The organism is Sphingomonas sp. SFZ2018-12 (assembly GCF_022496715.1).
In the GTDB taxonomy this organism is placed as follows: Bacteria; Pseudomonadota; Alphaproteobacteria; order Sphingomonadales; family Sphingomonadaceae; genus Sphingomonas.
This window is the reverse complement of record NZ_WTFM01000001.1, coordinates 56,171-284,595: the sequence shown is the minus strand read 5'-3', so window position 1 is coordinate 284,595 and position 228,425 is coordinate 56,171. Positions and strand designations below refer to the sequence as shown.

The window sequence follows — 228,425 nt, the reverse complement described above, 5'->3', positions numbered from 1 at the left end:
CGACGGCTTTCGTCGCGACTGGCCGGCGATCGACGCCGCATTGCCCGCCGTCTTCCTCAGACGCGCCGGCACGCTCCGCCTGCTGCTCGACAGGGCGACGCTCGACGCGCAGCGCGATGTCGATCAGCTGATCGTGACCCTGAACGCGGCGCTTGCCCGCGCCTTCGCCTGAACGCCGTCAGGCCGCCTTGGCGCGGCTGGCGCGCTTGCGCTCGTGCGGATCGAGGTGGAGCTTGCGCAGCCGGATCGACTTGGGCGTCACCTCAACGAGCTCGTCATCGTCGATATAGGCGATCGCCTGTTCGAGCGTCATCTTCTTGGGCGGGGTCAGCCGGATCGCATCGTCCTTGCCGCCACTCGCGCGGAAGTTGGTCAGCTGCTTCGCCTTCATCGGGTTGACCTCCAGGTCATCCGTCTTGGCGTTCTCGCCGATGATCATGCCCTCGTACAGCGCCTCGCCATGCCCGACGAACAGGATGCCGCGCTCTTCCAGGGGCCCTAGCGCATAGGCCTGGGCCTCGCCCGCGCCGTTGGAGATGAGCACGCCGTTCTTGCGGCCTTCGATATTGCCCTTGTGCGGCCCGTATTTCTCGAACAGCCGGTTCATGATGCCGGTGCCGCGCGTGTCGGACAGGAACTCGCCGTGATAGCCGATCAGGCCGCGGCTGGGCGCGGAGAAGGTGATGCGGATCTTGCCGCCGCCCGACGGGCGCATGTCGGTCATCTCGGCCTTGCGCAGGTTCATCTTCTCGACGACCGTGCCCGAATATTCCTCGTCCACGTCGATGACGACGGTTTCATAGGGTTCGGTCCGGTTGCCGGCCTCGTCGGTGCCGAACAGCACGCGCGGGCGGCTGATGCCGAGTTCGAAGCCCTCGCGGCGCATCGTCTCAATCAGCACGCCGAGCTGAAGCTCGCCGCGCCCGGCGACTTCGAAACTGTCGCGGTCGGCCGACTCGGTCACCTTGATCGCGACGTTGGACTCGGCCTCGCGGAACAGGCGGTCGCGGATCATGCGCGAGGTGACCTTGGTGCCCTCGCGCCCCGCCATCGGCGAATCGTTGACCGCGAAGCGCATCGACAGCGTCGGCGGATCGATCGGCTGCGCCTGCAGCGGTTCGGTGACGCTGGGGTCACAGATGGTGTTGGCGACCGTCGCGGTGGTCAGCCCGGCCAGGCTGATGATGTCGCCGGCCTGCGCCTCGTCGGTCGGCACGCGCTCCAGCCCGCGAAAGGTCATCAGCTTCGACGCGCGGCCGGTCTCGACCACGTTGCCGTCGGCATCGAGCGCGTGGATCGGCATGTTGGTCTTGATCGAGCCCGAAAAGACGAGGCCGGTCAGGATGCGGCCGAGGAAATTGTCGCGGTCGAGCAACGTCACCAGGAACTTGAACGGGCCGTCGGGGTCGGCCGACGGCGGCGGGACGTGATCGACGATCTTGTTGAACAGCGGCGCCAGCGTGCCCTCGCGCAGGCTCGGGTCCTCGTTGGCATAGCCGTTGCGGCCCGACGCGTAGAGCACCGGGAAATCGAGCTGCTCGTCGCTTGCCTCCAGGCTGACGAACAGGTCGAACACTTCGTCCAGCACTTCCTGGATCCGCTCGTCGGGACGGTCGATCTTGTTCACGACGACGATGGGCCTGAGCCCCAGCGCCAGCGCCTTGCCGGTCACGAACTTGGTCTGCGGCATCGCGCCTTCGGATGAATCGACCAGCAGGATGACGCCGTCGACCATGCTCAGGATGCGTTCCACCTCGCCGCCGAAATCGGCGTGGCCGGGGGTATCGACGATGTTGATCCGCGTGCCCTGCCAATCGACCGAGGTGCATTTGGCCAGGATCGTGATCCCGCGTTCCTTTTCGAGGTCGTTCGAGTCCATCGCCCGCTCCTCGACCCGCTGATTGTCGCGGAAGGTGCCGGACTGGCGGAAAAGCTGGTCGACGAGCGTGGTCTTGCCATGATCGACGTGGGCGATGATCGCCACGTTGCGGAGATTCATTTCAGTTCCCGATGTGCGGAGGTGGTGCGTGCGCGCGCTTAGCGGATTTTGTGCGACAGCGAAAGGGGAGCGGTCGCACGTCATGGCGTATTAGTCTTGCAATACACTTGAAGCGCCACCAAATCCCGGTCAATGTCCACGCGACACAGGGTTTTGGAGGGACGAATGGCCACGCAGACCGCGACCGAGGAAGCGACATTGACGCTGACCCCGCCCGCCCCGGTGCCCACGGTCGCGCCGGAAAAGGCCGCGGGGCTGGTGCCGGTCGACGAAGCCAAGAAGTCCGAGCTGGAAACCCGCGTCGACACCTTCATCGACGACCTGCTGGCCCAGGACGTCAACTCGCCCGAATTCGGCAAGCGCGTCGATGCGATCGCGGCGATGGGTCAGAAGGAAATCCGCGACGCCGCCGGCCAGTCCAACCGCTTCCTCGACCGCCCGGTCCGCGCCATGGACCAGGAAACCGGCGTCGGATCCGACCTCGCCGAACTGCGCCGGACCATCGAGGACCTCGATCCGGGCCGCAAGGGCGACCTGACCGCGCCGCAGCGGTTGTTCGGCATCATCCCGTTCGGCAACAAGCTGCGCAATTATTTCGACAGCTACAAATCCGCCCAGACGCACATCGCCTCGATCCTGAAATCGCTCCAGTCGGGCAAGGACGAGCTGCTGATGGACAATGCCGCGATCGACGTCGAGCGGCAGAATCTGTGGGCGGCGATGGGTCGCCTCGAGCAGATGATCCACATCTCCAAGACGATGGACCAGAAGCTGGAGGATCGCGCCAACGAACTGGATCACAGCGATCCAGCCAAGGCCAAGGCGGTCCGCGAAACCGCGCTCTTCTATGTCCGCCAGCGAACCCAGGACCTGCTGACCCAGATGGCGGTGACGGTGCAGGGCTATCTGGCGCTCGATCTGGTCAAGAAGAACAATGTCGAACTGGTCAAGGGCGTCGACCGCGCCAGCACGACGACGGTCGCGGCCCTGCGCACCGCCGTCACGGTCGCGCAGGCGATGACCAACCAGAAGCTGGTGCTCGAACAGATCACCCAGCTCAACACCACCACCGCCAACATCATCGATTCGACTGGCAAGCTGTTGAAAAGCCAGACCGCGACGATCCATGAACAGGCCGCCGCATCGACCCTGCCGGTCGAGACGCTGCAGCGCGCGTTTCAGAATATCTATGACACGATGGACGCGATCGACACGTTCAAGCTGAAGGCGCTCGACAGCATGAAGACCACGGTCAACACCCTGTCGAACGAGGTCGAGAAGTCAAAGGGCTACATCGCCCGTGCCGAGGGTGCCGCGCAGAATTCGGGCAGCGGCGGCGAAACCTTCAAGCTTGAGGCGGTTTGATCCGGAGATGAACCCCGACATGACCGACGTCGACCGCCAGATCGCCCGATCGAGCGAGTATCTCGACCGCACCCGCGGCCGGTATCGCGACGCCCGCGGCCGCGCGCGGCGACGCCGCGAGGGCGAGATCCTGCGCCGGCTGGGCCGGATCGCGGCCGCCGATATCGCGATCCTGATCGCGGCGGTCGCGATCGGCTGGTTCGTGCCGCTCGGGCTGGGCGGTGCACTGGCGGTGATGGCGCTGCTGATCGCCGCGACTTTGTTCTTCGCGATCTTCCCGGTCGTCGTCCCGCCCTCGCCCGAGAAACTGGCGCAGGTGCCGTTGAAGGCACTGCCGCTGCAGACCGAGCAATGGCTGGAAACCCAGCGGCTCGCCCTGCCCGCCCCGGCGGTGCCGCTGATCGATCAGATCGGGCTGAAGTTGGAGACGCTTGCCCCCCAGCTCGTCACGCTCGACGAGGCCGCCCCGGCGGCAGCGGAGGTGCGCAAGCTGGTCGGCGAGCAGCTGCCCGAGCTGATCAAGGGCTATGCCCAGGTTCCGCAGCCGCTGCGCACCGTCGAACGCCACGGCCGCACCCCCAATGATCAGCTGGTCGAGGGGCTCAGGCTGATCGATACCGAGATCGCCCAGATGACCGCACAGCTCGCCGAAGGCCAGCTCGACCAGCTCGCGACGCGCGAACGCTATCTGCAGATCCGCTATCGCGGCGATGACGAGGTCGGCGGGTAAGGTTTTGCCGTCCAGGCTCCACGGGCACCGATCCGCCCGCAGCACAGCACTCCGCCATGCGCCGGCGCGTCCGGACCCCGGATCAAGTCGGGGGTGACGAGGGCGTCGTTGGAGCGCGCGTCAATCTAACGTCATCATGCCCTATGTGACCAAGGACGGAACGCATTATTCCCGCCGCCCGTCATGCCGGACTTGATCCGGCATCCATACGCGACGCTCCTGACCCTCGCACCGACGGTGACGACCGACCGGTCTGACGCTGGGATCACGCATCGCGTGACAGGGCGGTCGGGCTTGCTCAGCCCGGAATGAAGCAGGGTTCGCCAGCAACCTTGAGCTTGGCGCAGATCTCGCCCGCCTGCGTGGCGCTGCCCGCGTTGACGCGCAGGCGATAGACGGTGCGCCCCTTCACCTCGGCCTGCTGCACCGACTTGCCGAGCGGCGCGAGATAGCCGAAGCGCGCCGACAGGGATTGCCACGCCGCGTTGGCGGTCGCCTCGCTGGGGAAGGAGCCGAGCTGGACGACCGACCCGCCGCCCGACATCGGCACGCTGCGCAGCGCCGGCGCCGGCAACGACTTGGGGGACAGGCTTCCGGCGGTCCGCGGCACCTCGGTCACGACACGCGCCGTCGGGGTGGCACCGGGGGTCGGGCCTGCCTTGGGCGCGGGGCGACCCGCGACCGGGGCTTCGGGGACCGCGCCCAGATTGACCGACCCATTGGCGGCATCGCCCGCGCTGGTTGCGAACACCGTGTCGCCGTCGCCGTCGACCTTCATGCCGCCCGGATCGTCGGGCTTGACCTTGTAATCGCCCTTTTCCGCCTGGATCAGCGCGCCGCCGCCGTCGGTGGTGCGCTGGCGCTGCAGCGCCATGCCGGCATAGACGATCGCGGCGACCAACGCGGCGATCGCGACGATGATCAGCGCCAGCCGCCAGACGGGCGCGCGCGGCGGTTCACCTTCCTCGACCGATTCGAGCCAGGGCAGTCTGTCCTCGGCCTCCTCGATCGTCTGGTCGGTCATCCACTCATCTCCTCGACCGCCTTCACCCCCATGATGGCAAGGCCGTTCTTGATGACTTGCCCGATCGCGTCGGCCAGGAAAAGCCGCGCGCACGTCACCACTGCGTCATTTTGGATCAGAAAGCGCCGATCGGGATCGTCGTTGCCGCGGTTCCACAGCGCATGGAACTCGGCCGCCAGATCGTAGAGATAAAAGGCGATCCGGTGGGGTTCGCGGGCCAGCGCCGCGCCTTCCACCACGCGCGGGAACTGCGCGGCGCGCTTCACCAGCCCGAGCTCGTCCGTATCAAGCCGGGACAGGTCGGCGTCACCGCACGCGATCCCCGCCTCCGCCGCACGCCGGTGCAGCGAATGGACGCGGGCGTGCGCGTACTGGACGTAGAAGACCGGATTGTCCTTCGACGCCTCGACCACCTTGGCAAAGTCGAAATCCATCTGGGCGTCCGACTTGCGGGTCAGCATCGTGAAGCGCACCACGTCCTTGCCGACCTCGTTCACGACATCGGCCAGCGTGACGAAATTGCCGGCGCGCTTCGACATCTTGACCGGCTCGCCGCCGCGCAGCAGCCGGACCATCTGGACGAGCTTGACGTCGAAGCGCGTCTTGCCCTCGGTCAGCGCGGCGACGGCGGCCTGGATACGCTTGACCGTGCCGGCATGGTCCGCGCCCCAGATGTCGATCAACTGATCCGCCGACTGGCTCTTCTGGAAATGATAGGCGAGGTCGGCACCAAAATAGGTCCACTGCCCGTTCGACTTGCGGATCGGCCGGTCCTGATCGTCGCCGAACCGGGTCGACCGGAACAGCGGCAGCTCGACCGGCTCCCAGTCCTCGGGCGTCTCGCCCTTGGGGGCTTCCAGGACACCGTCATAGACGAGGTCGCGTTCGCGCAACCATGCTTCCGCCGCTTCGGGCTTGCCGGCCGCCTGCACCTCGGCTTCCGACGCGAACAGGTCGTGATGAATACCGAGCAGCGCCAGGTCGGCGCGGATCATCTCCAGCATCGCCGCGACCGCTTCCTTGCGGAACAGCGCCAGCCATTCGCGCTCGGGCCGGTCGACAAAGGCGGTGCCATGCTCGGCCGCCAGATGCGCGCCGACCGGCTTCAGATAGTCGCCGGGGTACAGCCCCTCGGGAATGGTGCCGATATCCTCGCCCAGCGCCTCGCGGTAGCGCAGATGCGCCGAGCGGGCGAGCACGTCGACCTGACCGCCCGCATCGTTGACATAATATTCCCGGATCACCCTGTGCCCGGCAAATTCGAGCAGGCTGGCGAGCGCGTCGCCGACCACCGCCCCCCGGCAATGCCCCATGTGCATCGGGCCGGTCGGGTTGGCGGAGACATATTCGATGTTGACCGTCGTGCCCGCACCCATCGTCGAGCGGCCATAGTCGCCGCCCGCCGCGTGGATCGCAGCCAGTTCGCCCCGCCAGGTGTCGTCGGTCAGCGTCAGGTTGATGAAGCCCGGGCCGGCGACCGACACGCTCGCGACTTCGTCCAGCACCGCCAGCCGCGCGACGATCAGCTCGGCCAGCGCACGCGGATTTGTGCCGGCGGGCTTCGCCAGCACCATCGCGGCATTGGTCGCGAGATCGCCATGCGTGGCGTCGCGCGGCGGCTCGACCGTCACGTTGCGGCGGTCGAGCCCGGCGAGCAGCTGACCGGCGGCAACCAGGGCGTCGAGCGCCGCGTCAAGATGCGCGGCAAAGCGGGTATAGAGCGTCATCGGTGGTTCCATGTTCGGGAAGTGGGTCCGCTTACCGGATCGGCGCGCCGGGTTGAAGCCCGTTCGCGGTCGGGGCGGGGTTCAGGCGCGCGCGGCGGCCGCGCGCTCGCGTCGCAGGCGCAGCGACCCCATGACCCCGCTGCCGGCATAAACGAACAGCCCGGTCCAGATCAGCGCGAAGCACAGGATATAGTCGGCGGTCAGCGTTTCGCCCAGCAAGGTGACGGCCAGCACGAACTGGATCGTCGGGCCGATATACTGCAGCAGCCCGACCGTCGAATAGGGCAGCCGCTTGGTCGCGGCGGCGAACAGCAGCAGCGGCACCGCCGTGACGATGCCCGATCCGATCATCAGTGCGCTTTCACCCGCGTCCCGCCCGATCGCCAGCGCACCCGACTGGGCCAGCAAGATCAGATAGCCGAGCGCGATCGGCGCCAGGATCAGCGTTTCCACCAACAGGCCTTCCAGCGCATCGACCGGCGCAATCTTGCGCACCATGCCGTAGAAGCCGAACGCCAGCGCGAGCGTCAGGCTGATCCACAGCGCGGTGCCGGCACCGACCGCCAGGATGGCGACGCCGGCCGTCGCCAGCGCGACCGCCACCATCTGCGCGCGATTCAACCGTTCACGAAACGCGACCATGCCCAGCACGACATTGACCAGCGGGTTGAGATAATAGCCCAGGCTGCTGGCGAGGACGTGCCCGTTCTGCACCGACCAGATATAGGTCAGCCAGTTGACCGAGATGAAGGCGGCGCTGAGCGTGAGCAGGCCCATCACGCGCGGATTGGCGATCGCCGCACGCAACTGGCGCCAGCGCCCGGCAATCGCGACGACCGCCAGCAGCGCGACGACCGAAAACAGGATGCGGTGCGCGACGATCTCGCCCGGTCCCACTGCCTTGAGCAGCAGGAAATAGAGCGGCAGAAAGCCCCACAGCAGATAGGCCGAGATGGCCTGGATCAGGCCCGTGCGGCGGACCGCCGGCGCGGCGGGGTCGAGAGTCGGAGCCTGGGCCATGGTGGCACCGCACCTATCGGACGGCCCGACGAGCGTCAAAGCAACTTGCGTTGCGCCGCAACAACAATAGCTGCGTCAGGCGCGGATCAGACCCTCTACCGGCCGGACGCCGCGCGAATCCGGGAACATCGTCGCCAGCGAGCGGGCGGGGTCGATCGCAAAATGCGCGCTCACCGCCCCGGCAATCAGCGCGTCGAGCGCCATTGTCGGGCGCAGGTCGCGTCGGTCGAGCAGTGCGGGCGCGCCAAGCCCCGGCCAATCGGTGATGACGCGGCCACCGTTCACCGCACCGCCGGCCAGCAAGGCCGCCGACGCGGTGCCATGGTCGGTGCCCTGGGTGCCGTTGAGCGCAACGGTGCGGCCGAACTCGGTCGCGACGAGGACCAGCGTGTTCGCCCAATGCGCCCCCAGCCCGTCTTTCAATGCGCCGATCATGGCGTCCAGCCCGCGCAGCTGCGCCGCCATCCGCCCGCGCTGCTGGGCATGCGTGTCCCAGCCGCCGGTTTCGATCATCGCGATCCGCGCGCCATTGTCGGCCGCGAGCAGCTTGGCGGCCAGCCCCCCGGTCGCGGCGGCGCTGCGGCCATTGTCCGCCGCCATGTCGCCGGTGATCGCCCGCGTGGCGGTCGCCTGTTCCCACAGGCCGTGCAGCTGCGCGTCATCGGCATAGAGCATCGCGACGCGCGCCAGCAGATCATCCGACGCATCGGGCAACTGCGACGGCGCATAGCTTGCGACTTCCGCTGGCCCGCGCAGCGCCATCGGCACGGTGGCGGCAATCGCGATCGCCTGGCGCTGGCCCTCGGGCAAGAGCGTCAGCAGCCGGTTCATCCAGCCGTCCTTGCGCGCATAGGCAGCGGTGCCGCCGGTTTCGAGGATGTTCTGGCCATCGAAATGCGACCGATCGCGATACGGCGAGGCGACCGCGTGCGCGACCAGTGCCTCGCCGCCCGTATAGAGCGCGTGCAGGCCGGACAGCGCCGGATGCAGCCGGAACATGCCGTCCAGCTTCGGCGCGCTCGCGACATCCTCGGCCAGCACGCCGCGTGCGCTGGCGAAGGCCGGATCGCCGACCGGTGCGGCGATGTGCAGGCCATCCGCCGCCCCGCGCTGGATGATGAAGACGAAGCGGCGGTCGGTCGCCGCGGCGGCGAGCGCCATGCGCGGCGCAACGATCAGCGCGCCGGCGGCCATGCCCCCGGCCAGCATCATGGAACGACGATCGATCATCGCGCTATCTCCTCAGGAACTCGGGCGAAACCAGCAGCAACGCGATCGCCTGGGCGGGGCTTTCGGCGCGCGCGATGGCGCTTCCGGTCGACGCGCTCAGGCTGCCGGGAAACAGCGCGGCCGCGAGCGCGCGGGCATCGCCCTCGCCGCGCATCCGGGCGGCGAACGCCTGCGCGGCCTCCACCCGACGCATCAGCGCGTCCGGCCCCGCCCAGCTCGCCGCGACATCGTCGAACCCCGCCGGCGAGCCCGGTCGCCAGATCGGCTGGCCAAGCTGGTTCAGCAGGTTGGCGGTGGCGAGCGGGTTGGCCGGGGGCGGCCCGCCGACCGCGCGCGCCGCGGCCACCGACCAGTCCCATGGCGTGCGGAACTTCGTCGCGCTCGGCGCCCAGGGCTCGGGTGCCTCGACGAGCGCGCGATAGACGCTCGGCAGGTCGCCGCCCGACTCCAGGAATGCCCGTTCCAGCCGCGCGACCAGAGCGGGCGGCGGATCGTCGGCGCAAAAGTGGCGGGCGAGCTTGGTCGCGATGTGCCGCGCCGTGCGCGGATGGGTGGCAAGGTCGCGCAGCACGGCGGCCGCCTGACCCTCGCCCCCCGCCGCATAGCGCCGGCCCAGGATGGTGCGGTCGCCCGGCTGATGGATGGTGTCAACGTACTGAAAACTTCCCGGCGGACCCGCCTGGCGGAGGAAGCGCGCCGCCGCCGCGCCGCGCGCCAGCCCTGCCACCGTCCAGCCGGTCAAGGCGCGGGCGAACTCGGTAACATCGCCCTGGTCATAGCCGCCATCGACGCCGAGCGTATGCAGCTCGAGGATTTCGCGCGCCAGATTCTCGTTCAGCCCGACCGGGCGATTGGCCCGCGCGCGGATCCGGCTGCCCAGCGGGCTGTCCGGCCCGATCGACTGGGCCTGGTCGAGATAAAGCAGCATCGCCGGATGCCGCTCAACCGCGTTCAGCATATCGGCGAACTTGCCCAGCACATGCGGACGGATCGCGTCGAATTCGAGCTGCCCGGCCAGCCCCACCACCACCTGCTTGTCGGCGGACACCGCGAAGTGATTGGCCCAGAAATGCACCAGCCGCTCGACGAACGGGCTCTCGCTCGCCACTGCGGCCACCATGCGCGCATGCGCAGCGCCGGCATAGAATTCGCGCCGCTGGCGACGGCCGAATTGCTGAACGGCACGCAATGCCTCGGGGCGCTCGGCACGCAACGCGCCGGGGGTCGCCGGATCTGCCATCGCGGGCGCGTCCGCGGCGCCGCCCGACGCGCGCATCTCACGCCGCAGGCCGCGCAGCTCGGCCAGATAATCGGCGATGTCGGTCGCGATTTCGGTGGTCGCGGGCAACGCCGCGATCGGCGCGGGACGCGGCGCATAACGGGCGAATTGCTCGATCAGCCACGCGCGCGGGCGCGCCGGCGCGGCCTGTCCCGCGGTGCCACCCAGCCCGAAACGGTTGAGTGCGACTGCTGCCTCGGTCACGTGCCGTTTCTCCATTCGCTGCCGACCGGGGGCAAGCTAAGGCACAGCTGTCGCAAAACTGTGTCAGCGCCGCGCCGGATTTGTCGCGGACCTTTGCGGCTCAGAACCCGTCGGGCAGATCGACCGGGCCGACCAGTTCGCGATAGCGCGCGATGGCGTAGCGATCGGTCATGCCGCTGATGAAATCGGCGATGTGGCGGCTGCGCTGCGGTTCCTCCGCCGGCAACCGATCGGCCCAGCCCGGCGCCATGCGTGCGGGGTCGGCATCATAGGCCGCGAAAAGCCCGGCGATGATGCGCCGCGCCGCCGCTGCTGCGTCGAGCTGGGCCGGATGATGATAGAGATTGGCGTACATGAAGCGTTTGAGCTCGCGCTCGTCCTGGCGCATCGCGTCTGAAAATCCGGCGAGGCAGCCGCCCGCCGCGCGGACATCCTCGACGCCCGCCACGCCCGCGGCGGCGACGCGCGCCCTGGTTTCGGCGATCACGTCGTTGACCATCGCACCGATCTGGCTGCGGATCAGCTCGCCGACGAGCAGCGCGGGCGGATAGTCGCGGAACTGCGCGCGGACCCGGTCCCAGCCGCGCGCGATGACCGGGACGGCCAGGATCTGGTCGAACCCCAGCAGCCCGGCGCGCAGGCCATCGTCGATGTCGTGATTGTCGTAGGCGATGTCGTCGGCGATCGCGGCGACCTGCGCCTCCAGCGACGGCCAGTGGTCGAGATCGAGAGGAAACGCGGCGTCGGCCGCGCGCAGCGCCCATTGCGGATCGGCCACCGGCCCGTTGTGCTTGGCCAGCCCCTCCAGCGTCTCCCAGCTGAGGTTGAGCCCGCGCCAGCGCGGATAGGGGCTGTCGATATGCGTCAGCGCGCGCAGCGTCTGGCCGTTGTGATCGAACCCGCCATGCGCGGCCAGTGCCTCGCGCAGCGCATCCTCGCCGGCATGGCCGAACGGCGGGTGGCCGATGTCGTGCGCGAGGCAAAGGGCTTCGGTCAGGTCCTCGTTGAGGCCGAGCGCGCGGGCGATGGTCCGCCCGATCTGTGCCACTTCCAGGCTGTGGGTCAGGCGAACCCGGAAATGGTCGCCATCAGGGGCCATGAACACCTGAGTCTTGTGGCGCAGGCGGCGGAAGCTGATCGAATGGATGATCCGATCGCGATCGCGCTGGAAATCGTCGCGCGGTCCGCGCTCGCCCCCCTTTTGTTCCGGGTGGAGCCGTCCTCTGCTGCGCGCCGGGTCCGATGCCCAGGGCGCGCATACGCTCATCGCGCGCGCAGGCGCTCGATCTTCTGCCCCGCCTCGCTTTGCCACGCAAAGGCCGACAGGCCGGATTTGCCCAACTGGTTCACGAATGCCTGCGCCTCGCTCGCGGTGCGGAACGGCCCCGCCAGCAGCCGATTGGTCGCGCGCAGCGGCGTTGTCCAGCCCTGCTTGCCCTTGAACAGATCGGGCGCCGTTTTCGCCAGCTTCTCCCACACCTTGGGCAGGTCGCTCTTGTTCGCGCCGCCCGCAACCTGGACCCAATGACGCGCCGGTTCCAGCTTGGCGGGATCCGGCTTTGCCGGCGCGGGTTTGACCGGCGGGGTTCGGGGTCGCGCGATGGCGGGGCGCGACGCGGCCGTGGGACCCGATGCCTTTGGGGCTGCCGGTGACGGATCAGCGACCGTCGTCGCGGTTGCCGCACCGTCGGTCAGGCGCTGGACGATCGCACCCAGAATTGCGCGGTTGTCCGCCGAAATGGCCGCCGCACCCGCACCCGCAGCCGTCGCAGGCGGTGGCGGTGGCGCGGCGTCGCGCGCCGCCGGCACCGGTGCCGCAACCGCCGCAAGCGGGCGCGATGCGATCTCGACCGGTGCAGGCCCAGCTGCGGGTGCAGACGGCACATCCGTGGCGACCTGGGCCACGGCGACCTGCGCCGGCGCGGCAGCCGGCACGGAAGTCGCCTCATTCGGCGCAGGGGTGCCGACGCGCACGGTAAAGGGCGGGGCCACCCGCGCAGGCACGGGCGCACGCGCGACGGTCGCGCTGCCACGCCGCTGCAGCGTCCCCGCAATCGAGCCCTTGGCCGACGGCGCGGCGGCAGTCAGCGCCGAGGATGCCCGCGGCCGGGTGGGCAGCTCCGGCGCCGCCTCCTCGGGCACGGCACCCGCATCGCGCCGGGTGCGGCGCGGATCGACAGCGCGCGGCCGCCGGCTGCGCGCCTCCGCCACTTCGGTTCCGGTTTCGCGCGCGGCGCGTCGTGTATCGGCAGGCTCGATGCCGGGAATGGGCGGCGCCATCGCCGCATCGGCCAGCCGTGCCGGTGACGCGGTCAGCTCACCGAAATGCACCGCGAACGCGCGCCCGCTCGCGTCGAGCGACGCCAGCCTGCCAAAGAAGGGTGACATGCTGGGGCCGAAACCGGGCAACAGCCCGGCGGCGATCCGCTCGGCCTGGGCAACGTCACCGTTGATGGCGAGCACGAACGCACGCGCCCGCCATGCGGCGCGATCGTTCTGGCGCAGCAGGGGATCGAGCAGGCGCGCGGATTCCGCCACGTCCCCGCTGATCCCCAGCGACAGCGCCAGGCGGCGCGTGACCTCCGGATCGGCGCGCTCGCGCAATGCCAGGCGATAATCGCGCTGCGCCAGCGCGGGATAGCCCAACAGGTCATAGGCGAGCCCGCGTTGCGCGGCCATGCGCGCCAACGGGTATCCCGCGCGCTCCGCCGCCTGGAACAGCCGCAGCGCCTCACCGGGTCGTTCGAGCGCGGTCAGCGCCGCCGCGCGTCCCGCGATCAGCCGCGCATTACCCGGTGCGATCGCATCGCCGCGGCTGAAGAAGCCAAGCGCCGCGGCCGGATCGCCGAGCAGCACGCTCAATTCGCCGGCCTCCGCCAGCGCATCGAGATCGTCGGGATTGCGGGCGAGCACGCGCATCTGGTCGGCCAGCCGATCGGCATTGGGCGTCGCACGCGGGGCAAGCTGCGCAAGCGCGCCCGGTACCGATACCGGCGCAGCGACTAGCATGGCGAGCAACAGGATCGACAACCGGGGCGCTACGGGGAAGGTCATGGGCAGGAAACGGAACTGCCGCCCCACGCCTGAACCCGCGCTGACCATGCGCCGATCAGGACGAGGCCGGCGACCGGCTGCCCCGTCACCGCGACGGATGCGGCCGGCCGACCCGCTGGTGCCTATTGATTGTTCTGGCGGTGCAGGAAGCGCGGGATGTCGAGCGAGTCATTGCCCTCATCGCTGCTGCGCGCCGCACTGCGGCCGGCATTCGCCATCCGCTCGAACAGCGTGCCGCCCGATTTGCGCGGCGCTTCCGCCGATGCGGAGGGGAGCGGCGCCGCCGCTTCCTCGCCGTCGGTCAGCCAGCGCCGGGTCGACATCGGGCGCGGTGCCGGGGTCCCGTCATCGACCTCGGTCTCGGAACCGAGCACGAGCTCGTCATCGGGAGTGTCCATCCCGGCGACCGCATCATCCTCGAACCGGATCGGCTCGGCCGTCGCATCGACGGTGGCCTCCGGCTCGTCGCCGGATGGCTCATCATTGGACATGACCGGCGCGGACAGTTCGAGCGGCTCGTCCTCGACTTCGGGCGTCTGGGCGACGGGCGCCGGCGCTTCCTCGGTCATCGGAACCAGCCCAGGGCGGCGCTGGGTGGCGAAGGAGAAGACGCGCGTCGGCTCGACGACCGGCGCGACCGGCTGGCGCGCCTCCGCCTCGATGCCGGTGGCGACCACCGAGACGCGGATCTTGCCCTCGAGCTCCGGATTGAACGCCGAACCCCAGATAATGTTCGCATCCTCGTCGACCAGCTCGCGGATGTGGTTGGCGGCTTCGTCGACTTCGAGCAGGCGCATGTCCTCGCCGCCGGTGATCGAGACGATCACGCCCTTGGCACCGTTCAGCGACACGCCGTCGAGCAGCGGGTTGGCGATCGCCTTTTGCGCGGCTTCGATGGCGCGATTGTCGCCCTCGGCCTCGCCGGTGCCCATCATCGCCTTGCCCATTTCCTGCATCACCGAACGAACGTCGGCGAAGTCGAGGTTGATGAGGCCGGGCATGACCATCAGGTCGGTAATGCCGCGCACGCCCTGCTGCAGCACTTCGTCCGCCATTTCGAACGCCTGCTTGAACGTCGTATTGGCGTTGGCGATCAGAAACAGATTCTGGTTGGGAATGACGATCAGCGTGTCGACGTACTTCTGAAGCTCTTCGATGCCGGCCTCGGCCGACTTGGAGCGGCGCTTGCCCTCAAAGGCAAAGGGCTTGGTCACGACACCGACGGTCAGGATGCCCATGTCGCGCGCGGCCTTGGCAATGACCGGCGCCGCTCCCGTGCCGGTGCCGCCGCCCATGCCGGCGGCGAGGAAGCACATATGGCTACCCTCCAGCGCCTTCTGGACCTGCTCGATCGTCTCCTCGGCGGCCGCGCGCCCGATTTCGGGCCGCGAACCTGCGCCCAGGCCCTGGGTGATCTTCGCGCCCAGCTGGATGCGCTGCTGCGCGACCGACTGCTTCAGCGCCTGCGCATCGGTGTTGGCGACCAGGAAATCGACGCCCTGCACGTCCGACCGGATCATGTTGGCGATCGCGTTGCCACCGGCACCGCCGACCCCGATCACCGAGATACGCGGGGTCAATTCACCGACATCGTCCATCAGAAACTCGATTCCCATTTCAATTCTCCCCGCGGCTTCCCCAGAGCGCGAAAATCCCAACTCGACCGTCGTTGTGCACCATCTAAACCAGCGACTCTAGCCCGAATGCGCGGCCCTGACGCATTTGTTTAATAATTTGTTCGGAACGCGGTAATCAGCCTTCCGATCAATGCCTTGGTGGTCGGGCGCGTCACCAGCTGCTGTGCCGGCTCGATCGCGCGCAGATCGATGGGGTCGGCCGCCGCGAACATCGCCAGACCCGCTAACGTCGCGAAGCCGGGGCCGCCATGCGCTTCGGGCAGGGCGGTCAATCCGCGCGGCCGTCCGACGCGGACCGCGCTGCCGAGCGCCTGCTGCGCATAATCGGCAATGCCCTTCAGTTCCGCACCGCCGCCGGTCAGCACGATCTGGCGGCCGACCGGATCCTCGAACCCCAGCCGCTTTAGCTCCTTGCGGATTTCGACCATCAGCCGGTCGAGCCGCTGGCGGATCACCGCGATCAGCTGCGCGCGCGTGATCCGGGTGCCTTCGGCTTCGTCGTCCGACGCGATCGGCGCGACGTCGAGCATGTCGTGATTATCGCGCGGGCTGGCATTGGCCGACCCGTAGAAGCATTTCAGGCGCTCGGCCTGGGCGCGGTTGGTGCCAAAGGCGGATGCGATGTCGTCGGTGATATCGGCGGCACCCAGCGGGATCGAGGCGAGCCCGGTCAGCACCCCGTGCGAGAAGACCGAGACGTTGGTGATGCCGGCACCGATTTCGACAAGCGCCACGCCGAGTTCGCGCTCCTCCTGGCTGATACAGGCAAGCCCAGTGGCAACGGGCGCCGCGACGATCGACTTCACGTTCAGATGTGCCGAGCGCACGCACAGGTCGAGGTTGCGGACCGGCGATCCCTCGGTGGCGACGACATGGATCTCGACCCCCAGCCGGTCGGCGTGCAGCCCCAGCGGATCGGGCACGCCGGTCAGCCCGTCGAGCGTGTAGCGCATCGGATGCGCGTGCAGCACCATGCGCTGGCCGGGGTCGACCGCGTTGCGCCCGGCCTTCAGCAGCGCGTCGATATCGCCCTGTTCGACCCGGTGCCCGCCCAGGTCGCTTTCCAGCCGCACGATGTCGGAAACCAGGTTGCCCGCCGAAAAGCTGACCCAGACATGTTCGATATTGGTGCCGGCAATGCGTTCGGCCTGTTCGACCGCCTCGCGCACCGCAGTCTCGGTCGCGCGCATGTCGGCGATATAGCCGCGCTTGACGCCACGGCTCTCGCGCTGGCCGGTGCCGAGCACCAGCAGCTCGCCGCCATCCAGCTTCTGCGCGATCAGTGCCGAGATCTTGGACGATCCGATATCGAGCGCGGTGATCAGTCCGTCCGGTTGCGCCTTCGCCATTTACTCCACCCCTTGTCTACACGGACCGACGACGCGGCGCGCCGTCATAGCCCCTCCCCGTCGATCGTCTGCGCCAGATTGCCGCCCGACAGGCGCACGACCAGCTTCTTCGGATCGCGCATGTCGAAGCGGCGATAGCCGCGACCGAGCAGCCCCTGCGTCCCGTCGATCTCCGCGAACTTGATCAGCGCGGCGCGCGCAGTCTCCTCACCTTCGGGCAGCACCAGTTCCTCGCCGCTTTCAAAGGTCAGGTTCCAGCGCCGGTCCCCGACCCACGTCGCGGCCTTGACCAGCGGCTTGAGCGCCGGCGTCGCGTCGATCAGTGCCTCATAGGCCGGGGCCTTGGCGTTGGCACCCTCGCCGATCACCAGGGGCAGCTCGGGCATCGCCGACGGCAGCACCGGTTCGAGCAGCACGCCCGCCATGTCGATCAGCATCAGCTGGCCGTCATGCTGCCACACCGCCGCCGGCTTGCGCTCGACGATCTCGATCACGATGCGGTCGGGCAGGCGGCGCGACACGCGCGCTTCCTCGATCCAGCCATATTCGAGCAGCCGGTCGCGCACTTGGTTGAGATCGACGAGCGGCATCGCGCGCGATTGCTGGTCGAGCGCGGCCGCATAGACCGAATTGCGGTCCATCCGCTTCAAGCCGATGATGTCGATTTCCTTGACCCGGAATCCGGCCTCGCCGATCCCCTCGGCCATCGCCACGCCGATCGCGCCGGGAATGCCGGCCCAGCTCGCCGCGGCGAGCAACAGCGCGCAGACGCCGCCGGTGATCGACCACGCCGCCAGCCGGCGCGCGGTGTGCTCGCCACCGGGCAGCACCGCGACCGCGTGGTCGAGCACGCCGGCACGGCGCGGCCGCTTCGCCTGGGGCTTGCGCTTCAGCTGCTGGGTGCGCTTGGGGCTCGCGCGGCGCGTCGCGGTGCGGGTCATGCGGGCTCCATTTCGGGGTCGGCCATCGCCGCGTCGACGATGCGCTGAACCAGTTCGGGATAACTAATCCCCATGTGCCGCGCCTGTTCGGGCACCAGGCTCAAGGGCGTCATGCCGGGCTGGGTGTTGACCTCGAGCAGGAACAGCCCCTCGACGCCGCGCTGGTCGTCCCAGCGGAAATCGGAACGCGACGCGCCGCGACAGCCGAGCCGCTTGTGCGCCTCGATCGCGATCGCGCGGCACGCCGCGGTGATCTCGTCGGGAATTTCGGCGGGAAAGACGTGCTCGGTCAGCCCGTCGGTATATTTGGCGTCATAATCGTAGAAGCCGCTCTTGGGCTTCAACTCGGTCACGCCCAGCGCCGCGTCGCCCAGCACCGCGGTGGTCAGTTCGCGCCCGCGAATGAACGGCTCGGCAAGCAGTTCGTCGAATTCCTGCCACGGGCCGGCGGCGTCGCGGCTGATCGGATTGCCGAAATTGCCTTCATCGGTCACGATCGCGACGCCGACCGATGAGCCTTCATTGACGGGTTTGAGCACATAGGGGCGTGGCAGCGGATCGCGCTCGTAAAGCTCAGCAGACTTGACGATGCGCCCGCCCGGCATCGGGATACCGAACGGCACCAGCGCCTGCTTGGTCAGCACCTTGTCGATGGCGATGACCGAGGTGACCATGCCCGAATGGGTGTAGCGCAACCCCATCAGGTCGAGCATCCCCTGCACCGACCCGTCCTCGCCCGGCGTGCCGTGCAGCGCGTTGAAGACGAGATCGGGCCTTGCCTCGCTCAGGCGCAGCGCGACGTGGCGATCCATGTCGATGCGGGTGACGCGATGGCCCAGCTGCTCCAGCGCCTCGGCAATGCCCGCGCCCGACATCAGCGACACCTCACGCTCCGCCGACCAGCCGCCCATCAGGACGGCGATGTGGAGAGGGGTAGTCAATTGATCCTCCCCGGCACGGGGAGGAGCTGAGTCCACGCGGTCACTTCGCCACCCCCACGCGCTGAATCTCCCACTCCAGTTCGACGCCCGACTGCGCTTTCACCCGTGCGCGGACTTCCTCGCCTAGCGCCTCGATGTCGGCGCTGGTGGCGGTGCCGGTGTTGATGAGGAAATTGGTGTGCTTCTCGCTCACTTGCGCGCCGCCGATGGTCAACCCGCGACAGCCCGCCGCATCAACCAATGCCCAGGCCTTGTGCCCGTCAGGGTTCTTGAAGGTCGATCCGCCGGTCTTGCTGCGCAGCGGCTGCGACGCCTCACGCGCGGCGGCGATGCGGTCCATCTCTGCCTGGATCGCCGCCGGATCGCCGGGTTCGCCGCGAAAAGTGGCCCCGACCACCACCGCGCCATCGGGCAATTCGCTGTGGCGATAGGTGTAGCCGAGCGCCGCGCGATCGAGCGTGCGCCGCTCGCCGGAGCGCAGCACGATGTCGCACTCGACCAGGATGTCGGCAGTCTCGCGACCATAGGCGCCACCGTTCATCCGCACGAAGCCGCCGACCGTGCCGGGGATCGAGCGCAGGAATTCAAGTCCGGCAATCCCCGCGTCGCGCGCGGTGGACGACACCAGGATGCCCGACGCCCCGGCGCCGCAGCGCAGCGTCGTCGCATCCAGCCGCTCGACGGTGGCGAACGGCTTGCCCAGCCGGATCACGACGCCCGGCCAGCCGCCATCACGGATGATCAGGTTGGAACCGAGGCCAAGCGCCAGGACCGGGATGGCCGGATCGAGATCAGCCAGGAACTGCGCGAGGTCATCGGCATCTGCGGGCTCGTACAACCACCGCGCCGCCCCGCCCGATTTGAACCAGACGAGGGGTGCCAGCGGCGCCTGCGCGGTCAGCTTGCCGCGCACGGCGGATATACTCCCGCCCGCGGGAGGGGGTTGGGGTGTGGGAATTCGTCCGTCCGGATCAGGCCCTCCCCCGAACCCTCCCGCTCGCGGAAGGGGGGAAGGAGCCTCTGCCGCTTGTAAAGACTCACCGTTCGTTTCGAGCGAAGTCGAGAAACGCGGTCCGGGCGCACGTTTCTCGACTTCGCTCGAAACGAACGGGGTTTCTGGGGAAGAGGTGCGGATAGTCATCCCCGCGCCGCCTCAATCGCATGGGCCAGCCCGGCCGCCCACTTCGTAATGTCGCCCGCGCCCAGGCAGACGATCAGGTCACCCGGCTCGACCACGCGCGCCAGCTCCGCCGCGAGTGCATCGGCATCCGCGACCGCCGCGACCGCGTGGTGCCCGCGCCGCTGCACCGCCTCGACCAACGCTTCGGCGCTGACGCCCTCGACCGGCGCTTCGCCGGCGGCATAGACCGGCGTCACCAGCACGCGGTCGGCGTCGTTGAACGCCTGCGCGAACTCCTCCATCAGATTGCCGAGCCGCGAATAGCGGTGCGGCTGGCACACCGCGATCACGCGCGCGACCGCGCTTTCGCGCGCCGCGGACAGGACCGCGCGGATCTCGACCGGGTGGTGGCCGTAATCGTCGATCACCAGCGCCGGCGGCTGACCCGCGCCGAACGCCACTTCGCCCACCTTGGTGAAGCGCCGCTTGACGCCACCGAAATTGGCGAAGCCACGCTGGATCGTCGCATCGTCGACGCCCAGCTCCAGCGCGACGCCGACCGCCGCCAGCGCGTTCTGGACGTTGTGGCGGCCCGGCATCGGCAGGTCGATGCCCTCGATCGAGCGGGTGGTGCCGTCACGGTGGCGGATGATCGCTTCGAACCGGTTGCCGCCCGGATAAGGTGTGACGTTGACGCCGCGCACGTCCGATTGCGCGGAGAAGCCATAGGTGACGATGCGCCGGTCGCGCACTTTGGGAATGATCGCCTGCACCTCGGGATGGTCGAGGCACAGCAGCGCCGCGCCGTAAAAGGGCACGTTCTCGACAAACTCGACATAGGCGTCCTTCACCGCCTCGAACGAGCCGTAATGGTCGAGATGCTCGGGATCGATGTTGGTCACGACCGCGATCGTGCCATCGAGGCGCAGGAAGCTGCCGTCGCTCTCGTCCGCTTCGACCACCATCCAGTCGCTCGCGCCAAGTCGGGCGTTGCTGCCATAGCTGTTGATGATGCCGCCATTGATGACGGTCGGATCGACCCCGCCCGCATCCAGCAGCGCGGCGATCATGCTGGTTGTCGTCGTCTTGCCGTGGGTACCCGCGACCGCGACGGTGGATTTGAGCCGCATCAGCTCCGCCAGCATCTCGGCGCGGCGCACCACCGGAATGCGGCGGTTGAGCGCGGCCTCCACTTCCGGGTTGCCGCGCTGGATCGCGGTCGAGGTGACGACCACCGCGGCGTCGCCCAGATTGTCGGCATGGTGGCCGATCGTCACCGGGATGCCGCGGTCGCGCAGCCCCTGGACGACATAGCCCTCGGCCACGTCCGACCCCTGCACCTGATAGCCGAGATTCTTCATCACTTCGGCAATGCCCGACATGCCGATGCCGCCGATGCCGACGAAATGGATCGTGCCGATGTCGGTCGCGACTCCTCTCATGCGTAGGCTTCCCGGCTGCGGTTGGCGGACGGCGCCGGGCCGATCGGGGCGAGCGGCGCATGGACGCGCTCGACGAGGTCGGCGAGGTCGCGGGTGGCATCAGGTCGGCCGACGCTTCGCGCGCGGGCGGCGGCATTCTCAAGCCCCTTGGGGTCAAGGCCCAGCCGCTGCATCTGCTTGGCCAGCTCGCGCGCGGTGAACAAGCGCTGGGGAATGGTACGCGCGCCACCCGCTTCGGTGATCTCGCGCGCGTTGGCGGTCTGGTGATCGTCGGTGGCACTCGGCAGCGGCACCAGGATCGCCGGACGCCCGGCCGCGGTCAGCTCGGCGATCGTCGACGCACCCGCGCGCGCAATGACGATGTGCGCCCAGGCGAGCCGGTCGGGCAGGTCGGGCAGATAGGTCGCGACTTCGGCCGGGATCGCGTGCTCGGCATATTTGGCGCGCACCTTGTCGATGTCCTCGATCCGCACCTGGTGCGTTACCTGCATCCGGCGGCGGAAATGGATGGGCAGCATCGCCAGCCCATCGGCGACGACTTCGCTCAGGATGGACGCGCCCTGGCTGCCGCCGGTCACCAGCACGCGGAAAATCCCTTCCTCGTCCAGGTGCGGAAAGGGGCGCATCCGCAGCGCCGCGACCGCTTCGCGCACCGGATTGCCGACCAGGCGCACCTTGTCGAGATGCGCGGGCTTCAGCCGTTCGGTGTCGGGATAGGACGTCGCGATCGCATCGACACGCCCGGCGACCAGCCGATTGACGCGGCCGAGCACGGCGTTCTGTTCGTGGATGACGGTCGGGATGCCGCGGTTGAACGCGGCGAGCAATGCCGGGAAGGCCGGGTAGCCGCCGAAACCGACCACGGCGGAGGGTTCGACCTCGCGATAGAGGCGGATCGCCTGGGCGCGGCCCTTCATCATCTGCGACGCCGCACGCGCATAGCCGATCGGACCGCCGCCCAGCCTTCCTGCGGGCAGGACATGCGTATCGATGCCGTCGAACAATCCGGGAAAGCGCACGCCGCGCGCGTCGCTGACCAGCGAAACGCGATGGCCGCGCCGGATCAGCTCGGCCGCGAGCGCGGCGGCGGGCACCATGTGCCCGCCCGTGCCGCCCGCCGCCATGATGTAATGCCGCTTGGTCGTCATCCTATCTGCCGCTCCAGCCCACCGAATAGGGGGAGCGCAACAGATACGGGTTGCGGCGCGTGAATGCGAGCAGCAAGCCCATGCCCGCCGACAGCGCGATCATCGACGATCCGCCATAGCTGATGAACGGCAGGGTCATGCCCTTGGACGGCGCAAGCCCCGTGTTCACCGCCATGTTGATGATGCCCTGGACGGTGAACTGCACCGCCAGGCCGGCGGCCGCCATCAGCCGGAACGCGTCGGTTTCGTCCAGCAATCGGACAAACACCCGTACGATCAACGCGAGGAACAGGAGCGCGATGACCGCGCAGGCGATCAGCCCGAACTCCTCGCCGATCACCGAGAAGATGTAGTCGGTATGCGCCTCCGGCAGGCGGAACTTGACGCGCCCGCCGCCCGGCCCCGTGCCGGTCAGCCCGCCCGCGGTCAGCGTCGCGTGCGCCATGTCGGATTGATAGGTGTCGGCGGCGAGCGTTTCCTGATCGGGGAACAGGAACGCGTCGATGCGCGCGCGCGCATTCCCGTAGAACAGATAGGCGGCGACCACCCCGGCCAGCCCGGCCGCGCCCAGCGCGGCGACGGCGCGCGGGGAAATGCCCGCGATCATCAGGAGCGCGAGCCAGATCGAGCAGAACAGGACGGTCTGGCCCAGGTCGGGCTGCATCATCAGCAGCGCGGCGATGACTGCGGTCAGCAGGCCGGTCAGGGGAATGACGGGCAGCTGCGGGTCGTGCGCGCGCAGCGACAGCATCCACGCGACGGTGATCGCAAAACACGGCTTGAGGAATTCGGACGGCTGAAACTGCGAGATGCCGACGCCGATCCAGCGCCGCGCGCCGTTCACCTCGTGCCCGATGAAGGGGACCGCAACGAGACAGAGCAGCAGCACCAGCGTGCCGACGATCGCCGCGCGCTTGGCGAACTGTACCGGCAGCATCGACGTCGCGATCAGAACGGGCAGCGAGATCGCTGCCCAGCCGAACTGCCGCCACAGATAATACATCGGCGGGAAACTGGTGTCGGCATCCGAATAGCGATGGGCCGAAGCCGGCGACCCGGCAGCAACCGCGACCAGCCCGAGCGCGATCATCAACAGGATGAGCAACAGGAGCAGCCGGTCGATTTCCCAGAACCACATGCCGATCGGCGACCGGGTGCCGCGCCCCAGCTCGCGCGCGACGCGGCCACGCAGTCCGCCCGGCCCGGTCTCACGCGCCGCGTCGGTCATTTCAGCCCCTCCACCAGCGCGCGGAAGGCGTCACCGCGGGCTTCATAATCGCGGAACTGGTCGAACGATGCGCAGGCGGGCGAGAGCAGCACCGTCTCGCCCGGCCGGGCATTGGCGGCCGCGGCAGCGACCGCGCGGTCGAGCGTGTCACAGCGTTCGACCGGCATCTCGCCCGCCAGCAGCTCGGCGAAGCGTGCCGCCGCGTCCCCGATCGTGTAGGCGCGCGCGACATGGCCGAAACCGGGCCGGCACGCCTCCAGGTCGTCGCTCTTGGCCTGGCCGCCGACGATCCAGTGGATGCGGTCATAGGCCTGCAGCGCCGGCGCGGCAGAATCGGGGTTGGTCGCCTTGCTGTCGTTGACGAACAGAACGCCGCCGACCTCACCCACCCGTTCCATGCGGTGGTGCAGACCGCCGAAGGTTTCCAGCCCGCGCGTGATCGCCGCCTGCGGCACGCCCAGCGCCTCGCACGCGCTGATCGCGGCGAGCGCGTTCTGGGCGTTGTGCGGCCCCTGCAGCGCCGGCCAGCGTGACTGGTCCATGCACACGCCCGGCGCGATCTTGGTCAGCTGTTCGCCCCGCCCGCTCAGTGCCACCTGGCGCGCGATCGCCGCCGATGGCGCGTGGGCAATGCCGATGATCGCGGCGTGGTCCGGCGACTGCATCGCGAACAGCCGCGCCTTGGCGGCGGCATAGGCGTCGAAGTCCCGGTAACGATCGAGATGATCGGGGGTGATGTTGAGCAGCACCGCGACCTCGCAATCGAGGCTCTGGGTCAAATCGATCTGATAGCTCGACAGTTCGAGCACATACACCCCGCCCTCGGGCAGCGCTTCCTGCCCCAGGATCGGCAGGCCGATATTGCCGCCCATCCGTGCCGGCCAGCCCGCCGTCGCGACGATGTGGTGGATGAGCGCAGTCGTGGTCGATTTGCCGTTGGTGCCGGTGATGCCGACGACCCGGTGTGCCGGCAGCCCGGCACGGGCCTGCGCGAACAGTTCGATGTCGCCGATGATGGGGATGCCGAATTGCGCGGCGTGGGCCGCGATCGGGTGCCGATTGAGCGGCACGCCCGGCGAGACGACGACCGCCGCATAGCCGGTCAGATCGACCGTCAGCGGATCGGCGAGCGTCAGGTCCTCCCCGAGCTTGTCTCGGGGAGGGGGACCATCGCGCAGCGATGGTGGAGGGGCAATTTCGGGGCCAGACCCCTCCACCACGCCCTGCGGGCGCGGTCCCCCTCCCCGAGCAAGCTCGGGGAGGATCTCATCGCGCCGCCCCTCATCCGCATCCCACGCCAGCACCTCCGCACCCGCCGCCAGCAGGGCGGCGACCGTCGCCGCGCCGGAGCGCGCCAGCCCCAGCACCGCATAGCGTTTGCCGCGCCAGGTGGACGCGACGATCACCTCAGCTTCAACGTGCTGAGGCCAGCCAGCGCCAGCACGATCGCGATGATCCAGAAGCGGATCACGACCGTCGGCTCGCTCCAGCCCAGTTGCTCGAAATGATGGTGGATCGGCGCCATCTTGAACACGCGCTTGCCGGTGCGCTTGTAGAAAAAGACCTGGATGATGACGCTCAGCGCCTCGACCACGAACAAGCCGCCGACGATGCCGAGCACGATTTCATGGTGCGCGACGACCGCGATCGTGCCGATCGCGCCGCCGAGCGCCAAGCTGCCGGTATCGCCCATGAACACCGCCGCCGGCGGCGCGTTGAACCACAGGAAGGCAAGCCCCGCGCCGACGATCGCGCCGCAGAAGATCGCCAGGTCACCCGCGCCGGGGACGTGCGGGATGCCAAGATATTCGGCAAAGCGCGCATTGCCCGCCAGATAGGCAAAGATCATGAACGCCACGCAGGCGATGATCACCGGCATCGTCGCCAGGCCGTCGAGCCCGTCGGTCAGGTTGACCGCGTTGCCGAACGCCACGATCGTGAAGGCGGCGAAGACGATGTAGAAATAGCCCAGGTCGATCGCGACGTTGGAAAAGAAGGGCACATAAAGCTGGGTGCCGTTCAGCCGCGTGATGATGAAGGCGGCAAGACCCGCGATCGCGAACTCCGCGAGCAGCCGGACCCGGCCCGAGACGCCCGCGGTGCTCGCCTTGCGCACCTTGTCATAGTCGTCGAGGAAACCGATCGCGCCAAAGCCCAACGTCACGAAAAGGCACGCCCAGACATAGGGGTTGGACATGTCCATCCACAGCAGGATGGCCAGGCTCATCGCGGTCAGGATCATCAGCCCGCCCATGGTCGGGGTGCCGCGTTTCGACAGATGCGATTGCGGGCCGTCGGTACGGATCGGCTGGCCCTTGCCCTGGCGCACGCGCAGCCAGCCGATGAAGCGCGGACCGATCACCAGCCCGATCAGCAGCGCGGTCGCCACCGCGCCGCCGGTGCGGAAGCTGAGATAGCGGATCAGGTTGAGCACGCCGGGAAAGCCCAGCATCTCGGCCAGCCAGTACAGCATTACGTCCTTGCCTTCAGCGCGGTGACCACCGCCGCCAGTCCGATTCCGTTGGATCCCTTGACGAGCACCGCATCGCCGGGTCGGACGAGCGCGACGGCCCGTTCGCGCGCGCTGGCGGCATCGGCGACATGGACGAAATCGACGCGCCCCTCAAGCGCGGATGCGAGCGCGGCCATCTCGGGCCCGACGAGCAGCGCGAAATCGACGCCGGCGGCGACGATCGGCTCGGCCAGCGCGGCGTGATAGCCGGGACTGTCCGCGCCCAGTTCACGCATGTCCCCCAGGACGACGATGCGCCGAGCCGCCGCCTCTTCGCCCAGGACCGCCAGCGTCGCGCGCATCGAAGCCGGGTTGGCGTTGTAGCTTTCGTCGATCAGCAGCACGGGATCACCAGCGCCCAAGTCGATGCGAGTGCGCTCGCCCCGTCCGGCAAGGCCGCCCAGCTCGCCCAGCGCCAGCGCCGCCAGCCCCAGATCGCCGCCGACCGCATCGACCGCGGCAAGCACGCAAAGCGCGTTCAACACCCAGTGCCCGCCCGGCTGTGCCAGCGTCAGGTTGACCTCATGCGTACCGACGCGCGCGCTCAGATAGGTGCCGCCCGTGCGGGTGCGCATCGATTCGAGCGCGCGAACGTCGGCACCCGCGCCGCTGCCGAAGCTGACGACCCGCCCGGCATAACGCTCGGCGGCGGCGCGCAACCGGGGATAATGCACGCTGTCGAACGGGACGATCGCGGTGCCGCCCGGCTCCAGCCCCTCGAAAATCTCCGCCTTGGCGTCGGCGATACCGCTTTCGTCCTTGAAGAATTCGATGTGCGCGGGCGCGATTGCGGTGATCAGCGCGCAGTGCGGACGAACGATCCGGGTCAGCGCCGACAATTCGCCGGCATGGTTCATGCCCATTTCGAACACGCCGAAGCGCATCGCGCGCGGCATGCGCGCAAGGCTGAGCGGCACGCCGGTATGGTTGTTGTAGCTTTTGACCGACCGGTGCACCTCGCCCGGCGCGCTGCGATCGAGCGCGGCGAACAGCGCCTCCTTCGTGCCGGTCTTGCCGACCGATCCGGTGACGCCGATCACGCGCCCCGCCATGCGCGCGCGCGACGCCTGCGCCAACGCCTCCAGCGCCGCCATGGTGTCGGCGACGCGCACCTGGGGCCCGTCCCAGTCCGCGCCGACCAGTGCGCCCGCCGCGCCCTGCGCGCGCGCCTGATCGAGGAAACGGTGCCCGTCGGTCGTCGCACCCCGGAGCGCGACGAACAGGTCGCCCGGCCCGACCTCACGCGAATCGAACGTGACGCCGGAAACGACAAAGTCGGCATTGGCCGTGCCGCCGGTGGCGGCTGCAATCTCGGCGGAGGTCCATAGCGGGGTCATGCGACAGCCCCACCATAGCGACACGAGCTTGCACGACGACCGTTCGTTTCGAGCGAAGTCGAGAAACGGCCGCCGCGCGTGTGCATCACGTTTCTCGACTTCGCTCGAAACGAACGGAGCGTTGCTGAGGCCAAATAGCTTCTCACCCCCATCACGCCGCGACCTCGCGCGCGACGGTGACGTCGTCGAACGGCAGCACCAGGTCCCTGACGATCTGGCCCTGCTCGTGCCCCTTGCCCGCCAGCAGCACGATGTCGTTGGGCCCTGCTTCGGCCACGGCGAGGGCGATCGCCTCGCGCCGGTCGGGCACTTCGGTCGCGTCGGGCGCGCCCTTCAGGATCGCGCGGCGGATCTCTGCCGGGTCCTCGCTGCGTGGATTGTCGTCGGTGACGATCACCCGGTCGGCGTGCGCGGCGGCGACCTGACCCATCGGCTCGCGCTTGCCGGGATCGCGATCGCCGCCCGCGCCGAGCACGACGATCAGCCGCCCCTCCGTATGCGGTTTCAGCGCGGCGATGGCCGCCTCGATCGCATCGGGGGTATGGGCATAGTCGACATAGATGGGCGCACCCGCACGCGTGATGACCGCACGCTCGAGCCGGCCGCGCACGGGCGACAGCCGCGCCAGATTGGCGAAGGTCGCCGTCGGCTCGCCCCCCGTTGCGATGACCAGCCCCGCCGCGATCAGCGCATTGGCGGCCTGGTACCGACCGATCAGCGGCAGTTTGACGCGATGCTGGGCGCCATCGAATTCGATGGTCAGCGCCTGGCCGAGCAGGCTGGGCTCGCGCGCGACCAGGCGGATCGCCTCGCCATGTTCGCCGACCGTCATCAGCCGGTTGCCGCGCATCCGCGCCAGATCGATCACCTGGTCGGCCCAGGGATCGTCGACCCAGACGACCGACGTCCCGTCGGGCTGGAGCACTTCGGCAAACAGCCGCATCTTGGCGGTGAAATAGGCCGCCATGTCGCCATGGTAATCGAGATGGTCGCGGCTGAGGTTGGTGAAGGCGGCGGCGTGAACCGGCAATCCTTCGGTACGATATTGCGAAAGACCGTGGCTCGACGCCTCAAAGGCAAGGTGCGTCACCCCCTCGCGCGCCAGCCCGGCGACGTTGGACAGGAAGGTGACGATGTCGGGCGTGGTCAGCCCGGTCGACAGCTGGTCCTGCGCCGTCGTGACGCCCAGCGTGCCGATCGACGCGGCATGATGCCCGGTCATCCGCCACAGCTGGCGGGTCATCTCGACGGTCGAGGTCTTGCCGTTGGTGCCGGTGACCGCCACCGCGGTTTCGGGAAACGGCGCGTAAAAATCGGCCGCCACGCGGGCGAAGCGAGCGCGCGGCGTGTCGTCGGCGATGTGGACCGCGCCGGTCACCACGGCTTCGGGACGCGCTACCACGGCGATCGCGCCGGCAGCGACGGCGGCGGGAATGAAATCCTCGCCATTCACCTGCGTGCCCTGGAACGCGCCGAAGACATTGCCCGGCGCGACGCGGCGATGATCGATGGCGAAGCCGGTCACGGTCTGGGGTTCGTCGCGGCCGGTCAGCTGGCCCAGCCTCATTCGACCGCCGCCTTCGACGCATCGCCCGGCGCTTTCCACAGCAAGGGCGTCAGGTCGCTGACATCGATGTCGCGCCGCATGTCGGGATAGACGCCCAGCATCGGCCCCGAACGCTGGATGACGCGCGAGACGACGGGGGCGACCGTCCACGCCGCGGTGGTGAAGCCGAACGTGTCGGCGGTACCTTTTGGGGAATCGAGCATGGCGATCACCACATAGCGCGGCGCGTCCATCGGGAAAGCCGCCGCGAAGGTCGACACGTTCACCTTGCGTGAATATCCGCCCGCCCCGGCGCGCTCCGCGGTCCCGGTCTTGCCGCCGACGCGGTAGCCCGGGGCGTCGCCGCGCCGTCCGGTCCCCTCAAGCGCGATCAGCCGCAGAAGCTGGCGCATCCGGTCGCTCGTTGCCTGCGCGTACACCCGGCGTCCCTTCGGCGCCTTGCCCGGCGCGATCTTCATCAACGTGGTCGGGCGCCAGATGCCGCCATTGACCAATGTCGCATAGGCGTTGGCGAGGTGAAGCGGCGTGACCGCGATGCCGTGGCCATAGCCACTGGTCATCACGGTGGTGCGCGCCCAGAAGCCCGGCCATTGCGGCTTGGCCTTCTCGATCTCGATATGCGGCGGCGTATCGAAGCCGAGCGCGCGGAACGATGCGGCCATCCGCTCCTGCCCCAGCGCGTCGGCAATGCGCGCGGTGACGATGTTGGACGAGTGGACCAGCGCCTCGGGCACGTTGAGATAGCGGTTCTGCGCATGGTCGTCGCGGATGCGGAACCGGCCGACCTGAAGCGGCGCGGTCGCGTCGTAGCGGGTCGCCATCGACGTCACGAGACCGGTTTCGATCGCCGTCGCCATCGTCAGCGGCTTGAAGGTCGAACCCAGTTCATAGACCCCCTGGGTGACCAGGTTGAGCTCGTTCTCGCGCCCGGAGACCGCGTTGGGATTGAAACTGGGCAGCGACACCATGGCGAGCACCTCGCCGCTGTCGACATCCAGGATCAGCCCGCCCGCCCCGACCGCGCTGAACTTCATCATCGCCTGCGACAGCTCGCTTTCAAATGCCGCCTGCACGCGTGAATCGATCGACAGCGCCACCGGCTCGCCGCGCGCCTGCGGATCGGTCAGCTGGCGCTGGAGCGCCTTTTCCATCCCCAGCATGCCCTTGCCGTCGATGTTGAGGTAGCCGAGCACGCTCGCCGCCAGCCCCGACTGCGGATACAACCGCTCGGGCTCGCGCGAAAAGGCGATGCCGGGTTCGCCGAGCGCGTTCACTTCGGCCACCAGCTGCGGCACGGCGCGGCGGCGCAGATACACGAAATTGGAACGCGAGTTGAGGATGCGCAGATACTCCGCCGCGCTGCGTTCGGGGAGCAGCGCGGCGAGCCCGCGCGCCAGTTCGGCCCGGTCGCCGATGACGTGGCCGGGCCGCACGCCGATCGTCCAGGCGTCGATCGTGCGCGCGAGCGGCGCGCCGTTGCGATCGACGATATCGGCGCGCAGCGGCGCGAGCGCGGCGGCGGCATCACGGCCGTCGCGCGGCTCGGCGAACAGCGCCAGCATCGCCAGACGCATGACGATCAGCAGCACCGCGGCGGTAAATACCAGCATCAGGATCATCAGGCGCATGTGCGCCACCGCGACCATCGGCGCCCGGCCGGTTTCGGCCCGGCGGTCGGTCATCGGTGGCGCGACGAGGACGATCACCTTGCGCGGCTTCCCTCGCCGGTGGACGCGATCAGTTCGTTGAAGCTCGTGTCGCGCAGCAGCTTGCGGTCGAGCATCGCGACCGCCTGCGCCCGCGCCGGACCCTTGGTCGCGGCGGCCGACGGCACGGCCGGACGGCCGGCGGCGGCGAGCTGGACCTGGACGAGCCGGGCCTTCGCCTCGTCGCGCGCGGCGGCCTGGACCTCGATCGCCGGCATCGACGGGGGCGGCGCACGGCGCGCAGCCGGATCGACCTTGGCAACCGGGCCGGTCGCGACGTCGCGCGTGTCGATGATGCCCGACGGGACGATATAGCTCGCCAGCTGCGGCCGCTCGCTGCCCGCGAGATCGTTGAGCGCGCCGAGCGCAGCCTCACCGGGCACGAACTGGTTGGCGGCCGGCGCGGTCAGCGCCAGCACCTCGCCGTTCCAGCGTTCGAGCTGGGCCAGGTTGGCGCGCGTGTTGAACTCGGTCTCCAGCATCCGGATGTCCTTGCGCGCTTGGGCGATCGATCGATCGATCGCCTCCATCCGCGCCCGCTCCGCGGCGACCTGGGACGAAACCATGTAGCAGGCCGGTGCCGCGATGACCGCGGACAGGAACCAGCCAAGTCCCCGCAAGCTATAGGCCGCCATCATGTCCTCCTGTGCCCTGGGTGGCCGTTGTCGTGGTGCGCCGCGCCGCGCGCAGCGTGGCCGACCGGGCGCGCGGGTTGCGTTCGATTTCCCGATCGCCGGCCCGCACCGCGCGCGCCGGCGCGGCAAATGTCGGCGCGTGCCGCGGCGCGGCGACGGGCCGGTGCCGCGATCCGGCCGGCTCGCTGCCGCTGCGTTCGCGCAGGAACCGCTTGACCATGCGGTCCTCCCCCGAATGAAAGGTGACGACCGCCAGCCGCCCGCCCGGCGCCAGCACCTGTTCGGCGGCGGCCAATCCCTCGGCCAGTTCGTCGAGCTCGCGGTTGATGTGGACCCGGATCGCCTGAAAGGTGCGGGTCGCCGGATCCTTCTTGTCGTGCGGGCGATGACCGAGCGCCCGGCGGACGACCTCGGCAAGCTCGCCGGTGCGGGTCAGCGGGCGCGCGGCGACGATCGCGCGGGCGACCCGGCGCGCGCGGGGTTCGTCGCCATAGCGATCGAGCACGTCGGCGATTTCGGCTTCGTCGGCCTCGTTGACGAAATCGGCCGCGCTCTGCCCCGCCTGTGCCATGCGCATGTCGAGCGGTCCGTCGGCCTGGAACGAGAAGCCGCGATCGGCCTGGTCGAGCTGCATCGACGACACGCCGATGTCCATGACGACGCCGTCGACCGGCACCTTGCCCAGCCGCGCGAGCTCGCTCGCCATTGCGGAGAACGGTGCCTGGACCAAAGTCAGCCGACCGGCCATTTCAGCGACCAGCGCGGCGCCGCCGTCGATCGCATCCGGATCACGGTCGAAAGCGACCACCTCGGCCCCGCGATCGAGCATCGCGCGCGTGTACCCGCCGGCCCCGAACGTCGCGTCGACATGGCGCTCGCCGGGCGCGATCGCCAGCGCATCGAGCACTTCAGCGAGCAGCACGGGCACATGCGGCGGCGGCACGGGCGGCAGGGCGGCGGCGGCGGTCACAGCGCCCCCTTTTCCTCGAGCGCCCAGCGCACGAGTTCGCGGGTCTGATCCGCGATGCTGTCGTCGGCCAGCATGTGGTGCGGATTCCAGATGTTGAAGGTGTTGCCGCGGCCATGAAAGAACGCCCATTTCTCGATCCGGGCGATGCGGCGGAAAAAGGGCGGGATGACGAAGCGTCCCGCCGAATCATAGGCGGCGGCCTCCAGATCGCCGAACGCGGTGCCGGTCAGGTTGTAGTCGGCGACACCCCCCGAATCCTCGCGGCTCAGCTCGCGGGGGTCGAGCCGGCTGTGGAGGATGGCGGGCCATGCGGCGTCGAAGCCCGACAGGCACTGGTGCGATTCATGCCGCCCGACGAACAGGCTGCGGCTGGGCGAATTGGCCTCGAGCGCGGCGCGCAGGGTGGCGGGCACCGCGACACGACCCTTCGCATCGACCGCCTGCAATCCGTAGCTCAGATAAAGCTCGCGTTCCGCCACCACACCCTCACCCGGGCGCACGCATCCCACGCCGGAAACGCGCCTCCGCGTCCCCCGCCAACCGCTCGCTCACGGTCAGGAGCGTGCCCCCTTAGGCGATGGGAAATACCATAGATCAGCTGGAAAACAATGGGCAGAATTGGGTGAGAGTGGGATTTTGCCCATGAGATGGGGGAATCGCGCGGGGATATGCGGCGCAGCAGATGACGCACGAGCCTGTGGCGCGCGGGACGGGTGACGGAGGGCAAGACAGCATGATGCGCACGCCGCCCGCGCGCGGACGACGGGACCGGCGCGGTCGACGCGGCCTATTCGACGGGAACCGGACTCGGATCGGTATCGGGCAGGGGTGCCGCCTCGCTGGCGGGCGGTGCCTTGGTACTCGGCGCGACACCGAGCTCGGCAAGCGGCTCGTCCGTTTCCGCCCCCTCGGGCGTCTGCTCGGCAACCGGCGCGGCGATGTTGGCGACCACTTCAGCCTTGGGCGCACCGATCGCCGCCGATTGCGGCTCGTCACGCGCGGCGTTGTAGATGGCGCCGGCGGCCAGCAAGAGGATCAGAACGGACGCGAGCCCCGTCACGCCGACGCGCACCCGGTGGAGCGATTGTTTGGGTTCAACGGGCTGCGACTGCATAACTGTGTCTTTTGCGTAACAGCTTTGCCCGAGCCTGTCGACTCTTGCGGTCAACCGTCGGCAATTGCCTCGCCGGCAGGCCCCGCCAGACCCTTCGCGGCCAGCCAGTCCGCGTTGTAAAGCGTCGAGAGATAACGAAAACCGGTGTCGCACAGGATCGTCGCGACCCGGCTGCCGGGGCCTAGTTCGCGCGCGAGGCGGACCGCGCCCGCGACGTTGATGCCGGAGGACAGCCCCAGGCACAGCCCTTCTTCGGTCAGCAGCCGGCGCACCCATTCCAGCCCCTCGGCGTCGGAGATGCGATACTGGGTATCGATCGGCGCGCCCTCCAGATTGGCGGTGATCCGGCCCTGCCCGATGCCCTCCGCGACCGACGATCCCTCCGACTTGAGCTCGCCATGCGCGTAATATTCATACAGTGCCGCGCCATGCGGATCGCTGAGCGCGATGCGGACATTGGCGTCCTTCTCCTTCAGCCCCAGCCCGACGCCCGCGAGCGTGCCGCCGGTGCCGACCGCGCAGGTGAAGCCGTCGATCCGCCCCTCCATCTGTTCCCAGATCTCGACCGCCGTGCCGCAGATATGCGCGCGGCGATTGGCGATATTGTCGAACTGGTTGGCCCACACCGCATTGGGCGTTTCCTCCGCGATGCGGCGGCTGGTGTGGACGAAATGGCCGGGATTGGCATAGGGCGCGGCGGGAACGAGGACCAGTTCGGCGCCCAGCGCCCGCAGCGTATCCATTTTCTCCCGGCTCTGCGTCTCCGGCATCACGATGATCGTGCGATAGCCCTTGGCATTGGCGACCAGCGCCAGCCCGATGCCGGTGTTGCCCGCCGTCCCCTCGACGATCGTGCCGCCGGGACGGATCGCGCCCCGCGCCTCGGCATCCTCGACGATGTAGAGCGCGGCACGGTCCTTCACCGACGCGCCCGGATTGGCGAATTCGCATTTGGCGAAGATTTCCGCATCCGCGGCCGCGCTGGGGCCGGCCAAACGGACGAGCGGGGTGTTTCCGATCAGGGCGAGCGTGTTGGGCGTCACGGACATGCCCGATGTGATAGCCGCGCCGCCCGGCCGGGCCAAGCAATGCTCGCTTGGCGAGCGCGTAGCTTGGTTTCGCGATCGCGGTGACGACGCGGGGAACATCCGCACCCGGTGATGCGTAGGTCGGCCAGCCCCCCGAAAGAGAACCCGATCATGGCGATCACCGCCCTCGCGCTCAATTGCACGCTCAAGGCCGACCCGGCCGTCGATTCGTCGACCGACCGGATGATCGCGCTGCTCGAAAAGGCGCTGTCGGATGTCGACGTGACCCTGACCGAGACCGTCCGGGTCGCGGCTCACAACGTCCTGCCGGGCGTCACGTCGGACGAGGGCGACGGTGACGACTGGCCCGCCATCCGCGCCAAGATCCTGAAGGCGGATATCCTGATCCTGGGCGGTCCGATCTGGATGGGCCAGATCAGCAGCGTGGCCAAGCGCGTGCTCGAACGGATGGACGCGTTCATCTCCGAAACCGACGATGCCGGGCGGATGCCGAGCTATGGCAAAGTTGCGGTCGCCGCGATTGTCGGCAACGAGGACGGCGCGCATTTCTCCTCAGCCCAGCTCTTTCAGGCGCTGAACGATGTCGGCTTTACCATCCCCGCCGTCGCCGCGTGCTACTGGGTGGGCGAAGCGATGGGTTCGACCGATTTCAAGGACTTGGCGGAAACGCCCGAAAAGGTCGCCAAGACGGCGAAGATGGTCGCGGTCAATGCCGCGCATCTCGCGCGATTGCTGGCCGATTCCCCTTATCCGGGCTGAACGCGAAGCCCCTCCCGCATCGCACCTCCCGGGGCTATGGTCGTCGCGATGTGGTGGGAGGGCTTGTCATTCGGCTGGCGCAGCGCGGTGCTTACCGTTGCGGTTGCCCAGCTGTTGATCCTGGCGATCGCGCTGGCCGGCACGTTCGAGAACCGCATCGCCAACCGCACGCTGGCCGCGCTGCTGGTCGTGCTCGCCGCCACCGTCACGCCGTGGCTGATCGGCTTTGCCGGGTTCTACGACAAGTGGCGCTGGCTGACCTTCGCCCCGTTCCAGATCACGCTGGCGGTGGCACCGCTGCTCTACTTCTATGTCCACGCGCTCGTATTCGCGCGCTGGCCCGATCGCGGCTGGCGGCATTTCATTCCTGCCGGGGCACAGTTCGCCTTCCTGTTCGGGAGCTTCCTGTTGCCGATCGCGGCCAAGGACCGTTGGGCGGACGCCTCGGGTGGCGTTTACGGCGTGGCGACCGACCTGGGCGTCGTGATCGGGCTGGGGCTTTACGGGCGCGCCGCCCTGCGGCTGCTGCGCGGTTATCGCGCGTTCCTGACCGAGGAGCGCAGCGACGATCATCGTTATGCCGGGCGATGGTTGAGCCGCGCGATCGGCGGGCTGCTCGTCCTGTTGGCGATATGGTCGGGCTATAATCTGTGGAACTGGGTTTCGCCGCTCGGATATCGCGGGCTGATGGGGCTGTACGTCGTGATCGCCGCGGTCGCGCTCTATCTCGGCATCGAGGGATGGCGGCATGCCGACCGCCCCTTTCCGCGCCTCGCGCCCCGGCCGGCGGCACCGGCAGCGCCCGCGCGCGACTGGCGCGCCGACGGCGAACGCTGGGCGGCGATCACGCGGGCGCAGGGATGGCAGGCCGATCCTGATCTGAGCCTGGCGATGCTGGCGCGGCGGCTGGGGACGAACACCGGGCATCTCTCCCGCGCGCTGAACGATGGATTGGGCTGCAATTTCTCGACCTTCGTCAACAAGCTGCGCTGCGATGCGGTAACCGACGCCATTCGCGCCGGGCGCGCCGACGACCTGCTCGACCTCGCGTTCGAAGCGGGCTTCCGGTCAAAGGCGAGTTTCAATCGTGCCTTCCTCGCCCAGCACGGCATGGCACCGTCGGCCTATCGCCGTCTCCACGGCTCAAAACGCGAATAATCGCGCGGCGGCACGATTATGAGACGACCGCGCCGCACCGGGCGGGCAGAGCCTGCCCCGTTCGATGCGGAACAGGACGGGACGACGATGCGGCGACGGGAACTTCTGAACGGATTGGCGACGACAAGTGCACTGATGCTCGGCGGACGGGGCGGGGCATCGGCGATCGCGCAAGGCAGCGTCGGCGACCTCAAGGGGGACATGGCCATCCTGCGCGGCGCGCTCGCCCTGCATCCGGGGCTTTACCGCTATTTGTCGCCGCGCGCGGCGGAGGCCGGCCTGACGACGCTGGAGGCCGAATATCTCGCCGCGCCCGACCTCGCGGCGCGCTACCTGGCGCTGTCGCGATTTCTCGCGACCATCCGTTGCGGGCACAGCTATTGCAACTTCTTCAACCAGCGCCGCGTGATCGTCGACGCGCTGTTCGACCGGCCCACCCGCCTGCCCTTTGCCTTTCGCTGGATCGACGGCGACATGGTCGTCACCGCCGACCATAGCGGTACCGGGCGACTGGCGCGCGGCACCGTCATCACCCGGGTCAACGGCCTGCCGGCGCGCACGCTGCTGGCGACGCTGATGCCCTATGCCCGCGCCGATGGCGGCAATGACGGCAAGCGCCGCAGTCTGCTCGAGGTTCGCGGCGACGACAGCATCGAATATTTCGACGTGTTCCAGGGCCTGATCCTGCCCCCGCGCGACGGCGTGCACCATATCGAGGCGCGGATGCCCGGCGGCAGCGTGCAGGCGCTGGACCTGCCCGCGATCGACCTGGCGGCGCGGCGCGGCTTCATGCCGCCCCCGCCCGGGCCCCAGGATGTGCAATGGGACTGGCAGATGCGCGACGACGGGGTGGCGGTGCTGACCATGCCGGGATGGGCGCTGTACAACAGCAAGTGGGACTGGCGCGGCTGGCTCGGCGACCGGCTTGCCAGCCTTGGGGATGCGAAGGGTCTGGTCGTCGACCTGCGCGATAACGAAGGCGGGCTGGACTGTGGCGACGACATCCTCGCGCGGCTGACGACGCGCGACCTGACCTTTCCCGGCGACGACCAGCGCATCCGGTTTCGGCGGACCCCGGCCGCGCTCGATCCCTATCTCGACACCTGGGACGACGGCTTCCGCACCCTGGGCGAGGGGGCGACGGCGCTCGGCGACGGCTGGTATCGCCGGCCGGCCGCCGACGAAATCCAGGCGATCCCCGCGATGACGCCGCGGATCACCGTTCCGGTGGCGGCGCTGATCGGCCCGGTCAACAGTTCGGCGACGTTCCAGTTCGCACGTCGCGCCCGCCAGACCGGCCTCGTCCGCCTGTTCGGCGGCGAAAGCGGCGGCAACCGGCGCGGCATCAATGGCGGCTGCTTCTTCTTCGTGCGCCTTCCCGGCAGCGGGATCGAGTTCGACCTGCCACTGGTCGGCTATTTCCCCGCGCAGCCGCAGCCCGATGCGGGGATTCAGCCCGACGTGCAGGTGCAGGCGAACGCCGACGACATCGTGCACGGCCGCGACCCCACGCTGGCGGCGGCGCTGGAATGGGTGCGCCGTGCCTGATGTGCGTCAGGGCCTGATGTGCGTCAGGGGATGAGCAGGGTCGACCCGATGGTTTCGCCCGCCTGGAGCGCGCGGTGTGCCTCGGCCGCATCCTTCAGCGCATAACGCTGACCGATCTCCACCTCGATCGCGCCTTCCGCCACCAGCTCGAACACGCGCGCGATGCCGTCGGCGCGCTCATCGGAGGCCTTGTAATAGTCGAACAGGGTCGGGCGGGTGACGAACAGCGACCCCTTCGCCGCCAGCGTGCCGAGCGCGACGCCGGTCACCGGGCCGCTGGCGTTGCCATAGCTGACGATCAGCCCGCGCCGCGCGACCGAGTCGAGCGAGGCCTGCCACGTCGCCGCCCCCACCCCGTCGAACACGACGGCACATCCCATGCCGACCGTGAATTCGCGCACGCGCTGGGCGATGTCGTGCTGTTTGTACTCGATGACATAGTCCGCGCCGGCATTGCGCGCGAGCTCCGCCTTTTCGGGTGAACCCGCCGTGCCGATCACGGTCGTGTCGAGATATTTGAGCCACTGCACCAGGATATGCCCGACCCCGCCCGCGGCGGCGTGGACCAGGACGATGTCGTCCTCCAGCAGCGCGCAGCAGCGTTCGGCCAGGCATTCGGCGGTCGCGCCCTTGAGCAGCACCGCGGCGGCCAGCTCGTCGCTGATCGCGTCGGGCAGGCGGAACAGCGTGTCGGCCGCGACATTGCGCTCGGTCGCATAAGCGCCCAGGCCGGGGCCGAAGGTCGCGACCCGCTCGCCCACCCGCCAGCCGGTCACGCCCTCGCCCACCGCCTCGATCACGCCGGCCGCTTCGCTGCCCAGTCCGCTGGGAAGTTCGAGCGGATAAAGGCCGGTGCGGTGATAGGTGTCGATGAAGTTGAGCCCGATCGCGGTATGGCGCATCCGCACCTCGCCGGGGCCCGGCGGCGGCAGGTCATGTTCGCGCCACTCGATCACCTCCGGCCCGCCCGTCCTGTGGATCACCGCGCTCAACGTCACTGCCTTCTCCCTGCTTGCATCGGGACGCCCCGGACTTCATCTAGGCGCCATACCCGGGATTTGAAAATCCCGATGGCCAGACCAGCGAGGATGCGATGCGCGAACTGCTTCACCACTATATCGACGGGGCCTGGGTCGAAAGCATCGGCGGCGTGCCGCACCATGTGATCAACCCGGCGACCGAAGCGCCGTGCACGACGATCACGCTCGGCACCGATGCCGATGTCGATCGCGCGGTCGCCGCCGCGCGCCGCGCCTTCTCCAGCTTCTCTCAGGCCAGCGTCGATGAGCGGGTTGCGCTGATCGAACGCATCCTGGCCGAATACAAGGCGCGCGCTGCCGACATGGCGGTGGCGATCAGCGAGGAGATGGGCTGCCCGATCGGCATGGCCAGGACGGCGCAGGTCGGCTCCGGCATCGGCCACCTGATGGCGGCAATCAAGGCAGTGCGCGAATTCGAGTTCGAGGAGCGGATCGGCACCCATGCAGTGGTGCACGAGCCGATCGGCGTCGTCGCGATGATCACGCCGTGGAACTGGCCGCTCAACCAGATCGTGTCGAAGGTCGCGCCCGCGCTCGCCGCCGGTTGCACGATGATCCTGAAGCCGTCCGAAGAATCGCCCGCCTGCGCCGCGATCTTCGCCGAAGTGCTCGACAAGGCGGGCGTACCGGCGGGCGTGTTCAACCTGATCAACGGTGACGGCCCCGGCGTCGGCGCCGCGCTGTCCAAGCATCCCGGCATCGACATGGTGAGCTTCACCGGCTCGACCCGCGCCGGGATCATGGTCGCCAAGAACGCCGCCGACACGGTCAAGCGCGTGCACCAGGAACTGGGCGGCAAGTCGCCTAACCTGATCCTGCCCAGCGCCGACCTGCCCCGCGCGGTACAGGGCGGGCTGATGAGCGTGCTGATGAACTCGGGCCAAAGCTGCATCGCGCCGGCGCGGATGCTGGTCCAGCGCGACCAGCAGGACGCCGCGGTCGAACTCGCCGCGCAGATCGTCGGCGCGACCGAGACCGGCGATCCGATGGTCGAGGGGCGGCACATCGGCCCGGTCGTCAACCAGGCGCAATATGAGAAGATCCAGCGCCTGATCCAGCAGGGCATCGATGAAGGCGCGCGGCTGGTGGTCGGCGGACCCGGCCGGCCGGAAGGGCGCAACCAGGGCTTTTACATCCGCCCCACGCTGTTCGCCGACGTGACCAACGAGATGACGATCGCGCGCGAGGAAATCTTCGGCCCCGTCGTCACGATCATCCCCTATGACGATGTCGAACAGGGGATCGAGATCGCCAACGACACCAGCTACGGCCTGTCGGCGGTGGTGTTCGGCGAACCCGCGGAGGCACGCGCGGTGGCCGGGCGGCTGCAGGCGGGCATGGTCTATCTCAACGGCGGAGCGCCCGACCCGAACGTGCCGTTCGGCGGCTACAAACAGTCAGGCAACGGCCGCGAGCATGGCAAGTACGGCCTGGCCGAGTTCATGGAAGTGAAGTCGGTGATGAACGCCTATGCGTGAGACGCTCTCCGTCCTTCGATACGCCATTTCAACAAGCTCAATGGCTACTCAGGATGAGCGGTTGGGAGCCTGACAGAGTTCCACACGTCGCCCCGGCGGAGGCCGGGGCCTCCCACCAATGTTGCGCGCCACTGGCCTGAGGCCCCGGCCTGCGCCGGGGCGACGTATGTCTGGTGTCCCCTCAATAATCCCGCGATACCCGCACGTTGACGCTCTGCCTGCCGATCGTCGAGATGGAGGAAAGCAGCGACAGCCAGCGCGTCACCTGGAACTCGGCGCGCGTGGCGGAATAGCCCTGGCCGTCGGTGATGATCTCCACATAGGTCCGCCGCGTCAGATATTTGCCCGCCGCGACCGACGTCGCCGCCCCGGTCTGGGGATCGGCGGGCAGGATGCGCAGCCGGTCTAGCCCGGTCGCGCGCCGTACCGCATTGATCGGATCGAGCCCGGCATTGTCGCTTTGCAGTGCCGCGACGGCGGCGGCGAGCTGAACGGCTTCGGGCGCCGACAGGTTGGTGATCGAGGTGCCGAACAACAGGCGCGAGAGCAGTTCGTCCTCGGGCAGCGCGGGGGTGCTGGTAAAGCCGATCTGGGGCTTGAGTGCATTGCCGCGCACGCGGATCTGTGCGTTCAGCCCCTGGGCGTTGGCGATGGCGGAAATGTCGAGCGCGGGGTTGACCGGGACGCTGCCGTCGAACTGGATGATCCCGCGATCGAGCTCGAACTGACGACCCGAAAACTGGTAGTCGCCGCGGATGAGGTCGGCGCGGCCGGTGATCGCGGGATTGGTCGGCTGGCCCTGGATGCGGACATCCGCCGACCATTCGCTGTCGAGCCCCAGCCCGTTGACGGTCACCCCGCTGGCGGCGCGCGCGCGCAGGTCGAACTGCCAGGGACGCACCGGCGTCCGTTCGACATCCTCGCCAAAGGGCAGGTTGATCTCGCGCACATTCAGGCGCGGCAACGGGGTGGCCAGCGCCGCGCGCCCGAGGCGATAGCGCGCCGAATCGAGCCGGACATCGCCGCCGATCACCCCGCCCGACCCGTCCGAGCGAAAGGTGATTGTGCCGGTCACCGTCGCCGCGATCTCGTCCCGGTCGATCAGCCGCGCGCGCGTCGCGTCGACGGTCAGGTCGATGCCAAAGCCGCGCACCGCGGCCAGATCGAAGCTGCCGCGCCCGGTCAGCGTGCCGCCGCGCCCGTCGCCGCCGGCAAAGCGGTCGATCACCAGGCGCGATCCGTTGAAGCGGCCCGCCGCCTTGATGTCGGTCACCGCGGTGCCGGTGACGCTGCTTTCGATCCGCGCATCCTCGGTGCGGAGCGAACCGCGAATGATGGGATCGGACAGCCGGCCGCTCACGTCCGCGCCGATCGCAACCGGCCCGGTCAGGTCGAACAGCTCGATCCGCGTCAGCCGCCACAAGGTATCGGCCGGGCCGCCATAGCGCAGCTGCGCGAACAGCGGCGCGTCGAGCAGGCGGCGTGCAAGCGTGCCGTCACCCAGCGGCGCGATACGCAGCTGCGCGCGCCCGACGGTGCGCCCGCCGCTCGCGACGATCGCGCGCAGCGCCGCACTGCCCGGCGTCAATGCCGCCGCAATACCGACATCGACCGGCTGTGAGGAGAGCACGAGCCCCGACCGGCTGAGCCCGCGCACCTTCAGGTCCGCCCGGCCGCTCGGCGCGCCGCCGGGGCGGTGCACATAGCTGAGCGTGCCCGACGCCTCGCCGCCCAGCCCCAGCCCCGGATAGGCGAGGTCGAGCACCGCCATCGGCATCCGGCGCAGCGTGGCGTCGATCGCATTTTCGCCCGCGCCGATCCGTCCCGACAGCCGTGCCTCGCCGCTTGCAAAGGCAAGCGTCGTCGGCGCGAGCCGCCAGCCATCCCCATCGCGGCGGATCATCGCCGGATCGGTCAGCGCGATGCGACGGCGATCGACCATGCCCTGCGCGCGCACGGTATAGAGATCGGGCGACAGATCGGCATCGACCTCGATGCGGAAATTGCGGTTGCGGCTGCCCGCCAGCGTCGCTTTCAGGGTACCCACGCCGCCGGTCAGCTGCGCCGTCCCGCTCACGCTCGCGAGCGACAGTGCGCCCTGTTGAAGCGCGGCGGCGCGCCAGCGCGCGTCGAGGCGTGCGCCTGCGGGATCGAGCAGCAGGCTGAACCGGCCGTCACCGCGACCGATGGTGACGACATCGGCGAGCCGCGCATCGGCCGCGCGCACCTCGCCGCCGATCCGCTGCATGCCGTCCTCCGGCACGAGCCGCAGGTCGCCGCTCCAGCCGCCGCCGACAAAGGCGATCGCGCCGTCGAAACCGCCCGGGACGATCGCAAGCCGTCCGCTCGCGCGCGTGCCGCTGACGTCGAGCCGCGCGATCTCGACCATCGCGGTCCCGCCGCGCGGCAGAAGGATCGCGCCGTTGCCGGTGAACGCGCCCAGGCGCGAGATCCCGCGCGCCTGGAACACATAGCCCTCGGGCGTGGGGTCGAGATCGGCGATCACGTCGCGCAGCCCCATCGCCTGATTGGGCCGGGCGAAGCGCAGGCGCAGCGTCGGACGCTCGATCCGGCCATCGAGCAGCAGCGTCACCGGGCCGTACTGAACCTGATTGCCGGTCGCCTCGATATGAAAGCTGCCGTCGCGACGACGATAGCCGTTGCCGGCGAGCGTCAGGCCGGGCGAAGTCAGCCGCAGGTTGCGCAGGTACAGGATGCCGTCGGGCCCGCGCTCCAGCCCGGTAACGACACCCGGCAGACCGCGCGTCAGCGACCGGAAGAACGCATTGTCGAGCCGCACTACGCGCGCCGTGCCCATGCCGACCAGCCGCGCGCGGCGCCGGTCGTTGGGCGCGGGCACGACGGTCAGCCGCCATTGGACCTCGACCACGCCAAGCCCGGGGATCAACAGGCGATTGATCGCGCCGTCGATACCGACCTCATACGCGCCGGTGCGCAGATCGAGGATCAGGTTGATCCGCCCGTCGATCTTGTCCGAGCGGAGACGCAGCCGGCTGCCGGTCACGCTGCGCGCGGTCACCTGCAATGGGCCCTCGACGCTCAGGTTGCGCAGGATGCCGCCGGTGACATTGCCGACGCCGGTCACACGCGCGGCGGTGAAGCGCAGGGGCACCGTCACCGGGGCGGGCGAGAAGCGCCCGCGCCCGCCCGCGCGCACGCGCTCGAACCCGGTGCGGTCGAAGGCGAGGCGTTCGGCGGTGATGCGGTAATCGAAGCTCGCGGTGCGGAACGGGCCGTCGATCACCGTGCGCAGTTCGATCGCGCGTCCGGTCATGTTGGGGAACAGCGCCCGCGAGCGCAGCAGGGTGGCCGTCAGGCGGAGATTGCGGAATGCCGCCTGTCCGAGATCGACGATGCCGGTCGCGTCGAGGCGCAACGCACCGCTCCGCACCGAAAGCCGCCCGTCGAGGCGACGGCGCGCGAGTGTCGCGCCCGCGTCGATGCGCAGCGCCGGTGCGGTCAGCCGCTGCAGCTTGCCCTTCAGCAAGGGCGACGGGTTGGCGGTGCCGACCAGGCGATAGTCGCCGGCGCGGTTGGTCAGGCGCAGGTCGGCGAGCGAAAGGTCGCCGGCGCGGGCGATCGCGCGCCCCTGCCACCCCCGCCAGCGCCCGTCGCCGGCGATACGCAGCATCAGCGGGCGCGAGATGCCGGTCAGCCCCGCGAGCACGCCGCGCGCGCCGCCGCGCGCGGCGAGGTCGAGATCGAACCGGTCGCGGTCAGGCTCGGCATCGAGCATCAGCCGCACGACATCGCTCCCGGCGACGTCGAGGTCCAGGCGCACCAGCGCGCGACCCGAACGGATGTCCGCCCGCCCGGCCAGCCGGCCGGTCCGCTGAACCCCGCCGATCCGTGGCCCGAAAACCAATCGGTCGATCCGCAGCACCCCGATGCCGATGTCGAACCCGGGCAGGATCGGCCCCTGTCGCCCCGTCGCGCGCGGCTCCGGCAGGCGGACGAGCAGCGCCTGCGGCGCCACGAGCGATCGGATTTCGAGCCGGTTGCGCGTCCAGGCAAAGGGGTTCCAGTCGAGATCGGCCCGCGATACGCGCAGCACCAGTCCCTTGGGATCATAGATCCGCACGTCGATCAGGCGGGCGCGCCCATAGATCGAACCGTCGATCCGGCCGATCCGGTAGGTGATGCCGTTGCCCGGACGCAGGGCGGCGATGCGGTCGGCGATCAGCCGATGTCCCGGCGCGGTGTCGAGCAACAGGAGCGCCGCCGTGCCGATCGCCACGATCGCAAGCAACAGGCCCGCGATCAGCCGCCACCCGCGACGGCGTGGTCGGATCGCCGACCGGCCCGCCATGCCGTCGCCGGCCGCGACGTCATCGGTTCCCGCGCTCAAAATGCCTGTCCCAGCGAGACATAGACCGCGACCCGCGGATCGCCGGGTTGCGGGTTGATCGGCGTGCCGACGTCGACGCGGATCGGGCCGAAGCTCGAATAATATCGCGCGCCGACCCCCGCACCATATTGGAAGCGCGAAAAGCCGGGAAGTGCCGAGGTGTAGATGTTGCCACCGTCGAGAAACGGCACGATCCCGAAATTGCCGAACGCCTTGATCCGGCCCTCGAGCGCGAATTCGGCCAGGCTGCGGCCGCCGATCGGATCATTGTTGAGGTCGCGCGGACCGATATCCTGAAAGCCGTAGCCGCGCACCGATGCACCGCCGCCGGCATAGAAGCGCCGGGACGGTGCGATCGCGTCGCGCGGCGCGCCCCCGATCGTTCCCAGTCGCACCCGGCCGGCCAGCACCACCGCGTCGTTCACCGGGTAATAGCCGCTCACGTCGAACTGGACGCGGGCATAGCCGAACGCCTTTCCGCTCAGTGAAAATTCGGGGGAGACGCGCGTACCGATGCGAAAGCCGCGGGACGGATTGAGCAGGTCGTCCGAGCCGTCATAGGTCAACGTCGTCGGTGCGGCGGCGATGAAGAAGACGCGGCGGCGCGGCTCGCCGGTGGCGAGGATGACGTCGCGCTCGTCCGATGCCGCCAGCTCGGCACCGATCGACCAGGCCCAGGTCTTCTGGAAGAAGATGTTGGTCTGTCGTTCCAGCGAGGCCGACAGGAGCAGGGTGTCCGCCTCGAACGCATCGCGCTCGAGATGCGCGGCGACGAGCTGTGCGGTCAGGACGCGGTCGCGCCCGTGGAAATTGTTGCGGCGGAACACGACCGAGCCCAGCTGTTCCTGGGTGCCCGCCACCGCGCGCAGCGACAGCGCGCCTTCGGGGGGGAACAGGTTGCGGTGGGTCCAGCTGATTTCGGAGCGCGCGCCTTCGCCGGTGCCATAGCCGAGCTCGCCCGCGATGGTGCGCGGCGGCGCGCGCTCCAGCACGACCGACAGGTCGACCACGTCGGGTTGTTCGCCCGGCACCGGCGTGACCCGCACCGACGACACGAGCCCTGTCTGGACGATCGCGCGCTGCAGGTCGTCGACCGCGCGCACGTCATAAAGGTCGCCTGTATCGAAGCGTGCGATGTCGGCGATATGATCGGCATCGAAGACGCGGTTGGGCGGCGTGAGGATGCGGCTGAAGCGGCGCGCATTGCCCGTGGCGACGTCAAGCTCGACGCGCGCGGTGTTGGTCGCGTGATCGACGGTCAGGACCGGGTCGCCGATCCGTGCAAAGGGAAAACCCTGCTCCCCCGCCTCGGCGCGCAATCGCGCCTCTGCCGCCGCCACCTTGTCGGCATCGAGCGGATCTTCGGGATTAACCGAAAAGGCGCGGCGCAGCTCGGCTGCACGCGGCCCCGCCTGGTCAATCCCGGCCAGGTCGACCTCGCTCACCCGGAACACCGGCCCGGGCATGGCGGTCAGTGTGACGGTGAGCCGGTCGCCGGCGCGTTCGACGCCCGTGTCGACGCGTGCCGCGTAGAAGCCCTTCGCGCGCAGCAGCTCGACGACCAGCTCGGCATCCTCGCGCGCGCGGCGGTCGAGCTGTGCGCCATTGGCGGGGGCGTCTTGTCCCGCACGCAGCGTCGAGCTTTCCTCGAAACGCTGCAGGAACAGCGGATCGGCGATCCCGTCGAGCCCCGCGAGCTTGTAATTATAGCGGATGTCGCGGAACTGGCCCGCCGAAGCGTCAGCCTGGGCGTCTTCCGCGCCCGGCGTCAGATCGGGCCAATCGACGCCGAGTTCCGGCAGCGGCGCCATCGGCGAAGTCGGGTCCAGCCCCTCTGGCTCGGCATCGGCGGGCGGCGCGGATGTCTGCGCGCGCACGGATCCCACCGGAACGATGGTGGTGACGCCGGCGACGATCAGGCACAGAATGTTGGGCCACGCGCGCCACGACATGACGCGTCCTAGCCGCAAGCGGCGGCCGGGGACAATCGCTAACCGTGGGGCACCGTGCGCACCGCGACGGATCGATCAATGAACCGGGCCGATGACCCGTTCGTCCGCCATCAGATCGATCAGCCGACCGATCTGGCGCCAGCGGCAGAAATGCAGGTGATTGCCGATGTCACGGCTGCGATCCGCGCGCAGGGTGGCTTCCTCGAACGCACCGTCGCCGTAGAGCGCAATGAGTTCATTGGCGAGCGCGACCTCGCTCGCATCGGTGAGATAGGGGTAAGCACGCATCGTCGCGCGCCGCTACACGCTTCATGCCACAATGTCGATCGCCGCGCGCATGGCGGATCACGATGGTAAAGGGCGCGAAATGGGCCGGTCATTTCGTCCCGCGACGGCACGCCGGCGTCCCGGGCGGAGACGCGCGGGACGCCCGGCGGGGAATCAAAGACGGCGGCTGAGCCAGACCACCCGGCCGACCGGATCGACCAGCGCGGGATCGAGTTCGCGTGGCGGATAAGCGGGATTGTCGCTGGCGATCTCGACGCCCGATCGCGTGCGCCGGACCCGCTTGACCGCCAGCCCCTCGTCCAGCCGGACGACCATCAGCCGCGCCGTCCGCATCAGCCGGACATCTCCGCGATCGACGAGAATCTCGTCCCCGTCGGCGAGCGTCGGCAGCATCGAATCGCCATGCACCCGGATCACCGACGCCGCTCCCGCCCGGACGCCCAGCATCCGCAGGAACGCAGCATCGAAGCGCATGGACCCGGTCGCGCCCTCGCCATCCACGACCTCGCCGGGACCCGCCGATGCCGCGACATCGAGGCGCGGCACCGCCGCCAGTTCGGGCGCGGCACGCCCGCCGAGCACGGCGTCGGCGACACCCAGATAGCGCGAAAGCGTGCGACGATCCTCCTCCGCCAGCCGGCGCGGGCTGCCCCGCTGCACGAACTGCTGGAGATAGGCGGCATTACGTCCGATCAGCCGCGACAGCGCGGCGAGGCTTTCACCCCGTTCGGCGGCGAGGCGGGTGAGGGCCATACGCGGATCGGCTGCGTTCATATTGGCACCATACTCGTAGGAAATTTCCTAGACAAGTTGGAAATGGCGGAACAGGACAAGAACATTGAGCGAATCGACGAGGAAAGGCTTCGCAAGATGTTGCACAGGATCGAGCGGTATCTGACCCGCACCGCGACACCCCCGACCCGATTTGGCCGGCTGGTCGCCCGCGACCCGAGGCTGGTGCTCGACATGCGGCGCGGGCGCGAGCCCGGACCGGCGATGATCCGGCGGATCGAGGCCTTTCTGGCCGCGCAGGACGAAGGGGCACCGCAATGAGCCGGGGACCGGATATCGGCACGGCGCTGGCCCGCGCGATCCTGGCCAACGCGGAACGCAACGGGGTGCAGATCGAGCCCACCCGCCACGACTGGACGCGCTGGGCGAGCGCAACCTTCACCGGCGCGCGCCATGAGCTTGGCTTCACCGCCGCTGCGTCAGCGCGGCTCGACGGCTGGCTGGCCGGGCTGGCGGAAGCCGAACTGCCGATTCGCGGGCATCTGGTCGCCGACCTGCACGTCGCCGGGGCAAAGCGCGACGCGGAGAAGGTGATTTTCGACCTCGAGGCGCTGACCGTCGAGGATCGCTGACGATCAGTGCTGGGCGGCCATCCGGCGCAAGGACGCCAGCGTTGCCTCAAGATTGCCGCGATCGCGCGGCCGCGACGATGCCGGAGCGGTCGCGGGGCGATAGGGCGGCCGTCCGCGCCGGGCCACGCCCTGTTCCAGCCGGGCGAGCAGCGCGTGAATGGTCGCTTCGGTTTCCGGCGTCGTGATCGGCGGCTCGTCCCGATATTCGGGCGCGACCGGGGCGGGTGCAGGCGGCAGTTCGAAGGTCGCGATCCGGACGCGATCCGCTGACCGTTTGGCCGGTCGCGTTCCCTTCGCATAGGCGATCAGCGGCGTTTCGAGGTCGCTGGGAAGCGGCATTTCATCGTCGCCGAACGGGTTGGCGTCGTCGGGCAACGGTTCGAGCGGCATTTTCCGGGTGGCGATCACCGGCGCGCGCACCTCCAGAAATGGCGTCCCCAGGTCGCGCGTCGCCAACACCGGCTCGCGCGCGGGCGGATCGACCCGACCGAGCAGCTTGGGCGGCGCGGCAAGCAGTCCCGCCAGTCCCCGGTGCCGGGGACGCAGCAACGCCCAGCCGCGCACAAGCGCCCAGACAAGCCCGGCAGCGATCCATGCAGCCGCGAACATCAATGCCATGCGCGCCATCAGCCCGAGCGGCGGCGCGGCGGCGGGGACGAGCGCGGACAGTCCCGACATACCCACCATCGCCTCCACGCGCGCGGCCGGCACGCTGGCGACGCATGCCGCCGCGATCGTCGCGGCGCCAACGGCCATTATCGGGACAAAGGACTGATTCAACCTGGCTGGAACGGTAAACGCGACCATGACACACCCGTTTCGGCGGCTTCGACGAGCCCTTGATAGACCGGTTGATAACGCGAAATATTTGACGACCAGTTACGCTCGCGCTCGACGAACGCGCGCGCGCGGACGCGACGCGCATCCCAGCACGGCCGATCCGCCAGCAAATCGGCAAGCGCCGTTGCGATGGCCATCGGATCGTCCGGCGCGAACAGCGTCCCGGTGTCGCCGTCGCGAATCAGTTCGCGATGACCGCCGACATCGGACGCCGCCACCAGGCGGCACTGCGCCATCGCTTCGAGCGGCTTGAGCGGGGTCACCAGGTCGGTCAACCGCATCCGCTTGCGCGGATAGGCCAGGATATCGATGACGCTGTAATAGCGGTCGACCTGATCATGCGGCACGCGACCGATGAAATGAATGTGCGCGGCCGCGGGCGACGCCGCCGCCTGGGCGCGCAGCTCGGCCTCCTGCGGGCCGCCGCCGACCAGGATCAGCCGCGCGCCGGGGCGGCGGGCGACCAGTGCGGGCATCGCCGCGATCAGATCGTCGAGCCCCTCATAGGGATAGAAGCTGCCGATGAAGCCGATCGTCTCCGCGCCCTCCAGACCCAGCTCGGCGATTAGCGCGGCATCGGGCGGCGGCGGCGCGCCGAACAGATGCAGGTCGACCCCGTTGGGCGAAACGATGATCTTGCGACCGTCCACGCCGCGCGCGACGAGGTCGCGCTTCAGCCCCTCGCAGATGACGGCCACGGCGTCGGCCCGACGCACCGCCCAGCCTTCGGCCCAGCGGGTCAGGCGATACCGCGCCGAGCCCTCACGCCCGGTGCCGTTGCCGACGGCTGCGTCCTCCCAGAACGCCCGGATTTCGTAGACGAGCGGCACGCGCAGCGTCCGTGCCGCGCGCAACGCGGCGAGCGCGTTCAGCACCGGCGAATGCGCATGCAGCACGTCCGCTCGCCACGCGCGCGCGACATCGACGATCCGGCGGGCAAAGCCGTCGATCTCCCGCCATTCGCCGAGCGGCGTCGGCGCGGGATTGGGCGCCGGCGTGCGGAAGAAGCGCAGGCCGTCGATCGTTTCCTCGCTGACCCGCATATCGCCCTGGCGCGGCCCGGTGACGCCCGCCACATCCCAGCCGCGGCCCTGCGATGCCTTCAGGATCGCGCGGGTGCGGAAGGTATAGCCGCTGTGCAGCGGCAGGCTGTGGTCGAGCACGTGCAGGATGCGCATGGCCGGTTCCCTGCCATGCCAGTGTTTAACGCCGCGATAACTCGACCCGGCCTAAACGGGGCCATGATCGACAATTTCTCGCTCGCGGTCAGCCACGGCCTGATGTTGCTGGCGGCGTGGCTGCTGCTGCGCCGGCCGGACCTGGATCGCGAGGATGCGGGCAGACGCGGTGCCCGCGCGGCACCGGGCGGGTGGCGCCGGCGCGCGCGCCCGGAAGCCGGTCCGGAAACCGGCGCGGAAGTCCGCGATGCGTGACTATTTCTTCCTGCTGTTCCTGGCGTTGATCTTCGGCGCGGGGTTCCGGCGACCGTTCCTGTTCGTGCTCGCCTATGTCTATATCGACATCGTCGCGCCGCAGCGGCTGACCTATCTGTTGCTCAATTCGATCCCGATCTCGCTGATCGCGGCGGGGCTCGCGGTCGCGGCATGGGCGGCGTTCGACGACAAACGCGACACGCGTGTCGCCCCGCGCCAGCTGGTGATGGCGATGCTGCTCGCCTATTGCTGGTACACGACGCGCAACGCCGATTTCCCGATCGAGGCGGCCGACAAATGGGACTGGGTGTGGAAGGCGCTGGCCTTCGCCATCTTCCTGCCGCTGACCTTGCGCACCCGGCTGCGGATCGAGGCGCTGCTGCTGTTCATGGTCCTGTCGGCGTCGTCGATCGTCATCGTCGGCGGCATCAAGACCTTGGCGTCGGGCGGGGGCTATGGCGCGCTCAACCTGATGGTCGCCAACAATGCCGGGTTGTACGAGGGATCGACGATCTCGACCGTCGCGATCGCGATCGTGCCACTGGTGCTGTGGCTCGGCCGCTTCGGCACGATCATTCCCGCCGACCGGCGCACCCGCTGGTTCAGCTTTGCGCTGACCTTTGCCTGCCTGCTGATCCCGATCGGCACCTCGACCCGGACCGGCGTGCTGTGCATCGCACTGCTCGCCGCGCTGATGCTGCGCGATGTACGTCGCCGCGCCGCCTATCTGGCGGGCGTCATCGTCCTGGGGCTGATCGCGGTGCCCTTCCTCCCTGCCGCCTTCACCCAGCGCGTCTCGACGATCGGCACCTATCAGGCCGACGCCAGCGCCTCGACCCGCATCGCGGTGTGGCAGTGGACGATCGACTATGCGCGCGAACACCCGCTGGGCGGCGGGTTCGAGGCCTATCGCCAGAACCGGATCCGCTATGACAAGGTGCGCGTCGAGGGCGAGGGCAACAACATTGCGGTCGCCCGCGATCTGGAGGTCGACGCGGCGCGCGCCTATCACAGCGCCTATTTCGAGATGCTGGGCGAACAGGGCTACATCGGCCTGGCGCTGTGGCTGACGATCCAGCTGGGCGGGCTGTGGCGCATGGAGGTGCTGCGCCGGCGCTATCGCGATGCCCCGGCCGGACAGGCCTGGATCGCCCCGCTCGCCACCGCGCTCCAGCACGGCCAGCTCATCTACCTGCTCGGCGCGTCGTTCGTCGGCATCGCGTTCCAGCCCTTCATGCTGATGCTGGTCGGCGCGCAGATCGGCCTCGACACCTATCTGGGCCGCATCCGGCGCGCGGCGGGATTTCGTCCGATGATCCAGCGCCGCGCCGCCACCGCGACATGAGCGGGCGCGTCGACCTGCGCGCGCTGACCAGTGCGCGCGGTATCGCCGCCTGGCTGGTGGTGCTCTATCACCTGCGCCTGTCGATCGCCGGCCTGCCGCCCACGATCGTCGCGTGGCTGGCCAAGGGCTATCTGGCGGTCGATTTCTTCTTCCTGCTCTCCGGCTTCGTGATCTGGCTGAGCTGGCACGAGCGCTTCCATGCACGCGGCTGGCGTGTCGCCGGGGAGTTCGTTCAGCGCCGCGTCGCGCGGATCTGGCCACTGCACCTGTTCATGCTCGGCTTTGCGGTGATGCTGGCGGCGTTGCTCGCGCTGACGGGTCGCGCATTGCCCGGCGAATTCGTCGTCGCCGAACTGCCGCTGCATGTCGTGCTGGTGCATAATTGGGGTTTCACCGACGATCTTGGCTGGAATGTGCCTTCCTGGTCGATCAGCACCGAGGCGGCCGCCTATCTGCTGTTCGTACCGCTCTGCCTGCTGGCGGACTGGCGACGGTGGCCAAGCTGGCTGCTGTGCGGCGTGATCGTCCTGCTCGGCATATGCCTGTGGCGCTTTTTCGCGGCGCTGGGGCATCCGACCCTGGGCCAGGACATCGCGCACACCGGACTGGTGCGCTGCCTCGTCGAGTTCGTGATCGGCACCCTCGTCGGCGCGCTTTGGCACCGCTGGCACGCCGCCTCGCGAAATGCGCTCTGGCCGGCCATTTTGCTGGGTTTCGCCGCGGTGATCGCGCTGCCCGAGCCGCTCGGCGTGCCGCTCGGCTTTGGCGCGCTCTTGCTGGCGCTCGCGCTGAGCGCCGGTGATGCGGGTCATCCCCTGGAGGGCCGGGTACTGCATTTTCTCGGTGAGATCAGCTACGCGACCTATCTCGGCCACGCCCTGATCTGGATCGCGTTCAAGCTCGCGCTGGTCCGCGATGCGAGCCATGTCCCGCCCGTGCAGATCGGCCTCTACCTCGTCCTGCTGCTCGCCGGGTCGATCCTGCTTTATCGCTGCGTCGAGCTGCCCGCGCAGCGCGCGATCAACCGCGTGAGATGGCGCCGGCAGCAGCGACAGGGCAGCGCAACCGTGCCCTGAGCGCCGCCGCCGGCGGATTGCGCGCGGTCAGGCTGGCTCCGCGCTCACCTTGGCCAGCATCTCGATGATGGCGCGATTGAACGCGGGAATGTCGTCGGGCTTCCGGCTGGTGATCAGCTGGCCGTCCACCACCACTTCCGCGTCGACGACATTTGCGCCGGCATTGGCGAGATCGGTGCGCAGCGACGGCCAGCTCGTCACGCGACGCCCCTCGACCACATCGGCCTCGACCAGCAACCAGGGCGCGTGGCAGATCGCGGCCACCGGCTTTTCATCCTGGAAGAATGCCTCGACGATTTCGACCGCGCGATCTTCCATCCGCAGCCGGTCGGGGTTGGCGACGCCGCCGGGCAGGACGAGTGCGTCGTAATCGTCGATGTCGACCTGATCGAAGGTCAGGTCGGGGGTGATTTCGCGGGCGGGCGTGTCATCGTTCACGACCCCCTTGATCGGGTCGGTATCGATCGAGGCCAGCGTGACGCGGGCACCGGCATCGAGCAGCGCCTGGCGCGGGTCGAACAGTTCGGATTGCTCGAAGCCATTGGTGGCGAGCATCAAGACATGGACATGGGACAAGTCGGTCATCGTTCATTCTCCTGCGCACTGAAAGGTCGGTCAGTGTCTGCAATGCGAACCCGCCACCGCGCCGCAGTGTTCCGGAACGAACGACGTGGTGGGACATTATTCCGACCGGTGGCCAACGAACCTGACATCTCCGTAGCGATCGATCGGCTCGTTTTCGTTGACGACGGCGCGCCGGGCATCACTCGGCGTCTCGTCCGCGGCAAATGGGGCTATTGGGACGCGCGGGGCGCGCGCATCACCGATCGGGACGAGATAGACCGACTGAACGCGGTCGCACTGCCGCCCGCCTATCAGCGCGCATGGTTCTGCCCCGATCCGCGCGGCCATATCCAGGCCACCGGCTTCGATGAAAAGGGCCGCAAGCAGTATCGCTACCACCCCGATTTCCGCGCGGCGCAGGAGGCCGCCAAGTTCGACCGCTGCGCGAGTTTCGGCGAGCGGCTGCCCCGCCTGCGCGCACAGGTCGAAGCGGATTTGAACGGCCGGGCGCTGAGCCGCGAACGCGCCATCGCCGCGGTCGTCCGGCTGCTCGATCTGGGCCGGGTGCGCATCGGCAACGAAGGCTATGCGCGCGCCAACAAGAGTTACGGCGCGACGACGCTGCGCAAGCGCCACGCCGCACTCAAAGGCCATACGCTACGGCTTCAATATCGGGCAAAGTCGGGGCGGCTGTGCGTGGTGACGCTGACCGACCGATCGCTCAGCCGGTTCGTCAAGCGGGTTCAGGACCTGCCCGGCCAGCATCTGTTCCGCTGGATCGACGCGGCGGGCGAGGCGCGCCCGGTTACGTCGAGCGACGTCAACGACTATATCCGTGCGGCGATGGGCGAAGCGTTCAGCGCCAAGCATTTCCGCACCTGGGGGGCGAGCGTCATCGCTTTTCACGCGCTTGTTCAGGCTGGCGGACGGCTGCCGCTGAAGGCGCTGCTGGAGCCGGTCGTCGCTGCGCTGGGCAACACGCCGGCGGTGGCGCGCAAATCCTATGTCCACCCCCGGCTGATCGACGCCTGTCGCGGCGTTGCGCCGCTGCCCGAGCCGCTGCTTCGCCTGCCGCGCCAAACGCGCTATCTGGAGCGGGCGGAACGTGGCCTGATCGCGCTGTTGAGGGCCGACGATCCGCAGCTTTCCGCCAAGGCTGCCTGAAAGACCGATAACGCATGACCCAGACGAACGCGGCCGCCGCCGCGACGACTTCCACCCCCATCAATCCCGAACGGCTACGCACCAGCGCCGAGCGCCTCGTGGTCGACAGTGTCACCTGGCTCGAATCCCACTGGCTCCAGATCCTGATCGCGGTCGGCATCGCTTCGCTGATCGTCGTGGCGCTATTGGTCGTTCGCGGCTGGGCGCGACGCTATTGCGAGCGCGACCAGAAGATGCTCGGCTGGGGCAAGGTGCTGGGACGCGTCGTGTCGCGGACCGGGCGCTTCTTCATCGTCATGGTCGCCGCAAAGATCGTCTCGGGCTATGCCTATGCCCCCGACGCGGTCGCGCGCACGATCGATTTCCTGTTCACCGTCGCCGCGGTGTTCCAGGCGGCGATCTGGGCACGCGAGCTGATCCTTGGCGTGATCGAGCGCAGGACGGAGAGCGAGACCTACACGCACGAATCGCTGGCCAGCGCGATCGGGATCATCCGGCTGCTGGTGACGGTGGCGCTGTTCGCGATCGCGCTGATCGTCGTGCTCGACAATCTGGGGGTCAACGTGACCGGCCTCGTCGCGGGTCTGGGTGTCGGCGGCATCGCGATCGGCCTTGCCGCGCAGGGCATCTTCGCCGACCTGTTCGCGGCGCTGTCGATCATCTTCGACAAGCCGTTCCGGCGCGGCGATGCGGTCACGCTGGATACCACGAGCGGCTCGATCGAGGCGATCGGCCTGAAATCGACCCGCATCCGCGCACTGACCGGCGAGGAAGTGGTGATCGCCAACAAGAACCTGCTCGACAAGCAGATCGGCAACAACACGCTGCGCACCCATCGCCGCCAGAAATGGACGCTTGGCCTGATCTACCAGACCCCGGCGGATCGCTGTGCGGCCGTTCCCGGCCTGCTGCGCGAAGTTGTCGAGGCGGAGGGTGGGGTGTTCGTACGCGCCGGCTTTGTCGGCTTCGGCGCATCGAGCCTCGACTTCGAGCTTGAGTTTGATACGCCCGGCGCGGACTTCGACAGTTTCTATGCCGCGCGCTCGGCGATCGGGCTGGCCATCCTGCGCCGGTTCAACGACGAAGGGCTCGACTTCGCCTATCCCACGCAGACGACCTTCACCGCGGCGCCCGACGGGACGATGGTGCTCCCCTATGCGAGCGTTCAGCCGGTCAAGGACATCAGCGCCGAGGGCGCGTGATCTTCACCCGGCGTTTACCATATCCCGCCTAGACCCTGCCCACGGATCGGCGGGCGGGGCAGCATGGACGACGCGGAACTTCGGCGCTGCCGCCAGGCGACATTGCTGAGCGCGATCGTGGCGCTGGCGGTAATGATCGCCGCGCCGATACTGACCGGCTTTCGCGTCGACCTGCTGTCCTTCCGGGCGCCAATGGTCCTGGCCGCGGTCCTCGCGCTCTTTCTCCCCTATAGCCGCTGGCGCGGCATGGCGCGGCTTTGCACCGCACTCGAATGCGGCGCGCTGACGCTGATCATGGGGCTGCCGGTGGTGGTCCTTTCCTTCGCCGCGATGCGGCTGGCCTTTCCGCTGGCGGACGCGACGCTGATCGCGGCGGATCGCGCCATCGGCTTCGACTGGGTGGCGACGGTCATCGCGGTCGACAGACTGCCGATGCTCGCGCGGCTGTTGACCTATGCCTATTCCTCCTTCGGCTTCCAGCTGCTGTTCCTGCCGATGCTGCTCGCGCTGCTGGGGCATCGCGCGCGCGCCTATCGCTTCGTGCTCGGCTATGTCCTGCTGTGTGCGATCGCGACCGCGATCGGCACCTTCTTTCCCGCGCTCGGGGCCTATGAAGGCCATGGTTTCGATCCGCGCCGGCTGCAGCATGTCGACAGCTGGTTCGGCTTTTTCTTCCTGGAGACCTTCCACGCGTTGCGCAGCGCCCCCGATTTCGTGCTGTCCGCCGAGAACACCGCCGGCATCGTCACCTTCCCCTCGATCCACGCCGGCATCGCGGCGCTGTGCGCGTGGGCGGCGTGGGACTCACGGCTGCTGCGGGCTCCGCTGCTCGTGCTCAACCTGCTGATGGCGTTCTCCGCGCTGACGAACGGGGCCCATTATCTGGTCGACGTGCTGGCCGGCCTTGCGGTCGCGGTGGTGACGATCGCGGCAGTCCAGCGGCTGACCACCGTCCGGGCGGGCGGACAGGCCGCACCCGCCATGGCCGTCCCCCGTCCGGCCTGACGCGGCTCAGCCGCCCTCGTCGAGGCTGAGCAGCGACGCATTGCCGCCCGCGCTGGTCGTGTCGACCGACACCGCACGCTCGGCGCAGAAACGCGGCAGGTAATTGGGGCCGCCCGCCTTTGGCCCGGTGCCCGACAGCCCCTCGCCCCCGAACGGCTGCACGCCGACCACCGCCCCGATCATCGACCGGTTGATATAGAGGTTGCCGACTTCCGCGCGCGCCTCCGCAATCTCGGCCGACCGCGCGATGCGGCTGTGCAGGCCCATGGTCAGGCCGAAGCCCTTGGCGTTGACCCGATCGATCGTGCGGGTCAGCTCGCCCGCCGGCCAGGTGGCGACATGCAGCAGCGGCCCGAACCACTCGGCGGTCAGATCCTCGATCGCGTGCAGCCGGATCAGCGTCGGCGGCACGAAATGCCCTTCGCCGGGCACCGGCACGGTCTTCAGCCACTCACGCTTGCGTTGCTCACGATAGGCCATCAGCCGGTCATAGGCCGCCCGGTCGATGACCGGGCCGACATCGGTGCGCGGATCACCCGGATCGCCGACCACCAGAAGCTCCATCGCGCCGCGCAGCATCTCGATAATCGGCTCGGCCACTTCCTCTTGAAGAACGAGGAGGCGCAGCGCCGAACAACGCTGACCCGCGGAGCGGAAGGCCGAGGTGATGACGTCCTGAACCACCTGTTCGGGCAGCGCGGTCGAATCGACGATCATCGCGTTGATGCCGCCGGTCTCCGCGATCAGCGGCACGATCGGCCGGTCATCGTCGGCGAGCAGGCTGCGCGCGATGCGCTTGGCGGTGGCGGTCGACCCAGTGAAGGCGACCCCAGCCACACGATGGTCGGCGACCAGCGCCGCGCCGGCTTCCGCCCCGCCGGGCAACAGCACCAGCGCATCGCGCGGCACGCCGGCCTGGTGCGCCAGCTCGACCGCACGCGCGGCGATGCGCGGCGTCTGCGGTGCGGGTTTGGCGACGACCGTGTTGCCCGCGACCAGCGCGGCGGTGTTCTGGCCGGTGAAGATGGCCAGGGGGAAGTTCCACGGCGCGATCGTCGCCCACACCCCGCGCCCCTCCATGCGCAGCACGTTGCGCTCGCCCGTCGGCCCGGGAAGCGTCATCGGGGCGAGGCGACGGCGCGCCTGCAGGGCGTAATAGCGGCAGAAATCGGCCGCCTCGCGAATTTCGCCCAGCGCGTCGGGGATCGTCTTGAACGCTTCGTGCACGCACAGCGCCATGAGTTCGGTGCGGTTCGCCTCGATCAGGTCGGCATAGCGTTCGAGGATCGCGGCGCGGGTGTCCAGCGGGGTGGCGGACCAGGCGGGGAAAGCAGCGTTGGCGCACCCAATTGCGTTTCCGACCCCGTTCGACACGGACGGAGTGGAGGATGACTGCGCTAGCCCCTCCCGTTGAGCTTCGCTCGCCTGCGGCTCAGGGGAGGCGTTGGGGTGGGAACCATCCACTCCGCGCGGCGCTTGCGGCACGGCCCTACCCCCATCCCCTCCCCTGAAGGTCAGGGGCTTAGCGGCAATCTCGCTCGCCACCTTCGCCAGCACGTCGCGCTCGGCCAGGTCCACGCCTTCGCTGTTGCGCCAATCGCCATACAGGTCGCGCGGCAAGGGAATGCTCGGGTGCCGCGATCCACCCACCGCAGCGACCTTCTCGACCGGATCGGCGAGCAGTTCCGTGTCGCTCAGCCCCGCATCCGCGAGCTGGTGGACGAAGCTCGAGTTCGCGCCATTTTCCAGCAGCCGCCGGACGAGATAGGCGAGCAGGTCGCGGTGCCCGCCGACCGGGGCATAGATGCGGCATTTATAGCCATGCTCGCGCACCAGCCGCTCATACAGGCCCTCGCCCATGCCGTGCAGCCGCTGAAACTCGAAATCGCGCGCATTGCCCGCCCATTCGATGATCGTGGCGACCGTCAGCGCATTGTGGCTCGCGAACGCGGGCGCGATGTTCGGCGCGTCAAGCATGTCGCGCGCGCAGGCGAGGTAGGAGACGTCGGTTGCCGCCTTGCGCGTGAACAGCGGATAGTCGCTCAAGCCTTCGACCTGGGTCTTCTTGATCTCGCTGTCCCAATAGGCACCCTTGACCAGCCGCACGTTCATCACCCGGCCCAGCCCGTTGGCCCAGTCGATCACCGCTCGTGCGCGCTTGCCATAGGCCTGGACCGCCATGCCATAACCGTCCCAGCCCTTCAGCTCGGGACGGCGCGCAACATGGCCGATGATCTCCAGGCTCATCGCCAGGCGCTCGCTCTCCTCGGCATCGACGGTCAGCGCGATGCCCTGCGCCGCACTTTCCGACGCCAGCTGCGCCAGCATGTCGGCGAGTTCGGGGACGCAGCGATCCCAGTTGGCAACCTCGTAGCGCGGGTGAAGCGCCGACAGCTTGACCGACACCGAATGCCCGGCGCGCGGGTCGCCGCCGACCGCGCGGATCGCGCGGAAATAGGATTCGAAATAGCGTTCGGCGTCTGCCTTCGTCCGTGCCGCCTCACCCAGCATGTCGAAGCTGGCGGTGAAGCCGGCATGTTCGGGCTTCTTCATGCGGCGCATCGCCTCGTCGATGGTGCGGCCCATCACGAAGACCTCGCCCATCATTTTCATCGCGGCACCGACCGCCTGGCGGACGAACGGCTCGCCCGCGCGGCTGAGCAGGCGCTTCAACGGCCCCGCCTCGCCCTCGCCCACCAGCGCGCGGCCGACGACCAGACCCCAGGTGGCGGAATTGACCAGCGCGCTGTTCGACTTGCCCGCGTGCGCGCGCCAGTCTGCGTCGCCCAGCTTGTCGGCGATCAGCAGGTCGGCGGTTTCGGGGTCGGGCACGCGCAGGAACGCCTCCGCCAGGCTGAGCAGCGCGACGCCTTCGGACGAATTGAGGCGATATTCCTGCAGGAACTGGTTCACCCAGCCGCGATTCTGCGCCGCGCGCAGATCGGCGATCAGCCCGCCGGCGTGATCGATCACCCGCTCACGCGAATCATGCGTCAGCCGCGCGCGGTCGATCAGCGGTTTTAGAACGTCGGGTTCGCTCGCCCGATGCAGCTGTGCCATGGAATTGCGGGTGGATGACGGTACGACTTCCGACATTTTCCTGTTTCCGGTTGGGCGGGCTTGCGGGACTGGCCCCTGACCGCCTATTTGCGTTCGCGAGCGCTATGGAACGAAAGCGCCGCGAGGGGAATGCCGTGGAGACGATCACGATCGAGCAGCTTGGCGCGCGGATCGGCAGCCTGCGGGTTTCCGACTGGATTACCGTCGACCAGGCGATGATCGACAAGTTTGCGGATGCGACCGGCGACCACCAGTTCATCCATGTCGACCCCGTCCGCGCCGCGCAGACGCCGTTCGGCGGCACGATCGCGCATGGTTTCCTGACGCTTTCGCTGCTGTCGCAGATGAGCCAGACGACCGACCAGCCGGCGATCGCCGGCGTGCGGATGGGCGTCAACTATGGCAGCGACAAGGTGCGATTCCTGTCGCCCGTCCGATCGGGCAAGCGCGTGCGCGGCCATTTCAAGCTCGTTTCTCTGGAAGAAAAGCGCCCCGGACAATGGCAGCAGATGAATGAAGTGACGGTCGAGATCGAAGGCGAAGACAAGCCCGCGCTGATCGCCGAATGGATCAGCCAGATTTTCGTATGACGGAGCGCCCCGCATGAGCCGCGTCGAACCGCTGCAACGCCCGTACCCGCCGGAGTTCGACGCGCGGATGAAGGTGCTCATGCGCGGCGCCGAGCCGCTGGTCCTGTTCACGACGCTCGCAAAGCATGCGCGGGCGTGGGAGAAGTTCGGCGGCGGCTCGCTGCTCGACCGCAATTCCCCGTTGTCGATGCGCGCGCGTGAGATCGTGATCGACCGGACGACCGCACGCTGTGGATGCGAATATGAGTGGGGCGTGCATATCGCCGGTTTCGCCGCGCATGTGGGCCTGACGCCGGAACAGATTTTCGCGACGGTCCATGGCGACGCCACCGATCCCGCGTGGCCGGCGGACGAGCAGGTGTTGATCGCCACCGTGGATGCGCTGCTGGACCACAAAAAGCTCACCGATGCCGAATGGGAGGCGGCGCGCGCGGTATTCGACGAAGCACAAGTGATCGAAATCATCCAGCTTGTTGGCTTTTATCATGGCGTGGCGCTGATCTGCGGTGCGCTCGACCTTCCCCTCGAGGCGACTGCCGTTCGCTTCCCCGCTGCCTAAGGAGAATCACCATGCGTTCAGCCGTCATCGTTTCCACTGCCCGCACCCCGATCGGGCGCGCCTATCGTGGCGGGTTCAACAATCTGCCCGCCCCCACGCTCGCCAGCCATTCGATCAAGGCGGCGGTGGAACGCGCCGGCATCGATCCCGGCGAGGTGAAGGACGTCGTGTTCGGCGCGGCGCTGCAACAGGGCACGCAGGCCGGCAATATCGCCCGCAACGCCGCGCTGCGATCGGGCCTGCCGATCTCGGTCGCGGGCATGTCGCTCGATCGCCAATGCGCTTCGGGCCTGATGGCGATCGCCACCGCCGCCAAGCAGATCATCGTCGACAACATGGACATCACCATCGGCGGCGGCGTCGAATCGATCAGCCTGGTCCAGACGCCGCAGATGCGCGTCCAGCCCGATCCCGAGCTGCTGGCGATGCACAACGACATCTACATGCCGATGCTGCAGACCGCCGAAATCGTCGCCAAGCGGTACGGCATCAGCCGCGAGCGCCAGGACGAATATGCGCTCCAGTCGCAGCAGCGCACCGCCGCCGCCCAGGCAGCGGGCAAGTTCGATGACGAGATTGTCCCGGTCACCGCGACGATGGCGATGACTAACAAGGAAACCAAGGAGGTCACCCACCACGAGGTTACGGTGACCAAGGACGAGGGCAATCGTCCCGAAACCACGCTGGCCGGGCTGAACGGCCTGCAGCCGGTGATGGGACCCGACGCGTTCATCACCGCCGGCAATGCCAGCCAGCTGTCCGACGGCAGCTCGGCTGCGGTGCTGATGGAGGAAAAGCTCGCCGAACAGCGCGGCCTGACCCCGCTGGGGCGCTATGTCGGCATGGCGGTGGCGGGCACCAAGCCCGACGAGATGGGTATCGGCCCGGTTTATGCCATCCCCGCGCTGCTCGAACGCTTCAACCTGAAGATGGACGATATCGGCCTGTGGGAGCTGAACGAAGCCTTCGCGGTCCAGGTGCTCTACTGCCAGGACGTACTGGGCATACCCAACGAGCTGCTCAACGTCGATGGCGGGGCGATCTCGATCGGCCACCCCTATGGCATGTCGGGCGCCCGGATGACCGGTCACGCACTGATCGAGGGCAAGCGCCGCGGCGCCAAATATGTCGTCGTGACGATGTGCGTCGGCGGCGGCATGGGCGCGGCGGGGCTTTTCGAGGTGCTGTAACGCCACCGGCATCGCCGGTCGCTGTCCGGCACCGCACGATCTGACACGATTCAACGGAACCCCGATCGTCCATCCGGTCGGGGTTCTTCGTTTCAGGCGTGCCGTTGGGATACGCCGCGCGCTTTGATCGTTGCCCTCCTGTCCCCAAACGACAGGAGCATGACGATGGACCAGATGCAGAATGGCGATGCCGCCGCCGTCCGCGAGCGGATGTGGAAGAAGATGGCGTCGAGCCCGTTCGTGATGATCAAGCTGATGGCGAGCGAGGATCATGCCGAGCCGATGACTGCGCAGCTCGATCCGGACGCCGACAGCGCTTTCTGGTTCTACACCCGCCACGACAACCGCATCGCGCCCGGTGGCCCGGCGATGGCGCAGTTCGTCGCGAAGGACCATACGATCTTCGCGTGCATTCACGGCACGCTGACTCAGGAAACCGACCCGGCGGTGATCGACAAATACTGGTCGAACATGGTCGAGGCGTGGTTCGACGGCGGTCGCCAGGACCCGGCGCTGCGCATGATGCGCTTTGACCTGATCGACGCCGAAATCTGGGAAGGCGATGAATCGCTGGCCGGCAAGTTCAAGATGCTGACGGGCATGAAGATCAAGCCGAGCGAAGCGGGTCGTCACGTCGAAACCGCGCTTTGAGATGGCGTGGCCGGGGCCATGCGTCCCGGCCGCTTGACCCCGGCGAGCGCGCGCGCAATGCGTCGGCCATGGGGCCGAGCTTTGCACATCGCATCCGGGTCGAGGCACACGCGGTGTGGCTGGCCGCGCGCGATCCGCGTACGCCGATAGCAGCGAAGCTGGTCGGCCTGCTGATCGCTGCCTATGCCCTCTCGCCGATTGACCTGATCCCCGATTTCATTCCGGTGCTCGGTCTGCTCGACGAGGCGGTGATCATCCCGCTGGGCGTCTGGCTGTTCGAGCGCATGATTCCGCGCGCGCAGCTCGCCGAGCATCGCGCGGAGGCCGAACGCGCGTCGACACGACCCGTCAGCCGCGCGGGGATTGCGATCGTGCTGGGGATATGGGCGCTGGCAATTGCGGCCGGCTATGCGTTCGTGCGCACGCGCTACGACTAGATCCCGCCCGCGCCGGTCCGCGAAGCGTCGTCAGCCTGCGTGCGCGGCCATCCACTTTTCGACGATCGGGGCGATCCGGGTCCGCCATTTCGATCCGTTGAAAATGCCGTAATGCCCGACATTGGGGGCCATGTGATAGTGCTTGAGCGCGGCGGGCAGTGAGGTCGCAAGCGACAATGCCGCCTTGGTCTGGCCCAGCCCCGAAATGTCATCGCGCTCACCCTCGATCGCGAGCAGCGCGATGTCGCGAATGGCGCCCGGATCGACCCGCTTGCCGCGATGAAGCATCTCGCCCTTCGGCAGCGCGTGCTCCTGAAACACCACGCGCACCGTTTGGAGATAGAATTCCGCGGTCATGTCGCAGACCGCCCGGTATTCGTCGTAGAAAGCCATCGTCGCCTCGGCATTCTCGTCGTCGCCCTCGACCAGATGCTTGAACATCTCCCAATGGCTGATCAGGTGGTTGCCCAGGTTCATCGTCATGAAGCCGGCGAGCTGAAGGAAGCCCGGATAGACCCGCCGCCCCGCGCCCGGATAGGTCATCGGCACGGTCGCGATCACATTCTGCTCGAACCACGCGTGCGGACGTTCGGTCGCCAGCGTGTTGACGGCGGTCGGCGCTTCGCGCGTGTCGATCGGCCCGCCCATCAGGGTGACGGTGCGCGGGCGGTGGGGATGATCCTCCGCCGCCATGATCGCGGTCGCGGCATAGCAGGGCACCGACGGCTGGCACACCGCCAGCATGTGCGCGCGCGGATCGCCTTCGGCCCCGATCACGCTCAGGAATTCGATGACATAGTCGATATAGTCGTCGAGGTCGAAGCTGCCGTCGGCCAGCGACACGAGCTTGGCATCGCGCCAGTCGGTGATGTAGACGTCGGCGACCGGCAGCATCCGCTCGACCGTGCCGCGCAGCAGCGTGGCATAATGCCCCGACATCGGCGCGACGATCAGCAATTTCGGACCCCCGGTCACGCCCTCGCGCCCGAACCGCTTGAGCTGGCCGAACGGTTTTTGGAGGACGATTTCCTCTTGCACCGCGACGCTGCGGCCGTCGACGACGGTTTGAGTGAGGCCAAAGGGCGGCTTGCCGCGCGGCGCGGAGGCATGCGCGAACACCTCGAGCGCGGAGGCGAGCACCGGGCCGCCGCCGAAATAAGCGAAGGGATTGGCGGGGTTGTGCAACCAACCGGCGCTGAAATTGGCGAGTGCGCTTGCGCCGGCCAGCATCGAGCGTTGCAGTTCATAACCTTCGTACAGCATCAGATTTCCAATTCCCCACGTCGCATTAGCCCCATGCGCACGGTCCCGTCCGCTATAGAGCAAAGGCATTAACCCGCAATGATCGTCTTTGCCCCGAATGATTTGGCGTTTTAATGCGCGCACGGTGTTTCCCGCCGCCGCCAATGACGCTAGGCGGGAGGGCACCATGGCAGATCAAGTTCCGCCCCCCGCCGCGCGCGCCGTCGATCCCGACGCCAGTGTCCAGCTTCCCACCGCGTCGGCGAACGGTCCGGAAGCCACCAGTGGCGACCCCGCCGCGGCAGCCGGCCGACGGATCAGCAACCTGCGGATCGTGTGGGGCTACACCCTGCGCTATCCGGTACAACTGACCTTGGCGATCGTCGCGCTGTTGATTGCGGCGGGCGCGACATTGTGGGTGCCGCGCACCTTTCAGCAGGTCGTCGACAACGGGTTCGCCGCCGGTTCCGACCCGGCGAGCATCGCGCCCTATTTCCAGGGGCTGTTGATGGTCGTCGTCGTGCTCGCCTGCGCGACCGCGATGCGGTTCTATTTCGTGTCGTGGCTGGGCGAGAAGACGGTGGCCGACATGCGCGCCGCGGTTCACCGCAACCTGCTGCGCATGCCGCCGGGCTGGTTCGAGGAGAACCGCCCGTCGGAAATCGCGTCGCGCCTGACCGCCGACACCGCGATCGTCGAACAGGTCGTCGGCACGACGGTGTCGGTGGCGCTGCGCAACCTGTTGGTGGGCGTGGGCGGGGTCATCTATCTCTTCACGCTCGCACCCAAGCTCGCGCTCTACCTGATCGTCGGCATTCCGGTGATCGTCCTGCCGATCGTCTGGCTGGGCGGCCGCGTGCGTAAATTCTCGCGCTCAAGCCAGGACCGGGTTGCCGACATCGGTGCGATGGCTGCCGAAACGCTGGGCGCGATGAAGATCGTCCAGGCCTTTGGCCAGGAAGGGCGCGAGGCCGACCGTTTCGAAGGCGCGGTCAGTCGCGGTTTCGCCGCCGCGCAGCAGCGTTTCGCGACGCGCGCGATCATGACGGCGCTGGTCATCGCGATCCTGTTCAGCGCGGTCACGCTGATCATGTGGGACGCGGTGTCCGATGTCGCGGCCGGTCGGGTCAGCGGCGGCGCGATCACCGCGTTCGTGATCACCGCGGGCCTGGTCACCGGGTCGTTCGGCGCGTTGACGGAGGTCTATGGCGATCTGTTGCGCGCATCGGGTGCGGCGGGGCGGCTGGCGGAACTGCTGGCGCAGGAGCCCGAGATCAGGGCACCGGCCAACCCGATTCCGCTGCCGCGACCGCCCGCCGGCGCCGTCACCTTCGACCGGGTGAGCTTTCGCTATCCCACCCGCCGCGAAGTGCTGGCACTCGACCAGTTCAGCCTGAACATCGCCGCGGGCGAGACGGTGGCGGTGGTCGGCCCGTCGGGTGCGGGCAAGTCGACGCTGTTCCAGCTGATCCAGCGCTTCTACGATCCCGAGGGCGGCGAGATCCGCATCGACGGCGTACCGATCCACCTGGCCGACCCGGCCGAGGTGCGCGGCCGCATCGCGATGGTGCCGCAAGACACGGTGATCTTTGCCGCGTCGGCACGCGACAATCTGCGCTACGGCCGGTGGGACGCGAGCGACGAGGAGCTGTGGACCGCCGCCGCCGCCGCCAATGCCGAGCAGTTCTTGAAGGCGCTGCCGGGCGGGCTCGACACCTTTCTGGGCGAGGGCGGCGCGCGGTTGTCCGGCGGCCAGCGCCAGCGCATCGCGATCGCGCGCGCGCTGTTGCGCGACGCGCCCGTGCTGCTGCTCGACGAGGCGACGTCGGCACTCGATGCGGAGAGCGAGCGGCTGGTCCAGGATGCGCTCGAGCGGCTGATGACCGGGCGCACGACGCTGGTCATCGCGCATCGGCTGGCGACGGTGCGCGCCGCCCAGCGAATCGTGGTGATGAACGAGGGACGCATCGTCGAGACCGGCAGCCATGCCGAGCTGATCGCCGCAGGCGGCCTTTATGCGCGGCTGGCGGCGCTGCAATTCAACGAAGCCGCCTGAGGAGAGGGAAATGGCCGAGTTCGATATCATCGTCTATGGCGCGACCGGGTTCACCGGGCGGCTGGTCGCCGAATATCTGGCGCGCGAATATGGCGACGAGTCGTTGCGCTGGGCGATGGCGGGCCGCTCGCTGACCAAGCTGCAGGAAGTCCGCGACGAAATCGGCGCGCCCGCCGATATCCCGCTGCTCACCGCCAATGCCGACGACCCCGCGTCGCTGGCACAGATGGTGTCGCGCGCGACCGTGCTGCTCACCACCGTCGGCCCCTATCAGCTCTATGGCAACGATCTGGTCGCGGCGTGCGCGGCCGCGGGCACGGCCTATGTCGACCTGTGCGGCGAACCCGCCTGGATGCGCCACATGATCGACCGCCATGCGGCGACGGCGCAAGCGAGCGGCGCGCGCATCGTGTTCTCCTGCGGCTTCGATTCCATCCCCTTCGATCTGGGCGTCTACACGCTTCAGGAGGCCGCGCGCGACAAGTTCGGTGTGCCCGCCCCACGCGTCAAATGCCGCATCCGCACGATGAAGGGCACGTTTTCGGGCGGCACCTTTGCCAGCGCCAAGGCGACGATGGTCGCGGCCGCGAAAGACCCGTCGATCTTCAAGCTGCTGATCGATCCGTTCGCGCTGACCCCGGGTTTCGAAGGGCCGTCGCAGCCCAAGGGGCTGTTGCCCGAATATGATGCGGCGGTCGGCGGCTGGGTCGCGCCGTTCGTCATGGCGCCGATCAATACCAAGAATGTCCACCGCACCAATGCGCTGCTCGGCCACCCGTACGGCACCGATTTCGTCTATGACGAAATGGTCATCGCCGGGCTGGGCGAGATGGGCAAGGCCGCGGCCGAGGCGCTGGCGAAGCTAAATCCGATGGCCGGCGACAAGGGACCGAAGCCCGGCGAAGGCCCGTCGAAGGAAGAGCGCGACAGCGGCCATTACGACCTGCTGTTCATCGGCGAGATGCCCGACGGCGCGCGTGTCGAGGCCGTCGTCACCGGTGACCGCGACCCCGGCTATGGTTCGACCAGCAAGATGATCGCCGAAAGTGCGATCTGCCTGGTTCGCGACGTGCCGGCCGAGGGCAAAGGCGGCATCTGGACCCCAGGCGGACTGATGGCCGAACCGCTGCGTGAGCGGCTGCGCGCGCATGCCGGGCTGACGTTCGTCGCGGGGTGAGGCCGTGACGGCACGTTTGCGTGCGCGCGTCTCACGTAAGCCGTTCGTATCGAGCGCAGTCGAGATGCGCCGCACCGCATGGGCCAACGCTTCTCGACTTCGCTCGAAGCGAACGGAAGTCAGGCGAGAGGTAGGCGAGAGCATTTTCAAGTCAGGTGGAATCACCTGACGACACGGAAAATAAGGAAAATAAAAGACAAAAGAGCGTGATTCGCTTCAACCAAAGTGGATCACGCGATGGAGCGTGATGACGTTGGAGTCACTCGCTCTCCAATGACTTCCTCGTCACCCCGGCCTTGTGCCGGGGTCTACCGGGCCGCGCAGTCCTGGCGGTTGTGACCTGTGGCACCGTGGGCCCCGGCACAAGGCCGGGGTGACGGAAGTTTATTCCGAGCAAGGTCATCATGCCCTAATGTGGGCGCGAATACCCCGCTCACACCCGATAGTAATCGCGGTACCAGGCGACGAACCGCTCGATCCCCTCGGCCAGCATGACCCTGGGGCGATAGCCGGTCAGCGCGTTCAGCCGGCTGACATCGGCATAGGTGGCGGTCACGTCGCCCGCCTGCATCGGCCGCATCACCTTGATCGCTTCGCGTCCGAGCGCATGTTCGAGCGTCGCGATCATGTCCATCAGCCCGACGGGATGGCTGTCGCCGATGTTGAGCACGCGATGCCCGCCCGCGGCCGGCGGATGATCGAGCGCACCGACGATCCCGTCGACGATATCGTCGACATAGGTGAAGTCGCGCGCCATCCGTCCTTCGCCGAACACCTCGATCGGCTCGCCCGCCAGAATGCGGCGCGTGAACGAGAAATAGGCCATGTCCGGCCGGCCCCAGGGGCCATAAACGGTAAAGAAGCGCAGCCCCGTCTGGGGAAAACCGTAAAGCGAGGCATAGGCCTGGCTCATCAGTTCGCCCGCCCGCTTGGTCGCGGCGTAGAGCGATACCGGATCGACCGCCGCGTCCGTTTCGCTGAACCCGTGACCCTCGAGCGGGCGATCGCCATAGACCGAGCTGGACGACGCATAGACCAGGTGGACGAAGCCCGGCGCATGCCGACACGCCTCGAGGATGGCGAGATGGCCGGCAAGGTTGGATCGTTGATAGGCGAACGGATTGTCGATGCTGTAGCGCACCCCCGCCTGCGCGGCGAGATGGACGACCCGGACGACGCCATGGTCGCCGACCAGCGCCGCGATCGCCTCCGCCTCGGCAATGTCGAGCCGATGAAACGCGAACCCCTCGCGCGCCGTCAGATTGGCCAACCGCGCCGCCTTCAGCGCCGGGTCGTAATAGTCGTTGAGGATATCGACGCCGATCACGCGCTCGCCGCGATCGAGCAGCCGGTGCGCGACCGCATGGCCGATGAATCCGGCCGCGCCCGTCACCAGGACGGGACCCGCCTGGTCGGTCACCGACCGACCGCGTGATAGGTGAAGCCCGCCTCCTCGACCATCGCGCGCGGATAGATGTTGCGCAGGTCGACCAGGATCGGCTGGCTCAACAGCGACTTGACGCGGTTGAGGTCGAGCGCGCGGAAGGCATCCCATTCGGTCACGATCGCGAGCGCGTCGGCACCGTCGATGGCCTCATAGGCGTTGGCGCAATAGACGACGTCATCCAGAACCGCGCGCGCCTGTTCCATCCCCTCGGGATCATAGGCGCGGATCGTCGCGCCCGCGTCCTGCAGCGTCTGGATCACCGCGATTGCCGGGCTGTCGCGCATGTCGTCGGTGTTGGGTTTGAACGTCAGCCCGAGAATGGCGACGGTCTTGCCGCGGACATCGCCGTTCATCGCGGCGATCACCTTGCGCCCCATCGCGCGCTTGCGGTTGTCGTTGACCATGACCACCGCCTCGACAATGCGCTGCGGGGCATCGTAATCCTGGCTGGTCTTGAGCAGCGCCAGCGTATCCTTGGGGAAGCAGGATCCGCCATAGCCCGGCCCGGCGTGGAGAAATTTGCCGCCGATGCGGTTGTCGAGCCCGATGCCGCGGGCGACCTCCTGAACGTCGGCGCCGACCTTTTCACACAGATCGGCGATTTCGTTGATGAAGGTGATCTTGGTCGCGAGAAACGCGTTGCCGGCATATTTGGTCAGCTCCGCACCGCGCCGCGACATTTCGATGATCGGCGCGCGGTTGAGGCTGAGCGGGCGGTAGATGTCGCGCATCACCTGCATCCCGCGTTCGTCATGCCCGCCAATGACGATGCGGTCGGGCCGCTTGAAATCGTCGATCGCCGCGCCTTCCCGCAGAAATTCGGGGTTGGACACGACCGCGAACTCGGCGTCAGGGTTGGCTTCGCGGATGATTCGTTCGACCTCATCCCCGGTGCCGACCGGCACGGTCGATTTGGTGACGATGACGGTGAAGCCGGTGATCGCGCGCGCGATTTCCGCCGCGGCGGCGTGGACGTAGCTCAGGTCGGCATGACCATCCCCGCGCCGTGACGGGGTGCCGACCGCGATGAACACCGCGTCCGCGCCGGCAACGCCTTCGGCGAGGTCGGTCGTGAAGTGCAGCCGGTCGCCGGCGACGTTGCTGGCGACGAGCGCGTCGAGCCCGGGTTCGTAGATCGGCATCCTGCCCTGGTGCAGCGCGGCGATCTTGCTCTCGTCCTTGTCGACGCAAACGACGTCGTGACCGAAGTCCGAAAAGCAGGCCCCCGATACCAGCCCGACATAGCCGGTCCCGATCATTGCAATCCGCATTCTCAGAGCTCCCTTGTGCCGCGAAGTCCGCCCAGCTTTTGCTGCACAGCAGCAACGCGCCGCACCCCTGCGAAATATTGATCGCAATTACAACCCGGATCGTCCGACGCCGCGGGCATACTCGTCGGATGACAAGGCCGGTTGGTCGTGTCGGCCCGCCGATCGTCGCTGCCGACTGCGCTCGCCGCCGCCATGTTCAGGCGCCGCCAGCGTCGGGCGCGCCGCGATGCTTCACCCTTTCTCAAGACTTGCCACCCTATGGCGAGGGCCGCTGTTGGAGTAATGAGCATGTTGACCAGCGCCGCCCAGAACGTCGCGCCGTCCGACGGCCGCCGCGCCGACGATCGCCAACCCGTCGATCGTCCGTCGACGTTTCGCGATCAGCACGGCGCACCGCAGAATGTGACGGTCGAGGATCTTTCCAGGCTCGGGTGCAAGATTGCCGGCGAGTTCGCGGTCCAGCCGAACAGCCAGGTCACAATCGGATTGCCCGGCGTCGGTGTCGCACAGGCCAGGGTCGTACGGATCGTGCCCGGCGCAATCGGGGTCGAGTTTCTCCACCCCCTGTCGCCGACCGACCTCGACACTGCCTTCCGGCAGTCCCCCGTCCACGCGCTCCAGGCCCAGATCATGGTCGCCAATGCGGGCGACGTGCATGTTCACGAAGACCGTTGGCCCGGCGCCGCGCGGATCGGCGTCATTGCCGGTGGTTCGGTGCTGCTGTGGGGCGCGATCATCGCGACCGTCCGCGGGCTGTTCTGAACCCGACGACCCCGCCGATCAGTCGTTGATCCGCTGGCGGACCGAAGCGGCGGGTTCCCATACCGTATAGGTCTGGCGCATCAGCAGCGATTGCACGACCCCGCGCGCCACGCCGGCAAGGCTGGCGATGCTGCTCCACGCGAATTCCGCGATGCGGACACGCACCAGATTTCCGATCAGCAACACAAGCGCAAGGCCGATCAGCCCGGCCGCGACCGCCATCAGGCTGGTATAGATCGCCAGCGCCGCCGCGAAGCAGAGGACGGCACCCAGCAGGAAGAACGGCATCAGCCATTTGATCAGGCGGTGCGAAAGATAGCCGTACACGAGCACCGGATGCATTTGGCGGAGCGCCGGCCACAACGCGCGGTGCACGTTCATCCCCTGGCACGCAATCCGTGCCTTGCGCCGATGTTCCTCGACCGACGCAGTCGCGCTGCGTTCCGTGATCGTCACCTGGGGGACGCGCGTCACGCGCTTGCCGTCGATGAGGACCTTGAGCGAGACAAAGAGGTCGTCGATCAGGTTGGGCGGGGGCAGGTGATAATTTTCCCGCCGGATGACGAACATCGCGCCGTCGACCCCGATCAGGCCATAGGCTTCGTCCTCCAGGCGCTTGATCCACTCCTCGAGCTGCCAGTAGCGCGCGCCGAGCGCGCTCGTCGCGGTCTCCCCTTCGTTGCTGTAGACCAGCCGCGCGGTGACGCAGCCGACCGTCGGGTCGCGGAGTGGTTCGACAAGGTCGATGAGCGCCGAAACGGGGGCACGGACATTGGCGTCGGTGAACATGACGAGTTCGCTGTCGCTCGCCGCCAGCAGTGCCCCCATCCCTGCTGTCTTGCCCGAACGCGTGGCGGACGCGATCAGGTTCACGCGATCGGCAAAAGGCGCGAGCAGCTCGACCGTGTCGTCGGTGCAGCCGTCCGCATACACATGGATCGTCGCCGGGCCATAGGCCTCGGCCTGTTCGATCAGGCGCCGCACCTTTTCGACGACCACGTCCTGCTCGTTGTACACCGACATGCAGATGGCGACCGACGGCCGCGTGGCGGCCGGTTGTCGCGGCGCGGCACGCCGCGATCGAGGACGGAGGACCAGGAGCGACAGCGGATAGGTCACGAAGGGGTGGAGCGCGAAGCCGAGCAGCACGACCCCGAGTGCGATCAAGCTCATCAAGGCCGGTTTCGCCTTTCGCTGATCGCGCGGGACGCCGTCGATCCGGCCGAAGCACGGACCGTTGCCGATACGACATTCCGGCCCGCCCTGCCGCCGCTCATCGTCATGCTACTCACTAACCTGATCAGGCGACAACGCCTTACCCCCAAGACGATCGATTTGCCATCGACCCTACCACAAATTTACGCACGCTTTGTCCGGATGGATGCATCGCTTTAGACCAAAACGGAGCTTTACCCGGACACCATCCCAAATCGAGAAGCAAGTGGCGACGTGTAGCGCGTGACTTGCCGCACGGCGCGGGCGATAGACGGATTATGCGCTCGATTCGGGACAGTTGAAATGCGACGTTCGCGCATGGTGCGTGCGCGCATTCCAACGCATGACCGCGGTGACGGCGCGAGCAACGTGCGCCGGCCGGGTGCGGACGTGCTGACCGGCGCTGCGTTGATCGTCGCCCTGTTCCTCCAGCTCACGGCCCTCGGCGCAAATACCGAGATGCTCGGGCTCCAGGCGGCGACGGCCAACATGATCGTCGCGCTGGTTGCGCTGATCTGGCTCAAACCCCCGCCGGGCTGGTGGCAACCGGCATCGGCGGTCATCGTGCCGGCAATCGCCGCCTTCGCCTGGGCGGCGATCGCCAGCGTCGCCAACCAGGGTGTCGGCGGGCTGTCGCTCGGCGTCCGGCCAGCACTGGTCGGGCTGGTGCTCCTCGCGGGCGCGATGGGTGCCGCGACGACCGGGTTGATTGTGGGCGGATGCAGCCGCTCGCTCGACCCGCTCTGCCGCGCGTTCCTGGTTGTCGGCGCGGCGTGGATGGTGCTGTCGCTGGGGCTGCACCTGATGGAACCCGGACATGTTTGGGGCGTCGACAAAGGCCTGCAAGCCGGTCGATTTTCGGCAACGCTGCTCAATCCGAACGCCGCGGGAAGCGTGCTCGCCGCGATCGGCATCCTCGCCGCCGGTCGCCTGATCGCCAACATCCAGCATGCGGCCGAGCGATATTGGATCGACCCGCCCTTGCCGGCGCTGGCGTTCAACGGTGCCGCTTTGCTGCTCGCCGCGCCACTGACGGCGATGACGCAGTCGCGCGCCGCCGCAGCGATGCTGGCCGTCGGCGTCGCGATCCTGATCGTGCGCAAGCTCGGCGCGCGCACCCACCGTCTGCGCTGGCCGCTGATGGGCACCGTCGCAGCTCTTGTCGCCATCATGTTCGCTGCCCTGATCGTCACGGGACCATCGTTCGCGAAAATCGCGATGACCGGCGACGACCTGAGGCTCAGGGTCGAGGCGATCCGTCACTTCGGTGCCCTGACCGCCGGCTCGCCATGGTTCGGCTATGGCTATGGTGCGTTCGACGCGCTCAACGCCGCGCATCTCGACCCGGTCACCGCGCGCCTGTTCTGGAATTTCGGTGCCGCGCACTCATCGCCGATCAGCGCCGCGATTCAATATGGCTGGCCATTCGTCGGCTTGCTGACCGTCAGCATCGCGACCGCCGCGACCATGGTCACCCGCACGTGGCGGCACCGTCCGCCCGGCGGCGCCGCCGTCGGGATGCTGCTTGCCAGCGGCGGGATCATCGCATGTTCGCTGATCGACATTGCGCTCGACGTACCCGCGGTCGCGGCCCTGGCGGCAGCTATGGCCGGGCTGGCGATCGGCCAGTCGATGCGTCATCCCGCACCGCGAGCCCGGCGCCACCCCGTCCTGGTGCCCTCAGCGCCACGAGGATGAAGGGCGGCGTGCCCGCCAGCGCGGCCTGCGTCGCCATGCGCCGTTCATAGCCCAGTTCCTGATACCACAAAGCTTCGTCGACGAGCGCGGCGCGGCAGGACCTCGACAGCGTCGGCCATGCGTGCGCGCCGAACCACAGCCGCCATTCCGCCTGCGCGCGCAGGAATGGGGCGTGGCGATAGCTTTGGCAAAGGTCGGACACGGCTTCGCGTCGCCGGTCCGACAGCGCCGCAAAGTAGGCGGCCAGCACCCACAAATCGGCACGGCGAGGCGCGTCGCGCAACAAGATCCGGACCGAGGCGCGACCAGTCGCCAGCGCCTGCGCACGCGCCCGCGGCTCCCCCGCCTTGGCGGCGAGCGCCGCATGCCCGGTCGCGCAAGCGAGCATGATCTCGGCCGGTTGTGCCCCCCCGCATCCCGCCAGCGCGGCGGCTGCCCGGCGGCGGTCGTCGGGCACCGCCGCGACCGCTGCCATGCCGCTGGCCTCGCGAAAGCGATCGAGCTCGACCTGCCGCATGACGGCGAAGGCCGCGACGCCCAGGCACAGGAGCAGGATGCCGATCATCGCATAGCGCACGAAAATCGCAGCCCGAGACGCAGACATGGTCGCGGCACCCGCTTCGTCGGGCACGCTCAACGGCGACGCTCCCCTCACCGATGCGTCTCCCTCGGTCGCATCACGACGGCGCGCGCCGCGCCCTCTCATCAGTCATCGCGATATTCGCGATACCGGTGGTAATAATAGGATGGATCACGCTTGCCCAGGCGGCGGCGCCCGACCGACGCCATCGACAGCACCGCGCCCATCACGTCGCTCCCGTCCTGACGCAGCAGGCCCAATGCCGCGCGGGCGGCGTGAACCGCGGTCTGCTCCGCCTTGATCACGAAGATCGAGGTGTCGGCGAGCGCGGCGACGATCCGCGAATCCGCGACCGCCAACGTGGGCGCATTATCCAGGATGACAAAGCGGTATCGCGTGCGGAGCTCGTCGATCAACTTGCGCATCGCGGCACCGCTGAACAGATCCACCGTCCCCGAAGGCGCGGTGCGCATCGGCAGGATGTGCATGCCGGTACGGTCGTCCTGAATGATCTCGTCGGCGGCGCGCGCTTCGCCGCGCAACACTGCGCCGACCCCGCCATGGCCACCCTCGACGCCGATGCCCTTCAGCCCGCCGCGCCGTTCGTCGCAATCGACCAGGATGACACTGTCCCCGCTGATCGCCATGATGCGGCCGAGCCCGACCGACGTCGTGGTCTTGCCCTCGCCGGGCAGCGACGACAGCACCGCGATGACGCGCGGCTCGCGCGCGTCGAGCATCAGCGAGTTGCGGATCGCGCGCATCGCTTCGGCAAAGCTCGACATCGGATTGTCGACCACATAGCCGACCGCGTCGGAGGCCCCGCGCAAGGCGCGCCGGTTCAGATAGGGCACCGAAGTGATGAACGGGATGCGCAGATGATATTCGATATCGTCCGCCGTGCGGATCACCGACGTCATGAACTCGACGACCAGCGCCGCCGCCAGGCCGAGGATGATCCCCATGATCGCACCCAGGACGGCGAACAACGGCTTGTTCGGTACGCTGGGTTCCAGGGGCGGAACGGCCTGTTCGATGATGACGGCGGAGGATTCACGATTTCGCTGCTCTTCGCCGGTGCGCTGCGCGGTCAGCGACAACTGTTCATACAGTGCCTGCTTCGCCTTTGCCTCGCGCTCCAGCGACTCCGCGGTCACGCTCGCGCGATTGTCCGCCGCCTGCTGGCCGCGCAGCTGGGCAAGCTGGTTGCGCAGGCTCGCCGCGCTCGCCTCGGCCGACCGCGCTGTCGATTCGAGTCCGGCGACGATGCGACGCGCTTCCTCGCGCAGCGACTGGTCGATCGAGGTCAATTGCTGGGTTACCCGGATCGATTCCGGATGGCGATCGCCGTAGCGGGCGTCGATCTCGGCCTTTTCGCGCAATGCCTCGGCGCGTTGACGCTGGAGGTCGGCGATGACGTTCGAACTGAGCACGCTCGACACCGCGCCGATCGCGCCGCGATCCGTCTGTTCGCGCGCGGCCGCAAGATTGGCACGCGCCGCCGCCGCCTGAGCTTCGGCCTGCGCGAGCTGAGTCGACAAGGGCGCGATCTGCTGATCGGTGACCGTGCCGGCCAACCCGCCCTCGACGATGCCGGAGCGGCCGCGATAGCTGGCGATCTGGGCTTCGAGCTGACGGAGCTCGCTCGCCAGCGTGTTGAGCCGATCGTCCAGGAAACGCGATTGCTGTGCGGCCGCCCCGGTCCGCCGGCGTACGCTGGTGTCGATATACTGCTGCATCAGCTCGTTGGTGACCGCCGCCGCCAGTTCCGGGTCGGACAACCGGGTGGTCACGTTGACGATGTAGTTCGTGTCCTCGCGCGACACGTCGACGCGGTTGCGCAGGCTGGTGATCGCTTCCTCGACGACGGCTTCGGGTCCGCGCGCATAGGTGGCGCGATCGACGAAATCCTCGTTGTTGGCCAGGTTGAGGTTGCGCACCACCTGCTCGGCGACGCCGCGCGAGCGAATGATCTGGACTTCGGTGTCCAGCCGCGACTGGTCGGCCTGGGGCGAATTGCTGCGCTGTTCGTTCTCGCCGGTGATCAACCGCTCGGTCGGGTCGATCCGCATCCGCCCGGTGGCGTCGAACTGCGGCGTGACGAAGAAGGTTCCGGCAATCGCGGCCGCCAGCACGACGACGGTGATCCCGGCGATCAGCAGCCAGCGGCGGACCAGAATGTCGAAAAGCTGCCGAATTCCCAGGCTTGCGCCATCCGTTCCCGAATCCACCATCTCACCCGATTCGGCAAATGTCGCATCGATTCGATTCATACGTCCTTCATCCCTCAATACGCCGGGGGGCCTGCTGCCGATCAATAATGCACCGTGGCCGAAACAACGCCGCGATACTCGTTAAACCGCTGTCCGATCGCCGTGCCGGTGCTGTCGCGGTCGAGATAGGACACGCTTGCGCCCAGGCTGAGCTTGCGGTTGACGAGATAGCGCCCGCCCGCGCTCGCCTCGAGCAGATTGTCGGTGCGGTCGAGCGCGACGAAATCGTTGATCTGGTAATTCACCTGCCCGAACAGCAAGGCGTTGCGCAGCAGCTCATGGTCCGCGCGCAGCCGGAAGGTGTTGGCAAAGAAGCCGCTGGATTGCGCCACGATCGAATCCTGCACCGTCCGATTGGCCACGGCGGTGATCGTGGTGAGCGGGGACAGGAAATATTCCAGCCGGACGTCATAGGCGAAGCCGGAGAAATCCCTGAACCGCGGGGAATCGAACGACCGCTCGATATAGCCGAAGCCGACCGTCGCGCGCACCAGCGCCGCCAGGTCGAACGTGGTCCCCGCCAGCACTTCGAAACTGTCGCCGTCACGATTGTCGGCAAAGCCGATGATCGGCCGCTGATACGACGTCGTGCCATAGGAGGCCTGGACGAAGGCGGCTGCGTCGGGATTGAAGGCGTATTCGACGCGACCGCTGCCACGATAGACGTTCCGGTCCCGGAAGTCCTGATCGATGATTGTGTTGCGCGCGCCCTCGACATCCTTGAAGTCGAAACTGGTCGCGTCCGCCGCGACAGTGAACCGGAACCGGTTCGCCTGATACACGCCGCGGGCAAGCGCGGTGGCGGTCACATATTCGATCGGTCGTACCGAGTCGGCGGGGAAGGTACCCGAAAACTGCGCCTCATATCCGCGGCGGACCCGGAACGAGGTGACGGCGTTGCTATCCCCCCCCAGATCGTAACGCGCATCAGCGTTCAGGAAGAGATTTTCCTCATCCCGTGCCGACCGCTCGGTAAAGAAACGAAAGGCACCGCCCGCGTTGACCGTGATCGCGTGGCGGTTCCAGTTGCTTTCGACGCGCACGGTCGGGTCGATCGCGAAGAACACGCTGCTCTGCCGATCGACGGTCGCCCCGTCGATATTGTCGGACACCCCGATGCCCGTGGTCAGCGACGGATAGAGGGTCAGCGTACTGACCGGCAGGCCGATCGGCTGATATTCGGGGCGTGCCCGATCGAGCACGCCCTCGTTGCGGCCGCGATTGACCTGAAAGGGGATGTTCGTGCCCAGGAACGGACCGAAAATCTCGTTCTCCGTTCGCGCCTGCGACTGGGCAAGCGCGCTGTTCCCTGACACGATGGCGACGAGCGCCGCGCCGGCCGACAGCAGATATTTGGTGTTCGCGCTCACGGCTTCCTCATAAATTCTGGGACAGAGCATCGACGGACGCACGCGCCGCCACTCAATCGCGATAATCGCTGCCGCCGCCAACGCTGAACGACGGAATGGGCGCGAGCCCCGACGAACCGGTTGCCGTCGCCCCGGTCCCCACGCTGCACCCGCGAAGAACCGAGTAGAGATCACGCAGCGCCGCGCTGGCCGCAGGCACCTGGACGCGCCCGCGTGCGTCGAGCAACGCCCCCAGGACGAGGTCGCACTGGTCGCGCCGCGCATCGACCACCTGCGCAAAGCGCGCCTCGAACACGCGCGCAGGCGTGTCGACCGGCAGCGACCGCGCAAGCACCAGGATCTCCTCGACCAGTTCCTGCCTCGCGTCGCCGGCGGCCTGCTCGCCCGCCTGCACGGGCAGCGTGGCGAAGGTCAGGAAAGCGGCTGCGACGCCCGCAGACCGTAAGCCGAATCGTGAAGTGCGTGCGCTGAACATCCTAAGCCCCCTGTGTTGATCGCCCGCAGGCGGGCGCCGTCGTTCACTTCCTGCACGCCGGGACCACCGCGAAGCGGCGGCGGTCCATTACTAGAAATAGCGTTCGCCCACCCGGATCGTGTCGCCCGGGCCGACCATCAGCGTCGAGGTCAGCGGAACCACCTCTTCATTGTCCTGGCCCGCGCGCTTGATGAACACCCGCTTGCGATCGGCGCGATAGGTGAAGCCCTGCGCCGTGGCGATGGCCTGAAGCACCGTGATGCGGTCCGTAAACGGATATTCGCCCGCCCGATTGACTTCGCCCAGGATGTAGAAGGGCCGGTAAGTGAGCACTTCGACCGACACATTCGGATCGCGCAGATACCCCTCGCTCAGCCGCGCCTCGATCGTCTTGTCGAGATCGGCGACCGACACGCCACGCGCATTGACGACGCCGATCAGCGGCAACGCGAGCGTCCCGGCCTGATCGACGACGAACTCGCCGCTCAGCGTCGGTTCGTTGAATACGGTGATCCGCACCTTGTCCGCCGGCCGCAGGACATATTCGGACGGACGCACCTCGGGCTGCGCGGCGACGTCCGCGCTACCGGGGGCGTATGCCTGCTGCGCTGCACAACCCGTGAGTGCAAGCGCGAACACGGCAATCCATCTCAATACACTCACAGCATGATCCCGGAACTCGTGAAACCGGGCAGGCTATGCTGCAGAACGCAAATTTGTGCAAGTCAGGCGCGTCGGGGCTGTGTCACGATGAACCAAGTCAGCGGATCATTCAGCGATTGTCGTGCGAGCCAGACATAGCCGGTTTTCGACCACAGACGGACCCAGTCGCTGCGGTTGTCGAGCACCATGTCGCCCTTGTGCGTTCGCACAACGAGGACGGCGTGAAGACCGACGCTGGGGATGTAGGCGGTCGCAAAGAACATCTGGTCGGCGCGCACCCCTGCCCGCAGCAGCTGGTTGCGCTTGTCGATCGCAAAATCCTCGCAATCGCCGATCCCGCCGCCCTCGTTCAGCGCCGACTGCCACCGCTCGCCGACGTCCGCTCGCGCCACGACGCGTCGATTGACCTGGCGATTGATCCGGCGCACCAACCGCATCTGATCTGCATCGATGGGGGCGGATCTCGTGTCTGCGGACAGCGCCGTTCGGCAGCGCGCCGGCGCTCGCGCGCACATTTCGGCATAGCCCGTCGGCGCGGCGATCGCGTCGCCGCTTGCCATATAACCGCGTTCTGCGGCGTGTGCGACGCTGCCCGCAAACACTGCTGCCAGCGCCGTCGCCACTCGGATCGTCACGCGCATACCAGTCTCCACCGCAAGGGTGATGACGGGCTAACAGTGCGAATTTAGCGTCGAGTTGGAGGATGTGGTTAAGGCGCAATCGAGCTTCGATGTCGCGCCCGAGCCATTTTCCGGAAACTTGACAGGAACTTGGACAAGACGGGGGGCGAATGTGTCGGACAAAATGCGGGGTCGTGCCAGATGACCGACGTTTTTGCTCGCAGGTGCAGCAATAAATCCCTATCCTCGTTGGCGGTGCGCACGCCTGCGTGGATCTCGATGGCGGCCGTGCAGCCGCTGACGAAAATGTGGACAATGTTCGACGGGGTTCGGGAATGACGGTTTTTGCGCTGACTGCCTTCGCCGCGCTGTTGCTGTTCCTCTATCCCTACATTTTCTACCCGCTGACCCTCTATCTCTTCGCGGAGCGGCCGGTGCGGCGCATGGACTCGACCCAGCCGCTCTCGGCGACCCTGGTGTTCGCAGCGTATAACGAGGAGCGCGCACTTCCCGCGAAAATCGCCAATCTGCGTGAGATCAAGCAGCGCCACCCCCAGATCGAGATCATCGCCTATTGCGACCTGAGCACCGACCGCACGCGCGAGCTCATCGAGGAAGCGAGCGACATCATCTCGCTGATCGCGGCGGAAAAGCGGACTGGAAAGGCGGTCGGCATGGCGCGAATGGCCGCCGTCGCGCGCGGCGACATCTGCATCTTCACCGATGCGAACGTGATCCTCGAGCCCGACGCGATCCCGGCGCTGGCGACCTATTTCGCCGATCCCGAAGTCGGCGGCGTCGCCGGCACGCTCCATTACACCAACGAGGATGCCAGCGCGACGGCAAGGGTCGGCGGCCTCTACTGGCGGCTGGAAGAGTGGCTGAAGCGGCTCGAATCCCGCTGCGGATCGCTGATGGGCGCGGACGGATCGATCTTCGCGACCCGTCGCAACCTGTATCCCGAAGTGCCGCCCCACCTGCTGGACGACATGACGGTGTCGATGGCAGTGCCGTTGAACGGCAAGCGGCTGGTGCAGGCCGCCGATGTCATCGCCTATGAGCGCAACGCGACGTCGTCGTCGGACGAATTCCGCCGCAAGCGCCGGATCGCATGCCGCGCCTTCAACACCCACCGCTATTTGTGGCCGATGATCAGCGCGCGGTTCGGCGTTGCCGACGTCTACAAATATGTCGCGCACAAGCTGTTGCGCTGGTTCGGCCTGTTGTGGCTGACGATCTTCGTTACGTTCGGCGGCCTGGCGCTGGCGCTGGCGGGCCAATGGGCGCTGATCGGCCTGTTCGCGCTGCTGGGCGGGATCGCCATCGCGCTCGGCGAAGTGAAGCTGCAGCCGTTCGTCACGCTGACCGAAGTGCTGAAGTCAATCGTCGCGACCTTCTACGGGATCGTCGATTCGCTGCGCGGCCTGACCTACCAGACCTGGGCGCCGGCCAAGTCGCGGGACTGACCGGCGACCATTTGCGCGAGTGCCGTCCGGCCGGCCGCTAGCGCGGCTGCGCCTTGAGATGATCGGCGAGGCGCAGCGCCAGTGCGATCAGGGTCAGCGTCGGGTTCGCGAAGCCCGACGTGCTGAACGCCGCCGCCCCGGCGATGTAGACTCCGCGCGTCTCGAACAGCTCGCAATTCGCGTCGCACACGCCGGTTTGCGGCGTTTCCGCCATGCGTGCGGTGCCGATGTGATGGCCGCCGATGGGCACCAGTCGCGCCGCCGCCGCCGCATAGTCGCGATCGGAGAAGTTGAGCCTGGCGGTATGGCTGTCCGCGAACGCGGCGGCCATTACCCTCAGCCCCGCCGCGAGCCGGCGATGGTCGCCCTCGGTCGTGCGCCAGTCGATCCGGATGCGGCGCATCCCGTTGTCGTCGCGCGCATCGCCGAGCGTGATCCGGCTGTCGGGATTCGGCTCCTGCTCCGCGTTGAGGTCGACCGGATAGACTTCGCGCGGATCGCGCAGAACCACCGACGGCAGCTTGCGTTTCGACAGGATGCGCTTGCGCGTCCACATCTGGGAAAACATCATCAGCTTGGGCGCACCGAGCACCATGTTGCGCGCGTGCGCGGCCCAGAAGCCGAGGCGTGAGCCGCTGAGCCCCATCGCTTCCTGATATTCGAGCGCAGTCAGCTTTCGCGCATATTCGGGGACGATGTAGTTCTTGACCAGATACATCGCCGACAGGACCGGATGGCGATGCCCCGGATCGACGATGTTGGGATGCGCAGGCCGCAACACGATCCCGGCGAGCTGGTGCTGCCGCTGCGCTTCGGGGGACAGCCAGATGTAGCGACGGCAGTATATGCCCTCGGGCGACTGCTGATAGTCCAGCCGGACCGAGCGGGTGGGCTTGGTGAAGGCGATCGTACCGAACTCGCCCTCGATATGACCCTGATAGAAGCGGCCGACCAGATCGTGTTCATTGCCCAGCCCCTTTGGCCGGTCCTGATCCGAAGCAAGCAGCAGGCGCGGAATTTCCAGGCCGCCCGTCGCCAGGATGACGCACGGTGCCATGACGTCGATCCGACGGTCCCCGCCGGCATGGACGCGCACGCCCGCCGCGGCCGCGCCGACATCGCGGGTCAGGATCCGTTCGACCGGCGCGTGCAGGAACAGCCGGATACGCGGGTCGCGTTCCAGCATCGCGCGATACTCGACGCCGAAATGCGTCGGGTGGCTGAACCGCTCGATTCGATCGAGTACGACATCGGGCGAGTCGACCCCGCCGACCATTGGTGCAGGTTCGCCCGGCAACGCCGCGCCGGCATCGAAGATTGCCGGGCCCGAATGCGTGTATTCGGTCGCGCGCGGATAATATTTCGCGACATCGTCATAGCCGATCGGCCATTTGGCATAGGGCATCCACGGCCGCGTCTCGAAATCGATCGGATCGAACGGAATGCACCGCCCGCCCCACACCGAAGTCGAGCCGCCCAGCACGCGCCGCCGAAACATGTGCACCGGCCCATGCGTGTCCGGCGCGATCGCTTCGGCATGATAAAAGGCCTGGCTCAGCGGATCGAACTTGTCGCCGCCCGCTTCCAGAACGATGACGTCGCGTCCGGCCCTGGCGAGTTCAAGCGCGAGAACGATGCCCGCCGCCCCCGCGCCGACGATGGCGACGTCGCATTCGATGCTGTCGGGCAGCCCGGCGCTACGAATATCGGTAATCAAGACGTGTCGCCTCCCGGATGTGATTCAGGCGAGCGCGGCGATCGCCGCCAGATGCTTTGGTGATGTCGTGCCGACCAGCGCCGTCGTGACGAGCGGCTCGGCGATGGCATGGCGCACCGCATCGAGCGGCGCGACGTCGGGCTGAAGCCGGATCACCTCGCGCGCCATCACCTGTATCCCCCGATCGCGGATCACAGCGCCTTCGTCCGTGTCGCGGATGGCGGCCACGACATCCCATGGCAGCTGAAGCAGCGACAGGCCCGGCAGGGTCAATGCGGCCCGCAGGCATCCGATATCGTCGCACGACACGCCGAAATGCGCGACCTTGCCCTCCGCCTTGAGCGCGGCGAGCGCCGATCCGAGCGCCGCGTCGCCCGCCACCGATGCCGGCGGACTGTGCAGCAAGAACCCGTCGACCTGTTCGATGCCCAAGCGGCGCAGCGAGCCGTGCAGGCTCTCGCGGATCGCCGCGGGGCTCCAGTCCATGCGCAATTCGCCCTCGCGTCGCGCGGTCACCGCGCCGGTGCCGGCGGTCGCTCCGGTCGACCCGCGCCGCATCGCCAGAAGCGGACGCAGCACCGGCTTCAACGGGCGGAGCAATTTCATGCGCGGCGAGAAGCCCCGCCCTGCCTTGGTCACGACGAACGCGCGCGCGCGGCGTCCGCGGATCGCCTTGCCGATCTGCTGCTCGCTGTCACCCTGGCCATAGATGTTCGACGTATCGAGCACCGTCACGCCAAGCTCGAGCGCATGGGCGATCAGCGCACGGCTTTCGGCCAGGGTCTGCGGATTGTTGAACGATCCGACCCGCGCGCAACCCAGCCCGATCTGCGACGGTGTCCGGATATCGCGTTCGACGGGCATGATCGGGCTCCTGGTCACCGCGTTCCTATTGCGCTGCAGCAAGAGCGAGCGCAAGCCTCTATCCGCCGTGGTTGGCCGCGGGTCTTGCACGCGTGCTCGCGCTCGCGGTACCGCGCGGGGCGCGCCGTGCCGGTGCGACCGATGCCCATGCGCGTGCGACGACGAACATCATCACCAGCGGCATGACGAGGCCTGTCGCCAGTGCGAGATTTTCGGAGAAGCCGATCACCGCATAGCTCCACAGAAAGCTCGCCCCCGCCGAGGTGCCGAGATCGCGCGTGCGCGCCGCTTCGATGGTCAGGCGCACGGCCCCCCCGATGACGAGCAGCACATAGAAGACGAAGCCGATGATGCCGATTTCGGCCAGCACCGCCAGATACGCCTGATGCGCCGAGGTTGCCGCAGTGATGTAGCGTTCGTGCTGGCGATAGCCGATGCCGAGCAGCGGATCGTTGGCGAACAGCGCCCACGCCTCGCTCCACGCGAGCGCGCGGCCGGTCGCCCCGGATCCGATGCCGCGGCGCGGATCGTTGAGCTTGAGGAGAATATCCGCGAACTGGTCCGCGACCAGCGGGACGAGCAGTACCAGCCCGACCATGGCAACCAGATACCATCCGCGCCGGCGTTCGGGCGCGCGTGCAAAGGCAATCAGGACCATCACCCCAATCGCGACGATGCTGGCGACCATCGCGCCGCGCGCCGACGCCAGCACCATCGTCAGCACCGCCACGGCGATAATCGCGACGCGCAGCCACATCTGGCGCACCGCCGCGCTGCATGCCACCGCGATGATCGCCACCATGCCCCAATAGGTCGGCCCCGCCCGCGACGCGAGCCGGCCCCAGCTATATTCATTGAACGCGACCGCCATGACGAGGCACGCCGCGCAGCTGAGCGCGACGGTCGCCATGAAACTGTTGAAGCCGATGGTGCGGCCATGCGGGAGCGCGGCGAAGAGTGCGCCCGCCAGCAGCGTGAGCATCAGGATCAGCGCATAGGCGATGGCGCGCGGGTCGGGGTTGGCCAGCAGGCTTGCGATCACCGCGGCCGCCAGCCCGAAGGCGAGCAGGGCGAATGGCGCGAGACGCCGGGCCTCAAGCTGTCGACGGGCCATGAACGCCGCCAGTGCCGGCGGGACGATCAGCAGCAGGTTGATCGCGAAATGAAGGACGGACACCAGCACCGGCACTTCATGCGTCGACGCTTCCGAACCCGGATTTACCGCGACGAACGACGGCCGGAACAGAAGATCGACGAGAACGAAGAGGCCGAGCAGCAGGCCGAGGGCTATGCCGGCCCCGCGCGCGACGCTCTGCCGCGGATCGATGGCGACACGGCGGCGCACGTCAACCCGCCTTTCCGGCATCGCGACCTGCGGTTGCCGGCACCATGCCCTGTCGCACCCGGCGTCCGGCGATCTGCGCACCCAGCCGGATCATCGGCCTTTCGAGGGCGATGTGCAGGATCGCAGCCAACGCCAGCGAGGCCGGAACGACGATCGCCGCAAGGGTCAGCGCGGCCAGCGCGGTATCGGCGCTGATCGTGTCCCGCAGCAGGAACAACGTGACTTGGAGCACCGGCCAATGCGCCAGATAGATGCCATAGGAGCGCGCGCCGACCCAGCGCGCCGCCGCCGATCCGAACATCGCCGACCAGATGCGCGCCGCCGCGCGATCGACGGCGGTGGTCCGCTCGACCGCACCACGGCCAGCCAGAAATGCATAGAAGGCGACCCACAGCCCGATAGCCGCGAGTGCCGGCACCGCCGCGGCCAAGGCTACGCCGACGAGGGCGGCGGCAACCGGCGAAAAACGGATCCGGACGGCGCGCTCGAACAACAGCCGGCTGGCGATCCCGGCGAGGAAGAGATGCGCGGCGGCCGGAAAGACGCTCATCAGGCGGTAGTCGCCCAACAGGCCCACCCGCTCGACGACGACCGCGCCCAACAGCAGCGCGACCATGATCGCCGCGCGACGCCGGTCGGCGAGCCAGCCGATCACCACCGGTGCGATCAGATAGAATTGCCATTCAAGGCTGAGGCTCCACGCCGGGCCGAGCATAACCGCCGAGGAATAAGGCAGCACCGAATCGGGCACGATCCCCTGGAACAGCAGCAGGTGGAGGAGGAGATGGACCGGGAACGCATCCTGCTGGCTCTGATAGGTGGCGACCAGCGTGTCGCGATAGGCGAAGCCGGGGTCATCGGCCCATGGCACCGCCATCACCGCCTGCGCGCCGAGTGCGGTCGTCGCTATCCCCGGCAGCACCAACGCCAGATAAAGCGGAAACAGCCGAAAGGCGCGCCGGACGAGATAGCCCGAATAGGGTTCGCGCCGCATCGCGAGCAGATGGGTTACGACGAACCCGCTGACGATGATGAACAGCTCGACCGCCAGATGCGCGACGCCACCGCTGGACGCGAGCAGGGCAAAGCGGGCGTTGAGCCCGGTATACTGGACGACGTGCCAGCCGACGACCGCAAAGGCCAGCCACGCGCGCAACCCTTCGATTTCGTCGAAACGGACGGCGCGCGGCAGCCCTGCTGCATCACTGGCCACCCGGCCCCTCCCCCGCGTGCATCACCGCGCCGCTCCGGCGTCGCGCAGCGCATAGGCACGAACCCAATCGATCTTCATCCGCGCCGGAAAGCGGGTGCGGGCATCGGGCGCGCCGGGCCAGTCGCCGCCGATCGCCAGATTGAGCAGCATATAGGCGGGGCGATGAAAATCGGTGTTGGCGGTGCGGCGCACCTCGCGCGAATCGACGTACCAGACGATCTGTGTCGGGGTGACGAGCACGCCGTAATCGTGCGGCTGATCAACAGGCGCGGTGTCGATACGCGCCCCGTCGGCAACCTTCTTGCCCGCGACATCGCGGTGGACCGTTGCATAGATCTCGTTGTTCTTGCCGATATTCTCGAAGATATCGAGCTCCTGCTGGCCATCGGCGACCGGCCAGCCCCGCTCGACGCGCGGTTCCGGAAGCAGCCAGAATGCCGACCACAGACCCTGGCCGACCGGCATGGTCACGCGGGCCTCGAAATAGCCGTAACGCTGGCGGAACGAACGCTCGGTGGTGATCAGGCCGGACAGATAGGGCAGCGCATGGGTGCGCGGGTCGGACAGATGCGGATTGGGACGTCCGGCGATGGTCAGACTGCCCCTGCTCCATTCGAACGCGCCCAGATTGTCGTAGGGATCGCCATAATATTGCAGCTCGCGATTGGGACGCAGCGTGCGGCTTTCCCAGCCCTTGGGCGAAGCGCTGTCCTGGATGCTGAAGAAGAAGTTGGTTTTCCAGCGTCCCGCCGGCCGCCGCACCGGATGATAGAAATCGGGCGGCGTGTCGAAGGTCTCCTCGAACCGCAGGACAAGCTGACTGCGGTCGAGCATGGGGCCGGGCGCGCCGGAAGCGCCGCTGTCGCTCAGGAACAGCCCGGCAACCGCGAGCGCGATGCGCCCCTTCATGCCGATTGTGCCATCACTTCGGCCCTTTCCTCTTCCAGCCCGAGGACCCTACGCCATTTGCGCGCGAACACATCCGGTGCATGGACGTGCTGCACATAATCAAAGCCGAACCGCGCGGCGACGGCGAAGCGATCGCGAAACGCCTCCGGGTTCCGGATGATCGCGATCAGTTCGTCCTCGCCGTCGCAGACCAGCGGATAATCCCCGATCGGCATCGCCTCGAACGTGATCGCATTGCCGATCACCGGCGCGCCATGGGCAAAGGCCTCGAGCACCTTGGTCTTGATGCCGCCGCGCAGCAGCGACGGCGTCAGCAGCACGCTGCGCCCGTCATAGGCATCGGCGATGTCGTCGATATAGCCCAGCGCACGCACCCCGTCGGGCAGCGGGGTGGTCCGCTGGCGCCGGCCGATCAGCACCAGTTCGACCGGTGGCCGCTCGCGCGCCCAAAGATCGGTCAGATAGTCGATAGTCAACCGGTTCTGGGTGAGCGTGTCCGTACCGGCAAAAATGAACCGGACCGGACCGGGTTCAAGCGTCGGGTTTCGGCCGGTCGGCGTCACCATCGGCAGGATGCTGACGCGCGTTGCCGGCCCGTCGCCACGCATTTCGGTCAGGTCTTCCGACGAAACGAGCACGACCGCGTCAGCCAGATGCGTGATCGCCGCCTCGACCCCCGGCAGGGTCCGCTCCTCATAACGCAGGATCATCCGCCCGACCCCGCCGGTCAGCCAGCGCACGAAGGTCGGCGGCAGTGCCGCGGTCAGATAGCCGGCGGAGAGCGGAAAACGGCCCTCGCGCAACAGCCGGACACGCCGCGACATCAGGTCGTCCAGGTCGACGACGATCCGCTTGTCGGGATAAACTTTCCGCAGCCGGCGCAGCAGCGCGAAGGTACGCACGCCATCGAGATAGATGGTCGTGGCCTCCGGATCGATCGCCGCGATCGCGCGCCGGACGGCGCCGGGACTGGCATAGAGCACGCATTGCAGCGGCAGGACAGGGTGGCGGAACAGGCTGCAGAACCACGCCCACGCAATCCCAAGCATCGCGGTCGCGCTGCCGATCGCGGGGGGCAACAGATGTTCGCGCACATCGGCGACCTCGCGCACGGCGGCACGCACGGCGATCGCCACGCGCAGCCGGCCCGCCATTGCCTGGCCGTCGATCGGGCGGGTCCAGATCATCTGGACGATCGGGCGGGCGCGCGCGGCGCGGCTCATCGCTTCACCCTCGCGGCGATCCTTGCCAGCGGCCCCAGAAACTGCGCCGCATAGTCACCCATCGCATTGTAGCGCGTGGCGTGGCGATACAGCATCTCGCGCCGCGGAAGCGTCATTTCGGCAAAGTCAGCCGCCCGCCCCAGACTGAAAAAACCCCCGTCCCCCCGAAGCGCCAAATTCGCCTCGACCGGCGCGAGTTCGAGCGGATAGCCCGCGATCGGGCGACGACAGGGTCGCGACGAAACGAGGTGCAGGTCGGGGTCGATCGCCTCCGCCCCGGTGCGGCTCCACAGGTCGATCCGCACCGCCAGCCCCGCGAGTGCCGGATCGAGCCGCGCCGCAGCCGCCGGCGCAAGCTCGTACGACGCATCATAACATGCAACCGCGCCATCGAGCGCGTGAAGGCGCCAGGCCCGGTCGCCGACGGCGAGCATCGCGTGAAGCCCGCGACCCGTCGCAAAGGCAAGCGGACTTGTTGGCGCGATCAGATACTGGCCGGAAGCCGTCAGATAGTCGGACCAATCCTCCCCCGTCACGCCGCCGTCGCGCGCACGAGCGGCCTGTGACGGGGTCACCAGAAGCGCGACCTGACGCCCCGACCGAAGGTAGAGCGTGTCGGCGCCGTCGGGAACGGGCGTGAACGGCACGCGGTCCGCCGACCGCCAGCGCGGAAGCCCCAGCGTCGCCCCCGCCACGCCCGGCGCGTCGGCGATCGCCAGCACGGCGTCGAGATAGGAAGACAGATGAAGCGCGAACACCGCGTCGGGCGCGTGCAGCAGCACCGGCGTGGTGCTGCCCGCGACTTCATCGAGCGCGCGGTGCCAGTCCCCGGCCGCCACCGCACGTCGCGGGCATTGACCGCGCGTCATGATCTTCAGCTCACTCCCCAATTGCGGCCTGCCGGCGCGCGCGCGCCAGTTTGCGGATCAGAATTTCGGTCTGAACCGGCTTCAACATCTGAAACATCATTGCGTTGCCTGGCCGTCCGACCTGGGTCGCGCGGGCGAGCGCCCAGCGGCGTCCCAAGGACATGGCGGAAAAGTGATCGCGCGGCGCCAGGGTGAAGAAACTGCCGGGCACACCCGCGATGATCGATGCCACCGCCGGCGCATCGGAAACGAGCCCGAAGCGCAGCCTCCCGCGCCGGGCAGGCCGCGACGACAACAGGTCGGGACGCGTCAGCGCCGCCGCAGGCTTGACCCCATAGAGATCGACGTCGAAATCCGCGTCCGCCAGCGCGGGCTGCAGCGCGCGCAGCGTATCGGGTTCGGGCTCGTAGAAGATGTCGTAGCGTGCCAGCGACTGGTCGAGCGCGGGCAGCCGCCAGTCGCGCGCGCCGACGTCCATCGCGGTCTGATAGATGCTGACCGCGCGCTTGGTGTTGGTGCCGGGGCGCGCACGGTTGGTCGTCAGCGACGCGCGCGGGTACACGAAATAGCGGCCGGTCATGGCCAGATACTTCATGTAGAAGCGCTTCCAGCTATTGTCCCGCCACGCCTCGAGCTGGCGCGGGACGCCGTCGGTGACGCGGATCGGATCGCGCCCGTACCGGGCATACCATTGCCGGAAGAGTCGCCATTGCGACGCGGTCCACGCCTGGCCCCAGGATGCGGCGACCTGCATAAAATAGACATCGCTGCCGTCGTCGATCGGCTCGAAGTCCATGTTGTTGAACTCGTTGATCCGGTAATGATAGAGCGAGATGCCCGCGATCCGGTTGTCCGCGCCGAACCGGTCGATCGCGCGCTCGACATAGGCGTACAGGTGCGGCGCGGCGAGCAGGTCGTCCTCAAGCACAATGACCGCGCCATATTCCTCGCTCAGATCGCCGCAACTCAGGATATGATTACGTAAACCAAGCCGCTGCGGATGCCGGATGACCCGTTTCGGACCACGCGGCCATTCAAAAGCGTCGGCGACCTCACCGGGTCGGGGATCGCCCGACAGGTCCAGGCTGATGACCAGCGGAACGCCGTCGGGATAGGTGCCCGCGCGCAACGCGGTCAGCAGGCCGGCAAGCGCATCCGGGCGATCATAGCCGACAATGACAAGGGCGGGGGTCGCGCCGCTCAACCTGCACCTGTTTCAAACATGATCACCGCCATAATGCCCCCCCGCAGTCGCGAATATAGGCGACGGCGCGCGGCGACAGCGGATTTCGCCGTGGCCGGTCGGAACGGGCCAGCCATCGGACGAACCGTGCGATCGCGGTGCCGATACTCACCTGTCCCTTCACGCGGTAGGCGATGTACGGCGTGAACAGAAGATAGTTGGCCAGGATGTGCGGGAACGGCATGTGCAGCCAGGACATGATGTACTTGTTGACCAGCCGGTCGGTCTGCACCGCGCGCGTCGGCCGCCGCCCGGACGGATGCTCCAGCTCCTCGACCACCACGGCGGGCGAATAGCGGATGGTCCAGCCGGCATTGATCAGCCGGTAGGAAAGCTCGATTTCCTCCAGCCCATAGAAGAACTGGTCCGAAAACCCGCCCACCGCCCGGATTGCGGCGGTGCGAAAACCGACACAACCGCCGACGAATCGAAAGGTCATGAATTCGCGATCCAGGTCGACGTCCTTGCGGGTGTGCGGGATCAGGTCGACCCGGCGCGTATCCGCGCCGCGGACATGCTTGGCGATCGTGACCGCGCCAAGCCGGGGATCGGCGTCGAACAGGGCGCCAAACACCGCCAGCGGATCACTGCTTTCCACCAGAACATCATCGTCGAGCACGATGACGATGTCACCTTGTGCCGCAGCGATGCCGATGTTCCGCGCTGACACACCCTTGTTCACGCCGTCCCAGAAATACCGGGTCGCCGCGAAACCTTCGAGCAGCCGTTCACGGTCGGCGCGATCCGGGTTGTTGTCGACCAGCAGGACTTCGTAATCGGCCCGCGCCGCCACCTTTTCGCGGAGTCGCGCCAGCGTCTCCGCGAGCACCGGGTCGCGCGCGAAGGTCAGGATAACGATTGAAAAACGCGGAGTCATCGACAATGACCGGCCTCTGCCTGCTCACTGCGCGCGAGCCCTAGCTTGTTGCAACTGCGAACGCAATTGTGCCACCCCGGCGCACCAGAGGCCGGGATAGAGGGATTCTGCCGACCGCCATGCCAGTCGCCGACCGCACGATCCGCAACCTCCAGGCATTGCGCGCGGTCGCCGCGTTCATGGTCGTGCTGTATCATGCGCGCCTGCTCACCCCGGTCGGTCAGCGGGTGTCGTTCGATTTCGGCAATGCAGGCGTCGACATCTTCTTCCTGATCAGCGGCTTCATCATCGCGCACGTGACGCGCGGCGATGCACCCGAAAGCGGTTTCGTCTTTCTGCTGAAGCGGGCGATCCGCGTCATCCCGCTCTACTGGCTGCTGACGCTCGCGCTGTTCGCGGCTGCCCAGGTGGCGCCGCAGCTGGCCGGCAGTGGCGGCAAGCCGGGCGTCGTCGAGCTGGCGAAATCGCTGCTGTTCGTCCCCTATGTCGATGCGAGCGGCGAGCGGCACCCCATCTTGTTCATGGGCTGGACGCTCAACTACGAAATCTTCTTCTACCTGCTCGGCGGCGCAGCGTTGATGTTGCGGCGCGAAATCGCCCGGATCGCCGCGATCAGCGCGGTGTTGGGGGCGCTCGTTCTTGCCGGCTTCGTCCTGCGCCCGGAAGGCGCGATCCTCGCGACCTATACCGACCTGCTGATGATCGAATTCGCCATCGGCATGTGGCTCAACCTGGCCTTTCGCCGCATGCCGATGCGCGCGCGCGGGCGCGGTTACCGACTGGCCAGCATGGCCCTGTGCATCGCCGGCATGGCACTGTTGATCGCGGGCGATTATTTCTGGCCCGGGCTGGTCCGCGAAGTGAAGTGGGGGGTGCCCGCGATGATGATCGTCGGCGGCGCGCTGGCGCTCGAACATGGCGGCGCGACCGCGCGTTCGCGCGCGCTGATGCTGATGGGCGAGGCGAGCTACGCGGTTTATCTGACACACGCCTTCGTCATCAAGGCGGTCAGTATCGCACTGGGCCTGGCCGGCCTCGCAACGATGTCGTGGGGGCCGTCGGTATTGATCCTGCTCGGCGTCTACGCGCTCGTCGCGGCGGTGGGGATCGCGGTCCACCTGGCAATCGAAAAGCCGTTGACGCAGGGGCTGCGCGCACGCGCGCTCCGCGACCCTCCCGCGCCCGCGTCGCGCGCACGCACCGAAGCAGCGGGAAGCTAAGCGCACCGACGGACGCCCGCAACCGCGAGCTAGGTGCGCGCGATCGGTTCGAACTCGAAGCGGATTTCCATGTGGTCGCCCTGTGGGCGGCAGCGAAGCTCGTGCGCGTCTTCCACCACATTGTAGCGGCGCGACCATTGGCCGGGCACGATTTCGAGCGTGCCGCCGATGACGGTCATCCGCACGCGATGTGCGGTGCCGACCAGTTCGACACCGTCGGCACCGTGCGCACCGATCCGCCAGGCGTCGGGGACCAGCAGCCGCGTCATCCGTTCGCCCCCGCCGCGATCCCAGCGGTCGCGGAGCGACAGCCCGTCCGGAGTCAGCACGACCTCGCGCGCGACACCGATTCCGGCGAATTCCAGCGCGCCCGATGCCAATTGCATCGCGCCGTCGGTGGCGAGCAGCCGCGCCGCCGCGCGCCGGCCGACCTTGAACGAGCCGAGATATTCGACCGGCTTTTCGCCGACGATCATCGGGCCATTGTGCCGATCCCAGGCGCGCAGCCGGTCGCGCTCCGCCCCGGCGGAATAGCGGTAGGTTCCGGGATCGACGATCAACCGCTCGCTCCCCAAGCTGACCTCGACGCTCAGGAAATCGGCGTGACCATGCCCCGGATTGCTGTCGATGCCGATCGGCCCGGCATCGAACAGGACGACGGCCGCGCCGGAGGCCAGCCGGACATAACCGGCATCGCGCATCGCATGAAACGCGGGCGGCGCGATGGCGGGCACGACCACCGGCGCGGGCGGCACCTCGTCGAACCAGCCATCGTTCATCATCGACGGATGGCCGTCGCCCAGGCACAACGCGGCGAAGGCGGTTTCGACCGCGGCGAGCCGATCCGCGAGCAGCGCGCGCTGGGCCGGCGTCCACAGATCGACAGCGGACAGCACCCGCAGGCTCTGGACGCACAATCCCTGATACATCGGACAGCGCTCTCGCTGGACGCCGTCATCACCAAAGGAATCCCGCACGATCGCATCGAACTGGCCGCGCAATTCGCGTGCGACCCCGTCGGGCATCTGGCCCGCCGCCAGCGCATAGAGCGCCAGCGCCGACAGGTTGCGCTCAAGATGATTGCAGCCGAGCTCGGTCTCGAGGTTGCGCAGCAGATAGGCGACCTGCACGCGCAGAAACCGCTCGACCACCTGCCATGCCGGGGTGCCGACCAGTGCGCGGGGCAGCCGGATCAACGTCGCGGCCAGCGCCAGCGTGCGCTGCGACACGGCATAGGGGTGCCACAATTCGCCGAAGTCCGCGCGGCTTTCGAAGCGCGCGGCCGCATCGAAGCCCGTGACGAGTTCGGCGGCGAATGCCAGCCCCTCGGCCGGCTGGGCGTCGGCGACCGCGCAGACATAGCCCATGAACGCCAGGTTGGACCGCCAAAGTTGATGGTTTCCCTCATCCATCGCGATCCGCCAGTCGATCGCCCCGACCCCGCCGAAATCATGCGTGCGATTGAGGAAAGTGAATCGCCCGGCCAGGCACTGCGGCACATTCTTCGCGTGCTTGGCACCGAAAAAGGTCGCGACCGTCGCAGCGGCCGCCCGCGCCGCCGGCGACGGTGCAGCGGCGATCGCGGGCAGTGCCGCCGCCTCGCGCGCCAGAACCGCCCGATAGGCCGTCGCGCGTCGCGGAACCCACCGGTCGCGCACGCGCCGGCGCAAATGCCCGAGCAGCATGTGTGGCGGCACGTACGCGATGGCGCGTGCCGCAATGGTAAGGCGGTCGAATCGCGAACGGTTCATGGTCAAGGTCGCGGCGTCGCCGTCGTGTGCGAGGCGAGCAGCGTGATGTCGCCACCGATTTCCGCGTTCACCAAGGGCCGATGCGTCAGGATCGCGCCGCCGCCCGGCTCGCCCGGAAACCGCCGACCGTAATATTCGTACCACGCGACCATCTGGCCAAAAAATGCCCCGCGCGGGTCGACAAAGGGCAGCTGCTTCGCACCCGACAGCGACGCCATGCGCGACGGATCGCCGATGCTTCCGGTCGCAAAGCGCACCAGCCGCCGCAACGCACCGCCATGATCGCGATACAGATCGACGCGATCGATCAACGCCAGTTCTGCGGTCATCACCAGCGGGGTCGCCGCGTAGAGATGATAGTGGCGAGCGCGTTCGCCGCGTGCCAGTTCGAGCGGCAGCGCGCCCTCTGCATTGACCTGTGCCAGCCCGATCCGCGCCGACGCCAGCGCCCAGTCGCGCAGGCCGCGATCCTGCGTCACCCGCCCGACCGCCATGGCCGCGAGTCCGGCCCAGTAGCGGTGATTGTTGCGCGCGGTCGTGTTGGTCAGTCCGTCGTGATGGCGGCGCAGATCGTCAGCCATCCGCGCGAACCAGGCGAGGATGCGCGGACGCGGATCGTCCCCCGCGATCTCCAGCCGGGCCACCTGCGCATAGGCGAGCGCCCAGCCCGACAGATTGACCGCGCGCACGAACTGCGCGTCATGGGTCAGCATTCGCTGCATGGCGTCGGCGCGCGCCCATTGGTCGAGCCAGCGCAGCACGCACGCGCCCGATGCCGTGTCGCGCCCCTGGCTGCGGACGTAGCGGTTGGCATAGGTCGCAGTGCGACGGGTCAGATCGACCAGCGGGGCAATCTGTGCGCGCCGGATCGCCTCGCGTGCGTCGTCCACCTTGGAAAAGGTCGCGTCGCCCGTCTGGTAACTGGTCTGATTGGCCAGCGCGATCAGGGGTTCTGGCGCGGCGGCGCATGCGACATGGTGTGCGAGAATGCGGCCGGCCGGTGATGGCGCGACGGCCGCTTCTGCGGTAGGTGCGGCCAATACGGCCGACAGCCCCGCTACGACCATGCGGGTACTCAGATGCAACGCCATACTCCCGTTCCCCTCGCTGGAGACCCAATGCCCGGCCTCATTAGCCAAGGAGATCGCCCGGGTCACGACCGATCTTGTGCAAGTGCGAAAGGATGTGGGATAAACCCGATGGACGCCGGTCAATGCCGTACGGGCGCTTCACTGCCCGAAGGGACCGGTCCGGAATGACGACGGAAGTGACGAAATGATCGTTTCGACTGCTGGTCCAGGAGCACCGCGTCCGGCGCGGCCGTCGACGGCGCTCGTGTTGCACGGCGGATCGGCACGGCGCGGCGAGGGCGCGGGAACGGCGGCACAGCGCGCGACGCTCTATGCGTTCGCCGCGATGCTCTTCACGCTCATCGTCCTCCAGAAATTCGGGGTTCCGGCTGCCGGCACGGTTGCGAGCTTCAGCCTGATCGGCTTTTCGCTGTCGCATCTCTATCTGGTCGTCCGGGGGGTATTGAAGCTCAATCCGGTCCGCCTGATCCTGTATTCGCTGTTTCTGGTGAGCGCGATCGTCAGCCAGTTCTTCGCGACGCTGCCGCCGTCCTTCCCCAGCCTGTTGCTGGTCGCGCTGATCTATTTCATTTGCTGTTTCGAGATTCAGTGCAGCAAGGAAACCTATCTAAAATGCCTCTCGATGTTCCAGAATGCGATCGTCGGGGTATGCGGCCTGACGCTGCTCCAGCACGCCATCCAGATCGTGTGGTCGGCGGATTACTGGATCAATCTCGACGAGCTTATTCCGCCGTCCTTTCGATACGTGCAGTTCGTCTATCTTCAGCCGCTTGAATGGGGTTCGAGGTTCTACAAGCCCAACGCCTATTTCTTTCTGGAAGTGTCGATCCTCTCGCAATTCGTCGGGATGGCGCTGCTTATCGAGGTAATCTGGTTCCAGCGGCTGTGGCGCCTGGCGCTGTACAGCGTGGTCATGCTGTCGGCATTTGCCGGCACCGGGCTGTTGCTCGTCCTGTCGGCGATGCCGCTGGTCCTGTTGCGCACGTCGCCGCGGGTCGCGGGCCTGCTGGCGGCGGCACTGCTCATCCTGCCCCCGGCGGTCTTTCTGTCGGGCTGGTACGAGGCGGTCCAGCATCGCATCACCGAACTGAACCGTCCGAATACCAGCGGCAACCAGCGGTTCGTCGCCCCCATCATCGAAATGCGCGAATTCTACAAGCGACCGGAAGCGATCTATTCGGGGAAGGGTGCGGGCAACATCCTTCAGAACCCGGACATCGTGTGGTGGTCGCTCGCCAAGGTCAGCGTCGAATATGGCCTGATCTCGACGGTGCTTTTCCACATCTTCCTGATCCACATGCTGTTCTCGCGAACGCCGACGCGACGGCTCGCGCTCGGGTTGCTGGTGTCGTTCGTGTTCCTCAACGGGTCGTTGGCGGTGCCGGTCAACGGCTTCATCTGCTACCTGCTCGCCGGGCTGCTGCGTCCCGACCTTTCGATCCGGCGCCTCAATCCGGGCGGCCTGTGGGCTACCGCATTCGACCCCAGACGCTACGACCAGGACGGCGTGGCGCGCGGGTCGATTCCGCAGCGCAGCGCAACCGGCTAGCGCCGCACGCGGGGGTCCGTTTCATCGGAACGGATCGGCGCTCGCCCGCTTCGCGGTGAACGGTGTCGGGTTCAGGTCGGGAAGCCCGCGCGATGCCGCCCGAGCGGCTGCCATCCCCCCGGCGATCCGCTATTGCCCGCGAGACGGCAGCCGAACATCGCACGGTTGCCCAGGCGCGTTCGCCTGAACAGGGTTGAGAGGTCGGCGTAGATGACCCAGTCCAAACCGAAGCAATTCGTGTCGGTCCAGTATCTCCGCGCACTGGCGGCGATCATCGTCATCCTGCACCACGCGCGGAACCCCCGGCCGTGGCTGTTCAACCCGGTGCCCGACCTGGGCATCGGCCAGGCGGGCGTGGACATCTTCTTCATCATCAGCGGGTTCATCATGTATGAATCGGCGCGCGGCGAGGCACCGGCGGAATTCGTACGGCGACGGATCGTCCGCGTGGTGCCGCTCTACTGGATCGCGACCCTCCTGACGTTGCTGGTCGCGGCGGGCTCCCCGCTGACCTGGGACGGAAGGATCCTCGGCGATCTCGTCCAGTCGCTGCTGTTCATCCCGCATTACAATCTGGAGCATCCCGATCGGATCTGGCCGGTGCTGATCCCCGGCTGGACGCTCAATTTCGAGATGTTCTTCTATCTGCTGTTCGCGATCGCGATCGCGACCCGCCGGCTGCTCGTCTCGATCAGCGCGACGCTTTGCGCGCTTGTCGCGGCCGGGCTCGCATTCCGGTTCGAGAACCCCATCCTGCTGACCTATACCGATCCGCTGATCGCCGAGTTTTTGATGGGGATCCTGTTGGCGCGCTATCGCGAAAAGCTGGCGCATCCGCCGGCGATGCTGCTGTTGCCGGTCGGGATCGCGGCACTGGCGGCAAGCGCCGCCGTGATGGGCCCGCGCGTCCTGTCCTGGGGACTGCCTGCATTCGCAATCGTGGCGGGCGCGCTGGCGGTCGAGGCCAATCACCGGCTGCCGCGCGTGCCGCTGCTGTCACATCTGGGCGACGCGAGCTATTCGATCTACCTGTTTCAGATCATCGTGGTCGCTGGAATGGGACGCGTGCTCCGGCTGTTGCCGCTTACCGGTCCGGTGCAGTTCGCGGCGATGGTCCTCGGCAGCCTGGGTGGCGCAATCGTGATCGGGCTGATCGCGCACCATGCGATCGAGCGCCCGCTCCACCGCGTGCTCAATCGTCGACGCAGGCGCCCCGCGCCGGAAAGCGCCCCGCCGCACGTTGCACCAGTCAGCCTGACCGCGCGTTGATCGTCGCAAACAGGTCGACGATCACGCGGCCGCGATCGCGCCAGTCGAAGGCACCGTCGCATGCCGCGAAGGCGCTTTCCTGAAACGCATTCAGGCGCGGCAGGTCATCGACAAGCGCCACCGCCAGTCGCGCGAGTTCGGGGAGCGTCGGCGCTTCGGCGAAGTCGCGATCGGCCGCCAGCGGCAGGCCGTCGATCGCGCCGTCAAGTCCCGCCAGCGGCACGCGCGCGAAGACGAGATCGAGCAGGCGGAGCTTGACTCCGCGCCCGACGAAATCGGGGATGACGCCCAGCCGGCAGGTCTGGAGATGCGCCACGAGATCGTCGACATAGCCGCGGATCGTGACTTCGGGAAAACGCTGCGCGATATCGTCGCGCAGGCCCGCGTCGAGCGCGCCGATGACTTCCATCTCGACCCCGGCCGCCGCGATGATCGCCGCCGATTCCGCCAGCCACCGCAGCAGCACCTGTTGCTTCTGCTGAGATCCGCGCCCGCCCAGCAACGCGATGCGGCGCGGGACCGATGCGTCGATGACACGCGCGGCGACGCGCGGCCCGGCATAGCCGGGCGTGGTCGTGACGAAGCGCTTGTCGGGTGCCTGACGGGCATAGAGCGCGGCTTCGGAAGGGTTGATGACACTGATCGCGTCGCTTGCCGCCACCACGCGCTGTTCCCAACGGGCGACTTTCGCACCGTCGACGCGCAGCGCCGCCTGACGCAGCGCCCCGCCGCCATAGGCGCGGTACTTCTCGGCACGCGCCTCCGCCTCGAACTCGTGCGACAGATAGAGCACCGGCAGCCTGCGACCCGCGCGGCGCTGCCCATCGATCGCGGCGAGCGCGTGCGCACTGCCGAGATGATCGAGCACGACCCCGTCCCACGCTTCGCGCAGCAGCCGATCGAGCGTGGCCCGATAGGCCGGCGTCGCGCCGCGCCACACGATGTTCGGCATGGCCGAAGCGAGCGATCGCGCCGACGCCGCGCGAGCGCGCGGTACGATGCGCCAGTGCACGCCGTGCGCGTCGAACGATCCCGGCTCGACGGCACCGTTGCTCGCCGCGAGCACCGTCACATCGGCGGCCTGACCCAGCGATTCGATGACGCCGGCCGAATAGACCATGTCGCCGCCGGTCGCGGGCAGATAGGGATAAGTGCGGGTGAGATAGAGCAGACGCGGCTTTCGTGTGCCGGAAGCGTCGGTGGAACCGGGACCCATCATGCGCGATCCTCCGATGAAGCGGCGTCGCCCATCTGCGTCCGCCAACGCCCGGCAGCAATGCGTTCGGCGACGCGCAGGTTGGCAAGGTTCAGCGCATGGGTCGCGAGCAGCGCGACGCACGCACCGATCAGGCCCCATGGCTGGGCCAGCGCCAGGCTGGCGATGGCGACGACGGCGGCGATGATCCGCGTGACGAGCAGGGTCCGGCTTGCGCGCAGCACGATCAACAGCGTCTCCGAAGGCTGGTTCATGCAGATCAGGAAAAAGACGAGCGCCAGCCCGCGCACCGCATTCGCCTGTCCGACATAGCGGTCGCCGAAGGCGAGCGTCAGCAGCGGCTCCGCAAACAGGATCAGCGCGCCGAGATAGGTGCCGGTGATCAGTGCGAGCAATTTGCGGGTCTGGCCAATCGAGCGGAACAGGCCGGGCAAACCCTCGCTCGCCAGCGCGCGCGCCGCGCGCGGCTTGTCGAGCGAGTCGACCGCGGTGACCATGCTGATCGCCGGGTTGGTCAGCGTCCGCGCCGCGGTGAATGCCGCGGCCGCACCCGCACCGCCGAAAATGCCGACGAAGACAACCACCGAACTGTTGTAGACGGCGTAAGGGATATTGGTCATCGCCTGCCAGAAGGCGAAGCTGCGGTTTGCCCACCACAGCCTGAAGCCCGCCGCGACATCGAACCGTCCGGGGGGTGCTGCCCACGTCGCGGTGGCGGCACCGCCGATCCCCGCGAACACCCAGGCCATCGCCCCGAGCAGCGGCGTCGCCCCGCCGCGCGATGCCAGCACCGCGGCGGCGACGCCCAGGTTGAGGAGGAGGTAGACGGTGGACGCCAGCGCCGCGGTCGCGGGCAGCCGACGCTGATAGAGCACCCGCCGGCCAAATTCGAACAATAGCAGCGGCGGGCTGACGAGAACGGTCAGCGCGATCCCCTGAACCAGCCAGGGGCTGTCCCCCGCAACCTGTGCGGTCGCCGCCGCGATGACCGCGAGAATCGCCGCGATGACGACCAGTGACAGCAGGTTGAACCACCACCAGCGGCCCTCGACCGCAACGGCATCGTCGGTGCCCGACGCGTCGAGGATGAAGGGCAGCACGATCGCGGTCCGGTGCATGCCGAGGACGAAATAGTGGACGCCCAGCATCGTGCCGATCGCGGCGAAATCGTCGGGGACGAGTGCGCGCGCGAGCAGGATGTTGACCGCGACATTGGCGACACCCTGAATCCCCTGCTCGGCGAAGGACGCCAGGCGATTCTGCATCGCAGCAATCTTCCCACCGCCGGGAAAGCGCCGCAGGTTCCGATTAATCCACTCGTCAAAGCCCTGCATTGCGTCTCCACATGCGGGACGCGACGGTTCGCGCGCCCCCTAAGCGCGTGGCGGCGTTAGCAGGTGCACCATTGTATCGACAAGCACGGATGGTCCCGGCTCACCGCACCGGACGGATCAGGCCACCGTCATGCCGACCGACGTCAGTGCCGCTTCCGCCGCATTCGGCGTGATCGCGCCGAAGGACCACTCGCCCGGCTGGACGGGCACGCCGGCGACGTCGACGACCTCGCGGCCCCCACCATGATGGATGGTGAGCTGCGTCCCGCTGACCGTCGCATAAGCCCCCGACCCGTAGCCTTCGAGCCGGATGCGATCCCCGCGCGCGAAGTCCATGATCCGATCGCCGTTCGCTTCGCCCGCGCGAAACACGAAGACGTCGTTGCCCGTGCCGCCGTAGAGCATGTCCGCGCCGCGGCCGCCGTTGAGGACATCGTCGCCGCCCTCGCCACGCAGCACGTTGTTGCCGCGATTGCCGATCAGGATATTGGCGAGCGCATTGCCCCGCGCGCTCGTCGGTGCGCTGCCGTTGAGCACCAGATTCTCGAGCGCCGACCCCAGCGTGTAATCGACCGCGCTGACGACCGTATCCGTCCCGCCCTTGCCCGCATTGATCCATTCGACCACGGTATCGCCCGCGTGGTTGACCACGAACACGTCGTTGCCGTCACCGCCGGACATGGTATCCACGCCCGACCCGCCGTCGAGCAGATCATTGCCCCAGCCGCCGTCGAGATAGTCGTCGCCGCCAAAGCCGCGCAGCGTGTCGTTCCCGGCATTGCCAGAAAGCCGGTTGGCCGCATCGTTGCCGCCAAGCACGTTGTCGAGGCTGTTGCCATAACCGTCGATGGCCGACGCGCCGTCGAGCTTCAGGTTCTCAAGTCCGGCACCCAGGGTGTAGGACACCGTGCTCTTGACCAGGTCGACCCCGCCCAGGTCGGGGCTGACCACGTCGCCGGCGTGATCGACGGCGAAAACATCATCGCCCGTCGTCGCAAGCATGAAGTCGGCCCGCGGCCCCCGGCTGGCCTCAACGGCATCCGACGCGGGTGCCGGCCCCACGGTGACGGGGCCGGCATAGGATTGGGCACCGAAAACGTCCTGAAACACCTTGGCCGCGTCCGGATAGCTGCCGTCGGTGAGGCTGCCGCTGAACGCGAGGTCGGAGTTCCAATAGTTCTGGTACAGAAAGCCATGGTCCTTGAACCATTGCGCCGCCAGCGCGATGAACGGCCCGGCAGTGTCGCTATTGACGCCCCATTCCGACGCGGCGGTCGGCTTGCCATGCGCGCGGGCGAAATCCTGTTGCCACTGCAGGCCGAACGGCTGGCTGACGAAGTAATTCCAGGCTTCGACCGGGTCCTTTGGATCCCACCGAATGTCATAGTAAAAGTCGAAGCCGATCACGTCGACATAGTCGTCGCCCGGATAGAAGCGCTCGGTATTGACCCCGGTGTTGATATTGGGTGCCCATTCGAACACGAACTTGTCAGAAACCGAGCGGAAGGCGTCGACGAAGTTGCGGAACGCGCCGACATACTGATCTTCCTGACCGATCGCCGACCACGGGTTCCAGCCCGTCGTGTTCATCTCCCATCCGACGCGGATGTAGATCTGGGCGTCCCCGGCGGATTTTTCGACGAACTGGCGCGCGAGCGCGACATATTTGTCGTCATAGGCACCCGCCGCGGCCTGGGCGAGCGACGCCCCCCACGGGATCAGGCCGATCGACCACATCTTGTCGGCGGCGACGTTCGCGACCTGATCGGCGATCCATGCCGGCGAGCTCAGCCAGTCGTCCCAGCTGGCGACACCGCCGTGCAGCTGGATCGCGTCGAGTTTGCGGCCGAGAAACTGTTCGGCCACGGCGACATCGGCCGAATTGTTGTTGATGTAGACCGAGGTTCGCGGGCCCGTATCGATCACGGTCGCAACGTTATCGACCAGCGGTTTCGAGACGACATCCACCGGTGCCTTGATCAGCGTCGAGAGGTCCGGTGCGGCGACGGGGGTCGCGGCGGCATCGACCAGCGACCAGTCGGAGGACTTGAGCGGCGCACCATCGACGGTGATCCGGTCCTCGCCGCCGGCATGGCGCACGGTCAGGACGTTGCCGCTGACGCTGACCGTCGCACCACGGCCATAGCCTTCGAGACTCAGGCGGTCGCCCGCCGCGAAATCGGTCACCCGATCCCCATTCGCCTCACCGGGCCGGAAGACGAAGATGTCGTTGCCGGCACCGCCCGCCAGTCGGTCGACGCCCGCGCCGCCGTCGAGCCGGTCATTGCCGTCACCACCGGACAAGGTGTCGTTGCCCGCACCACCCAACAGGGCATCATCGCCGGCCAGGCCGTTCAGGACATTCGCCCCATCATTGCCGCGCATGGCGTTGTCGAGCGCGTTGCCCGTCCCCGACAGCGACGCCGTGCCCGTCAGCGCCAGATTTTCGACGTTGCTGCCCAGCGTGTAGGTCACCGCGCTGATCACCGTGTCGATCCCGGACGCCGCGGCACTGCTTTCAACCACTACGTCCGCGCGATCATCGACCACATAGACATCGTTGCCGTCACCCCCGGTGAGCGTGTCCTGCCCCGTCCCGCCGTCGAGCGTATCGTCGCCCGCGTCGCCGTTCAGGACGTCATTTCCTTCCGCTCCCTGAAGCTGGTCGTTGCCGCCGCCACCGGACAGGCGGTTGGCACCCAGGCCGCCGACGATGACGTTCGCTGCGGCATTGCCGGTGCCGTTGATCGCGCCGGTACCGGCCAGCGTCAGATTTTCGACATGTGCGCCGAGCGTGTAGCTGATCGTGCTGAGGACGGTGTCATTGCCTTCCCCCGCGCCCTCGATCACCTGGTCCCAGCTGTTGTCGACGACGTAAACGTCATCGCCGCCGCCGCCGCTCATCACGTCGGCGCCCCAGCCGCCGCTGAGATAGTCGCGGCCGGCCCCACCGACGAGGGTGTCGTTGCCGCTGCCGGCAAGCAGGATCGCGGCGTGCGGCGAAACCAGGCGATCGGCGCCGTCGGTGCCGTCGACGACGCGGTCGACGCCGAAGCTGCGCGCCAGTTCACCGACGCTGTCGAAACCCGCCCCGACCGCACCGATCGAACTGCGAACCGCATCGCCGTTCCCGAAGGACAAGCCGCCCGTGACGTCGGCGGTCGCAAAGCTGACCTGGCCGCCGGTCAGGCTGGTCCGGACCAGCGCATCACCCTGATGGACCATCGTCGCATAATCGGTGCCGCGCGATGCGGCCTGGGTGTCGAGCGTCACGTCACGCAGGGTCGTCGAGAACCGGGTGTCGCTGCCCCCGCCAAGCCAGAGCAGGACCGGATAGGCGTTGGGGCCGGCCGCATAGCCCAGATGCACATTGTCCAGCGTGACCCGGCTCGGAATCTGGCCCGACGTGCCGCCCAGAAATATGCCCTGATAGTTGGTGGTCCCGACGAAATCCGAAATCGTCAGGGCACCGATCCCGCCATAGGCCTGGAAGATGTCGCCATGAACGCCCGCATGCGTACCCGATACGTCGAGGACCATCGACCGTTCGATGGTCACGTCCGGACGGAACGGGCCGCCATCAACCGCAATGCCGTCGCGCGCCGACGCATCGCCGAGGTCGATCCGGGTACCGATCACATTGACCGAATTTGAGACGGTCTTGAACAGCAGTGTGGCGGAAGAACTTTCAGCGACGGGTTGAAAGTTCGCACCGATCAGCCGAACATCATATCCACCCTCGACATGCAACCGCTCCAGCGTACGACCATCATCCTGAAAGAATGTCACATCATGCGATGAACTGAACCGAAAATAGGTTTTCGATTCAACAGCAGAAAGCTCGACGATCTGAGCTACACTACTATGGATTTTGGTCGCAGCTTGAATGTTGACTGCCTGCAAGGCAGCCATGGATGTCGCGATTGCCATGAAAAACTCCCCAGCGAGCACAACCCCTGCTCACTGGCCCGGTCATTGCCCCGTGCCCGTTAAATTGCGTGTAAATGCAATGGTGAACGGCCCATAAACCTGCAGTAGATCGACAATTATCCAAGTCATTGCACAAACGCCGGGCGGTGTTTTTTTCGCGTCGTCATGCGTCGCCTCGGCACGCTGTCCTACAGCGCGCCAAATGGATATGGAACATATCATGAACAATCAGGAGATGTCGGATGAATGCACCACCCCCGCTTCGGGTCGAGGCGCCCGCCGGGTACATCACGGCGCAGCTTGCTGCGTTTGCGAACATTGACGGCGACGGCGTTCATGTGAGCGGCACAAATCCCCTGCCCGTCGCGGGCAGGACCAGTGCAGCCACGTCGACGCCGCTGACCGGATCGGCGAGCGCGAGCGGCACGACGCCGTCGTTCGACCCGGAGCTGGGCCGCCCGATCTGGGTCACGCTGACCGGCACCTGGACCGGCACGGTGCGGGTGGTGCGATCGACCGATGGTGGCGCGACCTGGTCGCCATTGACGGTCGCCGGCGGCAGCTGGGGCCAGTTCACCGCCAATTGCAACGAGCCGGTGACTGAGGAAGGGGACGCGGCAGCGACCTATGCGCTGTCGATGACGCTGTCGTCCGGCACCGTCAGCTATCGGGTGGCACAATGAGCCTCGACGTCGTGGCGCGCGGCCTGGCCGTAGCCCGCACCCGGGGGGTGCCGTCGATCCCGGAGAGCGCCCCCTGGCTGTTTGCGGCGTCGGGGCTGGAGGCGAACCAGCATCTGTCGATCTACACGACCAATTCGTCCCACGAATACGGCGCGTCGATCAAGAACGCCTGGTCGCCCGACTACCCCGTCACCGGATATCGCTTCTATTTCAGCAACTGGGTGCTGAGGGGCAACGCCGGATCGTTGACCCAGGAGGTCGACGGCAACCAGCCGGTCGTGATCGAGGGAGCGGCGATCATCACGGGCGGGGTGCGACGGCAATTGAGCTTTTCGGGTCAGCCCGGAACCACCCTGGCACCCGGTGCGGGGGTCTGGAGCGATCCCATCGACCTGCTCGTGCCGCCGCGATCGCGCATCGGCATCGTCACCGCGTGGCGCGCCGTGGTGGGATCGGCTGCGATGATCGGCAGCTTTTTCCCCGTCACCGCCAATGGCGATGCGTGGTCGGTCGCCAGCACGTCGCGCGCATCATTCCTGACGGGCGGCACCATCCCCAACAATGCGCCGTCGAACCTTTATGCCTATGGCCCGAACGCCGCCGTAGCGCAGGGCGGCGACGGGCGCGACGTGGTGCTGGTGCTGGGCGACAGCATCGCGTTCGGGACGGGCGAAGCAAGCAACACCGCCGATGCGCGCAACAATCGCGGCTGGGTCGCGCGCTGGCTGGACAGCACCGAAGGCGGCGCGCGGCGCATCGCCTATGGCAAGCTGGCCGCGCCATCGGCCGCATGTCGCCAGAACACGCTGGCGTCGCATTTCACGCGGCGCGGCGAGATGATGGCGGGGCTGCCCAACCTGCCCTTCACGCGCATCATCAACCAGATGGGGCTGAACGATGCGACCGGATCGCTCAACACCTGGCGCGACCGCATCACGGTGAGCAACAACCTGGCCAAGGCAATCTGGCCGGTGCCCCTGCTGCAGCTGGGCTTCACGCCCTACACGACGACGGACACGAGCCAGTTCACCACCGCCGCCGGGCAGGCGTTCGTCACGTCGCACGACTGGCCGAGCGGGTTCACCCAGCAGGTGCAGAACGCGCTGGCGGGCCTGCCCGCCGGGGTCGATGCGTTCGAGTTCATCGGGCACCTGTTCGACGGGCGCGAGACGCTGGGCGCGGCGGCGGAAGGCAAGTGGCGCGCGGATTTCTCGACGATCAACACGACGCTGCAGGCGGCGACGCTGGCGGGTGCCACGTCGATCACGGTGCGCGGGCCGATCCCGGTCGGCGCGGCGATCGCCATCAACGCGGGCCAGGCGGGCGCGGCGGTGACGACGGTCACGGCGGTGAGCGGGGTCGGCAACGTCACCTGCACCGTGTTCCCGGCGATCACCGGGGCGATGGCATCGGGCGTGCCGGTGCGCGGGGTGGCGGTGAATGACGGGTTGCACCCGTCGAGCGAGCTGGCGGCATGGGTCGCGGCGCGCGCGGCGGCGAGAAAGGCAGGGCTGTTCGGGCGGGATTAAGCGCGCGCGGCAAGTGCGCCCATGTTACATCCGCGCAACGCCTTCGGGGCGGTGGGACGCAAGGGACCACCGCCCCTTGGTTGCCAGTAACACGCCGGAATGGCGGAAGCTTATCCCGCGTTCGGGAGCACCGCGAGCAGCGCGCTGCCGATCAGCAGCCAAAGCATCAGCGACAGGGGCAACGCCACCGCCATGGCGCGAGCGAGATTTCCACTCACTCTGTAGCTCGCGTGTGCACGCACGGACTCTCTCCTGAGAAAAGTCATTACGATTATGTGTCAAATATAGACGGTCCGCGCACAATTGATAGTCCCAACTGCGCCATAAATAGGTCACAGTCGGGACGGAGCCCGCCCTGTCGGCGGGCACATGGTCAAATGTCGGAAAGCGGCGTCGTCGCCGCAGGCGATCAGTAGCTGCCGCGGCTCATGACAACAGCGGGGATCGTCTTCGCGATGATCGCGACATTGAACGAAAAGGAAAAGCGGCGGGCATAAACGACGTCGCATGCCACGCGGCGGCGATAGGTGGTGTCGTTGCGCCCGCTGACCTGCCAAAGCCCGGTCAGGCCGGGGCGAACCGCCGCATAGTGCGCGAAATAGCGGCCATAGCGCTCGCGCTCGGCCGCGATGATCGGCCGCGGCCCGACGATGCTCATCTCGCCACGGATCACGTTCCAGAGCTGGGGCAGTTCGTCGATGCTCGTCTTGCGGATGAAGCTCCCGACCTTGGTGATCCGCGGGTCGTTGCGCAGCTTGCAGTCGCGCATCCACTCTTCACGGGCGACCGGATCGGTTTCCAGAATGTGGCGGAGACGCTCCTGCGAGTCTGTCACCATGCTGCGAAACTTGAGACAGCCGAACTCGCGGCCATCGCGGCCAAGCCGACGATGCGCGAAAATCACCGGCCCGCGATCGGACAGGTAGATCGCCAGCATGACCAGGAGCAGCAACGGTGCCAGGAAGATCAAGGCCGCCATCGCCAGCGTGACGTCCGCCGCCCGGACGAGGGCAGAGGTAAGACCTGCGGCCGACTCGGAACCGGTCGACTTTCCAGACGCTCGATTGGCTGATTGGGTGGCCGAAATCGCTACGTCCATGAAAGCTCCCTTTCTTTATGGCGCGCCTGGCTCACGGTCGCGTTGAGTCATTCAAGTTAATCGAGCGTTACTTAAGGGTTTTGCGCGTGCAACACAATCGCTGCAATGCAACATAATTCCGAAGCCGTGCCGGCCGAGCCTTGAGATGCCGGGCAACGGAAACTGACGCGTTCGGAAGGTCGATCCCCTTTTGAAGTTCCCTAGCGTGCGAGTCAGGGCAGGAAATGACGCAATTGCGAAGGCGCCGCAACCGCGGCAGACAGGATTTGTCGGTTGAACGGCCTGATAATGCGACGGCCCGACGGACGCGCTTGTCCCGTTCAAGGACAAGGTGCCTGCGACCCCGTACAGGCGTAGCGAGAACGGCCGAATAAGTGGTAGAGGCACGCGCGACCGTCACCGATGGCTTGAGCGGCAGGTGCCTGCTATCGACCCGACCTTGCCAAATGGCGACACGAGGCTGACTTACCACCCGATGTTTTACGCGCTCCTCACCCTCGCCATCCTGGGATCACAGATCGGCGCTGCGGCAGTCGGCAGCCCGGCCGTGACGCAAGCCGCGCCTGCACCCGCGCCTGCAACGCCGTCTGGTGCACCGCAAAATTTGCCGCGCGCCCAGACGTCCGATTCGCCGCAGAGTTCAGGGTTCCTGTCCGCCGGCCAGTTGGTCGACCGATGCCGCGAGCCGGCGCAGACCAGCGCATCCTATTGCTTTGCCTATATCGCTGCAGTGCACGACATGGCGCGGGCGTACGAAGTGTGGCTGGAGCAGCGTGAATTCTGCATCCCGCCCGCGACGACGCAGGCGGAATTGCGCAACATCTTTCTCGCCTATGCGGCGCGAAACGAACAGATCCGCGCTGGCCAGGCGGCTTCGGCGATCCTCGTCGCGCTGAAGACCGCCTATCCATGCGTGCCCGTCACGCCATCACCGCCGGTCGTCGCGCAACCGGCACCGGCATCGCGATGACGATCGTGCAGCCCGGAATCGACCTTGCCCCCCACGATGGCGGGCGCGACGCAGCCGCGATCCGGTCGCCGCGCCCCTTGCCCGCGATCGACATCGCGGCGCATCGTCGCCGGCGGAACCGGCGCAACCTCATTCTGGCCGTTGCGCTCGCCGCCTTGCTTATTTTCGCGGCGGCCGATGTCTATTTCGTCATGCGCGCGCTGGAATCGTCGGCCCTGCCCAGGCAGCGCCCCGGTACCGTGATCGACGTGCCGCCGATCGCGCCCGTCGCGCCGCCGTCCGATCCCGCCGCGCTGCGCAAGCTGACGGTCGAGGAAGCGTTGGACGAGAATGCCCGCATCCCGTTCGCCAAGGGCCCGAACCCGTCCGCCCCGGCGCTCGTCGTCGCGTCGGGGAGCCCGGATTGGGACCGGTCGGTCGGATGCCTGACCGCGGCGATCTATTACGAGGCGGGGAACGAGCCGCTGGGCGGGCAGCAGGCGGTCGCGCAGGTCGTGCTGAACCGGGTGCGGCACCCAACCTATCCCTCGACCGTCTGCGGCGTCGTCTATGAGGGCGCGAATCGTCCGACCGGTTGCCAGTTCACCTTCACCTGTGACGGATCGACCGCGCGGGCGCCGGATCCGCGCCGATGGGAACAGGCGCGCTTCGTTGCCGAATCGGCGCTGCGTGGCCAGGTCTACGCCCCGGTCGGTCTGGCGACGCATTATCATGCCGATTATGTCGTGCCCTATTGGGCGTCATCGCTCGCCAAGACGATCCGCATCGGTCGGCACATCTTCTATCGCTGGAACGGCTTTTGGGGCACTCCGACGGCCTTTACCCAGCGTTATGCGGGCGGCGAACCGATGATCGGCGTCATGCCCGACAGCGCGATGTCCGCGGCCGCGCCCGTTGAGACCCCGGAAACGCCGACGGTGGCGACGATCGCGGACCGGCCGATCCTGGCCTATCGCGACGCCGCATCGCGCGCGGCCGGGCCGGTCGACGCTGCGGCGGTGGCGACGGACGGCCCCGCCCCCGGCGCAGCGGGAACGAGCGCTGCCGCTGCCGCCGCGCCCGGGCCACCCGCGGTGCGCAAGCCTGCGGGCAGGCGCTTCGTCATCGGCATGAATGAGGCCGCACGCGACGAACGCGCGGACCGTACGGCGGAGTCCACCGCGCCGGCACCCTGACCCGGACGCACCCGGAGCAGCGCGCAATCGTCAGGCGGCGACGCGGGCAGCGACCAGCGGCTGCCACCAGTCCTCGTGGCCGAGATACCAGGCAAGGGTTTCGGCAAAGCCCTGCGCAAAGTCACGCGCGGGGGCATATCCGAGTTCCGACCTGATCTTGGTTTCGTCGATCGCATAGCGGCGGTCATGGCCCTTGCGATCCTCGACATACCGCTTGAGCTCGGCGGTTGCGCGACCCTGGGCGGCGGGGGCGCCGGGAAAGCGCCGCGCGAGCGACGGATCCGCCGCGAACGCCGCGTCGATGCCGCGACAGATTTCCTCGACGACCGTCAGATTGGGCAGCTCCTGGCCGCCACCGACATTGTAGGTCTCGCCGATCCGGCCGTGCTTCAGGATCAGCTCGATCCCGCGACAATGATCCTCGACGTGCAGCCAGTCGCGCACGTTCATCCCGTCGCCATAGATCGGCAGCGCGCGGCCGGCGAGCGCATTGAGCGTGAACAGCGGAATGAGCTTTTCGGGAAACTGGAACGGGCCGTAATTGTTCGAACAGTTGCTGGTCGTCGTCTCCAGCCCGTAGGTGTGGTGATAGGCGCGGACCAGATGGTCGCTGCCCGCCTTCGACGCCGAATAGGGCGAGTTGGGCGCATAGGGCGTCGTTTCGCTGAACGCCGCGTCATCGGGCCCGAGCGAGCCATAGACCTCGTCGGTGGAGACGTGATGGAAGCGGTGCGGTCGCCCGGTGCCGGTGTCGAGCCACGCCGCCTTGGCCGCCTTGAGCAGGCTATGCGTCCCCACGACATTGGTGGTGACGAACGCATCCGGGCCGGTGATCGACCGGTCGACATGGCTTTCGGCGGCAAAATGCACGATCGTGTCGATGGCATGATCGGCGATCAGGCGACCGACCAGTTCGGTGTCGCAGATGTCGCCCCGGACCAGCTCGACCCCGTCGAGCCCGGCGATGTTCGCGGGATTGCCGGCATAGGTCAGCGCATCGAGCACCACGATCGTGTCCGCCGGCGACACCCGCCGCCAGTGGTGGACGAAGTTCGCCCCGATGAAACCGGCGCCCCCCGTCACGATCAGATTGGCCATTGTTCGGATCCTTTACTGCCGTCCTGCGATCGAAACCGCTGCTTTACGGACGGCGACGGCGGGAAACAATGCGCTTCGACGGCGGTGCGCAAGCGCGGCCTCAGTCGAATGCGGCGATGTCGGCAAAGCGCTGCCCGGCGCGGTCCTTGGCCGAAATCTGCGGCGCGATATCGCCCAGCGGCCAGTCGATCGCGATGTCCGGATCGTCCCAGGCGAGCGAATGCTCGTGCGCGGCATCGTAATAGCCGGTGCATTTGTAGAGGAAATCGGTGTCGTCGGCGAGGCTGAGAAAGCCGTGCGCAAAGCCCGGCGGGACCCAGAACATGCGCTTGTTCGCCGCCGACAGCTCGACGCCGACCCAGCGGCCATAGGTGGGCGAGCTGCGCCGCAGATCGACCGCCACGTCCCAGACGCAACCGTTGACGACACGAACCAGCTTGCCCTGCGGATTGGGGTTCTGAAAGTGCAGGCCGCGCAGCACGCCGCGCGCCGATCGGCTGTGATTGTCCTGCACGAAGTCGAGATCGAGACCGAGTTCAGCAAAGCTGCGCGCGTTCCAGCTTTCCATGAAGAAGCCGCGATCGTCGCCGAACACCTTCGGCTCGAGGATCACCAGCCCCTCGATCTCGGTGTCGATCCGCTTCATGCGCGCGCGGCCTTGCCCTGCAACAGGCCCATCAGATATTCGCCATAGCCGCTCTTGCGCAGCGGCGCGGCGACCCGCTCGAGCTGGGCATCGTCGATGAAGCCCTGGCGCCAGGCGATCTCCTCCGGACAGCAGATTTTCAGGCCCTGGCGTTCTTCGGTGATCCGCACATAGAGCGCGGCGTCGATCAACGATGCATGCGTCCCCGTGTCGAGCCACGCATAGCCGCGCCCCATGATCTCGACCGCCAGCTTGCCCGCATCGAGATACAGCCGGTTGAGGTCGGTGATCTCCAGCTCGCCGCGTGGCGATGGCTTCAGGTCACGGGCTAGCGCGACCGCGTCGCCGTCGTAGAAATAAAGGCCGGTGACCGCATAGTTCGACTTGGGAACCGCGGGTTTTTCCTCGATCGTCTCGGCTCGGCCATCGGCGTCGAAGGACACGACGCCATAGGCTCGCGCGTCGCTGACATAATAGCCGAACACGGTCGCCCCGTCGGTACGTGCCTGCGCCCGCGCCAGCAGTTCGCTGAAACCATGGCCGTAGAAGATGTTGTCGCCCAGCACGAGCGCGGAGGGTGCGTCGCCGACGAAATCGGCGCCGATATGATAGGCCTGGGCCAGCCCCGCGGGTTCGGGCTGCACCGCATAGTCGATCGCCATGCCCAGATCCGCGCCGTCGCCCAGCACGGCGCGGAACGCCGCCTGATCCTGGGGCGTGGTGATGACCAGCACCTCGCGGATCCCCGCCAGCATCAGCGTCGACAGCGGATAATAGATCATCGGCTTGTCGTAGACCGGCATCAGCTGCTTCGAGACGCCGCGGGTCAGGGGATAGAGGCGCGTGCCCGAACCCCCGGCGAGTATGATCCCCTTGCGCACCTTCATCCTTCCCGTTCGATCGCGCCCGATCAGCCCGGGCCGCGCGCAGTCGCCATCGCCTCTACGCAGTCGGGTGGCGCAGGGCAATGCGGCCGCGCTGGCCCCGCCGACATCGCCGGTTGATCTGGCGCGCCGCGAATGCCAAGCCGCCGCCGGTACGGGAAAGGGCGACTATGGACGGCGCATCGACGGCCACGCGCGAGATTCTGGTGACAGGCGGGTCGGGGCAGGTCGGCACCGAACTGCAACGCCTGGCCATGCCGCCGGGGTGGCGGATCGTCGCCCCGCCGCGCGGCGAACTCGACCTGGCCGATCCGCGATCGATCGCTGCCGCGGTGCGGGCGCGCCCGTGGGCGGCAATCATCAACGCGGGGGCCTATACCGCGGTCGATCAGGCCGAAAGCGATGTCGTCGCCGCGTGGCAGGTGAACGCGATGGCCCCTGCGGCGCTCGCCGCCGCCGCAACTGAGGCCGGGGGCATCCCGATCGTTCACGTCTCGACCGATTATGTCTTTCCCGGCGATCGCGCCGTCGCGTGGGAGGTCGACGATCCGGTCGCGCCGCTCGGCGTCTATGGCGCATCGAAGCTGGCGGGCGAGCTGGCGATCGGGACGGCGCAACCGCGCCATGCGATCGTGCGCACCGCCTGGGTGGTCAGCGCGCACGGCCGCAATTTCGTCAAGACCATGTTGCGGCTCGCCGCCGACCGCGACGTGCTGCGCGTCGTCGCCGACCAGCACGGTTCGCTGACCGCCGCCGCCGACCTCGCCGCCGCGCTCGCCGCTGTCGCCATCCGGATGGCGCAGGATGACGGCGCACCGGCCGGCATCTTTCATTTCGCCAATCAGGGGCCGACCACGTGGCATGGGGTCGCCGAAGCGGTGCTGAAGGAATCGGCCGCGCGCGGCGGACCGTCGGCACAGGTTCTGCCGATTTCCAGCGCGGAGTATCCCACGCCCGCGCGACGGCCCGCCAATTCGCTGTTGTCGACCGCGCGGATCACGCGGGACTACGGCATCGCGCCCCGCCCGTGGCAAATTGCGCTGAACGAAATCCTCGACGAATTGCTGGCAGCACCTGGGCCTGCCACGGCGTGAGTTTCGACCGTCCGCGCGATTTCCATCGTCACCCCGGCACTAGGCCGGGGTGACAGGAACGAACCGTGGCGCGTTCTGAACCAGCCGCTCAGTGCTGGTACGCCTTGGGCAGCGCGCCTTCCTTGGGATCGAGATAGCGGTCGCGCAGGCGCAACTGGCGGTTGCCCAGCGGCTGTTCGACCCCGTCGATGAAAACCGCGGTCGGCGTCGCGCCGATTTCCAGCGGATCGGCGTCCCAGATCACGACATCGCCGCGCCGCCCCGGGCGCAGCGAGCCCAATTCGCCGCCCATGCCCATGATCTCCGCGGGCTTCGAACTGATCGTCGCGAACGCCTGGCCCCAGTCGAGCCCGGTCGCACCGGGGACGCGGGTCAGCGCGACGAGGTTGCCGGCGAACTGCTTCACATGCCGTGCCTGGCGCGCTTCATTGTCGTCGACATTGCCGATGGCGACCGTGACCCCTGCCGCGACCATCCGCCCGACATTGGACTGGGTCGCGCCCAGCTGGTCGAAATCGGCGGGCAGATCGGCGAGCGCGTTGGCGATCACCGGCACGCCGGCAGCCGCGATCTCGCGCGCGACCATCCAGCCTTCGACCGCACCGACCAGCACGATGTCGAGCGCGGGCATCTCGCGCTTCAGGCCGAGCACGACCTGAATGTCGAGCGCGCGATCGACCTTGATCAGCAGCTTCTGCTGACCGTTCACCACCGGCACGAGCGCGGCGGCGTCGGCGCGGGTCAGCAGCGCGTCCTTGCCGCGATCGTTGAAGCTCGCGGGATTGCGCGCATAGTCGCGCGCCTCGAACAACGCGTTCCGGAACATCGCGATCGCCGCCGGGCGGCTGCCGCCCGCGGTACGCGCGCCCGCCACGCCATATTCCATGAACTGGAACAGCCTGGCGCGCGTGATCGGGCTGGTGTCGTTGCCCAGATCGATCATCGCGCCCTGTCCGCCAAAGATCGACGCCCCGGTGTCGGGCACGATCACCGCGCGGGTAATGCCTTCGCTGCGGTTGAGCGTGATCGCCTGCCCGCGCCAGTTGACCGCCGGGGCGATGTCCAGACTGGCGTTGAACACCGAATCGGCGGCGGCGCTGTCGTCGGTTTCGCGCACGCCGTCGACATCGACCAGCCCGACCCGCGAAAAACCCGCGACGATGCCCGGCGATACCCACCGGCCACCTGCGTCGATGACGCGCATCCCCGCCGGCGCGGCGACACCGGCACCCGCCGCGACGACCCGGCCGTCGCGGATCACGACGGTGCCGCCTTCGATCGGGGCGGAGCCGTCGCCGACGACCAGTTTGGCGTTGGTGATCGCGACCGTCTGTGCGGCCGCGGGGAACGCAGCAAGGGCCAGCGCACTGCCGGCCAAGCGCATGAGGGTGGTTCGCATCGTCACTTCACATCCCCCTCGCCCGGCTGGCCCAGTTCGAAATCGGACACCGGCCGCATCTTTGGATTATTCGCGTCAAACATCAGCGCGCCGTCGATCCACACCCGTTCCGGCCGGGTGTAGATGCTGAACGGATCGCCGTTCCACAGCACGATGTCGGCCATCTTGCCGGGCCGCAGGCTGCCGGTCATCTGGTCGACGCCCAGCGCGCGCGCCGCATTGATGCCGACCCAGGTCCAGGCGCGTTCCTTGCTGATCGCGATGCCGGCGCGTTCGGCCGACTTCACCACTTTGGCGATTTCCTGGTTGAGGCGCTGAATGCCGTTCGCGTCGTCCGAATGGATCATCGCGCACGCGCCTTCCTTGTCGAGGATCGCCAGATTCTCGCCGATCGCATCGTAGGATTCCATCTTGAAGCCCCACCAGTCGGCCCACACCGCCGAGCACGCCTCATTGGCCTTCAGCAGGTCGGCGATCTTGTAGCTTTCGACCGCGTGATGGAACGCGCGCACCTTGTAGCCAAACTCCTTGGCCATATCCATGACGACGGCCATTTCGTCAGCGCGATAGCAGTGGTTGTGGACCAGGATTTCGCCATCAAGCACGCCGCGCAGCGTATCCATCTGGATGTCGCGGCTGGGCGCGTCGCCGCCCTCCTCCTCATATTTATCCCACTTGCGGTCATATTCCTGCGCCTTGGCCCAGGTCTGGCGATCGACCGCGACATTGCCCATGCGCGTCGACGGAATACGGCCCTTGGCGCCATAGACGCGCTTCGGGTTCTCGCCGCACGCCATTTTCAGGCCATAGGGGGCGCCGGGGAACTTCATCCCCTGCATCGTGCGGGCATAGACGTTCTTGAGCGTGACCGAGCGCCCGCCGAACAGATTGGCCGATCCGGGCAGGATCTGGAGCGTCGTCACCCCGCCATTGGCGAGCGCGCGGGAGAAACCCGGGTCCTGCGGCCAGACGCTGTGTTCGGCCCAGACCTCCGCCGTCACCGGACCGGTCGCCTCGTTGCCGTCGGAATGCGCCTGCACCGCCGGGGTCGGATAGTCGCCCAGATGGCTGTGCACATCGATGATGCCCGGCGTTACCCATTTGCCCCGGCCGTCGATGACCGTTGCGCCCTCCGGCGCGGCGATCTGCTGGCCCAGCGCGACCACCTTGCCGTCGCGGAACAGGACCGCGCCATTGTCGATCCGCGCGCCCTCGCCATCCAGGATGGTCACGTTGGTGATCAGGGTCGGCACGCCGGGATAGACGCGATAGGTCGACGGGAACGGATTGTGGTCGAACCCCTTGCCTTTTCCGGGTGCGGGCTTCGACGATTTGGGCGCGGCCGATGCCGACTTCGCTTCCCCGCCCTGCGCGGCGCACGCGGCGAGCATGGTCGCCCCCGCCAGCAGCATGATGTTGCGTTTCACCGCTTTTCTCCTCCCCCTTCAAACACCGTTGCCTGGCAGGATCGCGACGGTCGCGCGCTGCCACACGGCCCCGATAGGTAGGATCGAAACGCGGCTCGTGTAAATCGACAACTTGCCGCGCGCGGCCGTCGGCAGGGCCCACCCGCACGCGCTGACCACCACGCTCCGAGGCGAAAGCCCCAATCTGGCGCAAGAACCGTGCAGCCGGGCCGGTGATTTCACTTGCAGCCAGACCCGTAACGAGCGACAATGATAATTGACATCGAATATGTCCAAAAATTTGGACAGTCATCGCCGAAAATCGGATGTGGCGATGGGTTCGCGTTTCGATCCGACAGTCGGATCGCGAAAGCAGGATGCGGTCAATGCAGACGGACGGACATGATTGCGCCGACACGCTCGCCGCCGGGTGCGCATGAGGATGCGCGACTCTGCCGCATCCGCCGTGTTCGACATCGGCATGACCGCTTTCGATCGTGCGCGCCACGTCGAACCGCTCAACACCAAGATCGTCCGGCATCACAACGGGGTCAGCGTGCTGCTCGACGACGGCAGCGCCCAGCAGGCGAGCCAGGATCTGGAGGCACGCGCCAATGAGATGGTGGCGCTGCTGATCTGGCGCACGAGCATCAGCCTCGACGCCGCGGTGGCCGATGAAGCATTGCGCGGCGCGCGCGGCCCCGGCGCGTTTGCCATCATTCCGGCCAGCAACCCGTCATGGTGGGCGCTGCGCGACCAGGCGACCGACGACAATCTGCATATCCAGCTCGAACGCTCGCTGATCGCCGAAATCTGCCTGCGCGACGGCATGGAGCATGTGCCGAGCTTTGACAGCATGATCGGCTTTGCCCATCCGCTGATCGCCCAGCTCGGCGAATATGCGATCGAGCTGCTCGACCGCGAACAGCCGCCTTCGCGGCTCGCCTGGGATGCACTGATCACCGTGCTCGTGCTGGCGCTGGCGCGCATCGCCAACGAGCGCGGCGAGCCCATGCCGCGCACCATCGTGCGGAAGGGCGGGCTGGCCGGCTGGCAGATCCGGCGCACCACCGAATATATCCATGAGCGGCTGAACGAGACGATCGCGCTCAACGAACTCGCGGCGATCGCCGGCCTGTCGCCCTTTCATTTCGCGCGTGCGTTCAAGCAGTCGGTGGGCGATCCGCCACACCGCTACCAGATCCGGCGGAGACTGGAAAAAGCCTGCGAGATGCTGGTGGAAACCGACCTGCCGGTCATCGAGATTGCGACGGCGGTCGGCTACGAGACGCCACAGACGCTGTCGCGGCTGTTCCGGCGCGAATTCGGCATCTCGCCCAGCTTTTATCGCCGCGAATCGTCGCGCTGAGCGCGTTTGCGGTCTGGCTCAGCCGGACTGAAACGGTGCGGCGCAAAATCGGGTGACATCCCATCGATCCGCGCAATTTTTGAGACGCTGGCCGGGAATGAAGGCTTTTACAAAAGCTCGCCATCTCTCCATCGTCACCCCGGCCTTGAGCCGGGGTCCCGCTGCCTGATCCGGCGCAAGAAACAGAGAGACCCCGGGTCAAGCTCGGGGTGACGGGAATATTCCTGAATCGCAGCGAGCAGAACACGCGCTCCGAGCAAGGAGTAAGCTTAGCGAACGGGCCGGTATCGACAAGCTCAGCAGCCTCTCAGGATGAGCCGGTCAAGACCGTCCGGTTTCATCCTGCGCTACCGCTTGCGGCCCTGATGCCGGATGTTCGCAGGCCGGCCGCGGCGTTTCAGCTCGCGCGGACCACGCGGGCCGCGCCCGGGCCGGCCGGCATCCGATCCCGATCCCTTGCCGTCGGGCAGTTCGAAACGGAGCGCACCCGACACCGGATTGGCCTCGACCAGGCGGAGCGAAAGGCGCTGGCCGAGCGCGAAAGCAGCGCCGGTTTCGTCACCGACCAACTGCTGGCGGGTTTCGTCATAGCGGAAATATTCGCGGCCCAGGTCGCGCGCCGGGACCAGCCCGTCGCCGCCCACCCCCTCGATCGTCGCAAAGAAGCCGAAGCTCTGCACCCCGGTGATCCGCGCGTCCATCACCGACCCGACATGTTCGGACAGATAGGCCGCGACGTAGCGGTCGATCGTCTCGCGCTCCGCCTCCATCGCGCGGCGTTCCAGCCCGCTGATGACCTCGCCGATGCGCACCATTTCCGCATCCTCGGGCACCAGCCCGCCCGGCCCGAGATCATGGGCGGCGACGAGCGCGCGATGCACGACCAGGTCGGCATAGCGGCGGATCGGCGAAGTGAAATGCGCATAGCTTCCCAGCGCCAACCCGAAATGGCCATGATTGGCGGGGCCGTAATAGGCCTGGGTCTGGGTGCGCAGCACCTGCTCCATCACCTGTGCGCGATGATCCGCCTCCGCGACCTTGCCGAGAATGTGGTTGAACGTCGCGGGACGGATCACCTGGCCGAGTGCGAATTCGATGTCGAAGGTCTTGAGATAGTCCTTGAGCGCGACGAGCTTCTCACGCGCCGGCGGTTCGTGGATACGATACATGACGGGTGCCTTTTTCGCCTCCAGCGCCTTGGCGGCAGCGACATTGGCGGCGATCATGTAATCCTCGATCAGCTTGTGCGCGTCGAGGCGCTCGCGCGGCGCGACCGACAGGATCCGGCCCTTCTCGTCCAGTATGATTCGCCGCTCGGGCAGGTCGAGGTCGAGCGGCGCGCGGGCCTCCCGCGCCTTGTTGAGCGCGTGCCAGCAGTCCCACAGCGGGGAGAGAATATCTTTAAGCCCCTCCCCTTCAGGGGAGGGGTTGGGATGGGAGTCATCCATCTGACGCGGCGCTGCTGGCACCGCCCCATCCCCATCCATCACCGCCTGCGCGTCCTCGTAAGCGATGTTGGCCACGATCCGCACCACCGCCCGGCTGAACCGCCAGGATTTGAGCGCCCCCGCCGCCGACACCTGCAGGTGACAGGCCAGCGCCGCGCGATCGACGCCCTCCTTGAGCGAACACACGTCCGCCGACAGGATTTCGGGCAGCATCGGCACCACGCGGTCGGGGAAATAGACCGAATTGCCCCGCTTGCGCGCTTCGCGGTCGAGCAGCGAGCCGGGGCGGACATAGAAGCTGACATCGGCAATCGCGACGATCGCGCGCCAGCCGCCGGGGTTGCCCGGATCATCGTCGGGCGCGGCCCAGACCGCATCGTCATGGTCACGCGCATCGGCCGGGTCGATCGCGACGATCGGCAGCGCGCGCAGATCCTCACGCCCCTCGCCCAGCTCGCGCGCCGCCGACTCCCCGGCCTCCGCCAGCAGCTCGTCGGAAAAGACGTTGGGAATGCCGTGCTTGTGGATCGCGACCAGCGAGAAGCTGCGCGGCGCGAACGGATCGCCGAGCCGTTCGACGACCTTGGCCGTCATGCGTGGCGGTCGTCCCGCCCGTTCCGCAAGCACCAGGTCGCCGACCTCGGCGCCGCCCAGGTCGGAGATCGGGAAGTCGCGGCGCTCCTTCTTCTCGACGCCTTGCAACCAGTGCTTGCCGCCTTCGGCATGGACGACGCCCAGCATCAGCGCCTCGCCGCGCGCCAGCTTCTTCATCGGGTGCGCGATCCAGCCCTTGCCGGCTTCCTCGGTTCGCGCCAGCACCCGGTCGCCCGGCGCCAGCGCCGAACGCCCGCGCTCGCGAATGCGCACGCGCGGTTCGGGCACGCCTTCGGCTTCCCAGCGTTCGGGCATCGCCCACACATTGCCGCCGTCGTCGACGTCGACGATGCGCAGGACCGTCACCTTGGGCAGCCCGCCCATTTTGTGAAAGGCGCGGCCGGGTGCCACGTCGATCAGCCCCTCGTCGCTCATGTCCTTCAGCAGCGCCTTGAGCGCGATCTTGTCCGGCCCACGCAGCGCGAACGCGCGCGCGATCTCGCGCTTGCCCGCCGGCTGGTCGCTCGACGCGATGAAATCCATGATCTGCTGGCGGGTCGGCAGGTTGCTGCGGCTGGACATATGCCGCTAGTGGCACAGATGGCCCCTGATCCACAGTCCAGATTGTCAGCAATTATTTGTATGATAATAGAGGGCATGTGACCCACGACCTGCTCATCATCGGCGGCGGCATCAACGGTTGCGCGATCGCGCGCGAGGCGGCGTTGCTCGGGCTGAAGGTGCTGCTGGTCGAGCGCGACGACCTGGCCAGCCACACGTCGTCGTCGTCGACCAAGCTGATCCATGGTGGGTTACGCTATCTCGAGCAATATGAGTTCAAGCTTGTCGCCGAGGCGCTGGCCGAACGCGAGCGGCTCGTGGCGATCGCCCCGCACCTCATCCACCCGATGGCGTTCGTGCTGCCGCATGAGCACCAGTTGCGGCCGTGGTGGATGATCCGGCTGGGGCTGGTGCTCTATGACCGGATCGGCGGCAAATCGACGCTGGCCAAGTCGCGCGGCCTGCGCGCCGCCGACATCGCCTATCGCGCGCCGCTCAAACGCCCGGGCAAAGGCTTCGTCTATTCGGACGCCTGGGTCGACGATTCGCGCCTGACCCTGCTCAATGCGATGGACGCGGCGGCGTGCGGCGCGACGGTGCAAACCCGCACCGCGCTGGTTAGCGCACGGCGCGAAGGCGAATTATGGCGTGCCGAGCTGTCGGATGGGCACGGCGTCACGGCACGCGCCATCGTCAACGCCGCCGGGCCGTGGGTGGCGAGCACGCTTGCGCGGCTCGGCGTCAATGCTGCCGCCGGCGTGCGGCTGGTCAAGGGCAGCCACATCGTCGTGCCGCGCCTGTATGACGGCGACCACGCCTATATCCTGCAACAGCCCGACCGGCGGATCGTCTTCGCCATCCCCTATCTCGACCGCTTCACCGAAATCGGCACCACCGACGTGCCGGTCGACGCGCCCGAAGACGCGGTGATCGACGGCGACGAGATCGACTATCTGTGCGCGGCGGTGAACCGCTATTTCACGCGCCAGATCACGCCGGCCGACGTGACCTCCGCCTGGTCGGGGGTGCGCCCGCTCTATGACGACGGTGCCGACGCCGCGTCGGAAATCACCCGCGACTATGTGCTCGAACTCGACACGAGCGGCCCGCCGCTGCTGTCGGTATTCGGCGGCAAGATCACGACCGCGCGCCATTTGGCCGAGGAAGCGATGGGCAAACTCGCCTCGACGATCGGCACGACCTTCCGGCCGGTGTCGCGCACCCGCCCGCTGCCCGGCGGCGACATTGGCAGGTTCGACACCTTTCTTGCCGACGTGCGACGGCGCTTTCCATTCCTGGGCGATCCGCGGTCGGATCGCATGGCGCGCGCCTATGGCGCGATGCTGATCGAGATGCTGGACGGCGTCGACAGCGAGGCTGCGATGGGCCGCGATTTCGGCCATGGCCTGACCGAGGTCGAGCTGCACTGGATGCGGGCGCGCGAATGGGCGCACGACGCCGCCGACGCGCTCGATCGCCGCAGCAAGCTGGGACTGGTGATGTCCGCCGACCAGCGCGCGGCGGTCGAGGCGTGGTTCAGCGACGCTTCGCTATAAGCAGCCATCGCGCCGAGTGCCGAGCGACCCCTTGTCGTCCCGGCGGAGGCCGGGACCGCTCACCACGTCGCGCGCCACTGCCAGCGGCCCCGGCCTGTGCCGGGGCGACGATCAATAGGCGCGGGCGATCAGGATCCGTTCGACTGCCGGCTCGCCGGTGAAGATGCAGGTACCGCTGGCCGGTTCAGCATCGCTCGGCACGTTGCGCGCCGTCAGCTTCAGCGCCTTCAGCCGCTCAACCACCTGGTCCAGCTCCGCGCCGGTCGGGCGGCACCAGCTCACCTCGACCCAGCCGGGATAGCGGTTGCCCTCGGCGAAATGCGCCTCGATCGCGGTGAAGTCGGTGACGTCGCGGCGGATGTTCGCGTCCATCCGCGCCCGGGCTTGTGAGTGGAGCGACTGCTGGACATCGGCCAGCATCGCCGCCGCGCCGCCCACAAAATCGCCGCGCGCAAGGATCGCGCTGTCGAGCTTGCCGTCGTCGCGATACAGCCGGTCGCGCCGCACGACCGACACATTGCCGCCCGCCACGTCGCGCCCGCCGACCTCGACGATCACTGGCGCGCCCTTCTTGACCCAGCCCCAGCGCTTGACCGCCGCCTTGGCCGGCCGCTGGTCGAGCAGCGCGCGCACCGGCTCGCCGAACGCCGACAGCGCGGCCAGCTCGGCCTGCAGCTCGCGGCAATAGGCGAGCACCGCCTCATCCTCCGGCCCGTCGCGCAGCATCGGCACGATCACCACCTGCCACGGCGCGACGCGCGGCGGCACGCGCAGGCCGTCATCGTCGCCGTGCACCATGATCAGCCCGCCGATCATGCGGGTCGACATGCCCCAGCTGGTCGTTTGCGCCAGTTCCAGCTGCCCTTCGGCATTCTGGAAGCGGATATTCTGCGCAGCCGAGAAATTGGTGCCCAGAAAATGGCTGGTCCCGGCCTGCAGTGCCTTGCCGTCCTGCATCATCGCTTCGATCGAATAGGTCGCGACCGCGCCCGGAAAACGCTCATGCTCGGGCTTTTCACCCGCGACCACCGGCAGCGCGACGCACTCCTCGGCGAAGCTGCGATAGACCTCCAGCATCTTCATCGTCTCTTCGCGCGCCTCGGCTTCGCTGGCGTGCGCGGTATGCCCCTCCTGCCACAGAAACTCGCTGGTGCGCAGGAACATGCGGGTGCGCATTTCCCAGCGCACGACATTGGCCCATTGGTTGATGAGGACGGGCAGGTCGCGCCAAGACTGGATCCAGCGGCTGAAGGCCGCGCCGATCACCGTCTCGCTGGTCGGGCGGACGACCAAAGGCTCCTCCAGCTTGGCGGCGGGGTCGGGCACCAGCCGCCCGTCCTGCTGGATCAGCCGGTGATGGGTGACGACCGCCATTTCCTTGGCGAAGCCGTCGACATGCTCGGCTTCCTTCTCGAAATAAGAGAGCGGAATGAACAGCGGGAAATAGCAATTCTCGTGCCCCGTCGCCTTGATGCGATCGTCGAGCAGTCGCTGGATGCGTTCCCAGATGCCATAGCCCCACGGCCGGATCACCATGCAGCCGCGCACCCCCGATTCCTCGGCCAGGTCGCCTTCGGAAATGACGGCTTGATACCAGGCGGCGAAATCGGCCTGGCGGGTGACGGGCAAAGCGTGCTTGATCATGCCCGCGGGGATTAACGCCATGGCCGCGCGGGGCAAGCGGGTTGTTCGGTCCGGCCGATCCGCCTAGGAGGTGTGTCAGCACGCTGAACCGATGCGGACCCGGCCCGCTCAGCAAAGCTGAACAGAGTCCCAAGGCCCAGACAATGCCCGCCGACCGCATCCTGACCGGCCTTGGCCTGCGCCTGATCGCGGTCCTGTGCCTCGCCACGATGGGCGCGCTTATCAAGCTGGTTGAGCTGCGCGGCGCGCACCTCGCCGAAATCCTCTTCTTCCGCCAGCTCGCGTCGCTGCCGATCGTGCTGATCTTCATCGCGGCGGGGGCGGAAGGTCTGCGCGGCATCTCCACCCGCCGCATCGGCGCGCATGCCGGGCGCACGATCGTCGGGCTGAGCGGCATGGTGTTCAATTTCCTGGCGGTGATCGTGCTGCCGCTGGCGGAAGCGACGACCTTTTCATTCACCGTTCCGATTTTCGCGACGATCCTGGGGGCGCTGGTGCTGCGCGAGCCGACCGGGGTGCATCGCTGGGGCGCGGTGATCGTCGGCTTCATCGGCGTACTGATCGTCGCACACCCGGGCAGCGCGGGCGGGGTCGCTGCCAGCGACGCGGCGATCGGGCTGACCGCGGCGTTGCTGGTCGCGATCGTGTCGATCCAGCTGCGCCAGCTCGGCCGGACCGAAGCCGCGGGCACCACGGTGTTCTGGTTCTCGCTCTTGTCGCTGCCGCCGCTCGGCATCGCCTATACAATGGTCGCCGCGGCGCACGACACGCTGACCTTCGCGATCCTGGCCGCGATCGGCATCGTCGGCGGCATCGGCCAGATCGCGCTGACCGCGGCGCTGCGCTTCGCGCCCGTCTCCGCTGTCGTGCCGATGGATTATTCCAGCCTGATCTGGTCGACGCTCTATGGATGGCTGATCTTCGCCGCGCTGCCCGGCATCAGCACCGCGATCGGCGCGCCGATCATTGTCGCGAGCGGGCTCTATATCGTCTGGCGCGAACACAGGTTGCGGCGGGCAACGACGCCGCCGGTGGGGGGATGAGGGTGCGTGAGCTAGCTTCGCTCGTCACGCCACCTCCTAACTGTCATGCACATCCCGCTCATCCTGAGCAGCCGCTTCGGCCTCGCTCGGTCGCTACTCAGGATGAGCGGAGATTTCTCCTTTTCCTCGAGTAACAGTCTGTCGGCTAGAGCCAGCTCGAAACCGACCCCTCCTACCCCCGCCGCCACACCAGCATCAGATTATTCGCCGGCATCTCGATCAGTCGTTCGCGCGCCAGGCCGTGCTGGTCGGCCACCGCGTCCATCGCCTCGACCGCGCGCAGGCCCCATCGGGGGTCGCGCGACCTGAGCGATTCGTCGAACGCCAGGTTGGACGGCGCGGTCGGTACATCGGCGCGCGTGAACGGACCATAGAGAATGAGCGGCGCGCCCGGTGCCAGCAAGCGCCCCGCGCCCGCGATCAGCCCCAGCGCCGCTTCCCACGGCGCGATATGGACCATGTTGGCGCAGAAGATCGCGTCCGCCGCCGCGGTCGGCCAGACCGGCGCGGCGGCGTCGAGTTCGAGCGGCACCGCGACATTTTTCAGTCCTTCGCACCATGCCGCGATCGAAGCCAGCGCCGCCGGATCGGGATCGCTCGGCTGCCAGCGCAGGGCCGGATAGCGGCCCGCCAGATAGGCGACATGCTCGCCGCTGCCCGAAGCGATTTCCAGCACCGTGCCCGATGCGGGCAGCAGATCGGCGAGCGCATCGGCGATCGGCTCGCGGTTGCGCAGCGTCGCGGGCGCATGCTTGCGCGCCTCGGTTCCGGCTTCGGCGACGATCCAGGGCAGCGAGTCGGCCATTGCTTGTCCTTTTGGCGGCTTGGCGCTTCAATGCGGCGACAGGTGGGGAGCAGGCAATGGCGAAAAGCAGTGATTCGGCAGGGGTGCGCTTTCCGCCGCCCCTGGTCTTTATCGGGATGCTGCTGATCGGCCTCGCGCTTGATCCGCTGGTCGGCAGCTTCGGGCTGGTTTGGACGCTGCGCTGGGCGGCGGGCGTGATCGTGGCGGTGGGTGGGCTGGTGATCATTGGCATGGCGATCGGCCTGTTCCGGCGTGCGGGCACCCGGCCGGAGCCTTGGGTCGAAACCAGCGCGATCGTCGCCGACGGCGTCTATGCCGCAACGCGCAATCCCATGTATCTCGGCATGGCGGCGGCGCAGGCAGGGCTGGCGATCCTGTTCGACAGCGTGGCGGGGGTGCTGCTGGTGCCGGTGGCGATGGCGCTGATCCACGCCTTCGTGATCGCGCGTGAGGAAGCCTATCTGACCGCCAAGTTCGGCGACGGCTACCTCGCCTACAAGGCGCGCGTGCCCCGCTGGTTCTGACGCACGGCGCGGATCCCGAACCAGATCAGCAGCCCGGCGGGTCCCGCCAGAAAGGTGACGAGCAGCACCGGCGCCTGCCCCCAGCGCGGAAAGCCGCGCCGGTCAGCGTCCTCCGCAATCCACAGCCCGGCGAACAGATCGAGCGCCAGATAGTGCAGCCAGCCCGTCACCACGCCGCCATCGGTCGCAAAAATCGCGCGCACGCCGGCGATGGTCGAGAAATCAGGCGCCGGCCCGTCGCTCGGCCCGAACCCACCGCTCAGCGCGGTTGCGACCAGTCCTGCATAGAGCAGGCACATCGCGCCCACGCCGCCGAAGCGCAGCACCGGGATCAGCCGCGCCCGACTAGGCAACAGGATCAGCATGGCCCAGGCGATCAGCGCCGCCAGATTGGCGATGCCGAACAGCGTGGACCAGCTCATCGGCCGGCCTATTCCGCCGCTTCGGCGGGCGCGGGGTCTTTCCAGGCCAGCACCGGCTTACGCGCGGCCTGGGTCTCGTCGAGCCGGCGGCGCGGCGCGAAATGCGGCGCAGACTTGAGGCTCGCATCCCCCGCCTTGGCACGCAGCACGACCGATCGCAGCGCGCCGATGAACTGGTCGAGCGCCGCCTTGCTCTCGGTCTCGGTCGGCTCGACCAGCATCGCGCCATGGACGACCAGCGGGAAATAGACGGTCATCGGGTGATAGCCCTCGTCGATCAGCCCCTTGGCGACATCCAGCGTCGAAAAACCCTCGGCCAGGTTCGAATCGCTGAACAGCGCCTCGTGCATGCACGGGCCCGACGCCGCGAACGGCGCGTCCATCACGTCCTCCAGGCTGCGCAGCACATAATTGGCATTGAGCACCGCATCTTCGGCAACCTGCTTCAGCCCATCCGCGCCATGGCTGAGGATATAGGTCAGCGCGCGGGTGAACATGCCCATCTGGCCGTGGAACGCGGTCATCCGCCCGAAGCTGTTGAGCCGGCCGCCGAAATGTTCGTTCGAGAACTCCTCGGCGCGCTCTTCCTCGATCAGGTGGATGTACCCGTCCTTGGTCCGCGCCGTGTAGGGCAGCGGCGCGAACGGCGACAGCGCCTCCGACAAGACCACCGGCCCCGAGCCCGGCCCGCCGCCGCCATGCGGGGTGGAGAAGGTCTTGTGCAGGTTGATGTGCATCGCGTCGACGCCCAGGTCGCCGGGACGCACCCGCCCGACGATCGCATTGAAGTTTGCGCCGTCGCAATAAACATAGCCGCCGGCGGCGTGCACCGCGTCACTGATCCGCTTCAGGTCACGCTCGAACAGGCCGCAGGTGTTGGGGTTGGTGATCATCACCCCCGCGACATCGGGGCCGAGCCGCTGCTCGAGCGCATCCACGTCGACGCGGCCCTCCGGCGTCGCCGGAATATCCTCGACCGTGAACCCCGCAAAGGCGGCCGTCGCCGGGTTGGTGCCGTGCGCGCTCTCCGGGACCAGGATGACGCGGCGATTGCCCTCGCCGCGCGCTTCCAGCGCCGCCTTGATGCACAGGATGCCGCACAATTCGCCATGCGCGCCCGCCTTGGGGCTCATGGCCACGCCATGCATCCCGGTCAGGTCGATCAGCCAGAAGGCGAGTTCGTTGATGACGCCCAGCGCGCCCTGCACCGTGTCGATCGGCTGGAGCGGGTGGATATCGGCAAAGCCGGGCAGCCGCGCCATCCGCTCATTGAGACGCGGATTATGCTTCATCGTGCACGACCCCAGCGGGAACAGCCCCAGGTCGATCGCGTAATTCTGGCGGCTGAGCCGGGTATAGTGGCGCACCGTCTCCGGCTCCGACAGGCCCGGCAGGCCGATCGGCCGCGTGCGATCCAGCCCGGCCAGGCGCGAGTTCACCGCGCGCTCGTCGGCCAGGTCGACACCGGTCGTCTCGGTCGATCCGATCTCGAAGATCAGCGCCTCGTCCAGCATCAGCGCGCGGTTGCCGGTATAGGTCGCGCTGCCGGCAGCACCGCCATCGCCCATGGTCGGACGCCATCCGCTTGTGTTGATCGTCATGCCAGCACCTCCGTCAGGCCCGCCACCAGGGCGTCGATGTCCTCGTCCGTGACCGTTTCGGTGACCGCGACCACCAACCCGTGGTCGAGCGCGTGTTCGTCGGGATAAAGCCGGCCCAGCGACACGCCGGCCAGGATGCGGCGTTCGGCGAGCTGGCGGACCAGCGGTCGCGCCGTCACCGGCAGCCGCACCGTGAACTCGTTGAAGAACGCATTGTTGACCAGCTCGACACCGGGCACCGCGACCAGCCGCTCGGCCACCTGCACCGCACGCGCGTGATTGATCGCCGACAGCCGGCGCAGCCCCGCCTCGCCCAGCAGCGTCATGTGGATCGAGAAGGCGAGCGCGCATAGCCCCGAATTGGTGCAGATGTTCGACGTCGCCTTTTCGCGGCGGATATGCTGTTCGCGCGTCGACAGGGTCAGCACGAAGCCGCGCTTGCCATCGGCATCAACCGTCTCGCCGCACAGCCGCCCGGGCATCTGGCGCACCAGCTTCTCCGAGCAGGCGAACAGACCCACATACGGCCCGCCGAACTGCAGCCCGACACCCAGCGACTGGCCCTCGCCCACCACGATGTCCGCGCCCATTTCGCCGGGGCTGCGGATCGCGCCCAGCGCCACCGGCTCGGTCACCACCGCGACGAGCAGCGCCTTCTTCGCATGGCATGCCGCCGCCAGCCCGGACAGGTCACCGATCCGGCCGAGAATATCGGGATACTGCACGACCACGCACGACGTATCGTCGTCGATCCGTGCGATCAGGTCGTCAGTGTCGGGCATGGGATCGAGCGTCGGGACGGCAGTCACCACGTCGTCGCCGGTAAACTTCGCCATCGTCCGCGCGACCGAGACGTAATGCGGATGCAGCCCGCCCGACAGGATCGCCTTGGCCCTCCGGGTCACCCGGCGCGCCATCGTGATCGCCTCCCAGCACGCGGTCGACCCGTCGTACATCGACGCGTTGGCGACGTCACAGCCGAACAGGCGCGCGACCTGAGTCTGGAACTCGAACAGCATCTGCAGCGTGCCCTGCGCGATTTCCGGCTGATAGGGCGTATAGGCGGTCAGGAATTCGCCGCGCTGGATCAGGTGGTCGACGCTGGCCGGGACATGATGGCGATAGGCACCGCAGCCGAGGAAGAAGGGCACATCGCCCGCGACCAGATTCTTCGCCGCCAGCGCCTTCATATGGCGCTCGACCGCCATCTCGCTGGCATGCATCGGCAGGCCGTGGATCGGGCCGTCGAGCTGGGCTTCCGCCGGCACATCGACGAACAGGTCGTCGATGGTGGCCGCACCGATGGTGGCGAGCATGGCGGCGCGGTCGGCCGGGGTCAGGGGCAAATAACGCATATGATTTCCCGTTGCTCCGGCGGAGGCCGGAGCCGCAAGCAGCGGGCGCGTGCTTCGATGTCGAAGCAGCCCCGGCCTCCGCCGGGGCGACGCCGGATCACAGTTTCGCGACGAACGCCTCGTATTTGCCTTCGTCCATCAGCTCGTCGAGCTCGGCCGGATCGCTCAGCGTCAGCTTGAAGAACCAGCCGTCGCCCTCCGGATCCTCGTTGACCAGCCCGGGATTTTCCTCGAGCGCCGCATTGCCCTCCAGCACGGTGCCCGACACCGGCGCATAGACGTCGGACGCGGCCTTGACCGATTCGACGACCGCAGCGTCATCGCCCTTGGTGAATTCCTTGCCCTCCTCGGGCACCTCGACGAACACCACGTCGCCCAGCTGGCCCTGGGCGTAATCGGTGATACCGACGGTGGCGACATCGCCGTCGACATCGATCCACTCATGGTCTTCGGTAAAGTATCGGCTCATATGGGCGGGCTCCTCAACGAACGTAACGATGGGGGACAAACGGCATGGCGACGATTTCGGCGCGGTGCGACTTGCCGCGCTGGGCGAGGGTCACCACCGTACCGGCAGCCGCCAGCGCGGCGGGCACATAGGCCATCGCGATCGGCTTCTGGACCGTCGGCGCGAATCCGCCCGAGGTGACGCGGCCGACCGCGCGGCCGTCGGCGTCGACGACTTCGGCGCCTTCGCGCACCGGCTGACGCCCCTCGACGATCAGGCCGACGCGTTTGACCGCCGCGCCTTGCGCCAGCTGCGCGGCGATCCGCTCGGCACCGGCAAAGCCGCCCGCCTCGCGCCGCTTCTTTGACAAGGCAAAGGTCAGGTCCGCCTCGACCGGTGTCGTGTCGGGATCGAGGTCATGGCCATAAAGCGGCAGGCCGGCCTCCAGCCGCAGCGAATCGCGCGCGCCCAGCCCGATCGGCTTGACCTCCGGCTCGGCGCACAGCGCATCGGCGAGCGCCACCGCGGCATCGGCCGACACCGAAATCTCGAAGCCGTCCTCGCCGGTATAGCCGGACCGCGAGACGTGCAGCTCGACGCCCTGCCAGCGATACGTCGCGGCCTGCATGAAGGTCAGCCGCTCGACCGGCGCGCCCTCGACCGCGACCGGGACCAGCCCCAGCCGCGCCAGCGCATCGACCGCCTTCGGCCCCTGCAGCGCCAGCAGAGCGTGCTCGTCCAGGTGATTGAGCGTGATCTCGTCGGGCAGGAATTCGCGCAGATGGGCGATGTCGTCCCATTTGGTCGCGCCGTTGACCACCAGATAAAGCGCCTCGCTTGTCGCGCCACCCACTTCGCCGTTCGCTTCGAGCGAAGTCGAGAAGCGTGTCTCGACGCCGCTTGACACGAACGGCGACGAAGCCGGGGTCAGCCGCGTGACCATCAGGTCGTCGAGCACGCCGCCATTTTCGGCAAGCAGCAGCGTGTAGCGCACCCGCCCCGGCTTCAGCGCGGAAATGTCGCCGGGCACCAGTGCCTCCAGCGCCTGCGCTGCGCCCTCGCCGGAAATCACCAGCTGGCCCATATGCGATACATCGAACAGCCCGGCGGATTCGCGCGTCCACAGATGCTCGGCCATGATGCCGTCATACTGGACCGGCATCTCATAGCCCGCGAACGGCACCATGCGGCCGCCGCGCGCGCGGTGCCAGGCATCGAGCGGCAGCCGGTCGAGCGCGACCGCCGCGTCGTCATCCGCATCCTGAAGGTCGAGATCGCTCATCGGGCACATCCATGCAGGCAGGAGGACAATCGACACAGTATCCCTGCCGCCGCTGCGGTACGGTCTGCATCGCCCCCTCTGTCACGGAACCTGAGAGCTTTCCCCGGGGCGAGTACCCGGGTTACCCCTTCGGTGGCCCCGGATCGGGTCCGGGGCGCTTTCCAGAGTGTCGATTTGGTCCGCGCGGTCCCGTCTGCCTGAGAGATTCCGGGGCGGTTGCTCCTTCGGCGGCGCCGTTCCCGTGACCGGTCACGACACGCTCTCCCGCGCGGCCCATGCCGGTTGCCCGCCATCGACGGGCTTACGCATGACGCGGCGCAGCAACCGAGTCAATCTGGCATTCGCGGCAAATCCGGCGACGTGGCGCAAACCGCCGCGCGGCGGCGCTCAGCGCGTGACGTTGTAGCGCAGCTGCGCCTCGGTCAGCTGAAAGCCGACCAGCGCCTCGAACGTCGCGCTCAGCACCGCCTGGCGCACCGCCGGCGTGCTCAGCGGGTCGATCGCCGCATCCTGATCGCCCGCGCGGCGGCGACGGGTCAGCTCGGCGCGGACTTCCTCGGGCAGGGTGGCGGCGGCCGCGTCGATGACGGCGGTTCCGTCTCCCTTTGCGGTTGTGCGTGCCTCGCCGGGCGCGAAACGCAGCGTCACGCTGCCGACCCGCTTCGACACCACCTGCGTGCCGCCGCGGACGACGCTCACGAAATAGGGCAGCGTCACGTCACGCGCACCTTCTGCGTTCAGGCGGCTGCCCTGGACATCGAAGGTCAGGCGGCTGACGATCTCGTTGCCGGTCTGACCACATTCGGCGCGGACATTGGTGATGATCGCCGTCACGTCGATCGCGCGCGAATCGGTGCTGCCCGCAGGATTGAACAGCGTGATGTCGCCGGTACCCGCGGGCACCGCGGCGATCGGGCAGGCCGACCGCACTGCCGTGACGCCCACCCCGCCCTCGACTTCCAGGTCGCCGGTGCGCCGGCAACCGCCCAGCACCAGCATCGCGGTGAGGGCACAAAGCGCAATCGGGCGGAACTTCACTGGCAGGAACCCTCATCAAACTCGGCGCGGAATGCCGCAACACTGGACAGGCCGGGGGCGTCGGCACCCGGCCCGGAACGGGGCGCACCATAGGAACCGCCTTTCGCCCACGCAAGCAATCGCGTAGACGCTGGCCCATGACGACCGACGCCAAGCCGCAACTCGACCTGCTGATCGCCGCGCCACGCGGCTTTTGTGCCGGGGTCGACCGCGCGATCCAGATCGTCGAGCTGGCGATCGCGCGCTACGGCGCGCCCGTCTATGTCCGGCACGAAATCGTTCACAACCGCTATGTCGTTGAAAACCTGAAGGCCAAGGGCGCGGTCTTCGTCGACGAGCTGGATGAAGTGCCCGACGGCGTTACCGTCGTCTTTTCCGCGCATGGCGTGCCAAAGGTCGTGCCCGCCCAGGCGGAGGCACGCGGGTTGTCCTATCTCGACGCGACATGCCCGCTGGTTTCCAAGGTCCACCGCCAGGCCGAGCGCCTGGTCGCCGCCGGCCGCCACATCGTCTTCGTCGGCCATGCCGGCCATCCCGAAGTCATCGGGACCTTCGGCCAGGTGCCCGACGGCCGCATGTCGCTGGTCGAAACGGTCGAGGATGTCGAGGCGCTCGATGTGCCCGATCCGGAAAACCTCGCCTACCTGACCCAGACCACCCTGTCCGTCGACGATACCGCGGCGATCTGCGCGGCGCTCCAGGCGCGCTTTCCCGCGATCCTCGCGCCCAAGGCCGACGATATCTGCTACGCGACGTCCAATCGCCAGGCGGCGGTCAAGGCGATCGCCTCATCATGCGAGCGTGTGCTGGTCATCGGCGCGCCCAATTCGTCCAACTCGCTCCGGCTGGTCGAGGTCGCCGAGCGTGAAGGCACGCCGTCGCGGTTGATCCAGCGCGGCGCCGATCTCGATTTCGCCTGGCTCGACGGGGTGCGAACGCTGGGGATCACGGCCGGTGCGTCCGCCCCGGAGATCCTGGTTCGCGAAGTCGTGGATGCGATCGCGAGCCGTTTCGATGTGACCGAGCGCGAGGTGGAAGTGACGCGCGAGGCGATCGCGTTCCGGCTGCCGCGCGGGCTCGAAGCCGCCTGACGCGCGTCGCGGCGCCGGATGGCTGTCTATACCCATGTGTCCGCGGAGGCGTTGGGCGCGTTCCTGACCCGCTTCGATGTCGGCGATCTCGTCTCGGCCAAGGGCATTGCCGAGGGGGTGGAGAACAGCAATTACCTGGTCGAAACCACGCGCGACCGCTTCATCCTTACGCTGTATGAAAAGCGGGTGTCGGCGGACGACCTGCCCTATTTCCTGTCGCTGCTCGATCATCTGGCGGCCAAGGGCCTGCCGGTGCCGCCGGCGATCAAGGACCGTCGGGGCCAGGCGATTCATGAACTGGCCGGGCGTCCCGCCTGCCTGATCCGCTTCCTGAAGGGCGTGTCATTGTCCCACCCCACCCCGGCCCAGGCACTGGCGGCGGGCGATGCAATGGGGCGGATGCACGCCGCCGTCGCCGACTTCACCGGCGATCGCGTCAATTCGATGGGAGAGCCGACCTGGCGCGCGCTGTATGAACGTTGCGGCATCAGCCTGGATGAAATCGCGCCGGGGCTTCACCACGATCTCGGCTTCGCGATCGGCGACCTCGCAGCAACCTGGGATCGCGATGGGCTTGACCGCTGCGCCATCCATGCCGACCTGTTTCCCGACAATGTCCTGATGCTGGGCGACGCGATCACCGGGTTGATCGACTTCTATTTCGCCTGCACCGACATCCGCCTGTACGACCTGGCGATCATGCACGCCGCCTGGTCGTTCGACGCCAGCGGCACGCACCACGATGCGGCGGTCGGTGATGCACTGATCGCCGGATACGCCCGACACTTCCCGCTGAGCGGGGCCGAGCGGGCAGCGTTCAGCGACCTAGCGGTCGGCGCGTGCATCCGCTTCACCCTTTCGCGCGCATGGGACTGGCTCAACACGCCTGCCGATGCGCTGGTGACGCGCAAGGACCCGCTCGCCTTCTGGCGGCGGCTGCGCGTCTATGATCCGAACCTCGCCGGCCTGACCCGGACGCTCGCATGACCGAGTTGCCGCTGGTCGAGATCGCCACCGATGGCGCGTGCAAGGGCAATCCCGGACCCGGCGGCTGGGGCGCGATCCTGCGCTTTGGCGACAAGGAGCGCGAATTGTCGGGTGGCGAGCCGCTGACGACCAACAACCGCATGGAGCTGATGGCGGCGATCGAGGCGTTGCGCGCGCTCAACAAGCCTTGCCGGGTCAAGCTGACCACCGACAGCCGCTACGTCATGGACGGCCTGACCAAATGGATTCACGGCTGGCGACGCAATGGCTGGCGTACCGCCGACCGCAAGCCGGTCAAGAATGCCGAACTGTGGCAGCAGCTGCTCGCCGTCGCCGAACCGCATCGCGTCGAATGGCAATGGGTCAAGGGGCATGCCGGCCACCCCGACAATGATCGCGCCGACCGGCTGGCCAGCGACGCTGCACTGGCGGTGGCGGCCGGCAGGACATCGCCGGCGCGCGGATGATGCGGCGATCGGAGCGCGCGCGGGGTCGAAGCCGCCGCCGCACCCTCGACACGCCCAGGGACCTTCCATATCAGCAAAGCGTTGCTGCTGCGATGCAACACACGGAGTCTGACGGGCAATGACATCCTCACCGGGGCGCGAACCGATTACCCCTGTTATCCTGTCGGGGGGATCGGGCACCCGGCTATGGCCCTTTTCCCGACCGGAAATGCCCAAGCAGTTCCTTGCCCTCGACGGCACCGAGACGATGCTCCAGGCGACCGTCAACCGCGTGCCGGTCTCCGCCGGCTTCGCGGCACCCATCGTTGTCGCGGCGCAGGGTCATGCGGCATTGGTCACGGCCCAGCTGTCTGCGATCGGCGTCGACGCCGCATCGGTGATCCTCGAGCCGGTGGCGCGCAACACCGCGCCGGCCATCGCGCTTGCGGCTCTCGCGGTCGAGGGTGACCCGATCCTGCTCGTCATGCCGTCCGACCATGTCATCCGAGATGTCGCAGCGTTTCATGCCGCGATCGGGCGCGCGCGCGACCTGGCCGACGATGGCTGGCTGGTCACGTTCGGGATCACGCCCGATTCGCCGCAAACCGGCTATGGCTGGATCGAGATCGGCGCGCCGCTGGGCGAAGGCACGTTCCGCGTCAACCGCTTCCTCGAAAAGCCGTCGCGCGAGCGGGCGGACGCAATGCTCGCTGCCGGTGGCCATGCCTGGAACGGCGGCATCTTTCTGTTCCGGGCAAGCGCCTATCTGAACGCGCTGGATGTTCACGCGCCCGACGTTGCGGATGCCGCGCGCCGGGCAATGGCGGTGCCGCGCACCGATGGCGCGCTGCTGCACCCGGATGCGCATGCGATCGCGTCGGCGCCGTCGATCTCGATCGACTATGCAGTGATGGAAAAGGCGCCGCAGGTGGCGGTGGTTCCGGTCGGCATGGAATGGAGCGACGTCGGCAGCTGGGACGCGCTGCACGGCATCAGCGCCTGCGACGACGCCGGGAATGTGTGTCGTGGCGATGTCGTGGCGATCGACAGCCGCGACTGCCTGGTGCTCGCCGGGGGCGCACGCGTCGCCGTTCTCGGGGTAGAGGGGCTAGCGGTCATCGTCGACGGCGACGACATCCTGATCCTGCCGCGCGCACGGTCGCAGGACGTGAAGCGCGTGACCGATGCGGTCGCGGACCGATCCGCAAGGTCCAGCCCGACCGGCTGACCGGTGAATCGAAGATGACGGTCAGTCGCCCTCTTCGACCGGCGCGCCAGGACCGTTTTTCAGGACGGACTCGATCGCATTGCGCGCGCTGGCCTTCGAGGCATAGCCCTCGGTCCACCAGATCAGTTCCGAATTATATTTGAACTTGGCGACGAACTCGCCGGCCTTGTTCTTTTCGATCACGAACTTGTGCGCCATCGCATCGCCCCCGATTCATCGTTTCGGCACGGGAAGGATCGACGCAATCGGCGCCGACGTCAACCGGCGGTCATGCCGACGCAGCCGCCAGCCGGGCGGGCAGATAGGCGCTGGCATCGACGTCGCGCACCAGCGGTTCGGGCGTCGCGTTCAGGATCAGCGCCTTGGCAAGCTTGGCCGCCGCCGGCGCGGTCTGGATGCCGAATCCGCCCTGCCCCGCAAACCAGAAGAAGCCGGGCCGCGCGTCGTCAAAGCCATAGACCGGCAGCCGGTCGGGCGCGAAGCTGCGCAGCCCCGCCCAGCGGCGCTCGACCGCCGCGATCCGCCAGTCGACCGCCGCCTCCAGCCGGTCGATCGCCACTGCGACGTCGATCTCCTCGGGCGCGACGTCGCGCGGCCGATCGGGGATTTCGTCGTGCGGCGACAGCCAGATGCGGCCGCCGGCTTCGGGCTTGAAGTAGAATTGGTCGCGTACGTCGCGGATCAGCGGCATGTCGGACGGCGCCCCCGGCTCGACCCGCAACTGCGCCAGGGTCCGTCGCAACGGTGCGATGCCGACCGGCGGCACGCCGGCCAGCGCGGCCACCTCGTCCGCCCATGCACCCGCTGCGTTGACCAATATTCCCGCGGCGACCGTGCCCCCGGTCGTTTCCAGGTGCCACATCGCGCCCGCCCGAGCGGCCGCGATCAGCCGCGCTGAAGTCAGGATGTGCACCCCGTGCCGGCGCGCGGTGCGCAGATAGGCCCCGTGCAGCCCGCCCACATCGATGTCGCAGCAGCTTGGATCGAGCAGCCCCAGCCGCCAGTCGGGGCGCAGTCCCGGCACGAACGCGGCGGGGTCGACCGATTGGAAAATGAGTCCGGCGTCGGCGAAGGTCGCGACCATGGCGTCGATCAGCGGCGCGTCGGCCTGTCTGCCGATGAAGAGTTCGCGGCGCGCCGACAGGAAGCCGGCATCGGCAACGTCGGCGGGCGGATCGCGCAGCCAGGGCCCCGACGCGGTCGTCAGCGGTTGAACCCCCGGCCCGCCATAGGTTTCCGACCAGAACGCCGCCGAACGGCCGGTGGCGTGATAGCCCGGCTGATCCTCCGCCTCGATCAGGACGACTCTTGCATGCGGAGCCAGTTCCGCCGCGACGCTCGCCCCGGCGATCCCGCCACCGACGATCGCGACGTCGAATGCCGTCATGCCATCACCGCGACGGAATCAGCCCCGGATCGGGCACGCGCGTCGAGGAACAGGTCAATTTCCGCCAGCGCGCGATTGCGCACGGCGTCGACCTCGCGCAGGATTTCATGCGCGGACTCGCGCCCGAACCGCACCACCCGATTGTCGGGCAGCCGCGCGGCGGTCGCATGGGCCGCGCGGGGATCGACCAGCTTGTCGTGGTCGGCGATCAGCATCAGCGTCGGCACGCGGACCCCGCCCAGCACCGCCGGATCGCGCAGGTTGCGGGTCGATGCGAACGCTTCGATCACCCAGTTCCAGCTCGGCGGGCCGGTCAGCAGCTCCGGCTTCTCGGTCTGCCACCAGATCTCGTCGGCATAACGATCCGCATCGTCGGTCAGCAACGCGGCGCGGGTGTCGGTGGTATAGGGCTTCTCGTTGCCCTTCCACGCCGGACGGGCCGGATTGCCGACCCCGCCCAGCCGCCGGGCCAGCCATTCGGCGAAGCGCGGGCCGATCGGCCCGTGCAGCCCGAGCATCGGCGCGATCAGGACGGCGGCAGCGGGCGCGATCCGTTGCTCGGCGAGCGCGCGCAACACCAGGTGCCCGCCCATCGAATGTCCCATGATGACATGCGGCGCGGGCGTCTGTGCCACCCACTGCCGAAAGAACACCGCCAGGTCGTCAATGAACTGTTCGAACCGGTCGATATGGCCGCAATGCGGGTTGTCGGTCAGCCGACCCGATCCGCCCTGCCCACGCCAGTCGAACGAGGTGACGTGCCAGCCGCGCCTATGCCAATGGTCGAGCGTCTCCAGATATTTCTCGAAAATGTCGCCGCGCCCGCCCTGGAACAGGATGCTGCCGCGCGGCGCGCTATCGGACGCAGCCGGCCAGGTGAACCGGCGCAGGTCCCACCCGTCGGGCGCGCGCCAGCGATCGATCCGGGCGCCCTCGGGCACCGTGCGGCAAAGGGTTCGGTCATCGGCCATGCACGGTGGTTACGTTTTGGAAAGCCGTTCCGTCTAGGGATTTGTCCGGTGGGGAATATCGTAAACCTGATCTTGATCGTCAGCCTCGTGCTGCTGCTCGTGTCGGCGGGCGTCGAGGACGCGCGCCAGCGCACGATCGCCAACTGGAAGAACGCGGCGATCGCGTTGTTCGCGATCGCATGGTGGGTCGCCAATGGCCGCGCGCTTTGGCCCGACATCGCGCTGCAGGTCGGCGTGGCCGCCGCGGTGTTCGGGATGTTCGTGCTGGTGTTCGCGCTCGGCCAGATGGGCGGCGGCGATGTCAAGATGATCGGTGCGCTGGCGCTGTGGCTGCCGATCGAGCCCCTCGTGTGGATGCTGATTTTGATGTCGCTGCTCGGCGGTGCGCTGACGGCGGTGCTGATGCTCGAAAAATGGCTGCGCAAGCGCGAGGGCGCGATCGAGATTCCCTACGGCGTCGCGATCGCCATGGCGAGCCTGATCGCGCTGCGCGAACCGTATCTTAACCATTTCGGGTGATTGCTTAACGCTGGATCAACCGGCCCGGCGACTGAAAGGCCCTTTGCGTCATGGATGGAAGAAAGATCATTCTGCTGGTGGGTGCACTGATCGTGGCAGCGATCACGGCGTTCATGGCCCGCAACCTGATGTCGGGCACGCCCGCGCCACAAGCGGTCGCAAACGGCGCACCCGTCGTCAAGGTCAAGGGCCCCGAGGTGCTGGTCGCCGCGCGCGCGCTGCCGGTCGGCACTATCCTCGATGCCGGCGCGCTGAAGTTTCAGCCCTGGCCGGCCGAACTGATCGAAGGCGCCTATTACATCAAGGGCACCAACGCCGACCTGAAGCAGCTTCAGGGCACCGTTGTGCGCTATGCGATCCCCGCCGGCCAGCCGGTGACCCAGGGGTCACTGGTCAAGCCCGGCGATCGCGGCTTCCTGGCCGCGGCGCTCGGGCCGGGGATGCGCGCGGTCACCGTGCCCGTTTCCGCACAGTCGGCGGTGGCCGGTTTCGTGTTCCCGGGCGACCGCATCGACATCGTGCTGACGCAATCGGTCGCCGGCGGCGGCGACGGTCCGCCGCTCAAGGTGTCGGAGACAATCCTGCGCAATGTTCGCGTGCTCGCCACCGACCAGCGCACCGACAAGACGACCGACGACAATGGCAAGACGGTCGTCGAAACCTATTCGACGGTCACGGTCGAAGCCACGCCGCGCATCGCCGAAAAGCTGGCGGTCGCACAGACCGTGGGTTCGCTGTCGCTGTCGCTGCGCTCGCTGGCCGACAGCGCGGGCGAACTTGAGCAGGCGATTGCCGATGGCGAGGTGAGCGTTCCGGAAGGCGGCGATCCCGCTGCGGAAAAGGCGATGCTGGCCCGCGTGTCGGCGCGTCCGATCGAAGGCCGGGCGAGCTTTTCCACGGGTGCCGACATCTCGCGCTACCAGCGCAGCACCGTGCCGGCCAAGCCGGTCGAGGGCAATGGCGGCAGCAACGGCGCATCCGGCATTCCGGGCGCCGGACCGGTCGTGCGCATCGCACGCGGCAACAACGTGACGGAAGTCGCGACGGGGGGGAAGAATTAAGATGGCAACGCTTTCGAAGCGCATGGTCGGTGCGCCGGCGATCCTGGCCCTGCTGGCCAGCACCGTCGGGACCACTGCGATGCCCGCATTCGGCCAGCAGGTCGCCAGCACGCCGCAGACGGTCCAGGTCAACACCGGCCGCGGTCGCCTGATCACGCTCGCCCAGCCGATGTCCGACCTGTTCGTCGCCGACGAAAGCGTGGCCGACGTCCAGGTCCGCTCGCCGACCCAGCTATACATCTTCGGCAAGGGGCCCGGTGAGACGACGGTCTATGCGACGTCCAAAACGGGCAAGGTCGTTTATTCGGCGACGGTCCGGGTCGGCAACAATTTCGACTCGATCGGCCAGATGCTCAGCCTGACCATGCCCGACGCCGACGTGAAGGCGACGACGCTCAACGGCATCGTCGTGCTGACCGGCACCGTGCCGAACCCCGACGACGCGGCCGAGGCGGAGCGCCTGGTCCAGGCGTTCGTCGGCGACAAGACGCAGGTGCTGACCCGCATCCGCACCGCGACCCCGCTCCAGGTGAACCTGCAGGTCCGGATCGCCGAGGTCAGCCGCAGCTTCGTCAAGAATATCGGCGTCAACCTGGCGTCGGCGGATTCGACCGGCGGCTTCAAGTTCGGCGTGTCGCGCGGCCGTTCTTCTGCATCGCAGTTCGTGCCCGGCGGCCCGATCGGCGTCGGCAACGAAGGCAGCGATGACGTCACCGTCCTGACCGCGCCCGCGACCGGGACCGCGCTCTACGGCGCGGGCAAACTGCTCGGGCTCGACCTGCTCGGCTCGCTCGATCTGGGCGAACGCAACGGCCAGGTGATTACGCTCGCCAATCCGAACCTGACCGCGCTGTCGGGCGAAACCGGCACCTTCCTGGCGGGCGGCGAAATCCCGATCCCGATCAGCCAGGGACTGGGCGCAGTCTCGGTCGAATACAAGCAGTACGGCGTCAGCCTTGCCTACACGCCGACGGTGCTCTCCGACGGCCGCATCTCGCTGCGCGTCCGCCCGGAGGTGTCGCAGCTGACCGCAGTCGGCGCCGTCACGCTCAACGGGACGCAGATCCCTGCGCTCACGACGCGACGCGCGGAAACGACGGTCGAGCTCGGCTCGGGCCAGAGCTTCATGATCGGCGGCCTGCTTCAGAACAACCAGGACAATTCGATCGACAAGGCACCCGGCCTTGGCGACGTGCCCCTGCTCGGTTCGCTGTTCCGCTCGAACTCGTTCCAGCGCAACGAAACCGAGCTGGTGATCGTCATCACCCCGTATCTGGTCAAGCCTGTCGACGCGTCGCAGATCGTGCTGCCGACCGACGGCTACCGCTCGCCCAACGATGCGGAGCGGCTGTTGCTGGGGCAGACTTCGGTCGGCCAGACCGGCGAGAAGCGGCCGATGCCGAGCGTCGCGCCGTCGACCAGCGCCGCGCCGACGATCGGTGCCGTCGCCCCGCTCCCGACCGGCCCGACGCTGCCGCAGGCAAGCCCGTCCGAAAAGGCGATCAACCCACGGGGCAAGGCAAAATCGGCCGCGCCCGGTTTCAGCGCGAATTGATCCGGTGATGATCATGGAGGCACGGAAAATGTCACGTTCTCTTCTTCCCGGCGCAATCGCCGCCGCCCTGCTCGTCTCCGGCTGTTCGGGTTATCGCGGCATCGAATCGGCCAATCAGCCGGTCGTCCAGCGCACCGATTATGCCATCGACCTCGCCACCAGCGGCGACGCGCTCGCCGCCGGCGAGGCAAGCCGCCTGGCGGGATGGCTCGCGTCGCTGCGCGCGCAATATGGCGACGATATCGCGGTCGACGATCCGACCGCCTCCGCCGGCATCCGCCGCGCGATCGCGGAAGAGGCCAAGACCTATGGGCTGGCGGTCAGCGATGCGGCACCGGTCACGGTGGGCGCGGTCGCACCGGGGACGGTGCGCGTGCTGTTGAGCCGTTCGTCCGCGAGCGTGCCCAATTGCCCCAATCATTCCAACACCTCGGCGCCGACATTCGCGGCGTTGACGTCGTCAAACTATGGATGCGCGGTCAATTCCAACCTCGCCGCCATGGTCGCGCGTCCGCAGGACCTGGTTCGCGGCCAGCCGGGGGCGACCACCACCGATCCGGCGACGGCGGTCAAGGCGATCGGCACCTATCGCAAGGCGACACCGACCGGCGCGGGCGGCCTGAAATCCGAATCGACCGGAGGCAAATAAGATGAACGCGCCATGGAACCCCGGCCGCACCGCCAACCGTGAACCCTTCGTCGCATTCGTCTGCGACGAAATCACCGCCGAGGCGGTTCGCCCGATCGCGGTCGAACAGGGCTGGTCGGCGGAAAAGGTCAACAAGGGCGGGCTGCGCAACGCCGTGCAGACGCTGTCGGTATCGGCAAGCCCCCACGTCCTGTTCGTCGACCTGTCCGAATCGGGCGATCCCCTCAACGACATCAACGCGCTCGCCGAAGTATGCGAGCCCGGTACGGTCGTGATCGCGGCCGGCCAGGTCAACGACGTCCGCCTCTATCGCGATCTCGTGGCCAGCGGCATCCAGGATTACCTGTTGAAGCCGCTCAATCCCGACATGCTGCGCGACGCATTCTCGAACGCACAGGCGCTGCTCAACGCGCCCAAGCTTGCCGATACGGGGTCGGAACGGCCGCATTGCTCGATCGCGGTGATCGGCGTGCGCGGCGGCGTCGGGGCATCGACCGCCGCCACCTCGATCGCATGGCTGCTCAGCGAAAAATCCCAGCGCAACACCGCGCTGCTCGACCTCGACGTGCATTTCGGCACCGGTGCGCTGGCGCTCGACCTCGAGCCCGGTCGCGGGCTGACCGACGCGATCGAAAATCCGAGCCGCATCGACGGGCTGTTCATCGAACGCGCCATGGTGCGCGCCTCCGAACGGCTGGCGGTGCTGTCGGCGGAAGCGCCGATCAACTCACCGGTGATGACCGATGGCGGGGCCTTCTACCAGCTGCAGGAGGAGATGCGCGGCGCGTTCGAATGCACCGTCATCGACCTGCCGCGCGCGATGCTGATCCAGCACCCGCATCTGATCGCCGATGTGCAGGTGGCCGTGGTGGTGACCGAGTTCACGCTCGCCGCCGCACGCGACACGATCCGCGTGCTGTCGTGGTTCAAATCGAACGCGCCCCAGACCCAAGTCATCGTCCTGGCCAATCGCGTCCATCCGGCCGCGCAGCTGGAGATCAGCCGCAAGGACTTTGAAGGCTCGATCGAGCGCAAGGTCGATCACGTCGTTCCGTTCGACCAGAAGCTGACCGCCAACGCGGCCAAGCTGGGCAAGACCGTGGCCGACGCCGGCAAGGGGTCGAAGACGATCGTGCCGCTGGTCACGCTGTCCCAGCAGCTGGCCGAGATCGGCGACAATGCCGATCCCGATCAGAAGGCGGCGAAGGGCAAGAAGGGCGGCGCGAAGCCGGGCGACGGTGCCGCCTCGCTGCTGGGCAAGATCGTCGCGTTCAAGCCGAAAATGCCGGGCAAGGCCGCCCGCAAATGACCGTGATCGCGTAACTGCGATCACGATGCACGACAGGAAGAGGCGAAGGGGCGACGGGCAATGATGGCGATGATCCTGGTGACGGCAGGAATGTTGTTCACCCTCTTGCTGATTTTCTTTGCCTTGTCGGGGCCGTCGACGGCGCGCGCGGGTGCGCGCCGCCTGACCAGCGTGCGCGTGCGCCATTCCGAAAGCGCGGGCGGGGCGCTCGTCGAGGCGCAGATGCGTCGGATCGCGGCGGTCAAGGCGACCAGCATGGACCTGGCGATCGGGCGCTTCCTGCCAAATCCGGCACAGCTTGCGAAGCGCCTGGCGATGACCGGGAAATCCTGGACGGTCGGCCAGTACGGGATGGCATCGGCCGCGGTGCTCGCGGTGGTGTTCGCGCTGTTGTGGCTGCGCGGCCTCCCGGTGCTGCTGGCGCTGATGGTCGGCGCCTTTGCGGGCACCGGGCTGCCGCACATGGTCGTCGGCTTCTTCGTCAAGCGCCGGGTCAACAAGTTCACCGCCAAGTTTCCCGATGCGATCGAGTTGCTCGTCCGCGGCCTGCGCTCGGGCCTGCCCATCACCGAGACGATGGGCGTCGTCGGTCAGGAAGTGCCCGGCCCGGTCGGTGAGGAATTCCGCGCGGTGTCCGACAAGATGAAGATCGGCAAGACGCTCGATCAGGCGCTGCAGGAAACTGCGGAGCGGCTGGGCACGCCCGAGTTCCAGTTCTTCGTCATCACCATCGCCATCCAGCGCGAAACCGGCGGCAACCTGGCCGAAACGCTCGCCAACCTGGCCGACGTGCTGCGCAAGCGCAGCCAGATGAAGCTGAAGATCAAGGCGATGTCGTCGGAATCGAAGGCGTCGGCCTATATCGTCGGATCGCTGCCCTTCATCGTCTTCGGGCTCATCTGGTTCATCAATGCGACCTACATGCAGAACTTCTTCATCGATCAGCGGCTGATGATCGCCGGTGGCGGCGGGCTGGTGTGGATGAGCATCGGCGCCTTCATCATGGCGAAGATGGTCAATTTCGAAATCTGAAGGCGCGGATCATGGAATCAACTCCCGGCCCTACCCTGTTCGGTGTCGACGTCTTCTGGGTCGCGACGGTCCTTGCGGGCGTCGCCACCTTCGCGGTGCTCGTCGCGCTCTATGCCGTCACGACGGTGCGCGATCCGATGACCAAGCGCGTCAAGGCGCTCAATGACCGTCGCGAGCAGCTGAAGGCCGGCATCACCGCCTCGACCTCGAAGCGGCGGGCCAAGCTGGTCCAGCGCAACGATACGACCGATCGCATCCGCGACTTCCTGTCGTCGCTCAAGGTGCTGCAGGACGAGCAGGTAAAGGCCGCACAGATCAAGCTGATGCAGGCGGGCATCCGGTCGAAGGATTACGCCGTCGCGGTCATTTTCGGCCGGATGATGCTGCCGATCTTCATCGGTGGCACGATGCTGTTCCTGGTCTACGGGACCGAGATGTTCGCCGACTGGAGCCCGCTCAAGGCCTATGGCGTCGTCGCGATCAGCTTCATCGGCAGCTACAAGGCGCCCGACATCTACCTGTCGAACAAGATCCAGAAGCGGTCGGACGCGATCCGCAAGGGATTGCCCGACGCGCTCGACCTGCTCGTGATCTGCGCGGAGGCGGGGCTGACCGTCGATGCCGCGTTCCACCGCGTCGCCAAGGAACTTGGCCGCGCCTATCCCGAACTGGGCGAGGAATTTTCGCTGACCGCGATCGAGCTCGGCTTTCTGACCGACCGGCGCCAGGCGTTCGAGAATCTGGCGACGCGCATCAAGCTGGACGCGATCCGGGGCGTGGTCACCACCATGATCCAGACCGAGAAATACGGGACGCCGCTCGCCTCGGCGCTGCGCGTGCTGTCGGCCGAATTCCGCAACGAACGTATGATGCGGGCGGAGGAAAAAGCCGCGCGCCTGCCCGCGATCATGACGGTGCCGCTGATCCTGTTCATCCTGCCGGTGCTGTTCATCGTCATTCTGGGTCCGGCGGCCTGTTCGATCAGCGATGCGCTGATGTGACGACCGGCCCGGCGTCGGAACGAGTTGCCGCGTTGGCGGGTTAGATCGCCGGAACCCAACCGGGAGATGGCGAGATGCTGGTGCAGACCCCCACCCAAGTCGTGATGCTCGTGCTCTGCGTGTTCGCCGGCTGGCTGCTCGGCCTGGCGAGCACGTCGGGCGGGCGCAAATGGAAGTCCCGCTTCAAGGCGCTCGAGCTCGAGCATCGCCGTTACCGCACCGAAGCCGAGCGCGCCGCGCAGGAAAAGGATGCGCATATCCGCGAGATCGAGGCCGATCGCGACCGGCGCATCGCGGCGATCGAAAACGAGCATCGCCGCAATCCGGCCACGGCGACCGGAACGGTCGTCCCCGTCCGCACGCCGCCGGGGCGCGACGCGGGGGGCAGCTGGCGCGACTGGTTCGGCCGCGCCCGCGACAATCTGTCACGCATCGAGGGCATCGACGAGACGCTGGAGCGCAAGCTCAACGTGCTGGGCATCAAGAGCTTTCGCGACATCGAGACGCTGACCGACGACGACGAAGCCGCGGTCGAGGACGAAACCCAGCTCGCCCGCGGCACGATCACGCGCCAGGACTGGCGGGGCCAGGCCCGCGCGCTGCGTGCGGGCGTCGACGAGATGGACCGCCGGCGGGTCTGAGGTGGCGTAAAGTCCGGAGCGTCGCCCCGGCGAAGGCCGGGGCCTGTGGCAGATGAAGCGCGGCACTTGCAAGAGGCCCCGGCCTCCGGGGTTCCCGGCAAAGGACTACTTTGCGGGGTCCCCTGCGCCGGGGCGACGATAGGTGACTATCCCCGCCCCTTGAGCGCCGCCTGGGCCGCCGCCAGGCGGGCGATCGGCACGCGGTAGGGGCTCGCGCTGACATAATCGAGGCCGATCGTCTCGCAGAATGCGATGCTCGCCGGATCGCCGCCATGTTCGCCGCAAATGCCGAGCTTGATGTCGGGGCGGGTCGCGCGGCCGCGTTCGGCGGCAATCTCGATCAGCTCACCCACGCCCTCGATGTCGAGGCTGACGAACGGGTCGCGGGCGTAGATGCCCTTGTCGACATAGGTGCCCAGGAAACGCGCGGCGTCGTCGCGGCTGACGCCCAGCGTCGTCTGAGTGAGGTCGTTGGTGCCGAAGCTGAAAAACTCGCCGATCTCGGCGATCTCGCGCGCCTTCAATGCCGCGCGCGGAAGCTCGATCATGGTGCCGACGAGATATTCGACCGTGCGGCCCTTTTCGGCGAACACCGCCTGCGCCGCCTGATCGACCACCGCCTTCATCAGCTCGAGCTCGCGCCGCGTCGCGACCAGCGGGATCATCACCTCCGGGATCGGCGCAGCGCCCGACTTCACCGCGACCTCGATCGCGGCCTCGAAGATCGCGCGCGCCTGCATCTCGTAGATTTCGGGATAGCTGACCCCCAGCCGGCAGCCGCGATGGCCGAGCATCGGGTTGACTTCGTGCAGCTCGCTCGCGCGCCGCTTCAGCGTCTCGATCCCCACGCCGGCGGCTTCGGCGACTTCGGCGAACTCGGCCTCCTCATGCGGCAGGAACTCGTGCAGCGGCGGATCGAGCAGGCGGATGGTGACGGGCAGGCCCGCCATCACCTCGAAAATCTCGATGAAGTCGGCGCGCTGTTCGGGCAGCAGCTTGTCGAGCGCGGCCCGCCTGCCCTTCTCATCCTCCGCCAGGATCATCTGGCGGACCGACGTGATCCGCGAGCTTTCGAAGAACATATGCTCGGTGCGGCACAGCCCGATGCCCTCCGCGCCGAAATCGCGCGCGGTGCGGCAGTCGAGCGGGGTTTCGGCGTTGGTGCGCACCTTCAGCCGCCGGACCTGATCGGCCCATTCCATCAGCGTGCCGAAATCGCCGGCCAGCTCCGGCTGCACGGTCGGCACTGCGCCGAGCATCACCTCGCCGGTCGCGCCGTCGATCGTCAGGATGTCGCCCTCGCGCACCTCGCGCCCGCCCACGGTGAAGCGGCGCTCGCGCGGGTTGATCGACAGCGTGCCCGCGCCCGAAACGCAGGGCCGGCCCATGCCGCGCGCGACGACCGCGGCGTGGCTGGTCATGCCGCCCCGCGCGGTCAGGATGCCGCGCGCCGCGTGCATGCCATGAATATCCTCCGGGCTGGTTTCGATACGCACCAGGATCACCGCCTCGCCCAATTCGGCGCGGCGCTCGGCGGTGTCGGCGTCGAACACGACCGCGCCCGATGCCGCACCGGGGCTGGCGGGCAACCCCTTGGTCAGCACGTCGCGGGGGGCGGCGGGGTCGAGCGTGGGGTGGAGCAGCTGGTCGAGCGCGGACGGATCGACGCGCGCGACCGCTTCCTCGCGGGTGATGAGCCCGTCATTGGCCATGTCGACCGCGATCTTGAGCGCCGCCTTGGCGGTGCGCTTGCCCGACCGGGTCTGAAGCATCCACAATTTGGCGCGCTCGACGGTGAACTCGATGTCCTGCATGTCGCGATAATGGCGCTCGAGCAGGTCGAAGACCGATGCCAGCTCGGCATAAGTTTCCGGCATGGCTTCTTCCATGCTCATCGGCTTGGCTCCCGCCGTTTCGCGGGCGGCGCGGGTCAGATATTGCGGGGTGCGGATGCCCGCCACCACGTCCTCGCCCTGCGCGTTGATCAGGAACTCGCCATAATAGGCGGCGTCGCCGGTCGAGGGGTCGCGGGTGAACGCCACGCCCGTCGCCGATGTATCGCCCATGTTGCCGAACACCATCGCCTGGACATTGACCGCGGTGCCCCAGTCGCCGGGGATGTTGTTGAGCTTGCGATAGACCTTGGCGCGTTCCGACTGCCACGATCCGAACACCGCGCCGACCGCGCCCCACAACTGGTCATGCACGTCCTGCGGGAACGGCTTGCCCCAGAGTTCCTGGACGATCGACTTATATTCGTCGACCAGCCGCTTCCAGTCGTCGGCGGTCAGATCGGTGTCGAGATAATGGCCGTTATCTTCCTTGGCGATCTCCAGCGCTTCCTCGAATCGGCCATGGTCGAGTTCGAGCACGACGTCCGAATACATCTGGATGAAGCGGCGATAGCTGTCCCAGGCGAAGCGTTCGTCGCCGCTGACCGTCGCCAGCCCAACCACGGTTTCGTCGTTGAGGCCGAGGTTAAGGACGGTGTCCATCATGCCCGGCATCGACACGCGCGCGCCCGAGCGGACCGAGACGAGCAGCGGATCGGCGGCGTCGCCGAACCGCTTGCCCGTAATCCCCTCGATATGCGCGATGCCGTTGGCGACTTCGGCCCGCAGGCTGTCGGGGAAGGCCTGGCCTTCCTCATAATAGCGCGTGCACATCTCCGTGCTGATCGTGAAGCCCGGCGGCACCGGCAGGCCGATCGATGCCATTTCGGCGAGGTTCGCGCCCTTGCCGCCCAGGAGGTTCTTGTCGCCGCGCCCGCCATCGGAAACGCCGCCGCCGAACCGGTACACATATTGGGTCATCTGGATCGTCCTGTGCTTGAATCGGTGTCCTGCTCCCGGGGAGGAAAGGCGGATGCCGATCGGCAATTGGGTTGCGAAGTTATGGCAAGTTGCGGGCTGTGCGCGATTTGCTCCCTATCCCTCGATCCGCGAGAAATCAGCGACGCGATGCACCGCCGCGCGCATCCGCGCCAGCAGGTTGAGCCGCGCGGTGCGCTTGACCGGATCGGGATCGTTGACGGTGACGGTGTCGAAGAACGCATCGATCGGCGCGCGCAGCGAGGCGAGCGCCGCCATCGCGCCGGCAAAATCCTCCGCCTCCACCGCGCGGATCGCGGCAGGCTCCGCCGCATCGAGCGCCCGCATCAGCGCATCTTCGGCCGGTTCGGGCGTGTAGGACAGGATGCGTGCGCGTTCGGAGCGGGCGTATTCGGCGACGATTTCGGTGAATTCGGGGTCGTCGACCTCGGCCAGCGGGTCTTCCTCGCCGGTCTGGGGGAGTTTGGTTGCGGAAGCAGCCGTCGCCCCGCCACCTGACGTCGACCCGGCGGAGGCCGGGGCCTCTGGCAATGGCGCGCCCACTTGGCCACCGGCCCCGGCCTCCGCCGGGGCGACGCCCTCCTTCTTAAGGATATTGGCCGCACGCTTGTACCCTGCGAGCAGGTTCGCCCCATCCGCCGTCTCGACGAACGCCTGCAACGCATGAACACGGGCGAGCAGCCGGACGAGGTCGTCCTCCCCGCCCAGCGCGAATACCGCGTCGATCAAGTCATGGCGGACGCCCGCCTCGCGTTGCTGGACTTTGAGACGGTCCATCAAAAATGCAACGAGTTCGACCAAACGCGCAGCATTCTCTCTGTCACTCTCAATAACGGGAACGGGTGCTGCTGGATCTTCCGGTACGTTAATTTTCGGAAACACATCACGAAATACCGCTTCTCTCACGGCAGGGTCGGACAGCTCTGATAGTGTCGGCGAGATCCTTAGAAATTTTCGTAATATATCTTCTTTATAGTAACGCTCCAGCACGCCAAACATTGCTCGCATCATAACGGTGACTAAAGACACGCGAACCGTGTTTAAGATAATCAACGAAATAGCGGCAATGCCAGATCTGCGAAGTGCAAAAGGATCTTTTGAGCCAGTCGGGCGCTCATCAATCGTGAAAAACGCTGCAATCGTATCCAGCTTGTCCGCCAAACTTACCGCCACCGTCACCGGATCGGTGGGCACGTCGTCGCCCTGGCCGACCGGCTTGTAGTGGTCGCGGATCGCGGCGGCGACGCGGGGGTCTTCGCCTTGCGCGGCGGCGTAGTAGCCGCCCATCAGGCCCTGCAGCTCGGGAAACTCGCCGACCATGCCGGTGACGAGATCGGCCTTGCACAGCCGGGCGGCGCGTTCGGCGAGGTCCGCCAGTTCCTTGCGCGACAAATCCTCCCCAAGCTTGTCTTGGGGAGGGGGACCGTCCGCAGGACGGTGGAGGGGCGGCGGTGGCACACCGCCGTCTGCGACGGCGGCCCCTCCACCACGCTGCGCGTGGTCCCCCTCCCCGAGCAAGCTCGGGGAGGATTTGACAATCCCTTCCTCACACAGCCAGCGGGCGAGTTTGGCGACGCGGTCGACCTTGTCGGCGACGGTGCCGAGCTTTTCGTGGAAGACGATCTTTTCGAGCTTCTTCGCCTGTTCCTCAAGCGGCACCTTGAGGTCGGTGTCGTAGAAGAAGCGCGCGTCGGACAGGCGGGCGGCGAGCACTTTCTGGTTGCCCGCGACGATCCGCGCGCCGCCGTCGCTGGCGGCGATGTTGGCGACGCAGATGAAGGCGTTGGCCAATCCTCCCCCGGCGGGGGAGGTGGCAGGCGCGTCAGCGCCTGACGGAGGGGGGGTGCCGGTGGGCGCGCTCCCTCCACCATCGGCGGGTGCCGATGGTCCCCCTCCCCGTGCTTGGGAGGTTTGGCAGACGAAATATTTCTGGTTCACCCGCGCTGTGAGCTGGATGACTTCGGGCGGGACGCTGAGGAATTCGGGGTCGAAGCGGCCGAGCAGCGGCACCGGCCATTCGGTCAGCCCGGCATTCTCGGTGACCAGCCCCTCATCCTCGATCAGTTCGAGGCCGGCTTCGCGCGCCAGTTCGGCGGCGCGGGTGCGGATGATCCAGCGGCGCTCGTCCTGATCGACGATGACGTGCGCGGCGCGCAGCGTTTCGGCATAGGTGGCGGCATCGGTGATCTCGACCGCGCCCTGGTGGTGGAAGCGATGGCCGACGGTGGCACGCCCGGCGCGGATGCCGGCGACGTCGCAGTCGACCACGGCATCGCCGAACAGCGCGACGATGCCCTGGAGCGGGCGGACCCAGCGCAGGCTTTCGGTCGACAGCGACGCGGCGCCCCAGCGCATCGACTTGGGCCAGGGAAAGGCGCGGACGATCGCGGGGATCGCGTCCGCCAGCACGTCCGCCGTCGCACGGCCGGGGCGGTTGACGACCGCGAACAGGGTGGCGCGGCCCTTGACGTCGCGGGTCTCCAGCGCGTCGCGGGTCAGGCCCGCCTTGCGCAGGAAGCCGTCGATCGCCGCATCGGGCGCGTCGGCGGGCGGCCCTTTCAGCTCCTCGCTGACCGCCTCAGTCTGATCGGGCAGGCCGCGCGCGATCAGCGCCAGGCGGCGCGGGGTGGCGTAGGTGACGATCTCGCTCGCGCTCAGGCCTGCGGTCGCCAGTTCGGCGGCGAACAGCTTTTCCAGATCGGCGCGCGCGCGATCCTGCATCCGCGCGGGGATTTCTTCGGAGAGGAGTTCGAGCAGGAAGTCGGTCATTTGGGTTCACGCGAAGGCGCGACGGCGCAAAGGGAAGAAGGGGGTTCACGCAGAGCCGCAGAGGACGCGGAGATGAGACCAAGCCGAAATGGCGCGCCAGCGCCGGCGATGTTTGGCTCCGTCGGCGGGAAAAGGCCGCTGCGCGGCAACGGGAACCGACTGCTCTGCGTCCTCCGCGCCTCTGCGTGAACCAAAGCCTTCGCGCCTTCGCGCCTTCGCGTGAACCAAATCCCGCTCACGCCGACCACCCGTTCCGCTCCATCCACGCGGCGCACGCGCCCTTGGCGAGATCGCGGACCCGGCCGATATAGGCCTGGCGCTCGGCGACCGAGATGACGCCGCGCGCGTTCAGCAGGTTGAAGATGTGGCTCGCCTCGATCGCCTGCTCATAAGCCGGGATGGGGAGCTTCGCGGCCAAGCAGTTCTCGCACTCGGCCGCCGCCTTGCGGAACAGGTCGAACAGCGTGTCGGTGTCGGCGACCTCGAAGTTCCAGGCGCTCATCTGGCGTTCGTTTTCGAGGAACACGTCGCCATAGGTGAAGGCGGGCACATTCCCGTCGGCGTCATTGAACGCCAAGTCGTACACCGAATCCTTGTTCTGGATGTACATGGCCAGGCGCTCGAGGCCGTAGGTCAGCTCGCCCGCCACCGGCTTGCAGTCATAGCCGCCCATCTGCTGGAAATAGGTGAACTGGGTCACCTCCATCCCGTCGCACCACACTTCCCAGCCCAGCCCCCACGCGCCGAGCGTCGGGCTTTCCCAGTCATCCTCGACGAAACGAATGTCGTGGAGATTGGTGTCGATGCCGATCGCCGCCAGGCTGCCGAGATACAGCTCCTGAAGGTTCGGCGGGCTGGGCTTCAGGATCACCTGATACTGGTAATAATGCTGGAGCCGGTTGGGGTTTTCGCCATAGCGGCCGTCGGTCGGTCGGCGGCACGGCTGGACGAAGGCGGCGTTCCACGGATCGGGGCCGAGCGCACGCAGCGTCGTCGCGGTGTGGAACGTCCCCGCGCCCATCCGCATGTCATAGGGCTGGAGAATCAAGCAGCCGTGACGGCTCCAGTAATCGTGGAGCGTCAGGATCATGCGCTGGAAGCTGAGAGGCGATGAGCTCAAGCGTCTGCCGTTCGCGGTTGCAATAAAGGGTGTCGCGGTCGCTTTGGCGCAGGCGGGAACGGGGGTCAATGGCGTGCGGGGGGACGACGCGCTATGGCGGGACGGATGATCGCCCCCGCCAAACACCTGCTCGCGCTTGCCGCGCTCGCCATTGCCGGTCCATCGGGCGAAGCGGTGGTGCGCGATGTCGACCCCGCTTTGTGGGTCGCGCGCGACGCCGACACCACCATCTACCTGTTCGGCACGGTGCACCTGCTGAAGCCTGGGCTGAGCTGGTTCGACGAGGCGGTGGCGGATGCGTTCGCACGCGCAGATACGCTGGTGCTCGAGATCGCGACACCCGACCCGGCGGAGATGCGGACGCTGACCGACCGCTACGGCACGCTGGGCGACGGCCCGCCGCTGTCGGCGCGGCTGCCCGCGGGCTATGCGGAGAAGCTCGCCGCCGCGACCCGCGCGATCGGCTATCCCGCGGGCGCGTTCGAGCGCAGCCGGCCGTGGGTGGTCGCCTCCGCCCTGTCGGTGCAGCCGCTGTCGGGGCATGGCTATGACCGCGCGCTGGGGGTCGAGGCGGTGCTGACCGAGGCAGCGGCGCGCGCGGGCAAGCCGGTCGAGGCGCTGGAGACGCTGGAGGACCAGTATCGGATTTTCGCCGACCTGCCCGAGGCGACGCAGATCGAGATGCTGACCCGCGTGCTCGACGGGCAGGACCAGGTCGAGGTCGCGACCGACCAGGCGGTGGCGGCGTGGAGCAAGGGCGACGAACGCGGGCTCGCGCGCGTGCTGGCGGACGACATGGCGCAGACGCCGGCCAGCGTCCGCGACCGGCTGGTCGACCGGCGCAACGCCAACTGGGCGACGTGGATCGCGGCGCGGATGGCGCGGCCGGGCACGGTATTCGTCGCGGTCGGATCGGGGCATCTGGCGGGCAAGGGCAGCGTCCAGCGATTGCTGGCGAAGCGCGGGGTGAAGGTGGCGCAGGTACGATATTGATAGGCCAACACCCAATCCTTGCCATCCACCCCCTTTTGCCCCTATAGGCGCGCGCTTGCCGTGGCGGGGTCATCCCTGGAGGCTCGCCATGGCATGATTGGAAACACAACCGCATCCGGAGATAGCAAATGAGCGAACAGCTTACGCTGTCGGCCGAGACGCGCGATCGGGTTGGCAAGGGAGCCTCCCGTTCGCTTCGTCGCGAAGGCCGCGTCCCCGCCGTGATTTACGGCAACAAGCAGGATCCCCAGCCGATCCACGTCAACGAACGCGAGCTGATGAAGCTGCTGATGAGCGGCCACTTCATGAACTCGATCGTGATGGTCGACGGCGTCGGCAAGTCGGCGATCCGCACGCTGCCCAAGGACGTGACCTTCGATCCCGTCTCCGACCGTCCGGTCCATGTCGATTTCCTGCGCATTTCCGAACATGCGACGGTGACGGTGGCGATCCCGGTCGTGTTCGTCGACGAAGAGGAATCGCCCGGGCTGAAGCGCGGCGGCGTGCTCAACATCGTCCGTCACGAACTCGAACTGGTGTGCGACGCGGCCGAAATCCCCGATCATGTCGACGTGTCGGTCAAGGGCCTGGACGTGGGCGAATCGCTCCATATCTCCGCCGTCACGCTGCCCAAGGGCACCAAGTCGGCGATCGACGACCGCGACTTCACCATCGCGACGATCGCGGCGCCGTCGGCGCTGAAGTCGGCAGAGGGCGAAGCGGCTGCGGAAGCCGAAGCCGCGGGCGCGTAATCCGACTTACGTCGCCCCGGCGCAGGCCGGGGCCGCTGGCTAATGAAGCGACCTTCAATAGGGCGCTCAATTGGCCAGAGGTCCCCGCCTACGCCGGGACGGCGTGCTGGTGCCCGCCGCGGTATAGCGAGAGACTCAGCCATGCAGCTTTGGGTGGGGCTCGGCAATCCCGGCCCGCAATATGCGATGCACCGGCACAATATCGGCTTCATGGCGGTCGACGCCATCGCCGAAGTCCATGGCTTTTCCGCGCCGAAAAAGGCATTTCAGGGCTGGGTGCAGGAAGGGCGCATCGGCGCGCACAAGCTGCTGCTGCTCAAACCCGCGACCTATATGAACGAAAGCGGGCGTTCGGTGGGCGAGGCGCTGCGCTTCTACAAGCTCACCCCCGCCGACCTGACCGTCTTCTATGACGAGCTCGACCTGGCACCCTTCAAGGTCAAGGTGAAGCATGGCGGCGGGGCTGCCGGCCACAACGGCATCCGGTCGATCGACCAGCATATCGGCCCCGAATTCCGCCGCGTGCGGCTCGGCATCGGCCATCCGGGGCACAAGGACCGGGTGACCGGCCATGTGCTCGGCAATTTCGCCAAGGCGGAGATCGAGCCACTGTCCGACTTGCTGGGCGCAGTTGCCGCCGAAGCGCCGTGGCTGGCGGACGGTGATGACGTCCGCTTCATGAACGACGTCGCGTTGAGGTTGCAGGATTGATGCCCACCCGCTCGCTGTTCGCCACGCAATTCTACGACGCCGATCTGGGCGACGCTGCGCTGATCGCGGAGCTCGAGGGCGCGTGCCTTGATCTGGCCGAGGCCGACCGCGCGGGGCGGGCATGGTCGCGCGATCATGGCTATCGCGGCTATACCAGCTATGCGTCGCTCAACGACCTGCCTCAGCGCGACCCGCGCTTTGGCGATCTGGTGCGGCACCTCAACCGCCACGTCGCCGCGTTCGCCAGCGACTGTGCGTTCGACCTGGGCGGCAGGAAGCTCAAGCTCGACAGTCTGTGGGTCAATGTGATGAAGCCCGGCGCGACGCACAGCGGCCACATCCATCCGCACGCGGTAGTGTCGGGCACCGTCTATATCGCGGTGCCGCCGGGTTCGGGCGCACTGAAGCTGGAGGACCCGCGGCTGCCGATGCTGATGGCCGCGCCGCCACGCACCCCCGACGCGCCCGAGCCGCTGCGCAGCTTCGTCTATGCCGAACCACGCGCGGGCGCGGTGTTCCTGTGGGAAAGCTGGCTGCGCCACGAAGTGATGCCCCATGCCGGCAAGGGCGAACGGATCAGCATCAGTTTCAACTATCGTTAGCCGCCGCGCGCCGCGCGACTTGGCATCCGCACCCGCTTCGGCCTATCGGGCGGGACATCATTCTTCCGAAATCAGGATCATCTCATGGGCTTTCGCTGCGGCATCGTCGGGCTCCCCAATGTCGGCAAATCCACGCTGTTCAACGCGCTGACCGAGACCGCGGCGGCGCAGGCGGCGAATTATCCATTCTGCACGATCGAGCCCAATGTCGGCAATGTCGCGGTGCCCGATCCCCGGCTGCACCAGCTGGCCGAGATCGCCAAGTCGGCCAAGATCATCGAGACCCAGCTCGGGTTCGTCGACATCGCGGGACTGGTGCGCGGGGCGAGCAAGGGCGAGGGGCTGGGCAATCAGTTCCTGGGCAATATCCGCGAGGTCGACGCGATCGTCCACGTCCTGCGCTGTTTCGAGAATGACGACATCCAGCATGTCGATAACCGCGTCGATCCGATCGCGGATGCCGAGACGGTCGAGACCGAGCTGATGCTCGCCGACCTGGAAAGCCTGGAAAAGCGCGTGCCGGCCTTCGTCAAGAAGGCGCAGCAAGGCGACAAGGAGGCCAAGGTCGCCGCCAGCGTGCTGGGCCAGGCGCTCGACCTGTTGCGCGACGGCAAGCCCGCGCGACTGACCGCGCCCAAGGACGTCGACGAAGCGCGCGTGCTGGCGCAGGCGCAGCTGCTGACCGCCAAGCCGGTGCTGTACGTGTGCAACGTCAATGAGGAAGACGCCGCCGAGGGCAATGCGCTGTCGGCCAACGTGTTCGCCAAGGCGGAGGCCGAGGGCGCGCAGGCCGTCGTCGTCTCCGCCGCGATCGAGGCCGAGATCGCGACCATGCCGGTCGAGGACCGCGCCGAGTTCCTGGCCGAACTGGGGCTGGCGGAAACCGGCCTCGCCCGCGTCATCACCGCGGGGTACAAGCTGCTCCACCTGCTGACCTTCTTCACCGTCGGGCCGAAGGAAGCGCGCGCCTGGACGGTCGAGGCAGGTGCCAAGGCGCCTCAGGCGGCCGGCGCGATCCACAGCGATTTCGAACGCGGCTTCATCCGCGCCGAGACGATCGCGTTCGAGGACTATGTCGCGTTCAAGGGCGAGGCCGGCGCGCGCGACGCCGGCAAGCTGCGCGCCGAGGGCAAGGAATATGTCGTCCAGGACGGCGACGTGATGCTGTTCCGCTTCAACGTGTGATCACGCCGCTGCTGCAACCGGCATCAGGACTCGGGCCTGTCCGGTTCGATCGGGAATCTCTGGTCTAGCCAGGCCAGCCAATCGTCCTGTAGCGCGTTCAGATCGCGCGGCAGCTCGCCCTTGGGCTCGGCGTTGGCCAGCCATGCCGCCATCGTCTCGCCGCGGCCAAAAGCTGCACCGATGCGCGCGAAGATTGCCGGATCCTTGGTCCGGGCGACAAGATATTCCGCGGTTAGGGTTGCCTGCAGATAGTAATGAATCGCGGATTCGGCGAACTTCTCCGCCTCTGGTCCCGATGATGCCCGGATCATCATCCCTTCTTTTGGCGTCGCGCCCGGATTTTCCTTTTGCATGGCGGCAATCAGCGCACGTCCTCGCTCGGCCCCCGGATGCGTCGACGCGAAGAAAGCGGGCAGATCGACCAGCGCATTGTCGGGCGCGGTCGACAACGATCCACTTGCGCGCAGCTTGCGATAGCGGTCCCCGAATTGGCTGATGCGCGGACCCGCCAGATTTTCGGGCTCCATCAGCACGGCCGCCGTCTCGTCCATCCAGTCCGGCCCGGCACCGCCGTAATGGCCGCCTTCGCGCGCCGTGCCGGGCCAGAATGCTTCGACATACCAGATGTGCCCCAACTCGTGCGCGATCACGCCCGGCTGCTGCGCGCCCGCCACGCCCACACGGCGCGCCTTCACTTTGGTAAGCGCTTCCTGAACCAATGGCTCGCGTGCCTCGGCGGGCATGTCAGCGGTCTGCGCCTCGACCGCGCGTCGCACCGACGCTTCGATCTGGAGGTCGAATCCCTTTGGCGACAGATAAGGCAATACCGCCGTGAATCCGGCGGCCTTCAACGACGCAAAGGTCTCCCCGCCCACATTGCCGTCGGTCGTCTCGACGACGGCATAACGCGCGGGCGCACGGTTGAAGCGCGCGCGGAAGCGGCCAACGCCAGCTTCTGCATCGGCGAGCAGGTGCTGTGCCCGCGCCGCATCATCCGCGATCGCCACGCCATCGGCTGATTCAGCGCAGGCACGGCTGCCCGCAACTTCCGCCGCCGCGGCGCACAAGCCGCTGGCGTGAACCGGCAGTGACCCGCCAAATGCCGCAGACAAAACCAATACGAGAGACGTCAAGCGCAACGCACACCCTCCATCCATAAGTGATTACATCTGTAATCCTGTTTACAGTTGTGGTCGAATGTCAAGGGGATGGCGAGCCGCCGGATCGTCGTTGATCTCGGGAATGGCGTATCCGGCGATGGTGACGATGCTATGCAGGTCCCGGCTTTGGCAGGGAAACCGACTCCATGATCTATTTTGAGGATATTGTACCCGGAACGCGTCGTTCCTTTGGCAGCTATCTGGTCACGCGCGAGGAAGTGCTGGGCTTTGCCGAACGCTACGACCCGCAACCCTTCCATTTGTCCGACGACGCGGCTGCGCAAACCCATTTCGGGCGGCTGGCGGCGAGCGGCTGGCACACCTGTGCGATGACCATGTCGATGCTGGTCAAGCACATGAGCGAGCAGGAGCCCGCCGCGTCGCTGGGCGCGGCGGGGGTGGACGAACTGCGCTGGCTCAAGCCCGTCTATCCCGGCGACACGCTGCGCTGCGAGACCGAGGTGATGGAGACGCGCGCATCGCGCAGCCGCCCCGAAATGGGGACGGTGCGCAACAAGATGACCGTGTTTAACCAGCATGATGAGCCGGTGATGACCTTTACCGCGATCGGGCTCTACCGGACGCGAAACGGGGTGGCAGCGGGCTGATCAATCGCGGCGGTCGCGGCGGTTTTCGCGGCGAAGTGCGCGCCGATCCTGGCGATATTCGCGGCGAAACTCGCGCCGGTCCTGGCGGCGTTCGGCGCGGAACTCGGGCCGGCTCACCGCGCCGCGGCGGAAATCGGCGCGGTCGTCGCGGCGGTCGCGGCGAAACGCGCGCTCGTCCTGGCGGCGATCGCGCGTGAAGTCGCGCCAGTTCTCACGGATCTCGCGCCGGTCGCCCCGCCAGCCGCCCCGACGCGCTTCCCAATAGCTGCGCTGCGCGCCGTTCCAGCGATAGGGCCGACGATAGCTGTCATAGACGAAATACCCGCTGCCGGGATAATAGAAGCCGTCATGCCAGCCCCAATAAGGATCGCCGAACCCGCTGGCATATCCGGGGCCGTAAGCGCCGGCGACGCCATAACCGACCGACACGCCGCCATAGCCATAATCATTGCCGTAACAGGCACTGAGTCCGACCGCCGCCACCGCGACGAGGCCGATCGTCTTGATCCGCGAAATCCACATCGCATCCACTCCAGGAAGTTCTTGGGGAAATTAAAGCACTTGGTGATTGAACCGATGCTGAACCCTCTGGAGCCGGAGCGCCGATCAGCTTGTCGGAAAGCGTTGATCGAGCCAGGCGAGCCAGTCGGCCTGCATCGCCTTCAACTCGCGCGGCAGCGTGCCCTTGGGCTCGGCATTGGCCAGCCACTGCTCGATCGTTTCGCCGCGGACAAAGGCTTCGGCGATGCGCGCGAAGATCTGGCGGTCGCCGGTCCGCTCGACCAGGTACTGGGAGGCAACGGCCGACTGGAGGTAGAAGCGCACACCCCCCTCGGCGATCTTGCGGGCCTCTTCGCCCGAGATCACCCGAAAACTGTCATTGCTCGATCTGATTCCGGCATTCTTGTTTAGCTGTTGGACCTGCTGGTGAGCCGGATGGGTTTCTGAGAAAAAATTGTTCAGGTCGATCATCAGTTTCGTGTTCTCATCCGCATTTGTCGGATCGGCGCGATAGCGATTGTATCGCTGAGCAAATTGCTTCACGCGGTCGTCGATGCTGTCCGGGGCTTCCATCAGCACCGCGGCCATTTCGTCCAGCCAATCCGGGCTTGGCCCACCATAATGCTTGTCTTCGCTCAGCGTCGAATTGGGCCAGTACCCTTGCCAATACCAGTAATGACCCAGCTCGTGCGAGACGGCGGCAAGCTCGATACGCGCACGCGTGGCCGGACTCATCTGACGATCGACAGCAGTTTGCACGGCGGCATCGATCTCGGTCTGCGGGCGGCCGACCATTTGCGCCGACACCCCGCGGCGGATCGACGCTTCGACCTGCGCACGATATGTCCGGTCGGAGAGCCAGGGCAGCACCACCGGGAATCCGCCCTTGCGCAGCCCCGCGACGCTTTCCCTAGAAACCAGTCCTTCAGCTGCTTCAGCGACCGCATAACGGAGAGGTTGCCGACCGAAATTCGCCTTGAACCGCTCAACGCCGCCCTCAGCCAGCTCAAGCAGCCGCCGGGCGCGGGCGGCATTGCTCGCCAGCGCCACGCCGTTGGCGCTTTCTACGCATTCTAGATCAGGCAGGATCGAACTGGCCTGATCGCAGAGCCTGGCCTGTCCGGCCAAAGCAGGGGCGCTTGAACACGCGATCGCGCTCAGCGCCAGCACGATACGTCCAACCGGTCGAGAAAGAGACATTCATCCTCCATCGCTAAAACTGACTACAGCTGTAGTCGTTAGCGATGTAGCGATGACTACATATGTAGTCAATAATATGTGGGGGTGCGGTTCTGCCTCAATGCCCCTCGAACGCGACCAGCGCGTGGACGGCGATCCCATCGCTGCGCAGTGCATCGGCCCCGCCCAGTTCGGGCAGGTCGATGACGAAAGCGGCCTGGGTGACGACCGCGCCGGCCTTGCGCAGCAGGCGGACGGCGGCGCGGGCGGTGCCGCCGGTGGCGATCAAATCGTCGACCAGCAGCACGCGCGCGCCCGGCGCCAGCGCGTCGGCGTGAATCGCGATGCGGTCGGTGCCGTATTCGAGCGCGTAATCCTCCGCGATCGTCGCGCCGGGCAGCTTGCCGTCCTTGCGGATCAGGAGCACGCCCGCCCCCAGCGCGAGCGCGAGCGCGGGGGCGAAGACGAAACCGCGCGCCTCGATGCCCGCGACCAGATCGACCGGACCGTCGACCCCGGCCAGCAGCCGCTCGACCGTCAGCGCCAGCCCCTCGCCGTCGAGGAGCAGGGTGGTGATGTCGCGGAACTGGATGCCGGGCTTTGGAAAATCCGGGATGGTGCGAATGCGGCTGCGGATGTCGTGATTGTCGCTCATGTCGATGTCGCCCCCCGGAAACGAAAACACCCCGGCCAGCCGACCGGGGTGCTTTCAGCCTTGCCCAAGCCAGGCGCGCGCCGCAAGCGGGCGCGCGCCGGTCAGTCTCAATGCTTCACGTCGCGCCAGATGTTGCGATAGGCACCATAGGCCAGCGCGGTGAAAATCAGGATGAAGATGATCGCGGCAAGACCCGCCTGGTGCCGCACTTCGAGCTTGGGCTCCGCGGTCCAGACGAGGAAGGCGGCGACGTCCTTGGACATCTGGTCGATGGTCGGGTTGGTTCCGTCGGCATAGGTCACCTGGCCATCCGCGGCGAGCGGCGGCGCCATCGCCAGATTGAGCGTCGGGAAATAGGGGTTGTGGTTCAGCCCCTCCGGCACGGTGAAGTCGGGAAACTTCTTGAGCAGCTCGGCCGACGGATCGCGATAGCCGGTCAGCAGCGAATAGATGTAATCCGCGCCGCCTTCGCGCGCCTTGGCCATCAGCGAGAGATCCGGCGGGATCGCGTTATTGTTGGCCGCGCGCGCCGCGACGTCATTGGCCCAGGGCGACGGGAAATGGTCGGCGGGCGTGTTCTTGCGCGTCGCCGCTTCGCCGGTTTCCGGGTTCACCGATGCCTGTTCGACCGCCCACTGGTCGGCGATCGCCTTCACTTCGGCCTCATTGTAGCCGAGCGCGGTCAGGTCGCGGAACGACACCAGCTTTAGCGAGTGGCAGGCCGAGCAGACTTCCTTGTAGACCTGGAAGCCGCGCTGGAGCTGGGCGCGGTCGAACTTGCCCATCATGCCGTCGGAGGCGAGGTTGGCGTGCCTTGGTTCGCGATGGAACTCCTCGGCGGCCGACTCCTCCGCCGGCTCGGCCATCAGCGAGCCGGCCAGGCCGAGCACCAGCACGAAGGCAAAGCCCAGGCCGATCAGGATCGAAATGATACGAGTCATCGTCAGGTAAATCCCTTATTCGGCTGGAACCGGCTGGGCGCTGCCGCCGCCGATCGCGCTCTTGGTCGGCGCAGTGCCGCCCTTGCCCTTCAGCACCGCTTCGGTGATCGAATTGGGCAGCGGGCGCGGCCGCTCCATCATCGACACGAGCGGCAGCAGGACGAGGAAGTGGATGAAATAATAGGCGGTCGCCACCTGACCCAGGATGACGTTGCGCGTCGTCGCCTCCGCCCCGCCGACAAAGCCGAGCAGGAAGACATCGGCGACCAGCACGAAGAACAGGACGCGATACACCGGCCGGAAATTGGACGAGCGCACCGGCGAGCTGTCGAGCCAGGGCAGGAAGAACAGGAGCAGGATCGAGCCGAACATCGCGACCACGCCCCACAGCTTCGCCGGCAGGATGAAGTCGACGGTGAACGACTTCAGGATCGCGTAGAAGGGCAGGAAATACCATTCGGGCACGATGTGCGCGGGCGTCGAAAGCGGGTTCGCCTGGATGTAATTGTCCGGGTGACCGAGCAGATTCGGCTGGAAGAAGATCAGGAAGGCGAAGACGAGCAGGAACACGCCCAGCCCGAAGCCGTCCTTCGCGGTGTAATAGGGGTGGAAGGGCACCGTGTCCTGCGGCCCCTTCACCTCGACGCCGGTCGGGTTGTTCGACCCCGGAATGTGCAGCGCCCAGATGTGCATCACGATCACGCCCGCGATCACGAAGGGCAGCAGATAGTGGAGCGAGAAGAAGCGGTTGAGCGCAGCCGCATCCGGCGCATAGCCGCCGAGCAGCCAGATGCGCAGCGTTTCGCCGACCAGGGGGATCGCCGAGAAGAAGCCGGTGATGACCTGCGCGCCCCAGAAGCTCATCTGGCCCCAGGGCAGCACATAGCCCATGAACGCGGTCGCCATCATCAGCAGGAAGATGACCACGCCGAGCAGCCAGATCATCTCGCGCGGGGCCTTGTACGACCCGTAGTAGAGCCCGCGCGCCATGTGGATGTAAACGACGATGAAGAACATCGACGCGCCGTTGGCGTGGGCATAGCGCAGGAACCAGCCCTGATTGACGTCGCGCATGATGTGTTCGACCGACGAGAACGCGGTGTTCACGTCCGTCGAATAATGCATGGCGAGCACGATGCCCGAGATGATCTGGATCGCGAGCGCGGCACCCGCGAGCACGCCGAAATTCCAGAAGTAATTGAGGTTGCGCGGCACCGGATAACCCGCGCCGACCGCGCCATAGACCAGGCGCGGGAGCGGCAGGCGCTCATCCAGCCACTTGGTGAAGCCGCTCTTCGGCTCGTACTGCTTTGCCCAGGGAAAGCTCATCGCGTCGATCCTTTGATCCCTAGTGTGCTCAACCGACCACGATCGTCGTGTCGGAGGTAAAGGTATATTCGGGCACCGCCAGATTGGTCGGTGCCGGGCCCGAACGGATGCGGCCCGCGGTGTCATAGGCCGAGCCGTGGCACGGGCAGAAATAACCGCCGAACGGCCCCTTGTTCTCGCCCTCGCCCGCGCCCAGCGGCACGCAGCCCAGATGGGTGCAGACGCCCAGCGTCACCAGCCAGTTCTGCTTGCCCTCCTTGGTCCGCTGCGCCAGCGTCTGCGGATCGCGCAGCTCGCTCATCGGTGCGGAATTGGCGGCGGCGATTTCCTGCGGCGTCAGGTTGCGCACGAACAGCGGCTGCTTGCGAAAGCTCGCCTTGATCGCCTGGCCCGGCTGCACCGGCGACAGGTCGACCTCGGTCGAGGATTGCGCCAGCACGTCGGCGGACGGGTTCATCGAGTTAATCAGCGGCAGCGCGATCACGCCCGCACCGACCCCCGCAAACGCCACCGCGCCGATCGACAGATAGTCGCGGCGGCGGGGATTTTCGATCGGATCGTCGTGCTTCGCGTGCGAGTCGCCGACGGCAGCCTGTTCAACCGTAGCCATTCATCAAGCCCTTGAACTTACGTAAGCGGCGGGGATTCGCCGCGTGGAAGAAGCCGGCGCAGCATTCATGGCACGCACGGCCGCAAACCGGGTCGTTGGCGGCCTGTTAGCCGGTGCCGATCGGCTTTGCCAATAGCAATTTGACGAGTCCGTGACAGGGCGACGGACCGCACTTGCCGCCCCGTCCCCGCCGATCCTATGGCGGCGCGATGCGGATCGCGCTCTTTCAACCGGAAATCGCCGGCAATGTCGGCACCATCCTGCGGCTGGGGGCGTGCTTCGCCACGCCGGTCGACCTGATCGAACCGCTGGGCTTTCCGTTCTCCGACCGTGCGCTGGCGCGGGCGGGCATGGATTATCGCGATGCCGCACAGGTGACGCGCCATGTCGACTGGCCGGCGTTCCGTCCGACGGTGCCCGGCCGGCTGGTGCTGCTGACCACGCGCGCGACGCTGACGCTGCCAGCGATGCGGTTCCAGCCCGACGACACGCTGCTGATGGGATCGGAAAGCGCGGGCGTACCCGATCATGTCCACGCCGCATGCGATGCGGCCGTCCGCATCCCGATGCGCGCGGGATGCCGGTCGCTGAACGTCGCGGTCGCGACGGGGATCGCGCTGGCCGAGGCGCTTCGGCAGACGGAAACATGGCCCGAGACATGACAGCGGCGATACGCGCCCTGTAACATTATATCGATACGGCCACTGGTCTATGCCCGGGCCGGGTTCAGGGAGATCGTACGATGAGATCCTTCAACGGCAAGCGCCACGTGGCGTCATGGGCACTGCCGGTGCTGATCGCCATGACCGCGACAGGGGCGGTTGCGGCAATGGCCCGCACTCCGGATGCCCGGACGATACCCGCGGATCATCGCGTCAGCTTCACGATCGAACATCGCGGCCTGCAGCTCGGCGCGCCGACGCTGAACGTGGTGCCGGGGCGACGCGCCGAGATCGCGGTCGGTGGCGCGCATGGCTACCGCCTCGCAACGACGCTGCACGCGGTTGCGGGCGCCGCGACGCCGCAGTTCCGACTGGAAACCGAAATCGCCCTGGCCGACGCTAGCGGCTTTCGCGTGGTCGCCACCCCAGTCCTTACGCTCGCCGCCGGGCGCGCCGTGACGATCGAAACGCGCAGCGGCGATGGCCCGGGCGATGTCCTGCGAGTCAGTGCAACGGTCGAAGCCTCACCGTCCGGAAACTGAGCGGGTCCCCGCCCCGGCCGCAAGCTTCCGCTCGACTTTGCGTCGGAGTGCGCGATATGGATCGCGGCCATGAACGAGCTTGACGCGCAGCAAGGCACCGCCCGCACCTGGTTTGAACATCTGCGCGACCTGATCTGCGCCGAGTTCGAGGCGATCGAACGCGAGGCGGGATCGGATGCGCGCTTCACCTATACGCCGTGGGACCGCACCGACCCGTCGGGCGCGCCGGGCGGCGGCGGGGTGCAGGGCCTGATGAAGGGCCGGGTGTTCGAGAAGGTCGGGGTCAACGTGTCGACCGTCGGCGGCACGTTCGAGGGCGACTTCGCCAAATCCATCCACGGCGCGGGCGAGGACCCGAGCTTTTTCGCCACCGGCATCAGCCTGGTCGCGCATCTCGCCAACCCGCACGCGCCCGCCGTGCACATGAACACCCGGTTCCTCAACACGACCAAACGCTGGTTCGGCGGTGGCGCTGACCTCAATCCGCCGATCCCCTATGACGAGGATACCGCCGCCTTTCATGCGCGGATGAAGGCGGCATGCGATGCGCACGACCCCGCATATCACCCACGGTACAAGGCGTGGGCGGACGAATATTTCTACATCCCCCACCGCAAGGTCCATCGCGGCGTCGGCGGTATCTTCTACGATCATCTGGAGGGGGATTTCGACGCCAACCTGGCGTTCACCCAGGATGTCGGCCGCGCGTTCCTGGACATCTATCCGCAACTGGTGCGGCGGCGCATGGACATGCCCTTTACCGATGCCGAAAAGGCGCAGCAGCTCGCTTGGCGCGGGCGCTATGCCGAGTTCAACCTGGTCTATGACCGCGGCACGCTGTTCGGGTTGAAGACCGGCGGCAATATCGACGCGATCCTGATGAGCCTGCCGCCAGTCGCCATCTGGGAATAAGCGCGCGGTGATGACGCCGGTTGCCGACGATCATCTCGCGACGGTCGTCACCACGCTGGAGATGCGCGCGCGGCCGCGGCCCCGCCCGCTGCCGGCGTCGCCGCTGCGGCTAGTCGCATGGCCGAAGCCGACGCCCGACGCCTATCGCACGCTGTTCCGCCGAGTGGGCGGCCCGTGGCTATGGTATTCGCGGCTGGTCATGCGCGACGCGGAGGTGGTCGCGGCGACGCACCGCCACGAGACCCAGGTCCATGCGGTGATCGACCCCGCGGGGATCGAGGTCGGGCTGCTCGAACTCACCCACCCCGAGCCCGATTGGTGCGCGCTCGACTATTTCGGGCTGGTGCCGGAGCTGACGGGGCGGGGTCATGGCAACTGGCTGATGCAGCTGGCGATGGCGATGGCGTGGCGGCCGGAGGTGACGATGGTGCGCGTGAATACCTGCACGCTCGACCATCCCGCCGCGCTGGGATTCTACCGGCGGCACGGCTTTGTCGCGGTCAAGCGGACGGTCGAGACCTTCCGCGATCCGCGCGTCACCGGCGTCCTGCCCGCCGATGCCGCGCCTCAGATCCCGTGCCTGGCGGCCAGCCGGCGATAGACCGCGACCTGCGCGAGCAGGGTGACGAGCGCGACCGCGCTGACCACCAGCGCCGCCAGCACCGCGGCGGGCGCGCGCGCGATGGCTTCGGGCAAGGCAGGGCTGGCGAACAGCGCCCCGATCAGTGCGGCGATGATCTGGCCGCCCTGGCCGGCAAGCACCAGCAGGGCCAGCAGCGCAAGCAGCCGCCAGCCCTGGCCCTGTGTCGAGTCGATCGCATCGCGCGCGACGTCGAGCACGGGGTGGTCGGCACGCGCGACCAGCGCCGGTCCGACCAGGAAGGTGCGGCCAAGGATGAACAGCCCCGGCACGACGAAGAGGAACAGCCCGGCGAATGTCGCCAGCCCCATCAGCACCATGGCCGCCATGTAGCGCGGCAGAAGGATCGCGAGGCGCCGCATCGCCGCGCCGACCGTCGGGCGGGCGGGATCGAGATAGAGCGACAGCACCGTGACCGACGCAACCCAGCCGACGCCGGTGCGGATCAATATCCAGTGCAGGTTGGCCGAGAGATAGGCGAACAGCGCCGCCTGGGCCTGGGCGGCGGTCGCATCGGGGGCGGAGGGTGGCGGCTCCGGCAATGCAAGCAGGAGCGCGAAGGACGGCAGGAACACGAACAGCCCGATCAGGGGCCACAGGACGGGGCGATCGCGGCGCCACAGCGCCCCGGCCTCGGCCAGGACGCCGGCCAGGGAAAGCCTCATCCGGCCGGCTCCGCCAGCGGATCGACGGGTACCGACGCGTGCCGCGCGACCGCGGCGACATAGAGCCGGGCGACGAACACCGTCTGCACGACGGCCAGCCCGGTGGCGACCAGCGCGGCGACCAGCGCGATCAGCACGTCCGCGACGGTGAGCACCCCGTCTCCGCCCGCCACGATTTTCAGCAACGCGCCCAACCCCGCCGAAACGCCGAGCGTCAGGAAGATGGCGACGATCGCGAACAGGATGATGACCCCGATGATCTTGAGCGTCATCCCGCGGGTCAGCGACCAGGACCGGCGGATCGCCCCGAGGCCGATCGGCGCGTCGACCAGCGCCGGCATGACCAGGATCAGCCGCGCGGCGAGGAAGAAGAAGACCGGCATCAGCACGATGACGTAGAGTGCGGACCATGCGGCCGCGACCGGCGGCAATTCGGGCTGCGCCGCGCCGGTGCTCGCCGCGACCATGTTGAAGCCATAGGCGGCAAGGATGAGGATGATCGGCACGAACAGCAGGAGCATCGCGGCGGCAAGGACCAGCGACACCCCGATGATCGGGAGGAAGCGACGAAGCCCGCGCGCGCGCGCGGCGGTGGCCCCGGCATCTGGATCAAGCACGAGCGCGGTCAGCATGGTCTGGCCGACGACGCCCGCCAGCGCGGCGATCACCCCGATGACGGCGAACACGATGGCCGCCACGGCTTCCGCGTCGGTCGCCGGCTTCTCCATCACCGCGCCGATCGCCTGGGGGATGAAGATGAACGGGATGACGATCGCGAGCACTGCGCCCAGATTGTCGCTGACGAACTCCATCGACCGGTCCCAGACCGCGTCCATATTGACCATGCGCGACATACCCCTCACTTGATCGCCCGACACGTTTCTCTAGCTGCCGGCTGGACACTTGCCAATGCACGCCGCTCCATTCCCGCGTGACGCGACCGAAACGCTGATCGACGGCGTCGCCTGGCGCACGACCCCGGGGCTGACCCCCTATCCGAAGTCGCTGGCCGAGATGACGGCGCGCGCCGAGGCGATCGCGGCGGGGACGGCAGGCGAGCTGATCTGGCTGCTCGAACACCCGCCCGTCTATACCGCGGGGACCAGCGCCGACCCCGCCGAGCTGATCGATCCGCGCTTTCCGGTCCATGCCGCCGGACGCGGCGGGCGCTATACCTATCACGGGCCGGGGCAGCGGATCGGCTATCTGATGCTCGATCTGGCCGCGCGGGGGCGCGACGTCCGCCGGTTCGTTCACGCGCTCGAACATTGGCTGATCGCGACGCTGGCCGCGCTCGACATTCCGGCCTTTGCAGTGCCCGACCGGATCGGGATCTGGACGCACGACGCCGACGGCGTGGAGGCCAAGATCGGCGCGATCGGAATTCGCGTGAAGAAATGGGTGACGCTGCACGGCTTTTCGATCAACCTGGCGCCCGACCTGACTCATTTCACGGGGATTGTGCCGTGCGGTATCGCCGAATATCCCGTGACCAGTGCCGCCCTGCTTGGCCGGCGCATTGACAACGCGGCCTTTGATGCTGCACTTGCGTTTGCGTACCCAGATTTTGTCCAGGCGCTCGGTAAGACTAAAAAAAACGAGGCTTGAGGGTCACCCGCGTTTGTGTCTAACGTCCACACCGGTTTGGGGTATCAGACCAAAGGGTCGTCCAAATCCATTATCTAGGGAGCTTCTACATGCGTGCACTCATTTCCAAGGTCGCGACGGTTTCGATGATCGCCGGCGCGGCGCTGCTCGTCTCGGCATGCGGTGAAACCACCGAAACCCCGGCCGCAAACACCACCGTCACCGACCTCAATTCGACCGACGCGATGATGGACGGCACGATGACCGACAACATGACCGCCGTCGACGGCGCGATGGGCAACGACGCCATGATGGCCAACGACGCCATGATGTCGAACGATGCGATGATGTCGAACGACGCGATGTAATTCGCGCGACATTCGTGCAAGATCGAATTGGGGCCGTCCGGGCGACCGGGCGGCTCTTTCGATTCCGGCCGGATGGCGTGCGACATGAACGGGCCGTTCAGGAAAAAGCGGTTGGCGGGCGGACAAAAATCCCTAACGATCCGCGCAGGCAAAAATCGGCGCGCCGCCACCAACGGTCGGGGTCGAGTGTGAGAGGAAGCGATGAGCGTGTTGCGTAGCTGGCGGCTGTGGACCGCCGCCATCCTGCTGGGATCCACCGTGGCGGCACCCGCCCAGGCCCAGTTCTTCTTCAAGCCCAAGGACCTGCGCGGCGCGCAGGTGACCGGGGCGGAACCCGGCATGGTCAGCCAGACTCTGCCAGACGCCACGCCCGCCGAATACCAGGCGGCGCTGGTTTGGAACCTGCGCGCGGCGCTGAATGTCGCGGCGCTGCAATGCCAGTTCGAGCCTGGACTGCTGACGCTCGACAATTACAACGCCGTTCTGGTCGACCATAAGGACGAGCTGCAGGCGAGCTTCAAGACGATCGAGGGCTATTTCCTGCGGAAGAACCCCAAGAATGCGCGCGCCGCCCGTACCGCGTTCGACAGCTATCAGACACGGGTCTATGCCGCGTTTTCGGCGGTGTCGGCGCAGTATATCTTTTGCCTGACCGCCGGATCGGTGGGCCGCGACGCGATCTTCGCGCCGCGCGGCAGCTTTCACAAGGTCGCGCAGAACCGCATGGTCGAGATGCGGGGCGCGCTGGTGCCCTGGGGCGAGCAGCAATTCACCAGCGCCAAGCACCTCGCCACGCCCAGCCCACTGCCGACGCGCTTCGCCGACGAAAGCTGCTGGCGGCGCAATGTGTGGCAGGATCGTCGCTGCGGGCCGTTCCGCGCGTCCTGACCCGACGCCGCGCAGCCCCTTAACGCAGGCCGAGCAGCTTGTGCGTCTGAAGCGACAGGCGCCAGCCGGGCCGGGCCAGCACGAGGTCGATCGCGGCGCGGACATGGTCGGCGGGATCGGCCCCGTCGACCGGATCCATCGGCTGGACCAGGAAATGATCGAAACGCCACGCGGCCAGCGCGTCGGGGTCGTGCCCGGCCTGGGGCCAGACCAGCTTGAGCTCGTTGCCCGACCGCTGCACGACGTCGCTCCCCGCCTTGGGGCTGACGCAGACCCAGTCGATGCGCGGATGGACGGGCAGCGTGCCGTTGGTCTCGATCGCGATCTCGAACCCCTCGGCATGGAGCGCGTCGACCAGCGCATCGTCGACCTGGAGCATCGGTTCGCCCCCGGTCAGCACGACGAAGCGGCGCGCCGGATCGTCGCCCCAATGCGCGACGACCGATGCAGCCAGTATGGCGGCGTCGGCGAAACGCCCCCCGCCCGCGCCGTCGGTGCCGACGAAATCGGTGTCGCAGAAGCGGCAGACCGCCGTCGCGCGATCGGCCTCGCGCCCCGACCAGAGGTTGCAGCCGGCAAAGCGGACGAACACGGCGCGGCGGCCGGCCTGCACCCCCTCCCCCTGCAGGGTCAGGAACATTTCCTTGACTGCATAGCGCATCGCGCGATCAGGGCCGGACGACATAGTCGGTGGGATCGGGCAGCCCGGCGTCGGCAAAGCCCTTGGCCCGCAGGCGGCAGCTGTCGCAGCGGCCGCAATGCCGCCCGCCCGGCGCGGGATCGTAGCAGGACCAGCTGATCCCGGCGTCGAGGCCGAGCCGGTCGGCTTCGCGCACGATATCGGCCTTGGTCATGTGCTGGAGCGGCGCGTGGATGGTGAAGGGTTGCCCCTCGACCCCGGCGCGCGTCGCCAGTTCGGCCAGCCGCGCGAACCCGGCGATGAATTCGGGACGGCAATCGGGATAGCCCGAATAATCGAGCGCATTGACCCCGATGAACAAATCGCGCGCGCGCGCCGCCTCCGCCCAGCCCAGCGCGAGCGACAGGAAGATGGTGTTGCGCGCGGGCACATAGGTGACCGGAATGCCGGGGCCGACGCCCGCCTTGGGCACGTCGATCGCATCGGTCAGCGCCGAACCGCCGAACTGGCGCAGGTCAAGCGGCAGGATGACGTGGCGTTCGGCACCGAGCAGCATCGCGACCCGGCGCGCGGCGGCCAGTTCCACCTGGTGGCGCTGATTATAGTCGATCGACAGCGCGAACAGGCGATAGCCGCCCTCCCGCGCGAGCGCGGCGGCGACCATCGAGTCGAGCCCGCCCGAGACGAGGACGACGGCAATCGGAGCTTGGGTCATGCGCGCAGCCGCTACGCCGAACCGGGCGCGACCGCAATGCGCGGCGTGCCCGCGCACCGATTACGCGAATTGCGCAGTCGACGGGCGACGCGGCGTCGCGGACTTGTTCACCGCCACGGGCGAGAAGGCGCGACATGAACCGCCCCTTTTCCCTGCGCGACCTCGCCCCGCCCGGCCCCCCGTCCTGGCACGAACGCCGGCTCGACAAACGCCACCGCATCCGCGTGACCGGGGGCATCCGGCCGGTGCGCGGCCGCATGATCCCGGTCGAGGTCACCGACCTGTCGGCAACGGGATGCCGCATCGACACCGACCTGTTCCGGCCGGGCGAGATGGTCTGGATCGCGGTGCCGCCGCTGGCGCCGATGATGGCGTGGATCCAGTGGCGGCGCGGCGGACAGGCCGGGTTGCGCTTTGAACGTGCACTGCACCGGTCGGTCCTGGCGCACCTGGTCCAGCGGCATCGTCCACCGGGCGGGAGCCGCGACGACCGGCTCCGTCCGGTGCCGGCACCCGTGGCCACCGGTCAGAGGTAGCGCGCGGCCAGGATGGGGCCGGTGGTACCTTCGCGCACGACGAGCGCATAACGGTCGGCGCCGCGCACGGCGCGCTGTTCGGGCATGATCGTGATCCGCTGCTCGCCGCCCTTCCACCGCGCCAGCTCGCGCTCGCCGGTGAAGACGTTGCTGTAGCGGATCTTGCGCCCGCCATTTTCGCCGTTGGCGATGTTGACGTCGACCTGGCGGCGCAGCGCAACCAGGGTGACGCGCGCCTCGCGGGCCGGCTTGCCGTTGATCGTGACCTGGGTCGGGCCGTTGCCCGCGCGCTGGATCGCAATCGCGGGCTGCGGCTGCTTCGATGCCTCGATGATCATCTGCTTGATCTTGTCGCCCCGCCCGCCGACGACGCCGCTGCGGCCCTGGACAACCGATTGCGGGGTGTAGACCCCGGCACCGGGGATCTTGCGGCCGGCATAGGCGCGCTGGAGATTGGTATTCTCCTCACGCGCCAGCGTGTCCTTCCAGCCCAGCCGGTCCCAATAGGTCACGGGCCGGGTGATCGCGACGACCGACGGGTCCGCCGCCAGGATCGCCTGAACATGATCGGCCGGCGGACAGGACGAGCAGCCCTGGCTGGTGAACAGCTCGACCGCGACCGGCATCGCGGGGTTGCCGGCCGGGGGGGCCGGCGGCGTCGACGCCGCGGGCTGGGTGGCCCAGGCGATCGCGCCGGCGGCAACCAGGGTGAGCGATCCGACGATCTTCTTCATGTGCGTCATATGCGTGCATTCCCATGATGCGGCCCGGCGCATGCCGGGCAGGATGCCCCCGGTTCGGCACCGGGGGGCAAATGGTTACGCGCTCACCAGCGCAACAGCCGCGGCCCGACCAGCCGGCCGATACCCGCGCTGACCGCCACCGCGAGCGTGTACCAGATCGCCGCGAAATGGACCGAATTGCTGGGGCAGTGCAGGTTGTAGGCAAAGGTGCCGAGCGCGCCCGCCGCCAGTCCGACGAGCCAGCCGGCGCGCGCGGCATCGGTCACCGCGCCGCGCCGCAGCCAGGCGATCAGCCCGCCACCGATCAACAGCGCGCTCGCCAGGCTGACCGCGAAACAGACGATCACGTCCGGCCCGGCGATCTCGTTCACCGGCATCGTACCGGTGCGCAGCATCGTCGTCGCGCTGGCAAGCGGCAGCAGCGCGCCCGCCAGCAGCGTCCAGCGCCAGCCGTCGCGGCGTCCGCCGATTTCCGGCCGGGCGCTTCCCACCACCGTTGCCATCGCGGCAAGGCCGATCAGCAGCAGCAGGCCGGAACGGACCAGTACAAGCTCCGCAGGCTGGAGCATCACGATGTCATAGCGCAGCCCGGTGACCAGCGCGGTCGCGACGATCGCGGCCAGCGTGCCGCCCAGGGTGACGATCATTCCCACGCGCGGCGACGTGCGCCGCACGGGGCGCAGGTCCGCGACAAGATCGTCGATGGTACGCTCAGTCATCCTATTCACTCTCGATATGTCGGGCGAGCTTCTTCAGCCCGCGATGGATGTTGACCTTGACCAGCGAGGGCGACTGCCGGCTGGCGGCCGATGCCTCCGCGATCGAAAGCCCTTCGATCTTGACCAGCCGGATCGCTTCCGCCTGGGCGGCGGGCAGATGCGCGAGCAGCCGGTCGATGCTGATCCGCGCGACCGAATCGGATTCAAACCCGTCAAAGCCGATATCGCCGACCATTTCCTGTTCACCCGCGCGATAGACGCGGCGCAGCTGATCCACCCAGCGGTAGCGCGCGATCGCGGCCAGCCACGGCAGATAGGGCCGCGCGGGATCATAGGTGGCGCGCTTGGCATGGATCGAGATCAGCGTTTCCTGGATCAGGTCGTCGACCTGTCCGGGCGCGATCCGCCGGTCGAAATAGCGTTTGAGCCACAGACGGCTGGCATCGAGCACCGCGCGATACGCCGCCGCATCGCCCGCCTGCGCGCGCGCCATCAATTGTCCCAGCGCCTGTTCGCCCGCCTTCATGCCCGTTTCCGCACAGCTAACGACGATGGTTCGCCGCGGTGCCCGCCACGGTTACACGCGTTGCGCGCAATGTCTTTGCCAAAAGCGGGCGAAACGGGTCAGCCCGCCAGCGCCTCGACAAAGTGGCGACGGCACAGCGCGACATAGCGTTCATTGCCGCCGATTTCGGTCTGTGCGCCCTCGCGGACCGCGTCGCCCGCATCGTCGACGCGCAGGTTCATCGTCGCCTTCGCCCCGCAGCGACACACCGATTTCAGCTCGATCAGCGCGTCGGCAATCGCCAGCAGCCGCGCCGCCCCGGGAAACAGGTCGCCCCTGAAATCGGTGCGCAGGCCATAGCAGAGCACGGGGATGCGAAGCACGTCGCAGACGCGCGCGAGCTGCGCCACCTGGGCTGGGGTGAGGAACTGCGCCTCGTCGGCCAGCACGCAGTGAACGGGTCCGTCGGCGCATGCGCGCTCGACCGCCACAAACAGGTCGCTGTCGGCGGCAAAGGCGCGGGCGGGGCGCGACAGGCCGATGCGCGACGCGATCGTCCCCTCACCCGACCGGGCGTCGATCGCGCTGGTGAACAGCAGCGTGTTCATCCCGCGCTCGCGATAGTTGAAATCCGCCTGGAGCAGCGTGGTCGATTTGCCCGCATTCATGCTGGCATAATAGAAATAGAGCTTGGCCATCCCCCCGCGCCGCCCTGCTCAGTCGGTGCTTTCGTCGAGGTCGCGCGCGATCTCGGGCTTGCGCAGCAGCGTGTCGATGTGCGTGGCTTCGTCGAAGCTCTCGTCCGCCAGGAATTTCAGCCGGGCGGCATATTTCAGGTTCACGCGGCGCGCGACTTCGCCCTGCAGATAGGCGGTGTTGGTGCGCAGCGCCTTGAGCACCGCATCCTCGTACTTGCCGAGCAGCGGCTTCACGAACACGGTGGCATGCCGCAGGTCGGGCGACATGCGGACTTCGGTGATCGACACCGAATGGCTGGCCAGCGTGTCGTCATGGACGTCACCGCGCATCAGCACGTCGGACAGCGCATGGCGCACCTGTTCCCCCACGCGCAGCAGCCGGACGGATCGGGTTTCGGGGGTTTCGTTTCGCATAAATCCTTCTCCCTCTCCCCTGCGGGGAGGGGGCCGGGGAGAGGGGCAGTCGCAACGACCGCCGCTCATGGTCCCCTCTCCCAACCCTCTCCCCGCGGGGGAGAGGGCTAGCGTGTCACAAAGTCCGTTCGCGCATCTCGACTTCGAAGGTTTCCAGGAAGTCGCCCGGCTTGATGTCGGTGAAGTTCTGGCTGAACGTCACGCCGCATTCCAGGCCGGCGCGCACTTCGGGAACATCGTCCTTGAAGCGCCGCAGCGAAGCGATTTCGCCCTGATAGATGATGACGTCCTCGCGCGTGATGCGGGCCTTGAGCGCCTTGCGGATCGCACCCTCGACGACGAGCAGGCCCGCGGCCTTGCCATGCTTGCCCGCCGAGAAGACCTCGCGGATTTCGGCGCGGCCGACCACCGTCTCGAACGCTTCGGGGCCGAGCTCGCCTGCCATGCCGGCGCGGATTTCGTCGGTCAGGTCATAGATGACGTCGTAATATTTCAGCGCCACCTTCTGCCGCTCCGCGATCTCGCGCGCCTTGGCGTTGGGACGGACGTTGAAGCCGATGATCGGCGCGCCCGATGCGCCCGCCAGCGTGACATCGCTCTCGGTGATCCCGCCGACGCCCGAATGCAGGATGCGCACCCGGATTTCCTCGGTCGAGATCTTGTTGAGCGAATTGACGATCGCCTCGACCGTGCCCTGGGTGTCGGCCTTGACCACCAGCGGATATTCGATCGCCTGCTTGGCCTTCAGCGCACTGAACATCGTCTCCAGGCTGGCCGGGGCCTGGGTCGTGCGCTTCTGCTGGATCACGCCCTGGCGATAGGCGGCGACCTCGCGGGCGCGCGCCTCGTTCTCGACCACCTGCAACGGATCGCCCGCCATCGGCACGCCCGACAGGCCGAGCACCTCGACCGGCATCGACGGACCGGCTTCCTTGACCTGACGGCCCTTGTCGTCGAGCAGCGCGCGGACCTTGCCGCTTTCCGCGCCGACGACGAAGACGTCGCCGACCTTGAGCGTCCCGCGGCTGACCAGCACGGTCGCGACGGGACCGCGGCCCTTGTCGAGCTTGGCCTCGACCACCGTGCCCTCGGCCGCGCGATCGGGATTGGCGCGCAGTTCGAGCAGCTCGGCCTGGAGCTGGATCTTCTCGATCAGCTCGTCGAGCCCGGTCTTCTTGAGCGCGGACACCTCGACGTCCTGGACGTCGCCCGACATCTCCTCGACCACCACCTCGTGCTCGAGCAGGCGTTCGCGGATCTTCTGCGGATTGGCCTCGTGCTTGTCGACCTTGTTGATCGCGACGATCATCGGCACGCCGGCGGCCTTGGTATGGTTGATCGCCTCGATCGTCTGCGGCATCAGCCCGTCGTCGGCGGCGACCACGAGCACGACGATGTCGGTGACATTGGCCCCGCGCGCGCGCATTTCGGTGAACGCCTCGTGACCCGGCGTGTCGAGGAAGGTGACCTTCGACTTGTCCTTCAACGTCACCTGATAGGCGCCGATATGCTGGGTGATGCCGCCGGCTTCGCCCTGCACGACATCGGTGCCGCGCAGCGCGTCGAGCAGGCTGGTCTTGCCGTGATCGACATGGCCCATGATCGTGACCACGGGCGGACGCGGCAGCAACGATTCCGCCGAATCCTCGGTCGTGTCGACGGCAAGGTCGATGTCCGATTCGCTGACGCGCTGGATGTTGTGGCCGAATTCGGTGACGAGCAGCTCGGCGGTGTCCTGGTCGATCGTCTGGTTGACAGTGACGGGCATGCCCATCTTGAACAGCGCCTTGACCAAGTCGGCGCCCTTTTCGGCCATGCGGTTGGCGAGTTCCTGGACGGTGATCGCCTCCGGCACCACGACATCGCGGACCTGCTTTTCGCGCGGCTGGCCGCTGCCGCCCATATGAGCGCGCTTTTCCTTCTCGCGCGCACGCTTGAGCGCGGCGAGGCTGCGCGCGCGCGCGCCGTCATTGTCGCCGAGCGCGCGGGTGACGGTCAGCTTGCCCGACTGGCGGCGATCGTCCCCCTTGCGGTCTCGCGAGGGACGCGCGGGCGGCTCGGGCCGCTTGGGCGCGGACGAGGGCGGCGCGGCACGCGACGGCGCGGCCGTCGAGGCGGCGGCCGGCTGCGATTGGGGCTGCGGCGCGGGACGCGGAATCTCCGGACGCTGCACCGGGGTGAAGCGGCGCGGCGCGGGCAGATTGGGGTCGAGCGTCAGCTCGCGCGGGGCGGCGGGGGCCGGCGCGGGATCGGCCACGCGCGCGGCCGGCGGTGCGGCAGGCGTGTCCGGCACGACGGGCGCAGGTGCGTCCGCATCCGGGGCGGGCGCAGGCGCATCGGCGGCAGCCTCCTCGGCGCGACGGCGCTCATCGGCTCGGCGCGCTTCTTCCTCCGCCGATTCCTGGCGCTCGCGTTCCTCGCGGCGGCGCGCTTCCTCGAGCGCGGTCATGCGTGCTTCCTCGGCCTCGCGAAGCAGCTTGGCCTGAAGCTCCTGGCGCGACAACAGGCTGTTGCCGGCGTTGCGCGGAGCGGCCGGTGGCGGCGACGCGGGACGCGCGGCCGGAGTAGGCGGCGCGGCCTCGGCGGCGGGCACCGGCGCCTGCGCCTCCTCGCCCGGACGGCCGAGCACGCGGCGGCGCTTCACCTCCACGACCACGGTGTTCGAGCGGCCATGGCTGAAGCTCTGCTTCACCTTGCCGGTCTCGACCGTGCGCTTGAGGCCCAGCGGCGCGCGCGCCCCCAGTTTCGGCTTGTCGTTGTCGGTATCGCTCATCCGGTTACTCAAGTTCCTTGTTCATCGTCGTATCGCGCGACGATGGGGTCGATGCGCCTTGCGAAGCCATTTCGCAAGGTGAAGCACCACATTCGGGTTCGATGAAGGCCAGCCAGCGCGACAGCGCCTGCGATACGCGCCGCGCGGCTCCGCCGTCGATGACGCCGGCATGTACCACATTCTCGCGGCCCAGCGCCACGGACAATATGGTGCGGTCGACCGGCAAATCCAGCCCCTTGAGGCCGCTCGCCTCCCGGTCGGAGCCGACACGCCATGCCTGGGCGAGCTTGGCCGCGCCGTCCGCGCCCGCATCACGGGCGTGGAGCAGCAGCCGCAGACGGCCCGCGCGCGCGGCGGTTTCGATGCGTTCGGCACCGATCACCAGATGCCCGGCCTTGGCCTCCAGCCCCAGCCGGTCGAGCGCGGCGCGCTGCAGCTGGCCGGCGATCCGGTCGGCCAGATCGTCGGGAATGCGCAATTCATTCGTCTTGAACGCACGCGCCAGCGCCCCGCGCAGCTTGCCCTTGGCCTGCGCCGCGATCAGCTCGGCACGCGTCACGCCGATCCACGCGCCCCGCCCCGGCGCCTTGGCGCGGATGTCGGGCAGCACGTCGCCATCGGGGGAGAGCGCCAGGCGCACCAGCGCCTCGCGTGGCGCGGCATCGCGGGTCAGGATGCAGGTGCGCGGGTTCGCGTCGTCGTTCCCCTCCCGCTTGCGGGAGGGGTTGGGGGTGGGGTCATCCCCGGGGGCGTTGCTTGTCGATACGCCCGCCCCCGGCCCCTCCCGCAAGCGGGAGGGGGGACTTGCCGCTTTCAGTCGAGCCCGCGTCTCATTGCCCGGATTCCGCATCAGCGTCCTCCTGGGGTTCGGCCGCGGCGTCGGCCGGGGCCGCTTCGTCCTCGAACCAGTGCGCGCGCGCGGCCATGATGATCTCGTTGCCCTGCTCTTCGCTCAGGCCGTATTCGGCCAGGATGCCCCCCTTGTCCTCGCTGCGCGCACTGGGTGCGGCATCGCTGCGGCGGCGCGGCTCGCTGCGCTTCTTGGCGACCAGCTCGTCAGTCGCGAGATCGGCCAGGTCGTCGAGCGTCCTGATGCCTGCCTGGCCCAGCGTGACCAGCATCGCTTCGGTCAGATAGGGCATGGTCGCGAGGTCGTCCTCGACGCCCAGTGCACGACGGGTTTCGCGATTGGCTTCCTCACGACGCTCCAACGCCTCCTGCGCGCGGCTCTGCAGCTCGGCGGCAAGATCCTCGTCGAACCCTTCGATGCCGGCAAGCTCGTCGACCTCGACATAGGCGACTTCCTCCAGCTCGCCGAAGCCTTCGGCGACCAGCAGCTGCGCCAGCGTCTCGTCGACGTCGAGTTCCTTCTCGAACATCGCGGAACGCTCGACGAATTCCTTCTGGCGCTTCTCGCTGGCATCCGCTTCGGTGAGGATGTCGATCGCCTTGCCGGTCAGCTGGCTGGCGAGGCGGACATTCTGGCCGCGGCGGCCGATCGCCAGGCTGAGCTGGTCGTCGGGCACCACCACTTCGATGCGGTCATCCTCTTCGTCGATGACGACGCGGCTGACATTCGCCGGCTGCAACGCGTTGACGACGAAGGTCGCGGTGTCGGGCGACCAGGGGATGATGTCGATCTTTTCGCCCTGCATTTCCTGGACGACCGCCTGGACGCGGCTGCCCTTCATGCCGACGCACGCGCCGACGGGATCGATCGAGCTGTCATGGCTGATGACGCCGATCTTGGCGCGGCTGCCCGGATCGCGCGCGGCGGCCTTGATCTCGATGATCCCGTCGTAGATTTCCGGCACTTCCTGCGCGAACAGCTTCTTCATGAAGTCGGGATGCGCGCGGCTGAGGAAAATCTGCGGGCCACGATTTTCGCGGCGGACGTTGAGGATGATCGAGCGGATACGGTCGTTGACGCGCACCACTTCGCGCGGGATCTGCTGGTCGCGGCGGATGACGCCCTCGGCGCGGCCGAGATCGACGACGACATGGCCGAACTCGACGCGCTTGACGACGCCGGTGATGATCTCGCCCATCCGGTCCTTGAACTCTTCATACTGGCGCTCGCGCTCGGCATCGCGGACCTTCTGGAAGATGACCTGCTTGGCGGCCTGCGCGGCGATGCGGCCGAACTCGATCGGCGGCAGCGGATCGACGATATAGTCGCCGACGACCGCGCCCGGCTGAAGCTTCTGCGCTTCCTTCAGATTCACCTGCTTGAAGAAATCGTCGACCGCCTCGACCACTTCGACGACGCGCCACAGGCGCAGGTCGCCGGTATTGGGATCGAGCTTCGCGCGAATGTCGTTCTCCGCGCCATAGCGGGCACGCGCCGCGCGCTGGATCGCGTCTTCCATCGCCTCGATCACGATCGCCTTGTCGATCAGCTTTTCGCGCGCGACGGCGTCGGCGATTGCGATCAGCTCGGCACGGTTGGCGGTAACGGCGGTGGCCATCGGACGTCCTTATCCTTCTGCTTCGATTTCGATGATGTCGTCGGCTCCATCCGACGCCGGATTTTCGTGAAGAATCTCGTCGGCACCGGCCGACGAAAGCGGTTGCGTGGCGGCGATCAGCCGGTCGGTGATCAGCAGCTTGGCATCGCCGACCTGCGCGAACGGCACGGTGACCGGTCCGTGCTTGCGCACGTCGACCGTCACCTGATCGCCGTCGACGCCCAGCAGGTCGCCGGTCAGCTGCTTGCGGCCGTCGGCGGTCGGCGCGGTCAGATGCACCCGCGCCTCATGCCCCGCCCAGTCGGCAAAGTCGCGGAGCCGGGTCAGCGGCCGGTCGATGCCGGGCGACGAGACCTCGAGCCGATAGGCATGGTCGATCGGGTCGCGCCCGACAGCCTCGAGCTCGTCGAACCGGTCGGAAATCCGCCGCGACAGCGCCGCGCAATCGTCGATCGACAGCTGGCGCGTGTCGGGCCGCTCGGCCATGACCTGCAACGTCGGATCGCTGACGCCGCCGAACATCCTGACGCGCACAAGGTCGAAGCCGAGCGCGCGCGCCTCGGGCTCGATCAACTGGGTCAGGGCGGCGATGTCGACCATGCGGGCTTCGATACTCGCGAACGAACGTGGATATGGGGCTTCGGCACCGGAACCCGTGGGGACCGGCCTCGCCATGTGTAACGATGTCGAGAAAGCACGACCGATATACGCGCAAGCCCGCGGCGGGGCAAGAGCCTAGCCGACCACCGGGATTCGGGCCGGCGCGAATCGGGCGAGGGACATTTGGCACCCGCCGCGCATTCTGGCTAAAGTCCGATCTTTCCCGTTTCGCTCAGGAGACCATATGCGTGCCGTCCAGTTCCCCATCGCCGCCATCCTGATCGCCGCGCTGGGCGGCGCATGCCAGGCCCAGCCGACGCCCCAGGACGCCGCTACGGCCGCCGGCCTGCCCTTCGCCGTCACCCCCGTCGCCGATTTCACCGCACCCTGGGCGATGACCTTCCTGCCCGACGGGCGCATGCTGGTGACCGAAAAGGCCGGGCAGCTGATGCTCGTGTCGGCGGACGGCAAGACCAAGTCGGTGGTCGCCACCGTGCCCGGCGTGAGCAGCGAGGGGCAGGGCGGGTTGATGGACGTCGTCCTCCACCCCGATTTCGCCACCAACCGCATCGTCTATCTGAGCTATTCAACCCCGGGCGAAGGCGGCAAGGGCGTGGTCCTGGCGCGCGGCAAGCTGACCGAGGGTGCCGCGCCGACGCTGGAGGGGCTGACGACGATCTTCACCGCCACGCCGTTCGTCGCGGGCGAGGGGCATTATTCGGGGCGCATCGCCTTCTCGCCCGACGGCAAATATCTGTTCTTCACCAATGGCGAACGCCAGAAGTTCGATCCCGCTCAGGATCCAAAGGCGACGCTGGGCAAGGTGCTGCGCCTCACCCCCGACGGCAAGCCGGCGGGCGACCCGGCGCTGACCGCCAAGGGGTTCCACCCCGCCATCTGGTCCTATGGCCATCGCAACCTGCTCGGCATCGCCTTCGACGCGCAGGGCAATTTGTGGGAGCAGGAGATGGGGCCGAAGGGCGGCGACGAGGTCAATGTGATCGTCGCCGGGCGCAACTATGGCTATCCGATCGTCTCAGACGGCGATCATTATGACGGTCGCGACATTCCCGATCACGACACGCGTCCCGAATTCGAAGCGCCGAAAGTGTCGTGGAACCCGGTGATCTCGCCCGGCGGGCTGATCGTCTATTCGGGCAAGATGTTCCCGCAGTGGCAGGGCGACCTGTTCATCGGTGGCCTGTCGTCCAAGGCGCTGGTCCGCGTCGATGTCGACGGCACCAATGCGCGCAAGGGCGACCAATGGGACATGGGCGCGCGCATCCGCGAGGTCGAGCAGGGCCCGGACGGCGCGATCTATGTGCTGGAGGACGGGCGCGGCGATTCGCAGGGCCGCCTGCTGAAGCTGACGCCGCGCTGAGCGCGGCGCCCCGCCCTCAATCGCGCAGCAGGTCGTTGATGCTTGTCTTCGACCGGGTCTGGGCGTCGACGCGCTTGACGATCACCGCGCAATAAAGCGCAGGCTTGCCGTCGCCGCCACCGATCGAACCGGGGACCACCACCGAATAAGGCGGGACGTGGCCGCGGAACACTTCGCCGGTCGCGCGGTCGATGATCTTGGTCGACGCGCCGAGATAAACGCCCATCGACAAGACCGCGCCCTCGCCCACGCGCACGCCTTCCGCCACTTCGGCGCGCGCGCCGATGAACGCGCCGTCCTCGATCACCACGGGTCCGGCTTGGAGCGGTTCGAGCACGCCGCCGATCCCCGCCCCGCCCGACAGGTGGACGTTTCGGCCGATCTGCGCACAGCTGCCGACCGTCGCCCAGGTATCGATCATCGTGCCTTCGCCGACATAGGCGCCGATATTGACGAAGCTGGGCATCAGCACCGCGCCCTTGGCGATGAACGCGCCGCGGCGCACGATGCTGCCCGGCACGACGCGAAAACCGCCTGCGCGGAAGCGCGCTTCGTCCCAGCCGTCGAACTTGCTCGGCACCTTGTCGAACGCCGGCGCGCCCGCGCTGCCGCCGGGTATCACCTGATTGTCGTTGAGGCGGAAGGACAGCAGAACCGCCTTCTTCAGCCATTGATTGACCCGCCAGCCGCCCGCGCCGTCTGGCTCGGCGACCCGCGCCTCGCCCGCGTCCAGCATCGCCAGCGCGGCGTCGACCGCATCGCGCACCGCGCCGGTCGTCGCAAAGCTGAGTTCGGCGCGGTCCTCCCACGCCTGGTCGATCGTGGCGATAAGGTCGGTCATGCGGGTTCCTTCAGGATATCGGCCAGCCATTGGCCGATGTCGGGCGTGACATAGTCGATATGGTCGCGATCAGCATCGGGCGACTGTTCCGAGCCGTTGGCGACCCACACGGTCGTCATGCCGATCGCCTTGGCGGGCTTCAGGTTGCGCGCCATGTCCTCGACGAACAGCGCGCGCTTCGGATCAATGCCATGCGCGTCGACCAGATGGCGATAGGCGGCTTCCTGCGGCTTGGGGCGATAGCCGGTCGCATGGATGTCGCAAATCCCTTCGAAACATTCGGTCAGCCCGCGCCGAGCCAGCACGCGCCGCGCATAGGGCGCATCGCCATTGGTGAAGACCAGCTTGCGCCCCGGCAGCGCGACGATCGTATCGGCAAGCACCGCGTCGGCCTCCAGCGCGTGGAGCTCGATGTCATGGGCATATTCGAGGAACACATGCGGGTCGACGCCATGGTCGGCCATCAGCCCGGCAAGCGTCATGCCGTGGTCGATGAACCACTGCTTTTGCAGGGCAAAAGCAGTTTCCTTGCTGCAATCGAGCAGCTCCGCGATGAACTGGGTCATGCGTGCGTCGATCTGCGCAAAAATATTCATACTCGCCGGATACAGCGTGTTGTCGAGGTCGAAGATCCAGGTATCGATATGGGCGAGTGCGGGGCGCATGGCTGGCGCGGCTTTAGGGTCAACGATCCCACCCGGCAAGCGCATCCCCCGGCCCCGTGGCAACGTAGTGTTGAAGGCCAAGAACAATCGGGTGGGGAGCGTGCGGATATGCGTTGCCGGATAAGAACCGCGTCACCCCTCGGCCTGGGACTGGTCACTACTGCGCTCGCGCTGGCGATCGCGGGATGCAGCGGCGGGGGCGGGGGCGGCGGGATCGGCGCGATCCCCCCGGCGCCGGCGCCGGCACCGACACCCAGCCCTACACCGACGCCGACCCCGGCGCCGACCCCCACCCCCTCCCCGACGCCCACGCCGCCCCCGGTCAATTTCGACACGTCAGAGTATCGCGCCTCTGTCGGTCCGGTTTCGGCGACCGCGCTGACCGCGTATCAGAACGGCGCGACCGGGCGGGGCGTCGGCATCGGCATCGTCGATACCGGCATCGATGCGGGGACCCAGGAGTTTCCGGGACGGATCAGCTCGGCATCGACCAGCACCGCCGGCAACGGATCGACCGATGACGAGGACGGGCACGGCACGGCGGTTGCCTTTACCGCGGCCGGCCGCCGCAACGACGTCGGCACCCACGGCATCGCGTTCGACGCGACGATCATTGCGCTGCGCACCGATACGCCGGGCAGCTGCGCGACCAGCGACCCCGATGTCGACGAAAGCGGCTGCAGCCACAGCGGCACCGCGATTGGATCCGCGATCGACGTGGCGCGCAACGCGGGCGCGCGGGTCATCAACATCTCGCTCGGCGGGTCGCCCCCCAGCAACGCGACGGTGCAGGCGATCAACCGTGCGACCGCCGCCGGCATCGTCATCGTGATCAGCGCGGGCAATGACGGCGACCAGCCCGAAGGCGCCAATCCCGACCCATTCACGTCGCCCGCCAACGATCCTGCGGTCGGCCGGGGACTGGTGATCATCGCGGGATCGGTCGGCACCACCGACGTGATCTCGCGCTTCAGCAACCGGGCGGGCAGCAGCGCCAATTTCTACCTGGCCGCCGTCGGCGAACAGGTGCGCGCGCCGTGCGAGAACACGTCGGTCTGCCTGTGGTCGGGCACGTCCTTTTCCGCGCCGCAGATCGCCGGCGCGGTGGCGCTGCTCGCCCAGGCGTTTCCGACGCTGAGCGGCGCACAGATCGTCGACCTGCTCTATCGATCGGCGCGCGATGCCGGCGCAAGCGGCGTCGATGCGACCTATGGCCGCGGCATTCTCGACCTGCGTCGTGCCTTCCAGCCGGTCGGGACGACGTCGCTCGCGGGCAGCCAGACGGCGATCTCGACCGCGCGCAACGGCGTGCTGTCTCCGGCAATGGGCGACGCCGCGACCCCCGCCGGGGTCGGTGCGGTCATCCTGGACGGTTTCAACCGCGCCTTCGCGATCGATCTGGCCCAGACCATCGCGCGCGCCGGACCGGTGCCGCGGCTGACCCAGGCGCTGCGGTTCGACCGGCGCAACCTGAGCGCCGGGATCGGAGGCGCAGCGATCGCGATGACGATCGCGCCGGGGCGCACCACGACGCAGGTCGAGCAGCTGTTCCTCCAGCAGCGCGACGCGTTCCGCGCCCGTGCGCTGGCCGCCAGCGTCACCGGTGCGCTGGGATCGCGCGCCAGCTTTGCGATTGCCGCGTCCGAAGGCAGCGACACGCTCGCCGCCCGGCTGGCCGGACGCCGTGAGCCGGCGTTCCTGGTCGCACGCGACCCGGCCGGCGGCAGCGGCTTCGACCTCGACGTACTGGCGGCGGGCGCGGTACGGCATCGCTTCGGCGCTTGGGGTATCACCGGCGCGGTAGACACGGGCGATGTCCTGACCCGCGAATTTGCCGATACCGAGACGCGCGACGGGCGCACGGGGTGGCGGCGACTGCCGTTCAACCGGCTGGTGCTGGGCGTCGACCGCCGCTTCGGCGCGCTGGATGCGCAGCTGAGCTATACCCGGCTCGACGAGCGCGCGACGGTGCTGGGCGCGCGCTTTGCCGACGCGCTGGGCGCGCCGGGCGCGGTCAGCCACTTCGCCGACCTGACGCTGCGCTACGAAGTGGGCGACGGCTGGTCGCTGGGCGGCACGATGCGCCAGGGCTGGACCCGGATCGGCGCGGGCGGCGCGATCAACGGCGGCGGCAGCCTGCGTACCGCCGGCTATGCGTTCGACATCGGCAAGGCGGGGCTGTTCGACGCGCGCGATTCGTTCGGGCTGCGCATCGCCCAGCCGCTGCGGGTGACGCACGGCGGGCTCGACCTCAGCCTGGCGGGGGAATGGGATTATGCGGCGGGCCGCGCGGGCGGCTATCGCCTCCAGCGTCTCAACCTCGCCCCCACCGGCCGCGAGATCGACGTCGAGTGGCGCTACAGCCGACCGTTCGGCCCCGCCAACGCCGACCTCAACCTGTTCTGGCGCCGCGATCCGGGCAATTTCGCCGCGCTGCCCGACGATCTGGGGGTGGCCGCACGGCTGGCACTGGGGTTTTGAGCGGATACGTTTCTCGACTTCGCTCGAAACGAACGGCGAGGCCCGGGATGCCCGCTTCGCCGTTCCGCTCGTTTCGAGCGAAGTCGAGAAACGTGGCTCCCGGACCTCACCCCGCCAGCGGCAGCCTGAGCCGCACCAGCAGCCCGCCCAGATCCTCGCTTTCCTCCAGCGTCACCGTGCCCTCGTAGATTTCGGCGACATCGCGGACGATGGCGAGGCCGAGGCCGGTGCCGGGCTTGCCCGAATCGAGGCGGACGCCGCGGTCGAAGATGCGCTGGCGATCGCCCTCCGGGATCCCGCCGCCGTCATCCTCGACCAGCAGTTCGGCAAAGCCCATCGCAGCGCGCGCGGTCACGAACACGCTGCCGCCGCCATATTTGGCGGCGTTTTCGACCAGGTTGCCCAGCATCTCGTCGAGGTCCTGACGCTCGATCCGCGCGATCAGCGTCTTGTCGCCGTCCACGTCGATGCGGACATTGGGATAGAGCCGGGCGACCGCGCGCTCGACCGCTTCGACCGAAGCCCAGACCGCCGCGCGGCTGTGCGCCGAACCGCGCCGGCCGACCGCGCGGGCGCGCGCCAGGTGATGGTCGACCTGGCGGCGCATCGTGCGCGCTTCGCGGATCACGGTTGCGTCGAGATCGTTCGACCCGGCGGCGGCGGCATTCATGATGACGGTGAGCGGGGTCTTGAGCGCGTGGGCGAGATTGCCGGCGTGGCGGCGGGCCTCCTCCGCCTGGCGGTCGTTATGCTCGATGAGCGCGTTCAGTTCCTCGACCATTGGTGCGACCTCGGCCGGCATCGCGCCCTCGACCCGGCCGGCCTGGCCGGTGCGCAGCCGGGCAAGTTCGCGCCGCACCTTGCCGAGCGGCAGCAGCCCGTACCAGGTCTGCAGCGCGGCCATGCCGATCAGTCCCAGGCCGAGCAGCAGGAAGCTCTGGACCAGGGTTTCGCGCAGCGCGCCGATCTGGGAATCGAGCACCTCGCGGCTCTGCGCGACCTGGAACCGCCACAGCCGGGGCGATCGCGGCAACCGCACGTCGCGCTCGACGATGCGCAGCTCATTGTCGCGAAAGGCGGCGCTGTCGTAGACGTGCACCGCCATGTCGCGATGCGGCTCGCCGGTCGGCAGCGTGCGGTCCCACAGCGAGCGCGAGGGGAAGACGTCGACGCCGGGCGCGCTGATCTGCCAATAGGCCCCTGAATCAGGCTCAAGGAACCGCTGGTCAGCAGGTTCGCGGTTCAGCACGACTTCGCCCGCGGTGTCGATTTCGGCCGACGCGATCATCGCGTTCAGCACATATTCGAGCTGTTCGTCGAAATTGCGGGTGATCGCCTGGGTCAGCACGCGGTCGAGCGCGAAGCCGCCGCCCGCGAGCAGCAGCAAGATCCACGCGCTTGCGATCGCGATCATCCGGCGCGACAGCGATCCGGTGATGCGCACATAGCTGCGCGGGGGCGGCTCGAGCGGGGTTGCGGTCATGGGCTGTCGTCGGGTCTGACCAGACCGGGTTCCCCCGCCCTTCCAAGCGCTCGACCGGACACAACCGTCGCCCGGGCCCGGTACCGGGGTCCCGCTTGTTCCTGCGCCGGATCGGGCAGCGAGACCCCGGCGCAAGGCCGGGGTGACGATGGGGGTTGGGTCATCAGGACCTCAGACGCGGTTTCCGCGCCGGACGTTCGGGGTGAGCGCAGCCATGCGGCCTCCGTTACCCGGCGTCCGCGCCAGCGGGTTCTTCCAGGCTGTAGCCGAGACCGCGGATCGTGGTGATGACGTCCGCGCCCAGTTTCTTGCGGATGCGCGTCACGAACACCTCGATCGTATTCGAATCGCGATCGAAATCCTGGTCATAGATATGCTCGATCAGCTCGGTGCGGCTGACCACCTTGCCCTTGTGATGCAGCAGGTAGCTGAGCAGCTTGTATTCCTGCGCGGTCAGCTTCACCGGCTCGCCCGCCTTGGTCACCTTGCCCGAGCGGGTGTCGAGCCGGATATCGCCGGCGATCAGCTCCGCCGACGCATTGCCCGAGGCGCGGCGGATGAGCGCGCGCAGCCGGGCGATCAGCTCCTCGGTCTGGAAGGGCTTGGCGACGTAATCGTCCGCGCCCGCGTCCAGCCCGGCGACCTTGTCCGACCAGCTGTCGCGCGCGGTCAGCACCAGCACGGGCATCACCCGCCCCTCGCGCCGCCAGCGGTCGAGCACGGTCAGCCCGTCGATTTCGGGCAGGCCCAGGTCGAGGATCACCGCGTCATAGGTTTCGGTCGAGCCGAGAAAATGCCCTTCCTCGCCATCGGTCGCCAGGTCGACGGCATAGCCCGCGCCTTCAAGCGTCTGGCGGAGCTGGTTGCCCAGATTGGGTTCGTCCTCGACGATCAGCACGCGCATGGAACGGTCCTTCTTTCTGACTGGCGGCGGTTGGCCCGCCGGCTATTCCCCGGAACGGCCGACGATCCGGCCGGAGCGGCCGTCGACGTCGATCCAGATCACATGTCCATCGCGCAGGAACTTCAGCGTGTAAATGGCGCTGGCCGAATCGAAGTCGAAGCCCAGATATTGCGCGCCGCGCATCGTCGGCACGACCCGGCGCTCGATCTCGCGCAGCGGCAGCAGGTTGCCGCTGCGGCGCCCTTCGTGCGCGGCCTGCTGGTCGTCGCGCTTGCGCCAGGCCTGGGCGTCGGCCACGCCGACTGCGCCGGGCACAAGGCCCAGCAGCGACAGCGCGATCAGGGAACGTCGGAACATCATCACGCGGTTGCCATAGGTCCCGCGCGTTGAACAGCCTGTGAATAGGATGCGCCATCATCGGCTTGCGCCCGGGCGCGGCGCAACGTAACCGCCCGCGCCATGGCAGCACCGATCCTGAGCTACGAAGACCTTGGCCTCGTCCAGGGCAGCGGGTGGCTGTTCCGCCACCTCGACGTGCATGTCGGCGCGCGCGACCGGCTGGCGCTGATCGGACGCAACGGGGCGGGCAAGACCACGCTGCTCAAGCTGATCGCCGGACGGATCGACGCGGACGAGGGGCGCCGCACCATCGTGCCGGGCACGCGCGTCATCATCCTGGAACAGGAGCCGCGCCTCGACGGGTTCGCCACGCTGATGGATTTCGTGCTGTCGGGCGACGACGCGCCGGCGCGCCACGAAGCCGAAGCGATCGCCGACCAGCTCGACATCGACCTGTCGCGCGCATGCGCCACCGCCAGCGGGGGCGAGCGGCGGCGCGCCGCGATCGCGCGGGCGCTGGCGCAGGACCCCGATGTGCTACTGCTCGACGAACCGACCAACCATCTCGACATCGCGGCGATCGAGTGGCTGGAGGAATGGCTGACCCGCTTTCGCGGTGCCTTCATCGTCATCAGCCACGACCGCGCCTTCCTGACCCGGCTGACCCGTCAGACGCTGTGGCTGGATCGCGGCACGATGCGCCGCGCCGAAATCGGCTTTGGCGGGTTCGAGGCGTGGACCGATCAGGTCGAGGCGGAGGAACGGCGCGCCGCCGAGCGGCTCGACGCACGTCTGAAGATCGAGGAACACTGGCTGCACCGCGGCGTCACCGGGCGGCGGCGGCGCAACCAGGGCCGGCTGACCCAGCTGATGGAAATGCGCGCCGAACGCGCGGCGATGACCGGCCCGCAGGGCACGGCCGCGCTGGCGACCGCCGCCAACGACAGCAAGACGCGCGTGGTGATCGACGCCAAGGGCGCCAGCAAGGCCTATGGCGACCGCACCATCATCCGCGACCTCAACCTGCGCATCACGCGCGGCGACCGCATCGGCATCGTCGGACGCAACGGAGCGGGCAAGTCGACCTTGCTCAAGCTGCTGACCGGCGAGGTCGCGCCCGACCAGGGCGAGGTGAAGCTGGCGAAGACGCTGGAGCCGATCATCATCGACCAGCAGCGCAGCCGCATGGCCCCCGACAGGACGGTGCGCGACGTGCTGGCGGACGGCGGCGAGTGGATCGACGTGCTGGGCACGCGCAAGCATGTCCACGGCTATCTCAAGGAGTTCCTGTTCGCGCCCGAGCTGATCGATGCGAAGGTCGGCACGCTGTCGGGCGGCGAGCGGTCGCGGTTGCTGATGGCGCGCGAATTCGCGCGGCCCAGCAACCTGCTGGTGCTCGACGAGCCGACCAACGACCTCGACCTGGAAACGCTCGACCTGTTGCAGGAAGTGATCGCGGATTACGACGGCACCGTGCTGATCGTCAGCCACGACCGCGACTTTCTCGACCGCACCGTCACGCTGACCGCGGGGCTCGACGGCAGCGGCGACGTGGACGTCGTCGTCGGCGGCTATGCCGACTGGCAGGCGAAGCGGCGCCAGCGCCCAGCGGCGACGCGCAAGGCCGCCGCGCCTTCCGAGCGCCCCGCGCCCGCCCCCGCCGCGCCCAAACGCGCCAAGCTCAGCTACAAGGACCAGCGCGACTATGAACTGCTGCCCCAGCAGATCGAAAAGCTCGACCAGCGTATCGCCGCCGATGAAGCCGCACTGGCCGACCCGGCGCTCTATGCACGCGATCCCAAGCGCTTTCAGGCGCTGAGCGATGCGATCGCCGCCGCACGGGCCGAGAAGGACGCGGCCGAGCTGCGCTGGCTCGAACTGGCCGAGCAGGTCGAAGCGCTGGGCTGATCGGACAAGTTCAATGACCCTTCGACCCGTTCGTTTCGAGCGAAGTCGAGAAACGTCTGGCGCACCCGAACACGCTTCTCGACTTCGCTCGAAGCAAACGGGTCGATCGAGTCGGAGCGGGATGCAGCCCTAAATCCGCATCCCCATACGCCCGGCGAGCTCGACCAGATATTGCCCGGCGACCCGGCCCGAGCGGCTGCCGCGCCGCGTCGCCCATTGCAGGGCATCGGCGGCGTCGAAGGGCAGGCCGTGCTGCTCAGCGCCGCGTGCGACGATCGCCAGATAGCCGTCCTGGTCGATCGCGTGGAAGCCCAGGCTGAGCCCGAAGCGGTCGGCGAGCGCCAGCGCGTCGTCGATCGTGTCGCGCGGATTGATCGCGCTGTCCTGTTCGGAAAGGTCGCGGGGGACGAGATGGCGGCGATTGGCGGTGACCACCAGCCGGACATTGTCCGGCCGCGCCTGGGCTCCGCCCTCGAGCAGCGAACGCAGCGCGCGCGCGTCGCCCGGCCGGTCGAAGCCGAGATCGTCGATGAAGACCGCGAAGCGCCGGTCGACGCCCGCCAGCGTGTCGAACAGCCGCGCCAGCCCGTCGATCCGTTCGGCGGGCACCTCGACCAGCGCCAGCGTCGCGCCCGCCGCCTGAACCGCCGCGACCGCGCTGGCCACCAGTGCCGACTTGCCGGTGCCGCGCGCGCCCCACAGCAGCACGTCATGCGCGGCATGCCCCGCCGCCAGCCGATCGAAATTGGCCAGCATCGCGGCCTTTTGCGGATCGATGCCGACCAGCCGTTCAATCGGAAGCGGCGCGAAGTCGCGTAGCGCCACGACCACCTCGCCCTGCCACAGATAGGCGGGATGCGCGACGAGATCGGCCATCGCCGGGGGCGGCGGGGCGAGCCGCTCCAGCGCGGCGGCGATGCGTTCGAGGGGGGGGGTGGGCTGATCGGTCACGAAACCCGCTTATCGCGGATCGGCGGGAGCGGGAATGGGCGGCGATGATCCGCTGGCGGGTCGGACGATTGGCGAAGCGTTCACCAACAATTCTGCCGTCACTCCGGCCTTGCGCCGGGGTCCACGGAACAACACGTCACGACCGTGGGGACGGCGCGGCCCGGTGGCCCCCGGCACAAGGCCGGAGTGACGAGCGTTGATTCCACACAATGTCATCATGCTCTAGAAGCCCGCTTCTGGTGACAAACGGTTCCGGTGGCATTCCGGCGGGCGGCCACTCGATCTCCACCTATGCCTGCAGGTCATACGCTTTCATCAAGTCGTACAGCGTCGGGCGGCTGATGCCGAGCAGGCGTGCGGTGCCGGAGATGTTGCCCTCCGCCCGGGTCAGCGCGCGCCGGATCGCGCGGCGGTCGGCCATTTCGCGGATCGCCTTCAGGTTGATCGGCAGCGCGTCGTCGACCTTTTCGGCGAGATCGAGATCGGCGGCGGTGACCAATTTGGCCTCCGCCATGATCGCGGCGCGCTTCACCCGGTTTTCCAGCTCGCGGACATTGCCCGGCCAGTGCCACGCATCGATCGCCGCCAGCGCATCGGGTGCGAAGCCGCGCGGGGCCAGCTTCATCTCGCTCACGAAGCGGCGCAGGAAGTGCCGCGCGAGCAGCCCGGCATCGCCGGTGCGCTCGGCGAGCGACGGGATGCGCACGATGATTTCCGCCAGCCGATAATACAGGTCCTCTCGGAACCGCCCTTCCGCCACCATCGCATCGACGTCCTGATGCGTCGCGCAGACGATCCGGGTGTCGACGGGGATCAGGCGGCGGCCGCCGATCCGTTCGATCACGCGTTCCTGCAGGAAGCGGAGCAGCTTGACCTGAAGCGGCAGCGGGATGTCGCCGACTTCGTCGAGGAACAGCGTGCCGCCCTGCGCCTGTTCGATCTTGCCCTCGGTCGTCTTCACCGCGCCGGTGAACGCGCCCTTTTCATAGCCGAACAGCTCGGCCTCGAGCAGCGTTTCGGGGATCGCGGCGCAGTTGATCGCGACGAAATTGCCCTTGGCGCGTGGGCTGGCGTCATGCAGGCCGCGGGCGAGCAGCTCCTTGCCCGTTCCGCTCGCGCCGAGCAGCATGACCGAGACATCGGTCGCCGCCACCCGTTCGATCGTGCGCGTGACCTTGAGCATTTCCGGCGCGGCGGTCAGGATGCCGCCCAGCGTCGCCTTGGCCGCCTCGCGGCTGGCGAGCCGGCGGTTCTCGGCCTCCAGCGCATGGACGTGGAAGGCGCGTGCGACGATCAGTCCCAGCGCATCGATGTCGATCGGCTTGGCATAGAAGTCATAGGCCCCCATCGCGATCGCGCGCAGCGCGCTGTCGCGGTCGCCATGACCCGAGGCGACGATCACCTTGCTGTGCGGGCTGAGCGCCAGAATTTCGGCGAGCGTGGCAAAGCCCTCGCTCACCCCGTCGGGATCGGGGGGCAGGCCGAGGTCGAGCGTGATGACCTCGGGTTCTTCGGTACGCAGCGCCGCGATCGCGCTTTCGCGGTCGTGCGCGGTGGTGATGTGATACCCCTCATAGGCCCAGCGCAGCTGGCGCTGCAGCCCGGCGTCGTCCTCGACGATCAGCAGGCGGCGTTCGGAAATGGCGGCGGACGCGGTCATGCGGCGGCTCCCAACTGGTCGATCTGCGCGATCGGCATCAGCACGCGAAAGCGCGTGCCCACCCCTTCGCGGCTCTGCACCTCGACACGGCCGCCCATGCCGGTGGCAAGCTGGCGCGCCTCATAGGCGCCGATGCCGAAGCCGCCGGGCTTTGACGACACGAACGGCTTGAACAGCTGGTCGCGCACGAACGCCGCCGACATGCCGCAGCCGCGGTCGATTACGTCGATCGCGGCCTCGTCACCCATCGCGCTGGCGGCGATCGTGATCGGTTCGCCGGGCGGGCTCGCCTCGATCGCGTTCTGGATGAGGTGCGCGAGCAGGGTTTCGAGCCGCGCGGGATCGGCCATCACGACCGGCGCGCCGCTGCCCCCGACCGCGATCGGATGCTGGCCGCGACGGGCGGCGGCAACACGGTCGAGCAGCGGCATCAGGTCGATCGCGCGCACCGTGTCGGCGCGCGGGGCGTGATGCTGCGACAGGCGGGCGAGCAAATCATTCATCCGCCCCGCCGAATCGCGCAGGGTGGCGACCATGTCGGCGCGGAAATCGGGATTGTCGGCGTGGCGTTCGGCGTTGCGCGCGACCAGGCTGAGCTGGCTGACCAGATTCTTGATGTCGTGCATAATGAAGGCGAAGCGCCGGTTGAACTCGTCGAAGCGGCGCGCCTCGGCCAGCGCGCCCTGGGCGTGCGCTTCGGCGAGGTAGCTCCCGACCTGGCGCCCGGCGATGCGCAACAGGTCGAAATCCTCCCAGTCGAGCGCGCGACCCAGTGCCGGCCGCGCGAGCAGGATGGCGCCCTGCATCCGGTCGAGATGCGGCAGCGGCACCAGTGCCCAGGCGTCGGGCAAGTCGAGGATCCAGCGCGGGATCGCGGCGCTGTCGGCAGCATGGGCATGGCCGGCGCGCACCGCGTCGATTTCGATGATGCGCCCGGTGCGTTGCAGATAGGTGGCGAGCGCCTCGTCCCCGCCGGGCGCGACGGGCAGATGCCAGTTCCACCCCGATCCGATGCCCAGCCCCGCGCCGTCGGGCACCAGCAGCAGCCCCGCGGGCGCATCGACCAGATCGGCAACCGCCTTGACCACACGCGTGTCGAGCGAGGCCGCGTCCTCGCCCGCCGGATTGCCCAGCGTGCTGGTGAAGCGCATCCATTCGACGCGATAGTCGTAGCGGTGGCGAAACAGGTGCTTGGCCAGCATCACCTTGGCGCGCGCCTTGAGCCGCGGCGAGGAGACGAGGACGAGCGTGGCGGCGACTGATCCGAACACGAATGCGGTCTGGACGACGCGCGCATAGGGACCGCCGACCGCGGCGAGCGCGGCGGTCATCCCGACGAGCCCGGCGAGATAAAGGGCGGCGACCATCGCGCTCAGCGCGCGCACCACGGCGGACCGCGACAGGCGCAACGGCATTTCGGCGCGCTGGAACAGCCCCAGCGCCACCGCACCGCCGAGCAGCCCAAGCGCGATGCCGCGCGCAGCCTCGATCTCCGGGGCGATCTCACCGGCGACCAGCTCGACCGAGGCGATGTTGGCGTCGATCAGCCCGAAGCCGGCCAGTACCAGCGCCAGCGTGCGCGTGGGACCCGCGGCAATCAGCGGGAACAGCTGCTGGAGGATCAACAGCTCCGCGATCGCCGCGACGAGCTGAAGCGCGACGGCGGTGCGCAGGACATCGGAAGGATCGGCCACGCGCGCCGATGTGTCGGCCAGAACCTGCAACGCCAGCCCGGTCACCGCGAGTGCGGCGACGACGCCATAGACCGCGAACAGCCCGATACTGGTCGGCGCGCCGGTGCGCCGCTGCAGGATCAGGATCACCGCCAGCCAGCCGAGCTGCTGGAGCGTTTCGGCGATGCGCGTGCCCGGCTGTGCGATGCCGAGCCCCGCGACGGCCACCGCCCACAATGCGGTGAGCAACAGCGCGACCGGAAAGACACGGCCCGCGAGTTCGGTCGACTGTGCGCGCCATGCGGCCACCGCCAGCGCGGCGAACAGCAGCGCGGCCAGCGCGTGCGCCCAGAGCGACAAAAGCGCGCTCATCGCGCGCCTTCGGGAAAGATCACGACGCGCGCCGTCTGGAGCAGGATCAGCAGGTCGAGAAAGGGCGAGTAGTTCTTGGCGTAGAACAGGTCATATTCGAGCTTCTGGCGCGAATCCTCGATCGACGCGCCATAGGGGTAGTTGATCTGGGCCCAACCGGTGATCCCCGGCTTCACCATGTGCCGTTCGGCATAATAGGGCAGGCAGGTTTCGAGCTCCTCGACGAATTGCGGGCGTTCGGGGCGTGGGCCGACGAAGCTCATCTCGCCCTTCAGCACGCTCCAGCACTGCGGCAGTTCATCGATGCGCAGCTTGCGGATGATGCGACCGATGCGGGTGATGCGCGGATCGTCCTTTTCCGCCCAGACCGCCTGACCGGCGACTTCGGCATCGACGCGCATCGAGCGCAGCTTGATGATGTCGAAACCCTGGCCGTACAGGCCGATGCGGCGCTGGCGGTAGAATGCCGGCCCCTTGCTGTCGAGCTTGACCAGCAGGGCGGTGACCAGCACGACCGGCGCGGTCAGGATCAGAAGCGCCAGGCTGGCCGCGATGTCGAACAGGCGCTTGAACGCGCTCGAGAACATCCGGCCCGACGAGAAGCCGTCGGAAAAGATCAGCCAGCTCGGATTGACGCTGTCCAGATCGACGCGTCCCGTCTCGCGTTCGAGGAAGGTCGAAATCTCGTTGACGTGGACCCCGGTCGTCTTGATGCGCAGCAGGTCCTTGAGCGGCAGCGCATTGCGCCGCTCCTCCAGCGCCAGCACGACTTCGCTGGCGTTCAGCAACACGACATGGTCGGCGAGATTGTAGATCGCGTCGCGCGCGATGGCTTCGGGGATGACGCGGTTCGCCTCGCTCATCGAGACATAGCCGACCACGGCGAAAGCGGCGCCGGGCTGGCGGGCGAGCGCCTTCAGCCGGGCGGCGCGCGGACCCGCGCCCAGCACGACGACGCGGCGCTTGAACACCTGCCCCCCCAGCGTCTTGCCGAGCAGGATGCGCAGCGCGAACAGCATCGCCGCCGCCAGCGGCATCGCGAAGATCAGGTTGGAGCGCCAGAAGGTCAGCGGCGGAACCAGGAAATAGAGCACGCTGAGGAAGATGACGCCCAGCGAGACCGCGACCAGCAGCCGCGCCGCGGCGACCCGCAGCGATTGCAGCGCATCGGCCCCATAGACGCCGACCGCGACCATGGCGACGATCAGCGACCCGGCAAAGCTCGCCAGCTGGGGCAGTCGCATCACCATCGATTCGACGCGCATCCCGATCTGGTGCGCGCGCAGGATCCAGCCGATCTCGCCTGCGGCCACCAGCACGATGAGGTCGAGCAGGCCGAGCAACAGCACCGCATTGGGCACATAATGCCGGAACAGGCGTATCATGGCGGGGGCTGCGACCTCGATGTAAACGAATCCGACACACCCCCTGTCGCAGGAATTGACAAACAAAGGTTGAACGCGAGGGGGTGGCGCACCGCTTCACCAAAGTCGTCATCCCGGCCCTGTGCCGGGGTCCACCGGGCAACGCTCGAAGGCGGCCGGTCAGGTGCAGATGTCCCTTGCATCCTCCCGCCAACCTCAACTGGCCGGGCGCGCGCCACGCGGCGCGGTGGACCCCGGCACAAGGCCGGGGTGACGGTAACCGGTTGGGCGGGGGCTGGGTCGCGTTTATCGACCCCCGCTTACCCTCAATGTCCGCGACAGGCCATCGCGTCGAGGATGTCGTCGATGCGCGCCGGATCGCCGGCGGCGATCACTTCGCCGGTGCTGCCGGCATGAAGCGGGTCGCCCGCCCAGTCGCACATCCGCCCGCCCGCGCCCTCGACCACGGGCACCAGTGCCGCGAAATCGTGGAGCTTCAGGCCGGCCTCGACGACGATGTCGATCCAGCCGCTGGCGACCGCGCCATAATTGTAGCAGTCGCCGCCGAGCACGGTGCTGCGCACCCCGGCGTCGAGATGCTCGAAGGCATGGAGCTGGCCGTCGTCGAACAGCGCCGGCGATGTCGTGGCGAGCAGCGCGTCGGCGAGCGCGGCGCAGCGCCGGCTGTGCGCGGGTCGGCCGTTGAAAAACGTCGGCTGGCCCACCGCCCCCAGCCAGCGTTCGCGCAGGATCGGCTGGTCGATCACGCCGAGCAGCGGCCAGCCATCCTCGATCAGCGCGATCAGCGTGCCGAAGATCGGCCGGCCGGCGATGAAGGCGCGGGTGCCGTCGATCGGATCGAGCACCCAGACGCGCCCGCTGCTCCCCTCACGCACGCCATGTTCCTCGCCGACGATGCCGTCCATCGGGCGTTCGGCCACGATCAGCCGGCGCATCGCCAGTTCGGCCTCGCGATCGGCGACGGTGACGGGCGACTGGTCCGCCTTCGCGACGATCCCGGTGTCGGTGCGGAACAGCGGGCGGATGATCGCGGCCGCCGCGTCGGCGAGGCGCGTGGCGAGTTCGAGGTCGGCGGAAGTGATCGGCATCGCCCGCCGTTAGCCGCCCCGGCCACGCGACGCCAGCATCGCCGCGTCGATCCGCGCCGGTCGCACAACTGTAACATCGCACTGTCAGGCCATGGTCATGCGACTCCTGCTTCTGCCGCTCGCCGCGCTGATCGCGTTCCCCGCCGCCGCCCAGGTCCGCGTCCTGCCCGATCGACCGGAGAGCCGCGACGCGGCCCGCGACGGGGTCGAGGTCTATTTCGTCAATGAAGGCGACGCGGCCGCGACGCTCGAATCGCCCGACCGGATCCGCGTGATCGCGGCGGACGCGAGCGAGGTCGAGCTGACGCGAACCGATACCGCCATCGTCGAAGTCGCCCCGGGCGGCTTTGCAAAGCGCCGCTATATCCCGATCGATGCCGCGGCGCTTGCCGACGCGCGCCCCGCGCCTGCGCCGCCGGCCGGCTCCGCAACCCCGGGACCGGCCGGCGAGACGGTGCTGGCCGGATCGAACGGCGGCAGCGCCGCGTTCCTGGATCGCATCCGCCCCTACGAGCCGATCTATGGCGTGTTCGGGGCGGGCGACGCGGGCGCGAAGCTGCAGTTGAGCCTGGCGGTCCAGCCCTTTGCCGGGACGAGCGTGCTCGGCGGACTCAAGCTTGCCTGGACCCAGACGATCTTCTGGGCGGTCAACGAGCCCTCGGGGCCCGTGCGCGAGACAAATTACAGTCCGGAAGTATTTTTCGAGCATCGCTTCGCACCCGAATGGACCGGGGCGATCGGCTATCGCCACGACAGCAATGGGCGCGGCACGATCGGTTCGATCGACGTCAACCGCATCTATGTCCGCCTCGCCCGCGGGTTCGGCCTGGGTGACGGCTGGCGCGCCGACATCGCGCCTCAGGCGTGGTTCTATGTCGGCGAGCAGGGCATCGCGCCCGATATCGAGCGTTTCCTCGGCTATACCGCGCTCACCGCGTCGATCGGTCAGGCCGACGGGATCAAGGTGGCGGGGACGCTGCGCGGCAATCCCGGCACGGGCAACGGCGCGGGCGAGCTGTTCATCTCCTATCCGCTCACCCGGTTGGGCGGCGGGCTCGGCGTCTATGCCTTTGCACAGGGCTTTACCGGCTATGGCGAGGCGTTGAGCGATTACAATGTGCGCTCGACGCGCGGCCGGCTGGGCATCGCGTTCACGCGGTGACCGCCGCCCCGCGGACGGTATGGGCTTTGCGCCACCATGCGCCTAAGCAGATCGCGATCCATCGGGAGTCTTTTGAGATGCGCCATTCCAGCCTGCTCGCCGCCGCCGCGCTCGCGTTCACCGTCACCGCGCCGCTCGGTGCCGCGCTGGTCCCCGGCAGCAAGGCCCCCGATTTCAAGACGCAGGGCGCAATGGCGGGCAGGGTCGTGCCGGTGCGTCTGAGCACGCTTCTGAAGCGCGGGCCGGTCGTGCTCTATTTCTTCCCCGCGGCCTTCACCCCCGGCTGCAACGCCGAGGCCAAGGCCTTTGCCGACCAGATGGACGCGTTTCGCGCGGCGGGCGCGACCGTGATCGGCATGTCCGCCGACGATGTGCCCGCGCTCCAGCGTTTTTCGACCGAGCATTGCGCGGGCAAGTTCACCGTCGCCAGCGCATCCGCCGACGTGGCGCGCGGCTATGACGTCGTGGCGGGTGCCGGGCGGACGACGGCGCGGACAAGCTATGTCATCGCACCCGACGGCCGGATCGTCTTCACTCAGGAAAATACCAGCCCCGCCGCGCATGTCCGCAACACGCTGGAGGCGGTTCGCGCCTGGCGCGCGCAGGCCCGCTGACCGCGCGGAAGGCCGCGTGATCGGGCCGTCGTTTCGATCACGGATAATTAGGAAATGATGCTTAATCTTTTCCTGAAGAGGATTCGGAGCGGCCGTGGTCGCCAATCCGACCGCGGGAAGGAACGATGGCCACTTCTAATCTGCTTCACCCGGCGATCGCCGACAGTCACGAGCTGAAACTCTATCAGCGTATTGGCCATTTCCTGATCGAGCAGCGCCTCGACATCAATCCCGCCAATTACACCTTTGCCTATCACGTCCTGAACGATCCGGACGGGCCGCTCGCGCGGGCCGTCGCGGCGATGACCGATGGCGGCGTGCGCCTGACCCGCAACGAGATCGTGTCGCTCGGCTTCGATCCGGGCCGCGGCACACCCTCGAACGACGTCGCCAACGACCCGGCCGCGCCCGAGCCCGACGCGTGCGCCAACAATCTGGTCGCGCAGACGCAGATGCAGGTCGAAGGGTTCGAGGACATGGTCCGCTGGATGCAGAGCGAGACCCAGGATTTCGGTCGCAGCCTGGCGGCGAGCGCGGATGCGCTGCAGCGCACCCGCGACGAGGGCACCGAACGCATGCTCGACGAGGTTGCGCGCCTGACCGCGACCATGGTCGAACGCGCCCATGTGGCGGAGGCGCGGCTGGAAAAGGCCAACCGCGAAGCGAGCGAGTTGCGTTCCAAACTGGAAAAGGCGCGCGAGGATGCGACCCGCGATCCACTGACCCGGCTGCCCAATCGCCGCGCGTTCGAACAATGTTTCAACCGCTACCGCCACGAAAAGCGCGAGATGCTGATGGCGGTGTGCGACATCGATCATTTCAAGTCGGTCAATGACCGGTTCGGCCACGCCGTCGGCGACCGCGTGCTCCGCGCCATCGCCCATGCGCTCGAAACACATTGCGCCGGACATTTCGTCGCCCGCTATGGCGGCGAGGAATTCGCGATGCTGTTCCCCGACACCGATCGCGCGCAGGCGCTGGCGACGCTGGAGGAAGCCCGCGTCACCGTGGCTGCCAAACGCTATCGCCTGCGCGAAAGCGACCAGCCGCTCGGTGCGGTAACCTTCTCCGCCGGCATTACCCAGGTCGGACCCGGTGATGACTGCGCCCGCGCATTCGAGCGCGCCGACGCGCTGCTCTATCAGGCGAAAAATCAGGGGCGCAATCAAATTACCGCCGAGTGGTAATTTTCACGCCCTAGTCGCAAATTCCGCCAAATCAATTGGTATTACGCGCCATATACTAGATCGCGCAGAATGAAATCACATACAGATCAATAACTTGATCAGATTGGCACGCTCCCTGCAATCTTGATGGCATCGGCGGACGGATGATCCGGACCGCCAAGTTCAGGGAGATTGACCATGGCCAACACCTTCGCTTCGATCCAGCGCACCGCCGCGTCGCTCCTCGCCTCGCTGTTCGTCACCGTCGTGCTGATCAGCGCCGCGACGCCCATCATTCCGATCGCGTGACCGCACGAGCGCTGCCCCGAACCCCTCTCGAAACCGGAGTATTTGCAATGATCCGTTCCGTCCTGATCGGACTTGTCTCGTTCGGCCTGACTGCCGGCCTGATCGTCCTGAGCGCGATGCCCGACATGGCGACGATCGCGTGATCGCGCCACGGCGCCGCCGAAACCGGCGTCGCGCCATCCCCGCCCCGCCACCGACCAGGGCCACCGCACGCTGACGCGACGGTGGCCCTGTCCTTATCCCCCGACCTGGAACGCGGATGGCTCAATCGAGCCGGTGTTCGCCCTTTACCCAGCGCACCGTACCCGAGCTCGCCCGCATCACCACGCTTTCGGTCGTCATCTTCTTGCCGACCCGCTTGACGCCCGCGAGCAGCGAGCCGTCGGTCACGCCGGTCGCGGCAAAGATGCAGTCGCCGCTCGCCAGTTCGTTCAGGTCATAGACCTTGTCGAGATCCTCGATGCCCCATTTGCGGGCGCGGGCGCGCTCGTCGTCGTTGCGAAACACCAGCCGCCCCTGGAACTGGCCGCCGACGCAGCGCATCGCGGCCGCCGCCAGCACACCCTCGGGCGCGCCGCCCTGGCCCATGTAGATGTCGATCGTGGTCGCCGGATCACTGGTCGCGATCACCCCGGCGACATCGCCATCGGGGATCAGCATCACGCCGCAGCCACAGGCGCGCAGCTCTGCCACGAGCTTTTCGTGGCGCGGGCGATCGAGCACGCAGGCGATGATCTCGCCGGGCGGGCAGCCCTTGGCCGCCGACAGCGCGGCGATGTTTTCGCTGGGCGACTTGTTCAGGTCGATCACGCCGGCGGGATAGCCGGGGCCGACCGCGATCTTGTCCATATAGACGTCGGGGGCGTTGAGCAGGCAGCCTTCCTCGGCGATCGCCAGGACCGCCAGCGCGTTGGGGCCGGCCTTGGCCGTGATCGTCGTGCCCTCGAGCGGATCGAGCGCGATGTCGATCTTGGGCCCCTTGCCGGGCGCCATGCCGACCTTTTCGCCGATATAGAGCATCGGCGCCTCGTCGCGCTCGCCCTCACCGATCACGACGGTTCCGTCCATGTAGAGGCCGTTCAGCGCCTCGCGCATCGCCTCGACCGCGGCGGCGTCCGCCGCCTTCTCGTCCCCGCGCCCGATCAGCTTCGCTGCTGCGATCGCCGCCGCCTCGGTGACGCGCACCATTTCGAGGACGAGGACACGGTCGAGATTCTTGGCTGGGGTCATGGGATGGTCGCTCCGGTGAACTCGCGGCGGCGATAGGCGAGGCACCGCAGCTTGTCGAGCGTCGCGGGTCAATCCTGCGGCGCGGTATCGCGGACCCAGAAATTGCCGCGCTGGTGGGTGACGCGCAGGATCATGCCGTCGACCCGCCAGCCGCCATCGGCATCGCGGGCGAAGCGGTGCGTATAGTCGCCCCATACCTCCCAGAGCGGATCGCCATTTCCCTCCATCCGGTTCCAGGCATAGCCCGCCGAGACCATGGTCGCGCGGTCGCCCTCGATCGTCACCTGATGATTGGTGCGCATGTGAAAGCTGGTCTTCGCCCCGCGCAGATTGCCCGACCACGCAGCGATCAGCGCGTCGGCAGATATGGTTGCGGGTGGCTGGCCCGACAGCGATTCGAAGTCGACATGGACCGTCGCCGCGAACAGGCTGCGCGCGCGTTCCCACTCGCGGGCATCGACCGCGCGGTCGATCGCGTCGGCGATGCGGATCAGTTCCGCGACTACAAGGTGGTTGGCGGCGGTGACGGGGTCGCTCTCCGGCATGTTCAATCCTCCAGGATGTGCATCCACATCGGCTCGCCGACCAGGCTCTGCGAGCCGCGCAGCTTCTCGAGCGCCTGCGCGACCGCGCGTTCGGGCCCTTCGTGCGTGACGATGGCGACCAGCACGCTGCCATCGGCCATCGCGCCGCGCTGCATCAGGCTTTCGATCGAGACCCCCGCGTCACGCATCGCCGCAGCGATTTCCGCGAGTACGCCGACCTTGTCGGCCACGGTGAAACGCACATAAGCGCGGCCAAGCCGCTCGCCCGTGGCGGCAGGCGCGGCATTGGTCAGCGCGTCGGCCGGCATCGCATAGGGCGGACCATATTCGCCGCGTGCGATGTCGATCAGGTCGGCGACGACCGCGCTCGCAGTGGGGCCGTCGCCGGCACCGCGCCCCTGGAAGAACAGGCGGCCGACATAATTGCCCTCCGCCACCACCGCGTTGAGCGCACCCGTGACATGCGCGAGCGGGTGCGAAAGCGGGACGAGATGCGGGTGGACGCGCTGGAACAGCCCCGCCGCGCCGGCTTCCGCGAGGCCCACCAGGCGCACGCGATAGCCCAGCGCCGCGGCCTCCGCGATGTCGGCGGCGATCACGTGACGGATGCCGGTCACATCGACCGCACCGAACGCCGGACACGACCCGAACGCCAGGCTGGCGAGGATCGACAGCTTGTGCGCGGCATCAATGCCGTCGATGTCGAAGCTCGGATCCGCCTCGGCAAAGCCAAGCCGCTGCGCCTCGTCGAGCACGTCGGCAAAGTCGCGGCCTTCGGCCTCCATCTTCGACAGGATGAAATTGCAGGTGCCGTTGAGGATGCCATAAACCTGGGTCAGCACATTGGCCGCCGCACCCTCGCGCAGCCCCTTGATGACCGGGACGCCGCCCGCCACCGCGGCCTCGAACTTCAAAGCGACGCTCGCCGCTTCGGCGGCGCGCGCCAGCTCCAGCCCGTGATGCGCGATCATCGCCTTGTTGGCGGTGACGACGCCGCGCCCGGCGGCAAGCGCGGTACGGGCGAGCGCGAGCGCGGGACCGTCCGCCCCGCCGACCAGTTCGACCACCACGTCGACATCGTCCCGGCGCGCGAGGTCGATCGGGTCGTCGGCCCAGCCGAAGCGCGCGATATCGATCCCGCGATCCTTGCCGCGATCGCGCGCCGACACCGCCACGATCTCGATCGGGCGTCCGGCACGCCTGGCGATCAGCGCGTGGTTTTCGTCGATCAGGCGTACGACCCCCGCCCCGACGGTGCCGAGCCCCGCCAGGGCGATACGCAAAGGTTCAGTCATTTATGGTCCTCCCAGCCCGGCGCGGCTAATCGAAAATTGCGCGGGTGGGAAGCGCGTTCACGGCTTGATCAGGCCGATTTCGACCAGGCGCTCGTGCAGATAGTCATGCGCCGTGATCGGCGTCGGATAGCGGTCGGGATTGTCCGCGCTGACGCAGCCGGGCAGCGTCCGGATCAGGAAGTCGGGCGCGGGGTGGAGGAAGAACGGCATCGAATAGCGCGGCGTGCCCCGGCGCTCGGGCGGCGGATTGACCACGCGGTGCGTGGTCGACGGCAGCACGTGATTGGTCAGCCGCTGCAGCATGTCGCCGACATTGACGACCATCGCGCCCTCAGGCGGCTTGACCGGAAGCCAGCGGCCGTCCCGGTCGAGCAGTTCGAGCCCCGCTTCCTCCGCGCCGAGCAGCAGCGTAATCAGGTTGATGTCCTCGTGCGCGCCGGCGCGCACCCCGGGCGCATCGGCGGAAACCGGCGGATAATGCAGCAGGCGCAGCACGCTGTTGCCGTCGGCCACCGCCGGATCGAACCAGTCGGGGGCAAGACCCAGATAGCGGGCGATCGCCGACAGCAGCCGGTCGCCCGCCGCGTCGAAGGCGGCAAACAGGTCAAGGAAGGTCTGGCGGAACCCCGCCGGTGCGTCGGGCCAGACATTGTCGGCCATCACCGCGCGAAAGCGATGACCGGGCGGCAGCTCGCGCCCGACATGGAAGAATTCCTTGAGGTCGTTCTCGCTCGCGCCCTTTGCGATCTCGATACCGAACGGGGTCAGCCCGCGCGCGCCGCCGCCCCCGGGCAGGTGGTACCGCCGCTTTTCCGCCTCGGGCAGCGCGAAGAACGCCCGCGTCATCGCCCAGGCCCGCTCGATCAGCGCATCGTCGATGCCGTGATCGGCAACGATGGCAAAGCCGAACCGCTGGAACGATTCGCCGAAAGCGGCAGCGAACGCGTCGGGATCGTCCGCCTGATCGCGCATCGAGATCAGGGGGACTTCGGCAAGCAGGGCGTCAGACATGGCTCGGGTCCGGTTGAAACGAGGATCAGCGCCCACACATAAGCGCGACGGGCCCGGTCGGCCAGCCGTTCCGCCGCCCTATTTGCCCGCCGCCGTCATCCGACGCGCGGCATCACCGCCCCTGCATACGAAATCGGCGTGACGTCGCGCGATCAAGAGTTCATGGAGCAGCGCAGCATGGATGCCCAGACCACCGTCAGCGCCGATCGATCGCCGATTCCGATGCGCGAATTCGTCGCACTCAGCGCCGCGCTGATGGCGCTGACTGCGCTGGGGATCGATTCGATGCTGCCCGCCTTCCCCGCGATCGGTGACAGCCTGGGCGTCGCCAATCCCAATGACCGCCAGTTCGTGATCACCAGCTTCCTGGTCGGTTTCGCCTGCGCCCAGTTGTTCCACGGTCCGCTGGCCGACCGCTTCGGCCGCCGGCCCGTGCTTGCCGGATCGCTGATCCTGGGCGCGGTGACCAATGTGTTGGCGGCGATGTCGGGCAGTTTCACCCTGTTGCTGATTGCGCGCTTCGTGTCGGGCATGGCGGTGGCGGGCGCGCGGGTCGTGACGGTCGCGATGGTCCGCGACTGCTTTGCCGGACGCGCAATGGCACGGGTGATGAGCCTGGTGTTCGTCGTGTTCATGGCGGCCCCCGTGCTCGCCCCCGCTTTCGGCCAGTTCGTGCTGCTCTTCGCGCAGTGGCGCTGGATTTTCGGCGGGCTGGCGCTGGTCATCACGCTGGTGCTGGCCTGGTACTGGCTGCGGATGCCCGAGACGCTCGATCCGGCCAACCGCGTGCCGCTCGAACCGATGCGCATCGCGGCGAACTATCGCCAGGTCGCGATCGACCGCTATTCGTTCGGCTACACGCTGGCGGCGGCGCTGATTTCGGGCGGGCTGTTCGGATTCATCAATTCCATCCAGCAGATCATGGACGTGATCTTTGGCCGGCCCGAGCTGTTGACGCTGACCTTCGCCTGTGTCGCCGGCACGATGGCGCTCGCCAATTTCACCAATTCGCGCATCGTGCTCCGCTTCGGCACGCGTCGCATCTCGCACGGGGCGCTGATCGGCATGATCACGATCGCGGCGATCCACTGGGCGGTCGCGGTGACGGGCAACGAAACGCTGGCCTCGTTCATCATCCTCCAGGCGATGCTGATGGGCTGCTTCGGCCTCGCGGCGTCCAACTTCTCGGCGATGGCGATGGAGAATATGGGGCGGATCGCGGGATCGGCGTCGGCGCTGCAGGGCTTTGCCTCGACGCTGATCGGCGCGATTCTGGGCGCGCTGATCGGCCAGCGGTTCGACGGCACCACCGTGCCGCTTTACGGCGCTTTCGTGCTGCTCGGGCTGGCGGCGCTGGGCGTGGTGTTCGCCGCCGAGCGCGGCCGGCTCTTCCGGTCGGTCAACGCGGGCTGATTTTCAGCCCCGGTCGTCGCTGGGCCGCCACACAAGTGGAACATGGGTCGGCTAGCCTCGTTGCCGGCGAGTCCCCTGCAATCGTGCGGGGACGCCAAGCGCGAAAGGGTGACCATGGGTGGCCTGCATATCTCCGAAACCGGACCCAATGACGATGGCTATGACGAGGATGGCTATGACGAAAGCCAGCGCGCCGAAATCCTGGAAGCGACGCGCGACGGCCCGACCGACGGCGTGGTGCTGACCGATGTCGAGCCCGATCTGGGCGAGGACCTGGAGGGCGATACGGACGACGCGGCGCTGATGGCGGGTGCCGACGAAACCGCTGAAGACGCTGACGACGACGAAGACGAGGACGCCGATGACGCGGCGGACGAAGACGACCTGGAGGAAGACGAGCTTCAGGAAGATTTCGACGACGACGACCTGGCCGACGACGACGATCTGGACGACGCGGATCGCGCCGCGCTGGAATAGGCCCACCTCCGGCTGCCGGGGGGCTGGTCCGCCGCCCGGCAGTCGTGATACCGCTCACGGCCGATGAGCCGGTTCACGCTTCGCTTTACCGCCACCGACGCCGATATCGACGAGCTGGGCCACGTCAACAACGCGGTCTGGGTGCGCTGGATGCAGGATGTCGCGGTCAGCCACTGGGCGGCGGTCGCGACGCCTGACGAGATCGCGCGGCATGTCTGGGTCGTCACCCGGCACGAGATCGATTATCGCGGCAATGTCCGCGCGGGCGAGCATGTGACCGCCGAAACCTGGGTACAGGATCCGCCGCGCGGGGCGCGTTTCGACCGGATGATGCGCTTCACTGGCGATGACGGGCGCGTCAAGATCGACGCCCGCACCACCTGGGCGCTGATCGACCGTGACAGCGGGCGGCTGATGCGCGTCCCCGCGGAGATGGCGGCGCGGTTCATGGAGACGACAGGCGCATGAGCACCGGGCCCGACGCGATCCTCAATTTTCGCCGCATCGACGCGCAGCTGACGACGTCCGGCCAGCCCACTGCCGACCAGTTCGCGGCGCTTGCGGCGCTGGGCGTGCGCCACGTCGTCAACCTGGGCATGTCGGATCATCCGCGCGCGGTGGCGGAGGAGCCGACGATCCTCGACGCGCTCGGCATCGGCTATACCCACATCCCGGTGCCGTTCGACGCCCCCGAAGAGGCGCATTATCAGACATTCCGGCAGGCGATGGTCGCGCATGGCGGCACCCCGCTGCACGTCCATTGCATCGTCAATGCGCGGGTGACGGCATTCTTGACCCGCTATCGCCGCGAGGAACTGGGGATGGACGACGCGGCCGCACGCGCGCCGATGGACAGCGTCTGGCAGCCGGGCGGGGTGTGGGCGGAGTTCGTGGGCGATACCGAAGCCGTCGCGCGCGCCCATCGCTTTGCCGGGCGCGACTATTAGCGCATGATGACTTTGCACGGAATCAACTTTCGTCACCCCGGCCTTGTGCCGGGTTGACGAGGAAGTCGTGAGAGAGCGGGTCGATCTAACGTCATCATGCTCTAGGGATGCGTGCCCGTGAATGGCCGGGAGGCACCGCGAGAGTTGCCGCCGCCTGATGCCGGACCCGCGCCCTCACCCCGAATTGCGCAGCGCGGTCGCGATCGCGTTGATGGTCAGCAAGATGCCCTCGCGGATGCGGGGGTCGGTTTCGCCCGCGCGGTGGCGGCGCAGCAGTTCGACCTGGAGCAGGTTGAGCGGCTCGATATAGGGCAGGCGCAGGCGGATCGAGTTTTCCAGGGTCGGATGCGCGGCGAGCAGCCGGGGCTGATCGGTCACCGCGAGCAGGTTGTCGCGCGTCGCGTGCCAGCCGTCGCGGATGCGGCCGAAGATCGCCTCGCCCTGCGCCGGGTCCTCGACCAGCGCGGCATAGCGCGCGGCCACCCCCATGTCCGATTTCGCGAGCACCATCTCAAGGTTGGCGAGCGTCGCGGCGAACAGCGGCCAGCCCTGATGCATCGCGCGCAGCAGCCCCTTGTCGGCGAACGCATCGACCGCCTGGCCGACGCCATACCAGCCGGGCAACATCACCCGCGCCTGCGCCCATGAGAATACCCAGGGGATCGCGCGCAGATCCTCGATCGCGTCGGATTGTTTCCGACTGGCGGGGCGCGAGCCGATCTTGAGGTCGGCGATCTCGCGGATCGGGGTCATCTGGCGAAAGAATGTCCGGAACCCGTCGGTTTCATAGACGAGCCCGCGATAGGCCCGGAACGCCGACTGGGACAGCGTGTCCATCGCCGCCGCGAACCGTGCCTGGTCGGCGGGCGGCACCGTGTCGGGCGCCAGGCTGGCGAGCAGCGTGGCAGACACGATTGCTTCCAGATTGGTCGCCGCACTTTCGCGCGTGCCGTATTTGGCGGCGATCACCTCGCCCTGTTCGGTAATGCGGATGCGTCCGCCCACCGTACCGCGCGGCTGAGCCCGGATCGCGGCAAAGGCGGAACCGCCGCCGCGCCCGACCGCGCCACCGCGCCCGTGGAACAGCTGGAGCGCGACGCCCGCCTCCTCGAACACCGGACGCAGCGCGGTCGACCCGCGGCTCAATTGCCAGGTCGAGGTCAGATAGCCGCCGTCCTTGTTCGAATCCGAATAGCCGATCATCACTTCCTGACGCCCGCGGCCGCACGCAATGGTACGGACCGCCGGGATCGCCAGCCAGTCACGCATGATCGCCGGAGCCGCCTCCAGATCGGCGACGGTTTCGAACAGCGGCACCGCCATGACATGCGCCTGTGGCGCCTCGCCAGGCACGAACAGCCCGGCTTCCTTGAGCAGCACATGGACCTCAAGCAGGTCGGAAACCGACTGGCTCATCGATACGATGTAGTTGGTGATGCAGCCGCGGCCGTAACGGCGATGCGCCTCGGCCGCGGCGTGGACGATCGCCAGCTCGCCCGCGGTTTCGTCCGAATAGCCGGCGGACGGCACGGTCAGCGGACGCGGACTCGCCAGTTCGCGGGTCAGTAGCGCGACCCGCCCCGCTTCGTCGAGCGCGGCATAATCGGGTTCGACGCCGGCAACCTTGAGCAGTTCGCCGACGACGCGTTCGTGCACCGCGCTGTTCTGGCGCATGTCGAGCGTGGCGAGATGGAAGCCGAAAATGTCGACCGCACGGATCAGGCGACCGAGCGCCCCGCCCGAGGCAAGCGCGCCATCGCCGCTATGCGCCAGCGCGCGGGCGATCGCGACCAGATCGGCGCGGAAGGCGGCGGGATCGGCATAGGGCTCGGCGACGATGCCGGCGGGGCGTGGCGGGGCCTTGCCCGCCAGTCGCTCATGCGTCGCGCAAAGCCGCGCATAAACCCCCGACAGCGCCCGGCGATAGGGCTCGTCGACGCGGCTCGCCGCATCGTCGCCGCTCGCCGCCGCCAGTTCGAGCACCGGCTGTTCGACATCGGCGTGGCGGGTCGAAATCGACAGTTCCGCGCCGAGCGCGTGAACCGCATCGAGATAATGGACGAGCACGGTTTCCGCTGCGCGCGCGAGCGCGAGGCGCAGCGATGCCGCGGTCACGAACGGATTGCCGTCGCGGTCGCCGCCGATCCAGCTGCCCGGCCGGACGAAAGCGGGCACACGCTCCCCCAGGATACGGTCCCAACGCGTGTGCAGCGCGGGAAGCACCGGCAGGAACACGTCGCGAAGATAGGACAGGGCGGTCTCGACCTCGTCGGCGACGTTGGGCCGGTCGGGGCGAAGCACGCGCGTCTGCCACAACAGCGCGATCTGGCGCAGGATCGCTTCCTCGACCTGGTCGCCGTCCGCAGTCTCGGCCAGCCCCGCGTCGCGCAGCGCCATCAGTTCGGCGATGCGATTCTTGTGGTCGATCAGGCTCTTGCGCCGCACTTCGGTCGGATGGGCGGTCAGGACGGGCGCGACCAGCGCCTGATCGAGCAGCGCGCGCACCTGGTCACGGCCGATGCCGGCCTCGGCGAGCCGCGCGACGGCATTCGCGACATCGGCATCGGGTTCGGCGGCGATGCCCTGACGGTCCTCCGCCAGGTTGGCGAGCATCGAGAAGAACATGAAGCCGCGGGTAAAGGCGAGCGCCTCGTCCAGCGTCAGTTCGGCCAGATGCGGGTCGGCGGGGCCGCCATTGCCGGCGACATCGTGCCCGGCCTCCGCCGCGCGGCGATGGCGTTCGACCGAAGCCGCGCGAATCTGTTCGATGCGTGCATAGGTCGCATCGCCATCATAGGCGCGGATGACGTCGCCGAGCAGGCGACCGAGGAACCGGATGTCGGGGTTGTTGATGACGCTGGGGAGGCTGGCCATGCGCACCTTGCTGCACTGCGGCAAGCGCAGGGTCAACCGTCGATTGCCCGCGTCGTGCCGCGGGACGCGCCGGACCTAGAGCAGCGATCGCGCGGTTTTCGCCGGGTCGGCGGGGTTGGGCACCCATTTGTCGCCGGCATAGTCGAAGTCGATGTCGATGGCGCCGCTGGCACGGTCGATCCGGACCAGGCACTTTTTCCACGCGGGCTTGTCGGCGACGCGCATCGCCGACTGGAGCTCCTGAAACAGCGTCAGCGCCCGAAAGCCGTCCGGCGTCGCAGCCTCCCACTGGTCGCCGTCCCAGTACATATAGCCGAACAGGCGCTTGCGATCGGCGACCTCCGCGACGACGGCGATCCGCTGCCACGGCCGGGCGGCGTATTTTGAACCGCGCACGATCTCGCTGCCGATTTCCTGAACCAGCGTGTCGGCGCGCTGCCGGTCGAAAGCGACTTGCTGCATCTGGTCACCCGAATTCGCCGGCATCGCCAGCACGATCATTGGTTCAGGATCCGCGACATGTCGGCGTTCGGCACGCGCTGGAACTGCTGCCCCGCAGCATTGTCGAACAGCTCCTGGTTGTCAAAGACGCGGCGTCCCGCGTCGTTGAACACTTCATAGGTCACGCCGACCTGATCGGGACGCCCGCCCGTCCCGCCGATCAGCTCAACCTCGACCCGCACAGTACCGCCGTTGCGGATCCATCCGGCCCATTCATTCTCCAGCGTCTTGTAGGCGGAGCGGTTGAAGTTGAAATTCTGGGGGAACATGTTGCGCGTGCCCTGGTCGCCCAGGAAGCGGTGGCCGATCACATGGCCGGCATCGTCATCGGACAGGCCCCGCGCGCGGGTGACGTCCTGTGCGTCGAGTTCGGCGTTGCCGCGCGGCGTTCCGCTCGGCTGCAGTTCGGACAAGGTGGCGGTGACGCGCGTCGGATAGCCGTTGGCATCGACCGTCCATTGCACGCTGTTGGCGCCGACCCGTGCGGTCAGGTTGGTCGCGGTCGCCGCATTGGCGGCGGCGCGCGGCGCGAAGAAGTCGTCGAGCTGGCGCTTCATGTTCCCGATCGCGTCGCGCGCGCCGGCAGGCAGCGCGTCGACCGCCGATTGCGGGATCGCATCGACGGCATCCTTGACGGCGCGCAGCCCGGGCTCGAGCGTGGCGCGCAGTGCCGGGTTGCGCGCCACCGCGCCGACCGCGTCATTGATCGTGTCGGCCCATTTGCCGATCTTGCCGAGCTTCGCCGCGTCGCCGAGCGCGGGGACGATCGCGACGCCGGAGATCACGCCGTTCAGCGCGTGGCCACCGGCATCGCCGAAATCACCGGAGAACAACGAGCCGATCGCGCGGCCCGCGGAGACGACCGCGTTGGCCCCGTCGCTGATCGGCGTCGGATCGAACAGGCCGGTGATGTCGAGCGCCATCTGGCCAAGGTCGAGGCCGAGCTGGACGGGGTCCGGCCCCGGAGACGCGGCGACGGCGAGCGCGTTGTCGTTGGCGGCATCGAGCGCGCGGGCGAGCTCGCCGCGCTCCACGGGCGAGAGCTGCGCCTCGACCTGGGTGGTCAGGGTGCGCAGCGTGGCCGGATCGCCGGCGGCGCGCACGTTCAGATCCGCCGCCAGCGCGCGGGCGTCGAAGCTGGCGCTTGCGACCGCCTCGCCGGCGCGCCGCGACAGGTCGCTGCCGATCGCGCCCGGCGGGCTGCTGGCTGTCGCTGCGGCGGGGTCGCTTGCGCTGACCATCGTTCGTCACCCGGCACCATTATTCCGATGGGCGAGAAGAACATGATTCGCGATCGAGGGCGCTCCTCGATGCGATTAGGCGGGCTAGTCGGATCGATTAGGCGCGGTTGTCCCCGGCCTCGCGCATCCGGCGCGCGAGCACTTCGGTTTCGATCAGCCGGATGCCGAGCCGCGCCAGCGGCGCGGTCAGCTCCGTCGGATCGGCATGGCGGCCGCGTTCGTCCATGTCCATGTCGAGCGACATCGACGCGTTTCCGTCGGCGGCCACCGCCAGCGTGACCTCGCGCGCGGCGCACCCGGCCGGCAGGGTGATCTGAGTCTCCGTCGTCCGCGCAGCGGCGTCCAGCGCGCGTTCGAACCGGTCGGCATCGGCGAGCGCAACATCGACGGCGGCGCCGGCCGGGGGCGCGGACGGCGCGGGCGCCCCGTCGATCCTGTTCCCCGCCGGTGGCGGGACGGCCGCCATATCGTCACGATCCGGCCGCGCTTCGCCGCCGACCGGACCGGGCAGCGGCTCCGGCCGCGACCATCCTTCGGCGACCGCGAGCGGCCCGGCATCATCCCGGGCCTGTCCGAGCCGTTTCAGCGCGTGGCGAAATCGATCCCCGGGGGACGGCTCGGCGGGCGCGCGCGGGGGGGCCGCGTCGCCGCGCTGCGCGCGGGCGGCAGCGGGCGTGGGCGTGGGCGAAGCTGGCCGTGGTACGTCGATCATGCGCGTCTCCGATGGTCCTCGCGTTCATTTTCGGCATGGCGGTCGCGGCGGCGGCGCTCATCGCGCAAGGCGCGATGGTGCAGGCCGGCAACGGCTTCCTCGCGCGCTTGCGCCCGCAGAATGCCCGCGCGCGCGTCGCGCAATGCCGTTGCGGCGTCCGCGCGTCGCTGGATCGCCGCGCCGTACAGCGCCTGCGTTTCATGCAGCTCGCTTTCGCGACGATCGAGGCTCAGCCGGATCATCTCATCGGCCGGCGCGCGACAGCGGGCGGCGCGCGCCGCATCCAGCGCGACATGCTGGTCCCGGAGCGTCGCCTCCAGGCGCGTGACCGCCGCCTCGCACGCCGCATGGTGCGCGCTCGCCGCGGCGAGCGTGTCGCGCGCACGATCCAGTTCGCGCGCGCGCAGGCGGCACAGCGTCGCGAGTTCTGCCGCGCCGTGCGTCATCCCTCAAAGCCCCTGAGCAGCGTGCGGGTGAGCGCGATGTCCGATGCATCATGCGATCCCTGCCGCAGAAAGCCGTCGATCGCCTCGCGCATCGCCAAGGCGCGGTCCGCCATCGCGTCCTGGCCCGGCCGATAGTCGCCGACCTGAACGATCAGCTCGATCTCGGCGAGCTTGGCCAGCATCGCGCGCAGCTGGGTCGCCGCCGCGATCTGGCCCGGGTCGCACAGCTGCGACATCAGGCGACTCTGGCTCGCCAGCACGTCGATCGCGGGATAATGCCCCTTTCGGGCGAGCGCGCGCGACAGATAGAGGTGCCCGTCGAGCAGCGAGCGCACTTCTTCGCCGACCGGGTCGTCCTCCTCGTCCTCCAGCAGCACGGTATAGATGCCCGTGATCGCCCCGTCCGAATCGGTGCCCGCGCGCTCGAACAGGCGTGGCAGCTCGGCGAATACCGAAGGCGGAAAGCCGCGCCGCACCGACGGCTCGCCCGCCGCCAGCCCGATCTCGCGCAGCGCGCGGGCAAAGCGCGTGACCGAATCCATCAGCAACAGGACATGGCGACCTTCCGCGCGGAACCCCTCCGCCATGGCGGTCGCGGCATGCGCGGCACGCACGCGCTCGAGCGCGGGTCGATCCGAAGTCGCGACAACGACCACCGATCGTGCCAGCCCCGCCTCGCCCAGATTATCCTCGATGAACTCGCGCACTTCGCGGCCGCGCTCGCCGATCAGTGCGATGACGATGACGTCCGCCCGCGCCTGGCGGGCAAGCATGGCGAGCAGGGTGCTTTTCCCGCCCCCGGCGGCGGCGAACACCCCGACCCGCTGGCCGCGCCCGACCGGGACCAGCCCGTCGATGGCGCGTACGCCGGTGGGCAGCAGCCGGTCGATCCGCTGACGCGTCATCGGGTTGGGCGCGACGGCATAGAGCGGACGCGACATCGACCCGCGCGGCGGCGCACCGCCGTCCAGCGGCTCCAGCCGGGCGTCGAGCACCCGCCCGAGCAGTGCATCCCCGACGGGCACCCGGTCGTCGCCGGCACGCACGATGACCTCGGCCTCGCTCGACAGCCCGCGCAGGTCGCCCAGCGGCGACAGCAGTAGCTCGCCGTCGTTCATCCCGACGACCTCGGCAAGCAGCGCGGGGCGTCCGGCCACATCGAGCAGCGCACAGGTCTGGCCGATCCGGCCGGTGACGCCGGCGACCCGGATCGCGGTCCCGACCGCGCCCTTCAGCCGCCCGCGCTGCTCGACGACGGGCGCCGCGTCCAGCCCCCGGAACATCGCATCGATACGCGTCTCAAGCGTCATCGGCATGTTCCAGGCGCAAACGGATCGCTTCGATCTGCACGTCGCGGTCGGCGATGATCCGGCTGTCGCCCGCGATCACCCGGCATTGCGTATCATCGAGCGCAGGGTCACCGCGGACGATGATCGCCCCGGCATCCATTTCCGCCAGCGCCCGCTCGACGACCGGCGCGACGCTTTCCGACACCTCGACCGTTACCGGCCCGGCACCGACCAGGTCGGCCACGGCGCGCCGGGCGATACCGCGTATCACGGCCTCGTCATCGAGCGTGTCGACCATCCGGTGAAGTGCCGTCAACGCAAGCTCGGCGACCTGATGCTCGAGCATTTCACGGTGGCGCAGCGCCTCGCCGGCGACGGCGGCGACCGCGTCCGCAAAACGCTGCATGCCCGCCGCCTCGCCCGCCGCAAAGCCGCGCGCCGCCGCCTCGCGCTCGACCGTCGCCACTGCCTCACGCCCCGCCTGCCGCTCGCGCTCCAGCATGTCGAACAGGGCAACGGCGTCGGCAAGCGGCTCGCGATCGGCGGCGCGCACGATCGGCCGATCGCTGGCGAGCAGCGCGTCGCGGTTGGCGCGGATCAGGTAGAAGCTCATGTCTCGGCCTCGCCCACCGCCTCGGCGATCGCCACGAATCGCGCGGCCTGGGGATCAGCCGTTTGCGCGCCCGCGGGCCGCAACGCGCCGGGAAGCGCCCCGCGCGCCAGCGCCTCGCCCTGCGCGCGCAACTGGGCGGGCGGCGGCAGCGGACGATCGCCACCGGGGGGCAGCGCCAGCACCGCCTCCAGCACCCCTTCCCCCACTTCCGCGGCAAAGGCGCGCAGCATGTGTCCTTCGATGACGCGGCCCAGCGCGTCGCGCGCGGCGACCAGCGCGATCAGCTTGAAAGCCGCCGCCTGCGCATCCGACGCACCCGCGGGCCAGCCCGGCCAGTGGGCCAGCTCGGCGAGCGAAACGGTCGCGGCGGGCGGAGCGCCGGCGAGCCGGGCCGACCGACGTGGTGCCACGCCGTGATCGCGCGCCAGCCGCGCACGCGCGACCAGCCGGCGGCGCGCCGCCCCGCTCATTCAGGGTCGCTCCGCACGACCGGCAGCGTCGACCGCCCCCGGCGCATCGTCAGCGCGACGATCAGCCCGCCGATGCCCAGGGCGGCCAGCACCGCCGCGAGCCAGGGCTGGCCGAAACTCGCCATCGACATGCCGCTGCGCGCGGGCGCGGCCTGAGCCGGAAACATGACGACCGAGACCTTGTCATAGGACAAGCCCTCGATCGAATTGGTGACGAGCGACTTGATCGCGCCGGTCTGGCTGCGCAGCTCGAATCCCGGCTGATACTTGATGAACACCGCCGCGGACGACGGCTTGACCTTGTCCGACAGCGGATCGGGCTGGGGGATGGCCAGATGGACGCGCGCCTCGACCACCCCGTCGATCGCGCTGACGGTACGGCCCAATTCCTGCGACAGTCCGTACATCAGCCGCGCCCGGTCCTCGGTCGGGGAGGAGACGAAGCCCTTCTTCGCGAACAAATCGCCGAGCGAGGCGAACTCGTCGCGCGGCAGGCCATTGCTGCGCAGCACCTCGACCGATTGAGCAAAGTCGGCCGGCGCGACCGAAACGCTCCATTCGCCCTCCCCGCTCGACTGTTTGGTGGCCGCGATATTGGCGTTGCGCAGCGCCGCGATCATCTCGTTGGCCTGGCTCTCCTTGAGCTTGCCATAGAGTTCCTGATTGCCGCACGCCGCCAGCGCCAGCATCAGGCCGATGGCGAGCCAGCGGCGGCAGGATCGGATCCAGGCCATGCGTCCTCCTTGTCCCGCCCTGTTCAGCTTTGCTGACGGAACAGCTGCTGGATGCCGTCCGAGCTGCGATTGGCGATGTTCGACGTGAGCTGGCAGTGGAACATGAATTCCTGGCACTGCATGGTCAGCTGGACCATCTCGCCCGGTGTCAGCTCGCCCGCCGACAATTCGGCCGACCGCGCATATTCCGCCACGCTCTTGGCCTCGACATTCACCTTGTCGAGCGTTTCGAGCAGCCCCTTGAGCGCGGGCGGCACGTCGTCGCCCGGTGCGATCGCCGAGGCGCGATCGAGCGCGGCGGCGAACTCGCCCTGCGCGCCCGCGCCCGGTTGCTGAGGAACGGGCGGGGCGAGGTCGACGACCAGCGGCTCGACCGGTGCGGCAGCCGCGGCGGCAAGGGCTTCGATCGACATGGTCAGCCCTTCCGCGCCATGGTTTCCAGCGCCTTCGACACGCTGTCGAGCGAGCTGTGCGAGCTTTGCGACAAAAAGCTCATCTTCATCGATTCGGCGGTCAGCTGGGTGATCTGTGACGGGGTGTCGCCGCCTTCATTGGCGATCAGGTCGGAGCGTTGCTCGATCGCCGCCGCCTGATTGTCGAGCGCCTTGCCCCAGGCACCGGCAAAGGCCTCGAACCAGTTGGCGGGGGTCCGGCTGCGGTCCATCGGTCCGGCGGTCATCGGGGCGGCGGCCAGCGCGTTGAGGCCGTAGGTGGGGGTGATATCGGTCATCGCATTACTCCTCTCAGATAGTCGTCACAGCCGGATTTCCTCGGTCCGGCCATTTTTCTCGAAGCGCACCCGGCCGACCTCGACCGACACCAGCCGATGCCCGGTCGGCAGGATTGCGCCCGGAAACCAGCGCGCGCCGTCGGCGGTCACGATATGGCCGGGATCGGCGACGACGCTGGCCAGGCCGGTGCCGCTGCGCGCGAAAAAGGATTGCAGCGCATCGCCGCCGGCCGCGCGATCCAGCCGGAAGGCGACACGGCGCAGCCCCGGCAGGTCGCGGCGCAACAGCCGGACCAGCTGCTGCTCGCGGTCGTCGGACAGATAGGGCGCGATCACCGCGATGCTGCCCAGCCCCAGCGGTTCCGCGCGCGCGGGCAGCCCCTGGGCCTGCAGGATGTCGGTTGCCGCGCTGGCGATCGACGCCGCCGACGTCACGTCGACCATCACGGGCACACCCTGTTCGGCGGCGAGCGTACGCAACCGGATCAGGTCGCCTTCGTCGGAAACCATGCCGCTGACGATCAGCCCGCCGGCCGGGTTGCGACTGACCGAGAGGTCGCCCAGTCCGGCGTCCGCCAGCCGGCCCTGCAGCGCGCCCGGTCCGGACCATTGCTGCTCGATCGCCGAACCCAGCGGACCCGATGCGGCCAGCAACAGCACCATCGACGCGGTCACCACCCCGAGCCGCATGATGCCGATCCGGTCGATCGCGGCCTCCAGCGTGCCGCGCGCACGACCCGCGATTTGGGCGGACATGCTGGGCGCGGGCAGCGGCACCGCTGGCGCGCCGCACGGCGACGCAGCAATCGCCAGCGCCTCGTCCCAGCGATCGGCGCCGCGCTCGCCATGCGCGATCAGGAATTCGCCGAAACGGAACGGCAGATAGGGCGGGAGCTGTGCCGAGTCCTCCGGCCCCATCGTCCGGCCCAACAGCTCGGCCTGGCCGCTGATGACGCGCAGGCGGATCGCGCCCGCATCGCCTTGGCGGGTCAGTTCGATGACGCCGTCGCGCGTTCCGGTGCCGCGCAGCACGATGTCGTTGGCCAGACCGTGGCCGATGCACAGCCGGTCCGCCATGCCGAGCGGGTGTTCGCGCCCGGCCAGCCGGCCTTCGAGAATCCGCACGATGTGGGGCGCGGGGGGATCGGCACGGGCCATGGCTATCTCCGCTTGCGCTGTCGCTTGGGCTTGACGGGTGCCGGCGCGATCGGAACCGGCGGGGTGGCTGCGGCGGGCTGGACCGCCACCGTGTCGATCGGGATGATCCGCGGGGTGATCAGGAACAGCCGCTCGGTCTTCTGCCGGCGCTTGCTGCGCGACTTGAACAGCTCGCCCAGCACCGGAATGTCGCCGAGCAGCGGGATCTTGGTCTCCGCATCGAAATCCGCATTGACGGTCAGTCCGCCCAGCAGCAGCCCCTCGCCCTCGTTGATCATCGCCTGGGTATTGACGCTGGCGCGATCCACGATCGGGATATCGTCGACCTCGGCATCGAGCACCGCGCCATCCTCGACACCCACGACCATGCGGATGCGCGTCTGGCCGTTGTCGTACAAGACATGCGGGTTGACGCGAAGCACGGTGCCGGCGGTCACGTTGAACAGGTCGACCTGGCGGTCGCCGGCCACGCGGACATAGAAGGTCCGGGTGCGGTCGAACACCGCCTCGACATTCGACAGCGTGACGATCTGGGGCCGCGACACAACGCGGGCCGCGCCCTTTTCCTCCAGCGCGCTCAGCCGCCCGATGAATTCGCGGTTGGACCCGATCACCCCCGACAGCGACAGGCCCCGATTGACCTGGCCGAGCCGGGTGAAGTCGACGGCGGGATCGCCGGTGCGACGGACGATGTCGCCGCCGAACAGCGAGCTGAAGCCTTGGCTCTGGATCCGCCAGTTGATACCCAGCTCGCGCAGGCGGTCGATGTTGAGGTCGATGATCGTCGCCTCAAGCTCGACGATCATCGGCCGGACGTCGAGGGCGCGGACCAGCCCTTCATAAGCGGGCATGTTCTCCGGCCGGTCGCGCACGACGACCGCGTTGATCGACGGATCGATCGCGATGCGGGGACCGCGCTGGGCATAGCCCGGCCCGCTCTCTGCCGCGACCGCAGGGCCCGGCGGCAAGCCGAGCAGTTCGTCCTCATAGGGCGCGATCTGGGGCGTCTGCGCGGGACCGGGCGGCACGGCGTTCAACCCCCGGCCGCCCAGGCGCGGCTGGCTCTGGCGCACCGAGCGCCCGCCATAGCTTGCATAGACGCTGCCGGCGACGGGCGCGCCGTCGCCCATGATGCGACTGAGCGTCGATCCGACACCGGGCACGATCAGCTCGCGGCCACCCGCCATCAGCGTCGTATCGTCGGCGCGGGCATAGCGCAGATAGAAGACGCGAAGCTCATAGGGCTCGACCCGCTGATAGCCGCGGCCGCGCGCCGGGCTGATCTGGGCGGTTTGCGGAATGTCGGGCCGCGTGGGCAGCGCGCTCGCCAGCTGCGCGACCTGGTCGAGGAACTTGGGCACGCCGGTTGCGAGCACCGCGTCCTCCGACACGGCGCGGACCTGGTTGATGCTGTCCGAAAGTCCCGATTGGTTGACCGCCGACACCAGCTCGCCGCCGCGCCGCGACACGACCGGGATCGTGCGGCTCTGCACCTGGCCGGCGGGATAGACGATCACCGTCGACCCGTCATGATAGGCGACGAGGTTGAACGAGCGCGCAATCTGGCTCCACACGGTCGCGGCCGCGCCCTCGAACCGGCCGTTGATCCGGCCCTTGACGGCAGGGTCCACGCTGACCGTCAGCCCGGCCGAGGAAAAGAAGCGGCGGATGAATGCCGCGACCTCGTCGTTGCGGGCATTGAGCGCGACGCGACGATCGGCAAAGGGCGGGTCGCCCGCCGCAGCGGGAACCGCCGACAGGGCCAGGCCGGCGGTGGCAAGGATCGTCGTCATCAGACGGCGCACGGTCATTCGGCAGCTCCCAAACCCACATCCTCCTCGATCGTGATCGGTGTCCGGTCGAACTGCGCGACGATGTCGAGCGGCACGCTGGGCGACAGCTCGTTGAAGGCGAGCACGGGCGTGTCGAACACGTCGCCGGCGATCAGCCGCCGCAGCGGCCGGCGCAGGTCGAACGCGGTGACGATCGCCCGCGCCCCGCACGAGGCGAGCTCGCGCTTGAGCATCGCGATCATCGTGCGCGCCTGTTCGGGCTCCATCGCCAGACGGGCCACGCCGTCGACGGGCCGGACATTGTCGCGCAGAAAGGATTCGAGCGTTGCGCCGACGATCAGCACCCGCAGCCGCCCGTCGGTGCACAGGGGCGGGGTCAGATACCGCTTGACCGCAACCCGGGTCATGTCCGCGATGGGGATCGCGTTGCGTTCGGACTGACCGGCATCCGCGATCGCCTCCAGCACGTCGCGCAGGTTGCGCAGCGACACTTCCTCCTCGACGAGCAGGCGGATGACTTCCGCGATGCGGGCGGTCGGCACCGCGCGCACGGCTTCCTTGACGACGTCGGGATATTCCGCGCCGATCCGGTTGAGCAGCGTCGTCACCTCCTGCAGGCCCAGAAACTGGCCGACATTGCGCCGCAATGCGTTCTCGACCTCGGGCAGGACCCGGTCGACCTCGCCCGGGTCGAAGCTACCCGACGCCACCGGCGCCTCGTTGACGAACAGCGCCCAGCGTCCGCGCTGGCCCGCCCCCGGCGCGATCTCGATCGGCGGGACGGCGAGGCCGATCCGCGCCTGGATGCGATCCAGCAGGCGGCTCGCCTCCGCGCTCAGCGTGGCGACCATCGCTGCATCCAGTCCGTCGGCCGACAGTTCCAGCACCAGCGGCTTGACCGGGGCCAGTGCGCCGGGCCGCGCCTCGATCCGATCGGGCAGCGCCGCCGGGCGGCTGTCGAGCCGGCGCGCGCGGCCGCTGATCCACACCCGGCCGGCGGGCAATTGCCACGCGCCCCCAAAGGCCAGCGCAAGCGCGAGCGCGAGGAAAACCAGCGTCGGAAAACCGGGGATCAGCCCCAGCAGCACGCACAGCCCGGCGGCGATGAACAGGACGCGCGGCTTGCCCGACAATTGGCGCGCGATTGCCGGACCAAGCTCGCGGTCCTTGTCCTCGTCGGTCGTGCGCGTGACCAGCAACCCCGCCGCCATCGCGCTGAACAATGCGGGAAGCTGGGCGACCAGCCCGTCGCCGATCGTCAGGATGGAATAGGTGTGGACCGCGTCGCCCGCCGACATGCCGCGGTTGAACACGCCGATCGCCAGCCCGCCGATCAGGTTGACGAGGACGATCACGATCGACGCGATCGCATCGCCCTTCACGAACTTCATCGCGCCGTCGAGGCTGCCGTGCAGCTTGCTCTCCAGCTCGAGCGTGCGGCGGCGCGCGCGCGCTTCGTCCTTGTCGATCAGGCCCGAGCGCAGGTCGCTGTCGATCGACAATTGCTTGCCGGGCATGGCGTCCAGGCTGAACCGTGCCGCCACCTCGGCCACGCGCTCGGCCCCTTTCGAGATGACGATGAACTGCACGATCGTGATGATCAGGAACACGACGATCCCGACGATCAGGTCGCCGCCCGCCACCATCTCGCCGAACTGCTGGACGATCGCGCCGGCATGCGCCTCCGTCAGGATCATCCGCGTCGTCGCGATCGACAGCGATAGCCGGAACAACGTCGACAGGAGCAGGACGGTCGGGAAGGTGGACAGGTCGAGCGGTTTGGCGATGTAGAGCGTGCTGAGCAGCAGCAGCACGCCGATCGTCATGTTCGCCGCGATCAGGAGGTCGAGGACGACCGCAGGAAGCGGCAGGATGAGCAGGCCGACGACGGCGACGACCAGGCCGACGAGCAACAGGTCGGCGGCGCGAATGCCGCCCCTCGGCAGCTTCGCGAGCATGGCGGCGAAACTCACCGGCCCGGCCCGGTTCCGCTGCGAAGTTGCTGATAACGCGCCATCACGCGACCGACATAGTTGCGGGTTTCCGCATAGGGCGGCACGCGGTTGCCATAGCGGGCGACGGCGCCCTCCCCGGCGTTGTACGCGCTCAGGATCAGCTCGAAATTGGTGCCGTAGCGCCGCTGCAACCGCTTCAGGTGGCGGGCGCCGGCGTCGATGTTGGTCGCCGGATCGAACAATGCAGGGTCGGCCACCCCCAGGCCGCGGCCGGTCGCGGGCATGATCTGCATCAGCCCGCGCGCACCCGCCCTCGACACCGCGCGCGCGCGATAGGCCGACTCGGTGGCGATGACCGCGTGCAGGAAGAGCGGGTCGATGCGATGCCGGCTCGCCGCGCGGCCGATCACGTCGTCGAACTGCGAATAGGAAAGCCGCGTGACCGTCCCGGCCGGAGCGGTCGGCGGCGACCAGCTGGACTGCGACGCGCCGGACGCATTGCGCGCGTCCTCGGGATCGGGCTTGACCCCGATGATCCGCACGATGTCCGGTCCCGGCTGGACCGGCACCGTCGGGGTGGCGACCATCCGGTCCGTACAGGCAGCCAGTGAGGACGATCGCAATTGAGGTGAAGATGTCGCCGTCCGGATTTTGGACGCGATCGGGCATTCGTCAAGAACTTCCGTATTGAACGGGTCCTTCGCGAAAGACGGTTTTGCCGATAATACCGATACCGACAGTAAAGCTGCCGCAGCGCATTGAATGATTACCCGGGCTTCGATCATGCACACGATCTCCACACACCGTCTGTTACGCACCCGAAACCCGTTCGCGGACTGGAAAGTCCGGAAGTCAGGGCATCACGCCGACTCGCTTCTGCTCGCGCCGTCGTGCTGCGAATGCTGCAATTTTGTCCTCTGTATCAAGTAGGAAGTGTGCCAAGTGCGATGAACCGTGCGTTCATTTACGGTGAATGGAGTTTTCGCTGCGGCCAGATGATACACGTATCAACTTTTCGTCAATAAATGGCTTTTCATTGCGGAATCGTAATGTCCTGGAAATCACTCGGATCGCCACACTGTCCCGGCATTTACTTGACGCTGTCACTAATCTGCCATCATCCTTTGCCTAGCGATATGAGTCATGAACTGATCTATTATCCGCGACTTGCTTGCAGTAATTCCTAGTCTTCCCGGGCGTTCGTCTGACGCCAACCGGAGCAGTGGATGGCCGAGAAGAATGACGGCGGCGACAAGACCGAGAAGCCGACCCTCAAGCGGCTGCGCGACGCCCGCAACAAGGGCGATGTGGCGAAGTCGAAGGACTTTGGCGCCGCGATCGGCCTGGTCATGTGGCTGCTGCTGTTCCTCGGCGCGGCCGGCTTCATCGGCGTGCGGATCGCCGCCTTTGCCGACCTCGCCGTCGCGCGCGCAACCTCGGGCGATTTCAGCACGTCGCTGAGCGTGGTGGGATGGTCGGCCGGCGCGATCGTGTTGTTGGCGGCCGCGGCGACATTGCTGCCGTCGGCGGTGATGGGCGTCGCGGGCGAATTCTTTCAGGTCGGCGCCCTGTTCAGCACGGAGAAGCTGAAGCCCAAGCTCGACACGCTCAACCCGGTCGAGGGACTGAAGCGGATGATCAGCCTCGACAATCTGTTCGAGCTCGCCAAGACGCTGATCAAGGCGCTGCTGGTGCTCGGCGCCGCCGGCATCGTGCTGGCCGGATCGGTCGACGAATATGCCGCGCTGGCGCATGCGGCCGCGTGGATGCCGTTCCCCGGCAGTGGATCGGGGATCGCGGCCGCGGTGCTCGACCTTCTGCGTGCGCTGACGATCCAGCTGGTCGCCTGGTCAGTGGCGATCTTCCTGCTCGTCGCGCTGGCCGACCGGCTATGGACGCAGCACCGCTACATCAAGAAGCTGATGATGAGCCGGCGCGACATTCGCCAGGAACACAAGGACAATGAAGGCGACCCGATGCTGAAGGCACAGCGTCGCCAGCTGCACGAGGAGTGGGCGAACCGCAATGCGGTGCAGGCCAGCCGCAACGCCAACGTCCTGCTGACCAATCCGACCCACCTCGCCATCGCGCTGGATTATGACCCGGCGGAGTGTCCGGTCCCGATGGTCGCAGCGAAGGGAGAGGGGCCGCTGGCCGCCGCGATGCGCGAGGCGGCGGTCGAGGCCGACGTGCCGATCGTGCGCAATGTCGGGCTGGCCCGTCGGCTATGGGCCACCGCCGAGATCAACGAGATCATCCCGGAAGCCGAATTCGACGCCATTGCCGAGATCATCCTGTGGGCCCGACGCGCCCGCGCAGGCGATGTCCAGCCGATCCGCGAGGATGCCGAATGAACATTCTGGCGGTATTGTCCAGCCTGCTGGCGGTGGTGATCGCGCTGGCGATCGTGCTCGGCCTCGCCTGGATCGCGTTGCGCGCGCTCAAACGCTGGCAGGACCGCTTCACCGGTGTGCGTGGCGAGGACGATCGCACGATCCGTTTCCTGCGCGCGCTGCCGGTCGGCCAGAACGAGCGCGTCGCGATGATCGAGGTGAATGACGAAGTGCTGCTGATCGGGGTGACCCCCGGCGGCGTCACCCTGCTGCGCCATTGGCCGGCGGGCGCAGGCGGCCGTGTGGCGACGTCGGAGAATCCCGATGCGTGACCTGATCGCCACCTTGCCGCAGGTCGACGCGGACGATGCCGATCGGCGCAACCGCCTGCTCGGCGCGCTGAACGGCTGGGTCGTCGACGACGGCGTTGTCCGGGCCCGGATCGCCGGACCACCCGGCGCGCTGCGCGACTGGGTCATGTGCGGCAACGGCGCGGCGATCGGCTTCGACCGGCACGGCGGCGCACCCTGCGGTTCGCCCGGCGTCGACGGCGTCGCCGCCGTCGAGCTGATCGACCGGTTCGAACCGCTGCTCGCCCTGATCGAACGCGCGCTCGGCATCGCGATCGACCCCGAGCGTGTCGACCCCCGGCCTCCGGCCGGCGGGCTGCCGGTCGAGCTGGCGACGCTGGATGCCCGACGGGGCGTCGCCGACCGGCTATGGCTGATCGTGCCGCAGGACCTGGCGCTGCTGGCGGCCACCGGACCCTTCGCGTCGCCATTGGCGGCGCATGTCACGCTCGACGGTCGCCTGCACTTCCCCGGCCCTCGCCTGTCGCCCCTCGACGCCGCCGAGCTGGGTGCCGGCGACCTGGTGCTGATCGGCGCAGGCCCGTTCGATGCCGTGCTCGACGCCGACGGCGTGCCTCCATGTCGCGGGCGCTTCGATCCCGGCACGCGCGTCTTCACCCCGACTGCGTTCACGCAAGGAGTCCCGAATGGCGGATGATCCCGAAACCGGCGTTGCGCCCGCACCGGCCGACATACCGGGCGCCGACCCCCCCGCGGCGCGGTTCGCGGTGCCCGTCACGATCGCGCTCGACCGCCAGGCGATCCCGCTTGGCCGGCTGCAGGCGGTGCGCGAGGGTGCGGTGCTGCCGGTCGAGGCCGCCGACGGCGCGCTTCGGGTCGAGCTGCTGGCGGGCGGTCGCGCTTTTGCCCGCGGCACGCTGGTCGGGGTCGGCGACGGCTATGGCGTGCTGGTCGATGCGCTGGTGAGCGAGCACTGAGCGATGGACCTGTCGAGCTTCACGCCGGGCTCCGCGCTCGTCACGGTCGTGCTGATCGCGCTCGCGCCGTTCTTTGCGGTGATGGTGACGTCGTTCACCAAGATCGTCGTGGTGCTCAGCCTGATCCGCAACGCGCTCGGGCTTCAGCAGGTGCCGCCCAATCTGGTGCTCAACGGCCTGGCGCTGATCCTCTCGCTCTATGTCATGTACCCGACGATCCAGCAGATGGCGGCGGCGTCGGGCGAGACCGAGGTGCCGGCGCAGACCGACCAGCTGTTTGCCGCCGCCGATCGCTCGAAAGAGCCGTTGCGCGCATTCCTGATCCGCCACAGCGACCCCGGCGAGCGTGCATTCTTCCAGCGCACTCAGGCGCGCGTCGCCGAGCGGTCGGGCACGGCGCCCGCGCGCGATACCGATTTCATCGTCGTCATTCCCGCCTTCGTCGTCAAGGAACTGACCGTCGCGTTCCAGATCGGCTTCCTCATCTTTCTTCCCTTCCTGGTCATCGATCTCGTCATCTCCAACATCCTGCTGGCGCTGGGCATGATGATGCTGTCGCCGGTCACCATCTCGCTGCCGTTCAAGCTGTTGCTGTTCGTGCTGATCGATGGCTGGGTGAAGATCAGCCACGGGCTGGTGCTCAGCTATGTCTAGCCGGATGCGGGCCAGCGGAGCGCGATCGTGACCGAATCGATCGTCGGGGTCACCGTCGAGGCGTTGTGGCTGGTGCTGCTGTTGTCCGCGCCGCCGATCATCGCGGCATCGGCGGTGGGGCTGCTCGTGGCGATCGTCCAGGCCGCCACCCAGCTTCAGGAACAGACGCTGCAATACACGCTCAAATTCTTCGCAGTGGTGCTGACGCTGTTCGTCACCGCGTCGCTGCTGGCGGCCACGCTGTACCGCTTTGCCGACACGATCTTTGTCAATTTCCCCGGCATGGTGCGCGGATGACCCCGGATACCGGATGGATGGACCAGCTGCTGATCGTGGCGCTGGCTTCCGCCCGGTTCGGCTTCGCCTTTGCCTTTCTGCCGCTGTTCGCGCCCGACACGGTGCCGCCGATGGTGCGCAACAGCCTGATC

At 67.9% G+C, this 228,425-nt stretch carries 211 protein-coding genes and 1 riboswitch (2 of these 212 running past the window's edge); of the genes, 81 read left to right on the top strand and 130 right to left on the bottom strand.

The window, feature by feature from the left end:
- Positions 1-172, top strand: the final stretch of a protein-coding gene (locus tag GO308_RS01340; RefSeq protein WP_066551221.1) for a hypothetical protein. The gene continues 239 nt to the left of window position 1, outside the view; 172 of the gene's 411 nt are visible here — the last part of the coding sequence; its start codon lies off the left edge, out of view; its stop codon occupies positions 170-172.
- Between the two features lie 6 nt (positions 173-178).
- On the opposite strand, the gene typA is transcribed toward GO308_RS01340, so the two are convergent.
- Entirely contained in the window at positions 179-1,999 is a 1,821-nt protein-coding gene (gene typA / locus GO308_RS01335) for a translational GTPase TypA (protein WP_240883594.1), read from the bottom strand.
- Between the two features lie 165 nt (positions 2,000-2,164).
- On the opposite strand from typA, the gene GO308_RS01330 reads away from it, so the two are divergent.
- On the top strand, positions 2,165-3,364 hold the full coding sequence (locus tag GO308_RS01330) for a toxic anion resistance protein (RefSeq protein ID WP_066551217.1): 1,200 nt from the start codon (positions 2,165-2,167) through the stop codon (positions 3,362-3,364).
- A gap of 19 nt (positions 3,365-3,383) precedes the next feature.
- Positions 3,384-4,094 carry a hypothetical protein gene (locus tag GO308_RS01325; RefSeq protein ID WP_066673140.1) on the top strand — a complete coding sequence of 237 codons (711 nt, stop codon included), beginning with the start codon at positions 3,384-3,386 and terminating at the stop codon, positions 4,092-4,094.
- Between the two features lie 298 nt (positions 4,095-4,392).
- Here the strand turns inward: GO308_RS01325 and GO308_RS01320 are convergent, their stop codons facing one another.
- From GO308_RS01320 to GO308_RS01200, 25 genes are all read right to left on the bottom strand, one after another.
- Positions 4,393-5,118, bottom strand: coding sequence for an SPOR domain-containing protein (locus GO308_RS01320; protein WP_066480397.1), 726 nt, complete (start codon positions 5,116-5,118; stop codon positions 4,393-4,395).
- Positions 5,115-6,845, bottom strand: a complete 1,731-nt coding sequence (argS, locus tag GO308_RS01315; protein WP_240883593.1) for an arginine--tRNA ligase — start codon at positions 6,843-6,845, stop codon at positions 5,115-5,117. Before argS ends, GO308_RS01320 begins: the two co-directional genes overlap by 4 nt.
- Positions 6,846-6,926: 81 nt before the next feature.
- A complete protein-coding gene (rarD, locus tag GO308_RS01310) occupies positions 6,927-7,865 on the bottom strand; it encodes an EamA family transporter RarD (RefSeq protein ID WP_240883592.1) in 939 nt (312 codons plus the stop codon).
- Positions 7,866-7,940: 75 nt separating this feature from the next.
- Positions 7,941-9,095, bottom strand: coding sequence for a DUF1501 domain-containing protein (locus tag GO308_RS01305; RefSeq protein ID WP_240883591.1), 1,155 nt, complete (start codon positions 9,093-9,095; stop codon positions 7,941-7,943).
- Between the two features lie 4 nt (positions 9,096-9,099).
- Positions 9,100-10,578: a DUF1800 domain-containing protein gene (locus GO308_RS01300; protein WP_240883590.1), complete on the bottom strand. Its 1,479-nt coding sequence runs from the start codon at positions 10,576-10,578 to the stop codon at positions 9,100-9,102.
- Between the two features lie 100 nt (positions 10,579-10,678).
- Positions 10,679-11,845, bottom strand: a complete 1,167-nt coding sequence (locus GO308_RS01295) for a deoxyguanosinetriphosphate triphosphohydrolase (RefSeq protein ID WP_240883589.1) — start codon at positions 11,843-11,845, stop codon at positions 10,679-10,681.
- On the bottom strand, positions 11,842-13,632 hold the full coding sequence (locus tag GO308_RS01290) for an SPOR domain-containing protein (RefSeq protein WP_240883588.1): 1,791 nt from the start codon (positions 13,630-13,632) through the stop codon (positions 11,842-11,844). Before GO308_RS01290 ends, GO308_RS01295 begins: the two co-directional genes overlap by 4 nt.
- A gap of 122 nt (positions 13,633-13,754) precedes the next feature.
- Positions 13,755-15,248 (bottom strand): cell division protein FtsZ, encoded by a 1,494-nt coding sequence (ftsZ, locus tag GO308_RS01285; protein WP_066480390.1) that lies wholly within the window; start codon positions 15,246-15,248, stop codon positions 13,755-13,757.
- A gap of 110 nt (positions 15,249-15,358) precedes the next feature.
- On the bottom strand, positions 15,359-16,618 hold the full coding sequence (gene ftsA / locus GO308_RS01280) for a cell division protein FtsA (RefSeq protein WP_066480389.1): 1,260 nt from the start codon (positions 16,616-16,618) through the stop codon (positions 15,359-15,361).
- 44 nt (positions 16,619-16,662) lie between these two features.
- Positions 16,663-17,559 (bottom strand): cell division protein FtsQ/DivIB, encoded by an 897-nt coding sequence (locus GO308_RS01275; RefSeq protein WP_240883587.1) that lies wholly within the window; start codon positions 17,557-17,559, stop codon positions 16,663-16,665.
- Complete coding sequence (locus GO308_RS01270) at positions 17,556-18,500, bottom strand: D-alanine--D-alanine ligase (protein WP_240883586.1); 945 nt, start codon at positions 18,498-18,500, stop codon at positions 17,556-17,558. Before GO308_RS01270 ends, GO308_RS01275 begins: the two co-directional genes overlap by 4 nt.
- A 40-nt stretch (positions 18,501-18,540) precedes the next feature.
- Positions 18,541-19,422, bottom strand: coding sequence for a UDP-N-acetylmuramate dehydrogenase (murB, locus tag GO308_RS01265; protein ID WP_240885183.1), 882 nt, complete (start codon positions 19,420-19,422; stop codon positions 18,541-18,543).
- Positions 19,423-19,637: 215 nt separating this feature from the next.
- Positions 19,638-21,062 (bottom strand): UDP-N-acetylmuramate--L-alanine ligase, encoded by a 1,425-nt coding sequence (murC, locus tag GO308_RS01260; RefSeq protein WP_066549055.1) that lies wholly within the window; start codon positions 21,060-21,062, stop codon positions 19,638-19,640.
- Positions 21,059-22,210, bottom strand: coding sequence for an undecaprenyldiphospho-muramoylpentapeptide beta-N-acetylglucosaminyltransferase (gene murG / locus GO308_RS01255; protein ID WP_240883585.1), 1,152 nt, complete (start codon positions 22,208-22,210; stop codon positions 21,059-21,061). The genes murC and murG overlap by 4 nt, the downstream gene beginning before the upstream one ends.
- Position 22,211: 1 nt before the next feature.
- Complete coding sequence (locus GO308_RS01250; RefSeq protein WP_066480381.1) at positions 22,212-23,438, bottom strand: putative peptidoglycan glycosyltransferase FtsW; 1,227 nt, start codon at positions 23,436-23,438, stop codon at positions 22,212-22,214.
- Complete coding sequence (gene murD, locus GO308_RS01245; protein WP_240883584.1) at positions 23,435-24,844, bottom strand: UDP-N-acetylmuramoyl-L-alanine--D-glutamate ligase; 1,410 nt, start codon at positions 24,842-24,844, stop codon at positions 23,435-23,437. Before murD ends, GO308_RS01250 begins: the two co-directional genes overlap by 4 nt.
- Entirely contained in the window at positions 24,841-25,911 is a 1,071-nt protein-coding gene (gene mraY / locus GO308_RS01240; protein WP_066480377.1) for a phospho-N-acetylmuramoyl-pentapeptide-transferase, read from the bottom strand. Before mraY ends, murD begins: the two co-directional genes overlap by 4 nt.
- Positions 25,911-27,287, bottom strand: coding sequence for a UDP-N-acetylmuramoyl-tripeptide--D-alanyl-D-alanine ligase (murF, locus tag GO308_RS01235; RefSeq protein WP_240883583.1), 1,377 nt, complete (start codon positions 27,285-27,287; stop codon positions 25,911-25,913). The genes mraY and murF overlap by 1 nt, the downstream gene beginning before the upstream one ends.
- 151 nt (positions 27,288-27,438) lie before the next feature.
- Entirely contained in the window at positions 27,439-28,854 is a 1,416-nt protein-coding gene (locus GO308_RS01230; RefSeq protein WP_240883582.1) for a UDP-N-acetylmuramoyl-L-alanyl-D-glutamate--2,6-diaminopimelate ligase, read from the bottom strand.
- A complete protein-coding gene (locus tag GO308_RS01225; RefSeq protein ID WP_240883581.1) occupies positions 28,851-30,536 on the bottom strand; it encodes a penicillin-binding protein 2 in 1,686 nt (561 codons plus the stop codon). The genes GO308_RS01230 and GO308_RS01225 overlap by 4 nt, the downstream gene beginning before the upstream one ends.
- Before the next feature lie 20 nt (positions 30,537-30,556).
- Positions 30,557-31,195 (bottom strand): hypothetical protein, encoded by a 639-nt coding sequence (locus GO308_RS01220; protein ID WP_066674651.1) that lies wholly within the window; start codon positions 31,193-31,195, stop codon positions 30,557-30,559.
- A complete protein-coding gene (gene rsmH / locus GO308_RS01215) occupies positions 31,182-32,147 on the bottom strand; it encodes a 16S rRNA (cytosine(1402)-N(4))-methyltransferase RsmH (RefSeq protein ID WP_066549069.1) in 966 nt (321 codons plus the stop codon). The genes GO308_RS01220 and rsmH overlap by 14 nt, the downstream gene beginning before the upstream one ends.
- Positions 32,148-32,161: 14 nt before the next feature.
- Positions 32,162-32,644 carry a division/cell wall cluster transcriptional repressor MraZ gene (locus GO308_RS01210; protein ID WP_231726016.1) on the bottom strand — a complete coding sequence of 161 codons (483 nt, stop codon included), beginning with the start codon at positions 32,642-32,644 and terminating at the stop codon, positions 32,162-32,164.
- A gap of 308 nt (positions 32,645-32,952) precedes the next feature.
- Entirely contained in the window at positions 32,953-33,279 is a 327-nt protein-coding gene (locus GO308_RS01205; RefSeq protein ID WP_240883580.1) for a hypothetical protein, read from the bottom strand.
- A gap of 50 nt (positions 33,280-33,329) precedes the next feature.
- Positions 33,330-34,328, bottom strand: coding sequence for a cysteine synthase A (locus GO308_RS01200; protein ID WP_240883579.1), 999 nt, complete (start codon positions 34,326-34,328; stop codon positions 33,330-33,332).
- A gap of 150 nt (positions 34,329-34,478) precedes the next feature.
- On the opposite strand from GO308_RS01200, the gene GO308_RS01195 reads away from it, so the two are divergent.
- From GO308_RS01195 to GO308_RS01185, 3 genes are read left to right on the top strand one after another with little or no spacing between them, the layout of a single operon-like run.
- Positions 34,479-35,087 carry an NAD(P)H-dependent oxidoreductase gene (locus GO308_RS01195; RefSeq protein WP_240883578.1) on the top strand — a complete coding sequence of 203 codons (609 nt, stop codon included), beginning with the start codon at positions 34,479-34,481 and terminating at the stop codon, positions 35,085-35,087.
- A 36-nt stretch (positions 35,088-35,123) separates the two neighbouring features.
- A complete protein-coding gene (locus GO308_RS01190; RefSeq protein ID WP_231728701.1) occupies positions 35,124-36,245 on the top strand; it encodes a helix-turn-helix domain-containing protein in 1,122 nt (373 codons plus the stop codon).
- Between the two features lie 18 nt (positions 36,246-36,263).
- Entirely contained in the window at positions 36,264-37,793 is a 1,530-nt protein-coding gene (locus tag GO308_RS01185) for a S41 family peptidase (protein WP_240883577.1), read from the top strand.
- Between the two features lie 23 nt (positions 37,794-37,816).
- Here the strand turns inward: GO308_RS01185 and GO308_RS01180 are convergent, their stop codons facing one another.
- Positions 37,817-38,791 carry a quinone oxidoreductase gene (locus tag GO308_RS01180; protein ID WP_156437749.1) on the bottom strand — a complete coding sequence of 325 codons (975 nt, stop codon included), beginning with the start codon at positions 38,789-38,791 and terminating at the stop codon, positions 37,817-37,819.
- 95 nt (positions 38,792-38,886) lie between these two features.
- On the opposite strand from GO308_RS01180, the gene GO308_RS01175 reads away from it, so the two are divergent.
- Positions 38,887-40,311: an aldehyde dehydrogenase family protein gene (locus GO308_RS01175; protein WP_240883576.1), complete on the top strand. Its 1,425-nt coding sequence runs from the start codon at positions 38,887-38,889 to the stop codon at positions 40,309-40,311.
- Positions 40,312-40,492: 181 nt separating this feature from the next.
- On the opposite strand, the gene GO308_RS01170 is transcribed toward GO308_RS01175, so the two are convergent.
- From GO308_RS01170 to GO308_RS01155, 4 genes are all read right to left on the bottom strand, one after another.
- A complete protein-coding gene (locus GO308_RS01170) occupies positions 40,493-44,680 on the bottom strand; it encodes a translocation/assembly module TamB domain-containing protein (RefSeq protein WP_346768953.1) in 4,188 nt (1,395 codons plus the stop codon).
- Positions 44,677-46,632 (bottom strand): BamA/TamA family outer membrane protein, encoded by a 1,956-nt coding sequence (locus GO308_RS01165; protein WP_240883575.1) that lies wholly within the window; start codon positions 46,630-46,632, stop codon positions 44,677-44,679. Before GO308_RS01165 ends, GO308_RS01170 begins: the two co-directional genes overlap by 4 nt.
- 75 nt (positions 46,633-46,707) lie before the next feature.
- The gene (locus tag GO308_RS01160; RefSeq protein WP_066480365.1) at positions 46,708-46,920 is read right to left on the bottom strand and encodes a hypothetical protein; all 213 of its coding nucleotides are present in this window, start codon (positions 46,918-46,920) and stop codon (positions 46,708-46,710) included.
- 153 nt (positions 46,921-47,073) lie between these two features.
- Positions 47,074-47,694: a S24 family peptidase gene (locus GO308_RS01155; protein WP_066480364.1), complete on the bottom strand. Its 621-nt coding sequence runs from the start codon at positions 47,692-47,694 to the stop codon at positions 47,074-47,076.
- A 96-nt stretch (positions 47,695-47,790) separates the two neighbouring features.
- On the opposite strand from GO308_RS01155, the gene GO308_RS01150 reads away from it, so the two are divergent.
- Positions 47,791-47,973, top strand: a complete 183-nt coding sequence (locus tag GO308_RS01150) for a hypothetical protein (RefSeq protein WP_066480589.1) — start codon at positions 47,791-47,793, stop codon at positions 47,971-47,973.
- Positions 47,970-48,284 carry a hypothetical protein gene (locus GO308_RS01145; protein ID WP_066549040.1) on the top strand — a complete coding sequence of 105 codons (315 nt, stop codon included), beginning with the start codon at positions 47,970-47,972 and terminating at the stop codon, positions 48,282-48,284. Before GO308_RS01150 ends, GO308_RS01145 begins: the two co-directional genes overlap by 4 nt.
- Before the next feature lie 3 nt (positions 48,285-48,287).
- On the opposite strand, the gene GO308_RS01140 is transcribed toward GO308_RS01145, so the two are convergent.
- The gene (locus GO308_RS01140) at positions 48,288-49,040 is read right to left on the bottom strand and encodes a hypothetical protein (RefSeq protein WP_240883574.1); all 753 of its coding nucleotides are present in this window, start codon (positions 49,038-49,040) and stop codon (positions 48,288-48,290) included.
- Positions 49,041-49,060: 20 nt separating this feature from the next.
- Positions 49,061-50,302 (bottom strand): TIGR04063 family PEP-CTERM/XrtA system glycosyltransferase, encoded by a 1,242-nt coding sequence (locus GO308_RS01135; protein WP_240883573.1) that lies wholly within the window; start codon positions 50,300-50,302, stop codon positions 49,061-49,063.
- A gap of 63 nt (positions 50,303-50,365) precedes the next feature.
- On the opposite strand from GO308_RS01135, the gene GO308_RS01130 reads away from it, so the two are divergent.
- Genes GO308_RS01130 through GO308_RS01120 form a run of 3 tightly spaced genes read left to right on the top strand, consistent with a single transcriptional unit; the run spans position 50,366 to position 52,978 of the window.
- Positions 50,366-50,557 (top strand): hypothetical protein, encoded by a 192-nt coding sequence (locus GO308_RS01130; protein ID WP_240883572.1) that lies wholly within the window; start codon positions 50,366-50,368, stop codon positions 50,555-50,557.
- Positions 50,550-51,902 carry a putative O-glycosylation ligase, exosortase A system-associated gene (locus GO308_RS01125; RefSeq protein ID WP_240883571.1) on the top strand — a complete coding sequence of 451 codons (1,353 nt, stop codon included), beginning with the start codon at positions 50,550-50,552 and terminating at the stop codon, positions 51,900-51,902. Before GO308_RS01130 ends, GO308_RS01125 begins: the two co-directional genes overlap by 8 nt.
- Positions 51,899-52,978 carry an acyltransferase gene (locus GO308_RS01120; RefSeq protein WP_240883570.1) on the top strand — a complete coding sequence of 360 codons (1,080 nt, stop codon included), beginning with the start codon at positions 51,899-51,901 and terminating at the stop codon, positions 52,976-52,978. Before GO308_RS01125 ends, GO308_RS01120 begins: the two co-directional genes overlap by 4 nt.
- Positions 52,979-53,005: 27 nt before the next feature.
- Here the strand turns inward: GO308_RS01120 and GO308_RS01115 are convergent, their stop codons facing one another.
- Positions 53,006-53,563 (bottom strand): type 1 glutamine amidotransferase domain-containing protein, encoded by a 558-nt coding sequence (locus GO308_RS01115; RefSeq protein ID WP_066480352.1) that lies wholly within the window; start codon positions 53,561-53,563, stop codon positions 53,006-53,008.
- Positions 53,564-53,671: 108 nt separating this feature from the next.
- On the opposite strand from GO308_RS01115, the gene GO308_RS01110 reads away from it, so the two are divergent.
- The 3 genes from GO308_RS01110 to GO308_RS01100 all read left to right on the top strand — a co-directional run bounded on the left by GO308_RS01110 (position 53,672) and on the right by GO308_RS01100 (position 56,913).
- Positions 53,672-54,706 carry a DNA topoisomerase IB gene (locus GO308_RS01110; protein ID WP_231727477.1) on the top strand — a complete coding sequence of 345 codons (1,035 nt, stop codon included), beginning with the start codon at positions 53,672-53,674 and terminating at the stop codon, positions 54,704-54,706.
- A gap of 14 nt (positions 54,707-54,720) precedes the next feature.
- Positions 54,721-55,908, top strand: coding sequence for a mechanosensitive ion channel family protein (locus GO308_RS01105; protein ID WP_066549029.1), 1,188 nt, complete (start codon positions 54,721-54,723; stop codon positions 55,906-55,908).
- Positions 55,909-55,971: 63 nt separating this feature from the next.
- Positions 55,972-56,913, top strand: a complete 942-nt coding sequence (locus GO308_RS01100; protein ID WP_240883569.1) for a phosphatase PAP2 family protein — start codon at positions 55,972-55,974, stop codon at positions 56,911-56,913.
- 6 nt (positions 56,914-56,919) lie between these two features.
- On the opposite strand, the gene putA is transcribed toward GO308_RS01100, so the two are convergent.
- Entirely contained in the window at positions 56,920-60,009 is a 3,090-nt protein-coding gene (gene putA, locus GO308_RS01095) for a bifunctional proline dehydrogenase/L-glutamate gamma-semialdehyde dehydrogenase PutA (RefSeq protein WP_276616309.1), read from the bottom strand.
- 68 nt (positions 60,010-60,077) lie between these two features.
- Here putA and GO308_RS01090 point away from each other — a divergent pair, with 68 nt between their 5' ends.
- The 5 genes from GO308_RS01090 to GO308_RS01070 all read left to right on the top strand — a co-directional run bounded on the left by GO308_RS01090 (position 60,078) and on the right by GO308_RS01070 (position 63,400).
- A complete protein-coding gene (locus GO308_RS01090; RefSeq protein ID WP_066549021.1) occupies positions 60,078-60,563 on the top strand; it encodes a MaoC family dehydratase in 486 nt (161 codons plus the stop codon).
- Between the two features lie 13 nt (positions 60,564-60,576).
- Positions 60,577-61,122 (top strand): carboxymuconolactone decarboxylase family protein, encoded by a 546-nt coding sequence (locus GO308_RS01085; RefSeq protein WP_240883567.1) that lies wholly within the window; start codon positions 60,577-60,579, stop codon positions 61,120-61,122.
- Positions 61,123-61,133: 11 nt separating this feature from the next.
- A complete protein-coding gene (locus GO308_RS01080) occupies positions 61,134-62,312 on the top strand; it encodes an acetyl-CoA C-acyltransferase (protein ID WP_240883566.1) in 1,179 nt (392 codons plus the stop codon).
- A 174-nt stretch (positions 62,313-62,486) separates the two neighbouring features.
- Positions 62,487-62,963 (top strand): pyridoxamine 5'-phosphate oxidase family protein, encoded by a 477-nt coding sequence (locus tag GO308_RS01075; RefSeq protein ID WP_066480586.1) that lies wholly within the window; start codon positions 62,487-62,489, stop codon positions 62,961-62,963.
- 68 nt (positions 62,964-63,031) lie between these two features.
- On the top strand, positions 63,032-63,400 hold the full coding sequence (locus tag GO308_RS01070; RefSeq protein ID WP_066549016.1) for a YkvA family protein: 369 nt from the start codon (positions 63,032-63,034) through the stop codon (positions 63,398-63,400).
- 30 nt (positions 63,401-63,430) lie between these two features.
- Here the strand turns inward: GO308_RS01070 and phaZ are convergent, their stop codons facing one another.
- Complete coding sequence (gene phaZ, locus GO308_RS01065) at positions 63,431-64,663, bottom strand: polyhydroxyalkanoate depolymerase (protein ID WP_240883565.1); 1,233 nt, start codon at positions 64,661-64,663, stop codon at positions 63,431-63,433.
- Positions 64,664-64,829: 166 nt separating this feature from the next.
- Between phaZ and GO308_RS01060 the strand changes: the two genes are divergently transcribed.
- Positions 64,830-66,698 (top strand): ABC transporter transmembrane domain-containing protein, encoded by a 1,869-nt coding sequence (locus GO308_RS01060; protein ID WP_240883564.1) that lies wholly within the window; start codon positions 64,830-64,832, stop codon positions 66,696-66,698.
- A gap of 10 nt (positions 66,699-66,708) precedes the next feature.
- On the top strand, positions 66,709-67,875 hold the full coding sequence (locus tag GO308_RS01055) for a saccharopine dehydrogenase NADP-binding domain-containing protein (RefSeq protein ID WP_240883563.1): 1,167 nt from the start codon (positions 66,709-66,711) through the stop codon (positions 67,873-67,875).
- A gap of 433 nt (positions 67,876-68,308) precedes the next feature.
- Here the strand turns inward: GO308_RS01055 and GO308_RS01050 are convergent, their stop codons facing one another.
- Together GO308_RS01050 and GO308_RS01045 are read right to left on the bottom strand one after the other, a co-directional pair.
- The gene (locus tag GO308_RS01050; protein ID WP_240883562.1) at positions 68,309-69,295 is read right to left on the bottom strand and encodes an NAD-dependent epimerase/dehydratase family protein; all 987 of its coding nucleotides are present in this window, start codon (positions 69,293-69,295) and stop codon (positions 68,309-68,311) included.
- Positions 69,292-70,593 (bottom strand): UDP-glucose/GDP-mannose dehydrogenase family protein, encoded by a 1,302-nt coding sequence (locus GO308_RS01045; RefSeq protein ID WP_066549010.1) that lies wholly within the window; start codon positions 70,591-70,593, stop codon positions 69,292-69,294. Before GO308_RS01045 ends, GO308_RS01050 begins: the two co-directional genes overlap by 4 nt.
- A gap of 288 nt (positions 70,594-70,881) precedes the next feature.
- Here GO308_RS01045 and GO308_RS01040 point away from each other — a divergent pair, with 288 nt between their 5' ends.
- The gene (locus tag GO308_RS01040; RefSeq protein WP_240883561.1) at positions 70,882-71,355 is read left to right on the top strand and encodes a PilZ domain-containing protein; all 474 of its coding nucleotides are present in this window, start codon (positions 70,882-70,884) and stop codon (positions 71,353-71,355) included.
- Positions 71,356-71,373: 18 nt separating this feature from the next.
- On the opposite strand, the gene GO308_RS01035 is transcribed toward GO308_RS01040, so the two are convergent.
- The gene (locus tag GO308_RS01035) at positions 71,374-72,528 is read right to left on the bottom strand and encodes a glycosyltransferase (protein WP_066480332.1); all 1,155 of its coding nucleotides are present in this window, start codon (positions 72,526-72,528) and stop codon (positions 71,374-71,376) included.
- A 345-nt stretch (positions 72,529-72,873) separates the two neighbouring features.
- Here GO308_RS01035 and GO308_RS01030 point away from each other — a divergent pair, with 345 nt between their 5' ends.
- Positions 72,874-74,268, top strand: coding sequence for an O-antigen ligase family protein (locus GO308_RS01030; protein ID WP_240883560.1), 1,395 nt, complete (start codon positions 72,874-72,876; stop codon positions 74,266-74,268).
- Here GO308_RS01030 and GO308_RS01025 read toward each other — a convergent pair.
- The 6 genes from GO308_RS01025 to GO308_RS01000 all read right to left on the bottom strand — a co-directional run bounded on the left by GO308_RS01025 (position 74,174) and on the right by GO308_RS01000 (position 80,270).
- Positions 74,174-74,905: a hypothetical protein gene (locus GO308_RS01025; protein ID WP_240883559.1), complete on the bottom strand. Its 732-nt coding sequence runs from the start codon at positions 74,903-74,905 to the stop codon at positions 74,174-74,176. The two genes, GO308_RS01030 and GO308_RS01025, sit on opposite strands and share 95 nt — an antisense overlap.
- A gap of 68 nt (positions 74,906-74,973) precedes the next feature.
- Positions 74,974-77,121 (bottom strand): polysaccharide biosynthesis tyrosine autokinase, encoded by a 2,148-nt coding sequence (locus tag GO308_RS01020; protein ID WP_240883558.1) that lies wholly within the window; start codon positions 77,119-77,121, stop codon positions 74,974-74,976.
- A gap of 41 nt (positions 77,122-77,162) precedes the next feature.
- Complete coding sequence (locus GO308_RS01015) at positions 77,163-78,491, bottom strand: outer membrane beta-barrel protein (protein ID WP_066666985.1); 1,329 nt, start codon at positions 78,489-78,491, stop codon at positions 77,163-77,165.
- A gap of 52 nt (positions 78,492-78,543) precedes the next feature.
- Positions 78,544-78,966, bottom strand: coding sequence for a hypothetical protein (locus tag GO308_RS01010; RefSeq protein ID WP_240883557.1), 423 nt, complete (start codon positions 78,964-78,966; stop codon positions 78,544-78,546).
- A 90-nt stretch (positions 78,967-79,056) separates the two neighbouring features.
- On the bottom strand, positions 79,057-79,605 hold the full coding sequence (locus GO308_RS01005; protein WP_231726019.1) for a polysaccharide biosynthesis/export family protein: 549 nt from the start codon (positions 79,603-79,605) through the stop codon (positions 79,057-79,059).
- A gap of 86 nt (positions 79,606-79,691) precedes the next feature.
- On the bottom strand, positions 79,692-80,270 hold the full coding sequence (locus GO308_RS01000) for a transglutaminase-like cysteine peptidase (RefSeq protein ID WP_240883556.1): 579 nt from the start codon (positions 80,268-80,270) through the stop codon (positions 79,692-79,694).
- A gap of 314 nt (positions 80,271-80,584) precedes the next feature.
- Here GO308_RS01000 and GO308_RS00995 point away from each other — a divergent pair, with 314 nt between their 5' ends.
- A complete protein-coding gene (locus GO308_RS00995) occupies positions 80,585-81,715 on the top strand; it encodes a glycosyltransferase (RefSeq protein WP_066480320.1) in 1,131 nt (376 codons plus the stop codon).
- 37 nt (positions 81,716-81,752) lie between these two features.
- Here the strand turns inward: GO308_RS00995 and GO308_RS00990 are convergent, their stop codons facing one another.
- Genes GO308_RS00990 through GO308_RS00950 form a run of 9 tightly spaced genes read right to left on the bottom strand, consistent with a single transcriptional unit; the run spans position 81,753 to position 91,975 of the window.
- A complete protein-coding gene (locus GO308_RS00990) occupies positions 81,753-83,432 on the bottom strand; it encodes a GMC family oxidoreductase (RefSeq protein ID WP_240883555.1) in 1,680 nt (559 codons plus the stop codon).
- A gap of 24 nt (positions 83,433-83,456) precedes the next feature.
- Positions 83,457-84,296 (bottom strand): aldo/keto reductase, encoded by an 840-nt coding sequence (locus GO308_RS00985; RefSeq protein WP_240883554.1) that lies wholly within the window; start codon positions 84,294-84,296, stop codon positions 83,457-83,459.
- Positions 84,297-84,354: 58 nt separating this feature from the next.
- Positions 84,355-85,641, bottom strand: coding sequence for an O-antigen ligase family protein (locus GO308_RS18695; RefSeq protein WP_240883553.1), 1,287 nt, complete (start codon positions 85,639-85,641; stop codon positions 84,355-84,357).
- A 1-nt stretch (position 85,642) separates the two neighbouring features.
- On the bottom strand, positions 85,643-86,854 hold the full coding sequence (locus GO308_RS00975; RefSeq protein WP_240883552.1) for an acyltransferase: 1,212 nt from the start codon (positions 86,852-86,854) through the stop codon (positions 85,643-85,645).
- 21 nt (positions 86,855-86,875) lie between these two features.
- On the bottom strand, positions 86,876-87,763 hold the full coding sequence (locus tag GO308_RS00970; RefSeq protein WP_240883551.1) for a glycoside hydrolase family 16 protein: 888 nt from the start codon (positions 87,761-87,763) through the stop codon (positions 86,876-86,878).
- Positions 87,760-88,986, bottom strand: coding sequence for a glycosyltransferase (locus GO308_RS00965; RefSeq protein WP_240883550.1), 1,227 nt, complete (start codon positions 88,984-88,986; stop codon positions 87,760-87,762). Before GO308_RS00965 ends, GO308_RS00970 begins: the two co-directional genes overlap by 4 nt.
- Positions 88,983-89,855 carry a hypothetical protein gene (locus GO308_RS00960; RefSeq protein ID WP_066684563.1) on the bottom strand — a complete coding sequence of 291 codons (873 nt, stop codon included), beginning with the start codon at positions 89,853-89,855 and terminating at the stop codon, positions 88,983-88,985. The genes GO308_RS00965 and GO308_RS00960 overlap by 4 nt, the downstream gene beginning before the upstream one ends.
- A 10-nt stretch (positions 89,856-89,865) precedes the next feature.
- Positions 89,866-91,059, bottom strand: coding sequence for a hypothetical protein (locus GO308_RS00955; RefSeq protein WP_240883549.1), 1,194 nt, complete (start codon positions 91,057-91,059; stop codon positions 89,866-89,868).
- A 22-nt stretch (positions 91,060-91,081) separates the two neighbouring features.
- A complete protein-coding gene (locus tag GO308_RS00950) occupies positions 91,082-91,975 on the bottom strand; it encodes a glycosyltransferase (RefSeq protein WP_066480308.1) in 894 nt (297 codons plus the stop codon).
- A gap of 119 nt (positions 91,976-92,094) precedes the next feature.
- Here GO308_RS00950 and GO308_RS00945 point away from each other — a divergent pair, with 119 nt between their 5' ends.
- A complete protein-coding gene (locus GO308_RS00945) occupies positions 92,095-93,195 on the top strand; it encodes an acyltransferase (protein ID WP_240883548.1) in 1,101 nt (366 codons plus the stop codon).
- Positions 93,196-93,224: 29 nt separating this feature from the next.
- Here GO308_RS00945 and GO308_RS00940 read toward each other — a convergent pair whose 3' ends face one another.
- Together GO308_RS00940 and GO308_RS00935 are read right to left on the bottom strand one after the other, a co-directional pair.
- Positions 93,225-94,946, bottom strand: coding sequence for a heparinase II/III-family protein (locus tag GO308_RS00940; protein ID WP_240883547.1), 1,722 nt, complete (start codon positions 94,944-94,946; stop codon positions 93,225-93,227).
- A gap of 2 nt (positions 94,947-94,948) precedes the next feature.
- A complete protein-coding gene (locus GO308_RS00935) occupies positions 94,949-96,037 on the bottom strand; it encodes an alginate lyase family protein (RefSeq protein WP_066480304.1) in 1,089 nt (362 codons plus the stop codon).
- Between the two features lie 184 nt (positions 96,038-96,221).
- Here GO308_RS00935 and GO308_RS00930 point away from each other — a divergent pair, with 184 nt between their 5' ends.
- Together GO308_RS00930 and GO308_RS00925 are read left to right on the top strand one after the other, a co-directional pair.
- Positions 96,222-97,586 carry a hypothetical protein gene (locus GO308_RS00930; RefSeq protein ID WP_240883546.1) on the top strand — a complete coding sequence of 455 codons (1,365 nt, stop codon included), beginning with the start codon at positions 96,222-96,224 and terminating at the stop codon, positions 97,584-97,586.
- Positions 97,587-97,796: 210 nt separating this feature from the next.
- Positions 97,797-98,855, top strand: a complete 1,059-nt coding sequence (locus GO308_RS00925) for an acyltransferase (protein WP_066480300.1) — start codon at positions 97,797-97,799, stop codon at positions 98,853-98,855.
- Here the strand turns inward: GO308_RS00925 and GO308_RS00920 are convergent.
- The 3 genes from GO308_RS00920 to GO308_RS00910 form a co-directional block, all read right to left on the bottom strand.
- Positions 98,836-100,074 (bottom strand): hypothetical protein, encoded by a 1,239-nt coding sequence (locus tag GO308_RS00920; protein WP_066480298.1) that lies wholly within the window; start codon positions 100,072-100,074, stop codon positions 98,836-98,838. The two genes, GO308_RS00925 and GO308_RS00920, sit on opposite strands and share 20 nt — an antisense overlap.
- The gene (locus GO308_RS00915; protein WP_240883545.1) at positions 100,071-101,336 is read right to left on the bottom strand and encodes a hypothetical protein; all 1,266 of its coding nucleotides are present in this window, start codon (positions 101,334-101,336) and stop codon (positions 100,071-100,073) included. Before GO308_RS00915 ends, GO308_RS00920 begins: the two co-directional genes overlap by 4 nt.
- 186 nt (positions 101,337-101,522) lie before the next feature.
- Positions 101,523-105,194 carry a glycosyl hydrolase gene (locus GO308_RS00910; RefSeq protein WP_240883544.1) on the bottom strand — a complete coding sequence of 1,224 codons (3,672 nt, stop codon included), beginning with the start codon at positions 105,192-105,194 and terminating at the stop codon, positions 101,523-101,525.
- A 383-nt stretch (positions 105,195-105,577) separates the two neighbouring features.
- Here GO308_RS00910 and GO308_RS00905 point away from each other — a divergent pair, with 383 nt between their 5' ends.
- Both GO308_RS00905 and GO308_RS00900 read left to right on the top strand, forming a co-directional pair.
- Entirely contained in the window at positions 105,578-106,018 is a 441-nt protein-coding gene (locus GO308_RS00905; protein WP_066480292.1) for a hypothetical protein, read from the top strand.
- Positions 106,015-107,547 (top strand): hypothetical protein, encoded by a 1,533-nt coding sequence (locus GO308_RS00900; protein ID WP_240883543.1) that lies wholly within the window; start codon positions 106,015-106,017, stop codon positions 107,545-107,547. The genes GO308_RS00905 and GO308_RS00900 overlap by 4 nt, the downstream gene beginning before the upstream one ends.
- 110 nt (positions 107,548-107,657) lie before the next feature.
- Here GO308_RS00900 and GO308_RS18575 read toward each other — a convergent pair whose 3' ends face one another.
- A complete protein-coding gene (locus GO308_RS18575) occupies positions 107,658-107,789 on the bottom strand; it encodes a hypothetical protein (RefSeq protein WP_276616308.1) in 132 nt (43 codons plus the stop codon).
- Positions 107,790-107,956: 167 nt separating this feature from the next.
- Entirely contained in the window at positions 107,957-108,634 is a 678-nt protein-coding gene (locus GO308_RS00895; RefSeq protein ID WP_346769053.1) for a sugar transferase, read from the bottom strand.
- A 487-nt stretch (positions 108,635-109,121) separates the two neighbouring features.
- Here GO308_RS00895 and GO308_RS00890 point away from each other — a divergent pair, with 487 nt between their 5' ends.
- A complete protein-coding gene (locus GO308_RS00890; protein ID WP_240883542.1) occupies positions 109,122-109,616 on the top strand; it encodes a Rap1a/Tai family immunity protein in 495 nt (164 codons plus the stop codon).
- The gene (locus GO308_RS00885; RefSeq protein WP_066480289.1) at positions 109,556-110,791 is read left to right on the top strand and encodes a cell wall hydrolase; all 1,236 of its coding nucleotides are present in this window, start codon (positions 109,556-109,558) and stop codon (positions 110,789-110,791) included. The genes GO308_RS00890 and GO308_RS00885 overlap by 61 nt, the downstream gene beginning before the upstream one ends.
- 30 nt (positions 110,792-110,821) lie before the next feature.
- Here GO308_RS00885 and rfbB read toward each other — a convergent pair whose 3' ends face one another.
- The 3 genes from rfbB to rfbA form a co-directional block, all read right to left on the bottom strand.
- Positions 110,822-111,889 (bottom strand): dTDP-glucose 4,6-dehydratase, encoded by a 1,068-nt coding sequence (gene rfbB, locus GO308_RS00880; protein WP_066546523.1) that lies wholly within the window; start codon positions 111,887-111,889, stop codon positions 110,822-110,824.
- Positions 111,890-111,989: 100 nt separating this feature from the next.
- On the bottom strand, positions 111,990-112,535 hold the full coding sequence (gene rfbC / locus GO308_RS00875; protein WP_066480286.1) for a dTDP-4-dehydrorhamnose 3,5-epimerase: 546 nt from the start codon (positions 112,533-112,535) through the stop codon (positions 111,990-111,992).
- Positions 112,532-113,416 (bottom strand): glucose-1-phosphate thymidylyltransferase RfbA, encoded by an 885-nt coding sequence (rfbA, locus tag GO308_RS00870; RefSeq protein ID WP_066480583.1) that lies wholly within the window; start codon positions 113,414-113,416, stop codon positions 112,532-112,534. Before rfbA ends, rfbC begins: the two co-directional genes overlap by 4 nt.
- A 173-nt stretch (positions 113,417-113,589) precedes the next feature.
- Between rfbA and rfbD the strand changes: the two genes are divergently transcribed.
- Positions 113,590-114,513, top strand: coding sequence for a dTDP-4-dehydrorhamnose reductase (gene rfbD / locus GO308_RS00865; protein ID WP_240883541.1), 924 nt, complete (start codon positions 113,590-113,592; stop codon positions 114,511-114,513).
- 88 nt (positions 114,514-114,601) lie between these two features.
- Here the strand turns inward: rfbD and GO308_RS00860 are convergent, their stop codons facing one another.
- Together GO308_RS00860 and GO308_RS00855 are read right to left on the bottom strand one after the other, a co-directional pair.
- Complete coding sequence (locus tag GO308_RS00860; protein ID WP_240885181.1) at positions 114,602-115,912, bottom strand: amidohydrolase family protein; 1,311 nt, start codon at positions 115,910-115,912, stop codon at positions 114,602-114,604.
- 2 nt (positions 115,913-115,914) lie between these two features.
- Positions 115,915-117,339 (bottom strand): amidohydrolase, encoded by a 1,425-nt coding sequence (locus GO308_RS00855; RefSeq protein ID WP_240883540.1) that lies wholly within the window; start codon positions 117,337-117,339, stop codon positions 115,915-115,917.
- Between the two features lie 421 nt (positions 117,340-117,760).
- On the opposite strand from GO308_RS00855, the gene GO308_RS00850 reads away from it, so the two are divergent.
- Positions 117,761-118,687: an AraC family transcriptional regulator gene (locus GO308_RS00850; protein ID WP_066670421.1), complete on the top strand. Its 927-nt coding sequence runs from the start codon at positions 117,761-117,763 to the stop codon at positions 118,685-118,687.
- A gap of 347 nt (positions 118,688-119,034) precedes the next feature.
- On the opposite strand, the gene GO308_RS00845 is transcribed toward GO308_RS00850, so the two are convergent.
- Entirely contained in the window at positions 119,035-121,311 is a 2,277-nt protein-coding gene (locus GO308_RS00845) for a VacB/RNase II family 3'-5' exoribonuclease (protein WP_240883539.1), read from the bottom strand.
- A gap of 77 nt (positions 121,312-121,388) precedes the next feature.
- On the opposite strand from GO308_RS00845, the gene glpD reads away from it, so the two are divergent.
- A complete protein-coding gene (gene glpD / locus GO308_RS00840; protein WP_240883538.1) occupies positions 121,389-122,846 on the top strand; it encodes a glycerol-3-phosphate dehydrogenase in 1,458 nt (485 codons plus the stop codon).
- A gap of 111 nt (positions 122,847-122,957) precedes the next feature.
- Here glpD and proS read toward each other — a convergent pair whose 3' ends face one another.
- The gene (gene proS, locus GO308_RS00835) at positions 122,958-124,490 is read right to left on the bottom strand and encodes a proline--tRNA ligase (RefSeq protein ID WP_240883537.1); all 1,533 of its coding nucleotides are present in this window, start codon (positions 124,488-124,490) and stop codon (positions 122,958-122,960) included.
- A 143-nt stretch (positions 124,491-124,633) separates the two neighbouring features.
- On the opposite strand from proS, the gene GO308_RS00830 reads away from it, so the two are divergent.
- Complete coding sequence (locus GO308_RS00830; protein WP_240883536.1) at positions 124,634-125,533, top strand: DMT family transporter; 900 nt, start codon at positions 124,634-124,636, stop codon at positions 125,531-125,533.
- Between the two features lie 172 nt (positions 125,534-125,705).
- On the opposite strand, the gene GO308_RS00825 is transcribed toward GO308_RS00830, so the two are convergent.
- Positions 125,706-126,338: a DUF938 domain-containing protein gene (locus GO308_RS00825; protein ID WP_240883535.1), complete on the bottom strand. Its 633-nt coding sequence runs from the start codon at positions 126,336-126,338 to the stop codon at positions 125,706-125,708.
- 56 nt (positions 126,339-126,394) lie between these two features.
- Here GO308_RS00825 and GO308_RS00820 point away from each other — a divergent pair, with 56 nt between their 5' ends.
- A complete protein-coding gene (locus GO308_RS00820; RefSeq protein WP_066550936.1) occupies positions 126,395-126,862 on the top strand; it encodes an isoprenylcysteine carboxylmethyltransferase family protein in 468 nt (155 codons plus the stop codon).
- On the opposite strand, the gene GO308_RS00815 is transcribed toward GO308_RS00820, so the two are convergent.
- The 6 genes from GO308_RS00815 to GO308_RS00790 all read right to left on the bottom strand — a co-directional run bounded on the left by GO308_RS00815 (position 126,832) and on the right by GO308_RS00790 (position 133,008).
- Complete coding sequence (locus GO308_RS00815) at positions 126,832-127,284, bottom strand: ABA4-like family protein (RefSeq protein WP_066550938.1); 453 nt, start codon at positions 127,282-127,284, stop codon at positions 126,832-126,834. The genes GO308_RS00820 and GO308_RS00815 overlap by 31 nt on opposite strands.
- Before the next feature lie 8 nt (positions 127,285-127,292).
- Complete coding sequence (gene gcvPB / locus GO308_RS00810; protein WP_240883534.1) at positions 127,293-128,885, bottom strand: aminomethyl-transferring glycine dehydrogenase subunit GcvPB; 1,593 nt, start codon at positions 128,883-128,885, stop codon at positions 127,293-127,295.
- Positions 128,882-130,240, bottom strand: coding sequence for an aminomethyl-transferring glycine dehydrogenase subunit GcvPA (gcvPA, locus tag GO308_RS00805; protein WP_240883533.1), 1,359 nt, complete (start codon positions 130,238-130,240; stop codon positions 128,882-128,884). Before gcvPA ends, gcvPB begins: the two co-directional genes overlap by 4 nt.
- 97 nt (positions 130,241-130,337) lie before the next feature.
- Positions 130,338-130,709 carry a glycine cleavage system protein GcvH gene (gene gcvH, locus GO308_RS00800; RefSeq protein WP_066672433.1) on the bottom strand — a complete coding sequence of 124 codons (372 nt, stop codon included), beginning with the start codon at positions 130,707-130,709 and terminating at the stop codon, positions 130,338-130,340.
- 13 nt (positions 130,710-130,722) lie between these two features.
- Positions 130,723-131,970, bottom strand: coding sequence for a glycine cleavage system aminomethyltransferase GcvT (gene gcvT / locus GO308_RS00795; protein ID WP_240883532.1), 1,248 nt, complete (start codon positions 131,968-131,970; stop codon positions 130,723-130,725).
- 174 nt (positions 131,971-132,144) lie between these two features.
- Positions 132,145-132,247, bottom strand: a riboswitch (glycine riboswitch).
- Positions 132,248-132,357: 110 nt separating this feature from the next.
- Complete coding sequence (locus GO308_RS00790; RefSeq protein ID WP_346768949.1) at positions 132,358-133,008, bottom strand: hypothetical protein; 651 nt, start codon at positions 133,006-133,008, stop codon at positions 132,358-132,360.
- A gap of 137 nt (positions 133,009-133,145) precedes the next feature.
- Between GO308_RS00790 and ispH the strand changes: the two genes are divergently transcribed.
- The 4 genes from ispH to GO308_RS00770 all read left to right on the top strand — a co-directional run bounded on the left by ispH (position 133,146) and on the right by GO308_RS00770 (position 136,760).
- Positions 133,146-134,099 (top strand): 4-hydroxy-3-methylbut-2-enyl diphosphate reductase, encoded by a 954-nt coding sequence (ispH, locus tag GO308_RS00785; protein WP_066481044.1) that lies wholly within the window; start codon positions 133,146-133,148, stop codon positions 134,097-134,099.
- A gap of 18 nt (positions 134,100-134,117) precedes the next feature.
- Complete coding sequence (gene thrB / locus GO308_RS00780; protein WP_066481046.1) at positions 134,118-135,086, top strand: homoserine kinase; 969 nt, start codon at positions 134,118-134,120, stop codon at positions 135,084-135,086.
- Positions 135,083-135,553, top strand: coding sequence for a ribonuclease HI (gene rnhA, locus GO308_RS00775; protein WP_240883531.1), 471 nt, complete (start codon positions 135,083-135,085; stop codon positions 135,551-135,553). Before thrB ends, rnhA begins: the two co-directional genes overlap by 4 nt.
- Positions 135,554-135,671: 118 nt before the next feature.
- On the top strand, positions 135,672-136,760 hold the full coding sequence (locus GO308_RS00770; RefSeq protein WP_240883530.1) for a mannose-1-phosphate guanylyltransferase/mannose-6-phosphate isomerase: 1,089 nt from the start codon (positions 135,672-135,674) through the stop codon (positions 136,758-136,760).
- Between the two features lie 21 nt (positions 136,761-136,781).
- Here the strand turns inward: GO308_RS00770 and GO308_RS00765 are convergent, their stop codons facing one another.
- The 3 genes from GO308_RS00765 to GO308_RS00755 all read right to left on the bottom strand — a co-directional run bounded on the left by GO308_RS00765 (position 136,782) and on the right by GO308_RS00755 (position 139,118).
- Positions 136,782-136,958: a DUF1508 domain-containing protein gene (locus tag GO308_RS00765; RefSeq protein ID WP_082731011.1), complete on the bottom strand. Its 177-nt coding sequence runs from the start codon at positions 136,956-136,958 to the stop codon at positions 136,782-136,784.
- Between the two features lie 70 nt (positions 136,959-137,028).
- A complete protein-coding gene (locus tag GO308_RS00760; RefSeq protein WP_066550960.1) occupies positions 137,029-138,147 on the bottom strand; it encodes an FAD-dependent oxidoreductase in 1,119 nt (372 codons plus the stop codon).
- Complete coding sequence (locus tag GO308_RS00755) at positions 138,144-139,118, bottom strand: alpha/beta hydrolase (protein ID WP_240883529.1); 975 nt, start codon at positions 139,116-139,118, stop codon at positions 138,144-138,146. The genes GO308_RS00760 and GO308_RS00755 overlap by 4 nt, the downstream gene beginning before the upstream one ends.
- 48 nt (positions 139,119-139,166) lie before the next feature.
- Here GO308_RS00755 and GO308_RS00750 point away from each other — a divergent pair, with 48 nt between their 5' ends.
- The 8 genes from GO308_RS00750 (at position 139,167) to GO308_RS00715 (ending at position 146,885) form a co-directional block, all read left to right on the top strand.
- Positions 139,167-139,637 (top strand): prepilin peptidase, encoded by a 471-nt coding sequence (locus GO308_RS00750; RefSeq protein WP_240883528.1) that lies wholly within the window; start codon positions 139,167-139,169, stop codon positions 139,635-139,637.
- 50 nt (positions 139,638-139,687) lie between these two features.
- The gene (gene cpaB, locus GO308_RS00745) at positions 139,688-140,698 is read left to right on the top strand and encodes a Flp pilus assembly protein CpaB (RefSeq protein ID WP_066481053.1); all 1,011 of its coding nucleotides are present in this window, start codon (positions 139,688-139,690) and stop codon (positions 140,696-140,698) included.
- 79 nt (positions 140,699-140,777) lie between these two features.
- Positions 140,778-142,253 carry a type II and III secretion system protein family protein gene (locus GO308_RS00740; protein WP_231726087.1) on the top strand — a complete coding sequence of 492 codons (1,476 nt, stop codon included), beginning with the start codon at positions 140,778-140,780 and terminating at the stop codon, positions 142,251-142,253.
- A 28-nt stretch (positions 142,254-142,281) separates the two neighbouring features.
- Positions 142,282-142,902 (top strand): CpaD family pilus assembly lipoprotein, encoded by a 621-nt coding sequence (locus GO308_RS00735; protein ID WP_231726086.1) that lies wholly within the window; start codon positions 142,282-142,284, stop codon positions 142,900-142,902.
- A gap of 1 nt (position 142,903) precedes the next feature.
- The gene (locus GO308_RS00730; RefSeq protein ID WP_066481056.1) at positions 142,904-144,211 is read left to right on the top strand and encodes a pilus assembly protein CpaE; all 1,308 of its coding nucleotides are present in this window, start codon (positions 142,904-142,906) and stop codon (positions 144,209-144,211) included.
- Positions 144,212-144,271: 60 nt separating this feature from the next.
- Positions 144,272-145,243, top strand: a complete 972-nt coding sequence (locus GO308_RS00725; RefSeq protein WP_240883527.1) for a type II secretion system F family protein — start codon at positions 144,272-144,274, stop codon at positions 145,241-145,243.
- Between the two features lie 11 nt (positions 145,244-145,254).
- A complete protein-coding gene (locus GO308_RS00720; RefSeq protein WP_066481058.1) occupies positions 145,255-146,244 on the top strand; it encodes a type II secretion system F family protein in 990 nt (329 codons plus the stop codon).
- 74 nt (positions 146,245-146,318) lie between these two features.
- Positions 146,319-146,885, top strand: coding sequence for a hypothetical protein (locus tag GO308_RS00715; protein WP_240883526.1), 567 nt, complete (start codon positions 146,319-146,321; stop codon positions 146,883-146,885).
- Between the two features lie 146 nt (positions 146,886-147,031).
- On the opposite strand, the gene ppdK is transcribed toward GO308_RS00715, so the two are convergent.
- The 3 genes from ppdK to GO308_RS00700 all read right to left on the bottom strand — a co-directional run bounded on the left by ppdK (position 147,032) and on the right by GO308_RS00700 (position 153,575).
- Entirely contained in the window at positions 147,032-149,698 is a 2,667-nt protein-coding gene (ppdK, locus tag GO308_RS00710) for a pyruvate, phosphate dikinase (RefSeq protein ID WP_240883525.1), read from the bottom strand.
- A 114-nt stretch (positions 149,699-149,812) separates the two neighbouring features.
- Complete coding sequence (locus tag GO308_RS00705) at positions 149,813-152,485, bottom strand: glycine--tRNA ligase subunit beta (protein ID WP_240883524.1); 2,673 nt, start codon at positions 152,483-152,485, stop codon at positions 149,813-149,815.
- A 235-nt stretch (positions 152,486-152,720) separates the two neighbouring features.
- Positions 152,721-153,575: a glycine--tRNA ligase subunit alpha gene (locus tag GO308_RS00700; RefSeq protein ID WP_240885179.1), complete on the bottom strand. Its 855-nt coding sequence runs from the start codon at positions 153,573-153,575 to the stop codon at positions 152,721-152,723.
- A 135-nt stretch (positions 153,576-153,710) separates the two neighbouring features.
- Here GO308_RS00700 and GO308_RS00695 point away from each other — a divergent pair, with 135 nt between their 5' ends.
- From GO308_RS00695 to ychF, 5 genes are all read left to right on the top strand, one after another.
- Complete coding sequence (locus tag GO308_RS00695) at positions 153,711-154,598, top strand: TraB/GumN family protein (RefSeq protein WP_240883523.1); 888 nt, start codon at positions 153,711-153,713, stop codon at positions 154,596-154,598.
- Positions 154,599-154,726: 128 nt separating this feature from the next.
- Positions 154,727-155,350, top strand: a complete 624-nt coding sequence (locus GO308_RS00690) for a 50S ribosomal protein L25/general stress protein Ctc (RefSeq protein ID WP_066481070.1) — start codon at positions 154,727-154,729, stop codon at positions 155,348-155,350.
- A 141-nt stretch (positions 155,351-155,491) separates the two neighbouring features.
- A complete protein-coding gene (gene pth / locus GO308_RS00685) occupies positions 155,492-156,061 on the top strand; it encodes an aminoacyl-tRNA hydrolase (RefSeq protein ID WP_066481072.1) in 570 nt (189 codons plus the stop codon).
- Positions 156,061-156,663 carry a TIGR02466 family protein gene (locus GO308_RS00680; RefSeq protein WP_240883522.1) on the top strand — a complete coding sequence of 201 codons (603 nt, stop codon included), beginning with the start codon at positions 156,061-156,063 and terminating at the stop codon, positions 156,661-156,663. Before pth ends, GO308_RS00680 begins: the two co-directional genes overlap by 1 nt.
- A gap of 84 nt (positions 156,664-156,747) precedes the next feature.
- Entirely contained in the window at positions 156,748-157,848 is a 1,101-nt protein-coding gene (ychF, locus tag GO308_RS00675) for a redox-regulated ATPase YchF (protein WP_240883521.1), read from the top strand.
- Positions 157,849-157,871: 23 nt separating this feature from the next.
- On the opposite strand, the gene GO308_RS00670 is transcribed toward ychF, so the two are convergent.
- On the bottom strand, positions 157,872-158,399 hold the full coding sequence (locus tag GO308_RS00670; protein WP_240883520.1) for a hypothetical protein: 528 nt from the start codon (positions 158,397-158,399) through the stop codon (positions 157,872-157,874).
- Positions 158,400-158,423: 24 nt separating this feature from the next.
- Between GO308_RS00670 and GO308_RS00665 the strand changes: the two genes are divergently transcribed.
- Entirely contained in the window at positions 158,424-158,867 is a 444-nt protein-coding gene (locus GO308_RS00665) for a hypothetical protein (protein ID WP_240883519.1), read from the top strand.
- A gap of 287 nt (positions 158,868-159,154) precedes the next feature.
- The gene (locus GO308_RS00660; RefSeq protein ID WP_240883518.1) at positions 159,155-159,616 is read left to right on the top strand and encodes a MaoC family dehydratase; all 462 of its coding nucleotides are present in this window, start codon (positions 159,155-159,157) and stop codon (positions 159,614-159,616) included.
- Here the strand turns inward: GO308_RS00660 and GO308_RS00655 are convergent, their stop codons facing one another.
- From GO308_RS00655 to petA, 6 genes are all read right to left on the bottom strand, one after another.
- On the bottom strand, positions 159,617-160,138 hold the full coding sequence (locus tag GO308_RS00655) for a hypothetical protein (RefSeq protein WP_197417118.1): 522 nt from the start codon (positions 160,136-160,138) through the stop codon (positions 159,617-159,619).
- A gap of 84 nt (positions 160,139-160,222) precedes the next feature.
- Entirely contained in the window at positions 160,223-161,317 is a 1,095-nt protein-coding gene (locus GO308_RS00650; protein WP_240883517.1) for a hypothetical protein, read from the bottom strand.
- 97 nt (positions 161,318-161,414) lie between these two features.
- Positions 161,415-161,951 (bottom strand): adenine phosphoribosyltransferase, encoded by a 537-nt coding sequence (locus tag GO308_RS00645; RefSeq protein ID WP_066550197.1) that lies wholly within the window; start codon positions 161,949-161,951, stop codon positions 161,415-161,417.
- Positions 161,952-162,058: 107 nt separating this feature from the next.
- Positions 162,059-162,892, bottom strand: coding sequence for a cytochrome c1 (locus tag GO308_RS00640; protein WP_240883516.1), 834 nt, complete (start codon positions 162,890-162,892; stop codon positions 162,059-162,061).
- A gap of 15 nt (positions 162,893-162,907) precedes the next feature.
- Complete coding sequence (locus GO308_RS00635) at positions 162,908-164,221, bottom strand: cytochrome b N-terminal domain-containing protein (protein WP_240883515.1); 1,314 nt, start codon at positions 164,219-164,221, stop codon at positions 162,908-162,910.
- 28 nt (positions 164,222-164,249) lie between these two features.
- Complete coding sequence (gene petA, locus GO308_RS00630) at positions 164,250-164,831, bottom strand: ubiquinol-cytochrome c reductase iron-sulfur subunit (protein WP_066481082.1); 582 nt, start codon at positions 164,829-164,831, stop codon at positions 164,250-164,252.
- 209 nt (positions 164,832-165,040) lie between these two features.
- Between petA and GO308_RS00625 the strand changes: the two genes are divergently transcribed.
- The 4 genes from GO308_RS00625 to GO308_RS00610 all read left to right on the top strand — a co-directional run bounded on the left by GO308_RS00625 (position 165,041) and on the right by GO308_RS00610 (position 167,548).
- Positions 165,041-165,493 carry a TrmH family RNA methyltransferase gene (locus GO308_RS00625; RefSeq protein WP_066481083.1) on the top strand — a complete coding sequence of 151 codons (453 nt, stop codon included), beginning with the start codon at positions 165,041-165,043 and terminating at the stop codon, positions 165,491-165,493.
- Positions 165,494-165,573: 80 nt separating this feature from the next.
- A complete protein-coding gene (locus GO308_RS00620) occupies positions 165,574-166,035 on the top strand; it encodes a hypothetical protein (RefSeq protein ID WP_240883514.1) in 462 nt (153 codons plus the stop codon).
- Positions 166,036-166,104: 69 nt separating this feature from the next.
- Positions 166,105-166,947 (top strand): oxygen-dependent coproporphyrinogen oxidase, encoded by an 843-nt coding sequence (gene hemF / locus GO308_RS00615; protein ID WP_240883513.1) that lies wholly within the window; start codon positions 166,105-166,107, stop codon positions 166,945-166,947.
- A gap of 10 nt (positions 166,948-166,957) precedes the next feature.
- Entirely contained in the window at positions 166,958-167,548 is a 591-nt protein-coding gene (locus GO308_RS00610; protein ID WP_240883512.1) for a GNAT family N-acetyltransferase, read from the top strand.
- On the opposite strand, the gene GO308_RS00605 is transcribed toward GO308_RS00610, so the two are convergent.
- Positions 167,515-168,252 (bottom strand): hypothetical protein, encoded by a 738-nt coding sequence (locus GO308_RS00605; RefSeq protein WP_240883511.1) that lies wholly within the window; start codon positions 168,250-168,252, stop codon positions 167,515-167,517. The two genes, GO308_RS00610 and GO308_RS00605, sit on opposite strands and share 34 nt — an antisense overlap.
- The gene (locus GO308_RS00600; protein WP_240883510.1) at positions 168,249-169,115 is read right to left on the bottom strand and encodes a hypothetical protein; all 867 of its coding nucleotides are present in this window, start codon (positions 169,113-169,115) and stop codon (positions 168,249-168,251) included. The genes GO308_RS00605 and GO308_RS00600 overlap by 4 nt, the downstream gene beginning before the upstream one ends.
- Positions 169,116-169,161: 46 nt before the next feature.
- On the opposite strand from GO308_RS00600, the gene lipB reads away from it, so the two are divergent.
- The 3 genes from lipB to GO308_RS00585 all read left to right on the top strand — a co-directional run bounded on the left by lipB (position 169,162) and on the right by GO308_RS00585 (position 171,095).
- Positions 169,162-169,860, top strand: a complete 699-nt coding sequence (lipB, locus tag GO308_RS00595) for a lipoyl(octanoyl) transferase LipB (RefSeq protein WP_240883509.1) — start codon at positions 169,162-169,164, stop codon at positions 169,858-169,860.
- Positions 169,861-169,949: 89 nt separating this feature from the next.
- Positions 169,950-170,207, top strand: a complete 258-nt coding sequence (locus GO308_RS00590; protein ID WP_066481090.1) for a hypothetical protein — start codon at positions 169,950-169,952, stop codon at positions 170,205-170,207.
- A 201-nt stretch (positions 170,208-170,408) separates the two neighbouring features.
- On the top strand, positions 170,409-171,095 hold the full coding sequence (locus tag GO308_RS00585; protein ID WP_240883508.1) for a hypothetical protein: 687 nt from the start codon (positions 170,409-170,411) through the stop codon (positions 171,093-171,095).
- 19 nt (positions 171,096-171,114) lie between these two features.
- On the opposite strand, the gene queE is transcribed toward GO308_RS00585, so the two are convergent.
- The gene (gene queE / locus GO308_RS00580; RefSeq protein WP_240883507.1) at positions 171,115-171,756 is read right to left on the bottom strand and encodes a 7-carboxy-7-deazaguanine synthase; all 642 of its coding nucleotides are present in this window, start codon (positions 171,754-171,756) and stop codon (positions 171,115-171,117) included.
- Between the two features lie 7 nt (positions 171,757-171,763).
- On the bottom strand, positions 171,764-172,450 hold the full coding sequence (queC, locus tag GO308_RS00575; RefSeq protein WP_240883506.1) for a 7-cyano-7-deazaguanine synthase QueC: 687 nt from the start codon (positions 172,448-172,450) through the stop codon (positions 171,764-171,766).
- Between the two features lie 134 nt (positions 172,451-172,584).
- Between queC and GO308_RS00570 the strand changes: the two genes are divergently transcribed.
- Positions 172,585-172,986 (top strand): PilZ domain-containing protein, encoded by a 402-nt coding sequence (locus GO308_RS00570; RefSeq protein ID WP_066481094.1) that lies wholly within the window; start codon positions 172,585-172,587, stop codon positions 172,984-172,986.
- Here GO308_RS00570 and GO308_RS00565 read toward each other — a convergent pair.
- The 9 genes from GO308_RS00565 to rimP form a co-directional block, all read right to left on the bottom strand.
- Positions 172,977-173,729 (bottom strand): DUF1223 domain-containing protein, encoded by a 753-nt coding sequence (locus GO308_RS00565; RefSeq protein ID WP_066773265.1) that lies wholly within the window; start codon positions 173,727-173,729, stop codon positions 172,977-172,979. The genes GO308_RS00570 and GO308_RS00565 overlap by 10 nt on opposite strands.
- 83 nt (positions 173,730-173,812) lie before the next feature.
- Positions 173,813-174,448 (bottom strand): DUF1109 domain-containing protein, encoded by a 636-nt coding sequence (locus GO308_RS00560; protein ID WP_066481100.1) that lies wholly within the window; start codon positions 174,446-174,448, stop codon positions 173,813-173,815.
- A 1-nt stretch (position 174,449) separates the two neighbouring features.
- The gene (locus GO308_RS00555; RefSeq protein WP_066481101.1) at positions 174,450-174,974 is read right to left on the bottom strand and encodes a sigma-70 family RNA polymerase sigma factor; all 525 of its coding nucleotides are present in this window, start codon (positions 174,972-174,974) and stop codon (positions 174,450-174,452) included.
- A 98-nt stretch (positions 174,975-175,072) separates the two neighbouring features.
- The gene (locus tag GO308_RS00550; RefSeq protein WP_066481102.1) at positions 175,073-175,651 is read right to left on the bottom strand and encodes a thymidine kinase; all 579 of its coding nucleotides are present in this window, start codon (positions 175,649-175,651) and stop codon (positions 175,073-175,075) included.
- 18 nt (positions 175,652-175,669) lie between these two features.
- The gene (gene rbfA / locus GO308_RS00545; RefSeq protein ID WP_240883505.1) at positions 175,670-176,065 is read right to left on the bottom strand and encodes a 30S ribosome-binding factor RbfA; all 396 of its coding nucleotides are present in this window, start codon (positions 176,063-176,065) and stop codon (positions 175,670-175,672) included.
- Positions 176,066-176,180: 115 nt separating this feature from the next.
- Positions 176,181-178,838, bottom strand: a complete 2,658-nt coding sequence (infB, locus tag GO308_RS00540; RefSeq protein ID WP_240883504.1) for a translation initiation factor IF-2 — start codon at positions 178,836-178,838, stop codon at positions 176,181-176,183.
- A gap of 4 nt (positions 178,839-178,842) precedes the next feature.
- Positions 178,843-179,514 (bottom strand): DUF448 domain-containing protein, encoded by a 672-nt coding sequence (locus GO308_RS00535; protein WP_066674285.1) that lies wholly within the window; start codon positions 179,512-179,514, stop codon positions 178,843-178,845.
- A 154-nt stretch (positions 179,515-179,668) separates the two neighbouring features.
- Complete coding sequence (gene nusA / locus GO308_RS00530) at positions 179,669-181,306, bottom strand: transcription termination factor NusA (RefSeq protein ID WP_240883503.1); 1,638 nt, start codon at positions 181,304-181,306, stop codon at positions 179,669-179,671.
- A 9-nt stretch (positions 181,307-181,315) separates the two neighbouring features.
- Positions 181,316-181,906, bottom strand: coding sequence for a ribosome maturation protein RimP (gene rimP / locus GO308_RS00525; protein WP_240883502.1), 591 nt, complete (start codon positions 181,904-181,906; stop codon positions 181,316-181,318).
- A gap of 244 nt (positions 181,907-182,150) precedes the next feature.
- On the opposite strand from rimP, the gene GO308_RS00520 reads away from it, so the two are divergent.
- A complete protein-coding gene (locus GO308_RS00520) occupies positions 182,151-183,287 on the top strand; it encodes a PQQ-dependent sugar dehydrogenase (protein ID WP_240883501.1) in 1,137 nt (378 codons plus the stop codon).
- A 16-nt stretch (positions 183,288-183,303) separates the two neighbouring features.
- On the opposite strand, the gene dapD is transcribed toward GO308_RS00520, so the two are convergent.
- Positions 183,304-184,128: a 2,3,4,5-tetrahydropyridine-2,6-dicarboxylate N-succinyltransferase gene (gene dapD / locus GO308_RS00515; protein WP_240883500.1), complete on the bottom strand. Its 825-nt coding sequence runs from the start codon at positions 184,126-184,128 to the stop codon at positions 183,304-183,306.
- On the bottom strand, positions 184,125-184,793 hold the full coding sequence (locus GO308_RS00510) for a pyrimidine 5'-nucleotidase (RefSeq protein ID WP_066674281.1): 669 nt from the start codon (positions 184,791-184,793) through the stop codon (positions 184,125-184,127). Before GO308_RS00510 ends, dapD begins: the two co-directional genes overlap by 4 nt.
- A 108-nt stretch (positions 184,794-184,901) precedes the next feature.
- On the opposite strand from GO308_RS00510, the gene GO308_RS00505 reads away from it, so the two are divergent.
- The gene (locus GO308_RS00505) at positions 184,902-187,274 is read left to right on the top strand and encodes a S8 family peptidase (RefSeq protein ID WP_240883499.1); all 2,373 of its coding nucleotides are present in this window, start codon (positions 184,902-184,904) and stop codon (positions 187,272-187,274) included.
- Between the two features lie 106 nt (positions 187,275-187,380).
- Here GO308_RS00505 and GO308_RS00500 read toward each other — a convergent pair whose 3' ends face one another.
- From GO308_RS00500 to GO308_RS00490, 3 genes are all read right to left on the bottom strand, one after another.
- The gene (locus GO308_RS00500; protein ID WP_231726046.1) at positions 187,381-188,757 is read right to left on the bottom strand and encodes an ATP-binding protein; all 1,377 of its coding nucleotides are present in this window, start codon (positions 188,755-188,757) and stop codon (positions 187,381-187,383) included.
- Between the two features lie 226 nt (positions 188,758-188,983).
- Entirely contained in the window at positions 188,984-189,661 is a 678-nt protein-coding gene (locus tag GO308_RS00495; RefSeq protein ID WP_066477094.1) for a response regulator transcription factor, read from the bottom strand.
- A 42-nt stretch (positions 189,662-189,703) separates the two neighbouring features.
- Positions 189,704-190,018 carry a hypothetical protein gene (locus GO308_RS00490; protein ID WP_066477119.1) on the bottom strand — a complete coding sequence of 105 codons (315 nt, stop codon included), beginning with the start codon at positions 190,016-190,018 and terminating at the stop codon, positions 189,704-189,706.
- Positions 190,019-190,120: 102 nt separating this feature from the next.
- Here GO308_RS00490 and GO308_RS00485 point away from each other — a divergent pair, with 102 nt between their 5' ends.
- Complete coding sequence (locus GO308_RS00485; protein WP_240883498.1) at positions 190,121-191,908, top strand: ABC-F family ATP-binding cassette domain-containing protein; 1,788 nt, start codon at positions 190,121-190,123, stop codon at positions 191,906-191,908.
- 129 nt (positions 191,909-192,037) lie between these two features.
- On the opposite strand, the gene GO308_RS00480 is transcribed toward GO308_RS00485, so the two are convergent.
- The 5 genes from GO308_RS00480 to hisN form a co-directional block, all read right to left on the bottom strand.
- Positions 192,038-192,859, bottom strand: coding sequence for a DUF815 domain-containing protein (locus tag GO308_RS00480; protein ID WP_240883497.1), 822 nt, complete (start codon positions 192,857-192,859; stop codon positions 192,038-192,040).
- A 289-nt stretch (positions 192,860-193,148) separates the two neighbouring features.
- Entirely contained in the window at positions 193,149-194,519 is a 1,371-nt protein-coding gene (gene prsR, locus GO308_RS00475) for a PEP-CTERM-box response regulator transcription factor (RefSeq protein ID WP_240883496.1), read from the bottom strand.
- Positions 194,516-196,564, bottom strand: a complete 2,049-nt coding sequence (gene prsK, locus GO308_RS00470; RefSeq protein WP_240883495.1) for an XrtA/PEP-CTERM system histidine kinase PrsK — start codon at positions 196,562-196,564, stop codon at positions 194,516-194,518. The genes prsR and prsK overlap by 4 nt, the downstream gene beginning before the upstream one ends.
- The gene (locus tag GO308_RS00465) at positions 196,561-197,949 is read right to left on the bottom strand and encodes a TIGR03013 family XrtA/PEP-CTERM system glycosyltransferase (RefSeq protein ID WP_066546643.1); all 1,389 of its coding nucleotides are present in this window, start codon (positions 197,947-197,949) and stop codon (positions 196,561-196,563) included. The genes prsK and GO308_RS00465 overlap by 4 nt, the downstream gene beginning before the upstream one ends.
- 305 nt (positions 197,950-198,254) lie before the next feature.
- Positions 198,255-199,037, bottom strand: a complete 783-nt coding sequence (hisN, locus tag GO308_RS00460) for a histidinol-phosphatase (RefSeq protein WP_240883494.1) — start codon at positions 199,035-199,037, stop codon at positions 198,255-198,257.
- A 97-nt stretch (positions 199,038-199,134) separates the two neighbouring features.
- Between hisN and GO308_RS00455 the strand changes: the two genes are divergently transcribed.
- The 3 genes from GO308_RS00455 to GO308_RS00445 all read left to right on the top strand — a co-directional run bounded on the left by GO308_RS00455 (position 199,135) and on the right by GO308_RS00445 (position 202,000).
- Entirely contained in the window at positions 199,135-200,199 is a 1,065-nt protein-coding gene (locus GO308_RS00455) for a phospholipase A (protein WP_240883493.1), read from the top strand.
- Between the two features lie 77 nt (positions 200,200-200,276).
- Positions 200,277-200,813, top strand: coding sequence for a peroxiredoxin (locus GO308_RS00450; RefSeq protein WP_066672023.1), 537 nt, complete (start codon positions 200,277-200,279; stop codon positions 200,811-200,813).
- A gap of 125 nt (positions 200,814-200,938) precedes the next feature.
- On the top strand, positions 200,939-202,000 hold the full coding sequence (locus GO308_RS00445) for a GGDEF domain-containing protein (RefSeq protein ID WP_066477073.1): 1,062 nt from the start codon (positions 200,939-200,941) through the stop codon (positions 201,998-202,000).
- 552 nt (positions 202,001-202,552) lie between these two features.
- Here the strand turns inward: GO308_RS00445 and glpX are convergent.
- The 4 genes from glpX to GO308_RS00425 form a co-directional block, all read right to left on the bottom strand.
- A complete protein-coding gene (gene glpX, locus GO308_RS00440; RefSeq protein WP_066477072.1) occupies positions 202,553-203,518 on the bottom strand; it encodes a class II fructose-bisphosphatase in 966 nt (321 codons plus the stop codon).
- 68 nt (positions 203,519-203,586) lie between these two features.
- Positions 203,587-204,063, bottom strand: coding sequence for a nuclear transport factor 2 family protein (locus tag GO308_RS00435; RefSeq protein ID WP_240883492.1), 477 nt, complete (start codon positions 204,061-204,063; stop codon positions 203,587-203,589).
- Positions 204,064-204,065: 2 nt separating this feature from the next.
- On the bottom strand, positions 204,066-205,358 hold the full coding sequence (locus tag GO308_RS00430; protein ID WP_240883491.1) for a homoserine dehydrogenase: 1,293 nt from the start codon (positions 205,356-205,358) through the stop codon (positions 204,066-204,068).
- A gap of 57 nt (positions 205,359-205,415) precedes the next feature.
- Entirely contained in the window at positions 205,416-206,369 is a 954-nt protein-coding gene (locus GO308_RS00425; protein WP_066546633.1) for a 2-oxoglutarate and iron-dependent oxygenase domain-containing protein, read from the bottom strand.
- A 138-nt stretch (positions 206,370-206,507) separates the two neighbouring features.
- On the opposite strand from GO308_RS00425, the gene GO308_RS00420 reads away from it, so the two are divergent.
- The 4 genes from GO308_RS00420 to GO308_RS00405 all read left to right on the top strand — a co-directional run bounded on the left by GO308_RS00420 (position 206,508) and on the right by GO308_RS00405 (position 209,206).
- Positions 206,508-207,782, top strand: a complete 1,275-nt coding sequence (locus tag GO308_RS00420; protein ID WP_346768946.1) for a multidrug effflux MFS transporter — start codon at positions 206,508-206,510, stop codon at positions 207,780-207,782.
- A gap of 114 nt (positions 207,783-207,896) precedes the next feature.
- Positions 207,897-208,259, top strand: a complete 363-nt coding sequence (locus GO308_RS00415) for a DNA primase (protein WP_066477064.1) — start codon at positions 207,897-207,899, stop codon at positions 208,257-208,259.
- A 63-nt stretch (positions 208,260-208,322) separates the two neighbouring features.
- Positions 208,323-208,727 (top strand): acyl-CoA thioesterase, encoded by a 405-nt coding sequence (locus tag GO308_RS00410; protein ID WP_240883490.1) that lies wholly within the window; start codon positions 208,323-208,325, stop codon positions 208,725-208,727.
- Complete coding sequence (locus GO308_RS00405) at positions 208,724-209,206, top strand: protein tyrosine phosphatase family protein (RefSeq protein ID WP_240883489.1); 483 nt, start codon at positions 208,724-208,726, stop codon at positions 209,204-209,206. The genes GO308_RS00410 and GO308_RS00405 overlap by 4 nt, the downstream gene beginning before the upstream one ends.
- A gap of 174 nt (positions 209,207-209,380) precedes the next feature.
- On the opposite strand, the gene ppc is transcribed toward GO308_RS00405, so the two are convergent.
- From ppc to GO308_RS00330, 15 genes are all read right to left on the bottom strand, one after another.
- Positions 209,381-212,080 carry a phosphoenolpyruvate carboxylase gene (gene ppc / locus GO308_RS00400; RefSeq protein WP_240883488.1) on the bottom strand — a complete coding sequence of 900 codons (2,700 nt, stop codon included), beginning with the start codon at positions 212,078-212,080 and terminating at the stop codon, positions 209,381-209,383.
- Positions 212,081-212,155: 75 nt separating this feature from the next.
- The gene (locus GO308_RS00395; RefSeq protein WP_240883487.1) at positions 212,156-212,581 is read right to left on the bottom strand and encodes a hypothetical protein; all 426 of its coding nucleotides are present in this window, start codon (positions 212,579-212,581) and stop codon (positions 212,156-212,158) included.
- Positions 212,578-213,822: a DNA/RNA non-specific endonuclease gene (locus GO308_RS00390; protein WP_240883486.1), complete on the bottom strand. Its 1,245-nt coding sequence runs from the start codon at positions 213,820-213,822 to the stop codon at positions 212,578-212,580. Before GO308_RS00390 ends, GO308_RS00395 begins: the two co-directional genes overlap by 4 nt.
- A gap of 97 nt (positions 213,823-213,919) precedes the next feature.
- On the bottom strand, positions 213,920-214,534 hold the full coding sequence (locus tag GO308_RS00385; RefSeq protein ID WP_240883485.1) for a hypothetical protein: 615 nt from the start codon (positions 214,532-214,534) through the stop codon (positions 213,920-213,922).
- Entirely contained in the window at positions 214,531-214,980 is a 450-nt protein-coding gene (locus tag GO308_RS00380) for a hypothetical protein (RefSeq protein ID WP_240883484.1), read from the bottom strand. The genes GO308_RS00385 and GO308_RS00380 overlap by 4 nt, the downstream gene beginning before the upstream one ends.
- Complete coding sequence (locus GO308_RS00375) at positions 214,977-216,290, bottom strand: FliI/YscN family ATPase (RefSeq protein WP_276616303.1); 1,314 nt, start codon at positions 216,288-216,290, stop codon at positions 214,977-214,979. The genes GO308_RS00380 and GO308_RS00375 overlap by 4 nt, the downstream gene beginning before the upstream one ends.
- Positions 216,280-216,882: a hypothetical protein gene (locus GO308_RS00370; RefSeq protein ID WP_240883483.1), complete on the bottom strand. Its 603-nt coding sequence runs from the start codon at positions 216,880-216,882 to the stop codon at positions 216,280-216,282. Before GO308_RS00370 ends, GO308_RS00375 begins: the two co-directional genes overlap by 11 nt.
- Positions 216,879-217,352 carry a hypothetical protein gene (locus GO308_RS00365; RefSeq protein ID WP_240883482.1) on the bottom strand — a complete coding sequence of 158 codons (474 nt, stop codon included), beginning with the start codon at positions 217,350-217,352 and terminating at the stop codon, positions 216,879-216,881. The genes GO308_RS00370 and GO308_RS00365 overlap by 4 nt, the downstream gene beginning before the upstream one ends.
- Positions 217,349-218,086 carry a type III secretion inner membrane ring lipoprotein SctJ gene (gene sctJ, locus GO308_RS00360; RefSeq protein ID WP_066477041.1) on the bottom strand — a complete coding sequence of 246 codons (738 nt, stop codon included), beginning with the start codon at positions 218,084-218,086 and terminating at the stop codon, positions 217,349-217,351. Before sctJ ends, GO308_RS00365 begins: the two co-directional genes overlap by 4 nt.
- Before the next feature lie 23 nt (positions 218,087-218,109).
- On the bottom strand, positions 218,110-218,499 hold the full coding sequence (locus tag GO308_RS00355) for a hypothetical protein (RefSeq protein WP_066477039.1): 390 nt from the start codon (positions 218,497-218,499) through the stop codon (positions 218,110-218,112).
- Positions 218,500-218,501: 2 nt separating this feature from the next.
- A complete protein-coding gene (locus GO308_RS00350; protein WP_066672048.1) occupies positions 218,502-218,816 on the bottom strand; it encodes a hypothetical protein in 315 nt (104 codons plus the stop codon).
- Positions 218,817-218,840: 24 nt separating this feature from the next.
- Positions 218,841-219,974 carry a hypothetical protein gene (locus tag GO308_RS00345; RefSeq protein ID WP_066477036.1) on the bottom strand — a complete coding sequence of 378 codons (1,134 nt, stop codon included), beginning with the start codon at positions 219,972-219,974 and terminating at the stop codon, positions 218,841-218,843.
- A 2-nt stretch (positions 219,975-219,976) separates the two neighbouring features.
- Positions 219,977-221,785, bottom strand: coding sequence for a type III secretion system outer membrane ring subunit SctC (sctC, locus tag GO308_RS00340; protein WP_066477035.1), 1,809 nt, complete (start codon positions 221,783-221,785; stop codon positions 219,977-219,979).
- Entirely contained in the window at positions 221,782-223,740 is a 1,959-nt protein-coding gene (locus GO308_RS00335; RefSeq protein WP_066477033.1) for a flagellar biosynthesis protein FlhA, read from the bottom strand. The genes sctC and GO308_RS00335 overlap by 4 nt, the downstream gene beginning before the upstream one ends.
- A complete protein-coding gene (locus tag GO308_RS00330; RefSeq protein ID WP_066546600.1) occupies positions 223,737-224,309 on the bottom strand; it encodes a lytic transglycosylase domain-containing protein in 573 nt (190 codons plus the stop codon). The genes GO308_RS00335 and GO308_RS00330 overlap by 4 nt, the downstream gene beginning before the upstream one ends.
- 639 nt (positions 224,310-224,948) lie before the next feature.
- On the opposite strand from GO308_RS00330, the gene GO308_RS00325 reads away from it, so the two are divergent.
- The 7 genes in view from GO308_RS00325 to sctT are tightly spaced (at most 27 nt apart) and all read left to right on the top strand, a layout consistent with a single transcriptional unit that may run on beyond the window.
- On the top strand, positions 224,949-226,076 hold the full coding sequence (locus GO308_RS00325) for an EscU/YscU/HrcU family type III secretion system export apparatus switch protein (protein ID WP_240883481.1): 1,128 nt from the start codon (positions 224,949-224,951) through the stop codon (positions 226,074-226,076).
- The gene (fliO, locus tag GO308_RS00320; RefSeq protein ID WP_066672053.1) at positions 226,073-226,387 is read left to right on the top strand and encodes a flagellar biosynthetic protein FliO; all 315 of its coding nucleotides are present in this window, start codon (positions 226,073-226,075) and stop codon (positions 226,385-226,387) included. Before GO308_RS00325 ends, fliO begins: the two co-directional genes overlap by 4 nt.
- Positions 226,380-227,063 (top strand): hypothetical protein, encoded by a 684-nt coding sequence (locus GO308_RS00315; protein ID WP_240883480.1) that lies wholly within the window; start codon positions 226,380-226,382, stop codon positions 227,061-227,063. Before fliO ends, GO308_RS00315 begins: the two co-directional genes overlap by 8 nt.
- Positions 227,053-227,343: a FliM/FliN family flagellar motor C-terminal domain-containing protein gene (locus GO308_RS00310; RefSeq protein WP_240883479.1), complete on the top strand. Its 291-nt coding sequence runs from the start codon at positions 227,053-227,055 to the stop codon at positions 227,341-227,343. The genes GO308_RS00315 and GO308_RS00310 overlap by 11 nt, the downstream gene beginning before the upstream one ends.
- A 3-nt stretch (positions 227,344-227,346) precedes the next feature.
- The gene (gene sctR, locus GO308_RS00305; protein WP_082731281.1) at positions 227,347-227,997 is read left to right on the top strand and encodes a type III secretion system export apparatus subunit SctR; all 651 of its coding nucleotides are present in this window, start codon (positions 227,347-227,349) and stop codon (positions 227,995-227,997) included.
- A 27-nt stretch (positions 227,998-228,024) separates the two neighbouring features.
- Positions 228,025-228,294, top strand: a complete 270-nt coding sequence (sctS, locus tag GO308_RS00300; RefSeq protein WP_066477021.1) for a type III secretion system export apparatus subunit SctS — start codon at positions 228,025-228,027, stop codon at positions 228,292-228,294.
- A protein-coding gene (sctT, locus tag GO308_RS00295) for a type III secretion system export apparatus subunit SctT (protein ID WP_066477018.1) crosses the window boundary here: on the top strand, positions 228,291-228,425 show its 5' end (the start). The gene runs 651 nt beyond the window's last position; the window shows 135 of its 786 coding nt (coding positions 1-135); the start codon lies at positions 228,291-228,293; its stop codon lies off the right edge, out of view. The genes sctS and sctT overlap by 4 nt, the downstream gene beginning before the upstream one ends.

Excerpts from the sequence above, each read along its gene's own strand:
- GO308_RS01220 (WP_066674651.1), bottom strand. The coding sequence starts at position 31,195 with ATGGCGGCCTATAGCTTGCGGGGACTTGGCTGGTTCCTGTCCGCGGTC.
- GO308_RS00505 (WP_240883499.1), top strand. The coding sequence starts at position 184,902 with ATGCGTTGCCGGATAAGAACCGCGTCACCCCTCGGCCTGGGACTGGTC.
- GO308_RS00730 (WP_066481056.1), top strand. The coding sequence starts at position 142,904 with ATGAACGCGCCATGGAACCCCGGCCGCACCGCCAACCGTGAACCCTTC.
- GO308_RS00740 (WP_231726087.1), top strand. The coding sequence starts at position 140,778 with ATGCCCGCATTCGGCCAGCAGGTCGCCAGCACGCCGCAGACGGTCCAG.
- GO308_RS00820 (WP_066550936.1), top strand. The coding sequence starts at position 126,395 with ATGGCGAAAAGCAGTGATTCGGCAGGGGTGCGCTTTCCGCCGCCCCTG.
- murF (WP_240883583.1), bottom strand. The coding sequence starts at position 27,287 with ATGACCCCGCTATGGACCTCCGCCGAGATTGCAGCCGCCACCGGCGGC.
- GO308_RS00700 (WP_240885179.1), bottom strand. The coding sequence starts at position 153,575 with ATGATCCTGACGCTCCACGATTACTGGAGCCGTCACGGCTGCTTGATT.
- infB (WP_240883504.1), bottom strand. The coding sequence starts at position 178,838 with ATGAGCGATACCGACAACGACAAGCCGAAACTGGGGGCGCGCGCGCCG.
- GO308_RS00830 (WP_240883536.1), top strand. The coding sequence starts at position 124,634 with ATGCCCGCCGACCGCATCCTGACCGGCCTTGGCCTGCGCCTGATCGCG.
- hisN (WP_240883494.1), bottom strand. The coding sequence starts at position 199,037 with ATGCCGATCACTTCCGCCGACCTCGAACTCGCCACGCGCCTCGCCGAC.
- GO308_RS00445 (WP_066477073.1), top strand. The coding sequence starts at position 200,939 with ATGGCCACTTCTAATCTGCTTCACCCGGCGATCGCCGACAGTCACGAG.
- murG (WP_240883585.1), bottom strand. The coding sequence starts at position 22,210 with ATGACGACCAAGCGGCATTACATCATGGCGGCGGGCGGCACGGGCGGG.
- GO308_RS00760 (WP_066550960.1), bottom strand. The coding sequence starts at position 138,147 with ATGACGGCATTCGACGTCGCGATCGTCGGTGGCGGGATCGCCGGGGCG.
- GO308_RS00755 (WP_240883529.1), bottom strand. The coding sequence starts at position 139,118 with ATGGCCGATGACCGAACCCTTTGCCGCACGGTGCCCGAGGGCGCCCGG.
- GO308_RS01035 (WP_066480332.1), bottom strand. The coding sequence starts at position 72,528 with ATGAGCTTGATCGCACTCGGGGTCGTGCTGCTCGGCTTCGCGCTCCAC.
- ftsZ (WP_066480390.1), bottom strand. The coding sequence starts at position 15,248 with ATGGGAATCGAGTTTCTGATGGACGATGTCGGTGAATTGACCCCGCGT.
- GO308_RS01060 (WP_240883564.1), top strand. The coding sequence starts at position 64,830 with ATGGCAGATCAAGTTCCGCCCCCCGCCGCGCGCGCCGTCGATCCCGAC.
- GO308_RS00430 (WP_240883491.1), bottom strand. The coding sequence starts at position 205,358 with ATGACTGAACCTTTGCGTATCGCCCTGGCGGGGCTCGGCACCGTCGGG.
- GO308_RS01275 (WP_240883587.1), bottom strand. The coding sequence starts at position 17,559 with ATGACCCGCACCGCGACGCGCCGCGCGAGCCCCAAGCGCACCCAGCAG.
- GO308_RS00940 (WP_240883547.1), bottom strand. The coding sequence starts at position 94,946 with ATGAACCGTTCGCGATTCGACCGCCTTACCATTGCGGCACGCGCCATC.
- GO308_RS00695 (WP_240883523.1), top strand. The coding sequence starts at position 153,711 with ATGATCGCCCCCGCCAAACACCTGCTCGCGCTTGCCGCGCTCGCCATT.
- GO308_RS00640 (WP_240883516.1), bottom strand. The coding sequence starts at position 162,892 with ATGACTCGTATCATTTCGATCCTGATCGGCCTGGGCTTTGCCTTCGTG.
- GO308_RS00355 (WP_066477039.1), bottom strand. The coding sequence starts at position 218,499 with ATGTCGATCGAAGCCCTTGCCGCCGCGGCTGCCGCACCGGTCGAGCCG.
- GO308_RS00815 (WP_066550938.1), bottom strand. The coding sequence starts at position 127,284 with ATGAGCTGGTCCACGCTGTTCGGCATCGCCAATCTGGCGGCGCTGATC.
- pth (WP_066481072.1), top strand. The coding sequence starts at position 155,492 with ATGCAGCTTTGGGTGGGGCTCGGCAATCCCGGCCCGCAATATGCGATG.
- GO308_RS01150 (WP_066480589.1), top strand. The coding sequence starts at position 47,791 with ATGTTGCACAGGATCGAGCGGTATCTGACCCGCACCGCGACACCCCCG.
- rfbC (WP_066480286.1), bottom strand. The coding sequence starts at position 112,535 with ATGAAGCGGATCGACACCGAGATCGAGGGGCTGGTGATCCTCGAGCCG.
- GO308_RS01225 (WP_240883581.1), bottom strand. The coding sequence starts at position 30,536 with ATGACCGACCGCCGGGCCGAAACCGGCCGGGCGCCGATGGTCGCGGTG.
- gcvPA (WP_240883533.1), bottom strand. The coding sequence starts at position 130,240 with ATGCGTTATTTGCCCCTGACCCCGGCCGACCGCGCCGCCATGCTCGCC.
- GO308_RS01185 (WP_240883577.1), top strand. The coding sequence starts at position 36,264 with ATGAGACGACCGCGCCGCACCGGGCGGGCAGAGCCTGCCCCGTTCGAT.
- GO308_RS00720 (WP_066481058.1), top strand. The coding sequence starts at position 145,255 with ATGGAATCAACTCCCGGCCCTACCCTGTTCGGTGTCGACGTCTTCTGG.
- GO308_RS00570 (WP_066481094.1), top strand. The coding sequence starts at position 172,585 with ATGAACCGCCCCTTTTCCCTGCGCGACCTCGCCCCGCCCGGCCCCCCG.
- GO308_RS00985 (WP_240883554.1), bottom strand. The coding sequence starts at position 84,296 with ATGCCCGTCGAACGCGATATCCGGACACCGTCGCAGATCGGGCTGGGT.
- GO308_RS00995 (WP_066480320.1), top strand. The coding sequence starts at position 80,585 with ATGACGGTTTTTGCGCTGACTGCCTTCGCCGCGCTGTTGCTGTTCCTC.
- petA (WP_066481082.1), bottom strand. The coding sequence starts at position 164,831 with ATGGCTACGGTTGAACAGGCTGCCGTCGGCGACTCGCACGCGAAGCAC.
- GO308_RS01000 (WP_240883556.1), bottom strand. The coding sequence starts at position 80,270 with ATGCGCGTGACGATCCGAGTGGCGACGGCGCTGGCAGCAGTGTTTGCG.
- GO308_RS00725 (WP_240883527.1), top strand. The coding sequence starts at position 144,272 with ATGATGGCGATGATCCTGGTGACGGCAGGAATGTTGTTCACCCTCTTG.
- GO308_RS00325 (WP_240883481.1), top strand. The coding sequence starts at position 224,949 with ATGGCCGAGAAGAATGACGGCGGCGACAAGACCGAGAAGCCGACCCTC.
- lipB (WP_240883509.1), top strand. The coding sequence starts at position 169,162 with ATGCACGCCGCTCCATTCCCGCGTGACGCGACCGAAACGCTGATCGAC.
- GO308_RS00555 (WP_066481101.1), bottom strand. The coding sequence starts at position 174,974 with ATGAAGGCGGGCGAACAGGCGCTGGGACAATTGATGGCGCGCGCGCAG.
- thrB (WP_066481046.1), top strand. The coding sequence starts at position 134,118 with ATGGCTGTCTATACCCATGTGTCCGCGGAGGCGTTGGGCGCGTTCCTG.
- GO308_RS00455 (WP_240883493.1), top strand. The coding sequence starts at position 199,135 with ATGCGACTCCTGCTTCTGCCGCTCGCCGCGCTGATCGCGTTCCCCGCC.
- GO308_RS00885 (WP_066480289.1), top strand. The coding sequence starts at position 109,556 with ATGCGTGCCCGTCACGCCATCACCGCCGGTCGTCGCGCAACCGGCACC.
- GO308_RS01160 (WP_066480365.1), bottom strand. The coding sequence starts at position 46,920 with ATGCGTGCTTACCCCTATCTCACCGATGCGAGCGAGGTCGCGCTCGCC.
- GO308_RS00375 (WP_276616303.1), bottom strand. The coding sequence starts at position 216,290 with ATGACGCTTGAGACGCGTATCGATGCGATGTTCCGGGGGCTGGACGCG.
- argS (WP_240883593.1), bottom strand. The coding sequence starts at position 6,845 with ATGACGCTCTATACCCGCTTTGCCGCGCATCTTGACGCGGCGCTCGAC.
- GO308_RS01330 (WP_066551217.1), top strand. The coding sequence starts at position 2,165 with ATGGCCACGCAGACCGCGACCGAGGAAGCGACATTGACGCTGACCCCG.
- GO308_RS01090 (WP_066549021.1), top strand. The coding sequence starts at position 60,078 with ATGGAACGAAAGCGCCGCGAGGGGAATGCCGTGGAGACGATCACGATC.
- GO308_RS01030 (WP_240883560.1), top strand. The coding sequence starts at position 72,874 with ATGCGACGTTCGCGCATGGTGCGTGCGCGCATTCCAACGCATGACCGC.
- GO308_RS01075 (WP_066480586.1), top strand. The coding sequence starts at position 62,487 with ATGCAGAATGGCGATGCCGCCGCCGTCCGCGAGCGGATGTGGAAGAAG.
- GO308_RS00485 (WP_240883498.1), top strand. The coding sequence starts at position 190,121 with ATGGCAGCACCGATCCTGAGCTACGAAGACCTTGGCCTCGTCCAGGGC.
- GO308_RS00860 (WP_240885181.1), bottom strand. The coding sequence starts at position 115,912 with ATGCGAACCACCCTCATGCGCTTGGCCGGCAGTGCGCTGGCCCTTGCT.
- GO308_RS01175 (WP_240883576.1), top strand. The coding sequence starts at position 38,887 with ATGCGCGAACTGCTTCACCACTATATCGACGGGGCCTGGGTCGAAAGC.
- rfbB (WP_066546523.1), bottom strand. The coding sequence starts at position 111,889 with ATGGCCAATCTGATCGTGACGGGGGGCGCCGGTTTCATCGGGGCGAAC.
- prsK (WP_240883495.1), bottom strand. The coding sequence starts at position 196,564 with ATGAGCGCGCTTTTGTCGCTCTGGGCGCACGCGCTGGCCGCGCTGCTG.
- GO308_RS00495 (WP_066477094.1), bottom strand. The coding sequence starts at position 189,661 with ATGCGCGTGCTGATCGTCGAGGACGAACCCAATCTGGGCAACCAGCTC.
- gcvH (WP_066672433.1), bottom strand. The coding sequence starts at position 130,709 with ATGAGCCGATACTTTACCGAAGACCATGAGTGGATCGATGTCGACGGC.
- GO308_RS01295 (WP_240883589.1), bottom strand. The coding sequence starts at position 11,845 with ATGAGCGTATGCGCGCCCTGGGCATCGGACCCGGCGCGCAGCAGAGGA.
- GO308_RS00770 (WP_240883530.1), top strand. The coding sequence starts at position 135,672 with ATGACATCCTCACCGGGGCGCGAACCGATTACCCCTGTTATCCTGTCG.
- GO308_RS00970 (WP_240883551.1), bottom strand. The coding sequence starts at position 87,763 with ATGAAGGGGCGCATCGCGCTCGCGGTTGCCGGGCTGTTCCTGAGCGAC.
- GO308_RS00930 (WP_240883546.1), top strand. The coding sequence starts at position 96,222 with ATGATCGTTTCGACTGCTGGTCCAGGAGCACCGCGTCCGGCGCGGCCG.
- ppdK (WP_240883525.1), bottom strand. The coding sequence starts at position 149,698 with ATGACCCAATATGTGTACCGGTTCGGCGGCGGCGTTTCCGATGGCGGG.
- GO308_RS00890 (WP_240883542.1), top strand. The coding sequence starts at position 109,122 with ATGTTTTACGCGCTCCTCACCCTCGCCATCCTGGGATCACAGATCGGC.
- GO308_RS00315 (WP_240883480.1), top strand. The coding sequence starts at position 226,380 with ATGCGTGACCTGATCGCCACCTTGCCGCAGGTCGACGCGGACGATGCC.
- GO308_RS00500 (WP_231726046.1), bottom strand. The coding sequence starts at position 188,757 with ATGACCGCAACCCCGCTCGAGCCGCCCCCGCGCAGCTATGTGCGCATC.
- GO308_RS00845 (WP_240883539.1), bottom strand. The coding sequence starts at position 121,311 with ATGTCCAGCCGCAGCAACCTGCCGACCCGCCAGCAGATCATGGATTTC.
- GO308_RS00415 (WP_066477064.1), top strand. The coding sequence starts at position 207,897 with ATGGGTGGCCTGCATATCTCCGAAACCGGACCCAATGACGATGGCTAT.
- GO308_RS00950 (WP_066480308.1), bottom strand. The coding sequence starts at position 91,975 with ATGACTCCGCGTTTTTCAATCGTTATCCTGACCTTCGCGCGCGACCCG.
- GO308_RS00665 (WP_240883519.1), top strand. The coding sequence starts at position 158,424 with ATGGCCGCCTTCGCGCGCCGTGCCGGGCCAGAATGCTTCGACATACCA.
- GO308_RS01120 (WP_240883570.1), top strand. The coding sequence starts at position 51,899 with ATGAGCGGGCGCGTCGACCTGCGCGCGCTGACCAGTGCGCGCGGTATC.
- GO308_RS00960 (WP_066684563.1), bottom strand. The coding sequence starts at position 89,855 with ATGACGCGCGGTCAATGCCCGCGACGTGCGGTGGCGGCCGGGGACTGG.
- GO308_RS00410 (WP_240883490.1), top strand. The coding sequence starts at position 208,323 with ATGAGCCGGTTCACGCTTCGCTTTACCGCCACCGACGCCGATATCGAC.
- GO308_RS00925 (WP_066480300.1), top strand. The coding sequence starts at position 97,797 with ATGACCCAGTCCAAACCGAAGCAATTCGTGTCGGTCCAGTATCTCCGC.
- GO308_RS01200 (WP_240883579.1), bottom strand. The coding sequence starts at position 34,328 with ATGTCCGTGACGCCCAACACGCTCGCCCTGATCGGAAACACCCCGCTC.
- sctR (WP_082731281.1), top strand. The coding sequence starts at position 227,347 with ATGGACCTGTCGAGCTTCACGCCGGGCTCCGCGCTCGTCACGGTCGTG.
- GO308_RS01130 (WP_240883572.1), top strand. The coding sequence starts at position 50,366 with ATGATCGACAATTTCTCGCTCGCGGTCAGCCACGGCCTGATGTTGCTG.
- GO308_RS00965 (WP_240883550.1), bottom strand. The coding sequence starts at position 88,986 with ATGAGCCGCGCCGCGCGCGCCCGCCCGATCGTCCAGATGATCTGGACC.
- GO308_RS01115 (WP_066480352.1), bottom strand. The coding sequence starts at position 53,563 with ATGACCGACTTGTCCCATGTCCATGTCTTGATGCTCGCCACCAATGGC.
- GO308_RS00585 (WP_240883508.1), top strand. The coding sequence starts at position 170,409 with ATGAGCGTGTTGCGTAGCTGGCGGCTGTGGACCGCCGCCATCCTGCTG.
- GO308_RS00825 (WP_240883535.1), bottom strand. The coding sequence starts at position 126,338 with ATGGCCGACTCGCTGCCCTGGATCGTCGCCGAAGCCGGAACCGAGGCG.
- GO308_RS01165 (WP_240883575.1), bottom strand. The coding sequence starts at position 46,632 with ATGTCGTGGCGCGCGTGGCCCAACATTCTGTGCCTGATCGTCGCCGGC.
- GO308_RS01135 (WP_240883573.1), bottom strand. The coding sequence starts at position 50,302 with ATGCGCATCCTGCACGTGCTCGACCACAGCCTGCCGCTGCACAGCGGC.
- GO308_RS01230 (WP_240883582.1), bottom strand. The coding sequence starts at position 28,854 with ATGAGGCTGGGCCAGCTGACCGGCCGCGACGAACCCCAGACCGTGACC.
- gcvT (WP_240883532.1), bottom strand. The coding sequence starts at position 131,970 with ATGAGCGATCTCGACCTTCAGGATGCGGATGACGACGCGGCGGTCGCG.
- GO308_RS00670 (WP_240883520.1), bottom strand. The coding sequence starts at position 158,399 with ATGGACGAGACGGCGGCCGTGCTGATGGAGCCCGAAAATCTGGCGGGT.
- GO308_RS00345 (WP_066477036.1), bottom strand. The coding sequence starts at position 219,974 with ATGGCCCGTGCCGATCCCCCCGCGCCCCACATCGTGCGGATTCTCGAA.
- murC (WP_066549055.1), bottom strand. The coding sequence starts at position 21,062 with ATGAGAGGAGTCGCGACCGACATCGGCACGATCCATTTCGTCGGCATC.
- ychF (WP_240883521.1), top strand. The coding sequence starts at position 156,748 with ATGGGCTTTCGCTGCGGCATCGTCGGGCTCCCCAATGTCGGCAAATCC.
- GO308_RS00405 (WP_240883489.1), top strand. The coding sequence starts at position 208,724 with ATGAGCACCGGGCCCGACGCGATCCTCAATTTTCGCCGCATCGACGCG.
- GO308_RS00625 (WP_066481083.1), top strand. The coding sequence starts at position 165,041 with ATGCGGATCGCGCTCTTTCAACCGGAAATCGCCGGCAATGTCGGCACC.
- rarD (WP_240883592.1), bottom strand. The coding sequence starts at position 7,865 with ATGGCCCAGGCTCCGACTCTCGACCCCGCCGCGCCGGCGGTCCGCCGC.
- GO308_RS00620 (WP_240883514.1), top strand. The coding sequence starts at position 165,574 with ATGAGATCCTTCAACGGCAAGCGCCACGTGGCGTCATGGGCACTGCCG.
- prsR (WP_240883496.1), bottom strand. The coding sequence starts at position 194,519 with ATGACCGCGTCCGCCGCCATTTCCGAACGCCGCCTGCTGATCGTCGAG.
- GO308_RS01010 (WP_240883557.1), bottom strand. The coding sequence starts at position 78,966 with ATGTTCAGCGCACGCACTTCACGATTCGGCTTACGGTCTGCGGGCGTC.
- GO308_RS00735 (WP_231726086.1), top strand. The coding sequence starts at position 142,282 with ATGTCACGTTCTCTTCTTCCCGGCGCAATCGCCGCCGCCCTGCTCGTC.
- GO308_RS00635 (WP_240883515.1), bottom strand. The coding sequence starts at position 164,221 with ATGAGCTTTCCCTGGGCAAAGCAGTACGAGCCGAAGAGCGGCTTCACC.
- GO308_RS00920 (WP_066480298.1), bottom strand. The coding sequence starts at position 100,074 with ATGATGGGTCCCGGTTCCACCGACGCTTCCGGCACACGAAAGCCGCGT.
- rnhA (WP_240883531.1), top strand. The coding sequence starts at position 135,083 with ATGACCGAGTTGCCGCTGGTCGAGATCGCCACCGATGGCGCGTGCAAG.
- GO308_RS00550 (WP_066481102.1), bottom strand. The coding sequence starts at position 175,651 with ATGGCCAAGCTCTATTTCTATTATGCCAGCATGAATGCGGGCAAATCG.
- GO308_RS01325 (WP_066673140.1), top strand. The coding sequence starts at position 3,384 with ATGACCGACGTCGACCGCCAGATCGCCCGATCGAGCGAGTATCTCGAC.
- cpaB (WP_066481053.1), top strand. The coding sequence starts at position 139,688 with ATGGATGGAAGAAAGATCATTCTGCTGGTGGGTGCACTGATCGTGGCA.
- GO308_RS00655 (WP_197417118.1), bottom strand. The coding sequence starts at position 160,138 with ATGTGGATTTCGCGGATCAAGACGATCGGCCTCGTCGCGGTGGCGGCG.
- GO308_RS00435 (WP_240883492.1), bottom strand. The coding sequence starts at position 204,063 with ATGCCGGAGAGCGACCCCGTCACCGCCGCCAACCACCTTGTAGTCGCG.
- GO308_RS00715 (WP_240883526.1), top strand. The coding sequence starts at position 146,319 with ATGCTGGTGCAGACCCCCACCCAAGTCGTGATGCTCGTGCTCTGCGTG.
- GO308_RS01055 (WP_240883563.1), top strand. The coding sequence starts at position 66,709 with ATGGCCGAGTTCGATATCATCGTCTATGGCGCGACCGGGTTCACCGGG.
- GO308_RS00395 (WP_240883487.1), bottom strand. The coding sequence starts at position 212,581 with ATGATCGTGCTGGCGATGCCGGCGAATTCGGGTGACCAGATGCAGCAA.
- rfbD (WP_240883541.1), top strand. The coding sequence starts at position 113,590 with ATGGACGGCGCATCGACGGCCACGCGCGAGATTCTGGTGACAGGCGGG.
- GO308_RS00915 (WP_240883545.1), bottom strand. The coding sequence starts at position 101,336 with ATGCAGAATCGCCTGGCGTCCTTCGCCGAGCAGGGGATTCAGGGTGTC.
- GO308_RS00765 (WP_082731011.1), bottom strand. The coding sequence starts at position 136,958 with ATGGCGCACAAGTTCGTGATCGAAAAGAACAAGGCCGGCGAGTTCGTC.
- GO308_RS00645 (WP_066550197.1), bottom strand. The coding sequence starts at position 161,951 with ATGAGCGACAATCACGACATCCGCAGCCGCATTCGCACCATCCCGGAT.
- GO308_RS00945 (WP_240883548.1), top strand. The coding sequence starts at position 92,095 with ATGCCAGTCGCCGACCGCACGATCCGCAACCTCCAGGCATTGCGCGCG.
- GO308_RS00660 (WP_240883518.1), top strand. The coding sequence starts at position 159,155 with ATGATCTATTTTGAGGATATTGTACCCGGAACGCGTCGTTCCTTTGGC.
- phaZ (WP_240883565.1), bottom strand. The coding sequence starts at position 64,663 with ATGCTGTACGAAGGTTATGAACTGCAACGCTCGATGCTGGCCGGCGCA.
- rimP (WP_240883502.1), bottom strand. The coding sequence starts at position 181,906 with ATGGTCGACATCGCCGCCCTGACCCAGTTGATCGAGCCCGAGGCGCGC.
- mraY (WP_066480377.1), bottom strand. The coding sequence starts at position 25,911 with ATGCTGTACTGGCTGGCCGAGATGCTGGGCTTTCCCGGCGTGCTCAAC.
- GO308_RS01100 (WP_240883569.1), top strand. The coding sequence starts at position 55,972 with ATGGACGACGCGGAACTTCGGCGCTGCCGCCAGGCGACATTGCTGAGC.
- GO308_RS00365 (WP_240883482.1), bottom strand. The coding sequence starts at position 217,352 with ATGAGCGGGGCGGCGCGCCGCCGGCTGGTCGCGCGTGCGCGGCTGGCG.
- GO308_RS01205 (WP_240883580.1), bottom strand. The coding sequence starts at position 33,279 with ATGCAGTCGCAGCCCGTTGAACCCAAACAATCGCTCCACCGGGTGCGC.
- GO308_RS00465 (WP_066546643.1), bottom strand. The coding sequence starts at position 197,949 with ATGATACGCCTGTTCCGGCATTATGTGCCCAATGCGGTGCTGTTGCTC.
- ftsA (WP_066480389.1), bottom strand. The coding sequence starts at position 16,618 with ATGGCGAAGGCGCAACCGGACGGACTGATCACCGCGCTCGATATCGGA.
- GO308_RS00610 (WP_240883512.1), top strand. The coding sequence starts at position 166,958 with ATGACGCCGGTTGCCGACGATCATCTCGCGACGGTCGTCACCACGCTG.
- putA (WP_276616309.1), bottom strand. The coding sequence starts at position 60,009 with ATGTCGGAAGTCGTACCGTCATCCACCCGCAATTCCATGGCACAGCTG.
- GO308_RS01085 (WP_240883567.1), top strand. The coding sequence starts at position 60,577 with ATGAGCCGCGTCGAACCGCTGCAACGCCCGTACCCGCCGGAGTTCGAC.
- sctC (WP_066477035.1), bottom strand. The coding sequence starts at position 221,785 with ATGACCGTGCGCCGTCTGATGACGACGATCCTTGCCACCGCCGGCCTG.
- hemF (WP_240883513.1), top strand. The coding sequence starts at position 166,105 with ATGAACGAGCTTGACGCGCAGCAAGGCACCGCCCGCACCTGGTTTGAA.
- GO308_RS01125 (WP_240883571.1), top strand. The coding sequence starts at position 50,550 with ATGCGTGACTATTTCTTCCTGCTGTTCCTGGCGTTGATCTTCGGCGCG.
- GO308_RS00565 (WP_066773265.1), bottom strand. The coding sequence starts at position 173,729 with ATGACGCACATGAAGAAGATCGTCGGATCGCTCACCCTGGTTGCCGCC.
- GO308_RS00560 (WP_066481100.1), bottom strand. The coding sequence starts at position 174,448 with ATGACTGAGCGTACCATCGACGATCTTGTCGCGGACCTGCGCCCCGTG.
- dapD (WP_240883500.1), bottom strand. The coding sequence starts at position 184,128 with ATGACCGACCTTATCGCCACGATCGACCAGGCGTGGGAGGACCGCGCC.
- ppc (WP_240883488.1), bottom strand. The coding sequence starts at position 212,080 with ATGGCCAGCCTCCCCAGCGTCATCAACAACCCCGACATCCGGTTCCTC.
- proS (WP_240883537.1), bottom strand. The coding sequence starts at position 124,490 with ATGATCAAGCACGCTTTGCCCGTCACCCGCCAGGCCGATTTCGCCGCC.
- GO308_RS00390 (WP_240883486.1), bottom strand. The coding sequence starts at position 213,822 with ATGGTCAGCGCAAGCGACCCCGCCGCAGCGACAGCCAGCAGCCCGCCG.
- GO308_RS00680 (WP_240883522.1), top strand. The coding sequence starts at position 156,061 with ATGCCCACCCGCTCGCTGTTCGCCACGCAATTCTACGACGCCGATCTG.
- GO308_RS00705 (WP_240883524.1), bottom strand. The coding sequence starts at position 152,485 with ATGACCGACTTCCTGCTCGAACTCCTCTCCGAAGAAATCCCCGCGCGG.
- GO308_RS00330 (WP_066546600.1), bottom strand. The coding sequence starts at position 224,309 with ATGGTCGCCACCCCGACGGTGCCGGTCCAGCCGGGACCGGACATCGTG.
- GO308_RS00900 (WP_240883543.1), top strand. The coding sequence starts at position 106,015 with ATGAGCCTCGACGTCGTGGCGCGCGGCCTGGCCGTAGCCCGCACCCGG.
- GO308_RS01080 (WP_240883566.1), top strand. The coding sequence starts at position 61,134 with ATGCGTTCAGCCGTCATCGTTTCCACTGCCCGCACCCCGATCGGGCGC.
- gcvPB (WP_240883534.1), bottom strand. The coding sequence starts at position 128,885 with ATGACGATCAACACAAGCGGATGGCGTCCGACCATGGGCGATGGCGGT.
- GO308_RS00690 (WP_066481070.1), top strand. The coding sequence starts at position 154,727 with ATGAGCGAACAGCTTACGCTGTCGGCCGAGACGCGCGATCGGGTTGGC.
- GO308_RS00605 (WP_240883511.1), bottom strand. The coding sequence starts at position 168,252 with ATGAGGCTTTCCCTGGCCGGCGTCCTGGCCGAGGCCGGGGCGCTGTGG.
- GO308_RS01020 (WP_240883558.1), bottom strand. The coding sequence starts at position 77,121 with ATGAATCGAATCGATGCGACATTTGCCGAATCGGGTGAGATGGTGGAT.
- GO308_RS00650 (WP_240883517.1), bottom strand. The coding sequence starts at position 161,317 with ATGTCTCTTTCTCGACCGGTTGGACGTATCGTGCTGGCGCTGAGCGCG.
- GO308_RS01040 (WP_240883561.1), top strand. The coding sequence starts at position 70,882 with ATGTTGACCAGCGCCGCCCAGAACGTCGCGCCGTCCGACGGCCGCCGC.
- GO308_RS00850 (WP_066670421.1), top strand. The coding sequence starts at position 117,761 with ATGCGCGACTCTGCCGCATCCGCCGTGTTCGACATCGGCATGACCGCT.
- fliO (WP_066672053.1), top strand. The coding sequence starts at position 226,073 with ATGAACATTCTGGCGGTATTGTCCAGCCTGCTGGCGGTGGTGATCGCG.
- GO308_RS00450 (WP_066672023.1), top strand. The coding sequence starts at position 200,277 with ATGCGCCATTCCAGCCTGCTCGCCGCCGCCGCGCTCGCGTTCACCGTC.
- GO308_RS00590 (WP_066481090.1), top strand. The coding sequence starts at position 169,950 with ATGCGTGCACTCATTTCCAAGGTCGCGACGGTTTCGATGATCGCCGGC.
- GO308_RS01070 (WP_066549016.1), top strand. The coding sequence starts at position 63,032 with ATGGGGCCGAGCTTTGCACATCGCATCCGGGTCGAGGCACACGCGGTG.
- GO308_RS01195 (WP_240883578.1), top strand. The coding sequence starts at position 34,479 with ATGGCGATCACCGCCCTCGCGCTCAATTGCACGCTCAAGGCCGACCCG.
- GO308_RS00370 (WP_240883483.1), bottom strand. The coding sequence starts at position 216,882 with ATGAGCTTCTACCTGATCCGCGCCAACCGCGACGCGCTGCTCGCCAGC.
- GO308_RS01250 (WP_066480381.1), bottom strand. The coding sequence starts at position 23,438 with ATGACCGACGCGGCGCGTGAGACCGGGCCGGGCGGACTGCGTGGCCGC.
- glpX (WP_066477072.1), bottom strand. The coding sequence starts at position 203,518 with ATGACCCCAGCCAAGAATCTCGACCGTGTCCTCGTCCTCGAAATGGTG.
- GO308_RS01145 (WP_066549040.1), top strand. The coding sequence starts at position 47,970 with ATGAGCCGGGGACCGGATATCGGCACGGCGCTGGCCCGCGCGATCCTG.
- GO308_RS01045 (WP_066549010.1), bottom strand. The coding sequence starts at position 70,593 with ATGCGGATTGCAATGATCGGGACCGGCTATGTCGGGCTGGTATCGGGG.
- GO308_RS01155 (WP_066480364.1), bottom strand. The coding sequence starts at position 47,694 with ATGAACGCAGCCGATCCGCGTATGGCCCTCACCCGCCTCGCCGCCGAA.
- GO308_RS01105 (WP_066549029.1), top strand. The coding sequence starts at position 54,721 with ATGACCCAGACGAACGCGGCCGCCGCCGCGACGACTTCCACCCCCATC.
- GO308_RS01190 (WP_231728701.1), top strand. The coding sequence starts at position 35,124 with ATGGTCGTCGCGATGTGGTGGGAGGGCTTGTCATTCGGCTGGCGCAGC.
- ispH (WP_066481044.1), top strand. The coding sequence starts at position 133,146 with ATGACGACCGACGCCAAGCCGCAACTCGACCTGCTGATCGCCGCGCCA.
- GO308_RS00425 (WP_066546633.1), bottom strand. The coding sequence starts at position 206,369 with ATGTCTGACGCCCTGCTTGCCGAAGTCCCCCTGATCTCGATGCGCGAT.
- sctJ (WP_066477041.1), bottom strand. The coding sequence starts at position 218,086 with ATGGCCTGGATCCGATCCTGCCGCCGCTGGCTCGCCATCGGCCTGATG.
- GO308_RS00380 (WP_240883484.1), bottom strand. The coding sequence starts at position 214,980 with ATGACGCACGGCGCGGCAGAACTCGCGACGCTGTGCCGCCTGCGCGCG.
- rbfA (WP_240883505.1), bottom strand. The coding sequence starts at position 176,065 with ATGCGAAACGAAACCCCCGAAACCCGATCCGTCCGGCTGCTGCGCGTG.
- GO308_RS00520 (WP_240883501.1), top strand. The coding sequence starts at position 182,151 with ATGCGTGCCGTCCAGTTCCCCATCGCCGCCATCCTGATCGCCGCGCTG.
- GO308_RS00350 (WP_066672048.1), bottom strand. The coding sequence starts at position 218,816 with ATGACCGATATCACCCCCACCTACGGCCTCAACGCGCTGGCCGCCGCC.
- typA (WP_240883594.1), bottom strand. The coding sequence starts at position 1,999 with ATGAATCTCCGCAACGTGGCGATCATCGCCCACGTCGATCATGGCAAG.
- GO308_RS01290 (WP_240883588.1), bottom strand. The coding sequence starts at position 13,632 with ATGACCTTCCCCGTAGCGCCCCGGTTGTCGATCCTGTTGCTCGCCATG.
- GO308_RS00905 (WP_066480292.1), top strand. The coding sequence starts at position 105,578 with ATGAATGCACCACCCCCGCTTCGGGTCGAGGCGCCCGCCGGGTACATC.
- GO308_RS00385 (WP_240883485.1), bottom strand. The coding sequence starts at position 214,534 with ATGATCGACGTACCACGGCCAGCTTCGCCCACGCCCACGCCCGCTGCC.
- GO308_RS00510 (WP_066674281.1), bottom strand. The coding sequence starts at position 184,793 with ATGCGCCCCGCACTCGCCCATATCGATACCTGGATCTTCGACCTCGAC.
- queC (WP_240883506.1), bottom strand. The coding sequence starts at position 172,450 with ATGACCCAAGCTCCGATTGCCGTCGTCCTCGTCTCGGGCGGGCTCGAC.
- GO308_RS01320 (WP_066480397.1), bottom strand. The coding sequence starts at position 5,118 with ATGACCGACCAGACGATCGAGGAGGCCGAGGACAGACTGCCCTGGCTC.
- GO308_RS00490 (WP_066477119.1), bottom strand. The coding sequence starts at position 190,018 with ATGTTCCGACGTTCCCTGATCGCGCTGTCGCTGCTGGGCCTTGTGCCC.
- GO308_RS00935 (WP_066480304.1), bottom strand. The coding sequence starts at position 96,037 with ATGGCGTTGCATCTGAGTACCCGCATGGTCGTAGCGGGGCTGTCGGCC.
- nusA (WP_240883503.1), bottom strand. The coding sequence starts at position 181,306 with ATGGCCACCGCCGTTACCGCCAACCGTGCCGAGCTGATCGCAATCGCC.
- GO308_RS01305 (WP_240883591.1), bottom strand. The coding sequence starts at position 9,095 with ATGATCGATCGTCGTTCCATGATGCTGGCCGGGGGCATGGCCGCCGGC.
- GO308_RS00310 (WP_240883479.1), top strand. The coding sequence starts at position 227,053 with ATGGCGGATGATCCCGAAACCGGCGTTGCGCCCGCACCGGCCGACATA.
- queE (WP_240883507.1), bottom strand. The coding sequence starts at position 171,756 with ATGCGCTATGCAGTCAAGGAAATGTTCCTGACCCTGCAGGGGGAGGGG.
- GO308_RS01140 (WP_240883574.1), bottom strand. The coding sequence starts at position 49,040 with ATGGCCGTTGGCGCCGCGACGATCGCGGCGGCATGCGTCGCCAGCGTG.